Here is a 214609-nt window from a genome sequence, read left to right on the forward strand (position 1 = left end):
ATCTGCTGCTTGTCCCAGGAGGAGGAATAGCCGGGCTTACGGTCGTGGCCGCCATACTGCTGGGCCTGCGCCATCGGCGCGGCGGCGAAGGAAAGGGCGACGGCGGCGAGAAGGGTGCGGGTGAAGATTTTCATCGTTGGGCTCCTTGTTGTCGGTGAGAGGACCCTATGGCCGGAACGATGAACGAAAACTGAATGAAAGATTACAATGCTGTAATGAAAACAGCCCCTTAACGCCTGTGGCAATTTGAAGGCAGGCCCGCCGCCTCACGCGGATGCGCGCGGCAGCGGGGCGGTTTCGATGGGGAAGGCCCGGTCGTAGGCGATGTTGAAGACGAAGGCATAGACCAGGTAGAAGGCGACGACCGATATATCGAGCAGCAGCGCCGTGACGAGGCTGATGCCGAGATACCAGGCGATGAACGGAATGAGGATGACGATCAGCCCCGCTTCGAAGAGCCCCGTGTGAAGCACGCGGATCGCCATCGTCTTCTGCACGCTGCCGCGAAGGCGCAGCATGGTCCGGTCGAATGCCAGGTTGAAGACGAAGTTCCAGATGGTCGCCGCCGTGGCGGAGACGATCCCGATCACGCCCATATGGCCCATCGGCTGGTCGAACAGCAGGGCGGCGCCTGGCGTGAAGATCGCAAGGCCGATGAGTTCGAACAAGACCGCGTGGCGGACCCGGTCGCTGAAGCTGCGCATTTCATGTCCTCGTTCGTTGTTGCGCTCACTTCTATCTGATATTCATGGATGGAAAAGTTAGATACCATCTGGAATACGGATAGATGACCGTCTCACTCGACCAGCTGGACGCCTTCGTTGCCGCCGCCGAACAGGGATCGTTCTCCGCCGCCGCCCGGCATTTGCGCAAGGCGCAGTCGGCGGTGAGCCTGCTGGTTTCCTCGCTGGAGGACGATATCGGCGTAAAACTCTTCAGCCGCGCCACGCGCAATCCGACGCTCACGGAGGCGGGCAGGCGCCTGCTTCCCGAGGCAAGGCTCATCCTCGACCGCCGCGAGCACCTGATCGGCGTGGCGCGCAGCTTCGAGGAGCATGTCGAAACGCGCCTTGCCGTGGCGGTCGACGAATTCTATCCCGAGCCGGCCATCGGCGCGCTTTTCGCGGCCTTCGCCCGGCGCTTTCCCCATGTCGAGCTCGAATTGCTCTTTCCCTCGACCCGCGACGTCGCCGGGCTGGTTCTGGAGGGCAAGGTCGATCTCGGGGTGATGTGGCGGGAGGACGACCTGCCGCCGACGCTCGGCTTCCACACCATCGGCTGGGTGCCGTTGCTTCTGGTCTGCGGCCGCAACCACCCGCTGGCGGATGGCGCCGTGACCTGGGAGGAGCTTCGCCGCCACCGCCAGATCATGGTGGCCAAACGCAGCGACGGCGCGGAGACCCATCGGCTGCGCGTCGCCGCGGAAGTCTGGTGGGTCGAGAGCCATTGGGTGATCCTGCAGATCCTGCACCGGGGGATCGGCTGGGCGCTGATCCCCGCGCATATCCTCGGCAATTCGCCGCTCGCCGCGGAACTCGCGACGCCGCCGCTCCAGTTCGACGAGGGCGCGCACCCCGTCGCGCTCGAACTCATCTGGAACAAGCAGCGCCCGGCGGGACCGGCGGCGAAATGGCTGCGCGAGCAGTTCGCGACGATCGGGATCCGGAACGATGACGGAGAGGAAATCCCGAAAGGCCCCGACATCTTCACCGTCCTGTGACCGACCCGGCGCGGCGGGTCACGATTCGTTAGCCATAAGGTCAGCATTTTAGGAACCGTTGAAATTCTCGCGAATTCCATCCCTGCAAGAGCGGAGGCGTGAGGAAGATGAATCAGCGGTTCGACGAACTCTATATCCGGCGATGCGAGCACCAGCAGATCATCGCCTTCTACAAGAAGCTTGTGGTGCAGATGTACCGCAAGCTGAAGGAGATGCAGGCGGGAAGCGAGGCCGCGAGCGGGGACGACATCCCTGCCGTAGGTTCGCCGCCGCCGAGCCCCTTCGCTGCGGGGCAGGCGCCCAACGTGGTCCGCGTGGATTTCCGCCGGCGCGCAAAGGCGGCTTCGAGCCTGGAGAGCTGAAAGACAGGACATGAAGAGGAGGGCGGGAGTATCCCCGGCAGCCGCAGGAAGCCGGCTTGCGTCCTGCCGGACCGACCGGATACTCTGAAGCTGCGCCGCCGCCCGTCAGCAGGGCAGGGCCGGCCGGGCTTGAATGAACCGTCGAAAGGGCATCGAATATCCATGAATACCAGCGAACCCGACACGTTGAGCGGAACGTATTTCACCGCTGACAATCCGGATGGCAGTTATGGCAGCGGTCAGGTGGTTCGGCTGGCCGCGCCGGGCGTCTATCTCGTCCGCTACGAGGGTACGGAGGTGACGCTGCCCCTCGAACTCGTTTCCCTCGACGAGATGCTGGAAGCCACGAGCGAGGGCTTCAAGGTGTGGCGCTTCTTCGACACGGTCGAGGACCGGGATACATGGATGGAATGGCTCGACGCCCCCTCCAAGCCGCGCGTCATCTCCCTTGTCCGGCCGACGAGCGAGCCGGAGTAGATAGTCTAAGCCGCGCCGACATCCTGCCGGCCTTCCCGGATTGTCTCCCGCGGATGCCAGCCTGCCGAATATGAACGGAAACCGTTCCCCCATCTCCCTTCTCCCCGCTTGCGGGGAGAAGGTGCCGGCAGGCGGATGAGGGGCAGAGGTGGGAAAACTAACGGTTACCCCCCTCGTCAGACCCTTTGGGCCACCTTCTCCCCGAGGAGAGAAGGGAAGGGCGGCAAAGTCGAATTCCGTATTCGAGCCCTGTCGGGACATGAGGCATCCCGAACCTTGATCCCACACATGGTTCGTATATTAGTAATCTATCAAATAATAAGAATCCGGTGTAGTATCCTGCGCACGCCGATGGGGCGCCGTTCGACCCGGGGGATCGCCATGCCGCAGCTTTCTCGCTTGTTCTTCAAGACCGCGATCGTCTTTCTGATAGTGGGCATCGCCATGGGCCTGCAGATGGCGATTTCCGGTAATCACAATGTCATTGCAGCCCATACCCATGCGAACCTTCTCGGCTGGGTGACGATGGCGCTGTTCGGCACCTATTACGCCTTCAACCCGGCCAAGGCCGAGACGCGCTTCGCGCATCTGCAATATCTGATCTACACCGCCGGCATAACCGTGCTCACGCCTTCGCTCTACGTGCTCTATCTCGGCTACGAGGCGGCCGAGCCGCTGGCGGCGGTCAGTTCGCTGGTGGTCTTCGTCGGCGTGCTGATGTTCGCGGCGGTGGTCTATGGCAAGGCGCCGAAATCGACCGCTCTTCCGAAGCGGACGCTCGCCTGATTTTTTGAGGGGCTCGCCGAGCGTGATTTTCCGGTCCCGAAAATCGGAAGCCGATTCAATCGCTTGAGCGTCGATTTGAAGAAAGAGTGGAGGCCTCGCCGAGAACCAATAAAGTAATATTATTCAAAGGAATATGGCCAAAAGAGCCACACTTCGGTTCAATAAATTTCCAAAGCTTTTCAAACTTCGTCGCCACACCCTGCCACACCTTCCGGGCCGTTACCGGCCGACAAAAGCTTCGTACCAATCCCATCCCAGTTGATCTTAGCCACTGTCTGACGGGACAGTCGAGCGCGTTCAGCGTTGCGGGTGTAGATCTTCGAAGTCTTCGCATCACGCCAGCCGAACATCGCCTCCATCATGCTATCCGTTGCCGCGTTGTGAGCGACGTCAGTTGCCAAACCCTTTCTAACCGAGTGGGAGGTGAGGTGCGGCATGCCTGCTTGGCGCCACCAGTCTGAAATCCTATTTCCAAGCCCTTTAATCGAGAACGGTTTGCCGTACTCCGTGACGAGGAAGGTGAGGGCGATGACCTTGTGGCGTTTCAGTACGCCTTCTAGGATCGGGTGGATTGGGATGACAAGGTCAGTTGGAGTTCGGTTGCGGTTCTTGAAAAGGCGCAATCTGAATTCGTCTCCCCGGCGATGCTGGGGGCCAAGCATCGCTAAGTCCGAGACGCGAAGTCCGGTGTACATCCCGATAGACAGGTAGAGGACCGCTTTAGAATCGACGCCGTGATGCGCGATAAAGCGCTCTAACTCCGCCGGAGTTGCGGTTTCATGGCCGTCGGAATGCACGCTGAAGGGATCGACGGCGCGGGCTATGTTGACCGCGATGGGCTTTCCGTCGCGCTTGGTGTCGAACACCTGGCGCAGGACCTTTAGCCTTTCGTCAGCCGCGAAAGGCACCTCCTTTTTGCGGTCTCGCAGCACCTCAACGTGGTTGATCCCCATTTTTGATAGGGGAATGTCGGCGAAAAGCCGGTTGTCGTCGGGGCTCAAAATCTCTGCCCACATCGACTCCATGATACTGCGCCGCCGCGCCTGTGTTGTGACGTCCAGTGCTGTGAAGGCGTTTGAGCGCATGTACTCCATACAAAGCCATCGGAAGGTGTTGGGTTTCACCATAGCCGATATCGTCTTTGGCTGGACATCGCGCTCGAGCAGTGGCTGCGCGGCATTGCGAGCCTTCCAATAGGCGGTGAAGAATTCTTCCGAATTGATGTCGTCTGGAAGCCGGCAAATGCGTTTGCCATCGATTCGAAGATAATACCGCATCGTATTGTGCCGGCTTTTGTTCTTCTCGACATACGGTAAATCTATGTTGGCCACGCCCGTCATGCAGACGCCCGCCAGTCATCCCCGTCGTCAGCGTCTTCCCTCTTCATTGGAAGCCCATCTTCGGGCCAGTTAGCCATTGCCGCCATCAGATCGGCTACAAGCCATACCTTGCGGGTGTGCCATTTCCTCGGACGAGGAAGATAGCCTTCATCCACCATCAGGTCTACCGTGCCGACGCTGACACCGATTGCTACAGCTACTTCGGCTCGATTTAGGCCAAGCCGCGGCACAGGCCGGGAAAGCTCGATTGCCGTCATCCCCGCTCCTTATCCAGTGCGTTGCGGCGGGAAGCCTGCGCTGCGTTAATCACGTTGACCAGTTCATGGACGATGTACGGCGGGAAGCGGAACCCTATTGCGCAGATGCGGTCCAGCACGACCGAAGCCCATCCGCTTTCATCCGTTACGAGCAATTTGGCGGTCTCATCGAGCGACATAGGAAGCCGCTCAAGCCGATCCTCATAGCCCATCTTCGTCTGATACGGACGCCAGATCTGGGTCAGCGCGAATTCCTCCAAGTTGGTGATGCGCTTAGCCATCGCTCTCCCCTCCAGAAAGTGCGTTGCGGGAGGAGGGGGCGGTTCCAGTTGATGCGTTGGAGACACTATATCGATCCAAGGCCTCAATGGCCCCGTCGCAGTAGATGGGAAGCACGATATCGGGAGGGTTGTCCCAATCCGATGGGTCGCCAATCTCGGTCTCTAGGATGCGATAATCCCCACGCCATTTCGCGTAAGAGATGAGATGCCCAACCTGTAAGCCGCCATTACATGTTGCGTCTTCTGCAACAAGTGATTGGCGCTGCGCCCGGTCGGCGACGAGGGCCTTGGCGACAATGTCTGCCAGAAGAAGTCCTTGATGTTCGGTGAGGTCGAGGAAAAGCGCCTTGTTTATCCAGGCGGCGCATTCACGGGCGGGAGTCAGGGCACCGTTCACGGCGATACTTATGTAGGTTTGCAGCACCTCAGTCGCCAAAGCCTTCACCGCCTCATCGTTCGTCATGGTGTTGAGGCGCTTGCTGGCATGGAGCTTCATGCCGGCGGCGACAGCGGCTTCGAAGGCGTGGGAATTCAGTTCAGGCATCTTCGCGCCCTCCGCTCGATACGTTGGGGACTCGTTCCATGACTTGGATGGCGCGTCCGATCGCTTCGGGGATTTGCGGCAGGACAGCGTTGCCGAGCGCTACTCGGGCAGCTTCGTCCACTCCGGTGGGTAGCCCATGAGGAACTCGAATTGCGCGGCGGTAGGCTTCTGCTCCCCAAAGGCCCGCACATAGTTCCGGCAGGCGGGCCACTTCTGCATCGAGGGCGCATTGAAATTCGCCTTCGTCGTAGGAGTGTGCAACAAGCCACCAACGGCCTCGACCATGGGGAGCCCCGCAATCATCCGCTCCAATACGGCGGATTGTGACGGTGTAACCAAGTCTACGTAGATCGGCTGCGGCATTGTCTATCGGTCCCGGCTTCACATTTTCGGCCACGGCGAGCCGCGGCCGGTTGATCTTGATGATGCGGCGCTTCTCTGGCCACATATCCTCTGCGACCTTGCGGCCACGCGAGGCGGTGCTGAATGGCTGACACGGAAAGCCGCCGCAGATCATGTCGCAGTCGAAGCGATCGATCAGGCGAATGTCTTCGATCTGTTGGACTTCGGGCCAATGCTTACGAAGGATGGCGCGCTGGTACGGCCGTATCTCGCAGAAGGCGACTGTTTCAAAGCCACCCGCCCGCTCCAGGCCGAGGCTGAATCCACCGATGCCGCTGAAGACGTCGAGCACACGGATCATTCGGCGCCTCCGGAAGGTTCGTTGGCGTCATCGTCAAAAGCGCCAACAACGGCATAACGATGTGCTATTTCGACCACGCGCGGATCATCCCACGGGACTTCCCCGGCCTGATCGTCTTCCTGTGGGCCAGCGAGGAACCAGTAGTTGATCTGGTCCACGTAGAGGTCGCGTGCGGTGGCTTTCGATGGGCTTTTGAGAAGCTTGGCGAGGTCTTCTTGATCGACGTAGCCGCCGGTCATGTCGTTCGCGGGCGCAATGGACCACAGGTATTCATGGTCCTCGCGGGCTTGCTCGTAGGAAACCTTAGCCATCGTCACGGCCTCCGTTCGGTTTGATGGTGGACGTATCGGGAGTTGCATTCGAAACGGGCGCTGTTAGTCTGTGCCGATGAAGAATTGGCACGCTATTTTGATCGTCGGTTTCGGTGCGGTCGCGCTCGGCGCATGGATGTTCAGATACGACGTCCAGCAAGCCTCCAGCATGGCGGTCCTGAAGCTCGATCGCTGGACTGGCCATGTTGAAAGGTGCAGCTTTGGCGAGTGCCAGCTTATCAATTCGAACGATTGATGCTGCGTTAACCCCGGAGGAAACGTTGGCGGTGTTCATGCTGCACCTCCGAAAAAAAGCGGTGATTGTTCGCGCTCGATGCGGTCGGCGCAGCGGGGATTTATCCAAAGGACTTCGACGCGGGGGCGCGCACCATCGGCCAAGGCTTGGCGCTCGACGCGCATCCAGTCGTGGAGCGCGTCGTCATAGAGGTCGGCGGGATAACCGGAGAGCACCACCATGCCGGCTAGATCGCGCAGCACATCGAGCAGCTCTTCGTGGTCGGCGACCGTTAGTTCGTGCCGGTATTGGTGCTTGGCGTCATAGACGTTCTTGCGACCACGGGTTTCCGGCAGGTAGGGCGGATCGACATAGTGCAGCGTGTCGTCGCCATCATGTGTCCGCATCACCTGGATCGCCGGCCGACGCTCGATCACGACACCGCGCATGCGCTCGACGATGCCAGCAAGACGGAAGGGGTATCTTGCCCAGTCGTGCGCTGGCGTGGATCCGGAGCGATTGGAATTTGCGCGGAAGCCGGTGGTCTTGTGCCCGGCGCCCATGTCGGCGTGAGCGTGGGAGCCGAAGCCCATGAAACTCCTGATGATCAACCGGCGCGCCAGCTCGACCGGCTCGTCAGTCTCTTCCCAGCCGAGTTCGTATTCGGCACGGGCGAACGGCGTGAGCTCAAGCGATGCCACCAGGCGCTCCGCTGCGGCGTCATCCTGGAGCACACGGAAAAGATTCACGGCCTGCTCGTCGAGGTCGTTATAGATCTCGGCATAGGACCTCGACTTGCGTAGCAAGACGCTGGCGCCACCGCCGAAAGGCTCGACATAAACGCGGTGCTGCGGGAAATGGCTGATGATCCACGGCGCGAGCAGCCACTTGCCGCCGTGCCAGCGTAGGGGCGGAAGGACTGGCGTCACTCGGCGAACCCCTTCTGACCAGTGGCGGAACCGCTGCGCGTGGCGGCAAGGGCGGCGCGAATGTCGGCGTAGAGTTGGCGAACTTCGGCAAGGGCCGCGTCGTATCGAGGAGCGCGAGCCGGATAAGGCGCGTTCATCTCAGCTTCGGCCTTGGCCGTTGTCACGCCGTCGATAACGTATTCCTCGGCGCGGGTCAGAATTTCGCGAAGACGGGAGATTTCGTCCTCGCAGTTCGCAAGCTGTTCGACCGTGGACCAATATTGATCGGCCGCCGTGCTGTCCTCTCCTTCTCGGGAGAGGGGTGGGGAGGTGTAGAGGGGCTCGACCTGCCTTCTGCCGTTTTTATAGGAAGGATCGTTTTTCCAGCGAAGAGCCTTCTGCTCATCCACCATCACCCACGGCACCCAATCACCTCGCGCGTTCATTCCGCGTGTGCGCCACGCCACCGGCTCTACCGCCGGCACATCGACAAGGGCGGAACGGGAAGTGCCAAGATAGGACTGCACGATCTCTTGCGTGTTCCGAATCGCATTCATGGCGCCGACCGTGCCGTCTCCGGTCCAGTGGTCGTGCACGCGCGCGGCCGCATTGACGGCCGCATCATTCACCTCTCCCGCCTGCTTATCTGATAGAGAGGCGGTCAGGAACGGCATGAGGGCTTCGGCAAGCGCGCCAGCCCCGAGAGAATGGCTGCCGTCGACGCGGCGGATTTCCTGTGCGAGGCTATCAACGGTGAGTTCACTCTGCATTTTCACCTCCGAGGAGTGCGCGGGCATCGCGACAACGGTCAACGTTGACCGTGATGGGGGTTCCCGGTGCATTGCAGTGCGTCATGTCCGCTATGCGGGCGAAAGGCGTTAGCCCCTTCGTCAGCGCGGCTATCCTGGCGTCCTTCTCCGCATTCTCCCGCTGCAACGCCTCTGCTTGGCGGGCGAGGGCGCTGTGAATGTCGGCGAGCACGTATTCCTGTTCTTCGTGTGCGCCAGCAATGACAGGCTTCATCGGCGTCCAGACGCGCGAACCTCGGGCGTTGGTATATGCCCAGATGCGGTCAGCCGGGTTCGTGGCCTCAATGGCTGATACGGGGGAGGTCATGGGCGGGCCTCCGCTTTGGCTATGAGAGATTCTGCATCAGCGATGTATGGGCCAAAATTTATGCCCTGACGAACAAGCTCCGAATGAATTCCCTTGAGCAAATCCAGCAAATCAGGAGCTGCGGCGATCAGGCGGGCGTTCGCCTCGTCCATCGCGTTGCCGGGCTCGATGTGGACGTTCGCGATAACCCGCATCTTGTTGGCCGTTGTCACGATATGCCAGTTCGGTTCCATGCTCGGCAGGTCGGCGTAGCAAATCCACGGACCCGGTGTATGCTTCACGTTCTCACCCATTGGAGGAGCCTTTCTGCTGAAGAGCGCGGAGGGTGGCGAGGACGAGGGAAATCGCCGTATCTCGGTGCATGGCGGGAATACAAGGCGCATCGTCTTCTTCGGACACCCACGCGAGGCACATTCCGGCCGCGCGTCTTTCGACTGCATATCTCCAGCCGGGGAGGGTCGTGGACACCAAGGCGATCGCCGCGTCTACCGATGTTAAATACGGGCGAGGCTTAAGCCCAGCTTGGACGCGCCCCGGCTCCAAGGCAGATGCAATCCCGCATTCAAGATCGAAAGATGCTTCCGCCTTCTCCAGTCGTGCGATGAGTGAGGACAGGTCGCTCATGCTTCACCGCCTGCTTCGCGGGCGGACGGGCCTTCCTCGCGAACGAGAATGCCATCGGGATCCTCGCAGTTTTCCCATTTGAAGAAGTCTCCGTGCCAGACCATCTTTTGCCAGCGTCCTTTCTTGCCGAGCTGGCGAACGGCCTGCGGCTTGTAAGGTTTCCAGCGGTAGGTGGTGTGGACGACGGTTTTGGTCGTGAACCAAGACCCGTCTTTCGGAAACGCCGGCCCGCCGTCTTCTATCTTCTTGGTCATGCGGGCTTCCTCGCCTTGATAATGATCGCCGTCGCTGCCTCAACGTCTCCGGTGACGGAGTAGAGGTCTATGGCGAGTTGGAATGGATCGATGCCGTGCCGCCGCCAGAAAGCTAATTCCTCGACGGAGTGTTGAGCCGTGTGCTCCTCGCGGGTCATCGGGAGTACCCAGCAATCGGACGGCTTCTGGGCCCCGCCTGTGTGCTTTTTGTTATGCTGCGGGCTTCCTGCGCGGATATGGCAGGCATCGCAGCCGTATGCGCCGGAGACGACGGAAGGGAGCTTGCGGATGAAGGCAAGGTGCGCCTCGTCTCTGAAAGACGATGTGCTCTTGCTGGATTTGTCGAGCGAGAAGGCCTCGGGGTGGCGGTTGACTGCGAAGGCCATCACACCCTCCTCAGATCATCGAGGACGGCCTTGCGCTTCTCCTTGCGGGCGCGGTGAATGTCCTGTGTGCAGCCGCGGCGCGTGGCGATCAGCTCGGCGTCTGCGGCCCGGCGCCAGTTGGGGAGCTTGCGGAGGGTGGGGTGACCCTTTCGCCACCACCAGATGATTTCGGAGATCATGCGGGAGATATTCATGCTGCCTCCCCGAACGCCATTTCCGGCGTTACGTCATAGGTAGCGGCAATCCACTCGATTGCCTTTTCAAGAAAGGCGTTGAATTCTTCCTCGCTCATGCTGGTGAAGCTGATCGACTTCGGTACGGCGACCGGGAAACCCTTCACCATGATAGGCACCACAAAGCCGGTGTGCAGCTTCACGATGTCATGCAGGGTTTCGGTCGACGGCGCGCAGTCCGTCGCCTTCACGACCTTGCCGAGGAAGGACCAATAGAAGCGCAGCTTGGAAGGCGAGCGGCCACCATGCATCAGAACCTTGATGCGCTGGTCGTGGGGCTGCTGCCTGATCCATTCGCGGTCTGCTTCCATTTCGCCGATCAGGCTGTCGCCTCGGCGGAGAACGTAGATGGGAGGATGCTCGTTCTTCGCCATGGTCAGCCACCGTTCAGGGTTTCGAACTTGGCATAGGCGCGATCACGGATCTCATAGGCCGTGTCGATCATGTCTGCGTGGCCGGCACTTTCGAGAACCGCCGGAGCGTCATAGTCGTTCCATATCTCGACAGCCGATGCGGAATCCTTCGCGGTCGCCAGCGAGGTCTCGATCTCCTCAAGGAATTCGCCGAGGTCGAAATCGGATTCGGCCGGCTGCTCTTCCGTAGCCGGTTGCTGTTCGGCCTCGATGACCTTGGAGGTCGGAGGCTCGGGCGGGGCCGGGGGCCGAGGCGGCGCGGGGCGCACGGCCGGCGTGATGTCGCGCATTTCGTCGGCGTCCGCGATTTCGCGGGCTTCGAATTCGTCGCGGATGCCGCCAAGGACATCGCCGAACAGTTCGCGCAGGCAATAGCCGGCGGCACGCCATGCAATCATGCGTTCGCGGAACTTGTACCACGGCGCATCGTTGGGCTGGTCGTTCTTCCAGACCTTCTGGTTGTTCTCCCAAACCTGCCTACGGATAGTTGGCCGATCATCCCAGAGGCCGGCTCGCACAGCCTGTGCTTGGGTGAACTCGACGCGGCTTTCCTCTCCGGTATCGCTGCGCTTGGCATGGCAGTAGCCGACCATCTGGCCGTCGCGCATTTCGTAGCCGGTTTTCAAGAATGCGACCTTGCCCGACTGGCGAACAACGTTAATCAGGCCGTCGCCGTAGAGCGCGGGCTTGCCGTTGATAACGGTAAAGCTGCGGAGGCTTACCATCGGCTTCAGGCCAAGCTCGGCACCAGACATAATGCAGACAGCAACGGCAGCCGCCGCATCGTCGCCGGTCTTCTTCCCGATCAGCGCAGAAGGGGCGAGGCCGGAAGCCACGACGGCGCGCGCAACGCGCATGGTTTCTTCAAAGGTCTGCGGGACAATGGCGATGACTTGGCCGCCGCCAGCGAGTGCGGGAACGTGTGAGTTCATCATGCAGCCCTCTGAGTTTCAACGCGTTCGACACCAGGAAGGGACTGGCCGGCCGTGACGGCGCGCTTCGCAAGCTGGTCGATGACGGCCAGAATGTCGGGATGCTTCATCAGCACGAGAGCGGTTGCTGCGGCCTGATAGTCGTTGACCTTGGCGTCAACGAAGGTGCGAAGAGACACGCGCGCTCCGGTGCGGCCGGCGCTGGCATTCTTTGCTTCGGCTTCCTTGGCCTTGGCGTCGGCTTCCTGCTCAAGCTGGCGGGCACGGTCGATTGCATCCTGACGCTCGGCTTCGGAACGCTGGTCAGCCTCGGCAGCCTTTCGGGCGGCTTCCTCCGCCTCGCGGCGCAAGCGCTCTTCTTCGCGCCGGGCCGCTTCCTGCCGTTCGCGCTCGATGCGCGCCTGCTCCTGGAGATAGGCGTCCATGTGCCGTTTGAGCTTCTTGCTCAGTTCGGCCGGCTCTTCCTTGAGGCCGCGCCACTTGTCGTCCACGCGGCGGCCCTCGTCGAGCGACGGCTGCTTCTCGACCTTGTGTTGATCGGTCGCCTTCTTCGCGATGGTGGCAAGCCGCTTCGACCAGATTGCGGCTTTGTCCGCCTGATCCTGCGTCGTGATTGGCGTCTTCATGAACGCCTCGGCCTGTTCCTTCTCGGACTGGTATTCGAGCTTGAGTGCTTCGAACTGATCGGCCGGCAGATTGTGGCCCATGGCGGGCGCTGGCGGCTCATCGTCCCAGCCGCCGCCGTTGATTGCCTTCTCCCACGCTTCGACCGTCACGGGATGCGTTCGGCAGAAGTTCCAAAGATCACCAGCATCATCGACCATCTTGTCGCCGCGACGGCCCAGCCATTCACCGTCATCGCCGCGCCACAGCGCCACCGGCTCCCACTGGCCGCCTTTGAAGCGCGTGCGGTAATAGCCCTGCTCGGGCTGCCCCTCATGCATCGGGCCGATATTGCCTTCCAGAGCGGCTTGCCACCAAGTCCACGGGTTATCCTGAGACATGTGTTGCTCCTTAGATTGTGACCGGCCCGACCGTGAGGCCAGATCCGAGGACGATTGCGAAAACGATGATGGCGAGGAGGATCAGGCAGGCGTTGCCGTGCTTGGCTGCGCCGGTGTTCGCATCCTCAAGGACTTGGTAGATCGGCGCCTGAACCTTGCAGGTGCCGCCGGAGGCGATGCATGAGCATTCGTGCTGGATTGACAGATCGCAACGCATGATGATGGTTCCAATGTTCGATCATTTTCGATGTCCGGCACACGCGATGCCGGACGCCGAACGCGATCAGTCTTCGTCTTCTGAGTCGCCGTCGCCGTAGCCGTCGCCGTAGCCGTAGCCGTTGCCGTAGCCGTTGCCGTTGCCGTCGCCGTTGCCGTAGCCGTCGCCGTAGCCGTTGCCGTAGCCGTCGCCGTAGCCGTTGCCGTTGCCGTCGCCGTCGCCGTTGCCGTAGCCGTCGCCGTAGCCGTTGCCGTAGCCGTCGCCGTAGCCGTAGCCGTAGCCGTAGCCGTTGCCGTCGCCGTCGCCGTTGCCGTAGCCGTCGCCGTAGCCGTTGCCGTAGCCGTCGCCGTAGCCGTAGCCGTAGCCGTTGCCGTTGCCGTCCAGTTCAGCAGCCTTGAGCACGTAGTGCTCATCACTCTTCGGAACGAGTTTCAGGACTTGGCTGACTGGCATCGCCGCGGCGATCTTGCCGGAGAAGCGAGAAACGACCCGCATCACGCCATCACGGCACGCGCCACCACGGATCAAATCGTCTGCCGTGATGATCGGGTCGCCGCTCATCATGCGGCTTCCCATTTGGCCCAGGCTTCGGGCGTGATATCGAAAATGGCGGATATGCCGTGGAGCATCGGAATGTCGGCCGGCAGGCTGATCTTGCTGTTGCCGTTCGGGCCGTCCTTGCAGAGCTCCATGACGCCGCGCTTGGTGCCCCAGTAGATCGCCATTTTTGCAGCCTTGAGCGACATCGAGCGGGCGGTGAGGTCCTGACCATCTTCGATCAGGCCTGCGAAAACGCCGCGATGTTCCGTGGTTACGAGTACAGGCTTCATGCTCTTCCCTCCTTGGGGTGATGTGCCGCTATGCGGCGGTGAAATTTCTGAGGATCATTCTGCCGCTTCGAGGAAGCGAACCGGCTCGACAGTCGGACGGTCGCGGAGGAAGTCGCTCACGCCGTACCACTCGCGCTCCTTGCGGCGAGCTTCGGAAAGGCCGACAAGTCCGTCGATGTAGGGAATAGGCTCCATCTTCACGAAGGCCGAAACATCAGCACCAGCCAGCTTGGCGGCGGCGATGTTCGCGTTGTTCCGGCGAAGTTGCTCCAGATATTCCCGAGCCAGAACGCTTGCATCACGACCGAGACGGTTCTTGCCGCGGATACCCCGGATCAGCGTGCCGATCCGGTTTGTCGTCATGCGAAGGCCAGTGGCAATGCGGTCTGCTTCGGTCGACATGGTGGGTTTCCTCGTCTTTCCCGGTGGTCGGGAGGTGATGAGGAGGAATGTATGCTAATCGTACATTCTTGTAAATAGAGAATGTATGTAAATCGTACATTTTATTGGGTGCGCAGAATCTTAACGATAGGAAATAGAATCGACTCGACTCAGCTTCTCCGTTCTGGCTTCATAAGAACGAAAGGAGAACAAAATGGGCTTGGCAGTTCCAGAGGCGACAGCGCCGTTCACGCTTCACCTGCGGTGCGACAACTGCATGCGGGAAAGCACGAGAGGCATTCGCTTGCCGGTGGGCGAGGGCATTCCTCGCGATGCCGACGAGCTAGTCGAGAGCGCCTTTCTGGGCGACCTGAAGTTCAACTGCCGGCCGTGCGGAAGCGTCATCGCGCAGCTCGTCGGCATCGAAGGAGGATACAGCTATGGCTATTGAGCAAGACGTTTTGGAATTCATCATCGTGCCGCCGTACGAGCGCCGGGTGGGGATCTTCGCTTCGAAGGAGCGGATGGAGGCGTACCTTGGCAATCGCTTCCCTGGCTACAGCTTCAAAGTCGCTCGCCTCGGTCCTGTGGGCGACGACGAGGACTTCTGCATTCTCCCGGTCATGAACTTCATTGACGGGGAGGGCATGTCGCGGATGTGCAACGAACCGAAGTCCTGGCTGATTGCGGAGATTGGCGCGGCGTGTAGGGAGTTTGATGTCGGCGGAAGGCGATCATTCGCGGCTTAGCGCCTTGCCCGCCGTAGGTTGGTATTCTGAGAGAAAAGACTCGCGTTTTGCGTGAAAACCTCGTTCTATCTTTTTAGAGAATGGGGTGGGGAATGTTGCAAAACAATGGGTCGGCTCCGTCCGCCGGTCTGGCGGCGGTAGAGGTTGTCACGGTGCTGCCAGGTGCGGTGCCGTTTAAAGAAGACGTGGCCGGGAACATTAACGATACGTTCCGAGGCGAAGTGCTAATGGCGGATGGCAGCACGCGTTTTGCCATTATTAAAGATTTGCACTCCAAAGAGCTCGCAAACGAGTTATTGGTTGCGGTGATCGGGAAAGCAATAGGTCTTGCAATGCCGGACAGCTATCTTGGGTTGGCGGAGACAGAGGTGCTGGCTCTCACAAAAGGGCCCGAGGCCGCCGGCGGGAGGCTTGTGTTCGTGAGCTGCAATGTTGGCGCCCCAAACCTGTTTAGCCATTTAAATAACAAGAATTTCGAGAATGCTGCGCTCCGACGGATCGTCAAAATCCTTTGTAAGAGCAATCTGAGTGCTCTCTATGAATTCGACACGTGGAGCGCGAATATCGATCGTCATCCGGGGAATATATTGCTGAGTGGTACGGGGAAAGTATGGCTGATCGATCATGGGTGGTGTTTCACCGGCCCAGATTGGGATTCGTCTAGCCTCACACCGAATGCCTCTTATCAAAACAAATTGGAAAAGTGGGTAACCCCGAACCTTAGCGAAGACGAAAAAGATGAAATTTCGGCTTCGGTGGGTGAGTTGTCTGCCCAACTTAGATCTCTCAATCTCTCACATGCTGCCGAACTTAGCCATGCGCAAAACCTTTTGAGCGCAAGTGACCTCACTGCCTTACTGCAATTCCTTGTAGCGCGACTTGACGACACCCCGCGTCTTGCGGCGTCTTCACTTGGGAGGCTCGTTTGACCAATGTTTGAGCGCAGTATGTTTCCCAGCCGGACAGGGCTAATACCTGCAAAAAGAGCCCCGCTATATTACCGGCCGATTCACGGTTCAAATGAGCAACTTGTGGTGGGTGTGCTTGTCATGGGGCAAAGCGGACTGCATCTTGAGCGGGCCAACAGATTGGAACGCCTAAATTGTTTCTATGGCAATGCCGCTGTCGGTGTGATTGATGCCATTGAAATGAGTCTGGATGATCTGGAAGATAGCTTTGAGAGTATCGCGACTGGCGGATTGCGAGACTTTAGTCCTTTAACAACTGGGCTCTGGATTGGAGAATTGGAGGGAACTGAAGGCGTTAGTCTCAAAGCGATAGGCGAGACTTGGATGAAAACAATGTCATCCCTTTATGCCCCGCACTTCAGTCAGGTCGTTCCGTTTTCATCAAACGAGATAGCGGAGGTCGTTGCTATCAGTGATGAGCCCGCGCAGTCACGACTCGGCAACCTCCTCCTAAATTACATACAGACGAGGAATCCGCTTGTCGCCAAAGCGTTTAGTCCTGAGATCCGCCGGCAACAAAGAGCGAAACGTGCTCATGGCGTCATTATTGATTTCTCCGGCCGGAAGGTGGTCGCGAACTTTGGCGTAGTATCGGTAGCCAATTATACGCGCTCGATAGACTCTATCAAGCGTCGTATGTGGGACCTCAAAGTGTCGGAGCAGCGAGACGAGTCCTCGTTGTTGACCCGTAAACATGAACTACTGGCCCAGCATCCTGCTTTTGATGACCCCCAGCTTACGTCGAAGCAGGCTGATAAGGTTAAAGATGGTCTCAATGAACTTGAAACCGAGGCGGATCAGCTCAAGATACGATTTCGTCCGATGACAACGGTCCAAGCAATCGGGGATCACATTTTGGATCTTGAAGCGGCGTAGAATTAGAACCCCGGCATCTCGTTCATCACCCGTCGAACCAAGGCAATTACCTTCACCGTCACGCCGTCGTCGGCCTCATGGTCCTGCCGGATGACGATCGCCTTGTGTTTCGGGTTCGTGGATCTCGGGTGAAACTCCGCGCGATCGGAGTAGATCTCGAGCTGCTTCACTGACCATTCGCGGAAGTGCCCGCTGTCGCGCGTGCGCTCGACGACTACCACCATCCCTGATTTCAGTTCGACCAAGTGCTCGACGTCGTCGTATGCGAGGCAGACGAGCCGGTCGCCCTGCAGGATGGGCCGCGGCTTCAGATCGTTCATGCTGTCGCCAGAGCAATCGAATAGAAGCTGGCGCGCATTCGGGAAGAGATCGTCGCGGGGGATCGCTACGCGCTGTCGCTCCGACTGATCGAATTCGTCCACTTCGCGGAACGTGCCGGCTTCAACTGTACCGGCGACGAGGCCTTCGGTCAGGCCCCCGGCGTTCGGCACGACATCGCCAGTTGGCAGGTCCGCTTCGAGATATTCGGCGATCCGCGGCAGCTCGTCGACTTTGAGCTTCCGGTTGCCCTTAAGCAGCTGAGTGATCTGGGGATGTGCAATACCGAGGTGCGCGGCTAGCCCGCTCTGCGTCTTGCCGGCCTTTTTTAGGTTTTCCCGGATCCAGTCCAGGTACTGTTTTGTCATCTCGTCGCGCATGTTTGATTTTCGCACAACGAGCAGGCAAAGGCTGTTAGGATTATCGTACAATCACGCTTGCTATTAATGTATGAATATCGTACATTGACAAAATGAGATGCGAACCAGCCAACACGATCATCAATAAGTTCAAGGGCTTGAAGCCCTTGGCAGACGTCACCAATGTCAAGGTCCATACGGTGATGCGCTGGCGCATGCCGAAGGACAAAGGCGGGACCGGTGGCGTGGTTCCTCATTGGCATGTCCCGGCGATCCTTGAGGCCGCGAAGGCTCGTGGGCTCGACATCCGTCCGTCGGACTTCGCGCCGGTCATGGAAGGTGCAGCATGAGCGCCGATATCGTTGCTGCCGATCAGCTCAAGGCCATTGTTCAGAGAGTGGAGCGTCTCGAAGCCGAGATTGCCGACCTGAACGCTGATAAGTCCGAGATCTACAAGGAGGCCCGCGCCAACGGCTTCGACGTGAAGGCCATCAAGAAGGTCGTCTCGAAGCGGAAGATCGACGATCATGAGCGCGTCGAGCAGGATCACGTCTTCGATCTGTATTGGGATGCGGTTCATGGTCTCAACCTCGTGCATGCACACGCACGAGAAAACATTGAACAATTTGACGCTAACCCGCGCCTGATCAAGCAGGTCGTCGACGGCATGCAGACCGAAGCCGGCCGCGCCGCGCTGATCGCTGCTGTTGATATCATGATTGACCGCGAAGAGGCGAAAGAACTTGAAGCTTCGGACGGCTCCCCCTCCGTCTCCTCTTCGCCGACGACGCGCGAGGCCGAAGAATGCGTCGTATCCAATAACAGCCGGCCCGCTGACACGGCGGTTCCCGGTGGCGAACCGAGCATACCAAGCACCGATGCCGGCGGCGTAAAAATGGATGGTTCCAGCCATCCAGGCCGGCCCGACGCAACGTCGTCGGGGACCATAAACGCCAAATCGGAGCGTGCCACCAATTCCCATTCCGACAAAGCCACCGTCGCCACTCAAGTCGAAGCGACGGGACCAACCAGCGACGAGCGCGAGACCGACCTTAATGAGGCGGCACAACGAGATCGCGCCGCCGCCAACGCAGGAGGCGACGATGTAGACCGCAGCGCGGCGCGCGCCACGACCTCGAGCACAGGGGAGGGCGCCGCCAAAACCGCTCTCCCCGCAAAGTCCAGCATTCGCCCACTCTGCCGGAACCCCGGTGAGACATGCGGCGGATACGGCCGGAAGCATTGCCGCGCCTGTGAAATGGCAGCGGCTGAATTGGAGGCAGCAGAATGACCCGAAAAATTTCATGGTGGTCTCGCGCCTCCACTGAACAGAAGCTCGCCCAGATCGACGGCGGCATTGAGCTTGGCATGAGCGGCCGGCACATCGCCCTGAATGTCGGCGCGACCCGTGCGGCGGTTCTGGAATTCGGTCGCCGTCATGGCCGCCGGTTCGTCGCCAAGGCATCGCCGGCGCAAATGCAGCATGCCGGCCGGATCGCCGGTCTCCAGCATGCCCGTCGTCTCGGCAAGGTTGATTTCGAGATTTCGTCGGCATTCGCAATCTTCGGTGAGAAGCCGGCTGAGGACCCGCTCTTCGATGAGGTGCCGGCATGAACTCCCAGGCCCACATCGAGCACCATCATGATCTCCAGGAGAGCAGAGCCGCGGTAGCCGCAACGGACTTCGTGCTCGGCCTTCCCCAGACATCGCGCGAGGTCGACCGGGCTGTTGAGTTTCTGGTTGATCGCGAGCCTGCCCGATATCAGCAACCCCGTCCGAGGAGTGCATCATGACTTGGATCATCTACGGCATCGTCGGCTTCGTCATTCTCTGCGGGCTGGTCGCTCTCACGGTCGCGCTCGGCGGCGAGGATGACGACTTCCTCGAAAACGACTGGTGGCGCGATCAGTGACGCCAAGCGAAATCGGTTAGCGCTGATCCTCCTCCCAAGCAGCTGACCGATCATCGGAGCGCGCGGCGAAGTCCCCCTCAGTCGCGCGCTCCACTCGAATTCTCGGAAAGCCGCCTTGCAGCTTCATTACGACAGCGTGCGCGGCCATCCCGAGCGGAATGAAAAGCGAGGACACCGAGGCCGAGGAAACCCCGGTGTCCTCTCGATCCCGGGCAGTTCGTGCGGCGGACCCCGGGAATGGAATTAGACGGCTCGACCCAGGCGGGCCAGCAGACGGAGAGGGCGAGAGATCGCCGCCAAGCGATTTGCCATCTCCGTCGAATTTTGAAGGTCGCTTCATGTGCAACTCCTTCGGACCTAAGCAATCCGAAGTTCGCACAGGAGACTGCCAAGGTGTTGTCAAAGTCTGACAAGGAAAAGTCGAGCAGAGGCAAGAGAATGGGTGACGTGTATTTCGCGCAAACGATGTTCAGGGAAGCTTTCCCTCAGCGCCGATACGGAAGCGTCAAGGCAGCGCTGTACGAAGCGCACCGCTTTATCTCCCGCCGAGTTCGAAAAGATTTCACCGAGCGTCGTGTGCGCTCGATCTGGGAAGGCACGGCCAAGAGGATCGATGCCGAGGAAATGGAAGCCTTGAAGGCCGCTCTACAGGAGGAAGCCCGCCGTGAGCAAAACGAACTCCGTGCCCGTCTGGCTTCGCTGGATGAAAAGATTGCCGCTTTTGAGGCGTCTGCGCATCGCGAAGCGCTGGCGCGCCCGCTCTCGGAAATGGGCCGATAGGGCCGATTGGATCGTAGGGGGGTGAGCATGAGTATCTACGTGCTGCGATCAGCCGAGTTGGTGAAAATCGGCTACAGCGCCAACCTGCACAAGCGCGTCGGCGCTATCGTCTCAGGTTCTCCAGTTGCTGTCGAATTCGTCGGGCATATGCCAGGCGAACGAGATGTTGAAGCCCACCTTCACCAGCGGTTTGCAGCGCATCGCTTCTCGGGTGAGTGGTTCGTTGAGACGGACGAGATGCGTGCGGCCTTTGCCGCAATACTCACCCCCAAGATGCCGACGCCCGCGCCTGCCAAGGGACCGCTCGGCAGGCGCGGGCGTGACCACTCGGCAGTTCTGATTTTCAAGGAGCGGCTTCGTGAGGCAGGTGCTCGTCTCTTTCCAATGGAGAGCCATGCAGAACGCGTCATCGGACTGGCCACATTGCTCAAGTGGCCAAAGAGCCGCCTCAAGGATGTCTACTACGGCGATACGCGGGTTTCCCTCCGCGCGATCGAGATGGAAGAGTTGAACGCATTCTGGCTCGCTCCGGAACTCCGTGAAGAGATCGGGGAGGGGGAGTGATGCAGCAGCTTGGCCTCTTCGACGCACTTCGCCGCCCGCCAGTTCGCATCGCTGTCGATGCCGATGGACCTGTCGTTCGTGACGATCCGGACTTCACGTTTCGCCTTCCGCACCCGCGCATGGCATGGGACCGTGCCGAGATCGAGATCCATCGCCACACCAATGGACTCTGGATGTGGTCGACCAGCTACAACGGCGACATGGGTGGCGGCGGTTATCGCGTAGGCGCCAAGTGGGGCAAGTTCGCCGAGACCCGCGAGGATGCCCTCTTCTACGCCTGCGAGGAGCTTGAACGCTGCCTCGGCGATAGCGATACCGCGGATGTCGCTCTGATCCGCAAATGGGTTCTCGCTCTCAAGGATGATGCGAGGGCGTTCCAATGACCGACCCCGCCGAAATGATCGCATGGCTTGATCGCCGTATCGCCAGCGCCAACACATGGCTTGATGACCATGGCCGCAGCTCCAAGAAGCCGCGCCCTGAAATGGAAATCGAGACCAAGGAATACGACATCGCCCGGTTCGAAGAGATCCGCGTTGCATACTGCCGCGCCCTTGAGAACAGGAGGGCGAGCGCATGACGTGGCTGGACGAAGCCCGCGCTGTCATCAAGCGCTATGACACCGAAACGCCAGGTACGACCCCGCTGGCCGACCGAAAGCGCCATCTGCGCCAGCTATGCCCTCCGCATTTCCGGTCCACGAGCTGGGGACGCAAGGTCTGGCCGAAGGCGTGCAAGGAATACCTCAAGCGGTTCGAGCCGGTAGCCAAGTCTGACGCCGCGATCCCCGCCAATCACCTTTCGCCGCTTGAGCGAATAATGCGGGGACAAGTTCATGAGCCATAAGACTTGTTTTGATATCCACTGGTCGCTCGGCAATGCCCAACGAAGCGGGGGACGCGTCGTGAGGCGACGGTCTACCTTATTCAACGTTCTCGGAAGAGGCGTCGACCATTGGCTCAATTTTGAGCATATAGCTCTCCCAGTCAAAAGCACGGTGGGCCCTTGGAGGAGTTTCCGCGAAAAAGAAGTTGTTGCCTTCCGAGAGTTTGGAAAACGGGTGGGGCTTGCCCGCGCGCACAAAAGGAAAAGATCCTCCATACTCAAGGCTCGAGAAGTCGCAATCCTTGAAGGTATTCACTGTCATAATGCGTGTATTGGCAAATTCGATCGAGCAGTCCGAAAATATACAATTTCGAAACCTGGTCCACGCCTGCGTAACTTTGAAGTGCTGTATTTCGCAATTGAAGAAGGACGTCTTGGATGGGTCGATAACGCGTTCAAGGTCTCGACCATTAAATGTTCCAGAGATGTAACGCGTAAATCGGACACCGTTCACAATTACGGGATCTTCATTTTCGCTGCCGCTTGTTTCCAGAACAATCGAACGGGAAGAGCTTCGTTCCATTCGAGCGCCTACATCCAATGCCGCGACCGCTGCATCGGTTATCTTTCGCTTTTCCCGCGTCTTGTGGTGTACCTCAATAAGGTCAGCAAGGATGTCCATTGCTTGACTCGAAAATGCACCCGCAGGAGATGTTATCACGGCTTGAAGAGCTGCGATACCAGCGTGCACGTGAGATTCCTTTTCGTCGCCGAGAAGTTTGGTGCCATCCATCAGCAGCTTTGCAAGGTTTTCTTCGTCCTTCGCGTCATTCTGACGCTTCTGCTGCCTCAATTGCTCGGATCCGAGCTTGCCGCGCCAAACCGCTCCGCAAAACGTAACGGTAGCGGCGCACGCGAGAAAGAACGGCGCGAACGCTTGAGACGCTTTCTGCGCCTCCTCTGCGTTGGCTTGATTTATCACGGCTACTCCAGCGCAAACAACAAAGACGAGGCTAAGCGAGGCCGCAACCAAAGTGATCTGAAACCAACATTCTGCAGATTTGTTGAAGTCCTCGCCAGACAGGATCGGCGAAAGTATTTTCTTGAGATTCATAGGTTCGTCGATCTCCACAGCGGGGTTCCAATTCAACCTATGGCTGATCGGAGTGAGTCGTCGAGCCCTATCGAGGTGGCGGCATGATCTTCACCGCAGCCTTTGCCCTTCACGGCCCCGACGTTCCCAAGCTGGCCGAAGTCCTCCGCATCCGGGACCACGACGCCGACCGTCTCAAGAACTATATGATGAACCACAAGCCCCTCACGCCTCGCCAGCACAAGCACATCAATCAAAGGTGCAGGCAGATGGTAGCCCGTCACGCGCTCCGGCTTGTGCGCGAGAAGGCGCAGGTGGCTGCATGACCGGTGCAATCCGAATCCCCATCACAGACATGCCGCCGTCGGCAAACGCCATGCGCTCTCACTTCGTCGAAGACGGGAAGGTTAAGAGCACCAAGAGCAAGTCCTATCTTGCTTGGAAGAAGGCGGCATCATGGGAAATCGCTGGCGCTCGCCCTGGTAGGATCGAAGGCCCGTATCGCCTCTATATTGCTGTCCAGCGCGATTGGCGCACCAAGCGCGCCCGCGACATCGACAACATCATCAAGCCCGTATCTGACGCCCTGGTCGCGGCCGGCGTCGTCGCTGACGATAGTCTTGCCGAAGAGGTGAGGGCCAAGTGGGTCGATGATCTCGGCGGGCCGGCTGTCATCGCCACACTCGAAGCTGCCGAGGTGACGCAATGAGTAGCCGTTGCCTAGTTTGCAGTCCAAAAGTCTGCGGTGAATACTGGCTTTATGTCGTGGCTGAGCGCGATGGACATGGGCCAGTTAAGGTCGGGGTCAGCAAGAGACCAGTTCACCGCCTCGCGCAACATCGCAAGAAGACGAAGCGCGACTTGTCGATCCACTTGAGTATCGCATTCAAATGCGAGTTCAAAGCACTAGAGGCAGAGGAAAGCTGCCTTCATACGCTCAAAGAAAGCCGTCTCTTTGGAGACTGGTTCAATCTCCCGGTCAGCCAGGTAGTTGATACAGTGAAAAGGAGATGTGGCCGTGGCTAGTCTCCCTTGTATGCCGTTCTGGACCGATGCCTATTTGGCCGACACGATTCATTTGACCACGGAGCAGCATGGCGCCTACCTGCTCCTACTGTTCCAGGCATGGCGTTCGCACGATTGCTCGCTTGCCGATGACGACGAGATTTTGGCTCTCCAAGCTAAGGTCACTCCATCGAAGTGGCGGCAGATGAAGCCGGTCATCATGGCTTTCTGGACGCTGGATAAGCGCCGCAAACGTTGGGTGCAGAAGCGCCTCAAAACCGAACGCGACAAAGCGAGCATCAAGAAGGCGAAAGCGCGCGATAGCGCCGTAAGTCGCTGGAAAGAAAAGGGAAAGGGTGATGCGAACGCATTTCGTTCGCAATGCTACCCTGAACCTAAACCTGAACCTATCGTAAAACCTACCGGTTTTTCTTCCAGCGCTGGCGCGCAAAAAAAATCCGACATCATCGAACTGAAGGAGGCTTTCATCGATGGCTGATCTCGTCCCTGCCGATATCTTCGAACGCCTTCCCGAGCGCTACCGCCGCAGGGCGAGGGAGATCAGGGTCCGGGTTTCCGAGATCGACGCTCTCCTGCGCCGTTGCGATACCGGCGCGCTGCGAGATGCCGCAGTTAGGCTTCGCGGCCAGCTGCGCCCGCAGCCCGACGTGGAGATGACCCACTTCGCCAAGGAGTTCCGGACTGCCTGTGCCGACCTGCCGGAATGGGCCGTCTCGGAGGCCACGAACGACTTCCTCGCCGGCCGCGTCGAGAACCACACCGGCCAGTTCATGCCGACGTGCGCCGAATTCGCGCGGCACGCCAGGTCGATCATCGCGCCATTCATCGGCGAGAAGAACGGGCTTCGCAATGAAGCCGAACGCTTGTTTGAGCGGGCAGAGGACGAGGCGCGGCGCGCAGCCATCGCGATGGAGCGGGCTGACCCTGCTGTCAGGCAGCGGGTACGAGCGCTTATCGCCTCGGCGAACGCTGGCGCTCCACTGCCGGTGATCGGGCACACGCATTCGGGAACGATGCCGGATGCCAAGGCGGCGATGGACAAGCTGCGTGTCCGCCGGCCCCACGTCTCAAAGCTTCCCGAAACCCGACTAGTGAAAGGGAAACGCTCATGAACATCCAGCTCTCAGCCAAGACCTTCACCAGCACCGCGGCACTGCTTGCTGATCATGCTGCAGTACGCCGGCGGCTGTTCGCACCGACGAAGGAACGCAAGGCCAACGAGCCGCAAGAGCAGGAGCCAGTGGCAACGGTTCGCCGCCACCACCCGCGCGAAAAGCTTCGCTTCCAGGACGCCCACGTGGCGGCCTACCGCCGGTGGCAGATGATCGCGGCCAACGGACCATGCACCGCGCACATCCTGAAGCGGTGCGAGGAGGAGCGGTACTCTTACGAGGTTGTCACCGGCCCCAACAGAAAGCGCGACGTCACTCATTTCCGCCAGATGCTCATGTGGGAGATCAAGACGACGGTGAAGCCATCGATCTCGCTTCCCGAGCTAGGCCGGCTCTTTGGCGGGCGGGATCACACGACAGCGCTTCATGGCATCCGGGCGCACGCCGAGCGACTGACCACCATCTCTAAATAACGCAGCGGCAGCGCGAGGAACATGACCATGGCAAGCAACTGGTACGCGGTACGCGCAAAGCCCGGCACTCAGCGGATGGCACGGCCGCTCCCGATCCCGGCGAACATCACCGACAAGGAAAGGATCGAGGCCGAGCGACGCAAGGGTGAAAGCATACTTGAGCGCCAGCTTCGGCAGGAGGGCATCGACGTCTACATGCCGTCTTTCTGGATCCGCACCAAGCACCACCGGACGAACAAGCTGATCGAACGCCGGCTTCCGTTCCTTGTGGGCTACGCCTTCGTCCATCTCCCTGACTTTGAGTTTGAGCGGGTGAGGGGCGTTGAGGCGGTCATGTGTATGTTGGCGCCGACGCGATCCGCCGGCCCGGTTCGCTTCCCCGAGAACATGATCGCGCAGTTCATGGTTGACGAGTTCGAGACCGAGCAGGCCCAGCGCCTTCAGGAATGGTCCGACATCGAGCGCAAGCGCTTCAACAAGGCGAACAATCTCCGCGGCCAGTTGAAGAAAGCGCTGCCGAAGGGCAGGCACCCGAAAACCTCTCTGCGGGAGTACGCCGATCAGGCCATCGACAGGCTCAGTGAGGTCATGCGCGTACGCGTTTTGGCAATTACTGCACAACTTGATGCGCTGGAAGCCGCGGAGACTCTTGAAGAGATAGAAAAAGTCGCTTAGAATCACCGAAATCTTTGGTGATTTGTGGCTGTTCTGATCGCGGACCTCGATTAACGAGGGAACACTCGCCGGGCCACGGGGCGGATTTCACCGCGCCCCGGTCGGAAAATATTGCCCAAAATCTGGTCTGTCAGGCAGTTGGGTCGGACGGATCAACGCTTATCCTTTTCACATGCGGCCATTGTGCCTTCGCCTTGGTAAGAGCGTCTTCACGGTTTCCAGCGAGGACACTGCCGATCAAGACATGCATGATGACGTAGCGCTTCTCGAAGACGTCCCAGCGTGTCAAGCCTTCAGGGTCTGGGCCGTGCTTGCTGATCTTGATTTTGAGTTTCAGGCCGGCCGTGTCGTCTTTGTTTCCGAAGGTGGTGTCCATATCAACTCTCTTTCATGAGCCTTGCGTAGATGCCATCTACGAATTCCCGGTTCTGAAGGTGGTGGAAACGATCAGCCTCGCCTTCCGTCGGCAGTTCGCCTTTAGGGTTTGGTCTTGCAAGACGGGCAAGAAACTCTTCGTCGGTCTCACGCGACTTGTGCTCGATAATGGCGAGGAAGTAGCAGGCATACTCGACGGTGCGCGGAATCTCGACAGGCTGGTGATTGCTTTCCCGCCGCCGCCCCGATTCATAGTTGATCACAGTGCCCCTTGAAATATCGAGCGCCTTCGCAGCCTCTTCCTGAGACCAGTTGAACGAGAGCCGCCACTCCTTGAATTCGTTTGGCGTCATGTTAAATTCTCCCTTCAGAAGGAGGTGAGGCCGATCTAGACCCGGTGGAGACCGGCCCGAAGGCCGATCCCCGTTTTACTAGAAGCTGATCGTCAGGGTTAGCCTGTAAGCCTTAAACCTGATTGTCAGCGTCAGCCGGATTTTCAATCGCCTCACCTCCTTTTCGTTTGCCGAAGCCGTCTGCCCCGGTGATTTCGTTATAGCAAATGTGCCCCTTGTGCACAATGGGAAAAGTGTAAAAAGGGCACATTTTCTAGACGTGCGTCGATATCGGGAAGGCTGCCAGCCGGCGACCAAGGTGGCGTTATCGCCATCTCGCAAAGCAGCAGGAAAGGGCGAGTGTCGCACTTTCCCGACCCCATACGGCATAGCCGTAACAGGCGGCATTTTGCCAGTCATTGAAACTTGATTTGTCAATCCCATTTTTTGTGTGTACCCCAAATGCGGGGTAGCGAATCGAAAGGAGGGATTTATGCACGACAGTCGAGTTGTCGCTAATCGTTTCCTTGATTTGGCTCGACCGCATCGTGACGGCATCACGCCGATGCAGTTGCTCAAACTCGTCTACATCGCCCATGGATGGATGTTAGGGCTCTATGGCCGCCCGCTCATTAGGGATGAGGTCCAAGCTTGGCAATACGGCCCGGTTATTCCAAGACTGTACAATGCCGTGCGCTCCTACCGCAGTCAGCCTGTGGACGGCCCCATTAATGTTCGCGACGAAACGCTCGACGCGCAAGAAGAGAGCATCGTCAAGCAGGTTTATGAGATCTATGGCGGGATGAGCGGTCCTGCGCTTTCGAGGCTGACCCATGCCAAGAACACGCCGTGGGATTTGACCTACGTCCCGGATGAGTTCGGTATTCAGATATCGAACGACATTATCGAGGATCACTATCAGCGCCTCGCCGAGAAGACCGGCAGCACACCGGATTTTTGATTTGGGCGATGACCTCAAGAAAATACCGCTAGGTGCAGGCCCCGACGCTAGTAGCGAGCGAGGGCCACATGCGTCCGAAGATAGCGGACTTCTTGAGGCCGTTTTGCTCGGGCAAGGCCTATCATCAGCCGAAATCAAGGCTCGGGCGGAAGCCAACGAAGCAAACCGAAATGAGCAGTTCCGCAATCACTTCGAAAAGATTGCGATCTGCTCCCTCTGGGGCTTCTACATCTTGTTCGCGCTGCTGGTCCTAACCTGGTTTTGGCACATCCTTTCACCAGAATGCGCGCATTGGCTCACGAGTGAGCAGATCACCAAGGTTCAAGCTTTGGCGACTGGCGGTATCCTTGCGACAATTGCGGCAGGGCACTTGAAAAAGCGCCTGAATTGACTTTACCCCCGCCTGCCCGAAACGAGAGCCGGGCTTAGGTCCGGCTTCTCACATTTCATCAGTCGCCACTCTTGCCGAGCCCGGGAGGGCCATCCAGTCGTCCCGTAGTCGCGGCAAGCGCTCGGATTGCCTCCATGGCAGTTGCCAGGCCCTGCATGAGTAAGGCGGTGTCGCTCGCGTCACTGGCCTTATCGATCTCGAGCGCTCGGGTGCGCAGGCTGGCGCTTTCTGACTGCAGGCGGGCTAGAAGGTCATCGTTCATTGCTTGTCTCCATTTTCGGGGAGAACGCTGCCGCGGCTAAGCCAGTTCCGCTGGCGATGGCCCTGGTGTCAGAACCACCGCCATGCCATCCAGAAGCAAGCGTAGGCGAGAATGCCGATAACGATGAGCAAGGCAATCTGCCGAGCCATGACGGAACGCCCCTTCTGGTTGAAGCAAGAGGATGCCGAGTTTATTGGCGCGAGTCGATGGGGTGCTTCTCTCTGTATCCTCGGTGGAGGGTAGAGATATGCAAGGACTCAGCTTTCATTCCTCGATGGGGAAATGTGGTTAGCCCGAGTTTCCTTGAGTAGGTGAATCTGGTGCCGGGGAAGCTTCAATATCGTCCTTAGCCAGTAAGGTTGCCACAAAATCAGGAAATTTGACGACACCTGACCCTTCAAAGATTGATCGACGGCATTCCGCAGCAAATGTAGCATCTCCAGTATCGGAAACGTATTTCGATACCTGAAAGAGGTCTGAGGTGGCTACCAGCCCGGTCCCCGATGCTTTCGCAGAGGTGATGCATTTTTCAGTGAACTGAGGCTCTCTTTCCGAGGGTGCTTTGAGCCTGTATCCGTTTCCGAAAAGTACGGGTTTTGCCGGGATGGACACCTCGTCACGAGCGAGATCCTCGTGAATGTTCATTGCCAATTGGCGCAGCTTCTCAATGTTAATCGGTTTGGTGTCTTTTCCTTCCGCTTCCCCAAGAAGCCGACCGTCTGCACATTGGAAAATCACATCAAATTCAGATTCTGCATCTTTGTAGTTTTCGGCTTGGAAACCGATAATTGTGAGGGCTCGTATTATGGCTTGTTCGAGTGGTACGCCCTTCTCATACAAAAGCGCTCGAAGGCTGCCAACGTCCACCAGTGCATCTGCCGCCTCTTCTTTTCGTCGCTGTGCCTCGGAAAGACGCTCCTCCGCCTCCAAGAGCGTGGCTTTGAGCGCAACCTCCGCCTCTAACAAATACTCGTGGCTTTCTGCCCACGCCGGCGGGGGTGTTAGTTCTGTTTCCACCCTTAGGGATGCATCGATGCCGAGCCACGACTGCAGTAAACGCTCGGCGAATACCCGGGCGGCTTCGTTTAACTCTTTCCCATCAAAAAAGTCGTCAGGATAGAAGTCCAACATCGGAAGCGTGACAAGATTCCCTCCAGCCTTCGTGCGTGAGATACCGCCAACGACCTGTTCACCCGATTTTGTGTGTATCGGAGCAGATGGCTGATTGTCGTGAAGGGTAACTTCAAATTTTGATTCCGCTCCGAATTCTGACCAATACTGAGCCAATGCTGCAGCATGGGGGGATAGCTTCATAGCGGTTCCAGTGGCATTGCGTGGCTTTAAGGAAAGAGGAATACACTCATAGTTTGAATACCCTGAAACCATTCGAGTGGTGTGTCTATTTTTGCCGGTGCCAGAGTAAGTTCGCTGTCCAGTATCTACGAATATTTCCTTAAGTTGCTCAAGGTAGCAGATCACCGTTTTCCCAGCATCGACAGCGAGTTTTATTTCTCGCCGCCAATGCGCACACCGTTCTTTCAACCTAAAACTGGCGTCTTCGTCGAGACTAATTTTCCCTTGGTACATCTCTCGATAGTGCAGCATATCGCTAATATCTGGGAAAAATACGATAAGGTCCCAGTCAAGGAGCGTGTGTGTTGAATCGAATGAAATCTGGTCGATCTTGTCGGTATTTAGCTCGACACCGATCGCGACGACTTTCCTTGGTGCCACTGCAAGAATCCTCTTAAGTTTAGTTTTCGGAAGAAACCAAACTTGATGTTTGGAAGCAAGCCATGATTGAGCGCCCACAACCACCAGAAAGCATGTTCGGGGTTGACGGGTCGCCATTCACGCCGGCGCTCAACATGCCTGAGTGGGTTCAGGTCACGTTCCTCGACGAAGCCTCACCGGTGGCGAACCCGGAGCACGGTCATCTGACCGAGGCCAGCATCGGCTATCTCTGGGCCGCAGTTGAAAACACGCGCAAGGGCAAGCGCGTGATCGGCCAGTGCGAGACCGGAACGCCGCAGGGTGCAATGGGCAAGTGGGCAAAGGCCCGCGCCGAGCAGCAGATTACGGAGTGGTTCGGCTCAGTGCCGGACTTCATCATCACACTCGACGCCAACTACTGCGCCGCCTGTGGCGATGCCGAGTTCATGGCGCTGGTCGAGCATGAGCTTTACCACGCCGCCCAGGACGTCGACAGTTTCGGCGCCCCGAAGTTCAACAGCATGACCGGCCGCCCGGTCTTCACCATCCGTGGGCACGACGTAGAGCAGTTCATCGGAGTGGTTCGTCGCTACGGGGCTGATGCCGCCGGCGTACGCGAGCTGGTGGACGCTGCCAGCCGGCCGCCTGAGGTTGCCCGCGCTCACATCGAGCATGCTTGCGGGACCTGCAATCTGCGCGTCGCCTGACCTTGAAGGCATCTTGATAGACCGATGGTTAAACCGAAACTCACCCGCGAGCAGCAAACCTACGTGGTTCAAGCGCTCGCCTGCTTCGATACGCCGTCTGTCGTCGTCGCCTCGGTCAAGAAGGATTTCGGCGTCGCGCTCAGCCCGCAGCTAGTCGAGACATATGATCCGACGAAGAAGGCGGGCCGCAATGTCGCCGCCCGCTGGAAGGCGCTGTTCGAGGAAACCCGCAAGACCTTCCTTGAGGACACAGCGTCGATCGCTATCAGCCACCGCGCTGTTCGCCTTCGCGCTCTTCAGCGCATGGCCGACAAGGCAGAGACGCAGGGCAACATGGTACTGGCGTCCTCGCTGCTCAAGCAAGCAGCGGAGGAAGTCGGCGGCAGCTACACCAACCGGCGCGAACTGACAGGGAAGGACGGGAAGGATTTGCCAGTGCCAGTATCGCCGGTGACGATCTTCCAGTTGCCCGACAATGGCAGGGGATGAGAAGGGCGCGGCAGCCCAGACGATAATCAGGCCGCAAGCCGGGCCGCAGACGCAATTCCTCGGGTCATCGGCCGATATTGCCATTTATGGCGGCTCGGCGGGCGGCGGCAAGACGTGGGCGCTCCTGATGGAGCCGCTGCGCCATATCGCAAACCCGCAGTTCGGCGCGGTATTCTTCCGCCGCACGCTGGTGCAGGTCCGAAACGAGGGTGGCCTGTGGGATGAGAGCGAAAAGCTCTATCCCAACCTCAATGCCAAGCCGAAGGTGGCGCCCGATCTGTCATGGAAATTCCCGTCCGGCTCGTCGGTGAGCTTCGCCCACCTCGAGCACGACAAGACGGTATCGAACTGGCAGGGCTCCCAAATCCCGCTCATCTGTTTCGATGAGCTGACGCATTTCACGCAAAAGCAGTTCTGGTATCTGCTCTCGCGTAACCGATCCATGTGCGGCGTCCGACCTTATGTCCGCGCCACATGCAACCCGGACGCCGATAGCTGGGTGGCGGAGTTCATCGCTTGGTGGATCAACCAGGAGACCGGCCTACCGATACCGGAGCGGGCCGGAAAGCTCCGCTGGTTCGTCCGCATCGGTGACAAGATCATCTGGGGCGACACCCGCGAAGACCTCGCCGAGTACACCGCACCTGACGAAAACGGCGAGCAAAAGCCGATCGAGCCGAAGTCGGTGACTTTCGTCCCGGCCAAACTAACCGACAACAAGGCGCTGATGGCGGCCGATCCCGGCTACCTCGCGAACCTGATGGCGCTGCCGACGGTCGAGCGCGAACGCCTTCTGGGTGGCAACTGGAAGATCAGGCCCGCGGCTGGGCTCTTGTTCCAGCGAGGGTGGTGTCAGGTCGTTGATGCTGTGCCGGCGAACGTCATTCAATGGTGCCGAGGATGGGACTTGGCATCGACCCCGAAGATTGAGGGGAACGACCCCGACGCCACCGCCGGCACCAAGATCGGTAAGCTGTCGGATGGCCGCTACATCGTCGCGCACCATGTGAGTGATTGGCTCTCGCCGAAAGGCGTCGAAACACTAATCAAGAATACGGCTTCCGCTGACGGCCGTGGCGTCGGGATTTCGCTTCCGCAGGACCCAGGTCAGGCCGGTAAGTCACAGGTGCAAAGCCTCGTTTCCATGTTGGCTGGCTACGATGCCCGCGCCACACCCGAATCCGGTGACAAGGTTACGCGGTTCTCACCATTCTCCGCGCAGGCAGAGGCAGGAAATGTTCTGGTGCTCCGCGGACCGTGGAATGCCGCGTGGTTCTCAGCGCTTGAGGGTTTCCCAGAGGCCACGCATGACGATGACGCGGATAGCACAAGCCGGGCCTTTAATGCGCTCCTGACGCCCGCGCCAAGCACGACAACATCGTCAGTTACGGGGCTTTATTAATGCAAGACGTGAAAACGAAGCACCCGGACCTGACGCCGGAGCGGCTGGCCGATTGGTGCCTGATGCGCCACACGATGCAGGGGCAGCGCGCTGTAAAGCATGAAGGTGTCCGATACCTGCCGATGCCCTCCGGTTTCAAGGGCATGGCTGACGGAGGCAATGAGGCCTACGAGAAGGCGTACAAGCTGCGCGCCATCGTGCCTGAGCTTCTGGCTCCGTCGGTGGCGGCGATGATCGGCATCATCCACGCCAAGGAGACGCAGATCAAAATACCGGATGGCCTTGCCTCCATCTGGGAGAACGCCGACGGCGACGGGATGAGCCTTGAGGCCTTCCACCGTCGCATCACGCGCTATCTGCTCTGGCTCGGTCGATACGGCGTTCTCACCACGGCCCCGGCCGACGGCGGTGAACCCTTCCTCGCCGGTTATGCCGGTGACAGCATCATCAACTGGGATCGTGATTTCTTCGTGCTCGATGAGAGCGGCATGCGGCGCGCCGGTTTCGAGTGGAAAGAGAATCCGAAATTCCGTGTGCTCGAACTGGTCAATGGCCTCTACGTCTCGACAGTCTACGAGGGTGAAGGCCTCAACACGATCACGAAATCCGAACCTGTCGCTCTAGGTGATGGCCGGCTCAATTTCGTCCCGTTCTATGTAGGTAACGCTCGCGATGTGGTTCCTGCGGTAGAGACGCCGCCACTGATCGGCATCGCGAACGCCATCATCAACTCGTATCAGCTTTCGGCCGATTGGCGCTGGCAGCTCTTCATGAGTGGGCAGGAGACCCTTGTGGCGATCAACGGCGATGCCCCGAAGACCGTAGGGGCGGGCGTCGTGCACCAGATGATGGGCAACGACACGATGACCCCGGACCTGAAATACGTCTCGCCGACCTGTTCTGGCATCGAGGCGCATGAGCAGGCCATCGAGAAGCAGAAGGAAGCCGCCGTCATGGCCGGCGCCCGGATGTTCGAGCAGGAGAAGTCCACACAGGAGAGCGGGGAAGCCCGCAAGCTGCGCTTCGCGAGCGAGACCGCCAACCTCATGAGCGTTTCGCAGGTATCGGCCGCTCTTCTTGAGCGAGGCTTGAAGGCCGCAGCCAGGATGAAGGGGCTGGACGAGAAAGACATCGTCGTTACGTCGCCGAAGGATCTGCTCGACGGCACCATGTCGCCGGCCGATTTCGCCCAGTTGTTCAGCGTCTACACCCAGAACGGCATGTCCTGGGAAACCTTCTACGAGCGCGGCCAGGCTGGCGGGATTTTCTCGCCCGAACGGGACGCCGAAGAAGAATATGCCCTCATCAATCCCGAGGATGCAGAGGACGAGGCCGCAGCGGCGATCATCTAAACCCGGCCGGAACCCGGCCACATCAAGCACCAACAGGAGATATGGCCAATGGCCCTGAAACTCGTTGTGGACTCGCTCGACAATGTCGAGGAGGCCCTGAAGCCCCTCTATGTCGAACATTCCGATGGCAAATTCCATCTGGACACCGACGCCGACAGCGTTCGCGGGCACCGCGACGTGCTGCCCCTCGCCAATGCCTATGAGCGGACCAAGACCGACCTCGCAACCGCCAAGAACGATCTGGCCGAGGCGAAGAAGAAGGTCGCCCCCGACGACTTCGATGCGGAGACGTGGAAGAAGCTGAAGGATGGCAAGACCGATGACGCCGCGCACCAGCGCCAGTTGGTGGAGTTGCGCAAGACCCTCGAAGCCGAGCGCGACGACTGGAAAGGCAAGTTCGAAGGCGAGGTCACGAAGGGAAAGAAGGCCGCGGTCAACGCCGCGCTCACGGATGCTCTCTCTGCCTCCGGCATTACCAACGCCGCCTTTGTCAAAGCCGCCCGCGCTCTTCTGGAACCACGTGTCGCGATGGATTCGGACGAAGCCTCCATGGATATCGGTCTCGGTCCCATGGGCATCGCAGAAGCGGTCAAGCGCTGGGCAGCAGGTGATGAAGGAAAGTCCTTCGTCGCGCCAGCCAAGGGCGACAATGCCAAGGGCAATGAGAATGGCCAACAGCAGCAGCAGGTAAAGGGCGATTTCGGCGGCGATGCCAAGGCCCGCGCCGCTGCGATCTCGGCGAAGTTCCCCGAACTCAGCGCCTAACTCCTGACTATCCGCCCTCCGGGGCGCTCTCCCGTGATCTCAACGAGGTGACGGGCATCTGGGCAATGCCCGCAACCACACCCAACCATCACGGAAAACGGAAAGGAATTGACCATGTCTCTTTCGCAGATGCAGGTCTTCAACAAGTACTTCATGCCCGCTACTATCGAGACGCTTGCGCAGATGGTCGACAAGTTCAACGCGGCTTCCGGCGGCGCAATCCGCCTGACCACGGAAGGCTTCGAGGGCGATTTCATGCAGGAATCGTTCTACGCCGCCATCCACTCGGCGCGTCGCCGCGTCGATCGCTATGCCACCAATAACGATGCTTCTCCGACCGATCTGACCCAGCTCAAGCACACTTCGGTCAAGGTGGCCGGCGGCTTCGGCCCGGTGCGCTACGAGCCGTCGCAGATGACCTGGCTGAACAAGCCGACCGCCGAGGGTGTCGAGGTCGCTTCGCGCAACTTCGCCGAGGCCCTGCTTCAGGACCAGCTCAACACGGCTATTGCGGCCCTCGTTGCGGCGATCAGCAACCAGGGCGCGGCAACCACCGTCGACGTATCCACGGGCTCCGGCGCCAAGCGCGTCGACTATATCGCTGTCAATGACAGCCATGCGAAATTCGGTGACCATTCGGCACTGATCGTCGCTCAGGTCATGGACGGCGTCGCCTACCACAACTTCATCGGCCAGAACCTCGCCAATGCGAATACGCTGTTTCAGGCGGGCAACGTCCGTGTCATCGAAATCCTCGGCCGCACGTCGGTCGTGACCGATGCCCCGGCGCTGTACTCCGCGGCTGTAACGTCACCCGCTACGCCGGCCAAGCGTCGTGTCCTGTCTCTCGTTGCCGGCGCTGCAACGGTCACCGATAGCCGCGACATCATCTCGAACATCGAGACGAGCAACGGCAAGGAGCGCATCGAGACCACGCTCCAGATCGACTACACGTTCGGTCTCGGTCTGAAGGGCTACACCTGGGACGAAACGAACGGCAGCAAGTCTCCGAATGACGCGGAACTCGCCACCGGCTCCAACTGGGACAAGGTCGCCACGTCGATCAAGCACACCGCCGGCACCCTCGCCATCGGTCTGGCCTGACAAGGGAAGGGGTGGGGAAGCTCGCCCCTCCTTCTCTCAATGACCATTGCTCTCTGCCTCGGTGGCGCCTTATCGGTTCAGTACGATTGGGCTGCAGCGCTTGCGTTATTCGAGCCGGACTTCGTCGTCGCCTGCAATGACGTGGGCGCGATCTGGCCTGGAAGGCTAGACGTTTGGGTCACGCTCCACCCTGAGAAATTAGGGGTATGGCGGGGCCAACGCCGCGCCAACGGCTATCCGGATGCCGGTCGCTATCTCGTCCATGGCGATCATCCACCGGAGTGGGCCGACCTCGCAGAGTTCAGATTTCCGGGGCAGGGCGACAGTGGTTCGTCCGGCCTCTTCGCTGCCAAGGCGGCATTGCTTGACCTTGGTGCAGACCGCGCGGTGCTCGCCGGCATTCCGCTAGGCACAGAGGCTCATTTCTTCGATGCCCAGCCGTGGGGTGCCGCAAATGAGTTTCGCGCCGTCTGGGACGCTCTTCTCCCGGAATACCGGGACCGTATCCGATCAATGAGCGGATGGACCGCGCAATCCCTCGGTTCTCCTTCAACAGAGTGGCTGCTCGGCATCCATGACGCCGTCGCCCTTACCCCGACAAAGGAACCAGTCATGACCTCCTCGAAGCTGACCAAGATCGCCTACGAGCCGCACCCGGTGCCCTTTGAGCGCAAGCGCAAGCTGAACGCTCAGGGCTTCAAAGTCCTCGACATTCGCTTCAAGCCGACGGACGAGGCTGGCATCCAGTCGGCCGCTTGTGATGGGATCGACACGGACAGCGGCGATCAGTTTTCGGACGAACAGATCCGTGCCGCAATCGAGGCCGCCTCCGGCAAGGCGCCCCATCACAAGCTCGGCCGTGAAAAGCTCATCGAGCAGTTCAATAAGCTGAACGCGGAGCACAACGCCCGACAGGATGAAATGGCGGCCAATGGGCTGACACGTCGCGAGATCGAGGCCGATCTGACCGGCACGAATGTCGAGTTCGATCCTCGCGAACCGCTGGAAGACCTTGCGGCCCTGCGTGACCTTCACCGTGAGCAGCGCCAGTGAGCAACGTCGTCAGCCTCGGAAAGCGTGAGCCTCTTGTGTGGATGTGTGCTTCCTGCGGTTGTACCACCTTCAGGCTCTACGAAGGCGGGACGACGGAATGCGCTTCTTGCGAGATGCAGGGTGCCGACAATGGGGAATGGATCAACGAGTTGCCTGAGCCGACCGGGCCGATCAAAGACGTTCTGCCGGATAGCAAGGTGATTTCGTTCGGGGACGCCTCTCCATCGGTCGCGCTGCGCTCAATGCTCAAAAGGGTGGACGCCGACAATCTCGTCGCCATCATCGCGTTCGAATCGAACGGCCGTGTTCGAACATGGGGCGGCATCGATACTCTGGAGCGTGTCGAGTGGCTGGACCGGCGGCTTTCTGAAGCCCGCGAGTTGCTGACCATGCTGGCACCCAAGGACGGGGTCTAACCGATGGCCGATTATTACGGTTCCCTCGCATCAGCGCTTGCCTACCACGAAGCACGCGGAAACGCAGCGTGGACCGCCGCAGGCGTTGACGATGCCAAGCGTGAGGCGGCGCTGCTCCGGGCGTCGGAATGGTTGGATGGCGTCTATCGTGGTCGTTGGGCTGGCCAGAAGACCGAAGGACGCTCGCAAGTTCGCGACTGGCCGAGGATCCATGCCTTCGACGCCGAGCACAGTGCTATCGCTTCGGACGAGGTGCCAGACGAAGTCGAGCGCGCCACCTATGCCGCTGCACTCCGCGAACTCGTGAAGCCCGGGAGCTTGTCGCCCGATATCGTCCTTGGCCAGTCGAAGGTTCTCACCGCTGTAAAGGGCATCGTCTGGACGCCGTTACGCTCCTTTGCCACAACGGAGGACATGGCGCCGACGCTCACCGAAGTCGAGCGCGCGCTGTCCGGGCTCATCGGTAGCCGCGGCGCTTCACATTTCCTCGCGAGGGCGTGATGGCCGAAGATTGGACCGCCGTTGCCGCCGAGATAGACGAAGCAATCCGCTCTGTTGGCGATGTATCGCAGCCGGACGGCTACCCGGTGACGCTTCGTATTCCTGGCGCGATCACCGGACCGCCTTATGATCCGGTAGAGGAACCGCCGACATACAAGACGCTCCATTGCGTCGAGGGTTATCAGGAAATTCGAGACCAGTCAGGCACGCTGATTGGTCAGACGAAGCATACGCTCACCGTCACGGCGAAGGCCGATGCCGTACCGCTGAAAAGCTACCGCGTGGCGCTTGGTATCACCGCTGAGGAAGCAAGCGAAGCGAGCCAGTGGGGCGAAATCGCCGAAGTACGGCCACTTGCGCCCGCAGGCGTTGCCGTTCTTTACGATATCGATCTGGTTAGCTGAGGTGTGCTTGCATCCGAGTGCTTGCTAGCATGTGCCGTCGGATATCCATCTGCCATTGTAGCAAGTGTATCTCTTACCCCAATCACAAACCGAGGCTCCAGGAGAGTAGGGGCCCATACCGTTCCAGTAACAAACGGCACCTGCTTGTGCCTCTTCATCGCCCCTTGAATCAGCCTTCGGTGAGTTCTCCTTTGCGGGGTCTTGCGGGTCTACTTTGTAGGGTAATTCGTCAGCCATTTTCCCCTCCCACAGGTTGAGTGGCATAATATGGCAAGAATAGGGGTTGTCAATGAACGACAACGTTCCTCCCTCTCTGGCTGCCCGCCTCATGGTCCGCGGCGCGCTGATCGCGTTCGTCGTGGGCGCTTTCGCTCACCTCGGATGGGCGGCGGCCGGCTGGCTGATCGGATAGAGCATGACCTTTGACGAACTGCTTGAGCGCTACGAGGCCCGGCTTGCGGCGGCGAGGAGCACACCATCGTCAACGTCAAGCCGCTATCGCCGGCCGGGCTGGTGGTGTTTTGGGAGATGCAGGTTAGGCGATGAACGACGGAGGGCAAGCACGATTAAGTCGCGCAGAATTGACGATCTGCTCAGCGTGGAAGAGCCGATTGTGTCAATGCTGGCGACTGGTTGGGGTAGGTGACCAATCTGGGCCCGAACGAAAACGCGAGGGAAAGCATTACCGTTACCGCTAAATAGACAGGTTTACCCTGGCCGAGAAATGCGGAACTATGTTTCCGCTCTGGACGTGTCATTCGCACGATGTTTAGCCCTGTGACGTCTCCCTCAAGTGCTTTCATTTGAGCTTTGTCGGCCCAAAAATTCATACGTGCTTTCCACTCGTCGTGCCCTTGATATATCCCATCAAGCCAAAAGACATGAAAGGCGACGATCGGTAATGGCATGGTGACGCTGGCCCATAGAGGCAGTATCGCCTTCTGACTTATAAAAAATGCGCTTGCTGCGAACAGCAACGTCCAAACTGCAAGCGTCAGTTTCCATTCAATGTTTGCTCTCCACTCATGCCGCTTGAGCGTATAGTCAAGAATTCTCATATATATGTCGATATCTTTGCGTTCGTCCTCAGTCATTCGATGTCCCTTCAGATCGACCGACAAAATATCTCCAGCCCACTTTTTAGTTCAAGGTAGCGGATCATTGTCAAGCTCTCTCAATGCGCGAATTTCGCCCTACTGTATGGGCCTAAAAGAAGGATCATGACATGTGCAACGTCCTGCTTTCGAAGAACTACAAGAGCCAGAAGGCCGGGAAAATGCTGACTGGCCTGCCGGTGTCGGAGGCAAAGGCCATCGAACGGCTGGGCCTCGGCTCCATCATCAAGGATGAGGCGCCTGCCAATGAGAAGGCTGTCAAGAAAGCCGAGAAGCCGGCAGACTGATGGCCACTCTCCGCCAGCAGCTTCTTGACCTGATCGACAGGCTGGCCCCGGAGATGGAGCGGGCCTTTCTGGAGGCGGTCGAGGACATCAAGTCCGAGATCGTGCTTCGCGAGATTGTGGAGAGGTTGGAACGGCGAGATGTCGAAGGGGCGATTGAAGCCCTCCACATCGATGAGGCTGCCTTCCGCCCGCTCGCTGAGGCGCTGAGGCAGGCCTACAATGCGGGCGGCATCCTAGTCGTGAAGGATATGCCGCGGCTCTCTGATCCGCTTGGCGGGCGTGTAGTTCTCCGCTGGGACGTCCAGAACCAAGGTGCCGAGGCGAACATCCGCGATCTATCCTCGAAGATGATCACAGGGATCACGCAGCAGACGCGGGAGGCGGCGCGCGAGACCATCGTCTCAGCTTATGCCCAAGGGCAGGGGCCAAGCGCCATTGCTCTCGACTTGGTCGGACGGCAGAGCCGCATCACCGGCAAGCGGGAAGGCGGCGTTATAGGGTTGAATGCCCAGCAGGCGGCGTTGATCGAACGGACGCGCATCAACCTTCTTTCGGGCGATGCCGAGCTGATGCGAAAGTACCTGACGCTCAAGACCCGGGACAAACGGCTGGATGGAGCCGTACGGCGCGCAATCGACACCGGGAAGCCGCTGGACAAGGCCACCCTCGATAGAGTGCTGACGCGCCTTCGAGACCGCAATCTGAAGCTCCGCGGCGAGATGGTTGCTAGAACGGAGACGATGACGTCGGTTATGGCCGCAAAGCACGAGGCATTTCAGCAGGGCCTCGACAAGATGGGCCGCGATGCAAGCCTCGTCACCCGCAAGTGGCGATCGGCTGGAGACAGGCGAGTCCGCCACACCCACATGGTTCTGAACGGCCAAGTCGTGCGGGGCATGGATCTGGCATTCCAATCTCCGTCTGGTGCGATGCTGCGCTATCCAGGCGATACCTCACTTGGGGCTGGCGCAGCTGAAATCATCGCTTGCCGCTGTGACGTCGAATACGACTACGACTTCGCGGAAGCCTACGCCCGCTCACGAGGCCGCTGATGAGCTTTGCGGCCACGATTGGGGAATGGAGCAGGGCGGAGCTGGAGCGTGCCGAAGCGATCTTCCAGACCGCTGCGCAGACGGTCGCCAATGAGGTACGAAAGCCGGTTGCAGAAGGCGGAAGGATGCCGGTCAAATTCGGCCACCTCCGCCGTTCGCTAATGGCATCGACTGTAGAAATGCCGACGATCAAGCCGGAACAGAAGGAGTTTCCGGATAGTGGCGTGGAGATGGTGATCGCCGGGGCAGAACTTGGCTCGACCGTCTATCTCGGGTTTCAAGCTGGATACGCCGCGCGCATGAACTACGGCTTCGTCGGGACCGATAGCTTAGGGCGCGTCTACAATCAGGCAGGCTTTGGCTTTGTCGACGCTACCGCTCAGCGGTGGCCGCAAATCGTGGCTGAGGCGGAGGCTAAGGTTCGTTCCCGTTTTGAGGGCGGTTCTCAGCCAACATAATCAGCATGGCGCGCTGGATGAAGTCGGTGTTCCTGATGAACATCTCGATCACAGCCTCTCCGCCTTCTGTCTCTGCTTTCTGCCCCCGGAAAAGGTCAACGGCCTTGTCAAGCAAGGCAAAGATCTCGCGATCGCTGAGCGGTTGTTCGGCCATGGATTGAGGAAGTAGCACGAATGGCGGCAACGGTTGAAGAGAATATCTTTCGCGGCCTCATGGAGTATTTCGGTACGTGGACCCTTCCCTCGGGATGGACCGCTGCGGGGAACGTCGCCTATCCCGGCATCGACATCGTTCCTCAGGCCGCAAAGCCATTCGTCAGCCTGGAAGTCCATTTCAACCGCTCCATCGAGACTGACCTCTCGCTGGAGATGGACCCGATCCGGCAAGGCTTCATGCGTGCGAACGTGATGTGGCCCAACGGCACCACGCACGCGCGAGGCTTGGATATTGCCGCCCAGATCAGAGCCCACTTCAAGCGGGGCACTCGCTTCGCGAAGGACACCGCCCTTGTCAGGATCGATGAGGACCCGGAGATCAGCGTCTTCGTCGTAGGCGATACCCACGTAACGATCCCAGTCACGATTCGGTGGGTTTGCTACCCACGAGTTCCGGCCTGATTGGCCTGCCGTCCCAGCGCCTTCGGCAAGCGCAATCAGACAGAAAGGAATGAGCCATGGCTCAGCTTTATCCGGTTGCCGGTGCCAAGATCTATATCGGCCCGGCCATCAATGACGTGCCCGATGACGAGGACATGACGGCGGCGCTGTTCGCTTCCACCGTCTGGACCGAAATCAAGGGCTGGCAGACCATGGGCGCAATCGGCGATGCCGCCACGCTCATCACCGAATCGGTCATTTCCTCCGGCCGAGACTTGAAGGCAAAGGGCACGCGCAACGCTGGCTCGATGCAGAACAACTTCATCATCCTGCCCGAGGACGACGGACAGATCGCGCTCATCGCCGCTGAAGCGACGACGCACAACTTCCCGTTCAAGCTCGCCTTTGACGATGCTCCGGCCCCGGCGACGTCGGTGGTGACCATGACGATCGCAGCACCAGGCGTGGTCTCCTGGACCGCGCACGGCCTCGCCGCGGATACGCCGATCAAGTTCAGCACGACCGGCGCGCTTCCGACCGGGCTGACCGCCGGCACCACCTACTATGTCGTTAGCCCCACCACCGATGCGTTCAGCGTAGCGGCTACTCCGGGCGGCTCTGCCATCACAACGACGGGCACCCAGAGCGGCACGCATACCGCCACCACCGTCCCGACCGGCACGACGAAGCTCTTCTACGGCATCGTCATGACCGCACAGGAGAATGGCGGCGGGGCGAACACTGCCCGCCTGATCTCGGGCAACATCGAAATCAACAGCGCTATCGTCACGGTAGCCGCTGGCGGAGGCGCGTAATGGCTGAAATGATCTCTCTCGATCGGTTCGATGCCCTCGTCCAGGCGCAGGAGGCCGGCATCGAGTTCGACCTTCTCGACGAGGTCGGGCAGCCGATCGGCCTCAAGCTTGGCATGGTCGGGCCTGACAGCAAGCGGGCAAGGCAGGCGATGAAATCGGTTGCAGCCGAATTCGCAGCTCGTGCAGAGGAGAGGGGAAGCCTGCAGAGCGCAGAGGACGAGGAAGACGAGCGAATGATCGCCTTCCTTTCCAAGGTCGTGACGCACTGGAGCCCGAACCCGGCAATCGGCGGCAAGGAGGTTCCCTTCTCTGAGGAGAATGCGCGGACCTTCTTCGGCCGGTTCCGCATGTTCATGGAGCAGGCCCAGGCGCGGGCGGTGCGTCGTAGCCCTTTCGCCACAAGCTCATCGAACGCCTCTGCCAGCTCGTCGCAGACCAAGCCGACGGAAAGCCGATCAAGATCCCGTCGGCCGGCGAGCAAGTCTGGTACTGGTTCAGGGAACTAGATTGCCAGCGACAGGGAAACGGGTTGGGTCTAAATGCCCTCGGATTTCGCGAAATCAAGGCTTGGGCCGACCTTCGCGAAATCTCGCTTCTGCCGTGGCAACTCGATGCGATAATCGCCCTCGATATCAAGCGGAGGTCTGTGGACGCTGCGAAGGCGACCGAGGGCAAAGAAGCTCCTAAACCCGGTGTCTCCAAGCGTCCGCTTACCGCTCGCCTGTTCGATGCGCTGTTTCCTCATCGGGGGAAATAGGCTGCACTCTCGCGGGGCTTGCAAAAGGAGAGGGAGGCGCAGCGGGCGGCGAACAAGCGTCCCTGGACATGCAAATCTTTGTGGAACCTCTCGCGGTTCTGCAATTCTAGAATGAAAAGTGACTCGACTCTCTTCTGCTTTTTCGTCTTGATTGACGCGGAGAATTGAAGGGGCGTGTTTTGGCTGACAGATTCCTGCATTTAATGAAGCTCAGTATGGGTAGATACCCGGCCGTTAGCGCGGAAGTGTATCTGCAATCACTTGTAGACGCATGCAGGCATTTCTACGACAAAGGTGAGGCTATCGCCTACATAGTAGGAACGGATGCTAAATCCGACCAAGCGCTTAACGAATCAAACGCGATCTACATCTCGGATCTAGATGATAAGGATGGATATTTATCGATTCTCCTTGTTCGCGGTGACCCGGGCCGCGGTCTTCCAAGCTTTGTAAACCCCAAGAGCCGGCAAGTCACAACGATAACATCAGACGATCCAGGCGCAGTCCCTGGTTCATCCTCGCACTTGGTTATTTCTATGCAGGCGATCGCCGCGGGATCTGACGGGGGGCGGCATAGAATGGCGATGGAGCGGACAAGGGGGATAGGACGCTCGCTGGCAAAGAGCTTCCTCGCGAATTTGCTTGAGAGATATGCGAACGAGCACCCGGAGAAATTTGTCGCGGAAAAGAAGCGTCGAAGCGCAAAAGAGAAGCCTGAGGATATTCAGTACCGCCCCACAGTGAGTTTCAATCCTCAACCAAACGCTAGCTTGAAAAAGGACTTGGAAGAGGGAAAGATCGGCGGGTTTAAGCTAGTACGCGGGAAGAAGGAATTCCAAGGCGAAGCCGACGACGCAAAAATTCAGCGACTTGACGTTCAACTCGCCGCACGGATCGTGCCAACTGACGACTTTGGGCGTGTGAAAAGCCTGATTGATCACCTCAGACAATCCCTAACCGGTATCGACTTCGAGGCGATGAATCTTGAGCTCGTTGATGAGCAGGGGAACGCGGTTGGAAATACTAAGTCGATTGCTATCGATAAGCTGGAGGAGGCGGATATGCGTTACTGCAAAACCGTACCGATAACCGGCCTCACCGGCGCCTTAGATGATTGCTATGGCGAATTCCACGTTCCGATTTTGAAGTCTGCCAAAGAAGCGATACACGCCGAGAAGCACTGGAAGTAGCCATGTGGTGGTTCAGAGAGTTGCTCGCCTCGATGCGCTTTTTGGCCATCAGAGGTGACCAGCCGTTCTATCGGTCGAAGCGAGTATACGAACTGATCCTACCGTCGCTGGTGACGGCGGGGATCGTCGTACTTATTTGGAACTTTCCAAGGGCGTTTACTGACGATATTGTCGCCAAGATTACGTCTAACATCTTCCAGTTTATGGTCTTCGTAGTGCCGTTCCACCTCGCAGCGCTTGGAGCTTTCGCTACATTTGAACGTGCTGGGCTCGACAATAAACTAAAAGGTACGAATGCCCAAATTCGATTCTGGGACAATAAAGATCAGGGTTATTTTTATGAGACCCTGACGCTTCGGCAATATGCAAGCCTTTTGTTCGGTTATCTATGCACTATTGGTGTTGTTTATATCATAATGTACATTGTTTTGATTAATGTGGATTTTGTATATGTGTCAGGTGATAATTTCTCAAAGGTTCAAAACCTTGGCTTAATTGCTGTTCTGTTTTTTGTCGCCCACTATGGCTTTCTTAGTGTCTACGCCATTACCTTCCTGTTCGAAAAGATAAACAGAATTGGTGAGAGGACTGTCTCCCCTGAGAATGGGGCTACTTCCGAAAAGATCTAAGCCAGTTAAGGCTTTAGGTGCCCATGCACTCCGAGCTAATCGCAGAGGGGCAGGCTTGAGCAGAAATTCAACCATGGCCGGAATGCCATATTTGGTTGAGGAAGCCATCGTTGTGTGCTCTACTAGCACCAGCACAGTTGGGGGAAGTAGATGATGAACATCATTGAAAGGGTATGCGGCGAGTAGTTTCTCGGCGCTTTACGTTCTGGCTAGCGATATTCGCTGACGTCGCAACGATCATTGGTCTCGCACTGATGATCTATTCGATGGTCTAACCAGATTGAATAGCCTCTAGGCGCCCTTCGGGGCGCCTTTTCATTACCTATGAGCACTTGACGTAGATGGAATAGACCCTGGAGGGGCGACCAAAGCCGTAGGTACCGGAGTATCGTTCATCGATACCGTACTTCCGTCCCGCAGTCGCAACGCAGAAGGATTTTTCCATCCAAGGCGAACGCCCTCATTGCCAATCCGCAAGATGGGCAGATCGTGCCTCGTTTGGAGTTCGTGGCCCTCTGAGTTGCGCTAGAAACGATTTGGCGTGACGGCTTCTCTGTTCGTTTATTTCTGATGCGAACGCCTACCCATACACCCAAACCAAGGCTCGCTAGGAACTGCAGCAGCGCAGGCGTGCGATTAACTCCGCCGTGATGGGAACATGCTCCCTGTCTGCCAATGGAGGAAGACTGCCAGCCGGAATTACAGGCGACGGGGCCTAGTAGCGAGCCAATGAGGATCATTGAGGCAACGAAAGTGATGGCGCCCCAGCCAAGGGGCGTGTTGATGGTCTTGAGCATTATCTCTCTGAGCTGTTCTAGTTTATCACGGAGGAAGGCTCTCCCCCAACAAGCTGGCGTGGATCAAAGCTGGTCTTTGCGGCCGAATATGAAGCGACGTGTTTCGCCATTGGTCAACTGCATGGTCCCTTCACCAGCGACCATGGATGCGTTCGTCATGGGTCTGGTCATGGTTACTGTCCCTGACTTCCCATCGGTGCATGCCACCGGAATGACCACCGTTGCTTTCCGCCAGTCAGGTGCGGTGCCGCGGCAGGTTACCCGACCATCGCCGATGGAGAACTTCACGTTCTCCTGCATGGCCCCAAAGGTTGTCTGTCCGCTACCGTAACGACCGGTGGCGCTGACATACTGGTTTTCTATGGTGTTGCAGCCTGCCAGCGCGAGAAGTGCGCCCAGAGCAACAAAATTCTTCATCATCCTAGCTGCCTCCGTTTCGGCGAGGACGATACCGCCTTTCACCCAAAGGTAAACCCATGACTGTTGCCTCACTTGGCTTCAAAATCGATTCCACACAGGCGTCGTCGGCTGCTATCGATCTGGAGAGGCTGTATGCCGCAGCCGCCAAGATGGAGACGGCGGCAGAAAGCTTGACGACCTCGGCCGGAGCGCTTGCCGGCGCTTTAAAGCGTGTCGGAGACGAGACGAAGAAGGTGCCGCCGGTCGCCCGCCCGTTCCAGAGCCAGGATGAGCACGTTAGGGCCTTCCGCGCCGAGATCGAGCGCCTGACGGTCAAGTATCAGCCCTTGGCGAATGCGCAGAAGAATTATGCGGCCGCGGTGTCGGAGATCAACAGGGCTCATCAGCTCGGGATCATCAATGCCCAGCAGATGCAAAAGGCGCTTGACGGTGAACGCCTGGCCTTTGAGCGCCTGAAGACTTCAGCAACGATGGCGGGGGCTGCGGTCAAGGCAGCAAACCAGAATGGGGTGAGCGGCGCGCAGCGAGCGGCCGGCATCAATGCTGGCTATCAGTTTCAGGACATCGCGGTAACTGCTGCCATGGGCATGAACCCGCTCATGATCGGGCTTCAACAGGGCACTCAGCTAGCCTCTGTTCTGGCATCGATGGAGCGCCCTGTGGCGGGTCTCGCTGCGGCGTTCGGGTCGATCATCAGCCCCGTGACGCTTGTAACCGTAGGGCTCACGGCTGGGGTTGCCGCTCTTGTCCAATATTTCTCCACCGCGGAAAGCGGGAGTGAAAAAACCTCAAGGCTCTTCGAGGAGCAGAATGAAACGATCCGCCGCGCTGCTGAACTGTGGGGGGACGCGGCGCCTGCGCTGAAAGCCTACGTCGATGAACTTGACCGAGCCGACAAGATTGCTCAGGGCCGTGAAGCCGGCGGCATTCTGGCTGGTCGGGAATTGAAGGGACTTTCCTCCAACCTCGACGATATCAAGGTCAAAGCAATAGAGGCCCTTCGGTCGCTGCGAGGCGATCCGGACAACGCTGTCATCGTTCGCGATCTTGTCTCGGCGTGGGGCGACCTTCGTGAGCGTCTGGACAATGGCACAGCATCCATGGCCGACCTCAATCGGGTCCAGCGTGAGCTTGCCACCGCGGTAACCACTTACGGCACGCCGCAGGTTCTCGAGTTCAGCAAGGCATTCGACGAGGTTACTGCCGCGATTTATCGCGGGGTTGAAGCGGCGCAAAAAGCGCGCACCGAATGGATCGCGGCCCTCGCGGGTGGAACGAGCGTCCAAGACATCGTCGAAGGGGCGACATTCAACGATAACGGCACTATCCGCCGGCCAAGTGACTTCATCCCCCGCGTTCCCGGCATCCCGACGTCGAGACCTTCCGATCTAGCGGCCGATCCTGACGTGGCCGATTCTCGCATTCTTAATTCGGATGGGCGGTTTACTGCAGTTCCGGTGCCAACGGAGAAGCCCAACTTCTTCGAACTGGAGAAGGAAAACGAGAAGGTTGATGAGGTCACCAAGGCCTATCTCCGTGCGCAGGAGGCGAAGGCGAATTTCTGGCTCGATGTCAGCTTCGCCGAGCGCCAGGCTGGCCGTAGCGCGATGGACCGGCAGATTGCCACTACGCTCACGCGCTATGGCCTTGATGAAAATCTGAACTCGCCTGAGGCGAACGCCATCCGCCAGCAGCTTCAATGGCAGCAGGCAAAGGACTTGGCCCGGGGCTTCGGAGATGCGTTCAGCGCCGAATTGCTTTCCGGCAGCCGCGATATCGGGAAGGCTTTCCTCAAGGGTTTTGAGGCCGCTATTTCGGGCGAGGCATCGAAGCTGTGGGAAAAGTTCTTCGACGGGATAGGAAACATCTTTGCCGACTGGCTCACAGGATCGAGGGGCGGCACGGGGGCAGGAGCGACCAACGCAATCGGCTCGGTGGCGGCAAAGGCCATAGGGATCGGTGGAAAGGCAGTCAATGACAACACGGCCGGCGGCTTTGTTGGTCTGGCCAAGGCCTCCTCGATCCCTTCGACCGATATCGCTTCGTACATCGCTCAGGCCGCGACAAAGCGGGGCATCGATCCCGACATCGCTCTTCGAGTAGCGAAATCCGAAGGTGGGCTGAACAGCTGGAATCTTCAGTCGAACTTCGTCAAAAACGGCGTTCGCGAACCGTCGTTCGGTCCCTATCAGCTTTACATGGGCGGCGGCCTCGGCAACGAGTTCCAGCGCCGCACAGGCCTTGATCCTCGTCTCGCAGCCAATGGCCCTGCCGGCGTTGATTTCGCTCTCGACCATGCAGCGAAGAACGGTTGGGGCGCATGGTATGGTGCGAAGAATGCCGGCATCGGCAATTTCGAGGGAATCGGAAAGGCCTCCAAAGCGATAGAAGGGCTTGGGGACGCAGCCACCGCCACCGCGAAAATGACGGAGGGGCTAGGGCAGACCCTGGCCAGCATTCCGCAGGCGCTCATGGCGAACGGCGGCGGAGGTGGCATTCTCTCCGGCCTCACCAAATACGGGATGGGCCTGTTCTCCGGTTCCTCGCAGTTTGCGTCGGCCTGGCTGAAGGGCGGCGTCGGTCTTTACGCCGATGGCACGAACTATGCTCCTGGCGGTCTTGCCATCGTTGGCGAGCGCGGTCCCGAACTCGTCAATCTTCCTCAGGGCTCCAAGGTGTTCAACACCAACAAGAGCCAGGACATGATGGCTGCCAACGGCAACGACGCAAAAGTCCAGCCGCCGAAATACGACATCCACATCTATGGCGGCTCCGGCGACCAGCACATTCGCGAACTTGTTCAGCAGGGCATCGCGGCTGCCCAGGGCGAGCAGAGCTACCAGATGCGGCGTGGCGGCTTCGGCGACATGCAGCGGCGTTATTCGAACCAGAAAGGCTAAGGATGGCTCGATATACCGACAATCCTACCGTTCCGGTCAGATTTCTCCGGCCGAAGCGGGCATCCTTCGACATCATCGGAAACTCGATTGATGGCGGCGTGAACGGGACAGGCGAAGCGATCTCGATAGAGATGAGCGGTGGGGGCCGTGTGAAGGCGCTCTACGAGCAATGCGTCCTTCAGGCAGACGATACCGAGCGTTTCGAGATCATCAATTGGCTGGGGGCTCGCGGCAATGGCGGGTTCCGCTTCTTCAACGTGCCTCTCTTGACCGATGCTTGGGGACCATTCGCGGCACGGCGCCCTGTCATTGACGGCATCCCGCATTCGGACGGTGCTTTGTTCTCCGATACCTCCGGATACTCGCAGGCTTCTGTGTGGGGGCGTTTGACGGCTTCAGCTGCGCTCGGGGCAGGGAAGATCTTCTTGCGCGTCTACGGGGCTTCCCGGCCTCTGCGTTGGTCTGACTGGTTTTCGATCAACCACCCGTCCAAGGGATGGCGCGCATATCGGTATTGGGAAAGCACCAAGACCGAAGAGGGGATTGAAACCGTGGAAGGCATAGAGTTGAGCTATTCCGACTATGCGCTCGGGATCGGGCCGGCGCTTCGCGAGGCATGCAACGAGAACACGCGCGTTGAGTTGGCTCGGCCGCTCTGCGTCATGCGCTTTCCGCAAGGGTTCACGCTGCCGCTCGATGTCGACGGCTGGCTCCAGGCGCGACCGACGCTCCAGTTCACTGAGGCGTTCTGATGGCGTGGATACCTGATGCCGTCATTGAGGAGATGCGCGGGAGCCATCAACTCGGGCTCTTCCTTCGGGTGGGGACCCAGCCTGCTCTCCATGTCTGGTTTGGGGTGCACGACATCCCGGCCAATTTCGACAGCATCGATCCGAACGGAACCGTCTATCTCGGCGGCGGCGTCCTGATCGGGGTGCCGACGCTGGAGGTGCTAATCAATGGGACTGCGGACAGCGTGGATTTCACACTGTCGGGCATCGATCCTGTTACAGGCGCGAAGACGCTGGACGCTCTGCCTCCGGTCAGGGGCGCACAGGTCCAGATCGGGATTACGACGCTCGACCGCTATTACCAGCCGATGAGTGCCATCGTGCCAATTTGGAGCGGGATAGCCTCGCACGTCGGGGAGGCATCCCAGGCACAGCTAAGCGACGGAGAGCCGTCGCTGATGCTCTCCCTGTCGGTGGTCGCAGGGGAAAGCACCAGATCACGTCCTTCGCGCTCTCTTTGGTCCTCTGCCCATCAAAAGGCGATCTCGCCGACCGACAAATTCTGCGACGGCACGGCGCGACTTGCCCGTGGTGTCCAGCCGGTCTGGCCCAACTTCTGAGAAGCCCATGGATATTCACGAGTTCATTCGCCTGCCTCATCGGTTTCGTTGGGGCGGGGTCTCCGGCGACGATTGCGTGATGTTCTGTGCAACATGGGCGCAGCATCTCTGCGGGACCGACCCAGCCGCCCATGTCCGTGGGACCTACAGCGACGAGCGCGGCGCATATGCCGTCATGAGCGCCAAAGGCGGCTTGGTGAAGATGATCGGCGACGGAATAGAGCCGCTTGGCTTTACTCGTGTCGATGCCCTGCAAGACGGCGACATTGGCGTGATCCGCGCGCCATCGGCCGTCGATTGCATGGTCAAGGAAATTTGCGCCATCCGGTTCGGCCCGCTGTGGGTGGCCCTAGGCCCCAATGGTGTGGCTGGAAAGCGTGCTGACCACGTTGCAGCCTGGAGATATCTGCCTTGAGCTTTCACCATCGCATGATGCTCCAGCGCTACGGCTTGGGGCACACGACCTCGCTCTATAGCCAGGTTCTTTTCGACCCGATCTTCACGCCGATATTCACCGCAATTTTCGGGACCGCTGGTTTCACGATCGGCGCCACGACAATTACGTTCGCATCGATAGCCTCCGCCATCGCCACCACGGCTATTGCTATCGGCATACAAATGATGATGGCACCCAAGCCACCGAAGGCGGAAGATGGCAAGGTTCCTCTCGCTCAGGCCATTCCGTATCGGAACTTCGTCGTGGGCCGAACGCGAGTTGCCGGCGCTCGGATGCTCTGGGAGGCCGTGGGCTCGACGCTCTATTGCGTGCAGGCGATTGCCGGCCATCGTATCCAGGCGGTCAATCGGCATTTCCTCCATGATGACCTGGTCACCGTCAATGCGGCCACTGGGATCGTGACGGGCCTGACGGGCGGCCGATATGGTGGAGACCGCGTGCGGATATTCTCTCGCCTCGGCCTCTCGACGGAGACGCCCTATGCGCGCTTCGTGACGGCGCTCTCGTCGCAGAACCTCTGGACGAACGCTCACCGTGGAGACGGGCAGGCTTCCGTGGCCATTGAAGCGAGGAATGCCGCGCAGAGCGCGCAGCAGCGTGCGTTTCCTTACGGTGCCCCGAGCCTTTCCGTCGAGGTGGATGGCGCCCGCTGTTGGGATTATCGGAACCCGGCGCAGGACCCTGAGGACCCTTCTACGTGGACCTTCACCCGCAACGCTGCGCTGATCATGTGCTGGCATCAGTGCTTCAATGAATTCGGCCACCGCCGCGACTATCGGAAGGCCATCCTGCCGGTCCTCAATATGTGGATCGAGGAAGCAAACATCTGCGACGAGGATATTCCACGCGCCTCCGGCGGCACGGAGAAGCGCTACGAGTGCAATGGCTGGGATACAACGGAAAACGGCCCGAAGGCCGCCACGAACGCGATCCTGGCCGCATGCGACGGCTGGATCTGCGAGCGCGGCGATGGCGCGCTTCTTTTCACCGTCGGTAAGTTCCGGGAGGACAGGGTCGCGGTGCTGACGGATGCCGATATTATCGGCCACCAGATCCAATACGACGTCCTGTTCGAAGACGCGATCAACAGGCTTGTGCCGAAGTTCACCTACCCGGCGACCGACTACACCACCAGCGACACGGACTTCTTCGAAGACATAGCCGCCCAGCTCGAAGACGGCCGAATCCTGTCTGAGGACGCAAACTACCAGTGGGTCCATCAGTGGCGGCAGGCCCGGCGCCTTGGCAAGCGCGACTGGCTTCGGCTTTGCCAGAAGGTGAAAGGCACCCTCGATGTGCGTCTTTCCGGGCTGAACGCCATCTATTCGCGATGGGTGCGCCTCGAAACGCCGAACCGTCTGCCGAGGCTTAACGGCAAGCTCATCGAAAACCGCCGATCGATCCTTGCCATCACCAAGGGCGGCTTCTCGATGGAGATCGTGCAGCACCCGGACGACATTGACGCCTGGACGCCGGCCGTGGACGAAGGCCAGCAGCCTCCGGTGCCCCCAGCTCCTAATGCCGCAGGCCTGAACGCGCCCGTCGTCGAGGCTGTGCAGGCAATAGCGACCGGCGGATCGGTCTACCTCAAGGTGATCATCACTGACCCCGCAGACGACAGCTTGACGCCGGTGCTTCATTATCGCGTTCAGAACGGCGGCTCCGGTTCGCCCGGCGCTTGGGTCGAGCAGGCGTTCCCCGATGTCACTCCGGCGAGCGGTATCATAACCCTCAGCACGTCCGCTGTGCCCGCAGACACGGTCCTCGATGTTGAGGTTGCATTCAAGGGCTCCAAGGGAAGCTATTCGGACTGGTCGCCGACGGAGACCGTCACCACGACCTCCGACCCGACGCCGCCCGGTATCGTGACCGGCGTCTCCGTCTCGCCATCTGCGGGAGCGGCCACATTCAACTGGATCGCGCCGAACAGCGAAAACTACGTCGGCGCCAAGATTTACATCGGCACGACCAACAGCTTCGGCTCCGCCACCTACTATCCGCCGCCCGAATATGGTGCTGCCGGTGCGAACGACGCTCGCACGGTTACCGGCCTATCAGCCGGGGTGAAATACGGATGGGTCGTATCCGTCAACGGCTCGGACATTGCCGGCAGCCCGGTCGCGACCGGCGCGTTCACTGTCACCTAAAATCAACGGAGACACCATGGTTGAGACTGCAAACACGATCTGGGCTGATGGCCCGGCAAGTGCCCCTGCGCAGCCGGACAAGGCGAAGATTCGGGCATGGGGAACTTGGCTAGAATCGTTCGTGACCGCGATCGGGGCAAATAGCGGATCCGTCTACGCAACTCGAGCTGCGCTATATTCCGATCTGGCGCATGGCCCGAACAGCATGGCGTGGGTCGTCAACGACCCGACCGCCGCCTATAACGGCATTTATCAGAAGGCTGGGGCCTCTGGCACGGGTTCGTGGAGCAGGGCGGCGGATTTGCCCTATAGCTTCATCACCACCACGGATGTCGGAGCCGGAACGCCAAACGCGATCATTGCGACAAGTTCCCTGCCGATCAGTTCCTCGGCGCTGGTGATGATGGGGGTTTATGAAACCAACACGGCTTCTCCCGTAACCGTTGCGTTCAACGGTGGTCCGACGCTCACGATCAAGACGAATACCGGAAACGATGTTTCCCCCGGAGGTCTCCTGGCTGGAATGCAGCTCATCGGCATCGTCGCGGGGACAACGTTCCGCCTCGTGAGCGATCAGGTTTCAGCGGCTGTTGTAGCTGCTGCCGAAGCCGCGGCGAATGCGGCCGCGGCCAGCGCCTCGAATGCCAGCACTTCCGCAGGGAACGCAGCGAACAGCGCCACCCTCGCGGGAAAGTGGGCTACTGAAGCAGAAGACGTGCCGGTTCTGCCCGGCCTCTACTCGGCCTATCACTGGGCGATGAAGGCGGCGGCGACTGTCACCGGCGGGATTGCCGCAGCCATCCATGCAGCAACGGCCAAGGCTTCGCTCGATGACGCTGACGAGATGGGGCTCGCCGACAGTGCAGCCTCGTGGGGCCTGAAGAAGTTCACGCTCGCGAATCTGATTTCGAGCATCTTCAAGACATCGCGTACGATTGCCAACGGCCAATTCGCCGCCGCCACGTTCAAGCTGTTCAATGCAGCCGGCACGCCTCGGGCGCTTTCCTTCATCACCACGGCGCTGACCGCTGATCGAACCGTGACTGCCGCTGATGCAGATATGGATCTCGGGCTTACAACAACTGCGGGTTTTGACGCGAGGGTGCCGACGGCGATCGCCGCCCGTGCCCGCTATGATATCGGGTCTTACACGCTCGCTTGGCGCAATACGCAAGGCCAAATCGCCGCTGGCGACATTGTGGCTGGGTCTAGCCTGACCGCCATGGCGGTAAGATCGTCTAACAATCTCACGCCATACGGGGTCATCCCCGGGACAGGCTTCGGTGCGGTGACAAGCAATGATCCTATGACCGGATCGTGGATGTTCTGTGGCTCGGCAGCGTCGAACGACAACACCTATCCCGGCGGTCTCTGGAAGAGGATTTCGTGATGAGCACCCAATATCGCAACCCCGCTTTCAACCGCTTCGGGTCCATCGATGTCGAGATTGCCCATGCGGATCATGGGTGGATACCGTTCACGGCATCGCCTGACGATGACCAGGAGTTTGGCCGGGCGCTTCATGCCGAGATCGTCGCTGCCGGCGATATCGCGCCTTACGTTCCTTCCGAACAACCTCAAGTCCCGACCGTCCTTTACCCGGTCGATCTCTGGTCCCGCATGACGGATGCGGAGGCTGATCAGGTTGAGGCGGCAATGGCAACCCAGCCGGTGCGCATCCAGAACATCTTCAAGTACGCCTCGTCCTACCGCAGCGACCATGAGCTTTGGCCGCTGCTCGAAACGATGGCGACCGGTCTTTTCGGCGCCGAGCGTGCCGCCGAAATCCTCGCCGCCTCCTAACCCTTCCATCTCAGGAACATTCCCATGAACCGCTCCGCATTTTATGCGTCGGTGCGCCAGCGCGCGTCCGGCGTCTTTGGCACGTCTTTGTCTCAAGCGCAGGTCAACGGCGTCGAGGCCATCCTCGATGAGGCGGAGAAGCGGGCAACGCCGCTGTTCCACCTCGCGGCCATCCTGTCGGAGGTCTATCACGAGACAGGCGGACAGATGCAGCCGGTGAAGGAAACGGTCTACGCCAACAGCAAGGAACGGAATCCTTCCGACGCGACTGTGATCAAACGTCTCGATGCGGCCTATGCCAAGGGGCAGCTTCCGTGGGTCACGAAACCTTACTGGCGCGAAGGCTGGTTCGGCCGAGGCCTCATCCAGATCACGCACGAGGAGAATTACCGAAAGCTCGGTCTCTCCAAGGCGTCGGCTCTGGATCTTAAGGCTTCAGTCCGCGCGACTTTCGACGGAATGGAGCAGGGGCTTTTCACTGGCAAGAAGCTTTCCGACTACGATTACCTCGTGACCCGAAACCCCGACGTGCCGGGTTTCAAATACTACAATTCCCGGGCCATCGTGAATGGCGACACCGCCAAGAACGGGGCGATGATTGCCGGCTACGCTGCAGCCTTCGAAAAGGCGCTGCGTGATGCCGGTTACAGCTCGAAAAATGCTGATTTGGGCACCACCCCGAAACCCTCAAAACCCAGCACATCCAGCGCGAAAGAGGCCGATTTGGGCACCACCCCCAAGCGCTCCGCTCTGTCTGCGCTGATCACCGTTTTCCTCGCCCTGTTCAAAGGATGGAAGAAATGACCGCTGTCCTCGCGCGCATCGCTCTGCGCTATCTCGCTGCCGCTCTTGTCACCGCCGGCTATCTCGATGCGGATCTCGGCCAGCAGATCGGTGCTGACCCTGATCTGATCATGCTCGCCGGCTTTGGCCTCGGGGCCGGCGTCGAAATGGCCTATGCCGCGGCCAAGCGGCTTGGGTGGGCGACATGATCGACAGGCTCTCCCTCATCGGTGGCGCGCTGATCGGCGGCTTCGTCGTCTTCCTCGGCTTCGGCATCGTCAATGACCTCTGGCTCCTCCCGCGCGCCGAGGAGCAGGGCAGGGCGCTGGAGCGCGCCGACACGCTCAAGAAGGCTATCGAACTCGTGCAGAAAAGGAGCCGCACCAATGCGGATGTTTCGAAGCTTGATGATGCTGGCATTTGCCGGGAGCTTGGCGGCGTGCTCACAGACGGCGTCTGTCAGTGACGGTTCGGGATTCGAAGCCCTGACGCCATCGGCCGGCACCCGCGCCTATATCGTCGCCAATGACCGGCCGTTTGCCGAACAGGTCATTGCCCATAACCGCACATGCCAAACGCAGCAAGGATGTCGGAAATGAGCCCACCCGAAACGGATCACGATCTGCGGAGCCGCATGGTGAGCGCCGAGCATACCATCCAAGGCAACACTCAGCGCATCGCCGCCCTTGAGGCATGGCAGAGGCAGAGCGATCTGGCTGACGCCCGCAAGGAAGGCGAGTGGAAAGCGATGAATGACAAAATCGACTCTGTCGGATCGAAGGTCGACAAGATATCCGATAGCCTTCAGTGGGTGGTGCGGCTACTCATCGGGGGCATCATCATGGCTGCACTCGCCTTTCTCGTGAGAGGTGGCTTTGCGCCGTAAGTGAGATCCTTAGACCCCCTCGTTTCCTTTGGGTATAGCTCGCCAGCGTCACGCCCAAGCCACTTATATTACGGGAAGTGGCTGGTGATCAAGCTCGGGTGGACCGGACAAGCCCTCAAAAATACGCCGTCAGCGTCAGCCAGGCCGCCGTAAGGTTTATCGCTGCCGCCGCGAACATCGACCAGATCGACGGGCGAAGCCACGCGAGGATTGCGGAAACAATGCCGGCGCCGGATATGGCGTAGATCAGCATGGCAACGCCCCACTATTTCGGGTAGAGCCCGGCTCCTTGTAAGGGTAATGCTCCCAGCACCACCAGCGCATCGGCTCGGCCTTGGATCGAGCCAGCCCGAATCCTCCCCATTTGTTGCACTCCGGATGCTCGCAATAATGCTCTTCCGGCACATGGGGACGGGTATCGGTGCGGTCGTCTATAGCCATTCCCAAGATGTAGGCGAGTCGAGACATGGTGTCATCGCCTCCCGCGCCGATGCTTTCGGGTAACCTCCCGCGGCGGCCCTATGAATTCTCCTTTGCCATAAAAGCCGTCAGGAAGATTAGGCGGGGTTCCATAAGGGATCATGTCCCCGCAAGCATTGGGTCGCCATTTTGGCGATACGATGCAAAGACCATATTGGCCGCAAGCTGAACATCGAAAACGCATCCCGAGCGGTCTCTGACCCTCGACTACGTTTGTAGGGTCAAACTCGACCTTTCGGTCACACGGGAAACAGTAGATGGTAAGATTGCTTCCGGCGGCAAGCTCCTCGCCATACGAAAGATCGTCCTTCGTCATGCGGTTTCTCCACCCGAAGGACCGCATTCCTTCGTTCTCTATGTGTTCACGTTCCGCCAGAGCGGTAAATGATCCGGAGAAGGAGAAGAGTCAATATCGATCGAGGGGAGATTTGGGGAACGGCCTGCCACACCTGATTTTGGTGTGGCGGAACGGTTCAAGCCCATACTGCCACACCTGATTTTTTACAGTGTGGTTTCAAGCGATTGCGAGATTGCGGTGAAGGGGTTGGAGGCCTCGCCGAGAATCGAACTCGGGTGCAAGGATTTGCAGTCCTCTGCGTAACCACTCCGCCACGAGGCCGTCCGTTTGCTATAAAGCGAGTGGTGCCGGGCGTTTAGAACGAATTTAGACAGGGTGCAAGGGGCATTCATGCCGAATGCCAAGCTTTTTTTGGAAGCGGCGGAAGGCGCGCGGGAAAGCGCGCCGTTCCGGGTCATTGCGCCGGTGCGCCCTCGAGGCCGACAAGGGCGATCTTGGCATAGCCGGCGCCGCGCAAGAGGTTCATCACGTCCATGACGCTGCCGTAGTCGACGGCCTTGTCGGCGCGCAGCAGGATGCGCGCATCCTTGTTGCCCTCCGTCACGGCGTCGATCTCGGGGCCGAAATTGTCGCGCGCGATCTCGCCGTTGCCGATGGAGACCGTGAGGTCCTTCTTCAGCGTCATGAAGATCGGCTTGTCCTCGCGCGGCGTTGGCTGGGCGACGGAGGAAGGCAGGTCGACATTGATGTCGACGGTGGCGAGCGGGGCGGCCACCATGAAGATGATGAGCAGCACCAGCATGACGTCGATGAACGGCGTCACGTTGATTTCGCTGTTCTCTTCGAGGTCGTCGCCGCCGCCTTCCCTGATCTTGCTGGCCATGGCGTTACCCGACCTTCACGAAGGAAGCGGCGCCGCGCTGTGCGGGCTGGCGCTGGGCGCGGCGCATGTCGAGGTCGCGGCTCGCAAGGCGCTCGATGGCGGCCGAGGCGTCGGCGAGCTGCTGGCGGTAGCCGGTAATGGCGCGGGCGAGGAAGTTGTAGATCACGACGGCCGGGATGGCGGCGACGAGGCCGATGGCGGTCGCCAGCAGAGCCTCGGCGATGCCGGGCGCGACGATGGCGAGGTTCGTGGTCTGCGCCTTCGAGATGCCGATGAACGAGTTCATGATGCCCCAGACCGTGCCGAACAGGCCGACGAAGGGCGCCGTGGAGCCGATGGTGGCGAGAAGGCCGGTGCCCTTGGCGATGCGGCGGCCGGCATGCACTTCCATGCGGGCGAGGCGGGAGGCGATGCGCTCCTTCACGCCGCCATCGGAGACGTGGTCGAGCACGGGCTCGGAAGCGTCCATCTCCTCGCGGGCGGCGCGGGTCATGCGCGCGGCGACGCCGCGGTTGCGGCCGAGCGCCTGCTCGCCGTCCTCCAGCCCGCGCGCGGCAATCAACTGGCGCACGGCGCTGCGGGCCGAGCGCTGGGCGGCGCCGAGCTCGGCGAGCTTGACGAGCAGCACGGTCCAGGTGACGACCGAGGCGAAGGCAAGGCCGGTCATCACGCCCTTGACGACGATATCGGCCGCCATGAACATGCCCCAGGGCGAAAGATCGTGCGGCAGGCCGGCCTGGCGGGCGCCCTCCGCGTCGTCGACGGCGTCGAGCTCGGTCGCGTCCTCGTCGTCCTGCGCGGTGTCGGCCTCGGTTCCGGCCGCCTGGTTCGGCGTGGTGTTCTCCACCGCTGCCGGCCGGGACGTCGTGTCCGTCGTGGTGGTGGTCGTTGTCGTCGCGGCGCCGGTGCCGGTGGATTGTCCGGCATCCGTCTGGGCCGACGGCGTCTCCTGGCTCTGCGCCGAAGCGGCGTGCGGCATGGCGAGGGCCATCAGGATGATCGCGAAGTGCAGTCGAGACCGTTTGAGCACGGCGTATTCCTCTTGCATGTCTCAATTCAAGCGAAGCCCGTTTTGGCAACGGGGTGGGGTGCGGCCGGTGAAGGCCGCCGAAACCTGAGTGCTCAATACGACATTATGCATATGACAGGCAATAATATGTTGAGTAATTTATTCATGATAAGGTGAGGCCGGCGAAGGGCGCTGTTTTTGCGCGGAGCGGCCCGCTGCCTATGGACACCCGCCCCGAAACCGCACTATGAGAATTGCAACGCATCCGGCGCGGGCCGGGCCTTTGCGCCGGTCTTCGCCGTTCATTCTTAAGGGCCAGAGATGATTGACTACAATGCAGCGCGCACGAAGATGGTGGACAACCAGATCCGTACGACGGATGTGACGTCGCACGAGGTGCTCGACGCCTTCCTCACCGTGCCGCGGGAAGAGTTCGTGCCGGCGGCGGCAAGGCCGCTCGCCTATATCGACAACGACATCCAGATCGCGCCCGGCCGTTACCTCATGGAGCCGTCGCCGCTCGCAAAGCTGATCCAGCTTGCCGATATCGCGGCGGCCGACATCGTGCTGGAAGTCGGCTGCGGCACCGGCTACGCCTCGGCCATCCTCTCCAGGCTCGGCAGCTCCGTCGTCGCGCTGGAAAGCGATGCGGACCTTGCCGCGACGGCGACCGAAACGCTCGCCCGCCTCGGCTTCGACAATGTCGCCGTCGTGACCGGCGACCTGGAAGCCGGCTATGCGCCGGAAGCGCCCTATGACGTGATCTTCGTGCACGGCGCCGTCGAATATGTCACCGAGCCGCTTTTCGCGCAGCTGCGCGACGGCGGACGCCTCGTCGTCGTCGAGGGCTACGGCAACGCCTCGCAGGCACGCCTCTATATCAAGGAAGGCGGCCGCGTTTCCGAGCGCAACGTCTTCAACACCGCCGTCAAGCCGCTTCCCGGCTTCCGCAGGGCGAAGGAATTCGTTTTCTGAGCGTCCCGCAAGGGACGGACATCGAAAGGCCCGCCGCTCGCCCGGCGGGCCTTTGTTTTTCCAGCGGGCCGGCCCGGGCCTTGGCAGGCCAAACAAAACTGTGCATCACTTATAACACTTGATTCGCAGCGATTTAGTTCGCCGCCGGACTCGCCTAGGGTCTTCGGCATGTCCGGCACGCCTTCTGCGGCAGGCCGCGGACGCCGCAGAGAACGGGGATAGAAATGGCTCAGCCGAATGTAGCGCGTGAACCGTCCATGGATGAAATCCTGGCGTCCATCCGCAAGATCATCGAGAACAACGAAGCGCAGCCGGAACTGGCCCACGATGCCGGCGAGGACGAGGGCTTCGATATCACCACCGAGAGCCATTCGAGCCTGCTGGACAGTTCCGTCGTGGTCGACCGCTTCCATGCCGAGGAGCAGCGCTCCGCCATCGTCCAGCCGATCCATCGGCCGGAGCAGGGCGTGCAGCCGGCCATGTCGCTGGCCGATGTCGCCGCGCGCGTGCGCGCCGCCTCCGAGCGCCATGTCGCCGCCAACCGCGAGCCGGCCGATACCCTGCCGGCCGAGCCGGCCCCGGCCGCCGCCCGCGAGCAGAATCCCCTGATGACCGCGCGCATGGCCGGGACGGCAGGCCATGGTGCGCCCGCGGCGCAGCCCGCCGAGAAGATCGAGCCGGTCGAGGAACGCATCGAGGCCTTCGCCCCGGCGGTGGAGATCCACACCGAGGAGGCCGCGCCCGGCCGGGATATCGCCGCGCTCGTCTCGCCGGCTGTCGGCGAGCGGGTCGCCCAGTCCTTCGGCGCGCTGGCGGAAGCCCTCGACGCCGGCCCGCGCCGCTCCTTCGACGAGATCGCCGAGGACATGCTGCGCCCGATGCTGCAGGAATGGCTCGACGACAACCTGCCGACCCTCGTCGAGCGGCTGGTGCGCGAGGAGATCGAGCGGGTGGCGCGCGGCCCCCGCCGCTGATCGCCGCCGCTTTCCTTCACCGAAAAGACGATTTGAGCCGCGCCGAACCCCCGGCGCGGCTTTTCTTCTGATATTGTTGACTCCATGCCGGCCATCCGGTTTACAAAACCCACCGACAAACAGCAGGCCACGCACGAAAATGCTTGAAAAGAACTATGATTCCGCAGCGGTCGAGCCGCGAATTGCCAAGATGTGGGAAGATGCGGACGCTTTCCGCGCCGGCGAGGGCGCAAAGCCCGGCGCCGAGACCTTCACCATCGTGATTCCGCCGCCGAACGTGACGGGCTCGCTGCATATGGGCCACGCCCTCAACAACACGCTTCAGGACATCATGGTCCGCTTCGAGCGCATGCGCGGCAAGGACGTGCTGTGGCAGCCGGGCATGGACCATGCCGGCATCGCGACGCAGATGGTCGTCGAGCGCAAGCTCGCCGCCGAGAAGCTTCCGGGCCGCCGCGAGATGGGCCGCGAGGCCTTCGTCGAGAAGGTCTGGGAGTGGAAGGCGGAATCGGGCGGCCTGATCTTCAATCAGCTGAAGCGCCTCGGCGCCTCCTGCGACTGGTCGCGCGAGCGCTTCACCATGGACGAGGGGCTTTCCGCCGCCGTGCTGGAAGTCTTCGTCTCGCTCTACAAGGAAGGCCTGATCTATCGCGGCAAGCGACTGGTCAACTGGGACCCGAAATTCGAGACGGCGATTTCCGACCTTGAGGTCGAGAACCGGGAAGTCGACGGTCATATGTGGCACTTCAAGTATCCGCTGGCGGGCGGTGCCACCTATACCTATGTCGAGAAGGACGCCGACGGCAACGTCGTCTTCGAGGAGGAGCGCGACTACATCTCCATCGCCACCACCCGTCCCGAGACGATGCTGGGCGACGGCGCGGTCGCCGTCCACCCGTCCGACGAGCGCTATGCGCCCATCGTCGGCAAGCTCTGCGAGATCCCGGTCGGCCCCAAGGAGCACCGCCGCCTCATCCCGATCATCACCGACGAATATCCCGAGCCCGATTTCGGCTCCGGCGCGGTGAAGATCACCGGCGCGCACGACTTCAACGACTACCAGGTCGCCCGCCGCAACAATATCCCGCTCTACCGGCTGATGGACACGCAGGCCTCCATGCGCGCCGACGGCGAGCCCTACGCCGTCTATGCGGCGCAGGCTCTGGAGATCGCCAAGTCCGGCGACGTCCCGGGCGAGGCGGAAGTCGACGACATCAATCTCGTGCCCGACGAATATCGCGGCCTCGACCGCTACGAGGCGCGCAAGCGCATCGTCGAGGCGATCAATGCCGAGGGCCTTGCCGTCACCGTCAAGGACGCCGAGGGCAACGACGTCCCCTATGTCGAGAACAAGAAGGTCATGCAGCCCTTCGGCGACCGTTCCGGCGTCGTCATCGAGCCGATGCTAACCGACCAGTGGTTCGCCGACGCCGCGACCTTGGCCAAACCCGCCATCGCCTCCGTCCGCGAGGGCCGCACCAACTTCGTGCCGAAGAACTGGGAAAAGACCTATTTCGAGTGGATGGAGAACATCGAGCCGTGGTGCATCTCCCGCCAGCTCTGGTGGGGCCACCAGATCCCGGCCTGGTACGGCCCGGACGGCCAGGTCTTCGTGGAGAAGACCGAGGAAGAGGCGCTGCACGCTGCCATCCAGCACTACATCGCCCATGAAGGCCCGTGGAAGGCCTGGGTCGAGGAGAAGCTGGAGAACTTCGCGCCGGGCGAGATCCTGACGCGCGACGAGGACGTGCTCGACACCTGGTTCTCCTCCGCCCTCTGGCCGTTCTCGACGCTCGGCTGGCCGGAACAGACGAAGGAACTGGAGAAATATTACCAGACCGACGTCCTCGTTACCGGCTTCGACATCATCTTCTTCTGGGTCGCCCGCATGATGATGATGGGCCTGCACTTCATGAAGGACGAGTTCGGCAACCCGGTCGAGCCGTTCCACACCGTCTATGTCCACGCGCTGGTGCGCGACAAGAACGGGCAGAAGATGTCGAAGTCCAAGGGCAACGTCATCGACCCGCTTGAGCTGATCGACGAATACGGCGCGGACGCGCTGCGCTTCACGCTGGCGATTATGGCCGCACAGGGCCGCGACGTGAAGCTCGACCCAGCCCGCATCGCCGGCTACCGCAACTTCGGCACCAAACTGTGGAACGCCACGCGCTTTGCCGAGATGAACGGCGTGAGGAGCGATCCGAAGTTCGTGCCGGAAACGGCCTCGCTGACGATCAACCGCTGGATCCTGACGGAGCTTGCCCGCACGGCGCGCGACGTTACCGAGGCGATCGAGACCTACCGCTTCAACGACGCGGCCGGCACGCTCTACCGCTTCATCTGGAACCAGTTCTGCGACTGGTATCTTGAGCTCCTCAAGCCGGTCTTCAGCGGCGAGGACGAAGCGGCCAAGGCGGAATCGCAGGCCTGCGCGGCCTATGTGCTGGAGGAAACCTACAAGCTCCTGCATCCCTTCATGCCCTTCATGACGGAAGAGCTGTGGGCACACACGGCGGGCGAGGGCGTAACGCGCGAAAGCATGATCTGCCATGCCGAATGGCCGGCGCCCGCCTATGCGGACGAGGCTGCGGCCGACGAGATCAACTGGCTGGTCGATCTCGTCTCCGGCATCCGCTCGGTCCGCGCCGAGATGAACGTGCCGCCGAGCGCGACGGCGCCGCTGGTCGTCGTCGGCGCTAGCACGCTGACCAGGAAGCGGCTCGCCACGCACGACTCGGCCATCCGCCGTCTCGCCCGCGTGGAGGACATCCGCCTCGAGGACGCGGCACCCAAGGGCGCGGCCCAGATCGTTGTCGGCGAGGCGACCGCCTGCCTGCCGCTCGGCAACCTGATCGACCTCGCCGCTGAAAAGGCCCGCCTCGAAAAGGCGATCGACAAGGCGAAGGCCGAGGCGGCCCGCATCGAGGGCAAGCTCTCGAACGAGAGGTTCGTCGCCAATGCCAAGCCCGAGGTGGTCGAGGCCGAGCGCGAGCGCTTCACGGAATTGGAGCAGCAACTGGCCAGCCTTTCCGTGGCTTTGACGCGCGTCAGCGAAGCAGGCTGATTCTACAGCCCATCGTTGCAAAACCCTGAAAAACCGCGCCGTTCACACGGCGCGGTTTTCTTGTTCAGGGGGCGTATATGCAAAATCCTCGATGTGTCTGAAAAGTGACACGTCGAGTCGGCCTCGAAACGTTTGTCTATATTTTAGCTATTTTTAAATAATTCTTGGAATATTATTTCCAAGCCTCGAATTGCTGAGGGGCTTCAAAAAAATCTTACGTAATTTTGTGAGCGGCATATGGAAATCACGGGCAAAAACTGGGATTTGCCAAGCCCGCACTCCTCTTCGATAGTCAGTCGTGAAATGGCGGTGGAGAGGCCGTCAGGGACATTTGGGGGAGTATGGATGATCGGTAAGATCTTCAAGAATGGAATTCTCGCCGCCGTGGCGCTGGCCGCGCTGGCAAGCACGGCCGAAGCCGGCGGCTACAGCCGCGGCGAGGCCGACACCGATATCCTGTTCGAAAGCGGCGACTTCATCTTCCGCGCCGGTGCGACCTATGTTTCCCCGCGTCGGACGTTCAAGACGACAGACGGAACGACGAACCATGACGGGGTCTATACGAACGACTACTGGATCCCGAGCGTTGCCGCCAAAATCGGGGTATCCGAGAATTTCGCTTGCGCATTGACCTATACGCAGCCGTTTGGTGCCGACGCGACTTACGGTGCCGACGTTCGTGCTGCTCAGATCACCGCGGGCAATAACCCCTACAGCGACAAGGGATTCGAGACGAACGAATATGGTGCCACCTGCGACGTCAAATTTGACGCCGGCGCAGGCAAACTCCATCTTCTCGGCGGCGTATTCGTGCAGGATTTCAGCTATACTGCGATGGTCGAAGCCGGAGGGGCGTTGCCTGCAGGGCGGTTCCATCTCGAAGACGACGCTGCCCTTGGCTATCGTATTGGCGCCGCATACGAAATAACTGAATATGCTTTGCGTGTCTCCTTGATGTACCGCTCAAAGGTTGACCATGAGGCTGATGAAGGTGATTTCAGCTTTGTTCATCCATTGGCAGGCCCTGTAGTTCTACCGGCCACGGGGTACGGTACGCTTCCTCAGTCCTTGAAGCTCTCCGCCCAAACAGGCGTTGCGCCCGGCTGGCTCATTTACGGATCGGTCAAATGGACTGACTGGAGCGTACTTGATGCGCTCAATTATGACATCGGCGGGGCCTCGGACCAGGACGTCTATAACTGGAAGGACGGCTGGACCCTTCAGGCTGGAGTCGCCCACGTCTTCAATGAAAAGCTGACCGGTACGGTCAATCTGACCTGGGATAGCGGTGTAAGCACCGGTGCCGACATCCATGGCGACACGATTACGCTCGGCGCGGGTATCCTGGCAAAGGTAGGCCCCGGTGATCTGCGCTTCGGCGGCGGTATCAGCCATATGGCGTCCGGTAGCCAGTCCACATTGAAAGGGGCCACCTTCGACGCCACGGGCGGCGGCGGCTGGGCCTATGGCGTGACGGGGTCCTACAAGATCTCGTTCTGAACCGGCGGTTTTCGATCCGGAGTCGGGCTCAGCGTCATAGCCGGGCCCTTTTTCTTGGTTAACGTTCCGTTGCTTCCGGTCGCCTGTCATGGGGAAACCGTAGCGACGTCTGAAAATATGTGACGGAATCGCAACACATTTTTTTCCAGAGTTTGCTACACCCATAGGCAAGCGACGAAATGTCCATTTCCCGCCACAAACGGGGCGCAGCGATAGGGACATGTAGACGCGTGGAACCGCGCCAAGGGAAACCATGAGCCAGCCGATGTCATTGTCGCCGGAACTGCCGGAAACCCGCACGAGACCCGTGCATTTCCGGTTCGGCGCGGACAGGAAGGCAAGGCGCGGAATTGTTGAAGTGATGCCCAAGTCCGAGTTGTTGCCGATGAAAGTACTGGTAATGGGCCTTTGCCTCTCGCTGTCCTCCTGGATCGCGCCCCAGGCCCTCGCATTCGATCCCCAGGCTGGCGTCAGCAAGGAAAGCGGTCCCTTCGACCTCTTCAAGTTCGGTTTCTTCTCCTACAAGGAAGGGCGCAAGAGCGACGCCGTCGAGGCCTACCGCTACGCGGCGGAAAAGGGCCATACCGGTTCGCGCTGGGCGCTCGCCAACATGTATGCCGACGGCGACGGCGTGCCGGAGAACGACCTCGAAGCCTTCAAGATCTACAGCGAGATCGCCCAGGCCGGCGTCGAGCCGGGCTCGGAAGACACCGGCTACTTCGCCAATGCGCTGATCGCGCTCGCCAGCTACTACCGCCGCGGCATTCCCGACAGCCCGGTCAAGATCGATCTCGCGCAGGCGCGCCAGCTCTATTTCCAGGCGGCCTCCGCCTTCGGCATTCCGGAAGCGCAGTTCCAGCTCGGCCGCATGATGCTGACGGGCGAGGGCGGTTCCGTCAGCGTCCATCAGGCCAAGAAATGGCTGAACCGCGCCCGCAACAACGGCCATGCCGGCGCCATGGGCCTCTTCGGCAACATCATCTTCCAGGAAGGCGACACCGCCCGCGGCCTTGCCATGATGACCGCGGCCCTCGACCACTGCCTGCCCAAGGACTGTGCCTGGCTGCAGGCCAACCAGGAAGAGGCCTTCTCCGTCGCGAGCGAGGAGGACCGTCGCAAGGGCGTCGCCCTCGCGCAGAGCATCCGCTTCAATCCCAACGAATAACCAAAATCCCGCGATCCGGGCCGCGTGACGTCATCCCGCCGGAATGGCTATGCTGCGAAATCGAGCAGCGCCACGACCGGCACGTGGTCGGACGGCTTTTCCCAGTTGCGCACATGCTTTTCGACGGCCGTCGAGATGAGGCGGTCCGAGGCTTCCGCCGACAGCATGAGATGGTCGATGCGGATGCCGAAATTCTTCGGCCAGCATCCCCCCTGGTAATCCCAGAACGTATAGAGCGGCACGCCGTCGGATGTGGCGCGCACCGCATCGGTGAGGCCGAGATTTTCCAGGCGGCGGAAGGCCTGCCGGGTCGGGGGCAGGTAGAGCGCGTCCCGTTCCCAGACCTTGACGTCCCAGCAATCGTGCGGCTCGGGAATGACATTGTAGTCGCCGGCGAGCACCAGCGGCTCCTCCAGCGCCAGCCGGTTCTCGGCAAAGGCGACGAGCCGGTCCATCCAGGCGAGCTTGTAGGGATATTTCACCGGATCGTCCGCCGGATTGCCGTTCGGCAGGTAGATCGAGCAGACGCGGATCGCGCCGCCTTCGACGGAGAACACGCCTTCGATGAAGCGCGCCTGTTCGTCGCCGTCGCCGCCGGGAAGGCCGCGGTTCACCTCGTCGGGGCGGATCTTCGAGAGGAGGGCGACGCCGTTGAAACCCTTCTGGCCATGCGTCTCGATGTGATAGCCGAGCGCCTCGATCTCGCCGCGGGGAAAGCCCTCGTCGACGGTCTTGATCTCCTGCAACGCGACGATGTCCGGGGCCGATTCCCTGAGCCAGGCGAGGAGGTTGTCGATGCGTGCCCGCACGCCGTTGATGTTCCAGGTGGCAATCTTGATCGGCATGCGGGTTCCTGTCGGGTTTCGGTTTAGATCGAGAAGCTGGTGCCGCAGCCGCAGCTTGCGACGGCATTCGGGTTCTTGATCTGGAAGGACTGGCCGAGCAGGTTGTCGACGAAGTCGATCTCGGATCCGTCCATGTAGACGAGGGAAAGCTGGTCGATCAGCACCTTCGCATCGTCCTTTTCGAGCACCAGGTCGTCGTCCTGCTGGTCCTCGACAAGGTCGAACTTGTAGGAGAAACCGGAACAGCCGCCGCCCTCGACGGAAACGCGCAGCGCCTGCTTTTCCGGCGACGAGCCGAGGATCGAGGCGATGCGCCGTGCCGCGGCGTCGGAGATGGTTACGGACTTGTCGGTCATGTCTGCCTCCTGCCGGGGTCAAGATCCGGAGAGAATCGCTTGTCTCATGCGGCCGGCAAATGGGGTGCCGAACGGTCCTGCTCTTGCACGACGCCTGAAGCAAATCCCTGAAAAGACTTGTCTTTCAAGCGCGGCTTGCAGCCGGACTTGCCGCTATGCACACTATAGGTATGAAGGCATTGAGGCCGCGTCAATGGGCGGCGTGAATGCAGGTGACGAATGACGTTTGACAGATATGCGCTCGGTTTCGGCGCGGGACAGCGCGCCATCTACGCTTCCGACCCCTGGGCGACCCGCGGCCGGCTCTTTCCCGAGCCGGAAAGCCCGACGCGCTCGGATTTCCAGCGCGACCGCGACCGCATCGTCCACACCACCGCCTTCCGCCGCCTCAAGCACAAGACGCAGGTCTTCATCGCCGCCGACGGCGATCACTATCGCACCCGGCTGACCCATACGATCGAGGTGGCGCAGATCGCCCGCGCGCTCGCCCGCGCCCTGAAGCTCGACGAGGACCTCGCCGAAGGCGTCGCGCTGGTGCACGATTTCGGCCACACGCCCTTCGGCCATACCGGCGAGGATGCGCTGCACGAGGTGCTGGAACCCTTCGGCGGCTTCGACCACAATGCCCAGTCGCTGCGCATCGTCACCAAGCTGGAGCGCCGCTATGCCGATTTCGACGGCCTCAACCTCACCTGGGAAAGCCTCGAAGGCCTCGTCAAGCACAACGGTCCGCTGATCGGCCCGACGGGCGAGTGCACCCATGGCGACGACGTGCCGCGCCCGATCCTCGAATATTGCGCCGTGCACGATCTGGAACTGTCCAGCTTTGCGAGCCTGGAGGCGCAGGTGGCGGCGATTGCCGACGACATCGCCTACAACACCCATGACATCGACGACGGCCTGCGCTCCGGCTATCTCGAATTCGAGATGCTGGAGGAGGTGCCGTTCCTCGCACGGCTGATGAAGGAAGTGCACGACCGCTATCCGGGGCTGGAGGAGCCGCGCTTCACCCACGAGATCATGCGCCGCCAGATCACCGCCATGGTGGAGGACGTCATCGGCTACGCCCAGCAGGCGATCCGCGACGAGCGCCCCGAAAGCGCCGACGATGTGCGCAAGGCTCATCGCTGCCTTGCGACCTTCTCCGAGGAGATGGCGGTGACGGACAGGCAGATCAAGAAACTGCTGTTCTCCCGCATCTACCGCCACCCGGAAGTGATGCGCGTGCGCGCCAACGCCGCCTCGATCCTGACGGACCTCTACCACGCCTATATGGACGACCCGCAGCTCATGCAGGGGCATTATTGGGTGGACCGTATCGCGACCATGCCGGAATCGGCCCGTGCCCGTCATGTCGGCGATTATCTCGCCGGAATGACCGACAATTACGCGATAGACACGCATCGGCGGCTGTTTGACCATACCCCGGAATTGCGATAGTCACCCGCCACCTGAACTTCTTCGCAGGCCTGGCTCCCGCAGGGCGCCGCTGCGCGTGGATGGACGAGATGAACCTTTTTACTGATTTCGACAGCAGAATCAAAACCGTGCTCGAAGGTCTCGAGATCGTGCGTGAAAAGCGATCCGAGCTCGATTTCGGCCGAATCAGCGTCGAACCGCCGCGCGACCAGAGCCATGGCGACGTCGCGACCAATGCGGCGATGGTTCTTGCCAAGCCGCTCGGCCTCAATCCGCGGGCGCTTGCCGACCTCATCGTCGCCGAACTGAAGAACGATCCCGAGGTCGCCGATGTCAGCGTGGCGGGCCCCGGCTTCATCAATGTCCGCCTTTCCGTTCCCTACTGGCAGAAGCTGCTTGCCGCCGTGATCGCGGCCGGCACGGATTACGGCCGCGGCTCGCTCGGCGGCGGGCGCAAGGTCAATGTCGAATATGTCTCCGCCAACCCGACGGGGCCGATGCATGTCGGCCATTGCCGTGGCGCGGTGGTGGGCGATGCGCTCGCCAACCTGCTCGGCTTTGCCGGCTACGAGGTGACCAAGGAATATTACATCAACGATGCCGGCTCGCAGATCGACGTGCTGGCCCGCTCGGCCTTCCTGCGCTACCGCGAGGCACTGGGCGAGACCATCGGCGAGATCCCGTCGGGTCTCTATCCCGGCGATTATCTCATCCCGGTCGGCGAGGCGCTGGCCGCCGAGCACGGCACGACGCTGCGCGCCATGCCGGAGCACCAGTGGCTGCCCATCGTCAAGGAAAAGGCGATCGAGATGATGATGGCGATGATCCGCGAGGACCTCGCGGCCCTCAACGTGCATCACGATGTCTTCTTCTCGGAGCGCTCGCTGCATGCCGGAAACGGCGCGCCGATCCGCACCGCCATCAACGACCTGACCTTCAAGGGCCATGTCTACAAGGGCGTGCTGCCGCCGCCGAAGGGCCAGCTTCCGGAGGACTGGGAAGACCGCGAGCAGACGCTCTTCCGCTCGACGGAAGTCGGCGACGACATCGACCGCCCGCTGATCAAGTCGGACGGCTCCTATACCTATTTCGCCGCTGACGTCGCCTACTTCAAGGACAAGTTCGATCGCGGCTTCGACGAGATGATCTATGTGCTCGGCGCCGACCATGGCGGCTACGTCAAGCGCCTGGAGGCCGTCGCGCGTGCCGTCTCCGAGGGCAAGGCCAAGCTGACGGTGCTGCTCTGCCAGCTCGTCAAGCTGTACCGTAACGGCGAGCCGGTGAAGATGTCGAAGCGCTCCGGCGATTTCGTCACGCTGCGCGACGTCGTCGAGGAAGTCGGCCGCGACTCGGTGCGCTTCATGATGCTTTATCGCAAGAACAGCGAGCCGCTCGACTTCGACTTTGCCAAGGTTACTGAGCAGTCCAAGGACAATCCGGTCTTCTATGTGCAGTATGCCCATGCGCGCTGCATGTCGGTGTTCCGGCAGGCCGCCGACGCCTTCCCGGGCCTCGATATCGCCTCGCTCGATCTGGCCGGCGCGATTGCCGGAAACATCTCGGATTCCAGCGAGTTGCAGCTTCTCGCCAAGCTGGCGGAATATCCCCGCGTGGTCGAAGCCGCTGCACTGGCGCAGGAGCCCCATCGCATCGCGTTTTACCTCTATGATCTTGCCAGTGCATTCCACGCGCACTGGAATAAAGGTAAGGAACAACCGGAATTACGGTTTGTTAACGATAAAAATAGAGAATTGAGTATCGCCAGACTTGGGCTGGTGCACGCTGTCGCGTCTGTTCTTAAGTCGGGCCTGTCCATTACAGGCACCGCAGCACCGGACGAAATGCGATAACGTCACCATTTGCCCACAATAAGCTGGCAAACGCGTCTTTGTAGCTTGTGAGTGGGAAGCAGTATGGCAGACAAGAACTTCGCGCGAAGCGGAACCGCTGACACGGATCTCTTGGCAGAAGATGATCCGTTGAGCGAGCTTGCCCGCCTCGTCAACTTCGAGCCGCATCCTGTACAGGGTGTCAGCAAAACCTTCCCCGACGCCGCCCAGGCGGCGCCGCGGCATGAAAACCCAGTCCTCGCCCTCGAGGACGAGCTTCTGCGCGCCTTCGAGCAATACGATGCGCCGACGCCCGTCGTCGATCCGGTCGCCGCCGCCCAGCCGGTGGCGCGCCATGTCGAGCCCGTGTTCGAAGAGCCGGCCCCCGCCATGGAAGACCGCGCCTCGTTCATCGACGAGGTGCCGAGCCGGGGCTTTGCCGCCAGCGAACCGTATCATCGCGAACCGGCCTTCGACGGCTCTGTCGAGCCGTCCTTCGCGGAAGAGCCCCTTGCCGTCGAGCAGTCCGTCGAGCCGGAGCCGCAGTTCGCCGAAGACCCGGCGCTGTCTCTCGCCGATGAGCTGGAGACCTATGTCCACGAGGTTCCGACCGTCGAGGCCGAGGCGACGACCCATGCCGCCCATGCCTTCGCCGACCGCTTCGAGCCGCGCTTCGAAGAGCCGGTCCGCCAGGAACCGGCCTATCATGAACCGGCCTACCACGAGCCGGTCGCCGAACCGCAGTTTTCCGAATTCTCTCCTGTCGAGGATCGCCAGCCGGAATTCCTCGGCCTACAGCCGCTGACAGCGGACGAGGGCTCTGTCGGGCTCGACCTGGAACGTGAGCTGGAACTGTCGATCGGCGACAGCTTTGCCGACGAGCTGCCGAACGAGCCGGAGGCCGCTTTCGTCGAGCCCCTGCCGGTCGCCGCCGAGGCGGTCGCCACCAATATCGAGCCCGGCTTCGACAGCCGGATGCCGGTCGATTCCGTGATCGAGCAGGCCGAGCCGTTCCATGCCGAGCCGGCGGCCTATGCCGGTGAGGAGCCGCAATTCGTCGCCGAAATGCCGTTCGAGACGCGTGAGGATCGTGCCCGTGCGACGGCTGCGGCCGAGGCGCAATGGCAGGCCGATGACGTCGAGCCGGTTTTCCAGGAGCCCGCCTATCAGGTGGAATCCGTGGCGGCGTCCGGCAATTACGATGGCGACGCGCTGCTCGCTGAAATCGAGCGTTTCCCCATGCCGGAAACCCGCTCGCCGCTGTCCGCGGAAACGGCCGCGGCCGGTGCCGCCGTCCTCGCCGCCGCTGCCGCGCGCAGCAACACGCCGGCGAATATTTCGGCCATTTTCGGCCGCGCCACGCCGACCGTCCATCGTGAGCCCGTCGCCGAGACGGTTGCGACGCCCTTCGTCGAACCCGTGAAGGCGCCGGCCCAGGCCGTCGAGACGCCCGTCTTCGAGGCGCGCCGCGAACCGGCCGCCGTCCCGACGCCGGTGGCCTCCGAGCCCGAGCTCGATTTCGAGAACATGGAATTCGACCTCTCGGATATCGATCTCGATATCTCCGATTTCTCGCTGGACGAGGAGCCGGTGAAGCCGGTTGCAAAACCCGTCGAGGTGAAGGCCGAGGTGGCAAGGCCGGCACCGGTCGAGACGCCTGTCCGGCGCGAGCCCGCCGTCGCCGTGCCCGTCTCCACCTTCACCAGGCCGCAGCCGGTGACCGCCGAGCTGAGCGACGGCACGCTGCCCTTCGATCCGTCGATGATCGCCGAGACCGACGAGGGCGTTTCCCCCGTCACCGAGCTCGACGTGCCGCAGCTCCCCGTCGTGGAGAAGGAAAAGCCGCCGGTCTTCCAGCCTGACTACGATTTCGACATCGACGCGGAAATGGCGCAGCTCTTCAACGAGCCGGCCAAGACCCATGCCGAGGAAATCAACATGGGCGCCGTCGCCACTGCCACCGCCCAGCCGGCGACGCAGATCAACGACGTCGACGATTTCGAGCGCGCGCTGGAGGAAGACTTCCGCCGCTCGCTCAACCAGCCGGAGCGCATGGCGATCCCGGTTGATCCCGGCCAGGCGACGGCGCTCTATTCCGGCGACGGCTATGACGACGAGACCGCCCGCCCGCGCCGCGGCATGCTGATCGCCGCCTCCATCGCCGGCCTTCTCCTGGTCGGCGGCGCCGCCGTCTATGCCTGGTCGGCCTTCACGGGCGGTTCGGCCGGCGGCTCGGGCGAGCCGCGCGTCATCCTTGCCGACAAGGACCCGATCAAGGTCGTGCCCGAGGAAAAGGGCGGCAAGACCGTGCCCAACCAGGACAAGGCCGTCTACGACCGCGTTGCCGGCGATACGACGAGCCGGCCGCAGCAGGAACAGCTCGTCACCTCGACGGAAGAGCCGGTCGACGTCGTCCAGCGCACGCTGACGCCGGAAGCCCTGCCGATGGACGGCCCGGAAGACGGTATCGACACGGCGACGGCCGAGGACGATAACCGCCTGCTGCCGGGCGTCGACGAGCCGGAAACGGCGAGCGCCGAGACCGGCAACAAGCCGCTCGTCTCGCCGCGCAAGGTCAAGACCATGATCGTCAAGCCGGACGGCACGCTCGTCGCCCGCGAGGATACGGTCGCCGACACGGAACTCGACGCCAAGGCGACGGCCACCACCGGCGGCGCCTCGGGCGAGGCTTCCGCATCGGCCAACGCGACGCTCGATGGCAACGCCTCGCTGCGCGCCGAGCAGGCCGCAGCGGACGCCAAGCCGCGCTCGGCGCTGGCCGAAGTCGCCAATGCGCAGGTCGACGACACCGCGCCGGTGCGCACGGTCAAGACGACCACGGTCGGCGCGACCGCCACGGGCGGCAACACGCCGCTTCCGGAAACGCGCCCGGTCGACCAGCCGGTCAACGTCGTCGGCACCGTCACCGAGAACGGCAACGTCTCCGGCACGCAGACCGCTTCGGCGACGCAGACCCAGCAGGCCGTCGAACAGACCCAGGTCGCACCCGGCAGCTACGTCATCCAGATCGCTTCGCTTCCCTCCGAGGCCGAGGCGCAGAAGACCTACAAGACACTGTCCTCGAAGTTCGGCAGCGTCATCGGCGGCCGCGGCATGGATATCAAGAAGGCGGAAATCCCCAACAAGGGCACCTTCTATCGCCTGCGCATCCCGGCCGGCTCGCGCGAAGACGCGAACGCCCTGTGCAGCCGCTACAAGAGCGCGGGCGGCACCTGCCTCGTCACTCGCTGAGGCCGCACCGATTTCCTGAAGGGGCGCGGACACTGTCCGCGCCCCTTCGATTCCCGCGGGCGGGCAATGCCCGCCGTCTTTTCCTCGAGAACTCCAAGATTGCGGATATGAGCGAATCGAAATCCTTCATTTCGGGCTGCAAGGGCCTGAGCCTCACCGATGACGAAAAGGCCTTCTTCCGCAACGAGCGCCCCTGGGGCTTCATCCTCTTCGGCCGCAATATCGGCGAGCCGGCGCAGGTGGCGGACCTGACGGCCGAGATGCGCGAAAGCATCGGCGGCGGGGCCGAAATCCCGGTGCTCATCGACCAGGAGGGCGGGCGCGTCCAGCGCATCAAGCCGCCGCATGTCCAGCAATATCCGAATGCCGCCGCGCTCGGCGCCATCTACCGGGCGGACGAGGAGCGGGGCCTGCGTGCCGCCTGGCTGATGTCGCGCCTGCACGCCTTCGATCTCCTTCGCCTCGGCATCAATGTCGATTGCCTGCCGGTGCTCGACGTCGCCGTGCCGGGCGTGCACGACGTCATCGGCAACCGCGCCTACGGGCAGGAGCCGGAGATCGTCTCGGCGATGGGCAAGGCGGCGGCGGAAGGCCTCAAGGCCGGCGGCCTGCTGCCCATCATGAAGCATATGCCGGGCCACGGCCGCACCATGGTCGATTCGCACCACGACCTGCCGGTCGTCCATGCGAGCCGCGAGGCGCTGGAGGCCTGCGACTTCGTGCCCTTCCAGCGCATGAACGACGAGCTGATGGCGATGTCCGCCCATATCGTCTTCACCGCCATCGATGCCGACAATCCGGCGACCACTTCGGCGAAGGTGGTGGAGGAGATCATCCGGAGCCATATCGGCTTCGACGGCCTCCTGATGTCCGACGACGTCTCGATGAACGCCCTTCGCGGCGATATTGCCGAAAGAACCCGGGGAATCATCGCCGCCGGCCTCGACATGGTGTTGCATTGCCATGGCATCATGGACGAAATGGTTGCGGTGACCGAAAACGTTCCCGCCCTTGCCGGTGACAGCCTGCGGCGGGCGAATGCGGTACGCGCAGGCTTCCCGGTGCCCGACGGGGCGGACGAACAGGCGCTGCGCGAGGAATTCAACGCCATGATCGCGGTCGCCTGACGGCCGCGGCAGGCCACGGGAGGCCCACGGGAGGCAGCGTGCAGACAACGGGGTCGAAGCCGCCGAGGAAGGGTCGCGGTGCGGATGCGCCGATGGACGACCTGTGGCAGGACGACGCCGGGGGACGGGGGCTTTCGGAGGAAAGCCTCGTCGTCGATCTCGCCGGCTTCGAAGGCCCGCTCGATCTCCTGCTCCATCTCGCCCGTACGCAGAAGGTGGACCTCACCCGCATCTCCGTGCTGGCCCTTGCCGAGCAATATATCGCCTTCATCGACAAGGCGCGCAGGATCCGCATCGAGCTTGCCGCCGATTACCTCGTCATGGCCGCATGGCTCGCCTATCTGAAGTCCCGCCTGCTCATTCCCAGGCAGGCGAAGGACGAAGGGCCCTCGGGCGAGGAGATGGCGGCGAGCCTTGCCTTCCGCCTCAAGCGCCTCGAAGCCATGCGCGACGCCGCGACCCGGCTCGTCAACCGCAATCGCCTCGGCCGTGACGTCTTTCCCCGCGGCATGCCGGAGCATATCCCGACCGGCCGGCGCTCGGCCTACGAGGCGACGCTCTACGATCTGCTCAACGCCTATGCATCGCTGCGCCAGCGCCACGCGATCACGCAGGTCACCATCGAAAAGCGCGCCGTCTGGTCGCTCTCCGATGCGCGCGAGATCCTGTCTGTGCTGATCGGCGGTTTCGACGACGACTGGACGGTGCTCGACCATTTCATGCTGCGCTACCTGACCGACCCGGCCGAGCGCACCACGGCCATCGCCAGCGCCTTCGCCGCGACGCTGGAGCTGGTGAGGGAAGGGCGCCTGGAGCTTCGCCAGGACGGCGTGTTCCAGCCGATCTATCTTCGCCGTGGCCCGAGGGCCGGCGCAGCCGAGGACGATGAAGGAGGCCCCGAGCGTGAGTGAAGAGGAGAACGGCGCATCGCCGGAGGCCGAGGGCGGCACGATCGTCGATCCGCGCCGGCTGCACGAGGCGGCGAGAATCGCCGAGGCGCTGGTCTTCGCGTCCTCGAGCCCCGTGCCGGAGGCCTATATCGCCGACCGCCTGCCGGGCGGCGTGGACGTGCTGCATGTCATGCGCGAATTGAAGGCGCTCTATGCCGGGCGCGGCGTCAATCTCGTGGCGGTGGACGATGCCTGGGCCTTCCGCACCGCGCCGGATTTGTCTTTCGTCATCCGCACCGACGAGACGGAGGTGCGCAAATTGTCGCGTGCCGCGCTCGAAGTTTTGTCGATTATCGCCTATCATCAGCCGGTGACGCGCGCCGAGATCGAGGATATTCGCGGCGTGCAGACCTCCAAGGGCACGCTCGACGTGCTGATGGAGGCGGGCTGGGTACGCTTTCGCGGCCGCCGCCGCTCGCCGGGCCGCCCGGTGACCTTCGGCACGACACGCGATTTCCTCGATCATTTCGGCCTGGAAGAGCTGCGCGACCTGCCGGGATTGGAGGAATTGAAGGGCGCGGGCCTGCTTTCCGGCCGCATCCCATCGAATTTCCAGGTGCCGCTGCCGCTTGGCGAGGACGAGATGGCGGAGGACGAGGATCCGATCACCCAGCTCGACCTCGAGGAGCTCGGTCTCCTTGCGCCGGGCGGGAAGGAAGAGGAATAGATAGGGTGTGACGGCAAGGACCCGCGCGCAGGAAAGAAATGCCGCCGGATTGCGCCACGTCACGGTTTCGGCTAACCACCGCGACATACTGGTATTTGAAAAAGACGGCTGAACGTCTTAAATCGGGGTTCAGGTTTCTAAGGGAGTTACGGGAATGGGTTCTTTCAGCATCTGGCATTGGCTGATCGTTCTGGTGGTTGTGCTGCTGCTGTTCGGCCGCGGCAAGATTCCGGAACTCATGGGCGACGTCGCCAAGGGTATCAAGAATTTCAAGCAGGGCATGTCCGACGACGAAAAGGACAGCGCCGACCAGTCGAAGACGGTCGAGCACAAGGCTGACGAAGCCAAGTGACCGGCATTCGACTGCGGATGACGGTCTGCGGCTTCTAAGGACAATATCCCATGCTTGATGTCGGCTGGACCGAGATACTCGTCATCGCCATCGTCCTGATCATAGTGGTGGGTCCGAAGGACCTGCCGCAGATGCTCAGGACGTTCGGCCGCATGGTGGGCAAGATGCGCGGCATGGCGAGCGATTTCCGCCAGCAGTTCGATGAGGCCCTGCGCGAGGCCGATCTCGACGACGTCAGGAAGACGATCGGCGAGGCGCAGAAGCTGAACCCGCTGAACTCCATCCGCGACGCGGTCAATCCGCTGCGGCAGATGGGCGACGAGATCAAGGCCGATCTCCAGAAGACGGTGCGCTCCTCCTCGACGTCGACGCCGGCATCCAGCCCGGCCGAAAGCATCTCCGACACGCCGGCCGCCGTGCCGTCCGATGCGGGCAAGCCCGCCTCCGCCGAGCCGGTTGCGGCAGCCCCGCTGAAGACCGGCCCGACCGCCAGGACGGCGAAGAGGAAGCCCGCCGAGGCGGCTGTTAAGACGGCCAGGCCGCGCAAGGCCGCGGCAAAGGCCGAAGGCGAGGCGAAGCCCGCCGCCAAGGCTGCCAGCAAGGCCGCGACCGCCAAGGCTCCGGCCGTAAGGAAAGCTGCCGCCAAGCCGAAGACGACGAAGACCAAGAAGGGCGACGCATGAGCGGCGACATCGACGACAAGCCCCAGCCGCTCATCGAGCATCTGATCGAGCTTCGCCGCCGCCTGCTCTGGGCGGTCGGCGCGTTCTTCATCGCCTTCCTCGTCTGCTTCTATTTCGCCAAGCAGCTCTTCAACCTGCTCGTCCTGCCCTTCAAGTGGGCGGTGGAATGGGCGGGGCTGACCCATCGCAATGTCGAGCTGATCTACACGGCGCCGCAGGAATTCTTCTTCACGCAGATCAAGGTCGCCATGTTCGGCGCGCTGGTCATCGCCTTTCCGGTGATCGCCCAGCAGATCTACAAGTTCGTCGCGCCCGGCCTCTACAAGAACGAGCGGGCGGCCTTCCTGCCGTTCCTGATCGCTTCGCCCATCCTATTCCTCATCGGCGCGGCGCTCGTCTATTTCTTCTTCACGCCCATGGTCATGTGGTTCTTCCTTGCCATGGAACAGGGCGGCGGCGAGGGGCAGGTCTCGATCCAGCTCCTTCCGAAGGTCTCCGAATATCTCGGCCTGATCATGTCGCTGATCTTCGCCTTCGGCCTCGTCTTCCAGTTGCCGGTCATCTCGTCGCTGCTGGTGCGCGCGGGCTTCATCGATACGCAGGCGCTGGTCAGCAAGCGCAAATACGCGATCGTCATCGCCTTCATCGTGGCCGCGGTGCTGACGCCGCCCGATCCGGTTTCCCAGATCGGTCTTGCGCTGCCGGCCATCCTTCTCTACGAGATTTCCATCTACACGGCCCGACTCATCGAACGGCAGCGGGCGCGCGCCTCGGAAGCGCAGAATGCGGAAAACGAGGTCGCGGCAACGCCGGGCGAGGCCGACTGAGGTCTCGCCTGCGGCATTGCCGCAGGGTCGCTGCCGGGCGCCGTCGGGTTTAATCCACGGAAAACGCCTGGAACGACGATGCTTGATATCAAATGGATCCGCGACAATGCCGACGCTCTCGATGCCGCCCTGGCGAAGCGCGGCGCGAGCCCCCTTGCCAGGACGCTGATCGACCTCGACGAGAAGCGCCGCAGCGTCATCCAGACGGCGCAGGACATGCAGTCGCGCCGCAACGCCGCCTCCAAGGAGATCGGCGCGGCGATGGCGAGCAAGAACACCGAGCTTGCCGAAAAGCTGAAGGCGGAAGTCTCGGCCATCAAGGACCAGCTTCCCGCCGCCGAGGAGGAGGAGCGCCAGGTCACCGCCGAGCTCAACGATGCGCTCGCGCGCATTCCCAACATCCCGCTCGACGACGTGCCGGTCGGCAGCGACGAGAAGGACAATGCCGAGACGCGCCGCTGGGGCGACAAGCCCGGCTGGAGCCACAAGCCCCTCGAACATTACGAGATCGGCGAAGCGCTCGGCTGGATGGATTTCGAGGCGGCCGCCCGCATCGCCGGCTCGCGCTTCACCGTGCTCAAGGGCCAGCTCGCGCGCCTCGAGCGGGCGCTCGGCCAGTTCATGATCGACATGCACACGCAGGAGCACGGCTATACGGAAGTCCACGCGCCGCTCCTCGTGCGCGACGACGCCATGTTCGGCACCGGCCAGCTTCCGAAGTTCTCCGAAGACCTCTTCCGCACCACGGATGGCCGCTGGCTGATCCCGACCGCGGAAGTCTCGCTCACCAATCTCGTGCGCGAGGAAATCCTCGACCAGGAGAAGCTGCCGCTGCGCTTCACCGCGCTGACGCCGTGCTTCCGCTCGGAAGCGGGCTCGGCCGGCCGCGACACGCGCGGCATGCTGCGCCAGCACCAGTTCATGAAGTGCGAGATGGTCTCGATCACTGATGCAGACAGCTCGATCGACGAGCTGGAGCGCATGACGGCCTGCGCGGAGGAGGTGTTGAAGCGCCTCGGCCTGCATTACCGCGTCATGACGCTGTGCACCGGCGACATGGGCTTTGGCGCCCGCAAGACCTACGACCTCGAAGTCTGGCTGCCCGGCCAGGACACGTTCCGCGAAATATCGTCCTGCTCGGTCTGCGGCGATTTCCAGGCGCGCCGCATGAATGCGCGCTACCGCGGCAAGGACGAGAAGGCGACGCGCTTCGTCCATACGCTGAACGGCTCGGGCACGGCGGTCGGCCGCGCGCTGATCGCGGTGGTGGAAAATTACCTCAATGCCGACGGCTCGGTGACTGTGCCGGAGGCCCTGCTGCCCTATATGGGCGGTCTCAGGAAGATCGAGAAGGCCGCCTGAGGCGGGAGACGGAATGCGCATCCTTCTGACCAATGACGACGGTATCCATGCCGAGGGCCTTGCGGTCCTCGAGCGCATTGCACGCGAGCTGACGGACGACGTCTGGGTCGTCGCGCCCGAGACCGACCAGAGCGGCCTTGCCCATTCGCTGACGCTCTCCGAGCCGCTGCGCCTGCGCAAGATCGACGACAAGCGCTACGCGCTGCGCGGCACGCCGACCGACTGCGTCATCATGGGCGTGCGCGAAGTGCTCGACGAGAAGCCCGACCTCGTGCTGTCCGGCGTCAATGCCGGCGCCAACATGGCCGACGACGTCACCTATTCCGGCACCATCGCCGGCGCCATCGAGGGCACGTTGCAGGGCATCAAGTCCATGGCGCTCAGCCAGGCCTACAACCATGCCGGCGGCCGCGTCGTGCCGTGGGAAGTGGCGGAAAGCTTCGCGCCCAACCTCATCCGCCAGCTGATGGATGTGGAGCTGCCGGACTGGACCTTCTTCAACCTCAACTTCCCGAACTGCGCCCCCAAGGAGCTGCAGGGTGTCGAGGTGACCAGCCAGGGCAAGCTCGATTTCGGCCTGACGATCGACGAGCGCGCCGACGGCCGGGGCTTTCCCTATTACTGGCTGCGCTTCGGCGAGCGGAAGGGCGATTTCCGCGCCGGAACGGACATTCATGCGGTGAAGAACCACAAGATTTCGGTGACGCCGCTGAAGCTCGACCTCACGGACTATACCGTGCTGGATCGCGTGAAGCGCGTGCTCAACGGAAAGGGCGACGATTGAACACGGGGCGGGTGATCGAGAAGGAGGGTTTTGCCGCGCTGGCCCTGCGTCTGCGCGGTGAGGGCATCAACAATCTCGACCTCCTGACGGCCGTCGAACAGACGCCGCGCACGCTTTTCGTGCCGCCGCAATTCGCGGGCGAGGCCTATTCGAGCCGCCTCCTGCCGCTCGATTGCGGCTCCTTCATCGAAGGCATCGACCTTGCCGTCCGCCTGCTTCATCTCCTGAACCTCAAGGCCGGCCAGCGCGTGCTGGAACTCGGCACCGGCAGCGGCTTCACCGCCGCAGTCATGGGGCGCCTGACGGAACGCGTGCTGACCATCGACCGCTACCGCACGCTCGTCACCAATGCGCAGCAGTCCATCGAAAAGGCCGGCGTGCGCAATGTCATCGTGCGCCAGGCCGACGGCAGCAACGGCATGCCGGGCGAGGGGACCTTCGACCGCATCCTCGTCACCGCCGCCTTTCCCGCCCTGCCGCGCTTCTTCGCCGAACAGCTCGTCTCCGGCGGCATGCTGATCGCGCCCGTCATGGTCAGCGACACCGAGTGCCGCATGCTCAAGCTGGTCAAGACCGGCAGCCGCTTCGACCGCGAGGACCTCTTCGCGGTACCCTATCTGCCCATCGTCCCGCAGATGGCGCAGGCGCTCTAAGCCCCGTTTTCCAGCCCATTATCCGAGCCCGGCAGGCCTTTGCCCGCTGAGTCTTCGCCAAAATTCCGGCGGGAGCGCGCCATGGCGCGTCTGCGCTGCCGGGAATCCCGCCGAAAATTCAGTGCGTTAACCTTTCGTTAATAAGCGCAAGCCTCGCGCAAGCTTCGGGGCGTAGCCCGGAAACGAAGCAGAAGGTTCCACGCAGAACGCCGGTTTCCCAGTTGGTTCGGCCGTTCCAATGGAGAGGGAAATGTACGTCTCGAACAGGATCGCCAGCGGCTCGACCGGCGACAGCCTCGCATATCTTGCGACGAAGGCTGCCGGGAATGCCGTCGAGGAGAATGCCGAGGCCGCCTCCACCGCGCAGCTTGCGGGCGGCAGCTACGACCCGTCCGCCCATGTCGGCCTGTCGGTCGATGCGCTTCTGGTGCTGAGCGTCGCCAAGGAAGAGGCGACTTACAGTCAGCCTGCCCTTACCGAGGCCGAGCGCGACAATCTCGACACGACGGACCTCGAAAAGCGCGAATACGCCGCCTACGGCCATTTCCTCGACGAGGGCGACCGCAAGGCCTATTACCGCGCCTATATCGAATATTTCGACAGCATGCCGCCGCAGGACCAGCGAAGCCCCCGCTATGCCGGCACCCGCGAGCCCGCGGTCTCGGCCCTGCGCGCCATCGCCTATAACGAGAGCGCGCTCGACATGACCGCGCCAGACGCCGCGCTGAAGAATGTCGGGGAGGGCGCGGAGCCCGATATTCGCCGCGCGACGCCCATCGCGTCGATCTTCCATCCGAGCCAGGGCGACTTCGAGAATGCCGCGCGCATCGTCGGCCGCATCTCGCGCGCCGACAGCATGTACGCGACCGGTTTCTGAACGGAACGACCGCGCTTTTGCCATGGTGCGCCGGCACCATGGTTATCAATTCACCAAAAACCCGTTGCGACTGCTCCGGCTTTAACCGGGCAGTAACTCTAACGCGCTTTAATCGGTCTACATCAAAGTAGCGTACCGATTGGGTTAGTCTCATGCGTAAGAGTGTATCGCCGAGTTTTGGTAGGACTGCGACCCGCCTGATGGCGGCGGCCCTGCTGGCAAGCGTCGCGACCGGGTGCAGCTCGGACGCAAGCCGCTTCGGCGGCCTCTTCTCCAGCTCGGGTCAGGATAACATGACCACGAGCTCGGTTCCGCGCCGCACGCTCTTCGGCGGCGGTGGCGGCAATCCCGTTCCGCGCGGCGATATCGGCAACGGCGGCCAGCAATATGCCTCCGGCGGCCAGATGGGCTCACGGGGCGAGGCTCTGAACCAGCCGTTCCCCGACCAGGGCAACATCTCCTACGATCCGATCAATACGGCCACGACCAGCGGCTCCGGCACGCGCTACGCCACGACGCCGATGAGCGTCCAGCGCGGCGAGCTGACCGATCCGACCGCCGGCCGTTCGGCCGAACGTCAGGCCTCGCTCGGCCAGGACCTGCCGCACGGCAAGACAAAGTCCGTCGATACGCTCACCACGGCGACGACCAAGGGCAAGAGCAACTGGTCGACGAACAACGCGCCGGTCGTCATGTTGCGCCAAGGCGAGAGCGTCAAGACGCTCGCCAACCGCTACGGCGTGCCGGAAAAGGAAATCCTCGCCGCCAACGGCCTGAAGCGCGCCTCCGATGCCGAGCCCGGCCAGCGGATCGTCATCCCGACCTTCAGCACGACGGCAAGCGTTGCCAAGGCCTCGACCGACAGCACGCTCAAGGTCGACAACAAGCTGCCGTCGCCCGAGCGCAAGAACGGCGAGAATGTCGCGATCCTGCCGGGCACCACCACCCGCGACAAGGTGAAGTCGGAAAACGGCCAGGCCAACACCAGCCGCGCCGATGCCACTGAGGGCAACGGCAAGGGCGGCTACGAGGTCCAGCCGGGCGATTCGCTCGCCAAGATCGCGCGCAGCAACGGCGTCTCCGTCGAGGCGCTGAAGAAGGCGAACGGCATGCAGACCGCCTCCATCCGCATCGGCCAGAAGCTGGTCATTCCGGCCGGCGGCGCGGCTGTGGAAACCGTGACGGACAAGACCGTGACCGCTTCGGTTCCGGTCGCCAAGAAGATCGAGGCGACCGAGAAGAAGCCGGAAGCCTACAAGGCGCCGGTCAAGACGGTTTCGGTCACCGAGGCGACGGAAAAGTCCGACGTGACGGATGCCGCGCCCGAATCGACCGGCATCGGCAAGTATCGCTGGCCGGTACGCGGCGCGGTCATCGCCGGCTACGGCGCCAATGTCGACGGCAACCGCAATGACGGCATCGACATCTCCGTCCCGGAAGGCACGCCCATCAAGGCCGCCGAGAACGGCGTGGTCATCTATGCCGGCAGCAGCCTGAAGGAACTCGGCAACGCGGTCCTCGTGCGCCACGACGACGGCACGGTCACGGTCTACGGCCATGCCGGCGACCTGAGCGTGCAGCGCGGCCAGAAGATCCAGCGCGGCCAGACGGTCGCCACCTCCGGCATGAGCGGCAACGCCACTCGCCCGAAGGTCCATTTCGAGGTGCGCAAGAACGCCACCCCGGTCAACCCGATGACCTTCCTGGAATAGTCCGCTCCGGATCACAAAAAAGGATGCAAAGGCCCGGCTTGCCGGGCCTTTCCTGTTTCGGCCTACCTGGCGAGCGGCTTGCCGAGGCGGCCGGCGAGGTCCTGCACATATTGCCAGGCGACGCGGCCGGAGCGCGAGCCGCGCGTGGTCGCCCATTCGAGCGCTTCGGCGTGGAGCTGCTCCTTCGGCAGGTCGAGATCGAAATGGCCGGCATAGCCGTCGATCATCTCGATATATTCGGCCTGGCTGCACTTGTAGAAGCCGAGCCAGAGGCCGAATCGGTCGGAGAGCGAGACTTTCTCCTCCACGGCCTCGGAAGGATTGATCGCGGTCGACTGCTCGTTCTCGATCATGTTGCGGGGCAGGAGGTGCCGCCGGTTCGAGGTCGCATAGAGCAGAACATTGTCCGGCCGGCCTTCCACGCCGCCGTCGAGCGCCGCCTTCAGCGACTTGTAGGACGTGTCGTCATGATCGAACGACAGGTCGTCGCAGAAGATGATGACGGGGAAGGGTGTTTCCTTCAGCACGTCGAGCAGCGTCGGCAGCGTGGCGATGTCCTCGCGGTGCACCTCGATCAGCTTCAGGCCGCTGCCCGTTTCCCGCGCGGCGAGCGCATGCACGGATTTCACCAGGGACGACTTGCCCATGCCGCGCGCGCCCCAGAGCAGCACGTTGTTGGCCGGCAGGCCGCGCGCGAAGCGCACGGTATTGTCCACCAGGATGTCGCGCACATGATCGACGCCGCGGATGAGATCGATGTCGATGCGGTTGGGCCGCTTGACCGGCTGCGCGTGAAGGCGCGCGGGCGCCCAGACGAAGACGTCGGCGGCATTCCAGTCGTTGACGACGGGGGCGGGGCCGGCGAGGCGTTCCAGCGCGGCGTTGATGCGGCCCATTTCGGCCAGCAGCAGCTTGACGTGATCTTCCTGCAATGTCTCTCTCCTGATGGTTCATTGCCGGGTAGCATGCGCCGGCGGGGCGCGAAAAGGGGGAAAGTGCTTGAAAACCGAGAGCTTCCCGGTCTCGTGTGTTGCATTCAATGCCCGCTTGCCTATATTCCGGCAACCGAAATGGCCCCTCCGGCCGCGCAAAATCAAGATTTCAAGGAGTAGCTGATGTTCATTACCGAGGCCTTCGCCCAGACGGCGGCACCCGGCGCGGCAGGGGGCGGTGCAGACATCCTCATGTCGATCCTCCCGTTCCTGCTGATCTTCGTGGTGATGTATTTCCTCATTATCCGTCCGCAGCGCGCATCCATGAAGCGTCGCGAAGAGCTTCTGAAGAACATCCGCCGCGGCGATCAGGTCGTCACCGGCGGCGGCATCGTCGGCAAGGTCACCAAGGTCGTCGACGACAGCGAGCTTGAAGTCGAAGTCGCCGAAGGCGTGCGCCTGCGTGTCGTGCGCAGCGGCATCAGCGAAGTTCGCGTCAAGGGCGAACCCGTCAAGGAATGACTTGGCCTGCCGCGCGGCCGGGGATAACCTCGGCCTTGCGGCCCGACTGGTTTTCAGCCGGCATTGCCGCCGGACCTTAGTCGAGATCGCGATGCAGCAATCCGCCCGCTGGAAGACCTTACTGCTCTGGCTCGTCCTCGTGGCGAGCCTTCTTGTCATCCTGCCGAGCGTGTTGCCGGCACGCATGGCGGCCGGGCTTCCCGGCTGGCTCACGGCCCATCGACTGACGCCGGGTCTTGATCTCACCGGCGGCTCCCGCCTCGTGCTCGACGTTTCCCGCGACGACATCGCCGCCGAGCGCCTGCGCAACGCCATCGAGACGGTCGGCAACGCGCTTCGCGCCGCCGGCATCCCCTATGGCGATCTCAACGGCGCGGACGACGCGGTCGACGTGACCGTGACGGCGCCGGACCGCGTGGATGCGGCGCGCCAGACGCTGACGGGCCTCGATCTCGGCACGCTCAGCGAGCCGGAAGCCGGCCAATTCCGCATCACGCAGTCCGCCTCCGTCATCGACGACGCGGTCGCCGCCGCTTCGCTCGGCGCGGTCGATGCGGTGCGCCGGCGGGTCGAGAGCCTTCGCATTCCGTCGCTTCTGGTCACGCGCGGCGAGCGTGGCCGCATCGTCGTCTCGATGCCGGGGCTCACCGATCCGCAGCGCGTGAAGGACATGCTGGCGACGGTCGGCCGGCTTTCCGCCCGCCTCGTCGACGACAGCATGCCGGTCAATACCGCCATCGAGGACGGCCCGCCGGCCGGCTCGGAAGTGCTCTATTCCACCGGCGAGCCGCCGGTCGGCTATCTCCTGAAGCGGGACGACCTCTTCACGGCCGTCGACGTCGCATCCGCGCAGCCTGCCGCCAATGGCGAGCCCTTCGTGGAATTCGTCCTGAAGGCCGATGCGGCGGATCGCCTTGCCGCCTTCACCCGCGACAACAGCGGCCGCACCATCGCCATCCTGCTCGACGGCCAGGTGATCTCCGCCTCGCAGATCCAGAGCGCCATCGACGACGGCGTCGGTCGGCTTTCCGGCGACTTCGACGCCGAGGGCGCGGCCAATATCGCGCGCATCGTCGCCAGCGGCCCGCTGCCCGCCCAGCTGACCATCCTGGAGGAACGCTCGATCGAGCCCGCGCTCGGCACGACGTCCCTTGGCACCGTGGCGCTCGCGCTTGCCGTCGCCGTCGCCGCCGTCGTCGCCTTCATGACGTTCTTCTACGGCGTGCTGGGTGTCATCGCCTCGCTATCGCTGTTTTTCAACGTCCTCGTGACCTTCGCGGTCCTCGCGCTGGTCGGGGCTCCCGTCTCGCTCTCCATGATCGCCGGCATCGTGCTGACCGTCGGCCTTGCGGTCGATGCGAGCGTGCTGATCTTCGAGCGTATCCGCGAGGAAAGCACACGCGGCCGGTCGCTGCGCGATGCGGTCACCGTCGGCTTCGGCCGCGCCCGCACGACGGTCCTCGACGCGTCGGCGACCATGCTGATCGCCGTCGCGGTGCTCTTCTTGCTGTCCGCGGCTCCCGTCCGGGCCTTCGCGCTCGCCGTCGGCGTCGGGCTGCTGGCGACGCTCTTCACGACCTTCACGCTGACCTATGGGCTCGTGCGGGCCTGGCTCGGTCGCAGCCATCCGACGCATCTGCCCAAGGGCGTGCGCACTGGCCTCTTCGACCGGCTCAACCTGCGCTTCATGGCCGTGCGCAACGTGATCTTCCTGGGAACGGGCGCGGTCTCGCTGATCATCGCCGGTCTGCTGATCATGGACGAACTGCGCCTCGGCATCGATTTCACCGGCGGCGCGGCCGTCGAAATCCAGGCCAAGTCCGGTGCGGTCGATACGTTCGACATCTCTGCCCGGCTCACCGATGCCGGCGTTTCGGTGCAGAGCGTCGACACGCCGCGCGATCCCCGCCGCGCGCTGGTGCGCCTGACATCGCAGGGCGAGGGCGAGAATGCCGAGCAGACCTCGGTTCTGGTCGCCCGCGGCGAGCTGGAGGACGACTACGACTTCCGCCGCGTCGAGGTGGTGGGGCCGGCGATTTCCGGCGAGCTGATCGACACCGCGACGCTCGGCTTCGTGGCGGGGCTCGTTGCGCTCGTCGCCTATATCTGGATCCGCTTCGAATGGCATTTTGCTATCGGCGCGGTGATCGCGCTGGCGCATGACGTGTTCTTCACGCTCGGTTTCCTCGCGGTCGCCAATATCGAGTTCAACATCAGCGCCGTCGCCGCGCTCCTGACGGTCGCCGGCTATTCGCTGAACGACACGATGGTCGTCTACGACCGGATCCGCGAGAACCTCCGGCACTTCAAGCGCATGCCGCTGCCGCTCATCATCGACGATGCGATCAACCGCACGCTCTCGCGCACGGTGCTGACCTCCGCGACGACGCTGATCGCGCTTGCCGCGCTCGCCTTCTTCGGCGGCGAGGCGATCCGCACTTTCGCGCTGACGCTGCTCTTCGGGGTGGCAATCGGCACCATTTCCTCTATCTACATTGCCGGACCGATCCTCATTCTGTTCCGCCTCCGGCCGGAGCGCTATCGCCCCGGCAAGGGTGGCGCCGGACCGGTCACGGAAGCGACGGGAGCCAATGGCTAAGGGCATCGAAATCCGGGAGGCGCATTTCCCCGGGCGTGCGCCGATCGACGCATATGGCAATGGCGGCTTCCGCTTTGCCGACATGTCGCATCGCGGCTCCATCCTCTGCCTGCCCTCGGGCATCCACGGCTGGGACAAGACCGAAGAGACGCCGCTGACGCTGGCCGATCTCGAACGCGTGCTGGACGAGGCGGGCGAGATCGAGGTGCTGCTCGTCGGCACCGGCAAGGAAATCCGCCCGCTTTCGCCGGAAATCAAGGCGGCGCTGCGCGAGCGCCGGATCAGCTCCGACCCGATGAGCACCGGCGCGGCCGTGCGCACGTTCAACGTCATGCTGGCCGAGAGCCGGGCGGTCGCCGCCGCGCTCATCGCCGTTTGAACCGAAGGCGGTTTGCGGACGTGACCGACAAGAGACAAGACGACTATGCCCATTGCCTGGCGGCGCTTCGCGACACCGACCGCGACCGCTACCTCGCCTGCCTGCTGGCTCCGCCGGAAAAGCGCGGAAGCCTTGCCGCGCTCTATGCCTTCAATGCGGAGATCGCGCGCGTGCGCGACGTGGTGCGCGAGGCGTTGCCCGGCGAAATCCGCCTGCAATGGTGGCGCGATCTTCTGGAAGGCGGGGCCGATGGCGACGCCATGGCCAATCCGCTCGCCGCGGCGCTGGTGGCCTGCGTCAAGGAACACAGCCTGCCGGTCGCCGTGCTGACGGACATGATCGAGGCGCGCATCTTCGATCTCTACAACGACCCGATGGAAAGCCGCGCCTCGCTGGAAGGCTATGCCGGCGAGACCGCGTCGGCACTGATCCAGCTCGCAAGCCTCATCCTCGATCCGCAGAACGCGCCGAAATCGGCGGAAGCGGCCGGCCATGCCGGCGTGGCGCAGACGATTGCCGGCACCCTGCTCATGCTGCCGATCCATCGCAGGCGCGGGCAGGTCTACCTGCCGGCCGATCTCCTGGCCGCGACCGGCCTGACGCCGGAGGCCCTCCTGGCCGGCAGCGACAAGGCCGCCGCCGGCCGTGCGGTGGAAGCCTTCATCGGCCTTGGCCGCGATCACCTCGCCAAGGCGCGCGCGGCAAACGGCGTGTCGCCCGCCAATCGCCCGGCCTTTTTGCCGGTCGCGCTCGTTTCGCCTATACTGGCGGCGGCGGAAAAGGCAGGCGCCGCGGCGCTCGACCGTTCCCTCCAGCCGCCCCAGTGGCGGCGGCAATGGTGGATGTGGCGGGCCCTGCGCCGCGGGCCGTTCTGAACGGACGCAAAACTGGCGCAAGCCTTGTAGGCTACAGCGGCGAAACGTTTTCCGTGGAGGAGTAGAGTCGATGCTCTGGACCGTCACCATCGCCTGCCTGCTGCTGGCGGGCCTGATCTTCCGTCAGCGTTTCCGCAAGCGCAACGAAGAGCCGGAAATGGCGGGGGAGAATGCCGGCCTCGCGATCCTGGAATTCGGTCGCGCCTTTCCGGGCGAGGCGATCCGCGAGGTGATCACCACCGCCAACGGCCGCACGGTCTTCCTGAGGCTGCATGACGGCAAGGCGGGCTGCATGCACGCGCATGGCCACCACTATTCCTGCCACCTGATCGAGCCGGGCGCCGTGCGCGTTGCCGGCGCCGGGCTGAAGCGCCTGACGATCGAATTCGCCAATGCCTCCTTCGAGGGCGGTCTGTTCGAATTCCGCGACGAGAAGCAGGCCGCCGAGGTGTCGCTCTGGATGCTCGGCAGCTTCATGCCGGGCATCGTCGCGCAGAACAACCGGACGGCCGGACAGCCGACCTAATTCCCGTGCAAAGACCTGTTGATCCGCGGGATCAGGCTCGGGCTGGCCAACTGGTTATCCGTCATTCACGGGGGGGCGGTCCAAAGCCCATGACGTGATCGGAGCCTCCCCGGCTCGGACGTCTTTGTAGGCCGAGCTGATCTTCCTTAGCACCGTCTCGTCGTCCGTATCGATCTCGTAGAACGTGCTGTCGACGGCCCGGATTATGAGCCATGTCTTGTCTAGCTGCGTGGGTGCGGAAGCGACGAACTCTCCCCAGATGACCTGCCGCGTATTATCAGCCAAGGCTGCTAAATCGAAACCTGAAAGCCGGGCGTTGCCCTGCGCCAATTCTTCCAGCTGTTCGCCGCCTTCACCCGTTGCCTCGAAGTGTTCGAGCCCAGCTTTGGAGAACTTGACTGTCGAAACAATCCAATTTGCTTCCAGTGACCGAGGGGCCAAAAGTCGCAACAAGTCTTTGAGATCAAGCGCAAGGACGTGTTCCTTGAGATCATAAATCCTAAGAGTTGCCATGGCGTCCCCCTAAGCCAAAGACCTACCGGTCAGCGCCCGAGCCAGCGGGCGCAGTCTTCGAGGGCGCGGGCTGCCGTCGCCTGCTTCTTGGCGAGCGCCTTGTCCTTGCCGCGGAAACGCTTCATCCCCTCCGGTCTCGTAACCGCCCCCGGCTCCAGCGGCGGAAACAGGCCGAAATTGACGTTCATCGGCTGGAAGGAGCGTTTGCCCAGCTCGTCGTCGGAGACGATGTGGCCGCCGGTGATGTGGTTCAGCAGCGCGCCGAAGGCCGTCGTTTCCGGCGGCAGCGACGGCGTTTCGCCGCGGCGCTCGGCGGAGGCGAAGCGGCCGGCCAGGAGGCCGATGCTCGCGCTTTCCACATAGCCCTCGCAGCCGGTGATCTGGCCGGCAAAGCGCAGGCCCGGCCGGCCCTTCAGCGCCAGCGAAGGATCGAGCAGCGTCGGCGAGTTGATGTAGGTGTTGCGGTGCAGGCCGCCGAGGCGGGCGAATTCCGCATTTTCGAGACCGGGGATGAGGCGGAAGATCTCGGCCTGCGCACCGTATTTCAGCTTCGTCTGGAAGCCGACCATGTTGTAGAGCGTGCCGAGCGCGTTGTCCTGGCGCAACTGCACGACGGCGTAGGGCTTGACGGTCGGATTATGCGCATTGGTGAGGCCCATGGGCTTCATCGGACCGTGGCGCAGCGTCTCGCGGCCGCGTTCGGCCATCACCTCGATCGGCAGGCAGCCGTCGAAATAGGGCGTGCCTTCCCATTCCTTGAAGCCGGTGGTGTCGCCGGCGATCAGCGCGTCGATGAAGGCATTGTACTGCGCCTCGTCCATCGGGCAGTTGATATAGTCCTTGCCCGTGCCGCCGGGACCGACCTTGTCGTAGCGCGACTGGTACCAGCAGATATCCATGTCGATGCTGTGCGTATGGACGATCGGCGCGATGGCGTCGAAGAAAGCCAGCGAATCGGCACCCGTGCGCGCCTGGATGGCCTCGGCGAGCGAGGGCGCGGTGAGGGGGCCTGTGGCGATGATCGCCTGGTCCCAGTCCTCCGGCGGCAGGCCAGTCACTTCCTCGCGCGTGACGGTGATCAGAGGATGGCTTTCTAGCGCGGCCGTCACGGCGACGGAAAAGCCCTCGCGGTCGACGGCGAGCGCCCCGCCGGCCGGCACCTGGTTGGCATCGGCCGAGCGCATGATCAGCGAGCCGGCAAGCCGCATCTCCGCATGCAGTACGCCGACGGCATTGCTGGTCGCATCGTCCGAGCGGAAGGAATTGGAGCAGACGAGCTCGGCAAGGCCGTCCGTCTTGTGGGCATCCGTGCCGCGCACGCCGCGCATTTCGTGCAGGATGACAGGAATGCCGGCTTCGGCGATCTGCCAGGCGGCTTCGGAGCCGGCAAGGCCGCCGCCGATGACATGGATGGGGCTGAAGGAAGAGGTCTTTGTCATGGCGGTTCGTTACCATGGCGGCCGGCGCATTCCAAGGAAAAGCGCCGGCCGCCTTTTCATGAGCCCGGAATCGAAAACGGCACCATGCGGTGCCGTTTGAAGTGTTCCTCGCGCGTCGCCGTTTCCGGCCGCAGCGGCGGAAACCAGCGATGCTTAGCGGAACGAACGCGAAGCGATGTCGCGGATGTCGTAGCGGGTCAGGCCGATGTCCGAGAGCGTGTGGTTCGACAGGTTGCCGAGTTCGTTCAGGGTGCGGCGGTAGGAAATCCAGTTCTTTGCAATGCGGATCGGGTTCATGGTCTCTTCCTCGAAGTGTTTGGCCGGGAGGTCCGTCTCACCGGTTCGTGACGCCTATATAGGCGACATCCGTGTTAATGTGCAGTGCAAAGAAAATGCAGCTGCTATGCATTTGTGCAATAAGACGACCATGGAAGAGGCATTTGCCGGACCTGCATGCGGAAGAGGCGGAAAGTGACGCCATTTCAGACAAATAGCAATTTCCGTGGCTATAAGGCCGGCCTGCTTCATTTGTCGCGGATGGGAAAAAGCGAAATTGTGCGGCGCAAAAAGACGCGCAAAGCAAAACGCCCTCCGGCGGGAGCCGAAGGGCGTTCGAAATGGATCCGGATGGATCGGCCGGCTTACTTGGCGGCCTTGCGGGCGATATACGGGATATCGCTGCGGCCGATGCCGAGGTCGCGGAGTTCACGGTCCGTCATGCGGCCGAGTTCGTTGACGGTCTGACGGTACTTGCGCCAGTTGTTGAAAGAGCGTGCCAGGTTCATGTCTTTACCCCTTTCTGGGCTTCCTGCTGGGCGGCCGCTCGTCCTTGGCGCCGCCCCGATCTGATGATCTGGAATATACGCTGCATTGCCGAAATGAACAGCGCTCGAATAGCACGGCACCTATGCGTTTTACGCATGTCAAGCAGAAATTTCGGCGAAATTCTGGCTAAATTCCGGGCTCGTGCCACAAAGGTAAACGAAGCCATGCGTCGAGCTATGAGTGCAGCGCAAAAAGCAACGCCCGCCGGGGGAGGAGGTCCGGCGGGCGTTGCTGGTCTCGATTGGCGGCTTGGGAGGAGGAGAGACCGCCAATCCTGTCGGGGACGTTGGGAGGAGGAGATCGTCGCCCGACCGATGAGGACTATATAGATCCGGCCATCGCGGCGCGGTAGGGCCCGGTTGGAATGGCACCCATGCGCGCGGCGCATGTATTGCGCAAGGATTGGGCATTTGCCTCGAACGTGCGGGCCGGCCTCATCGATTTTTCAGGAAAACGTTGCGGTTTCGGCCGCCCGCCATGCGCAGGGCGCAAAAATAACGCCCGCTGGGGGAGGAGATCCAGCGGGCGTCATAATGATGACTGGCAACTGGGAGGAGGAGTGTTGCCAATCGTATCGGAGAGACGCTGGGAGGAGGAGTGCGTCGCTCCGAATTCCTGTCGAACTCCGTTTCCGGAGTATCGGGTCCGAGGCATCATGCCGGGCGTTCGACCAGTTCGCCCCCGTCCATCCGTCGCCTCAAGGGCGCCTGATTTCCGGTCTGGATCATCTCTGATCCGATGTCTGAACTATAGCTGCGATTCCCGATTTTGTGCAGTGCAATATGAGCATGGATGATATGCGTGTGCTGCATGTCGTCGGTCGCGAGCCGAAAGGCCTTCTCTTGCTAAATCTGCCAGAGATTTCTTTATGTCCGGTTAACCGTGAAGGCGGGCTCCGCGTCGCGGGTAAAATACATCGGAATTTTGGATTTTCGCGCGGATTGCGAATTTCTGCCGACCCTATATCGTTTCTGAGGGGCAGGAATGGAAATTCGAAGATCGAAGGGAACGGTGAGCGGATGTACAGGGGCAGGCTCGAGCGCGATCTCAAACACTGGACGGCGCAGGGCCTGATCGACGCCGCGACGGCCGGCAGCCTGCTTCGCGAATACGATTCCCGCGAAAGCGCCTTCAGCCTCGGGCGCGTGCTGATGATCATCGCGGCCCTTCTCGTCTCCGCCGCCGTGCTGCTGCTCGTCGCTGCCAACTGGGAGGCGATTCCCCGCCTTGTTCGCCTTATCGGCATCGTGGCGGTGATCTGGGGGGCCTATCTTGCCGGCGGCCTCCTGATCCTTCGCGGGGCGGAGCGGTTCGCCGGCGCCTTCCTGATCCTCGGCACGCTAGCCTTCGGCGGCGCCATTGCGCTGGTCGGGCAGATGTATCACCTGTCCGGCGATGCGTTCCAGGCGGCGCTCGTCTGGTTCGCCGGCGCGGTGGTGGCCGCCGTGCTCTTCCGCTCCGGCGCCGTCGCCGCCGTCGCCGGCTTCCTCGCCTTCGTCGTGGCGAGCGCCGACTGGAGCCAGTCCACCAGCGTCGACAACAACGTGCTGCTCTGGCTGATGCCGCTGATGGCCGTGATCGTCATCCTGCTCGTGCGCTATACGGGTGCCGACCGCGTCCGCCACCTTGCCTATCTGCTGCTCGTCGTCTGGCTCGCCTATCTCTACGGAGAGAACGAGACCCCCGCGACCGCCATCGCGATCGCCGCCTTCGGCGCGGTCGCCTATCTCGCCGCCGCCCTGCCGCAGTCGCCGCTTCACGTGCTTGCCCGCGGCGCCGGGGCCGCGCCCGCCTTCTATGCCTATCTCGTGCTGCTGCTCGGCCTTCTCGTGCTGCATTCCGAATTCGACAGCGTGGAGCAGCGGCTTGTCGTCGGCATCGTCACGCTCGGCGCCGCCATTCTCGGCATCGCGCTCTCCGGCAAGGAGAACGGCGCGGTGCGCTATCTCGGCTATGCCGCCTTCGCCGCCGAGACGCTCTATCTCGCATCCGAGACGATCGGCTCGATCATCGGCACGTCCGGCTTCTTCCTCGTCGCGGGGCTTGTCGTCGCGCTCATCGCCTTCGCGGTGATCACGCTGGAACGGCGCCTTTCCCATGCCGGAACGAAGGCGGAGGCCTGAACATGACCGCATCCCGCTTCTTCCGCCTCCCGCCGCTCGTCGCCGCCATCGTCGTCGCCGCGCTGCAGACGGCCGTCATCGGCTATATGGTCGAGAGCCGCGCCGCCATCCTGCGCAACGGCGCGGATATCCGCCTGAAGACCATGCCGGTCGATCCGCGCGACCTGCTGCGCGGCGACTATGTGACGCTTTCCTATCCCGTCTCGACCATTCCGAAATCGATCGTCACCGGCGCCGTTCCGCAAAGCGGCGCGCGCGTGCGCCTCGACGTCCGCGTCAGGCCCGGCGCCGATGGGCTCTGGACGGCGACGGAGGCGAGTTTCGCCGGCCTCGCTCCGCAGGAAGGCAGCGTCGTGCTGCGCACGCAGCCCTTCGAGATTTACTCCTCCGTTGACGGCGAGCTTCCCGACACGCTCTTCGTCCAGTACGGCATCGAGCGCTATTACGTACCGGAGGGCGAGGGCAGGGCGCTGGAGAACGCCCGCAACGCGGAGGAGCTCGAGGTCGAGGCGCGCGTCGCCAAGGACGGCACGCCGCAGATCGCCCGGTTGATCCTGAAGGGCGAGCCGGTCTACGACGAGCCGCTCTATTGAGGCGAGAAGGGCCGGGACAGCGGCTTTTCGGCCACATTTTTCCTTTGATCCGCGGAAAACGGGTGATATAGAGACGCCGCGCTCGGAAGGCGCCACGGGAGCGGCCTTGCCCCCTGTGGCAAGAGGTTTCTGAGACGCGGGTATGGTGAAATTGGTAGACACGCCAGATTTAGGTTCTGGTGCCGCAAGGCGTGGGAGTTCAAGTCTCTCTACCCGCACCAGAGCCACCAGACGTGGAAATGGAGGTTTCCGCGTCGTGTGGAGCATTGAGAGCGCCATTTTGCTTGCCAAAAGGCCACCGAATTCAGTAAAGCCACTGCCGGCAAATGGACCGGCGGGGTGCTCGCCATAACCGGAAGGCCGGTTTGAGCACCGCCAACTCGAAATGAAGGTTTGAACATGCAGGTTATCGAAACGCTCGCTGAAGGGCTGAAGCGCGAAATCAAGGTCGTCATCCCGGCCAAGGACATGGAAGCTCAGATGAACGAGCGTCTTGAAGACGTGAAGGGCCGTGTCCGCATCAACGGCTTCCGTCCGGGCAAGGTGCCGTTCGCACATCTCAAGAAGATGTACGGCAAGTCCGTCATGGCCGAGCTGGTCAACGAGATCGTCCGCGACCGTCCGTCCGCGATTCTCTCCGAGCGCGGCGAAAAATCCGCCACGCAGCCGGAAGTCGCGATGACCGAGGACCAGGCCGAAGCGGAAAAGATCCTCAACGGCGAAGCCGATTTCGAGTTCACGCTCTCCTACGAAGTCATCCCGGCCATCGAGCTGAAGGACAATTCCGGTATCGCCGTCACGCGCGAAGTCGTCGACGTCGACGCCAAGGAAGTCGACGAGCAAATCCTCAAGATCGCCGAAAGCGCCCGTTCCTACGAGACGAAAAAGGGCAAGGCCGCCGACGGCGACCGCGTCACCATCGACTATCTCGGCAAGGTCGACGGCGTTCCCTTCGACGGCGGCAAGGACGAGGACGCCGAGCTCGTCCTCGGCTCCAACCGCTTCATCCCGGGCTTCGAAGAGCAGCTCGTCGGCCTGAAGGCCGGTGACGAGAAGGTCATCACCGTCACCTTCCCGGCCGACTACCCGGCCGCCAACCTTGCCGGCAAGGAAGCCACCTTCGACATCAACGTCAAGGAAGTCGCCGCAGCCGCCCACATCGAGATCAACGACGAGCTGGCTTCCAAGCTCGGCCTCGAATCGGCCGACAAGCTGCGCGAGATCGTCCGCGGCCAGATCGAAAGCCAGTACGGCTCGGTCACCCGCCAGAAGGTCAAGCGTCAGATCCTCGACCAGCTCGACGAGATGTACAAGTTCGACACGCCGGAACGCCTGGTCGACGCCGAGTTCGAGAACATCTGGCGCCAGATCAACACGGACCTCGCCCAGTCCGGCAAGACCTTCGCCGACGAAGACACGACGGAAGAAGCCGCTCGCGAGGAATATCGCAAGCTCGCCGAACGCCGCGTCCGCCTCGGCCTCGTCCTCTCGGAAATCGGCGAGAAGGCCGGCGTCCAGGTCTCGGACGAAGAGATGCAGCAGTCGCTCTTCCAGCAGCTCCGCCAGTTCCCGGGCCAGGAAAAGCAGATTCTCGAATACTTCCAGAAGACCCCTGGCGCCGCCGCTTCGCTGCGCGCCCCGATCTTCGAAGAGAAGGTCGTCGATCACCTGCTCGGCGAGATCAAGGTAACGGACAAGACCGTTTCCAAGGACGAACTGATGGCTGACGACGAAGAGGGTTCCGAAAAGGAAGCCAAGAAGGCCGCGCCGAAGAAGAAGGCTGCCGCCAAGGCCGAAGCTGCGGAAGGCGAGGAAGCCGCTCCGAAGAAGAAGGCCCCGGCCAAGAAGAAGGCCGCCGAAGGCGACGCCGAGTAATCGGCTCCATCCCATCGCATACGGAAAGGCCGCCCATCGGGCGGCCTTTTTGCTTCAGGTAACAAAAACCCTGGTCAGCCCTTCGCCGCCTGGAGCTGGCGATGCATCTCCTCGTCGTCGAGGGCGGTTGCCTTGATATGGGCGGGGCGGTCCTTCAGGCGGTCCCAATAGGCCCTGAATTCCGGCCGGTCTTCCAGCGAGCCGAATTGCAGGCCCCAGCTGATATGCGAGCCGACATAGACGTCGGCGGCCGTGAATGTGTCGCCGGCAATGTAGGGATGGCGGGTGACGGCGAAGGAGAGGGTATCCAGCGCTGTCCCGTAGCTGCCGCAGCCGAGGGCGCGCTGGCGCTCCTGCGGCACCTCCATGCCGAAGGCTTTGAGCGAGACGGCCGTTTCGAGCGGCCCGGCCGCGAAGAACAGCCAGCGGTAATAATCGCCGCGCCGGTCCGTCGGCGGGGCGAGCCCGGCCTCGGGGAAGGCGTCCGCCATATAGGCGCAGATCGCGGCGGCTTCCGTGACGATCGTCTTGCCATGGCGGATGGCGGGCACCTTGCCCATGGGATTGACCGCAAGATAGTCCGGCGCCTTGATCGAACCCTCGAAGGTCAGCCACTCGACGCTGTAGGGTGCGCCGACCTCCTCCAGCATCCAGCGGGCGATGCGCCCGCGCGACATGGGGTTGCTGTAGAGTACCAGTTCCTCGGCCATGACATCCTCCTCTGCATGCGGTGTGCGGGAGAATAGGGCCGGAGGAGAGGCGTGCAAGTCTGGGCAAAGAAAAAGCCCGGCGCTGGGGCCGGGCTTTTCTCTATCGGTTGGCTCAGGCGGCCATGGCCTTGCGGAGGTTTTCGTCGATCTTGTCGAGGAAGCCGGTGGTGGAGAGCCACGGCTGGTCGGGACCGATGAGGAGCGCGAGGTCCTTGGTCATGAAGCCGGCTTCGACCGTGTCGACGCAGACGCGTTCCAGCGTCTCGGAGAACCTGGCGAGCTCCGCATTGCCGTCGAGCTTGGCGCGGTGGGCAAGGCCACGGGTCCAGGCGAAGATCGAGGCGATGGAGTTGGTCGAGGTTTCCTCGCCCTTCTGGTGCTGGCGGTAGTGGCGCGTCACCGTGCCGTGCGCAGCTTCCGCTTCGACCGTCTTGCCGTCCGGCGTCATCAGGACCGAGGTCATCAGGCCGAGCGAGCCGAAGCCCTGGGCCACGATGTCGGACTGCACGTCGCCGTCGTAGTTCTTGCAGGCCCAGACATAGCCGCCGGACCACTTGAGCGCCGAGGCCACCATGTCGTCGATCAGGCGATGCTCGTACCAGAGCTTGGCTTCCTTGAACTTGTCGGCGAATTCGGCGTCGAAGACCTGCTGGAAGATATCCTTGAAGCGGCCGTCATAGACCTTGAGGATGGTGTTCTTGGTGGAGAGGTACACCGGCACCTTGCGCTGCAGGCCGTAGTTGAACGATGCGCGGGCGAATTCGGTGATCGAATCGTCGAGGTTGTACATGCCCATGGCGACGCCGGCGGACGGCGCGTCATAGACCTCGTATTCGATCTCCTTGCCGTCCTCGCCGATGAACTTCATCATCAGCTTGCCCTTGCCGGGGAACTTGAAGTCGGTGGCGCGGTACTGGTCGCCGAAGGCGTGGCGGCCGACGATGATCGGCTTGGTCCAGCCGGGCACGAGGCGCGGCACGTTCTTGCAGATGATCGGCTCGCGGAAGATGACGCCGCCGAGGATGTTGCGGATCGTGCCGTTCGGCGACTTCCACATCTTCTTCAGCTTGAATTCCTCGACGCGGGCTTCGTCCGGCGTGATGGTGGCGCACTTGACGCCGACGCCGTGCTTCTTGATGGCGTTGGCCGCGTCGATCGTCACCTGGTCGTCGGTGGCGTCGCGGTTTTCCATGCCGAGGTCGTAATATTCGAGGTCGATATCAAGGTAGGGGTGGATCAGCTTGTCCTTGATGAACTGCCAGATGATGCGCGTCATCTCGTCGCCGTCGAGTTCGACGACGGGGTTGGCGACCTTGATCTTTGCCATGGGAACCTCGTGTTTTCTGAGGGGCTGGGCGCCCCGGATCGTGGACTTGAAAGAACCGCTTGGCCCTATAGCACTCGCGGCCGGGAAGGCAAAGCCGACCAATGGATGAGGCGGTTTATTTTCGCGGGCGGGCGGAATAAGTTTTGCCACGATTCCGTCTCAGGAAGGTCTGCCCGCGGTTGGCGCCCGGGCCTTCCGCCACCAATGGAGAATGCGATGTCGCGTTTCGGTCTGGCTGCGCTTGCCCTTCTGCTTCCCCTGTCCGCCGAGGCGGCCGATTTCAAGGCGCCGGTCGCCGAAATCATGTCCGCGGCGACCAGCAACTGGCAAGACATGGGAACGGACAACGACAATCCGCCGCCCTATACGGATTATTTCAGCGAGGATTTCCTGACGCGCCTCTACAGCAAGGATTTCGTCGCGAAATACCGGGAAGCCGCAAAATATCCGGCCTACGAGGACGGCGGCTCGCCCTTCGACTACGATCCGATCATCGGCGGGCAGGATGGCTGCGCTCTCAAGGATGTCGTGACGACCGAAGGCCAGCCGGCGAACGGCGCGGAGGACGTCACCGTCACCTTCGACAACAGCCATTGCTTCGGCGAGCGCGCCTCGGACTGGCAGCCGGAGAAGCTGGTCTTCAAGGTGGTCGAGGAGGATGGCCGGGCCGTCATCGACGATATCGAGCGCACCAGCTTCGAGGAGGGCGCTTCGCTCAAGAAGGAACTTGAGCAGATCGCCGAGGAAGGACCGAACGGCGGAGCCGGCAGCGCTGCCGAAAATCCGGACTGAGTGCCGCGCGCACTTTTCATTTCGGGCCGCTTGTGTCAGTGAGACCCCGAATTTCTAGGGCATTTCCAGAAAAAGTGCGCAGCGGTTTTGCGTTCGGAAATGCGGCAAACAAAAAGGTAGAGCGTTTTCGCGATTCGGAGAAAAGCGAAAATGCTCTGGGGATATTTGGGCATGGCAGGCACGAACAGTGAACGCACGCTGATCGCCGAAGGACCGGCGATCATCCTCGTTCATCCGCAACTGGGCGAAAACATCGGCATGGTGGCGCGCGCCATGGCGAATTTCGGGCTGGCGGAACTGCGCCTCGTCAACCCGCGCGACGGCTGGCCGAGCGAGAAGGCGATCTCCGCCGCCAGCAAGGCAGATCACGTCATCGAGGCCGCCAAGGTCTATCCCTCGCTGGAGGAGGCCGTCTCCGACCTCGAATTCGTCTATGCCACCACGGCGCGCGACCGCTACGGCTACAAGGAGGTGCGCTCCCCGGTCGTCGCCGCTGATGACCTGCGCACGCGCTTCCGGGCCGGGCAGAAGACCGGCATCCTCTTCGGCCGCGAGCGCACGGGCCTCACCAACGAGGAGATCGCGCTCGCCGACGAGCTGGTGACCTTCCCGGTCAATCCCGCTTTCGCCTCGCTCAATCTCGCCCAGGCCGTGCTCCTCATGAGCTACGAGTGGATGAAGAGCGGCCTTGCCTCCGTCGAGGACACGCCCTTCGACGCGCTGCCGCAGCGCCCGGCCAAGAAGGAAGAGTTGCAGGGGCTCTTCGACCATGTGGAGGAGACGCTGGATGCGCGCGGCTACTTCCGCCCTGCCGAAAAAAAGCCCAAACTGGTGGAGAACCTGCGCGCCATCCTGACGCGTCCTTCCTTCACCGGCACGGAGATCCAGGTCTTGCGCGGCATCGTCTCCTGCCTCGATCGCTTCACGCGGGAATCGCCGCGCGGTGCGACCAATCCCAACCGCACCCGCAACCGCCGGCCCAAGGTGCCCCGTGACGTCGAATAGAACATTTCCAGAAAAAGTGGGAACCGGTTTTTCGTCCGGAAATGTGATCGAACAAGGCGCGAAACCCATCCTGATGTTCGACAGCGGCATCGGCGGCCTCACCGTGCTGCGCGAGGCCCGCGTGCTGATGCCGGAGCGGCATTTCACCTATGTCGCCGACGATGCCGGCTTTCCCTATGGCGGCTGGGAAGAGCCGGCGCTGAAGGCGCATATCGTCGAGCTCTTCGGCAAGCTCCTGAACGAGCACGACCCGGAAGTCTGCGTCATCGCCTGCAACACCGCCTTCACGCTGGTCGGCGCGGACCTGCGCGCCGCCTTTCCGCACATGCCCTTCGTCGGCACCGTGCCGGCCATCAAGCCCGCCGCCGAGCGCACGCGCTCCGGTCTCGTCTCGGTGCTCGCGACACCCGGCACGGTCAAGCGCGCCTATACGCGCGACCTCATCCAGTCCTTCGCCAGCCAGTGCGACGTCCGCCTCGTCGGCTCGGAAAGCCTCGCGCGCATGGCCGAGGCCTATATCCGCGGCGAGGGCCTTTCCGACCAGGCGGTGCGCAGCGAGATCATTCCCTGCTTCGTCGACGAGATGGGCCGCAAGACCGATATCGTCGTGCTCGCCTGCACGCATTATCCCTTCATGGCGAACCTCTTCCGCAAGCTCGCCCCCTGGCCGGTCGACTGGCTCGACCCCGCCGAAGCCATCGCCCGCCAGACCCGCCGCCTCGTCCCACCGCTGGAAAGCATCCCGCCCGGCGAGGACATCGCCGTCTTCACCTCCGGCCGGCTGGATTTCGCGACGTGCCGGCTGATGCAGGGTTTCGGGCTGCGCGTCGTCTGACGCGGCATTCCTGTGGGTTTTTCAAAAGCCGGGGGCGACGGGCGCGGTTTTCGTGTTAGGGCTTGCCGGCCCGGCGGCGGCGGCCGGGCGAATCGGATTTTTCAGGAACGAGGAATGGGATGAAGGTCGGCATCGACATGGGAACGGTGCAGGGCGGCGCACCGGCCAGGCTCGATATCGAGGAACTGCTGGCGACGCGCCTGCTCGTGCAGGGGAATTCGGGCTCGGGCAAGTCGCATCTGTTGCGCCGCCTGCTCGAACAGTCCGCGCAATGGGTGCAGCAGGTCATCATCGATCCCGAAGGGGACTTCGTCACGCTCTCCGACCGCTTCGGCCATGTGGTGGTCGATGGCGAGCGCACGGAGGCCGAGCTTGTCGGCATCGCCACCCGTATCCGCCAGCATCGCGTCTCCTGCGTGCTCTCGCTGGAGGGCCTTGAGGCCGACGAGCAGATGCGCGCGGCCGGCATCTTTCTCAATGCGCTGTTCGATGCGGATCGCGACTACTGGTATCCGGTGCTCGTGGTCGTCGACGAGGCGCAGCTTTTCGCCCCCGCCGTCAGCGGCGAGGTCTCGGAAGACGCGCGAAAGCTCTCGCTGGGTGCGATGACGAACCTGATGTGCCGTGGCCGAAAGCGCGGGCTTGCCGGCGTCATTGCCACGCAGCGCCTCGCCAAGCTCGCCAAGAACGTCGCGGCGGAAGCTTCCAACTTCCTGATGGGCCGCACCTTCCTCGACATCGACATGGCGCGCGCCGCCGACCTCCTCGGCCTCGACCGGCGGCAGGCGGAGATGTTCCGTGACCTGCCGCGCGGCTCCTTCGTCGCGCTCGGCCCGGCGCTGTCACGCCGCCCGCTGCCGGTGACGATAGGCGCTGTGGAGACCTCCGCGCGCTCCACCAGCCCCAAGCTGATGCCGCTGCCGGATGCGCCGCAGGATGTCGAAGACCTGATCTTCACGCCCGACCCGGATGAATTCACCCGCCCCGTCGTCCGCCGCGCGCCGCCCGCGCCGCGTCCGACGACGGATATCCTTGCCGAGCTTTCCCGCGCCCGGCCGGATTCGGTGCAGGCGGAGGCGAAAGCCCCAGCGCCGGAGATTTCGGCGGAGGAGCGCGAAAGCCTGCTCGACCAGGCGCTCGCCGAAATCCTCGCCAACCCCGAGGCCGCCTTCCGCGCCGATGCGGAGCTGTTCCAGGATTTCCTCGTGCGCTGCCGCATCCGCCGCGTGCCCGGCGCGCCGCTCTCGTTGCCGGCCTTCCGGCGCAAGATGGCGGTCGCCCGTTCGGGTGTGGATGCCGAGACGGCAGCGACGGAGGTCTGGGCGAGGGCGCTCGATTTGTCCCGCAGCGTCACCGAGGACTTGCAGGGCGTGTTCCTGCTCGTCGCGCAGGCGGCGGTGCGCGGGCTTGCCTGTCCCTCGGATGCGCGGATCGCACGCGCCTACGGCACCCATTCGGCCCGCCGCGCGCGCCGTCTGCTCGGCTATTTCGAGGAGCAGGGGCTGGTGGTCGTGCACAGCGATCTCGCCGGCCACCGCATCGTCGCCTTCCCGGATCTCGGCTGCGAGACGCTGCCGGGCGACGCCAACGGGCCGGACCTTGCGGATTCCCATCAGGACGCCGCGGAATAGACCGATTTTCCGGGCTTTCTGCGTTGACAAAATTGTAAAAGACCCCTAATGACCCCGCCAGCGCCGGGCAGAAATGTCCGGTGTTTCATTTGACATGTCCCGTGGATTCTCCGGTCGCGATCGTGAGAAGCCTGTCGGAACCCGAAAAGGTTCAGAGGAGGGCGTGTTTCCTTCAGCCGGTCCCGCAAGGGAACGGCATAACAAGACCTAGAGGAAATGCGATGAGCAAGCGCGCTGCATCCAAGTACAAAATCGACCGCCGTATGGGCGAGAACATCTGGGGCCGTCCGAAGTCCCCGGTCAACCGCCGCGAATACGGCCCGGGCCAGCACGGCCAGCGCCGCAAGTCCAAGCTTTCGGACTTCGGTGTTCAGCTCCGCGCCAAGCAGAAGCTGAAGGGCTACTATGGCGATATCCGCGAGAAGCAGTTCCGCGCGATCTTCGCCGAAGCCGAACGCCGCAAGGGCGACACCCCGGAGAACCTGATCGGCCTGCTCGAATCGCGCCTCGACGCGATCGTCTACCGCGCCAAGTTCGTTCCGACGGTCTTCGCTGCCCGCCAGTTCGTCAACCACGGCCACGTCAAGGTCAACGGCGTCCGCGTCAACATCGGTTCCTACCGCTGCAAGCCGGGCGACGTCATCGAAGTCAAGGAAAAGTCCAAGCAGCTCGTCACGGTTCTCGAATCCGTCGGCCTGGCTGAACGCGACGTTCCGGACTACATCGAAGCCGACCACAACAAGATGACCGCGACCTTCGTTCGCGTTCCGGTTCTCTCCGACGTTCCCTACGCGGTCGTCATGGAACCGCACCTGGTCGTCGAATTCTACTCGCGTTAATTCGCGAGAGACGCCTTGCGCAATCCGGAAAAGCCGCCAAGAGATTGGCGGCTTTTTCGTTTGGGAAGCAATTCCAGGAAAAGTGTGAAGCGGTTTTCCGTGTGGAATTGCGCAAGAAAGAGACCGCATGACGGACTTGCAGGCCATCGTTGAGGAAATCCATGCGAGCCTCTCGCCGCGCCGCGGCGAGGGCAGGGTGGCCGATTACATTCCGCAGCTTGCCCATGTGGACCCTCAGAAATTCGGCATGGCCGTCGTCACGGTCGATGGCGAAACCTACCTTGCCGGTGATGCGCAAGAGGCCTTCTCCATCCAGAGCATCTCCAAGGTCTTTACCCTGACGCTGGCGCTCGGCAAGCACGGCGAGGGTATCTGGAAGCGTGTCGGGCGCGAGCCTTCCGGCTCGGCCTTCAACTCCATCGTCCAGCTCGAACAGGAAGCCGGCATCCCGCGCAATCCCTTCATCAATGCCGGGGCCATCGCCATCACCGATCTCGTGCTCGCCGGTCACACGCCGAAGGAGGCGATCGGCGAGGTCGTGCGCTTCCTGCGCTATCTGGCGGATGAGGACGATATCATCGTCGACCAGGCCGTGGCGCGCTCGGAGCAGGCGACGGGGTTCCGCAATTTCGCGCTCGCCAATTTCATGCGCTCCTTTGGCAAGCTCGACCATGCGGCCGAACTGGTGCTCGGCGTCTATTTCCATCAATGCGCGCTGGCGATGAGCTGCCGGCAGCTGGCGCGGGCAGGGCTGTTCCTCGCCAACAGCGGCACCAACCCGCTCACCGGCCACCGGGTCGTCTCGCATCTTCGGGCGCGGCGCATCAATGCCCTGATGCTGACCTGCGGCCACTATGACGGCTCGGGCGATTTCGCCTATCGCGTCGGCCTGCCGGGCAAGAGCGGCGTCGGCGGCGGCATCCTCGCCGTCGCGCCCGGAAAGGCCTCCGTCGCTGTCTGGTCGCCGGGCCTCAACGAGAATGGCAATTCGCTGCTCGGCTCGCTGGCGCTGGAAATGCTGGCGGCACGCACCGGCTGGTCGGTCTTCGGGGCTTGATTGTGCCGGCCGTTCGGGGCATTGCAGGCGCATGACCCTTGCCCTTGCCGAAATCGAAGACGATGCACCGGAGGATGGCCGCCATCCGCTCTTTGCCGATGCGCCGTCGAGCGTCTCCTTCAACAAGCTGCGCAAGCGCCTGCTCCGCCAGGTGCGGCAGGCGATGGACGACTTCGCCATGCTCAAGGGCCAGAAGCGCTGGCTCGTCGGCGTTTCCGGCGGCAAGGACAGCTACGGCCTGCTCGCGCTCCTCATGGACCTCCAATGGCGCGGCCTTCTGCCCGTCGAACTGATCGCCTGCAATCTCGACCAGGGCCAGCCGAACTTTCCCAAGCACATCCTGCCGGACTACCTGAAATCCATCGGCGTGAAACACCGTATCGAATATCGCGACACCTATTCCATCGTGAAGGAGAAGGTGCCGACGGGATCGACCTATTGCTCGCTCTGCTCGCGCCTCCGGCGCGGCAACCTCTATCGCATCGCCCGGGAGGAGGGCTGCGACGCGCTGGTGCTCGGCCACCATCGCGAGGATATCCTCGAAACCTTCTTCATGAACTTCTTCCATGGCGGGCGGCTCGCCGCCATGCCGCCGAAGCTTTTGAACGACGAGGGCGACCTGATGGTGCTGCGCCCGCTCGCCTATGCGGCGGAGGACGACCTTGCCAAATTCGCCGCCGCCATGCGGTTCCCCATCATTCCCTGCGACCTCTGCGGCTCGCAGGACGGCCTCCAGCGCAATGCGATGAAGGCGATGCTGGCGGATATCGAGACGCGCATGCCGGGCCGCAAGGACGCCATGCTGCGGGCCCTCGGCCACACCAACCCGTCCCATCTCCTCGATCCGAAGCTTTTCGATTTCTCCTCCCTGGAAACGGTAAGACAAAATGACGATTGACATCAATGCCCTGGCGCTCGTGCTCGCACAGGCGGCCGAGGCCGAAATCCGCCCGCGCTTCCGCGCCCTCGGCAAGGGCGACATCCGCACCAAGGCGGATGCCAACGACCTCGTGACGGAAGCCGACGAGGCGGCCGAGCGCTTCATCAAGCGCGAGGTGACGGCGCAGTTTCCGGGCGTGCTGTTCGTCGGCGAGGAATCGGTCGCGGCCGATCCGGCGCTGCTGGGCAAGCTTGTGGATGCAGAGCTCGCCATCGTCGTCGATCCGATCGACGGCACCTTCAATTTCGCGGCCGGCGTGCCGCTCTTCGGCGTCATGGCGGCGATCGTCTCCGGCGGCGAGACGGTCGGCGGCATCATCTACGATCCGATGGGCGACGATTTCGTGATGGCGGAAAAGGGCGGCGGCGCCTGGCAGACGGGCGATCACCGCCCGGCAGTCCGGCTGAAGACGCGGGGCGCCGCGCCGCTCGAGGCGATGACCGGCATGGCCTCCACCAGCTTCCTCGACCGCGGGCGCCGGGCGCGCATCCTGTCGAACCTCGCCAAAGTCGCCTTCGTCTCCAACTATCGCTGCGCCGCGCACGAATACCGCACCTTCGCGGGCGGCAACCTGCATTACCTCATGTACAACAAGCTGATGCCCTGGGATCACCTCGCCGGCACGCTGATCGCCGAGGAGGCCGGCGCCTATGCCGCCCGCTTCGACGGCTCGGCCTACAGGCCGCATCACGTCGAGGGTGGCCTGCTGCTGGCGCCGGACAGGGAAAGCTGGGAGATGCTTCGCCGCGAGGTCTTCGTCGACTGAGCGGAGCGCATTGAATGAAAAAGCCCGGCTGCATCCGCATCCGGGCCTTTTGTTTGCCTTCAAATCTCGCCTCCCGTCACCCTCAGGCCCGACCATGACGGCGGAGAGGAGGGCGGGCTTGGAGAGCGAAACGGGGCTGGATGCCGCCCCGCCGCCCCGTCTCTCAAACCGGCTTGTTATGCGGCTGGAACAGCTTCCCGTGCTCGGCGATCAGCACGAAGATGAGGCCGATGACCGAGAGGGTGAAGAAGCCGATGACCAGCGGCAGCGAGGTGCCGTTGAAGGACTGGCCGATGATCGCGCCGATCACCGTGCCGCCGGCCGTGCCCATGAAGCCGAGCACGGAGGAGGCCGTGCCGGCGACGTGGCCGAGCGGCTCCATGGCGAGCGAGTTGAAGTTCGAGCCGATCCAGCCGAACTGGAACATCGTCAGCGCGAAGATCACGATGAAGATCGCGAACGGCAGGTGCGTCGGCCAGAGCAGCGTCAGGACGAGCCAGATCGTGTTCACGGTCAGGAAGCCGAGCAGGGCGCCATGCGACAGGCGCCGCATGCCGAAGCGCCCGACGAGCCGCGAATTGACGAAGGACGACAGCGCCATGAAGGCGGCGACGCCGGCGAAGGCGAGCGGGAACCACACGCCGAGCCCGTAGATGCCGACATAGATCTGCTGCGCCGAGTTGATGAAGCCGAAGAGCCCGCCGAAGATGAAGGTGCTCGCCAGCGTGTAGCAGAGCGCCACGCGGTCGGTGAGAACGATGCGGAAGCCGCCGAGTATCGAGCGCGCCGTGAAGGGGCGCACGTCCTCGGGATGCAGCGTCTCCGGCAGGCGGATATACATCCACGTGCCGACGACCACGGTCATGACTGCCATGAAGATGAAGATCAAGTGCCATTCGCCGAACAGCATGACGACCTGGCCCGTGCCCGGCGCCATGACCGGAACGACCATGAAGACCATCATGATGAGCGACATGACCTCCGCCATCGCGCGCCCGCCGAAGACGTCGCGGACGATGGAGACGGTGATGACGCGCGTGGCGGCCGAGCCGATGCCCTGGATGAAGCGTAGCGCCAGCAGCGCGGCGAAGCTCGGCACGAGGATCGCGAAGAGCGACGACACGGCATAGATGGCAAGGCCGAAGAGCATCGGCTTGCGCCGGCCGAAACGGTCGGAGATCGGGCCGTAGAAGAGCTGCGCGCAGGCAAATCCGATCAGGTAGGCCGAGATGACATATTGGCGGTGGTTCTCGTTCTCGACGCCGAGGCTGGCGCCGATCTCCTGGAGACCGGGCAGCATGATGTCGATGGCGAGCGCGTTGAGCGCCATCAGGAGAGCCATCAGCGCGATGAATTCTACCTTGCCCATGCCTTTCAGGCGCTGGGCCGATTCAGGGGAAAGTCCAGACATATCAATTTATTCCATGAAAGAGATAAGGCGCCGCTGGGTGCGGCGCCTTTTGAAAAGCTTGCCGGCGAAAGATCGGAAAAGCGTCAGGCGGCGCCCTTGACGGCGATGCCCTGGCCCTGAAGGTGGGACTGCAACTCGCCCGACTGGAACATCTCGCGCACGATGTCGCAACCGCCGACGAACTCACCCTTCACGTAAAGCTGCGGGATGGTCGGCCAGTTGGAATAGTCCTTGATGCCCTGGCGGATGTCGGCGTCGGCGAGCACGTTGATGCCCTTGTAGTCGACACCCACATAGTCGAGGATCTGCACGACCTGGCCGGAGAACCCACACTGGGGGAATTCCGGCGTGCCCTTCATGAACAGGACGACGTCGTTGGTCTTCACTTCATTGTCGATGAAATCGTGGATGCCGCTCATTTCAATATTCCCTGGCAAATCGGCTTCAAGGGCCGATGCGATGAACCGTTCGCCCTAGATAACAATCTCGTGTGACAATTGCCAGAAGCGCCCCGGAAAAAACGCCGGGGGCTGCCTTACGATTTGCGGGGTGTTGCGCGTTGGCCGCGCCTTCAACCGGCCGGGCGGGGCAGGCTCCGGGCTACCGGTCGCGCTGGGGGCTGCGGCTTGCCGCCGTCCTGCGTCGGCTCACCTGCTTGCGGGCGCGCCGCGCCGGCTTCTTCTCCGGCTTCAGCACGGCTTCGATCACGTCGGCGAGGAGGCCGCCCGAGGCCTTCCTGCGGCGCGTGCGGCGGGTCGAAGCCGACCGCACGCCGGTCTTCTTCAGCACCTCCTTGAGGGCTGCGTCCACCACGCCGCTGACGAGATCCTTGATGAGGTCGGCCACGGCCGGATCAGTCGGGAACGGAGGTCTGGAGGGCGAGGGCGTGCAGGACGCCGCCCATATTGCCCTTCAGGGCGTCGTAGACCATCTGGTGCTGCTGCACGCGGGTCTTGCCGCGGAAGGCTTCCGCGACGACCTCGGCCGCATAGTGGTCGCCGTCGCCGGCAAGATCGCGGATGACAACCTTCGCGCCGGGAATGCCCGTCTTGATCATGTCTTCGATATCGCCGGGTGACATAGCCATGTGTACTGCTCCCTTGTCTTATTCTGCGGCGGCAGCGGCGTTGCCGTTGCCATCCATGAAGTCAGGGAACCACGATTCATGGGTGCTGCGCAATTGTTCAATCGGCAGAGACAGATAGCCATCCACGGCCAAGGCATCGCCGCTTACCGTGCCGAGGCGGCGGAACGGCACGCCCGCGCCTTCCGCATTGGCGCAGATGAACCCCGCGAGATCGGCCGGCACGGCGATGACGTAGCGGGCCTGGTCTTCGCCGAAGAGCAGCGCATGGGCCGGGCCGTTCGCCTCGGAAAGGTCGATCCTGGCGCCCTTGCCGGAGGACATCGCCATTTCCGCGAGCGCGACGGCAAGGCCGCCCGAGGAGATGTCGTGGCAGGCCGTGACCTGGCCGTTGCGGATGGCCGAGCGCACGAAGTCGCCGTTGCGGCGTTCCGCGTAGAGGTCGACTTCCGGAGCCGGGCCGTCGACGATGCCGAGCACGTCGCGGAGATAGACGGACTGGCCGAGATGGCTGCCGTCGACGCCGATGAGGAGGAGGTGGTCGCCGTCCTTCGCGCCGCCGATTCTGGCCATGACGGACCAGTCGGGCAGCAGGCCGACGCCGGCGATGGTCGGGGTCGGCAAGATCGCGATGCCGTTCGTCTCGTTGTAGAGCGACACGTTGCCGGAGACGATCGGGAAGTCGAGAGCGCGGCAGGCTTCGCCGATGCCTTCGATGGCCTTGACGAACTGGCCCATGATCTCGGGCTTTTCCGGGTTGCCGAAGTTCAGATTGTCGGTGGAGGCCAGCGGCTCGGCGCCGGTCGCGGTGATGTTGCGCCAGCATTCGGCGACGGCCTGCTTGCCGCCTTCGAACGGATCGGCCTCGACATAGCGCGGGGTCACGTCGGAGGAGAAGGCGAGCGCCTTGGTGGCATGGCCCTCGACGCGCACGACGCCGGCGTCGCCGCCGGGGATCTGCAGCGAATTGCCCTGGATCAGCGTGTCATACTGCTCATAGACCCAGCGGCGGCTCGACTGGTTCGGCGAGCCGACGAGCTTGAGGAGGGCCTGTCCGTAATCGTTCGGCTCGGCGACGAGATTGGCCGGCAGCGGGGCAGGCTTGCCCGGCTCGCGCCAGGGGCGGTCGTATTCCGGCGCTTCGTCGCCGAGCTGCTTGATCGGCAGGTTCGCGACTTCCTCGCCCTGGTGCAGGATGCGGAAGCGCAGGTCGTCGGTGGTCTTGCCGACGATGGCGAAGTCGAGGCCCCACTTGACGAAGATCGCCTTGGCGACCTCTTCCTTGGCGGGTTCGAGCACCATGAGCATGCGCTCCTGGCTTTCCGACAGCATCATCTCATAGGCGGTCATGCGCTCTTCGCGCACCGGCACGAGATCGAGGTTGAGCTCGATGCCGAGGTCGCCCTTGGCGCCCATCTCGACCGCCGAACAGGTGAGGCCCGCCGCGCCCATGTCCTGGATGGCGATGACGGCACCGGTCTGCATGAGTTCCAGGCAGGCTTCCAGCAGGCACTTTTCGGTGAAGGGGTCGCCGACCTGGACGGTGGGGCGCTTCTCCTCGATGGATTCGTCGAACTCGGCCGAGGCCATGGTCGCGCCGCCGACGCCGTCGCGGCCGGTCTTGGCGCCGAGATAGACGACCGGCAGGCCGACGCCCTTGGCTTCGGACAGGAAGATCGCGTTGGACTTGGCAAGGCCGGCGGCAAAGGCGTTGACGAGGATGTTGCCGTTATAGCGTGCGTCGAATTCCACTTCGCCACCGACGGTCGGCACGCCGAAGGAGTTGCCGTAGCCGCCGACGCCGGCGACGACGCCCGAGACGAGGTGGCGGGTCTTCGGATGGTCCGGTTCGCCGAAGCGCAGCGCGTTCATCGCCGCGACGGGGCGCGCGCCCATGGTGAAGACGTCGCGCAGGATGCCGCCGACGCCCGTCGCCGCACCCTGGTAGGGCTCGATATAGGACGGGTGGTTGTGGCTCTCCATCTTGAAGACCACGCAGTCGCCGTCGTCGATGTCGACCACGCCGGCATTCTCGCCCGGGCCCTGGATGACGCGCGGACCCTTGGTCGGCAGCGTGCGCAGCCAGCGCTTGGAGGACTTGTACGAGCAGTGCTCGTTCCACATGGCCGAGAAGATGCCGAGTTCGGTGAAGGTCGGCTCGCGGCCGATCAGCGAGAGGATGCGGTCGTATTCATCCGGCTTCAGCCCGTGGGCGGCAATCAACTCCGGGGTGATCGGGCGGGTGTTCGAAATGGTCATCGTCGCTCGTCTTGTCGGTGGAGGGCAGGATTGCGGTCTCTTTACCCCATGCTGCTTTGCGGCGCGACAGGAAAATGACCGCCAACCACATGAGAAAGCGGCTTTCAGGCCGGGCTGTCGTAGCCTGTCGGACCATGGGCGAGCAGGCGGCGCAGCCGCGTTAGGCCGGTGACGACGTCCTCGCGGTTCTCCGGCGAGGAAAGGCCGATGCGCACCCGGTAGAAGGTCTTTTCCGTGCGGCCGGCCTTGAACTCGTCCTCGTCGTCGATGAGGATATCCTCATCGAAAGCCGCCTGCCGGAAGGTGCCGGCGAGCCAGGGATCGGGCAGCTTCAGCCAGAGGAACGGCACGCGCGGGTGCGAGTTGAAATCGAGCCCGGCGAAGATGTCCCGCGCATGGGCCTCGCGGGCGCCGACCTCCTCGGCCACCCTGCCGCGGATCGTCTCCGCCATGCCGCTCAGCACCAGCCGCGCGCCGAGCTCGGCAAGGAGATAGGGCAGGCCGCCGCTCACCATCTTGTGGGCGATGCGCACGCGCTGGGCAAGATGCGGCGGGCAGGCGATCCAGCCGCCGCGCACCCCGGCCGCGACGCTCTTCGACAGGCCGCCGACGAGGAAAGTGCGGTCCGGTGCGATTTCCGCCAGCAGCGGAATGCCGGTGTCCGCCGTCGCGCCGTAGAGATTGTCCTCCACGAGGAAGACATTGTGCCGCCTGGCAATGGCGGCAATGGCGCGGCGGCGCTCCTCCGGCATGGTGGCGAGGGTCGGGTTCTGTGCCGAAGACATCAGGAAGGCGAGCTTGGGATGCTGCTGCAGGCAGACACGCTCGAAATCCTCGGGAATGACACCCTCGGTATCCGACTCGACGAGCGCGGTCTGACGACCGAGGAGGGCGGTGCCGCGGCTGATCTGCGAATAGGTGACATGCTCGAAGGCGATGCGGTCGCCGGGCGCGGTGATGACCGAAACCGCCGCGATGACCGCCGCATGCGCGCCCAGCGTCGGCACGATGCTGTCGAGGCTCGGCTGCCAGTCGCCCTGTCTCAGCCAGCGCCGGCCGGCTTCCAGCCAGTGCTGCGGGAAGTTGCGGGTGTAGCTGGCGATCTCGTTCGGCTGCTCGCGGCAGATGGCGGAAAGGATATCGGTGATGACGGCAGATTGGCCGACATCCGTCGCAGCCGTCGTGTCGAAGCGCAGCTTGCCCGGCGGGGCATTGGCGGCGCGCGTGCCGGAAAGCCGTGCGCTGACCGTATCGACCGTCGCCGGTTCGTCCTCCGCGCCCGTGCCGAGCACATAGGTTCCCCGCCCGACCTCGCCGCTGACGAGGCCGCGCTCGCGCACCATGCTGTAGGCGCGGCTGACCGTGCCGATCGTCACGCCGATGTCATAGGCAAGGTTCCGTTGCGGCGGCAGCTTGCTGCCGGAAGCAAGCGCCCCGGTGTTGATCGCCTGCTCGATCTGGTCGGCGATGCGGACATAGAGCGGCCCGTCGGAGGCCTGGAGATCGGGTAGCCAATTTGTCATGGTGGCAATTCTTATATTGCACCGTTTTATGAGTCAATTCATCTCTGTCTTTGCCGATTGTCACTATTTCCGGTGACGTTTCAGGAGATTCGGTGATGGCAATTGAGACATTTTACGCCGGCACGGAGGCGAGGTCGCGCGGCTCGTTCCACCCAATCCTTCGCCGCGCATGGCGGCGCTATCGGGCATGGCGCATCAAGCGGCACACGCGTTATGCACTGCTGGAGCTGACGGACGAGCAACTGCGCGATGTCGGACTCACCCGCAGCGAGGCCCGGCGCGAGGCCGGAAAGTCTTATTTCTGGGATTGATCGCGTCAGCAGCCCTTGCCGCCGCCGGCCCAGCGCCTGACGTCGGTCGCGATGCGCGGACCGACGGCCTCGCCCATCAGCGGGCCGAATGCGTCGAGCTTGGCGGGGCTGCCTTCCGCCTGCACGACGAGCAGCGGACGGGATTCCGGCGAATTGCGGTGGACGACGAGGATGCGCGGGCGCCCGGAGAAGGAATTCAGCTCCGGCGCGAGGCGATAGGCCTTGAAGGCCGGATCGCCCGACTTGAACCAGCAGCCGTTCGCGCCGAGCGCGACCCGCTCCATCATCGGAAGGGCGCGATTGTCGGCCTTCGGCGCCGGGGGCTTCGCCTGGCAGCCGACCAGGGCCGCAGCGGCGACGAGCGGCAGGAGGAGCTTGGCGGAGAGGAGAGGGCGCATGGAAGACCTTTCGGGAGCGAACATGCGCCCTTGATAGCAAGGGCCGGTTAAGAGAGGCTGACGAAACCGTGCGGAGCCGACGGATCGGTGCTTTCGGCGCCCTCGTCCGGCAGGCTTCGTCCGGTTGCCTCAGGCAGCGATGACGTCGAGGACCGATGCGAAGAGACCGCGGCCGTCGGAACCGCCATGGGCGGCTTCGATGAGGTTTTCCGGATGCGGCATCAGGCCGAGGACGTTGCCCTTTTCGTTCATCACGCCGGCAATGTCGTTGATCGAGCCGTTCGGGTTGGTGCCTTCGGCATAGCGGAAGACGACCTGGCCATTGCCTTCGATGGCCGCCAGCGTCCCGGCGTCGGCGAAATAGTTGCCGTCGTGGTGGGCGACCGGGCAGCGGATGATCTGGCCCTTGTCATAGGCGCGGGTGAAGTCGGTCTCGGCATTCGCCACTTCCAGCTTCACTTCGCGGCAGACGAATTTCAGCGAGGCGTTGCGCATCAGCGCGCCCGGCAGGAGGCCCGCTTCGAGCAGGATCTGGAAGCCGTTGCACACGCCCAGCACCTTCACGCCGGCCTCGGCCTTCGCCTTGATCGCCTGCATGACGGGCATGCGGGCGGCAATCGCGCCGCAGCGAAGATAGTCGCCGTAGGAGAAGCCGCCTGGAATGACGATCAGGTCGACATCCGGCAGGTCCGTTTCGGTCTGCCAGACGGTCACCGGCGCCTTGCCGGAAATCTTGGTCAGCGCCGCGATCATGTCGCGGTCGCGGTTGAGGCCGGGAAGTTGGACGACGGCGGACTTCATGGGTGTGGTTCAAACCTTGCCTGGGCCTCGGCGAGTTCACGCAGTTCGAGGCGGTTTTCGATACGGTCGAGGCGTGTCAATACTTGGGCCATGCTGCCATGCAGGTTATTGATGTCGCCTTGCATGACATGCATGTGATTTCGCAGGCTCACGATGTCCTGCCGCATATCCCGCTGCCCGTCCTTGATCGTGGCGAGATCGGACTGGATACGCTTCATGAGTTCGAACATCAGTTCCTGCGAAATGTCCGTCATTACCGTCTCCCTTCAACCGTCAGGCGAGGGCGATAGTATAGTTCTCGATTACCGTGTTGGCCAGCAGCTTGTCGCACATGGCCTTGAGGTCGGCTTCGGCCTTGGCGCGGTCGGCGGTCTGGAGCTCCAGGTCGAAGACCTTGCCCTGGCGGACCTGGCCGACGCCGTCGAAGCCGAGGCTGCCGAGGGCGCCTTCGATGGCCTTGCCCTGCGGGTCGAGAACACCGTTCTTGAGCGTAACCGTTACGCGTGCCTTGATCATGTCTTTCGTTCCATCCTTGGGAGACGTGTTACTTCACCAGAACCGGTCCGGTACCGCGCACGGGCTCGTTCTCGTTGATGATGCCGAGGCGGCGGGCCACTTCCTGGTAGGCTTCCACGAGGCCGCCCATGTCGCGGCGGAAGCGGTCCTTGTCCATCTTCTCCTGGGTGGCGATGTCCCAGAGGCGGCAGCTGTCGGGCGAAATCTCGTCGGCGATGATGATGCGCATCATGTCGCCCTCGTAGAGGCGGCCGCACTCGATCTTGAAGTCGACGAGCTGGATGCCGACGCCGAGGAAGAGGCCGGAGAGGAAGTCGTTGACGCGGATGGCGAGCGCCATGATGTCGTCGAGTTCCTGGGGGCTCGCCCAGCCGAAGGCGGTGATGTGCTCCTCGGAGACCATCGGGTCTTCGAGCGCATCGGCCTTGAAATAGAATTCGATGATCGAGCGCGGCAGGACGGTGCCTTCCTCGATGCCGAGGCGCTTGGAGAGCGAGCCGGCGGCGACGTTGCGCACGACCACCTCGAGCGGAATGATCTCGACTTCCTTGATCAGCTGCTCGCGCATGTTGAGGCGGCGAATGAAATGGGTGGGAATGCCCATCTTGTTCAGCTGCGTGAAGATGTACTCGGAGATCCGATTGTTGAGCACACCCTTCCCGTCGATGACATCGTGTTTCTTCTTGTTGAAGGCGGTCGCATCGTCCTTGAAGAACTGGATCAGCGTGCCCGGCTCGGGACCCTCATAGAGAATCTTGGCCTTGCCCTCGTAGATACGGCGGCGACGGTTCATGGATTTTTCTCTTTGTTGGCGCGATTGGGCCGCGCAGGTGTCTTTCTTTCGGGCTCCCATAAACGAAATGCCCGGGTTTCACAATCGCCGAGACGCCCGATCCCCCGTTTTCCGGCCTTTGCCGGGGGATGCGGACGCTCCCCTTGTATATCGGCCGGGGTTTTGATTTATGGTCGTTGAGCCTCACGGGTCAGAAAATCTACGGGAGACACATATGAGCAGCATGCAGGATCGGGAAAAGGCCTTCGAGGCCAAGTTTGCACTGGACGAGGAACTACGCTTCAAGGCCGAGGCCCGCCGCAACAAGCTGGTCGGCCTGTGGGCCGCCGGCCTGCTCGGCAAGACCGGCGAAGCGGCGGAAGCCTATGCGAAGGAAGTCGTGGCCGCGGACTTCGAGGAAGTCGGCCACGAGGATGTCGTGCGCAAGGTCAAGGCCGATTTCGATGCGGCCGGCGTTGCCCGCACCGAAGATGAAATCCGCGTGCAGATGATCGAGCTTCTGGCGGTCGCCATTTCGCAGCTCGAAGCGAACTGACCGGCGCTCGCGCGTTTTCGAAAGCCGCCCGGCATGCCGGGCGGCTTTTGTCGTTTCTAGGAGCATTGCCAGCAAAAGTGCGAAGCGGTTTCGCGATTCGGGGAAAAGCGGAAATGCCCTAGCAGGTGACGGCGCGGCGGACTTCGTTCTGCAGGTCGCGTGCGGAGCCGGCATTCGCGCGCCATTCCTGCCGTTCCACGAAGGCGGGGATCGCCGATGCCGGCATCGGGCGGGCAAGCGCGTAGCCCTGCAGGATATCGCAGCCGAGGTCGCGCATGACGGCGACATGGGCGGGCGTCTCGACGCCTTCGGCGACCACCTCGATATTCAGCGAGCGGCCGATCTCGACGATGGTGCCGACGAGCTTGCGCTGGCCGGGCGAGCGCGCGACCGGCTTGACGAGCTGCCGGTCGATCTTCAGCCGCCGCGGGCTCAGCTTCATCAGGCTGATGATGGAGGCATGGCCCGTGCCGAAGTCGTCGATCTCGATATCGATGCCGAGCCTGCGCATCTCGGCGAGGTTTTCCAGCACCGTGCGGTCGCAGTCGTCGAGGAAGATCGATTCCAGAAGCTCGAAGGACAGCGATTTCGGCAGGATGTCCAGCGTCTGCAGCGAGCGGGCGAGCTCCGGGTCGTGCAGGCGCTTCGAGGAAACGTTCGCCGAGATCTTGCCGATGCCGAGCCCCATGGACTGCCATCCGGCGAAATCGGCGAGCGACCGTTCCAGCACGATGCGGTCGATCATCGCCACGCAGTCGAGGTCCTCGGCGATCTTCAGGAAGGTGTCCGGCGTGAGGATGCCGCGTGTCGGATGATCCCAGCGGGCCAGCGTCTCGACGCCGATCATGTCCAGCGTACGGGCCGAGAATTGCGGCTGGTACCAGGGCAGGAAGCGGCGCTGCTCGATGCCGGAGAGGATATCGTCCGCCGTCTGCTTGTTGACGATGATCTGCGCCTGGAAATCGCTGGTGAAGAATTCGTGCCGGCTGCGGCCGCGGTTCTTGGCGCGATAGAGCGCAAGGTCGGCATTGACGAGGAGCTGCTTGGCGTCGATGGCCGCGCCCGACTGGCTGGCGATGCCGACGCTGGCGCCGAAGCGACAGATATGGCCGTTGAAGGTGACGGGCTTGCGCATCGCCTCCACGATCGCCTCGGCAAGCGTCGCGAGGTTCCGCCCGGACGAGGCGCTGGAAAGGAAGACGAATTCGTCGCCACCGATCCGCGCGACGAAATCGCCGTCTCCCTTCAGCTCGCCCAGCACCTTCGCGGCGTGTATGAGCATCTCGTCGCCGGCAAGGTGGCCGAGCGTGTCGTTGATTTCCTTGAAGCGGTCGAGGTCGATATGCAGCACGGCAAGCCGGCTGCCGGATCCACGCGCGGCCTCCGCCGCCTCCTCGATGGCCGCATCCAGGTAGCGCCGGTTCGGAAGCCCGGTCAGGTGGTCGTGCAGGGCGGTGTATTCGATGCGCGCCCGGGCCGCTTCCAGCTCGTCGTTGCGGGCTTCGGCAAGCTCCTTGGCGTGCTTCAGTTCCTCCTGCAGCAGCACGTCGTCGGTCACATCCCAGTTCGCGCCGATGAGGCGCGGGACGCCGGTGCCGTCGAGATAGGGCGCGGCCCGCCCGCGCAGGTGCCGGATCTCGCCGTCGCCGCGGATGATGCGGAATTCGTTGGAGAAATCCCGGCTGTTGAAGATGCCGTCGCGCACCTTGGCGGAGGCCTTGCGCTTGTCCTCGGGATGCACCGCGCGTTCCCAGGTGGTGCCGTCCGCCGCCTCGGTGAGGCCGTACATCTCGATCATCCGGTCGTCCCAGCGCACCTCGCCCGTGCGCAGGTTGACCTCGAACACGCCGATGCGCGAGACGTCGAGCGCCAGTTCCAGCCGGCGGGACATCTGGGCGAGGCGCTCCTCCGCCTCCTTGCGCTCGGTGATGTCCGTGTCGGTGCCGGCAATGCGGCTCGGCTTGCCGTCGCCATCGTATTCGACGACCGCGCCGCGGCTTTCGATCCAGACCCAGCGTCCGTCCTTGTGCCTCTCGCGATAGCTGAAGACGTTGAACGGTGCTTCGCCGCTCTCCTGCCTCGCGATCTGCGCGAGCACATGGGCCCGGTCGTCGGGATGGACGGACTCGATCCACGAATCGAGGCTCGCCTCGACCGGATCGTCCGGCTGAAGGCCGCGGATCGCGCGCCACTGGCGGGAATAGAAGAGGTCGCCGCGGGCGAAATCATGGTCCCAGACGCCTTGGCCGGCGGATTCGAGGGCATGGTTCCAGCGGCTTTCCCGCTCGGCCAGTTCCAGCGCGTTGCGCTTGCGCTCGTCGATATCGACGATCTGGACGATCAGGGCCGGCGGAACGTCCTCACCCGGAACGGCGGGCGGCGCGATGAAGGAGACCAGAACCCAGAATTCCGAGCCGTCCGCGCGCTGGAGGCGGATTTCCCACGGCGACTGCTCGGCCACCGGCGCCCGCATGGCGAGCGGCAGGATGGCACGGTCCTTGGGCGAGACGACGGCCTCGAAGGACGTGGGCATGGCGGAAGAGGCAATGCCGAGGGCTTCGAGCAGCACGGCATTGGCATCGACGATGCGGCCTTCATTATCGAGCGCGGCGAAGCCGAAACCGGAACGGGAGAATAGGCGGCGATAGAACGATTCGTGCTCCGCTTCTCGCACGGCAATGGAGGTCGAACCGGAAGGGTTGGCCATGAAACGCGGCGCCTGCAATGAACTCAACAGCCGCAGCGTGCAGGATTTCTATGAAATTCCTCTTAATGACGAAACGACGGCCCGGCCGGTCAGGCCGGCGCCTTGAGGCGGCTGAGGAACTGGGCGAAGACCATCGTTCCCTCCGGCCAGGGGCCGTGGCCGGACTCCGTGTTGATATGGCCGGATTCGCCGGCGTCGAGCAGCAGCGAGCCCCAGGCGGCGGCAATGTCGTCGGCATGCTCGTAGGTGCCGAACGGATCGTTGCGGCTGGCGACGACGAGCGAGGGGAAGGGCAGCGGATCGCGCGGATAGGGCCCGAAGCTCATGAAGTGCTTCGGCCGGATATCGGGATTGGCGACATCGGGCGGCGCAACGAGGAAGGCGCCGGCGACCTTGTCGCCGAGATGCGGCACGGCATGGATGGCGCTGGCGACACCGAGCGAATGGGCGACGATGACGACGGGCTTCGTGGCCGCCGCGACGTCCTCGACCACGCGCTGCACCCAATCCTCGCGCACGGGCTTTGCCCATTCGGCCTGTTCCACGCGGCGCGCCGTCGAGAGCTTCGACTGCCAGCGGCTCTGCCAGTGGTCGGGGCCGGAATTGCTGTATCCGGGGATGATGAGGATATCTGCTTCCGAGACTTTCATGCGCCCGGATGTGCGTTCACGAAGTGCTGAAGTCAAGGGGGCGGGACAAAACGGCCCTCCGGGTGTATGATTCGCGGTCTTCAATGCCAGTCACGGCCTGCCGTGGTGGCGGACGATTGCCCTCCACTTGGTGCGCCATTGACGGTTTCCAACCGGCAAGGAGGAGTATCATGGCGAGCTTTCATGTCATGGCCGGCCCAGGCGAGATGGTCGCCCGTCCGGCAATCCGGCGGATCGGCTTCAACGACATAAGGGACGCGCTCATGCGCGGCTTCGACGATTTTCGCGCCAAGCCGTCGCATTACGTCTTCCTCAGCCTCATCTATCCGATCTGCGGCGTGGTGCTCGTCACCTGGAGTTCCGGGGCCAACATGCTGCCGCTGATCTTTCCGCTGGTGGCGGGCTTCGCGCTGCTCGGGCCGTTCTTCGCCATCGGCCTCTACGAGATCAGCCGCCGGCGCGAGCGGGGCATGGATGCGTCGTGGCTGCATGCGCTGGAGGTTCGCCATTCGCCGGCCCTGCCGTCGATCCTCGCCCTGGGCGCGATGCTGATGGTGCTCTTCGTGGCCTGGCTCGTCTTCGCGCAGATGCTCTATACCAGCCTCTACGGGGCGGAGCCGCCGCAATCGCTGGCGCTGTTCCTCGCCTCAGTCTTCGATTCCGAGAACGGGCTGCTCCTGATGCTGGCCGGCAATGCCATCGGTTTCTGCTTCGCACTGGTCGTGCTGGCGACCACCGTCATCGCCTTCCCGATGCTGCTCGACCGGGACGTCGGGGCCGTCGCCGCCGTCGAGACGTCGCTGCGCGCGACGCTGGTCAATCCCGTGCCGATCGCCTGCTGGGGCCTGATCGTCGCGGCGCTGCTGATCGTCGGCACGATCCCGCTCTTCGTCGGGCTTGCCGTGATCATGCCGATCCTCGGCCATGCCACATGGCATCTCTACAGGAAGATCGTCGTCGACGAGAGGTCGTGAAACGGTTCGCGGGCGGAAGCGCCAGGAGGAGAGTGCAAGACCGCCCGTCAGAGGGGAGCGATGGCGCCATTGGCGCCATCGCCTTTTCAGGCCTCAGACCGTGCCGAAGACACGGCGGAAGATCGTGTCGACATGCTTGGTGTGGTAGCCGAGGTCGAATTTCTCGCGGATCGCCTCTTCGGAAAGGGCGGCGCGCACCTCCGCGTCGGCCAGCAGTTCCTCCAGGAAGTCCTTGCCCTGTTCCCAGACCTTCATGGCGTTGCGCTGCACGAGGCGGTAGGCGTCCTCGCGGGAGACGCCGGCTTGCGTAAGGGCAAGCAGAACGCGCTGCGAGTGAACGAGTCCCCGGAACTTGTTGAGATTCTTCAGCATGTTCTCCGGGTAGATCACCAGATTCTCGATGACGCCGGCAAGGCGGTTCAGCGCGAAGTCGAGGGTGATCGTCGTGTCGGGGCCGATGCCGCGCTCGACGCTGGAATGCGAGATGTCGCGCTCGTGCCAGAGCGCCACGTTCTCCATGGCGGGCGTGACGGCCATGCGCACGAGGCGGGCGAGACCCGTCAGGTTCTCGGTCAGCACCGGATTGCGCTTGTGCGGCATGGCGGAGGAGCCCTTCTGGCCCGGCGAGAAGAACTCTTCGGCTTCCAGCACTTCCGTGCGCTGCATGTGGCGGAACTCGACGGCGACGTTCTCGATGGACGAGGCGATGACGCCGAGCGTGGCGAAGAACATGGCGTGGCGGTCGCGCGGGATGACCTGCGTGGAGACCGGCTCCGGCACGAGGCCGAGCTTGGCGCAGACATGCTCTTCCACGCGCGGATCGATATTGGCGAAGGTGCCGACGGCGCCGGAGATCGCGCCGGTGGCGATTTCCGCGCGGGCGGCGACGAGGCGGGCGCGATTGCGATCCATCTCGGCATAGAAGCGGGCGAGCGTCAGGCCCATCGTCGTCGGCTCGGCATGGATGCCGTGGCTGCGGCCGATGCGGATCGTGTCCTTGTGCTCGAAGGCGCGGGCCTTCAGGGCCGCGAGCACGCGGTCCATGTCGGCAAGGAGGATATCGGCGGCGCGCACGAGCTGGATGTTGAAGGTCGTGTCGAGCACGTCGGAAGAGGTCATGCCCTGGTGCACGAAGCGGCTGTCCGGGCCGACGAATTCGGCAAGATGCGTCAGGAAGGCGATGACGTCATGCTTGGTGACGGCCTCGATCTCGTCGATGCGGGCGACGTCGAACTCTGCCTTGCCGCCCTTTTCCCAGATGGTCTCGGCGGCCGATTTCGGGATGACGCCGAGCTCGGCCAGCGCGTCGCAGGCATAGGCCTCGATCTCGAACCAGATGCGGAACTTCGTTTCGGGCGACCAGATGGCGACCATGTCCGGTCGGGAATAGCGAGGGATCATCGGCTCTAGACTTTCCTTGGGAGGGTGGGAATTGCCGCCGCTTTAGCAAAGATGGCCGGCAAGCTCAACGCATGGCGGCCCTACGGGCGGAAGGGCACCGCGATCCAGCGGCCGTCCGCGCCCTCGAAGCCGAAGCTGCGCACGAGGACGAGCGCGACATGGACCGGTTTCACATCGAACGCATTGAAGGTGACCGCGCCGGATATCTGGTAGGAGAAGGCGCAGTTTCGGCTCTCGGGCACGCGCTTGTCCTCGTGCACCAGCGTATCGGCGACGGTCCCGTCGTTCTTGACGAGCTTGAGGCGGAAGCCCTTGATGCCGTCCGGCGCGATGTCGCGGCACCGGTCCGTCATGTCGAGGGCGATGTCCTCGATGGCGAGGGCAAAGGCGCCGCCGACCGTCGGTTCGACGGCGTGCTGGAGATATTCGATGCGCTTCATATCGACATTGCCTTCGCCCATCGGGTTGAAGGCGGCGAGCACGCCGGGATTGGCCAGCACGTCGTACCGGTCGGCGAGCGCCTTCGCCTTGTCGCGGCTTTCCGCGCGCGCCTTGGCGATGCCGGCCGCTTCGTCGTCGATGCGCACGCGGATCGGCGTGCCGGGAAGGTAGGCGTCCTTTTCCGTGTCGATGAAATAGACATTGGAATAGGGAAAGCCCGAGCCGTCCTGGATACCGAATTCCTCGAAGGCGTAGACCTTGCCGTCCGGCGAGAAGCCGAGGGACTGGAAGGTGGAAAAATCGCCCGCCTGCGCGCCCGCCGCCGAAAGGCAGGCCGCAAGGACGATGGCCGCTCTTCCCGAGATCGTCACGCCCGCGCACCCTCCGCATTGCCGCGCAGGGCCTCGACGGTCTTGCGGTAGGCCTCGACATGGCCGCCGCCGAAGATGGCGGAGCCCGCGACGAAGACATTGGCGCCGGCCGAGGCGGGAAGGGCGATCGTATCGACGGTGATGCCGCCGTCGACCTGCAGCTCGATCGGCCGCTCGCCGATCATGGCACGCACGCGGCGGATCTTCTCTTCCATCGCCGGGATGAATTTCTGGCCGCCGAAGCCGGGATTGACGGTCATCACGAGGACGAGGTCGATCTTGTCGAGGAGATAGTCGAGCACGCTTTCGGGCGTCGCCGGGTTGATCGCCACGCCCGCGCGCTTGCCGAGCGCCCGGATCGCCTGAAGCGAACGGTCGAGATGCGGGCCGGCCTCGGCGTGGACCGTGATGCCGTCGCAGCCCGCCTTGGCGAAGGCTTCGAGATAGGGATCGGCGGGGGCGATCATCAGGTGGCAGTCGAAGAAGGCGTCGGTATGCGGGCGCAGCGCCTTGATGACATCCGGGCCGAAGGAGATGTTCGGCACGAAATGGCCGTCCATGATGTCGAGATGGATCCAGTCCGCCCCGGCCGCGACGACGTCGCGCACTTCCTGGCCCAGGTTGGCGTAGTCGGCGGCGAGGATGGAGGGCGCGATCCGGATGGGAAGGGTCATGTCAGGCTCCTGGGCGAGAAATCTGGCGTCGCCATACCATTCCCGGCAGGGCCGAACAACGGGCGAATTACCGCGCGGTCCACGTCGCCATCACGTCGCCCGGCATCGCCGCCGCGTCGTGCACGCCGCGCGCGATGGCGCGGGCCATGGTGGAGGCGGCCGCGGCGCAGAGGTCGATGAAGTCGGCCGCCGCCGGCGCGCGGCCGCTCCTGCCGGTCGCGAGCGCGAAGACGAGGTCGCCGTCGAGCGGCGTATGCGCCGGCCATAGCGCGCGGGCAAAGCCGTCATGGGCGGCGATGGCGAGGCGCTTGGCCTCCGCCTTCGTCAGCACCGCATCCGTGGCGATGACGGCGATGGTGGTGTTCTCCACGCCGGCCGGCCGTGGCGACAGTTTCGTGCGCGGGATGCGCGCATCGGCGGGGAACGGGGCGGGGAGGCCGAGCCCGCCGAACTCGCCGTCCTCCTCGAAGGGCGCCGCCCAGAAATGCCGCGTGTTCCCGACGGTGGCCGAGCCGAGCGCGTTGACCGCAACCAGCGCGCCGACCGTGACGCCGTTTTCCAGCACGCTGGAAGCCGAGCCGAGGCCGCCCTTGAAGGTCGCCGTCAGGGCGCCGGTGCCGGCCCCGGCGCTGCCGGTCTCGAAGGTCTCGCCCGCATTGGCAAGCGCCTGGTAGCCGAGTTCGCGATAGGGCGGGTAGCGGCCCCAGTCCTTGTCGCCGCCGTTCATGAGGTCGAAGAGGATGGCGGCGGGGACGATGGGCACGCGATGGGGACCGACGGCAAAGCCGCGCCCCGCCTCGCGCAGGCCCGCCTGCACGCCCGAGGCGGCATCGAGGCCGAAGGCCGAGCCGCCGGACAGCACCAGCGCATCGACCGTCTGGACCGTGTTGTGCGGCTCCAGAAGGTCCGTCTCGCGCGTGCCCGGCGCGCCGCCGAGCACCTGCACGGCCGCCGTCGCGGGCTCCTCGCAGAGCACGACCGTGACGCCGGAGCGCAGGACGTGGTCGGTAGCGTTGCCGACCGTGAGGCCCGCAACGTCGGTGATGAGGTTTCGCGGGCCGGGCGTCATCACTCGCTCTCCGCCGCCTTGTCCACTGGCACGAAGGCGCCGGCGCGCCAGACGAGCAGGCGGTAGGGATTTTCCTTCAATTCGTGATCGGCTCCGAAGGCAATCGTGCCGATGGCCGTCGCGAAGCTGTCGGCGGCAAGCTTCTGCGTGAGATCGCCGCCCCCGGCGGCAGCCGTCGCCAGTACCGTGACGGCGGCATGGGCGGGCAGCACATAGCCTTCCGCGACGATATCCTTTTCCGCCATCGCCGCGGCGACCGGCGCGCCCTCCGGCAGGGACCCGTAGTCGGGCAGGGCGATGGCCTCCACGCCGTCCGTCATCGGTACGACGGGATCGGCGCCGACCAGCGCCTCGCCGCCGAGAAGGGCGAGCGGCTTCTTCTCGGCTTTCGCATCGCGCGCGATGACGGCGACGTCCGTTCGGTCGCCGCCGACGAAGACATGGGTGGCGCCGGTCTTGGCGAGGCGGCGGACGAGCGCGAGCTGCTGCTCCTGTGCCGGGCGGTAGGTATCGACGAACGTCGCCTTCATGCCGACCTCCTCCAGCCGCAGCCGCACGGCCTCGACCAGCTCGCGGGCGTGGATCGTGCCGTCGTCGATGAGGGCGAAGGATTCGGCTTTCCAGTCGCGGGTGATGACCTCCACCGCCTTGTCCGCTTCCGCCTTCGGGCCGGGGGCGAGGCGGAAGAGCGGCCATTTCTTCTTCAGCGCATCCTCCATGAGGATGCCGGAGCGGACGGAAAGCGTGACGGCCGGTACATTCGCCTCGGCGAGCGCGGGCAGCGAGGCGGCAAGCCCCTCCGAGCAGAGGAAGCCGACGGCGGCCGTCGCGTCGGCCGCTAGGATTGCCTTGGCGATGCCGGCTCCATCCGTCTCGTCACAGGCCTCCGCGATCTCGACGACCGTGTCGCCGTTCGCCTCGGCGGCAAAGCGCGCGCCGTCGCGGACCTGCTGGCCGAGAATGGCGAGCGGCCCATCCTTCGGCGCGACGACGGCGAAGGTGAGGCCGGCGGCGGCTGCCGGCGCGCCGGCAAGCACGGACGCTGCGAAGAGGCTGGCAAGGGCGGCGGTCTTCATTCTCAATCCATGGATCGCGATCCCGCCCTTTGTAAGGATCGGGCCCCGGGCGTCAAAGGGAATTATCGTTCCGGGATCCGCTTTGTCTCTGGCGGGACAGGAATTTTCGGCGCCGGGGGTTACATTTTTCTTCACTTTCGCCATGTATCTCATGTGTCAAAGGAGAATGCTGTGTTGGACAGGTTGGTGGTGGATTCGTCACTCTACAGGGATGCCATGAGCCGCTATGCCGGCCATGTGCAGATCGTGACGACCGCGCACGAGGGCGAGAAGCGCGGCGTGACCATCACCGCCGCCTGCTCGGTATCGGACAATCCGCCCATGCTGCTCGCCTGCGTCAACGCTTCCAACCCCAAGAACGCGATCTTCGAGAAGAGCGGCCGCTTCGCGCTGAACACGCTCTCCGCCGACCAGATCGAGCTTGCCAATGCCTTTTCCGGCCGCGACCCCGCGATGACGTCCGAACAGCGTTTTGCCATGGGCAACTGGCAGGAGCTGGTGACGGGTGCACCGGTGCTGAAGGATGCGCTCGCCGCCTTCGATTGCCGGGTCGTCGAATTCAAGGTGATGGCCACCCATATGGTGCTCATCGGCGAGGTGATGGGCATCTCCTTCGGCGAGCACAAACCGGCGCTTCTCTATATGGACCGGGGCTACCGCGCGCTATAAGTTCATCCTCCGGAATGGAGGAACGGCGTGCCTTATCGACGCGGACAGATCCCGCAATCCATCGACGAAACCGTGGAGATGCTGGCGGCGGGGGACTACCTTGCCGGCCGTTCGCTGGCGACCGTGCTGTTCCTCTCGCTGCGCATGAAGCGGCCGCTCTTCCTCGAAGGCGAGGCCGGTGTCGGCAAGACGGAGATCGCCAAGGTTCTGGCTTCCGCGCTCGACCGGCCGCTGATCCGCCTGCAATGCTACGAAGGGCTCGACATCTCCTCGGCGGTCTATGAGTGGAACTATCCGGCGCAGATGCTGGAGATCCGCCTTGCCGAAGCCTCCGGCACCACGGACCGTGGCCGCATCGAGGCCGATATCTTCTCCGAGCGCTACCTGATCCGCCGCCCGGTGCTCCAGGCGCTGTCCTCGCCGGACGGCCGCGCGCCCGTTTTCCTCATCGACGAGCTCGACCGCACCGACGAGGCCTTCGAGGCCTTCCTGCTGGAAGTGCTGTCGGATTTCCAGGTGACGGTGCCGGAGCTCGGCACGATCCGCGCCGCCGAACCGCCCATCGTCATCATCACGACGAACCGCACGCGCGAGGTGCACGACGCGCTGAAGCGGCGCTGTCTCTATCACTGGGTCGATTATCCAGACGCCGCACAGGAGCTGGAGATCATCCGTCGCAAGGTACCGGGCTGCAACGCAGCGCTCTCGCAGCAGGTCGTCGCCTATGTCCAGAAGCTGCGCGGACTCGATCTCTTCAAGAATCCCGGCGTCGCCGAGACCATCGACTGGGCGACGGCCCTCACCGAGCTCGACCGGGTGGCGCTCGACCCGAAAACGGTTTCCGACACGCTGGGTACGCTGCTCAAATACCAGGACGACATCGCCCGCATCGAGGGCGCGGAGGGCCGCAAGCTGCTCGACGACGTGAAAGCCGATCTGGCGGCGGTGGGTTAGCGATGGCGATCGCGACGGGCAGCGAAATGGACGGGCGGCTCGCCGACAATATCGTGCATTTCGCCCGCGTGCTGCGCAAGGCCGGTCTTCGCATCGGCCCGGCGGCGGTGACGGACGCCATCGAGGCGGTGGAGGCCATCGGCATCGGCGAGCGTGAGGAATTCTACACCGCGCTCCATGCCACGCTCGTCAAGCGCCACGAGGACGACGCGGTCTTCGACGAGGCGTTCCGCCTGTTCTGGCGCTCGCGCGATCTCGTCGGCAAGATGATCGCGCTGATGTCGCCCGTCGTGACCCGGCACGAGAAGCGGGAAAAGCGCAAGGCGGGAGAAACCCGCGTCTCAAACGCCTTGTTCGGCGAGCAGGAGGACCGGCGCAGGGAGCACGACGAGCCGGATATCGAGATCGACGCCCGCTTCACCGCCTCTGGCAGCGAGCGCCTGCGCAGGACGGATTTCGCGCAGATGACATCCGCCGAGCTTGCCGCGGCGAAACGGGCGATTTCCGATCTTGTCCTGCCGATGGACGAGGTGCGCACGCGCCGCTTCCGCCGCAGCAACCGTCCCGTCGCCATCGATGCCCGCGCCACCATGCGCCACGCCATGCGCACCGGCGGCGCGCTGATCCTGCCCCGCCACCGCGAACCGAAGACGGTGCATCCGCCGCTCGTCGTGCTGGCCGACATTTCCGGCTCGATGAGCCAGTACACGCGCATCTTCCTGCATTTCCTGCATGCGCTCGGCGAGAACCGCCGCCGTGTCCACGCCTTCCTGTTCGGCACGCGGCTCAGCAATGTCACGCGCCAGATGCGCCACCGCGATCCCGACCTTGCCGTGGAGGCCTGCAGCCAGTCGGTGAACGACTGGTCCGGCGGCACGCGCATCGGCGAGACGCTGAAGGAGTTCAACCGGCTCTGGTCGCGCCGCGTGCTGGGGCAGGGCGCCGTCGTGCTGCTCATCACCGACGGGCTGGAGCGCGAGGGCATCGAACTGCTGGAAAAGGAGATGGACCGGCTGCACCGCTCCTGCCGGCGGCTCGTCTGGCTCAATCCGCTCCTGCGCTTCGAAGGATTCGAGGCGCGGGCGCGCGGGGTGCGGGCGATGCTGCCGCATGTGGACGAATTGCGCCCGGTGCACAATCTGGAGGCCATGGCGGACCTGGTGGCGGCGCTTTCGTGCGAGGTGCGGGACCGCTCCGGCGATCCGCGCCGCTTCCTGCCGGCGGCGTGAGGCAATGAGGAGGAGAAAATGGATGCGAAGGATGTGCTCGATTCGCTGACGATCGCCGAGCGCTGGATGGACGACGGACGCATGGTGGCGCTCGCGACCGTGGTCGAGACCTGGGGCTCGGCCCCGCGCCCCGCCGGCAGCCATCTCGTCATCGACGGCGAGGGCAATTTTCATGGCTCCGTCTCCGGCGGCTGCGTGGAGGGCGCGGTCATCGGCGAGGCGATGGAAGTGATAGGCGACGGCGAGCCGCGCATGCTGGAATTCGGCGTTGCCGACGAGACCGCATGGCGCGTCGGCCTTTCCTGCGGCGGGCGCATCCGCGTCTATGTGGAACGGGTGGGCTGATGGACCCCTATCTCCTGCGCAAGCTGAACAAAGAACGCGCCGCGCGCCGCGCTGTCATCCACCTGACGGATCTCGGCGACGGGCGCGACCGGGTGATCCGCGAGGGCGATCCCGTCGCCGGGCCGCTCGGCGAGGCCGTCGCCGCCGCCTTCCGCTCCGGCCGGTCCGGCGTGGTGGAGGCGGAGGACCGGAAATTCTTCCTCAACGTCCACCTGCCGCCCGCCCGCATCGTCGTCATCGGCGCGGTCCATATCAGCCAGGCGCTGGCGCAGATGGCGAAGATCACGGGCTTCGACGTCCTGATCATCGATCCGCGCACGGCCTTCGCCACGGAGGAGCGCTTTGCCGGCATCGATCTCGTCGCGGACTGGCCGGAGGATGTGCTGAAGACCCGCCCGCTCGATGCCTATACGGCGCTCGCCGCCGTCACGCACGATCCGAAGATCGACGATTTTCCGCTGTCGCAGGCGCTTTCCATCGGCTGCTTCTATGTCGGCGCGCTCGGCAGCCGGAAGACCCACGCCAGGCGCGTCGAGCGACTGAAAGCGCTGGGGCATGGCGAGGCGGAGATCGCGACGATCTCGGCGCCCATCGGCCTCGACATCGGCGCGGCTAGCCCGGCGGAGATCGCCGTCGCGATCCTCGCCGACATCGTCGCACATCTGCGCCGCCGCCCGTTGCGCGAGGCCATGCCATGATCTTCGGGGAGGTGCCGGTCGGGGAAGCGGTCGGCGCGCGGCTGGCGCATGGCGTGCGCGTGGAGGGCCTGTCGCTGCACAAGGGCCGCATCCTGACGGAGGAGGACCGCGCGGCGCTGGCCGGAGCGGGGATTTCGACCGTCATCGCCGTTCGGCTCGAACCGGGCGATATCGGCGAGGACGAGGCGGCGGCGCTGATCGCCGCAGCCATCCCGCCGGACCATCTCGCCTTCACGCCGCCGGCGACCGGCCGGATCAATCTCCATGCGCAGGCCAACGGTCTTTTCGTTGCCGACCGTGCGGCGGTCGACCGCTTCAACCGCATCGATCCGGCGATCACGCTGGCAACCCTGCCGGATCACGCCAGCATCGCGGCCGGCGACATGGTGGCGACGATCAAGATCATTCCACTCGCCGTGCCCGGCGCACTCGCCCGCGCGGCCGCGGCGGTCCTTGCATCGAGCCGGGCGCTGGAGGTGAAGCCCTTCGCGGTTCATCGGGTGGGCGTCGTCGCGACGGAGCTGCCGTCCCTCAAGCCCTCGGTAATGGACAAGACGCGGCGGCTCTTCGAGCAACGCCTTTCTCCCTCCGGTAGCCGGCTGACCGACGAGATACGCGTGCCGCACCGGGCCGATGCGGTAGCCGAGGCCATTCGCCGCGCGGTGCCGGAAAACGACCTCGTCGTCGTCTTCGGCGCCTCGGCGGTGACCGATGCCAATGACGTGATTCCCGCCGCGATCCTCGCGGCCGGCGGCGTGGTCGAGCATGTCGGCATGCCCGTCGATCCGGGCAATCTCCTCGTTCTCGGGCGCATCGGGGCGGTGCCGGTACTCGGCGCGCCGGGCTGCGCGCGCAGTCCCAGGGAGAACGGCTTCGACTGGGTGCTCGCTCGCATCTTCGCCGGCGAGAAGCCCGGCCCGTGGGAGATCACCGGCATGGGCGTCGGCGGGCTTCTGGCCGAAATCCCGAGCCGGCCCCAGCCGCGCGATATCCGCATGTCAGAGCGCCCGCTCTCCGTCGCCGCGCTCGTGCTGGCGGCGGGCCGCGCCAGCCGCATGCAGGGCAGCCACAAGCTGCTCGCCGCCTTCGAGGGCAAGGCGCTCGTCCGCCGCTCGGTGGAGGCGGCGCTCGCGGCAAGGCCGTCGCGCGTGCTCGTGGTGACGGGGCACCGGGCGGAGGAGATCGAGGCGGAGCTCGCCGGCCTCGAGGTCGATATCGTCCGCAATCCCGACCATGCTCAGGGCATGTCGACCTCGCTGCGCGCCGGCATCTCTTCGGTCGGCCCCGGCTGCGACGGCGTCGTGGTGATGCTGGCCGACATGCCGCATGTCACCGGCGCGGATGTGCGCCGCCTGCTCGACGCCTTCGCGGCGGCCGGCGGCCATGCCATCGTGCGGGCGGTGTCGGGTGGCAAGCGCGGCAATCCCGTCGTGCTGCCGCGTTCCACCTTCGCCGCCATCCTGCAGCTCGAAGGCGATGTCGGTGCCCGCCATATCGTCGAGAGCGCCGGGCTCGATGTGGTGGACGTGGAGATCGGCGAGGCGGCGCATATCGACGTCGACACGCCGGAGGCGGTGGTCGCGGCGGGCGGCGTTCTGAGGGATTAGCGATGGACCGGGACGAGATCGAGGAAATGTTCGAGGCGCTCGGGCCGGTGACGATCCGGCGCATGTTCGGCGGCAAGGGCATCTATCATGCGGGCCGCATCCTCGCGCTGGAGGTGGATGGCGAGATCCTCCTGAAGGCGGATGCAGAAAGCGGGCCGGATTTCGAAGCCGCCGGCAGCCGGCAATGGTCCTACGAGGGCAGGAGCGGCAAGCCGGTGAAGATGCCCTACTGGTCGATCCCGGACGAGGCCTTCGACGATCCGGACGAGATGGCCGTCTGGGTGCGCCGGGCCTACGAGGCGGCGCTGCGGGCGAAGTGACGCGCGCCGAGCGCCTTGACGGCATCGGCGGCGAAGCGCGAGAGCGGCGCGGGCAGGGCGTCGATCGGGAACCAGCCGAATTCGGGCAGCTTCTCCGGCTCCATGACGCGCGCCTCGCCCGCGAAATCCTCCGTTACGTAGATGAGCGAAACCCAGTGCTGGCGCTCATCCGCGATGATCTGCTCGGAAAGGCACAAGAACTCGACGGCGCCGATGGAAAGGCCCGATTCCTCCTCGGCCTCGCGGCGGGCGCTGTCGACGGCGTGCTCCATGTGGTCGACCTTGCCGCCGACGATGTTCCACGCGCCGGCTTCGGGCGCGCGAAGGCGCCGGTAGAGCAACAGCTTGCCCTCACGCAAAACAGCCAGGCCACAACCGAGGCCCGGCATGTCGATGCCTGGAATGGACATGGATCGGATCAGGCCTTGCCGGCGATCAGCATGAAGGCCGGGACCTCGTCGCCGAAGCCGAGCGGCGTCGGGCCGTCATCCTCGTCGCGGCGATAACGGTTGCGGCGATCGCGGCTGTCGTCGTTGGCCGGGCGGGGCGCGGCGTGGTTTACGGCCCGCGAATTGCGAGCGGAATTCTGCGGCCGCCCTTCCGCCTTGCGTTCAGCTTTCACGGCTTCCACCTTCTCTTCGGTCTCGCTGGTCTCGATGCGGGTTTCCGCCGCACGGCTTTCGCCCTTGCGGCCGCGGGAACGATCGCGGTCGCGGTCACGACCGCCGCGATCGCGGCCGCCGCGGGGGCGTTCGCGCTCTTCGCTCTCGGCCTGCTGCGGCAGGTCCTCGATGCCGCCGTTCAGCCATTCGATCTTCTGATCGATCAGCTTCTCGATGGCGTCGACGAATTTGCCGTCGCGCTTGGATACCAGGGTGAAGGCGGCGCCCGAGCGGCCGGCACGGCCGGTGCGGCCGATGCGGTGGACATAGTCCTCGGCATGGATCGGGACGTCGAAGTTGAAGACGTGGCTCACGTCCGGAATGTCGAGGCCGCGGGCGGCGACGTCGGAGGCCACGAGGAGCGTGAGCTTGTTTTCCTTGAAGTTGGCGAGCATCGTCGTGCGGGCCCGCTGGTCCATGTCGCCATGCAGCGCGCCGACGGAGAAGCCGTGGCGGTCGAGCGAGCGGAAGAGATCGGCGACGTCGACCTTGCGGTTGCAGAAGATGATGGCGTTCTTCAGGTCGTCCTGCGCGCGGATGAGGTCGCGCAGCGTCGCGCGCTTCTCGTAGTCCTTGCCGTGCGTGGCGACGAGGCGCTGCGTCACGGTCTTGGCGGTGGAGGAGGGCGGCGCCACCTCGATCCGCTCCGGGTTCTGCAGGAAGCGGTCGGCCAGCTTCTGGATCTCCGGCGGCATCGTGGCCGAGAAGAACAGCGTCTGGCGCGTGAAGGGGATGAGCTTGGCGATGCGCTCGATATCCGGGATGAAACCCATGTCGAGCATGCGGTCGGCCTCGTCGATGACGAGGATTTCCACGCCGGTCATCAGCAGCTTGCCGCGCTCGGTATGGTCGAGCAGGCGGCCGGGGGTGCAGATCAGGACGTCCGCGCCGCGCTCCAGCTTGCGGTCCTGCTCGTCGAAGGAGACGCCGCCGATGAGCAGCGCCACGTTGAGCTTGTGATTCTTGCCGTACTTCTCGAAGTTTTCCGCGACCTGCGCGGCGAGTTCGCGCGTCGGTTCGAGGATGAGCGTGCGCGGCATGCGGGCACGGGCACGGCCCTTTTCGAGCAGCGTCAGCATCGGAAGGACGAAGGAGGCGGTCTTGCCGGTGCCCGTCTGGGCAATGCCGAGGATGTCGCGCCGCGCGAGCGCCGGCGGGATGGCGCCAGCCTGGATGGGAGTCGGGATCGTATATCCCGCATCCGTGACGGCGGACAGGACTTTCGGGCTCAGGCCAAGATCAGCAAAAGTGGTCAAAGGGAAAACAGTTTCCGTTCCGGTTCTTGCGAACGCTATGGGTTTCAGCGGCGCAATAGCCGCAAGGATGCAGCGCACATATGCCGAAAGTGCCGGAAAGTCAAGGAAATCAGCGAACTTGGTAAATCCGCGAGTGATTTGAAGCCGATGGCAGACAATTTTGTCATACCGGAGCGCCCGGGCTTGCGCTACGTCAATCCATATAGGTCGTCAGCTTCATGCCTGCGGTGAGGAAGCGCATCGGGTCGACGGCCTTGCCGTTACGGCGCACTTCGTAGTGCACATGCGGGCCGGTGGAGCGGCCCGTCGTGCCGGAAAGACCGACCGGATCGGAGGCTTCCACATGGTCGCCGATCTTGACGAGCACACGGGAAAGGTGCGCGTAGCGGGTCGTCAGGCCATTGCCGTGGTCGATCTCCACCATGTTGCCGTAGCCGCCCGTGCGCCCGGCCACCGTGACCGTGCCGGCGCCGGTGCAATGGACCTCGGTGCCCGTGGCGGCGCGGAAATCTATCCCGGCATGGAGGGCGAGACGGCCGAGGAACGGGTCGGTGCGGTTGCCGAAGCGGCTGGTGATGCTGCTGCCGGGCGCGGGATTGCCGAAGGGCAGCTTGCGCGCGGTGCGGCGGGCCGCATCGAGCCGGTCCAGCGCGGTGTCGAGGTCGCTGATCGATTCCTCGAAGGCATCGCCCGGGCTCATCGGCTCGACGAAGGGGCCGCCGATGGCCGTATCGGCGGATGTATCCGTCGGGATGCCTTCGGCGATGTCGAAGCCGGTGCGGCGCAGGATCTTCTGGATGGCGTTTGCCGTTTCCGAGGCGCCGGCCGTGAGCGACTGGATGCGGTCGAGCTGCTCATGCTCGAGATCCTTCAGCGACAGCGTGACCTTGGAGAACATGCGGTCGGCGTGATCGGCGACCGATTCGCCCGTCGAGGCATAGGCGAGCTGCGTCGTCTTCCGGGGCGCGATGCCCATGATGGCCTCGATCGCACCGGTGGCATCGGCGCGGCGGCCGTCCGTCACCGGCTTCTCGCCGGGAAGGGGCACCGTTTCGCCGCCATCGACGCCGCTGCTTTCGGCGCGGCTCAACAGGGCGTCGAGCTTGCCGTGGCGCTCGGACAGCGCAAGCTGCTGCTGCATCAGCTTCTCGACCTTCTCCTCCACGACCTGCTGGTCGAGGAGCTGGCGGCTGGTGACGCGGTCGACCTGGGCGCGAAGGGCGGAGATGCGGTCCTCGTAGTCGTGCTGCATGCGGGCCTGCCGCGCCATGGTGGCGCCGATCAGGTCGTCGCGCAGGACGAGATAGGAGGTCGCGGCGAGATAGCCGACGGTGAACATGCCGGCAAAGCAGAACGTCACGGCGGCCATCCAGGGACGGATCGTCATGTGGCGGATCTTGTCGCCGCTCGCCAGGATCACGACATGCTGCCGCGCGCGTTTTCCGAAGACGCGGTTTTCAGGACGCTCCGCCACCTAAAACTCCCCGGCCGATTCTCATGGTTCTCGTGCGGGGAATTACACATTGTTAGGGTTAACAAAGCCTTTCCAGGCGGTCTTTCCGCCGCAATATCAACTCTGGCTGACGGAAACGAGCGCCCGGTAGAAGGACGGCGTCAATCCCGCCTCGGCGCGGGCGACATCGTTGAAGGGCGGTTTCAAGGGGCTCCGGAAATTCAGGCGGACAAGCTCCTTGAAGGCGACGGACGGGTCCTTCTTCTCCCGGGCGCAGAGGAAGCGGAACCATTTGGCCCCGACGGCCACATGGCCTTTCTCGTCGTTGTAGATGACGTCGAGGATGTCGGCGCTGGCATGGTCGCCGGTCTCGCGCATCTTCGCCTGCAGGGGCGGCGTCACGTCGAGGCCGCGCGCCTCCAGGATGAGCGGCACCACGGCAAGGCGCGCCGTCAGGTCGTTGCGCGTGTCGTGCGCGGCCTGCCAGAGCCCGTCATGGGCGGGGAGATCGCCATAGTCCGCGCCGAGCTCGCGCAGGCGATCGCGCACGAGCCGGAAATGCTTGGCCTCCTCGAATGCCACCTGCATCCAGCCGTCGAAGAAGGAATGTGGCACCCGCTCCGACGTGAAGCGGGCGACGATGTCGAGCGCGAGGTCCACGGCGTTGAGCTCGATATGGGCGAGGGCATGGAGAAGGGCGATGCGGCCTTTCAACGTGTGCAGCGAGCGCTTCTCCATATGCCTGGGCGGAATGAGCTCCGGCTTTTCCGGGCGGCCCGGCCGGAGCGGCAGTGCGGGATCGCGCGGCGAGCGCATCGAAAGCGTGCGGGCGAACCAGCGCCGGGCGGTCTCCTGCGCCAGCGCCGTCTTCAGGTCGAGGTCGGCCGCAAGGATTGCCGCCCTCGCCCCGCCGCGCAGGCTATCGATATGCGGAAGGTCTGTCATTCCAGTGCCCTGTCTCCGGTTCCTAAAGTTTCCTGGCAGCGTCGAGCACCGCCTCGACATGGCCCTTGACCTTCACCTTCGGCCAGATCTCCGCGATCTTGCCCTCGGCATCGACGAGCACCGTCGTGCGCTCGACGCCCATATAGGTGCGGCCATACATGCTCTTTTCCTTCCACACGCCATAGGCCTCCAGCGTCTCATGGCTCTCGTCGGAAGCGAGCGGGACGGCTAGGTCGTGCTTCTGGACGAACCGGTCGTGCTTCTTCACCGGATCGGGCGAAAGGCCGATGAGCACGACGCCCGCCGCATCGAAATCGGCTTTTGCGGCGGTGAAGTCCTTGGCTTCCATCGTGCAGCCTTCGGTGTTGTCCTTCGGATAGAAGAACAGCACGACCGGGCGGCCGCGGAATTCGGAAAGCGAGATTGTACCGCCACCGTCGCGCGGAAGCGTGAAATCCGGCGCTTCGGCGCCTCGGACGAGTTCTGCCATGGGATTTCCTTTCTTTGGCCGGCTTTTTGAGTCAGGGACACGGCTTCCCGCATATATAGTGACAGGCAGAATCGTCCAGCGGCGAGCAGGCGATGCGCGGCAATTCCATGGGATAACGCGGCGCAGAGGGGCAGAGGAAACAGACGCGAGATGGGAGAAATCCGCGGCGAGAAAGTCGTGTTCCGAAAGCAGGACATCGTTCCGCTGCATGAATTGCCGTCCGCGCAGGCGCATGAGCCCATCGTCCTGCATGCCGTCGAGACGAGCCGCACGGGCATTTTCTGCCGCATCGCCGCGGCGGCCGTCGCGCTCGTGCTGTTCCTCGGCGCGGTCGTCATCGGCCTCGTCGAAATGGGGATTTTCGACAGCACGTTGAATGCCCGCGCCGTCACCGCGCTCAACCAGGCGCTCGGGCCGCGCTACCGGGCCTCGGTCGACCACACGGTCGTGCGGCTTGCCGGCCTCAATGGCTTTGCCCTGAAGGCGGAAGACGCACGCATCATCGAGGTCGAATCGGGCAAGGAGCTGGCGACCACCGATGCCGTCGGCATCGTGCTCGATCCCTGGGCGCTCGCGACGGGCCATGTGGCCGTCTCGCGCCTCGATGTGGACGGCGTGATGTTCAATGCGGCGCTCTTGCCGAAGAGCAAGCCGCTCGACCTTGCCGCGCTGCGTATTTCCGACGTGCCCGATTACCTCGGGACCACCTTCGAGCGGCTGGACGGCATCAATCGCCTCATCGACGTCAACGCCATGCAGGCCGTCAGCATTTCCGAGCTCGGCGCGACCTTCGAGGGACCGGACGGCAAGCCTGTGGTGCTTTCCGTCGCCAACCTGCGGTTCTCCCGCGACGATGCCGGCGTGATGTCCATCGAGGGAACCTTCGAGCTCCAGGGCAAGGAGGGCGAGATCGACCTGAAGGCGGCGACCGGCAACGGGTCCGTGCATGGGCTCGACGGGGCGATCCGCAATATCGCGCTCGGCGACTTCTTCCTCAGCCACAGCCCGGACGGCGAGGTTCATGCCGGCCTCGATACGACGGTGGACCTTGCCGTTCATGCGCGCCGCGAGAGCGAGGGAACGAAGCCGCAGCTGACGATGGACGTGAAGCTCGCCGCCGGCGCGATCTACGGCGACGGCGTCGCCGCCGAGCTGCGGCCCTCCACCGTGCAGGCGATCTACAATTTCGACAAGGGCTCCATCGAGCTCGCCTCGTCGGATGCCGGCGTCGCGCTCTCGCATTTCCCCTTCACGGGTGGCCTGATCGATCTCGACCGCGTGTCCGACACGGCGGACAAGGGCTTCGCCATCGACCTCGTTTTCAGCAATGCGATCAGCCGCCCGGTCGATTCCACCGAGGCGCCGATCCGATTCGACGCCAAGGTGAGCGGCGCCTACCTGCCGGCGGCGAAGAAGCTGCTGTTCAACGAGATGGCCGTTTCGAGCGACAAGGGCAATGTCGCCGGCTCGCTCGCCATGCGCTTTTCCGACCGCGAGCCGGAGGTGAGCTTCGTCATGATCGCCAGCGAGCTTCAATCCGCGGCGGTCAAGCAGTTCTGGCCCTTCTGGATGGGCAAGATGGCGCGCAGCTGGGTGCTGAAGAACATCTACGGCGGCACCATCACCAATGGCCGCATCGAGTTCTATCTCGCCGAGGGCCGCCCGCGCGAGCCGGGCGTGCCGATGCATCTCGACGCGGACGAGTTGAAGATCGATTTCGACATCGAGGGGGCCCGCATGAACATCGCGGGCGATATCCCGCCGCTGCGCGATACGTCCGGCAAGTTCCGCCTGCGCGGCCCGCGCACGGAAATCTCCATCAACGGCGGCACGGCCTATTTCCCCTCGGGCCGTACGGTGGCGCTGACGGGCGGTACCTTCGTGCTGCCGGACAACTATACCAAGCCGCTGATGGCGGACATGGATATCGACGTTTCCGGCGACGCCGACGCCATCGCCGAGCTCGTGACCTACAAGCCGATCCGCGCGCTGCCGGCCACCGGCTTCGTGCCGGAGGATTTCGCCGGTCATGTGAATGCCAAGGTGAAGGCGCATTTCGGCGTCGTCTCCGCGCATAATCCGCCGCCGCCGCAATGGACCGCGGCCCTGACCCTCGACGGCGTGGACGTTCGCAAGCCGATCGCCGGACGCAACGTGACGGGGCTGCGTGGCCTTCTCGGCATCGATCCCAAGGTGGCCAGCCTCGATGCGAAAGCCGATATCGACGGCGTTCCGCTCAATCTCGAACTGGTCGAGCCGGTCGACAAGAAGGCCGGCATCGCGCGCAGGACGGTGCTGACCGGGACGCTCGGCAACAAGGATCGGCGCAAGCTGCTGCCCGGGCTCGACGACGTGATCGAGGGCAATATCGCGGTCCGGCTCGAACAGGAGGGCGACGGTCCGCGCCGGGTCGAGGCCGATGTCGGCGGCGCGGCGGTCTCCATTCCCTGGCTCGGCTGGACGAAGGGCGCGGGCATAGGCGGCAAGGTGACGCTGACGGCCGATACCAGCGACGGGATGACACGGGTTTCCGGCTTCCGCTTTGCCGGCGACGGCTTCAGTGTCTCGGGCGACCTTGCCTTTCGCGGCACGTCGCTGGATTCGGCGAATTTCTCCACCGTCCGCCTTTCCGCCGACGACCGTTTCAGCCTGAAAGTCGACCGCGGCAAGTCCGGCTACCGCGTGCGCGCCGATGGCGAGGCGGCGGACCTGCGCCAGGTGCTGGCGCGGCTGAAGAACCCGGGCGGTGGCAGCGGCGGCGGCGACAAGCAGAATATCAGCGTGGAGGCCAATCTCTCGCGGGTGGTGGGCTTCAACGGCGAAACCCTTTCCGGCGTCAATTTCCGCTATGCGACGGCGGACGACCGCATTTCCGCGGTCGACCTTTCCGCCGTGACGGAGAGCGGCGCGCCGGTGGTGGTGAAGCTCGCCAATAACGGCGCCATCGACATCATCCAGCTGACGAGCGGCGATGCCGGCGCGGTCGCGCGCTTCGCCGATGTCTACGGCCACTTGCGCGACGGGCTTTTGAACGTGCGGCTGAGCCAGCGGACCAACGGCGGCTGGGCGGGCTCGGTCGACATCCGCAATTTCGCCCTTGTCGGCGAGGAGCGGCTGCGCTCGCTCGTCTCCACCCCGGCGGGCGAGAACGGCCGCAGCCTGAACGATGCCGTGCGCCGCGAGATCGACGTCAGCGCGGTGAAATTCTCGCGCGGCTTCGCGCAGGTGCGCGTCGGCGGTGGTACGCTCGCCCTCGACAACGGCGTGGTGCGCGGCGAGACGGTGGGCGCGACCTTCCAGGGGACCGTGCGCGACGCCAACGGCCGGATCGACATGACCGGCACCTTCATGCCGGCCTATGGCCTCAACCGGCTGTTCGCCGAACTGCCGCTGATCGGCATCATTCTCGGCAACGGCAATGACCGCGGCCTGATCGGCATCACCTTCAAGCTCTCCGGCGCCTTCGACAAGCCGAACCTCATCATCAACCCGCTCTCGATCATCGCGCCGGGCGTCTTCCGCAACATCTTCGAGTTCCAATGAAAAAGGCCGCCCGGAGGCGGCCTTGATCGTGGAGCGCGTCCGGCCGCTCAGGCCGGGCGGACGAGAATGTGCTTCTTCTTGCCAAGCGAGAGCTTGATCACGCCGTTGGCGGAAACGTCCGCCGTGCCGATGACGCGGCGCTCGTCGGAAACGGCCGTGTCGTTGATGCGCACGGCGCCGCCCTGGACATGGCGGCGCGCCTCGCCGTTGGAGGCGGCAAGGCCGGCCTTGACGATGAGCGTCAGCAGGCCGATGCCGGCTTCCAGCTCACCGGCCGCGACGTCGATTGACGGCAGGTTTTCGGCGATCGCGCCTTCCTCGAAGGTCTTGCGCGCGGTCTCGGCGGCCTGTTCGGCGGCTTGCCGGCCATGCAGCATCGCCGTCACTTCCGTCGCGAGGATCTTCTTCACCTCGTTGATCTCGGCGCCGCCGAGCGCGGAAAGGCGGGTGATCTCGTCCATCGGCAGCGTGGTGTAGAGCTTCAGGAAGCGCGGAACGTCCGCATCTTCCGTGTTGCGCCAGTACTGCCAGAAATCATAGGCCGAGAGCATTTCCGGGTTCAGCCACACGGCGCCGGAGAGCGACTTGCCCATCTTGGCGCCGGACGCGGTGGTCAGCAGAGGCGAGGTGAGGGCGTAGAGCTGCGGCGTGCCCATGCGGTGGCCGAGGTCGATGCCGTTGACGATGTTGCCCCACTGGTCGGAGCCGCCCATCTGCAGGCGCACGCCGTAGCGCTTGTTCAGCTCCACGAAGTCGTAGGCCTGCAGGATCATGTAGTTGAATTCGAGGAAGGACAGCGACTGCTCGCGCTCGAGGCGCATCTTTACGCTGTCGAAGGAGAGCATGCGGTTGACCGAGAAATGCCGGCCGACGTCGCGCAGGAATTCGAGATAGTTGATGCCGAGCAGCCAGTCGGCATTGTTGATCATCAACGCGTCCTTCGGGCCGTCGCCGTAGGTCAGGTAGTTGGAGAAGACCTTCTTGATGCCGGCGATGTTGGTGCTCAGCGTTTCCGGCGTCAGGAGCTGGCGCGCCTCGTCCTTGAAGGACGGGTCGCCCACCATGCCGGTGCCGCCGCCCATCAGCGAGACCGGGCGGTGGCCGGTCTTCTGGAACCAGTGCAGCATCATGATCTGGATGAGCCCGCCGGCATGGAGACTCGGCGCCGTCGGGTCGAAGCCGATATAGGCCGTCACGGTTTCCTTGGCGAGAAGATCGTCGAGGCCGGTTTCATCGGAAATCTGGTGGATGAAGCCGCGCTCTTTTAGCGTGCGAAGGAAATCGGATTTGAATTCGGACATGGCCTGTCTCTCTGGTGGGATTGTTTCGGCGGGGCGTTTATCACACCTTTAGTGGATTTATCATCTAATAATTGAATTTGGAGGCGATTGGATGAAGGGCATGCGCACAGCGATCGGTTTGATGAGCGGCACGAGCCTCGACGGCATCGACGTGGCGCTGTTGCGCACGGATGGCGAGGCCGTGGTCGAGCGCGGGCCGTCGATGGGACGTTCTTACGACGCCGCCTTCCGCCGCCGGCTGCAAGGCGCGCTGGAAACGGCCAAGGCCATCGGTGAGCGCGGCGAGCGGCCGGGCGATCTGGCCGAGATCGAGCGCGAACTGACCCTTCGTCACGCCGAGGCGGTGCGCGCCTTCCTTGCTGAGAATAATCTGAAGTCCGCCGATATCGACATTGTCGGCTTCCACGGCCAGACGGTGTTGCACCGGCCGAATCTCGGCCTCACCGTGCAACTCGGCGACGGCGATCTGCTGGCCCGCGAGACCGGCATCGACGTGGTCTGCGACATGCGGGCGAACGACATGGCGCATGGCGGGCAGGGCGCACCGCTGATCCCGGCCTATCATGCCGCGCTTGCCACTGGTCTTTCCCGCGCCAGCGGCAAGGCCGTGGTCTTCGTCAATATCGGCGGCATTTCCAACATCACCTTTGTCGGCAGCGGCAGCGAGATCGTCGCCTATGACAGCGGACCGGGCAATACGCTGATCGACCAGTGGGTGGAGGCCCATGCCGGCATTCCCTACGACCAGGGCGGCATGATCGCCTCGGAGGGCCAGGTGGACGCCGGTCTTGCCGAGCGCTACCTCAGCCACGCCTTCTTCACCGACACGGTGCGCCGCTCGCTCGACCGCAACGATTTCCGCCCGCCGGAAGGCGCGGAGGCGAGCCTGGAGGACGGCGCGCGCACGCTGGCGCATGTCACGGCAGCCGCCATCCTGCGCTCCGCCCGCCATCTGCCGGAGCGGCCGAAGCTCTATGTCGTCTGCGGTGGCGGGCGGCTCAATCCGGTCATCATGGACGATCTCGCGGCGCTCGCCGGACCGGAGGGCGCCGAGGTCGTGGCCGCGGAGGCGGTCGATCTCGATGGCGACAGCATGGAGGCGGAAGCCTGGGCCTATCTCGCCGTGCGCTCGCTGCGCGGGCTGCCGCTCACCTTCCCGGGAACCACGGGCGTGACGGCGCCGGTGACGGGCGGCCTTTTGCGGAAAGCAGCCCCTTCCGATTAACGCTTTCTTCGTCGCCGCTCTCTAGCATCCGTCCGATCGTACCGGGGCGTCTCCGCACGATACGGCATCGGTTCTTGCATAAGGTGGCCAATGAACGGCGCGGGCTTCCTGCTGACGGTGAACTTCCTCATCGCGCAGTGTTTCTGCATGTTTTTCCTGGCGGTCTCCGCCAGAAGCCGCAACCGCGTCGCCGCCCGCTGGTTTGCCGGCTGCTTCGCCGTCGCATCCCTGTCGGCCGTCTTCGAATTGCTCGTCGCCTATGTTCCCCCGCTGAAACCCTGGGCGATCCTCGCCTTCGCCTCGATGCTGGGCGGCATGTTCATGCTGCGCGTCGGCATCGGCCATCTTTATGGCCTGAAGACCAATCGGTTTGGCCTTGCCGCCCTGTTCGCCGCCTTCGTGGTGTTCGATTATTTCATCTACGATTTGCCGCGCGGCACCTTGCAGCACGCGCTGCCCTACCAGGCGCCCTTTGCGGTGGCGCTCGGCCTCAGCGCCTTCGCCGCCTGGCGAGCACGAATGAAGTCCTTCGTCGACCGGGCGCTCGTCGTGTTGCTGGCCGCCACCAGCGCGCATTTTCTCCTCAAGGCTTTTGCGGCTGTCTTCGCGGGGGCGGGCAACACGGCGAAGGATTACCTCGCCAGCCAGTTCGCCCTCTGGTCACAGAGCATGGGCGCCGTGCTCATCGTCGCCGTCGGCCTCATGTTGCTCTGCGTGCTCGTGCTGGAGATCGTCGCGGACGAGAAGGTCAATGCCGAGATCGATCCGCTCTCCGGCCTGCTCAACCGCCGCGGCTTCGACAACCGCGTCGATGCGCTTCTGGCGGGGCAGGGACCGCACAGCATCGTGCTCTGCGACCTCGATCGCTTCAAAGCGGTGAACGACACCTACGGCCACCAGGGCGGCGACGCGGCCATCCGCGCCTTCGGCGACATGCTCAGCGCGGCAGCGCCCAAGGGGGCGCTTGCCGCGCGCATCGGCGGCGAGGAGTTCCTCCTGTTCCTGCCGCATACCGGCAAGGAGGCCGCCTTGCTCTTTGCCCATGCGCTGCGCGCGACGCGGGCCGTCTCGCCCGTTCCGGGCCTTCCGGCCGGCATGCGCGTGACGTCCAGCTTCGGTGTCGCCGAGATCGGCGACCGGGAGCCCTTCCGTTTCGCCATGCGCCGGGCCGACGATGCGCTCTATGCCGCCAAGAATGCCGGCCGCGACTGCGTGCGCGAGGCCGAGCCGCCGGCCGTCGTGCTGGAAGTCGTCAAGCGGGCGAACTGACGGCAAGGAAAAAGCCCGGCGGCGGGGCCACCGGGCTCGATATTTTCAGGCTTTCGGCCGTTCAGCGGATGCGCTTGGCGGCCGGTTCCGGCGTCAGTTCGCCGGCAAGGCGGCGGTCGAGGTAATCCTCGCATTCGGCCATCAGCGTTTCGGTCTGGCCGTTGAAGAAGTGGTTGGCGCCCGGTACGGTCTTGTGCGTGATCAGGATGCCCTTCTGCGTCTTCAGCTTCTCGACGAGCCCGTTGACATCCTTCTCCGGCGCGACCTTGTCGGCATCGCCGTTGATGATGAGACCCGAGGACGGGCAGGGCGCAAGGAACGAGAAGTCGTAGATGTTCGGCTGCGGGGCAATCGACATGAAGCCTTCGATCTCCGGGCGGCGCATCAGGAGCTGCATGCCGATCCAGGCGCCGAAGGAATAGCCGGCGACCCAGCAGCTCTTGGAATCGGGATGCAGGCTCTGCACCCAGTCGAGCGCCGAGGCGGCGTCTGACAGCTCGCCCGCGCCGTGGTCGAATTCGCCCTGGCTGCGGCCGATGCCGCGGAAGTTGAAGCGCAGCGTCGTGAAACCGCGCTTCTGGAACATGTAGAAGAGCTGGTAGACGATCTGGTTGTTCATGGTGCCGCCGAACTGCGGATGCGGATGCAGCACGATGGCGATGGGGGCGTTCTTCTGCTTGGACGGCTGGTAACGGCCCTCAAGGCGACCGGCGGGTCCGTTGAAGATGATTTCGGGCATTCTTACTCCGGCACGTTCGCGTTCTGGAACGGATTCCTGTCAATTCAAGTCTTGACGAAAGCACTCAGCTTTTCTAGAACCTAGTTTAGAACTATTCGAAACTGTTGGGCGCATCGGGCGCCATGAAGCTGGTGTCATAAGGCAAGCCCGGCGGACATTTCAAGAAAAATGCACGCCATCCGAAACTTGGGCTCCAGCGCACGGATAACGAATGACGAAGTCTGAGCGCACATATCTGGACTGGAATGCCACGGCGCCGCTTCTGCCGGCGGCGCGCGAGGCCGTGATCGCCGCGCTCGACATGGTCGGCAACCCGTCTTCCGTCCATGGCGAGGGCCGGGCGCTGCGCATGCTGGTGGAAGCCGCGCGCCGCGACGTCGCCGCGCTCGTCAACACAGCGCCGGCGCATGTCATTTTCACCAGCGGCGCGACCGAGGCCGCGAACCTCGTCCTGACGCCCGATTACCGCATGGGCCGCACGCCGCTTGCCATCGGCCATCTCTATGTGTCCGAGATCGAGCATCCGGCCATCCGTGAGGGCGGGCGCTTTGCCCGGGAGAACGTCACGACCGTCCCGGTCACGCGCGCCGGCGTTGTGGACCTCGATGCGCTTGAAACTTTGCTCCAGAACCATGACAAGGCCACGGGCCTGCCGATGGTCGCCGTCATGCTCGCCAACAACGAGACGGGCATCGTGCAACCGGTGAAGGCCGCCGCCGGGATCGTGCGCCGCCATGGCGGGCTCCTCGTCGTCGACGCGGTGCAGGCCGTCGGCCGCATGCCGGTCGATATCGAGTCGCTGGACGCCGATTTCCTCATCATCTCCTCGCACAAGCTCGGCGGTCCCAAGGGCGCGGGCGCGCTCATCTCGCGCGGCGAGGTGCTGATGCCGGCGCCGCTGATCCGCGGCGGCGGGCAGGAGAAGGGGCATCGCTCCGGCACGGAAAACCCGGCCGCACTCGCCGGCTTTGCCGCCGCCGTGCGGGCTGCAATCGCCGACATCGACGAGCGCAATGCCCGGATTGCCGGCCTGCGCGACGCGCTGGAGGCGGGCATGCGGCTTGCGGCCAACGACGTCATCATCCACGGCGCGGAAGGCGAGCGCGTCGCCAATACCTCCTTCTTCAGCCTGCCGGGCCTCAAGTCCGAAACGGGGCAGATCGCCTTCGACCTCGAAGGCATCGCGCTTTCGGCGGGCTCGGCCTGCTCGTCCGGCAAGGTCGGCCAGAGCCATGTGCTGACGGCCATGGGCTTCGATGCCGCCCTTGGCGGGCTCCGTGTCTCGCTCGGGCAGGGCTCGGCGCAGGCGGATGTGGACCGATTCCTGGCCGCTTTCTCACGCGTCGTCTCACGGCGGCGCATGACCGGGAACGCGGCCTGAAGGAATCTTGCGGAAACGCGAGTTTTCGCTTGCCAAAGGGTGGGAAAAGCCGCCTTTGGCGCTTACATAACCGGCGGCTCACCGCCACCCGTTAACAAGCTGCCGGACCTTGTCTCCGGCGAGATTGGAGAACGATATGCCTGCGGTGCAGGAAACGATCGATCAGGTCCGTCAGATTGACGTCGACCAGTACAAATACGGCTTCGAGACGAAGATCGAGATGGACAAGGCCCCGAAGGGTCTTTCCGAGGACATCATCCGCTTCATCTCGGCCAAGAAGAGCGAGCCCGACTGGATGCTCGAATGGCGCCTCGAGGCCTATCGCCGCTGGCTGACCATGGAAGAGCCCACCTGGGCGCGCGTCGACTATCCCAAGATCGACTTCAACGACCTTTATTACTATGCCGCTCCGAAGAACCAGAGCGGCCCGAAGTCGCTCGACGAGGTCGACCCGGAACTGCTGCGGACCTATGAGAAGCTCGGCATTCCGCTGCGCGAGCAGGAAATCCTTGCCGGCGTCGAAAAGTCCAAGATCGCCGTCGACGCCGTCTTCGACTCGGTCTCGGTCGTCACGACCTTCAAGGAAGAGCTGAAGAAGGCCGGCGTGATCTTCATGTCGATCTCCGAGGCCATCCGCGAGCATCCCGAGCTGGTGAAGAAGTATCTCGGCACCGTGGTGCCGGCGACCGACAATTTCTATGCGACGCTCAATACCGCGGTCTTCACCGACGGCTCCTTCGTCTTCGTGCCGAAGGGCGTTCGTTGCCCGATGGAACTGTCGACCTACTTCCGCATCAACGAGAAGAACACCGGCCAGTTCGAGCGCACGCTGATCATCGCGGAAGAGGGGGCCTATGTCTCCTATCTCGAAGGCTGCACCGCGCCGCAGCGTGACGAGAACCAGCTTCACGCCGCCGTGGTCGAGCTCGTCGCGCTCGACGATGCCGAGATCAAGTATTCCACCGTCCAGAACTGGTATCCGGGCGACAAGGAAGGCAAGGGCGGCATCTACAACTTCGTCACGAAGCGCGGCGATTGCCGCGGCAAGAACTCGAAGATCTCCTGGACGCAGGTCGAGACCGGCTCCGCCATCACCTGGAAGTATCCGTCCTGCATCCTGCGCGGCGACGGTTCGCGCGGCGAGTTCTACTCGATCGCCGTTTCCAACGGCCACCAGCAGATCGATAGCGGCACGAAGATGATCCATCTCGGCAAGAACACGTCGAGCCGCATCGTCTCCAAGGGCATTTCCGCGGGCTTCTCCAACAACACCTATCGCGGTCAGGTCTCGGCCCACCGCAGGGCGGAGAACGCGCGCAACTTCACCCAGTGCGACTCGCTTCTGATCGGCGACAAGTGCGGTGCGCATACCGTGCCCTATATCGAGGCGAAGAACGCCACCGCCCAGTTCGAGCACGAGGCGACCACCTCGAAGATCTCCGAAGACCAGCTGTTCTACTGCCTGCAGCGCGGCATCCCGACCGAAGCGGCGATCGCGCTGATCGTCAACGGCTTCGTCAAGGAAGTCATCCAGGAACTGCCGATGGAATTCGCCGTCGAGGCGCAGAAGCTGATCGGCATCTCGCTCGAAGGCTCGGTCGGCTGACCTTCGCCCGTTGATCATCCGGGCGCGCGAAAACCCGCGCGCCGCCAAACGAATTCGTCCGAAAAGGATATGTCCATGCTTGAAATCAAGAACCTGCACGCCCGCATCGCCGAAGACGGCACCGAGATCATCCGCGGCCTGAACCTCACCGTGAAGGCCGGCGAAGTCGCCGCCATCATGGGCCCGAACGGCTCCGGCAAGTCGACGCTCTCCTACATTCTCTCCGGCCGCGAGGACTACGAGGTCACCGAGGGCGACATCCTCTACAACGGCGAGAGCATCCTGGAGCTCGACCCGGCAGAGCGCGCCGCCAAGGGCATTTTCCTCGCCTTCCAGTACCCGGTCGAGATTCCGGGCGTCGCCACCATGCAGTTCCTCAAGGTCGCGATGAACGAGCAGCGCAAGGCGCGCGGCGAGGCCGAGCTGACGACGCCGGACTTCATGCGCCGCGTCAAGGAAGCTTCCGCCGAACTCAAGATCGCGCCGGAAATGCTGCGTCGTCCGCTGAACGTCGGCTTCTCCGGTGGCGAGAAGAAGCGTGCCGAGATCCTGCAGATGTCGCTGCTGGAGCCGAAGCTGTGCATCCTCGACGAGACCGATTCCGGCCTCGACATCGACGCGCTGAAGATCGTCGCGGACGGCGTCAACGCGCTGCGCTCGCCGGACCGCGCCGTCGTCGTCATCACGCACTACCAGCGCCTGCTCGACTATATCGTGCCGGATACGGTCCACGTCCTCTACAAGGGCCAGGTCATCAAGTCCGGCGACAAGACGCTGGCGCACGAGCTGGAAGCCAACGGCTATGCCGACATCATCGGTGCTGCCGCCTGACGGCACGGTGAAGGAGTAATCCCATGAACATGCAGACAGGCAAGACGCTTTCGGTCGCCGAGACCGCGCTTTGCGAAGCCTATGACCACGCCATCGGCGAGCTGCCGGGCGACGGCGCGGTGCTGGCCGCCCGCGACACGCTGATCAGCGACTTCAAGGACGCGGGCCTTCCGACGCGCCGCGTGGAAGCCTGGCACTATACGGACCTCAAGGCGCTGCTGCGCGCCGTGCCGGCATTCGACGCGGCGGCCTCGGTCGCCAAGATCGGCCCGCTGGTCGAGGGCTCCACCGTGCTTTCGGTCGCCAACGGCATAGCCGACGCCCGCGCTGCGGCTGACGGCGTCATCGTTCGCACCTTCGCCGAGGCGCTGTCCGATGGCACCGCAGCGGCCGGCCTTGCCGCCCGTGACGGCGACGATGCCATCGGCCGCATCAACGGCGCTTTCGTGCGCGACGGTTTCGTGCTCGACGTGCCGGCCGGTACGGAGCTCGAAGCTCCGCTCGAAATCCAGACCGTCCAGAATGCCGGCCAGACGCATACGCGCTTCCCGGCGACCTTCGGCGCCAACACCAAGGCGACGGTCATCGAGCGCCAAGTCGCCGGCGGCGAGAATGCCGCCTTCGTGACCACGGTCAGCGACATCGCGCTTGCCGACGGGGCCGAAATCACCTGGATCATCCTCCAGGCACAGGGCGTGGCGGATACCCATCTCGGCCAGATCCGCATCACGCTCGGCACCGATGCGAAGCTCCGCCTCTACATCGTCAATGCCGGCGGCAAGCTCGTCCGGCAGGAAATCCATGTGGTGGTCGCGGGCGAGGGCTCGGACCTGACGCTGCGCGGCATCAACCTTCTCGGCGGCGAGACGCATACCGACGTGACCTTTACGGTCGGCCACAACGTGCCGAACACGACGTCGAGCGAAGTCATCCGCAACGTGATCTTCGATCGAGCCCGCGGCGTCTTCCAGGGCCAGATCCGCGTTGCGCCGGATGCCCAGAAGACTGATGCCAAGATGTCGTGCAACACGCTGCTGCTCTCCGACGAGGCCGATTTCTTCGCCAAGCCGGAGCTGGAGATCTTCGCCGACGACGTGCAGTGCGGCCACGGCGCGACCGTGATCGACATCGACCATGTGCAGCTCTTCTACCTGATGGCGCGCGGTATCCCGGAAAACAAGGCGCGCGCCATGCTGGTCAACGCCTTCGTCGCCGAGATCGTCGAGGAGCTGGAAGACGAGCCGCTGGTCGAGGCGCTGGAAGGCGTCGTCGCCGCCTGGCTGGAAAAGCACGCCTGACAGGGCGCGCGGGATAGGAAACCGAGATGGAACACGCACCCGCACTGACCTACGACGTCGAGGCGATCCGCAAGGATTTCCCCATCCTGTCGAAAACGGTCTATGGCAAGCCGCTGGTCTATCTCGACAACGGCGCCTCGGCGCAGAAGCCGCAGGTGGTGATCGACGCGGTCTCGCATGCCTATTCCAACGAATATGCAAACGTGCACCGCGGCCTTCATTTCCTGTCGAATGCCGCAACGGACGCCTATGAGGCGGCGCGCGAGAAGGTGCGCCGCTTCCTGAACGCCTCGTCGGTCGACGAGATCGTCTTCACGAAGTCCTCGACCGAGGCGATCAACACGGTCGCCTACGGATACGGCATGCCGAAGATCGGCGAGGGCGACGAGATCGTCCTTTCGATCATGGAGCACCATTCCAACATCGTGCCGTGGCATTTCATCCGCGAGCGGCAGGGCGCCAAGCTTGTCTGGGCGCCCGTCGACGAGACCGGCGCGTTCCATATCGAAGACTTCGAGAAGTGCCTGACCGAGCGCACCAGGCTCATCGCCATCACGCATATGTCGAATGCGCTCGGCACCATCGTGCCGGTCAAGGAGATATGCCGCATCGCCCGCGCGCGCGGCATTCCGGTGCTGGTGGACGGGTCGCAGGGCGCGGTGCACATGCCGGTTGACGTGCGCGACATCGATTGCGACTGGTACGTGATGACCGGCCACAAGCTCTACGGCCCCTCCGGCATCGGCGTGCTCTACGGCAAGATGGATCGCCTCCGCGAGATGCGCCCCTTCCAGGGCGGCGGAGAGATGATCGTCGACGTCACCGAGGACATCGTCACCTACAACGACCCGCCGCACCGCTTCGAGGCCGGCACGCCGCCCATCGTGCAGGCGATCGGCCTCGGCTATGCGCTGGACTACATGGAAAAGATCGGCCGCGCGGCGATCTCCGCCCATGAGGCGGACCTGCGCGACTATGCCCATGAACGGCTTTCGTCGATCAATTCTCTGCGCATCTTCGGCACGGCGCCCGGCAAGGGCTCGATCTTCTCCTTCGAGCTGGAAGGCATCCATGCCCATGACGTGTCGATGGTCATCGACCGGGCAGGGGTGGCGGTGCGCGCCGGCACCCATTGCGCCCAGCCGCTCTTGAAACGCTTCGGCGTCACCTCCACATGCCGGGCATCGTTCGGCCTCTACAACACGCGCGCGGAGGTCGATGCCCTGGCCGACGCGCTCGACCACGCCCGCAAGTTCTTTGCCTGAGGAGTAGGCTCATGTCCCTCGATGCAACGGAAGACAAGATCGACGTCCGCGACGGCATCGTTCATTCGGCGATCCCGGAAGACGAGCTGGCGCGCCTCAGCGACGACATCATCTCGGCGCTGAAGACGGTCTACGACCCGGAAATCCCCGCAGACATCTTCGAACTCGGCCTGATCTACAAGATCGACATCGAGGACGACCGCATGGTCAAGATCGACATGACGCTGACCGCGCCCGGTTGCCCGGTGGCCGGCGAGATGCCGGGCTGGGTGGAGAATGCCGTCGGCGCTGTCGAAGGCGTGTCCGGCGTCGAGGTCAGGATGACCTTCGATCCGCCGTGGACGCCGGACCGCATGTCGGAAGAGGCGCAGGTCGCCGTCGGCTGGTATTGAGTTTCAAGGGGCTGCCCCTCAGCCTAACCCTTTCCCCGCAAGCGGGGAGAGGGCATGCCCTACAAACGGTTATTGTTTGGGGAAACGAGGGCGGCATACCTCCTTCTCCCCGTTTACGGGGAGAAGGTGCCGGCAGGCGGATGAGGGGCTTCCGACATGCGACGACTTGATCCGCTAACCCGCCCTCACTAGATTCGGATTCGAAACCGTCGGGCCTTGAACCCGTCAGGCCGAAGGAGACAATGCCCATGGCCTTTGCAATCATGACCCTCACCGAAGCGGCTGCCAACCGCGTCAAGGCGATCGTCGACAATGCCGGCGGCGATGCCAGGGGCATCCGCGTCGGCATCAGGAAGGGCGGTTGCGCCGGAATGGAATATTCCATCGACCTCGTGACCGAGCCCAATGCCAAGGACGACCTGATCGAGCTGAACGGCGCCCGCGTCTGGGTCGCGCCGGAAGCCGTGCTCTATCTTCTCGGCACGCAGATGGATTTCGAGGTGACGACCCTGCGCTCGGGCTTCACCTTCCACAACCCGAACCAGACATCCGCCTGCGGCTGCGGCGAATCGGTCGAGCTGAAGCCCGCCGACCTCGCGGCGCTTGCCGCCGCCGGCCAGCCGACCGTCCGCGCCTGAGCGGCTGGCGGAGGACTACGAATCCTTGCAGCTTCCCTTCGCGGGCGGTTTTGCCTAGTCTCCGATGCGCGGCATGAGGGGCTCGTGCCGGCGTGATCGCCAGGAGGGGCGCGAGCGATGACCGGCTTTGCCGCGGCACTTTACGAGAACCTGCCGTTTCCCGTCCTGATCGTCGATGCCGGGGCCTGCGTCGTTTCGCATAACGAGGCCGCGGCCCGGGCCTTCGGCTGGAATCGCGACGGCCGCAGGCCCGATGCCGGCGCCGTCATCGAGGGGGCGAACCCCGCCGCGCTGCTGGCCCGCCACGCCGCGGAAGGGCGCGAGAACGCCCATGCCTTCGCCTTCCGCCATGAGAACGGCTCGCTGTTCGAGGCGACGGCCCATGTCATTCCCCTCCCGGACGATGCAGGCGATGCGGCGCGCTACGCGCTCCTCCTGCGCAGCCTCCTGAGCGGCGGCAGCCATGGCGAGCAGGTCCTGCTCGGCCAGCGCATCGCCGCCGCGCTCGATACCATGACGGAGGGCTTTGCGATCTTCGATCCGGCGGAACGGCTGGTGATGTTCAACCGCTCCTACAAGGAGCGCTGCGAGGGCGCGCGGGATGCCGTGCGCGTGGGCGCGACGCTGGAAAGCATCGTGCGCGCCAATATCCGCGCCGGCATGTTTCCCGGCGTCGCGGAGGGCTCGGCGGAAGCCGAGGCCATGGTGCGCGAGCGCCTTGAAAGCCACCGGGATGCCGGGGGCGGGGGTGCCGTCTTCGAATTCGGCAGGGACCGCTGGATCCGCGGCGAAAGCCATGTCGCCGAGACCGGCGATATCGTCGCCATGCGCATCGACATATCGGAGCTGAAGCGCACCGAGGCGGCGCTGGAGGAGAAGCGGCGCGAGTATCTCTCCCTGCTGCAGATCCTGCCCGACATGATCCTGCGCTTCGACAGGAACCTGACCGTCCGCTTCGCCAACGACAAATATGCCGCCCATATGGGCTCGACCACCGACGCGCTGATCGGCCGGTATCTTCCCGAGGTCGCCTGCGCGCCGGAGCAGACGGCCGTGCTGATGGATATCGCCGCCTATACGCGGGACGCGCCCGTGAAGACGCTGGAAATCTGCATCGATCATGAAGGCCAGCCGATGTGGATGCTGTGGACGGCCGTCGCGATCTTCGACGAGGACGGCGTCAGCGAGGTGGTGACCGTCGGGCGCGACATCACCGAGGCCAAGCGCCAGCAGCAGCGGGTGGAGGCGCAGACGAACGAGCTGCGCCGCAAGAACGAGGCGCTCGACCAGTTCACCGCCACCGTCTCGCACGACCTGAAGGCGCCATTGCGCCATCTCTCGATGTTCGCCGAGATGATCTCGGAGGACGTGCAGCGCGGCGAATTCGCCGAACTGCCGAACTATGCGGACCATGTGCGCAAGAGCACCGCGCGCATGCGGCGCATCATCGACAGCCTGCTGGAATTCTCGCAGATCGCCTACCGCATCGCCACGCCCAAACCGGTCTCGCTTTCCGGCGTGGTGGGCGATGCGCTGGCGCTGCTGGAGGGGCATGTGGAGGAGACCGGCGGGCGCGTGGAGGTCGAGCCGCTGCCGGAGATCATGGGCGATCCCGAGCTCCTGAAGCGCCTTGCGCAGAATCTCATCAGCAACGCGCTGAAATACCGCCGCCCCGACAGGGCGCCGTCCGTCCGCATCTATGCAAGGCAGCGGCCCGATGGCATCGACCTTGTCGTGGAGGATGACGGGATCGGCATCGACCCGCAGCATGTCGGGCGCATTTTCGAGGTTTTCCAAAGACTTCACCGCGACGAGACGGTTTATCAGGGCACCGGCGTCGGGCTTGCGCTGGCGCGGCGGATCGTCGAGAGCCACAACGGCGTCATAGCGCTTGACACGAGCTATGCTCCGGGCGCACGCTTCATCGTGACGTTTCCGCAACCCGTGAAATCGAAGGGGAGCGATGGTGGGAGGTTCGGCTAGGAAGCTGATCGTCGTCGACGACGATCCGGTGGACGTGCGCTTCGTCATGCGCGCCTTCAGCGATGCCGGAAGCCCGATCGAGATCACCCACGCCGCCGATGCCGAGGCCGCCAGCGACCGGCTCGATGCGGAAGCCTTCGACTATATCCTGCTCGACATCAACATGCCCGGCGTCAGCGGCATGGAGCTTCTCAAGCGCCTGCGCGGCCGGCCGCGCACGGCGGTGACGCCCGTCATCATGCTTTCCTCGTCGTCGAACACCGCGGATGTGAACCGCGCCTACGAGAACGGCGCGAACGCCTATGCCGTCAAACCCTCGACGCTGAGCGGCTATCGCGCGTTCGCCGAGGGCTTCACCCGCTTCTGGGTCGACGTCGCCGTCGCGCCCTGATCCAATCCCTGCCCGCAATGGAAAACCCCGGCCGATGCCATCGGCCGGGGTTCGTTCGACGTCGAGCCTGCTTCTTGTCTGTGGTCATGACCAGGGCAAGCCCGATCATGACGAAGGAGAGGCGAGTGGGCCTGAGGCAGGCCCGGATTTACTCGGCCGCTTCCGCGTAATCCTCCAGCGGCGGGCAGGAGCAGACGAGGTTGCGGTCGCCGTAGACATTGTCCACGCGGTTGACCGGCGACCAGTACTTGTCGACCCGGAAGGCGCCCGGCGGGTAGCAGGCCTCTTCGCGCGAATAGGGACGATCCCATTCGCCGACGAGGTCTTCCACCGTATGCGGCGCATTCTTCAGCGGGTTGTTGACCGGGTCCATCCGGCCTTCCTCGATGGCGCGCGCTTCCTCGCGGATCGCCAGCATCGCCTCGCAGAAGCGGTCGATCTCGGCCTTGGTCTCCGATTCCGTCGGCTCGATCATCAGCGTGCCGGCGACCGGCCAGCTCATGGTCGGGGCATGGAAGCCGCTGTCGATGAGGCGCTTGGCGACGTCGTCGACGGTCACGCCGGCGCTTTCCGCCAGCGGACGCGTGTCGATGATGCATTCATGCGCCACGCGACCCCTGGCGGACTTGTAGAGCACGTCATAGGCGCCCTTCAGCCGGGCGGCGATGTAGTTGGCGTTGAGGATCGCCACCTTCGTCGCCTGCGTTAGCCCTTCGCCGCCCATCATCAGGCAGTAGCTCCAGGAGATCGGCAGGATGGAGGCCGAGCCGAAGGGCGCTGCCGAGACGGCGCCGGCCTCGCCGGTTGTCGGGTTTGCCGGCAGGAAGGGCGCAAGATGCGCCTTGACGCCGATCGGTCCCATGCCGGGACCGCCGCCGCCATGCGGGATGCAGAACGTCTTGTGCAGGTTGAGGTGCGAAACGTCACCGCCGATGTCGCCGGGGCGGGCAAGGCCCACCATGGCGTTCATGTTGGCGCCGTCGATATAGACTTGGCCACCATGCCTGTGCACGATCTCGCAGACCTCGCGCACATTCTCCTCGAAGACACCGTGCGTGGAGGGATAGGTGATCATGCAGCACGAGAGGTTTTCCGCATACTGCTCTGCTTTCGCGCGGAAATCCTCCATGTCGATATCGCCGTTGTCCGACACTTTCACGACGACGACCCGCATGCCGGCCATCTGGGCGGAGGCCGGGTTGGTGCCGTGCGCGGAGGTCGGGATCAGGCAGACGTCGCGGTGCGTATCGCCGTTGGCGAGGTGATACGCGCGGATCGTCAGCAGGCCGGCATATTCGCCCTGCGCGCCGGAATTCGGCTGCATGGAGACGGAGTCATAGCCGGTGATGTCGCAGAGCTTTTGCGACAGGTCCTCGATCAGGTGCCGGTAGCCCAGCGCCTGGTCGGCGGGAACGAAGGGATGGATCTCCGAGAATTCCGGCCAGGTGATCGGCAGCATCTCCGCCGTGGCGTTGAGCTTCATCGTGCAGGAGCCGAGCGGGATCATGGCGCGGTCGAGCGCGAGGTCCCGGTCGGAGAGCCGGCGGATGTAGCGCACCATCTCGCTTTCGGCGCGGTTCATGTGGAAGATCGGATGAGTCAGGTATTCGCTGGTGCGCAGCAGGTCGCTCGGCAGGCGGTAGTCCGGCTCGAACGCCGACACCTCGAAATCGCCGCCGAAGGCGCGCCAGACGGATTCCAGCGTGATCGGCCGCGAGCGTTCGTCGAGGCTGATGCCGATGCGGTCGTCGCCGATCTTGCGCAGGTTCACCCCTTCCGCGACGGCCGTCTTCAGGATGATGCCCTGAAGCTTGCCGACATGGACGGTGATCGTGTCGAAGAACACCTCCGGCTCGACGGTATAGCCGAGCTTTTCGAGGCCCTTGGCAAGAAGCACGGTCTTCTGGTGCACGCTCTGGGCAATCGCCTTCAGGCCCTGCGGACCGTGGAAGACGGCATACATCGAGGCCATGACGGCGAGCAGCACCTGCGCGGTGCAGATGTTCGACGTCGCCTTCTCGCGGCGGATGTGCTGCTCGCGCGTCTGGAGCGACAGGCGATAGGCGCGATTGCCGCGCGCGTCGATGGAGACGCCGACGAGCCGGCCGGGCATGGAGCGCTTGTAGGCGTCCTTGACGGCCATATAGGCCGCATGCGGGCCGCCATAGCCGACCGGCACGCCGAAGCGCTGGGTGCAGCCGATGGCGATATCCGCATCCATGTCGCCGGGCGACTTGAGGAGCGCGAGCGCCAGGGGATCGGCGGCGATGACGGCGATGGCGCCGGTCTGGTGCAGGCGGGCGATGAGGCCGGTGAAGTCGCGGACATGGCCGTAGGTGCCGGGATACTGGAAGATCGCGCCGAAGACGTCGACCGGATCGAGATCGGTGAAGGGATCGCCGACGACGATGCTCCAGCCGAGCGGCTCGGAGCGGGTCTTGAGCAGCGCGATGGTCTGCGGGTGGCAGTTCTCGTCGACGAAGAAGGCGGTCGCCTTGGATTTCGCCACGCGCTGCGCCATGGCCATCGCCTCGGCGGCGGCGGTCGCCTCGTCGAGCAGCGAGGCATTGGCGACATCGAGGCCCGTCAGGTCGCAGACCATGGTCTGGTAGTTGATGAGCGCTTCGAGGCGCCCCTGGCTGATTTCCGGCTGGTAGGGTGTATAGGCCGTGTACCAGGCCGGGTTCTCCAGGATATTGCGCTGGATGACCGGCGGCGTGATCGTGCCGTAATAGCCCTGGCCGATCAGCGAGACGAGCTTCCTGTTGCGGTTGGCGGTCTCGCGCAGCTTGTCGAGCGCCTCGCGCTCGGTCATCGGCGCGCCCCATTCGAGCGCCTTGGTCTGGCGGATCGATTTCGGCACGGTGTCGTCGATCAGCGCGTCGAGGCTGTCATAGCCGATCACCTTCAGCATCGCCTCCATCTCCTTCGGCGAGGGACCGATATGGCGACGGTTGGCGAAGTCGTAGGGCTGGTAATCGGTAAAGGCGAAATCCTTGGGCAGGTTCATCAGCCGACAAGCTCCTTGTAGGCGGCTTCATCCATCAGCGCATCCGCCTCGGCGGGGTTGGCGAGCTTCAGCTTGAAGAACCAGCCGGCGCCCTGCGGGTCGCTGTTGACGAGGGAGGGATCGGCCGTGATGGCCTCGTTGATCTCGACGATCTCGCCGTCGAGCGGACAATAGACGTCGGAGGCCGCCTTGACGCTCTCGACGGTCGCCGCATCGCCGCCCTTGTCGAAGGTCGCGCCGACTTCCGGCAGTTCGACGAAGACGAGGTCGCCGAGCTGTTCGGCCGCATGCGTCGTGATGCCGACGGTCGCAACGCCGCCTTCGATCTTCAGCCACTCGTGTTCTTCGGTGAATTTCAGCATGTTGGTTCCTCTCTGGAAAAGTGATCGGTGTTGGAGCCGCCCCTCATCCGCCTGCCGGCACCTTCTCCCCGCAGGCGGGGCGAAGGAGGCTTGCCGCGCTGTCTCCTTTCCCTCGCCCCGCTTGCGGGGAGAGGGCCGGGGTGAGGGGCGATGGCTCGGCAGGCGTCATCATGGGATCAGCGCTTGAAGGTGTTCTTGACGAAGGGCATGGCCGCTACGGTGACGGCCAGGAATTTTCCGCGCACGCCCGCATAAAGTTGCGTGCCGACGGCGGCGGCGGACTTGGTGACGTAGCCCATGGCGACCGGGCCATCGACATTCGGGCCGAAGCCGCCCGAGGTGACCGTGCCGACGACGTCCGCGCCCTCGGGATCGGTCGCCAGCACCGCGCCGGCGCGCACGGGCGCCCGGCCTTCAGGCTTCAGGCCGACACGGCGGCGGTCGGCGCCGTTTTCGAGCTGGTCGAGGATGACGGAAGCGCCGGGGAAGCCGCCTTCGCGCTCGCCGCCCTTGCGCCGCACCTTCTGCATGGCCCATTCGAGCCCGGCTTCCACCGGCGTCGTGCCGGTGTCGATGTCGTTGCCGTAGAGGCAGAGCCCGGCCTCGAGGCGCAGCGAATCGCGGGCGCCGAGGCCGATCGGCAGCACGTCCGGATGGTCGAGCAGGCGGCGACAGACGGCTTCCGCAAGCTCGGCCGGGATGGAAATCTCGAAACCGTCCTCGCCGGTATAGCCCGAGCGTGAGACGATGCAGTCGGCATCGTGCAGGTCGCAGGCGCGCACGTCCATGAAGCGCATCGAGGAAACATCGGCCCACAGTTCTGCGAGCACGGCTTCCGCATGCGGGCCCTGCAGGGCGATGAGGGCGCGGTCGTCATGCAGCGTCAGCTCGCAAGCCTCGCCGATCTTCGCCTGCATATGCGCGAAATCCGCATCCTTGCAGGCCGCATTGACGACGACATAGAAGTGGTCGCCGCGATTGGCGATCATCAGGTCGTCGAGGATGCCGCCTTCGTCATTGGTGAAGAGCGCATAGCGCTGGCGGCCTTCGCCGAGGCCGACGATATCGACCGGCACCAGCGTTTCGAGCGCCCGGGCGGCATCGGCATTGTCGCCGGAGCGGGCGCGCACCGTGACCTGGCCCATGTGGGACACGTCGAAAAGGCCGGCGGCGGCGCGGGTGTGCAGGTGTTCCTTCATCACGCCGGCCGCATATTGCACCGGCATCTCGTAGCCGGCGAATGGCACCATGCGGGCGCCGAGCGAAAGGTTCAGCGCGTGAAGCGGGGTTTTCTTGAGTTCAGACATTCCGTCCAAAAGGCGCCCTCCAGTCCTTAGGCGCCCCTGTTGCCTCGGGCGCCGGCTCATAAATCCAGGCGCATCTGCGCCGTTCTCCTGAGCCCCCTCTGTCCCTTCGCCTGAGATTGTTATCCCTTCGGCGAGCGCTCTCGCGCTTCTCTCCAGAGTTCCGACGGCACCTTGCTGGTCCTTTTGCCTGAGAGTTTCCGGGGCGGTTGCTCCTTCGGCACCTGCCAGCCTTTTTAGGGGCGGCCGGTTTCTCCCAGCGAGGTCGGCTCCAGATAACGACCTTGCCCGCGCTTTGGCAAGAGGCGGCGTCGCTGCCGAGCAAATTTTTGTCGTAGGCCGCGGCGGGCAAGAAAAAGGCCCCGGGGCGGGGCCTGAGAGGATGGAGGATATGTTCTCCGGAGAGATCAGACCGCTTCGGCTGGCAGCGGCTCGCCGTTCTCGTCGTAGCGGCGCTGCGCCTCGGCGACCGTGAGCTGCGGCGTGCTGAGCGGGGCGGTGAGGAGGGCAAGCGCAAGCGCCGGCGGATGGATGACGTTGAGCACCGCGAGCGTGCGCGCATCGCCCCGGACCTTGGCATCCTCGCTCCAGTGATGGATGCGCTGCTCGAAGAGCGTGCCCGTGCGGGTCTGCATCTTCATGCCCTGCGAGGCATAAGCGGCGGTGGTGGGCGAGACTGTCACGATCTGGGTCATGGCGTTTCAATGGGGTTGGTCGATTGAACGAATTTAACAGTTGCGCCTTTCCGGCAAGTAAAACGTCACGGTTGCATTTTCATCGAGTTTTAACGATCTGTGCGAAATTCGGGCGGCCTTGCCTTTGCCGTGAAAATTCCGTCATAAGGGACGCAAGGATGCCGCCGGAATCGGGCGGCTCGCGTGGTCCGGGCGCAGGCGCGCCCGTCACGGTACAAGACGACAAGGATGCCGCCGATGGCGCGGGAGGACCGATGAAGCCGATTTTCGTGCAATTGCAATGCGCTCCGGGCAAGACTTACGAGGTTGCGGACGCGCTTTACGCTACGGAACTCATCTCGGAGCTCTATTCCACTAGCGGCGACTATGACCTCCTCCTGAAGATCTATGTCGACAGCGAGGAGGACATCGGCAAGTTCATCAACGACCACGTCGCCTCCATTCCCGGCATCGTGCGCTCGCTGACGACGCTGACCTTCCGCGCTTTCTAGGCTGTTTCCCTCCGGGCCTTCTTGCGCTAAGAGCGGCGCAACGAAAGAAGGCGAAGATGGCAGGCATCGAACACAAGCAGGTGGACAACGACGAGGCGGGCATGCGCCTCGACCGGTGGTTCAAGGTCCACTATCCGGGCCTCGGCTTCGGCCCGCTCCAGAAGTTGCTGCGCTCCGGCCAGGTGCGCGTCGATGGCGGCCGCGCCAAGAGCGATACGCGCCTGCAGCCGGGCCAGACCGTGCGCATCCCGCCGATGGATATCGACGCCAAGGGCGTCAAGGCCGGCCCCATCGCCGGCCGCGACCTGAAACATTCCCCCGATGGCGAACTGCTCGCCCGCATGCTGCTGCATGAGGACGACAAGGTCTTCGTGCTCAACAAGCCGGCCGGCATCGCCGTGCAGGGCGGCTCGGGCGTCACGCGGCATATCGACAAGATGCTGGAGGCCTGGACGAGCCAGAAGGGCGAGAAGCCGCGCCTCGTGCACCGCCTCGACCGCGACACGTCCGGCGTCCTCGTCATCGCCCGCACGCGCGGCGCGGCGCAGAAGCTCACCGCCGCCTTCCGCGAGCGCGACACCAAGAAGACCTACTGGTCCGTGGTCAAGGGCGTGCCGAAGAAGCGGGAGGACAAGATCTCCACCTGGCTCGTCAAGGAGCAGACGCCGGACGGCGACCGCATGCGGATCGCCAGGCACGGCGAGGACGGCGCGGACCACGCCGTCTCCTTCTACCGTGTCGTCGAGCAGGCCGGGCAGAATTTCGCCTGGCTGGAGATGGAGCCCTATACCGGCCGCACCCACCAGCTTCGCGTCCATGCCGCCCATATCGGCCACCCGATCCTCGGCGACCCCAAATATTTCGACGCGGACGTCAACTGGAACTTCCCGGGTGGCGTGCAGAACCGCCTGCACCTTCATGCCCGCCACATCGACATTCCGCACCCCTCCGGCGGGCGCCTGCGCGTCACCGCGCCGCTGCCGCCGCACATGGTGCAGACCTGGAACCTCTTCGGCTTCGACCAGAGCGCGGCGGACGGGGAAGACGACTGATGCGGCTCGTTCTTTTCGATTGCGACGGCACGCTGGTCGACAGCGTGAAGCTGATCCATGAGGTGATGGCGCGCACCTTCGTCGATTTCGGCCATGCCCGGCCAGACGTCGCCGAGACCAAGGCGATCATCGGCCTGACGCTCGACATCGCGATCGCCCGCATGCAGGGCAAGCCGCATGTCGATGACGAGGCGCTGGCGATGACCGCGCATTACAAGGCGATCTTTACCGGCGTGCGCGCCGAGGCGGGTTTCCAGGAACCGCTCTTTCCCGGCATCGCCGAGATGATGGCGCGGCTGGAGCGGGAGGACGCGCTTCTCCTCGGCGCCGTCACCGGCAAGTCGCGCCGCGGCCTCGACCTCATTCGCGCCACGCACGGCTTCGACAGGACCTTCTTCGTCTCGCGCACGGCGGACGACTGCCCCTCCAAGCCGCACCCCGCCATGGTGACGGAATGCTGCGGCGAGGCGGGCGTCGATGCGGCCCGGACGGTTGTCATCGGCGATGCGATCTACGATATGCAGATGGCGAAGGCGGCTGGCGCCAGGGCGATCGGCGTTTCCTGGGGCTATGCCTCCGTGCCCGAACTGGTCGAGGCCGGCGCCGATCACATCCTGCGCACGCCCACCGACCTTCTCGAATGGCTGGAGATTTCCGATGCGTGACATCCTGAGCGACCTTTCCGAGGCGATGAGCGATCCCGATCCGGTGCGCCGCGCGCAGATCCAGATGAAGCGGCCGCTGCCGAAGCGGTTCTACAAGGCGGTCTCGACCGACAGGACGGACGAGGGCCACCGCATCCTCCTCGACGGCCGCCCCGTGCGCACGCCCGGCAAGAAGCTGCTCGCCGTGCCGGCCCCCGCCATCGCCGAGCGCCTGCGCGCCGAATGGGACGGGCAGGGCGAGGAGATCGATCCCGCGAAGATGCCGGTGACGCGCCTCGTCAACACGGCCGTCGACGGCGTCGCGGACAATCTCGATGCCGTCTTCGAGGAGATCGTGCGCTTCGCCGGCACGGACATGCTCTGCTACCGCGCGGATTCGCCGGCCGGCCTCGTCGAACGCCAGCGCGAGGGCTGGGACCCGATCCTCCGCTGGGCGGCGGACGCCAGGGGTGCGCGCTTCATCCTCGTCGAGGGCGTCATGCACCAGGAGCAGCCGGCCCCGGCCATCGCCGCCTTTTCCGATGCGCTTGCCGCCTGGCGCGACCCGCTGGCGCTCGCCTGCCTGCACACGGTGACGACGCTGACGGGCTCGGCGCTGCTGGCGCTGGCGCTGGCCGAAGGCGTGATCGATGCCGACCAGGTATGGTCGCTCGCCCATGTCGACGAGGACTGGCAGATCGAGCAATGGGGCACCGACGAGGAGGCCTTCCGCCGCCGCGAATTGCGGCGCGGGGAGATGGACGTCGCCGCCGCCGTGCTTGCCGATATCCCGCGCTGATCCTTCCCTAAGACCATCTATGTAGGGCGATCCCCTTCAAGCCCCCGGTTCCGCATGCTAATCCGTTGTCACAAACGGGAGGAACCGAGGGATCATGAAGGAAATTCTCCACGAACTCGAAGTCCGGCGCGAGCGCGCCCGCATGGGCGGCGGCAAGGTGCGCATCGATGCGCAGCACAAGCGTGGCAAGCTGACGGCCCGCGAGCGCATCGAGGTCTTTCTCGACGAGGGCTCGTTCGAGGAGTTCGACATGTTCGTCGAGCATCGCTCGACGGATTTCGGCATGGAGAAGAGCAAGATCGCCGGCGACGGCGTCGTCACCGGCTGGGGCACGGTCAACGGCCGCACCGTCTTCGTCTTCGCCAAGGATTTCACCGTCTTCGGCGGCTCGCTTTCCGAGACCCATGCCCAGAAGATCATGAAGGTCCAGGACATGGCGCTCAAGAACCGCGCGCCTATCGTCGGCCTCTACGATGCGGGCGGCGCGCGCATCCAGGAGGGGGTCGCCGCGCTCGGCGGCTATGCCGAGGTGTTCCAGCGCAACGTGCTCGCCTCCGGCGTCATCCCGCAGATCTCGGTGATCATGGGGCCGTGCGCCGGCGGCGATGTCTATTCGCCAGCCATGACCGACTTCATCTTCATGGTGCGCGACACGTCATACATGTTCGTGACCGGTCCCGACGTCGTGAAGACCGTGACGAACGAGACGGTGACGGCCGAAGAGCTCGGCGGCGCCTCCGTCCACACGACGAAATCCTCGATTGCCGACGGCGCCTACGACAACGACGTCGATGCGCTGCTTCAGGTGCGCCGGCTCATCGATTTCCTGCCGCAGTCCAATACCTCGCCCGTGCCGGAGATCGATTGCTTCCAGTCGGTCGAGGCGGTGGACGATTCGCTCGACACGCTCGTGCCGGCCAATGCCAACAAGCCCTACGACATCAAGGAACTGATCGCCAAGACCGCCGACGAGGGCGATTTCTTCGAGATCCAGGAGAGCTTCGCCAGGAACATCGTCTGCGGCTTCGGCCGCATCGAGGGCGCGACGGTCGGCTTCATCGCCAACCAGCCGATGGTGCTGGCGGGCGTCCTCGATTCGGATGCCAGCCGCAAGGCGGCGCGCTTCGTGCGCTTCTGCGACTGCTTCAACATCCCGGTCGTCACCTTCGTCGACGTGCCGGGCTTCCTGCCGGGAACGGCGCAGGAATATGGCGGCCTCATCAAGCACGGTGCCAAGCTGCTCTTCGCCTTCGCCGAGGCGACCGTGCCGAAGGTGACGCTCATCACGCGCAAGGCCTATGGCGGCGCCTATGACGTGATGGCGTCGAAGCACCTGCGCGGCGACATCAACTATGCCTGGCCGACGGCGCAGATCGCCGTGATGGGCGCGAAAGGGGCGGTCGAGATCATCTTCCGCAAGGACATCGACGACCCGGACAAGATCGCCGCGCATACGAAGATGTACGAGGATCGCTTCCTCTCGCCCTTCGTGGCGGCCGAGCGCGGCTATATCGACGAGGTGATCATGCCGCATTCGACGCGCAAGCGTATCGCCAGGGCGCTGCGGCTGCTGCGGAACAAAGATCTGGAAAATCCGTGGAAGAAGCACGATAACATTCCTCTATAGAAACGGAAGGGAGTGCATCGCATGTTCGACCGTTTGTCCGCCTGGCGGCCGCAGGCGCTGGCCGCGCTTCGCATCATGACCGCTCTGCTCCTCATCGAGCACGGCACGCAGAAGTTCTTCAATTTTCCGCCCGCCGAACAGCCGTTCGGCGATCTCATGAACCTGATCGGCCTTGCCGGTGTTCTCGAGGTGGTCGGCGGCCTGCTGATCCTGGTGGGGCTCTTTACCCGGCCGGTGGCCTTCGTGCTCTGCGGCTTCACGGCAGTCGCCTATTTCATGGCCCATGCGCCGCAGAGCTTCTTCCCGGTGAACAATCGCGGCGATGCCGCGATCCTCTTCTGCTTCGTCTTCCTCTACCTGACGGTGGCGGGGCCGGGCGCCTTGGCGCTCGACAATCGCCGGGGTTAGGCGACGAACTTCAGGCCGAGGATGCCGGTGATGATGAGGGCGATGCAGCCGAGGCGCATGGCCGTTGCCGGTTCGGCAAAAAGGACGATGCCGAGGATGACCGTACCCACCGTGCCGATGCCGGTCCAGATGGCATAGGCCGTCCCCATGGGCAGCGTCTTCACGGCAAGGCCGAGCAGCACGATGCTGACGAGCATGGAAGCGGCGGTCAAAGCGGTGGGAACGAACCGCGTGAAGCCGTCGGTATATTTGAGACCGATGGCCCAGCCGATTTCGAAGAGACCTGCGAGGGTAAGAAGGATCCAGGGCATTGTGCCTACTCCGTTTCAAGGGAGCGAGGCCGTCCCCGCGTTCGTGACCGGATGCTTTCCGGCGGTAGCCGTCTACCGGCACGGACTATTGTCCATCGGCGCGGGAAGGGCAAGGGCAGGGGCGGCATGTCAGCCATGCGCCCCCGCCATATCCGGTCTCAGCCGAGCCGCTCGGCGTGCCACTTCAGGTGATCGTCCATGAAGGTCGAGATGAAGTAGTAGGAATGGTCGTAGCGCTCGTGCATGCGCAGCGTCAGCTTGATATCCGTATCCTTGACCGCCTCCTCGAAGAGCCAGGGCCGCAGGCCGTTTTCGAGAAAGCCATCCGCCTTGCCCTGGTCGATCAGGAATTCCGGGAAGCGGGCGCCGTCGGCGACGAGCGCGCAGGCGTCGTATTCCCGCCACGTCGCCTTGTCGGCGCCGAGATACTTCTCGAAGGCCGGGGCCGACCAGTCGGCGGTGGATGGCTCGACGATGGGCGCGAAGGCCGAGCAGCTCCTGAAGCGGTCGGGGTGCTTGAGCGCGATCGTCATGGCGCCGTGCCCGCCCATCGAATGGCCGAAGATACCCTGGCGGCTCATGTCCATGCGGAAATGCTGGCTAAGGAAATTTGGCAGCTCCTCCGTGACGTAGCTGTACATCCGGAAGTTCTCGGCCCAGGGCTCCTCGGTGGCGTCGAGATAGAAGCCGGCGCCCTTGCCCATCTGCCAGTTGGTCATCTCGTCCGGCACGTCGTTGCCGCGTGGGCTGGTGTCCGGGCAGACGATAATGAGGCCGAGCTCGGCGGCCATGCGGCGGTACTCGCCCTTTTCCATCACATTGGCATGGGTGCAGGTGAGGCCGGAGAGATACCAGAGCACCGGGCGCGGCTCCTGGATCGCCTGTGGTGGCACGAAGACGGCGAAGGTCATCTCGCATTTGCAGGCTTCCGAATCGTGGGCGAAGACACCCTGCATCCCGCCGAAGGCGGTGTTCTGGGAAAGCACTTTCATGGAAAACTCCGATCGGTTCAGGAAGCGAGTGCCACTGCCGCATTGACGGCGGCGGCGACCAGCACCGTGTTGAAGAAGAAGGAGACGATGGCATGCAGCAGGTTGACCTTGCGCATCGCCGTCGAGGTGATCGCGGTGTCCGAGGTCTGCGCCGTCATGCCGATGACGAAGGCGAAATAGAGGAAATCATAGGCGCCGGGCTCGCTGTCGCCGGGAAAGTCGAGGCCGCGCCCGGTCTCCCCGCCTGTCCTGGCGCTGCCCGGCCGCCAGTAGATATGGGCATAGTGGAGGGCCGCCATCGTGTGGATAGTGAGCCAGCCGAGCGCGACCGAAGCGAAGGCGAGCACCAGTTCGGTGCCGGTGGCCGGCGCGCGGTTGAGGACGACGAACAGTGAGCCGATGGATACGGCGACCGTGGCGAAGGTCACGGCGAAGATGATGGCGATCGGCTCGTCGGTATCCGTCGCATAGTGCTTGAGATAGCTTGCCGTCAGGCGCGGCAGGCGCCAGGCCGTGAGCAGGAGATAGCAGAGGAAGAAAGCGGTCGCCGCGGCGGCGATGGCGAAATCCGGCTTCAGCCAGAGGGCCGCCGCAAGGACGAGCGCCGCAGCGCCGATGCCGACATAGAAGGGCACGTGCCGGCCATAGACCTCGGGTCCGGGTTTTGCCGTCATGACGGCGATCCCGTGCGCGCATTCTTCGCCCGGCGGCAAAGGCGGTCGAGCGTTTCGAGGAAGGCGGAGCGGTCGCGCGGCGAGAAGGCGGCGTTGTAGCCCTTGCTCTCGCCGGTCTCGCGCAGATGCGCGCCGAGGTCGCGCATCGCACTCGCCATGCCAATGTTCGACTTGTCGAAGAGCCGGCCGGTCGGGCCGGTGACATGCGCGCCCTTGGCGACGGTGCGCCCCGCCAGCGGCACGTCGGCCGTGATGACGATGTCGCCTTCCTGCACATTCTCCGCGATCCAGTCGTCCGCCGCGTCGAAGGCGCCGGAAACGATGACGTTGCGCACCATCGGATCGCGCGACGGCCGCAGGCCCGAATTGGCGACGAAGGTCACCGGCAGCCCATGCCGCTCCGCCACCTTGAGGATCTCCGGCTTCACCGGGCAGGCATCCGCGTCGACATAGATGGTGGGCAGATCCTCGCTCATGCGGTCGTTCTTTCCTTGGACACGGCGCTCCGCTGCCGGTCAGGCGCGTTGCGCATCGCTTGCGCCGGGTCGGCGCATGTCGATATGCGGGATGCCGTCCTCGACATATTCCTCCGATGTCGGGGAAAAGCCGAGGGAGCGGTAGAACTGCTGCAGATAGCTCTGCGCGGAAAGCTCGATCGGCATGCCGGGAAAATGGGCCTCGCAGGCGCGGATCGCTTCCTGCATGAGGGCCTCGCCGAGCCGTTTGCCGCGATGGTCCGGCGAAACGAGGACGCGGCCGATGCGCGGGGCGCCGTTCTCGGGGCGCCAGAGCCGGGCATAGGCGGCGGTCTCGCCGTCGACCAGCAGGCGAAGATGGAGCGCATCCGCGTCCTTGCCGTCCAGCTCCGGATAGGGGCAGGCCTGCTCGACGACGAAGACGTCGACGCGCAGTTTCAGCAGGGCATAAAGCTCGACGGCGGAGAAGGATTCCATCCTCCGCACGTCGACGCTATAGGCGGTTGCCGGCATCAATAGACCACGACGCCGCGGATGGACTTGCCGGAATGCATCAGCTCGAAGCCCTCGTTGATGTCTTCCAGCGGCATGGTGTGGGTGATCATCGGGTCGATCTGGATCTTGCCGTCCATGTACCAGTCGACGATCTTCGGCACGTCCGTGCGCCCGCGCGCGCCGCCGAAGGCCGTGCCCATCCACTGGCGGCCGGTGACGAGCTGGAACGGACGCGTCGAGATTTCCTGCCCCGCGCCGGCAACGCCGATGATGACCGACTTGCCCCAGCCGCGATGCGCCGATTCCAGCGCCTGGCGCATCACCTTGGTGTTGCCCGTGCAGTCGAACGTGTAGTCCGCACCGCCGATCAGGTCGCCGTTCCGCTTCGTCAGGTTGACGAGGTAGGGAACGATGTCGCCCTCGACCTCCTTCGGGTTGACGAAATGCGTCATGCCGAACTTCTCGCCCCATTCCTTGCGGTCCGGATTGATGTCGACGCCGATGATCATGTCCGCGCCGGCAAGGCGCAGGCCCTGCAGCACATTGAGGCCGATGCCGCCGAGGCCGAAGACCACGGCCGTCGAGCCGATCTCGACCTTGGCCGTGTTGATGACCGCGCCGATGCCGGTGGTGACGCCGCAGCCGATGTAGCAGATCTTGTCGAAGGGCGCGTCCGGGTTGACCTTGGCGACGGCGATCTCGGGCAGGACCGTGTAGTTCGAGAAGGTCGAGCAGCCCATGTAATGGTGGATCTTGTCCTTGCCGATGGAGAAGCGGGACGTGCCGTCCGGCATCAGGCCCTGGCCCTGCGTGGCGCGGATGGCGGTGCACAGGTTCGTCTTGCGGGAGAGACAGGAATAGCACTCGCGGCATTCCGGCGTGTAGAGCGGGATGACATGGTCGCCCTTCTTGACGGAGGTGACGCCAGGGCCGACATCGACGACGATACCCGCGCCCTCATGGCCGAGGATCGCGGGGAAGAGGCCCTCCGGATCGGCGCCCGACAACGTGAAGTCGTCGGTGTGGCAGATGCCCGTCGCCTTCACCTCGATCAGCACCTCGCCGGCACGCGGGCCTTCGAGCTGCACGGTCATGATTTCAAGCGGTTTTCCGGCCTGAACGGCAACGGCGGCGCGTACGTCCATGTTCGTCTCCCTTACGCGGATTCTGTGTCGGGCCGACCATTGCAGAGCCGGTCCGGCGTCTCAAGTGCGGTGAATGTAAAAAAGTCAGCCTTGATCTTTTTTGATCAATCTGGCGACCTCGGTTTCGAGCGCGGCGAGGGCCTTGCCCGTCCTGTCGAAAAGCTGGCGCACCTCGCTGAGCTGGTGCATGAGCTGCTCGACCGGGCTGTCGTCCGTGGGGACGGCCGGCGCCGTGCCGATTCCGGCGACGAGCCAGGCGGGGGAAACGGCAAGCAGGCCGGCCAGCATGGGAAGCGCCCGGCTGTCCGGCTCCGACCGGTCGCGCTCCCAGCCGGTGACCGTCTCTTCCGGCAGGCCGAGCCGCGCCGCGATGATCTCGATGGAGAGGCCGAGCGCATCGCGCGCCCGCCAGAGGCGCCCGCCGAGCGTATCGCTGTCATTGCGGACGAGGGGGAAGGGAATCGTATTGTTCTCGCCGGGAAAGGTCATCACGGCCTCCATTGTCTCGCCCTTGAGCTTACAGGCAAGAGGGGATGGCCCTCTACCTCAATTGCGCCGCTTTGCGCCGCCCGCGCGAAGAGAGATTTCCGGCATTGCCAGCCGGCCGAAAAGCGCTATGCAGGGGCGAGCAAGGGAGATGCGCATGAACGCCACAGCCGGCAGCACCACCGATCGAGAGGGCGGCGGCACCATGCAGGGCGTCGTGCTGATGGCCGTCGCCATGCTGATGCTGCCGTGCATGGACGCCATCGCCAAATACATGGCGACCTTTGCCGGCATGTCGCCGGGGCAGGTGACGTTCTACCGGTTCTTCTTCCAGGTCGTCTGCACGATCCCGCTGATCTTCACCGCACAGGGCAGCGCCATGCTGCGGCCGAAACGCCCGTGGCTGAACCTCCTGCGCGGCGCGATCCACGGCGCGGCGAGCCTGTTCTTCTTCGCGGCGGTCAAATACATGCCGCTGGCCGACGTCTTCGCGATCTATTTCGTCGAGCCTTTCATCCTGACGGCGATGTCGGCCGTCTTCCTCGGCGAGCGGGTGGGCTGGCGGCGGTGGCTTGCCATCATGGTCGGCTTCGGCGGCGCGCTCATCGTCATCCAGCCGAGCTTCATCCTCTTCGGCTGGACGGCGCTGCTGCCGGTCGCCTGCGCCTTCTTCTATTCCGTCTACCTTTTCATGAACCGTGCCATCGGCAATGCCGATTCGCCCGTCACCATGCAGACGGTCGCCGGCTTCGGCGGCATGCTGTTCATGGGGGCGGCGATGTTCGCCGGCGACATGGCCGGCATTGCCGATTTCGAGCCCTCGCTGCCGCCGTCGCTCTTCACGCTCGTGCTGCTGCTCATCCTGGGCGCGCTGTCCGGCTATGCGCATATGCTGGTGGTGCGCGCCTTCCGCATGGCGCCGCTCTCGCTGCTGGCGCCGTTCCAGTATTTCGAGATCATTTCGGCGACCATTCTCGGCTATGCGATCTTCGGCGATTTCCCGACGCCTTCCAAATGGCTCGGCATCGGCATCATCGTCACCTCGGGCCTTTTCATCATCTGGCGCGAGCACAAGAACCGCAAGGCGAACGCCGACATCGCCTTCGACTAAAGTGCGCTCCATCCTGCCGTTGTACGGGCGTGCCGTTTATGGCTAAAACTCCGATGCAGACTGCCGGGAGGAAAGCATGTTCAAGAAGATCCTGATTGCCAATCGCGGCGAGATCGCCTGCCGCGTGATCAAGACGGCACGCAGGATGGGCATCGCCACCGTCGCCGTCTATTCCGATGCGGACCGGGATGCGCTGCATGTCGAGATGGCCGACGAGGCCGTACATATCGGCCCGGCGCCCGCCGCCGAAAGCTACCTCGTCGCCGGGAAGATCATCGCCGCCTGCAAGGAGACGGGCGCCGAGGCGGTACATCCGGGCTACGGGTTCCTGTCCGAGCGGGCGAGCTTCTGCGAGGCGCTGGAGGCGGAGGGCATCGTCTTCATCGGCCCCAAGCCGAAGGCGATCCGCGCCATGGGCGACAAGATCGAATCGAAGAAATTCGCCAATGCGGCGAAGGTCTCGACCGTTCCGGGATTCCTCGGCGTCATCGAGGATGCCGGCCATGCCGAGCGCATCGCCGGCGAGATCGGCTATCCGGTGATGATCAAGGCCTCGGCCGGCGGCGGCGGCAAGGGCATGCGCATCGCCTGGAACGAGGCCGAGGTGCGCGACGGTTTCGAGCGGGCCCGCTCGGAGGCGAAGAGCTCCTTCGGCGACGAGCGCGTCTTCATCGAGAAATACATCGTCGATCCGCGTCATATCGAGATCCAGGTTCTCGCCGACGCCCATGGCAACGCGCTCTATCTCGGCGAGCGCGAATGCTCGATCCAGCGGCGGAACCAGAAGGTCGTGGAAGAGGCGCCGTCGCCCTTCCTCGACGAGGCGACGCGGCGCGCCATGGGCGAGCAGTCGGTGGCGCTCGCAAAGGCGGTGGATTACCAGAGCGCCGGCACGGTGGAATTCATCGTCGACCGCGAGCGCAATTTCTACTTCCTGGAGATGAACACCCGCCTGCAGGTCGAGCATCCCGTGACGGAGCTGGTGACCGGCATCGACCTCGTCGAGCAGATGATCCGCGTTGCGGCCGGCGAGAAACTGGCGCTGACGCAGGCCGATATCCGGCTGAACGGCTGGGCCGTCGAAAGCCGTCTTTACGCTGAAGATCCCTATCGCAATTTCCTGCCGTCCATCGGCCGGCTGACGCGCTACCGCCCGCCGGCCGAGGGCCGGAGCGGCGATACGGTCGTGCGCAACGATACCGGCGTCTACGAGGGCGCCGAGATTTCCATGTATTACGACCCCATGGTCGCCAAGCTCTGCACCTTCGCGCCGACGCGCCTTCAGGCCATCGATGCGATGAGCGATGCGCTGGACGGTTTCGTGGTCGACGGCATCGAACACAATGTCCCGTTCCTCGCGGCGCTGATGCGTCATCCGCGCTGGCGGGAAGGGCGGCTGTCCACCGGCTTCATCGCCGAGGAATATCCCGAAGGCTTCGCCCCGATGGAGCCGACGGCCGAGGAGGCCGGCATTCTGGCGCGGATCGCGCTTTCCGCCCATCTCGTCGATGCCGAGCGGCGGTCGCACCATCTCGACCGGCTGCGTCCGGCCACCGTGCAGAACAAGGACTGGGCGGTGAAGATCGGCGATGCCTATCATGCACTGACGGCGGAGGACGCCGTGCGGAGCGACTGGCTGCCGGGCGAGGCGGTCTGGCGCGGCACGGTCGGCGGGCGCGGCGTGACCGCGCAGCTTCGCCCGTTCCTCAATGGCATGCGCATCGACTGGCAGGGGCTTTCCGTGCGCACGCGCGTCTTCACGCCGCGGCTGGCCGAACTCGACGCGCTGATGCCGGTCAAGCTGCCGCCGGACACGTCGAAGATGCTGCTCTGCCCGATGCCGGGCCTCGTCGTCTCGATCGCCGTCAGCGAGGGGCAGGAGGTGAAGGCCGGCGAGACGCTGGCCGTGGTCGAGGCCATGAAGATGGAAAACGTGCTGCGTGCCGAGCGCGACCTGACGGTCGGTGCGATCAAGGCAAAGCCCGGCGAGAGCCTCGCCGTCGACGCCGTGATCATGGAATTCGCCTGAGGCCGGGACCGGTCAGGCCTGCGGAAGGCTTTCGGACGGACAGTCCGCCTCGTTGGCGGTGGGGCCGAAGACGCGCTCGAAGGAATCGCGGATGCGGACATCCACATCGCTCATCATCACGGGAAGGCCGAGATCCACGAGGCTCGTGACCCCGTAGCCGCGGATGCCGCAGGGCACGATGCCGGAAAAATGCTCGAGGTCCGGATCGACGTTGAGCGAGAAGCCGTGGAAGCTCACCCAGCGGCGCAGGCGGATGCCGATGGCGGCGATCTTGTCCTCGGCGGGCGAGCCGTCCGGCATCGGCGGACGCTCCGGCCGGCTCACCCAGACGCCGACGCGGTCCTCGCGCCGCTCGCCGCGGATGTTCATGGAATCGAGGGCATCGATCACCACCGCCTCCAGCGCCGCCACGAAGGCGCGCACATCCTGCCGGCGGCGCTTCAGGTCGAGCATCACATAGACGACCCGCTGGCCGGGGCCATGATAGGTATATTCGCCGCCGCGGCCCGTGGAAAACACCGGGAACCGGTCCGGCGCCACGAGATCGTCCGCAACGGCGCTGGTGCCGGCCGTGTAGAGCGGCGGGTGCTCGACCAGCCAGACGAGTTCGTCCGCCTCGCCGCGGGCGATGGCCGCGGCCTCGTTTTCCATGGTCTCGACGGCGACGTCATAGGGAACGAGATCCCGCGCGATGCGCCAGCGCACCGGCGGCGAGCCGGGGAGCGCGAGAAGGGAGATGGAAATGTCCTGACGCTGCATGATGGCCGTCCTTTTGCTTTCCGTTGTGCCAGATATAGGGGCGATCATGCAAGGATTTCAGGGGTTTCCGGGCTTTCCCACAGGTCGTGTTGAAATTGTTTCGCTTTCCGTCATTTTTCTTGTCGCGCGGCCTTGTGCACCCCAAATCCTTTTGCTACATGCACCCCCGTCGCCGCAAGACGACACCTACCACGATGCGGTCGTGGCGGAATTGGTAGACGCGCAGCGTTGAGGTCGCTGTGGGGCAACCCGTGGAAGTTCGAGTCTTCTCGACCGCACCAAAAGAACCCGGCCTAGTGCCGGGTTTTTTGTTTTTGCGGTGCCTTGTGTACGGCCGGGAGGTTTCAGGGAATGCGTTTCATCGTCCTTTGCCCGCTGCTTCTGCTGGCCTCCTGCATGCCGCACATTCCCGAGCATGTTCTCGATGCCGAATGGTGCCGGAACATGGAGGCGGCGAAGGCCGATGCCGACGAGCGGGGACGGCGGAACCTCTCAATAGCCATGAAGAAGCATCGTTGCGAGGCGAAGCTCGCGGTCGACGCACGCGGCGACTGAGCGGACGTCGCCTTTCCAAAAAGAAACCCGCCTTTCGGCGGGCCCCTTGTTCAAGCCGCTTGCGGTCAGTTCATCGACGACCACTGCTGGCGGACTTCATCGGCATCCTTGTTCAGGTGAACATGGGCGTCGACATGATCCACCCAGTCGAGCGGAATGAGGTGATGCTGGCCGTCGTCGGAATCGTTCCTGGTGAGCTTGATGCGGCTGTCGCCTTCCATGTGGTCGACCGTGCCGACATGGCGGCCGTCGGCTGCCTTGACTTCCATATGTTCGCGAATCTGGGTTGCTGCGACCATCGGGTTTCTCCTTTCGGGTTGGGGTGCTTCCTCAACGCCGAAGGCCGCGGCTGGTTCCCTATTCGCCTGCCTTGCGGAATTTCTTGACGATCCGCTCCCGCTTGAGGCGCGACAGGCGGTCGATCCAGAAAATGCCGTCGAGCTGGTCGATCTCATGCTGGAGGCAGACGGCGAGAAGGCCGTCGGCTTCCTCCGAATGCGTCTTTCCCGCGAGGTCCTGATAGGTGAGGCGGATGCGGGCAGGGCGCTCCACCTCGTCCGTGACGCCCGGCATCGAGACGCTGCCTTCCGTATGGCGCTGAAGTTCGGGCGAGAACCATGTCACGGCGGGGTTCACATAAACGCGCTGCGAGGCGGGGCCGTGGAGCTCGATGACCGTCAGCCGCTCGAGGATGCCGACATGCGCGGCGGTGATGCCGATACCGGGCGCCGCGCGCATCGTCGCCGCCAGATCGGCCGCGCATTCGGCAAGGCGCGCGTCGAAGGCTTCGACCGGCTTGCAGGGAAGGCGCAGCCGCGGATCGGGAAAGCGCAGGATGGAAAGGATCGCCATGGATGGCCCCGGCTGGTGGATCGGACAGGCTTTCCTAGCGCGTTTGCGGCGGGGGGAAAACGCCGCCGGGCCAAATCGTTCGATTTGCGTGAACTTGCAACAGGTTGCGAATTTTTCGCATCGACCCCGCTTTTGCCGCCCGTCGGCGATGGACCGGCCGCGCGCTTTGGGTTAGCAGAAAACAGGCAAGGCCCTGAAAGACGGCGCCTTGCGAGGAACCCTGCAAGCAATCCCTGTCGTTTCCGCCCGCGCCGCGTGCCGGGCCTGACGAGCCCGATACAAGGAGCGGCCCGATGGAAGACACCGGCGACGACGACCGTATCCATGAGGGCCAGGCAGAGCACAGTACCTTCGACGGCGAGGACATCTATGCCGAGGACGGCTCCGTCCGCTCGGATTTCCTCATGCATGTCGGCGCGGCCATCGCCGACCGTGACCTGCTGTTCCTGCGCCGGCATGTCGCGCGACTGCACGAATCGGAAATGGGCGACCTTCTGGAGGCGATCCAGCCGGAGCAGCGCCGCCAGCTCGTCTCGCTGCTCGGCGCCGACTTCGACCTTGCCGCGCTGACGGAAGTCGACGAGGCGATCCGCCTCGACATCGTCGAGCATCTGCCGAACGAGCAGATCGCCGCCGCTCTCGGCGAGATGGATTCGGACGACGCCGTCTACATCCTGGAAGACCTCGACCAGGAGGACCAGGACGAGATCCTCGCCAAGCTGCCGTTCACCGAACGGATTCGCCTGCGCCGCTCTCTCGACTATCCGGAAAGCACGGCCGGCCGGCGCATGCAGACCGAATTCGTCGCCGTGCCGCCGTTCTGGACGGTCGGGCAGACGATCGACTACCTGCGCGAGGATGCCGACCTGCCGGAAAGCTTCTCGCAGATCTTCGTCATCGACCCGACCTTCCGCCTGCTCGGCGCCATCGATCTCGACCGCATCCTGCGCATGCCGCGCGGCACGAAGATCGAGGCCATCATGCGAGAGACGAACCATCCGATCCCGGCGGAGATGGACCAGGAAGAGGCTGCCCAGCTCTTCGAGCAGTACGACCTTCTCTCCGCCGCCGTCGTCGACGAGAACGGCCGGCTCGTCGGCGTGCTCACCATCGACGACGTGGTCGACGTCATCCAGGAAGAAGCGGAGGAGGACTTGATGCGCCTCGGCGGCGTCGGCGACGAAGAGCTCTCCGACACCACCATCGAGACGGTCCGTTCGCGCGCGCCGTGGCTGCTCGTCAACCTCCTGACCGCCTTCCTTGCCGCTTCCGTCATCTCGGTGTTCGAGGCGACGATCGAGGAGATCGTGGCGCTCGCCGTGCTGATGCCGATCGTCGCCGGCATGGGCGGCAACGCCGGCTCGCAGACCATGACCGTGACGGTGCGGGCGCTCGCCACCCGCAATCTCGACATCCACAATGCCTGGCGCGTCGTGCGCCGCGAGGCCGGCGTCGGCCTGCTGCACGGCATCGCCTTCGGCCTGATGATCGGCCTCGTCGCCGGTGTCTGGTTCCACGACGCCAATATCGGCGGCGTGATCGCGGCGGCCATGCTGATCAACATGACGGCGGCGGCGCTCGCCGGCATCGCCATTCCGCTCTTCCTCGACCGGGCAGGGGCCGACCCGGCGGTGTCGTCGGCCGTCTTCGTCACGGCCGTCACCGACATCGTCGGCTTCCTCGCATTTCTCGGCCTTGCGACCTGGTGGTTCGCCATCCGCTAGGGAAAAATTGACTTATACGTAAAAGTCAATAGAATGCGCCGGTAGAAGAGATCGGAGCAGGCGTGGACAAGTTTTATAGCATAACCGAGCTGACGCGCGAATTCGGGGTTTCCACCCGCACCCTGCGCTTCTACGAGGACGAGGGGCTGATCAACCCCGAGCGCCGGGGCCGCACGCGTCTTTTCCGCCCCGCGGACCGCCGCCTCATCCAGGAAATCCTGCGCGGGCGCCGCATCGGCTTCACCATCGCGGAAATCCGCGACATCATCCGCGTCTACAAGGACCCGCCGGGCGAAGTCGGCCAGCTCGAGATGCTGATGAACAAGGTCAACGAGAAGCGCGACGAGTTGCGCCAGAAGCGCCGCGACATCGAGGAGACGCTGGCCGAGCTCGACAATGTCGAGGAAGCCTGTCTCACGCGCCTTGCCGAGATCGGCGTCGGCACCTGAAGGGCCGGCCGCTCAGATCCAGCGCGCCGTGCCGTTGCAATAGCGTTCGAAATCGATGCCGAAGCGCGAGAGGAGATGCAGCTCCTCTCGGTGGATCGCGACGAGGCTCGTCACGGCCGCGGCGACGATGGCCGTGACGATGCACCACGGATTGAGCAGGGCAAGGCCGATGCCGGCGGTCGTCAGCGTATAGCCGAGATAAATGGGATTGCGCGTGAAGCGATAGGGCCCGGACGTGACCAGATAGGTCGAGCAGCGGTTCGGCAGGATGGTCGTATGGCAGTCGAGCAGCGTGCGCATCGCCCAGACGTCCAGAGCGACGGCCGCGACCACGAACAGGCCGCCGCCTACCCACGCATACCACATGTTCGTCTCCGCGACCTCCAGCGGAAAATACGCCTGGAGCAGGAAGGCCGCCGCTATGGCCGCGCCGTAGATCAGCGGCGGCCAGGGAAAGGCGAGTGGCTTCATGCGATAGGCGTTCATGATCCTACTCCTGGGGCTCGCTCCTCGCGTCGGCATCCGCCGTGCATTGCGAGGAGATCGTTGCAATGCGTTGGTCCGTAATATCGATTGCGCCGCGGTTCAGGTCGGCGAAGAGGTTCTCGCCCATCAGCCTGTCCAGCGTGCAGCCGCAGAAGCTCTGGCAGAAGCCGGCGTCGCGCTCGTTGATGCAGGCGCGCATGCAGCTCTTCGTGTAGCTGACGGTTGGGTCGGCCGCGGGAGCGGGCATGACCAGCGAGAAGCCGTAGACCAGCGCGATCAGCACCGGCTGATGGATAAGGTAGATGGCGAGACTGTGGCGGCCGGCCTGCTCCAGCAGGGTTTTCCACCGGCTTCTGGATGCATTGCCGAAACCGGCCAGCCGCTCGGGCAGCGCGCTTGCGACGAAGAGCCGGGCGGCCGCGATGCCGAGCAGCACGGGGGCGAGCCAGGGCAGCAGCGGCACATAGTCGTTGGAGCGCGGCGGCGTGACGGAAAGGCCGACCCACCAGAGCGCCGGATGATCGAAGATCGGCGCACGAAGATAAAGCGGCGCGGCTGCGACGGCCGCGGCGGCCAGCAGGGTCACGGCGACGGGCAGGCGCAGGAAGAGAAGCCCTATCAGGCTCGCCGCCGCGATGGCGTGCAGGATGCCGAAGAAGATGAAGGTCTCGGGGAAGGCGAACCATGTGGCGACCGTGATCGTCGCCGCCGCCAGCACGATCCTGCCGAGCCGCATGAAGTATGGCCGTGGCCGGAAGCCGCGCTGGTGGCCGAGCACGAGGCTGAAGCCGACGAGGAAGAGGAAGCTGCCGGCGATCAGCCGCGCATAGAGGCGCCATCCGCCGGTCGTAGCCGTTTCCGGTTCGATGTAGCCGAAATAGCCGAGATCCCAGGTGAAATGGTAGCTCGCCATGGCGATCAGCGCGACGCCGCGGGCCTGGTCGATCAAAGGAATGCGCGGCAGGCGGCGCGTGGCGCCGCCGTCTCCTTCCACATTGCCGTCAATCACCGTCGTCGTCATGGTTCGGGGTCGCTGCATTGCTTTGGTCCATGGGAATATGCCACGCCAAGCTTGCGCCGGGCGGATGGCCGAAAGGAGGCCGGGGAAGGGATCAGTCGAGGCGTTCGAGCACGCCGAGGCGCGCCTCGGAGTAGAACTGCCGGCGGACGAGGACGACGATGATGCCCATCGTCGTCAGGATGAAGAGATAGGGGCTGACGAACCAGCCGAGATAGCCGATCGACAGGAAGATCGCGCGCAGCCCCTTGTTGAAGTGCTTGGCGGCCAGGATGTTCATGCGGATGACCTTGTCGGCGGCAAGGTCGGCGGCGGCCGGGTCCTTGTGGATGTCGCCGCTCATCGGCATCGCGCCGAGCAGGATGGTGCAGTAGTTGAAGAGGCGGTAGGACCAGCCGAACTTGAAGAAGGCATAGCCGAAGATGATGGCAAGCCCGCCGACCTTCATCTCGAAGCCGGAGCGGCTGCCGCGGAACACCTCCGGCAGGTCGTTGAAGAGGCTGAACACCTTGTCCGTCGCCCCGAGCAGTGCGAAGCAGCTGCCGAGCGCCAGAAGCGAGGTGGAGGCGAAGAAGGCCGTGCCGTTCTGCAGGCCGGCCATGATCTGCGTGTCGATCATCCGCAGGTCGCGATGCATGGCATTGCGGATCCAGATCGCGCGCTGCGAGCTCATCGCCCGCGTCAGGCTCACGCGGTCGAACAGCTTCGCCCGGTCCGTGAGCCAGGAATACCCGATCCACAGGATGATGAAGATGGCGAGGGCGGCGATATCCGGACTGGTCATGCGTGGTTTTGTGCCATGGATTCGGCATTTTGCAAGGGGCTGGGGCCGCTGTCCGAAGCCCGTTCAGACTTGCGGCGGAAAGGCGGCGGCGGGCCTGCCGGGCTTGCTGCCCGCAACTGTCTGATTTTGCGACATGTCATGCGCGCCATGCAGATCACCCATGAGGCATTCGCCTTGCTTTCGCCATTTTTCGCGATTGCGGTTTCATGAATTCTTCATTAAACAGGGCCCAAGCAGCGCCGATCACGGCTGCTGCGCCGGCATGTTCCATCGGGGAAATCATGGAAAGCACAGTTCAGAAATCCTGCTGGGGCGTTACCGCCCGGGCAGTTCTCGGTTTTGGCGCGGTTCTGGTCATCGCCTATCTTTTCGGCGGCATCTGAAAACACTCGGCCACAGTTCTTACATTGACAGCGCGCTCCCTCGGGACGCGCTGTTTTTGTTTTCCGGCATGTCGCGTTGGTAAAACCTGATGTCGGGAGATCGCCATGCGCGCGGTCCGTGATAACGTAGCTTTGCGGATCAAAGCGCGCAGGCTGTCGCGGCAAGGAGAAGTCCGGGAATGTTTCTTTCGGTTTTTGATGTCTTCAAGATCGGTATCGGTCCGTCGAGCTCGCACACGATGGGGCCGATGTCGGCGGCGAACCGTTTTCTCGACCTGATCCTGTCGAACGACTGGCCGCGCCCCGCCGGCGCGCATGTCGCCGCCATCCGCATGAGCCTGCACGGTTCGCTCGCCTATACCGGCGTCGGCCACGGCTCGGACCGCGCGGTGATCCTCGGCCTGATGGGCGAGCGGCCCGATTCGGTCGATCCCGACCGGATGGAGGCGATCGTTGGCGAGGTCGAGCGCACCGGGCGCATCACGCCGCCCGGCCATCCCGGCTATGCCTTCCAGCCGAAGAACGATCTGATCTTCGACAAGAAGAACCCGCTGCCCGGCCATGCCAACGGCATGACCTTCTCCGCTTATGACCGAGACGACCGGTTGCTCCTGAAGCGCATCTACTATTCCGTCGGCGGCGGCTTCGTCGTTACCGATACCGAACTCGAGCAGATGCGCGCCACCAAGGCGCGCTCCAGCGATAGGAAGGTGCCGTTCCCCTTCGCCTCGGCGAAGCAGATGCTGGAAATGGCCGAGCGCGCGAACATGACGATCGCGCAGATGAAGCGCGCGAACGAGGAAGCCACCATGTCGCGCGAGGAGCTGAATGCCGGCCTCGACCGCATCTGGGAGGCGATGAAGAGCTGCATCGACCGCGGCCTCAAGAACGAGGGGATCATGCCAGGCGGACTGAAGGTCCGCCGCCGCGCCCGCTCGATCCATGACAAGCTGCAGGAGGAGTGGCGCTCGAACAAGGCCAACCCGCTGCTCGCCAATGACTGGCTCTCCGTCTACGCCATGGCCGTCAACGAGGAGAATGCCGCGGGCGGGCGCGTCGTCACCTCACCGACCAACGGCGCTGCCGGCGTCGTGCCCGCCACGATCCGCTACTACCTGCATTTCCATGAGGATGCCGACCAGGACGGCATCCGCGACTACCTGCTGACGGCCGCCGCCGTGGGCGGCATCATCAAGCACAATGCCTCGATCTCCGGCGCCGAAGTCGGCTGTCAGGGGGAGGTGGGCTCTGCTTCCGCCATGGCCGCCGCCGGTCTTGCCGCCGTGATGGGCGGCACGCCCGAACAGGTGGAGAATGCCGCCGAAATCGCGCTGGAGCACCATCTCGGCATGACCTGCGATCCCATCGCCGGCCTCGTCCAGGTGCCCTGCATCGAGCGCAATGCGCTCGGCGCGGTCAAGGCGGTGACGGCGGCCTCGCTCGCCATCAAGGGCGACGGCAAGCATTTCGTGCCGCTCGACGCCTGTATCGAGACGATGCGCCAGACCGGCGTCGACATGAACGAGAAGTACAAGGAAACCTCCACCGGCGGCCTTGCCGTCAATGTGGTGGAGTGCTGAGCGAAGGCCCTTGCCTGTGGAGTGCGACACGGCGGCCCCTTGACCGGGCCGCCGCAAGGGCGTTCAAAGGGGCATGGCCCTTCATCTCATCAAACTCTGTGTCGGCGCGGACTCGATCGAGGACCTGCGCGAATGGGTGTCCGAACGCTCGCTGATCGCGATGGCGGCGGGCATGGAGCCCCATTCCAGCCACATCACCCGCATGATCCCCAAGCGTGACCGGGAACTGCTCGACGGCGGCTCGCTCTACTGGGTGATCAAGGGGCAGGTGCAGGCGCGCCAGCAATTGCTGGACATCAAGACCTTCACGGATAGCAATGGCATTTCGCGCTGCGAGCTCGTGCTCGGGCCGGAGGTCATCGAAACCGCGCTCCAGCCGCGCCGCGCCTTTCAGGGATGGCGCTACCTGACCGAAGAGGATGCCCCGCGCGACCTGACGAACATGGGCGAGGGCACTGCCGACCTGCCGATGGAACTTCGCCGGGAGCTTGCCGAACTCGGCCTTCTCTGACGATCCTCAGCGAAGGCGCAGGCGAACCGGGTGGCGGTGCTCGCTGACGCCGACATGGAGATGAATCCCGGCAACCGGCTGGCCCGAGCGCCAGGCGCGGGCGCCGTGGGCGAGCAGCATGCCGACGAGATCCTTCGTCCTGTTGCGTGAACGGCCGAGCCCGATATCCGCGATCCGCATCGCCGCCTCGTGCAGCGGATGAAGCGTTCCCTTCAGCGAGCGGCGCTTTTCGTCGCGCGCCGCGAGTGGGACATCGAAGAGGTTCTCGTTCATCGCCATGATCTGCCTCGTACGCATTACCTTATCGAGGATGGCACAGCCGTCGTGACGGCCTGCCTGCCTTCCCCCGCAGCCTCCGGTACGCAATACCTTTCCGGCTGCCGTGCGGGTGCAAGGCGGTATTCCAGGGACCGCGCCGCGACGGGCGCAGTCCGATCGCGTTACTGCTGGCTTGCCCAGCAGGCGAAGCCCTTGCGCTTCAGGATCTTGCAGGCGGCCGTCGCGCGGTCCTGGTTGTCGAAGCCGCCGAAGCGGGCACGGTAGAGCTGCGCGCTGCCGCTGTTGACGGCGACCGTGAAGGGCTTTGCGCTGGAGAGCGCCTTGCCGCCCTGGTCCTGGGCCTTGGACAGAAGCTTCTGCGCCTGGCCGCGGTCCGGCGTCGCGCCGATCTGGATCACCCAGCCCGAAGGCGTGGTCTCGGATACGGCGGAGGTGGTCAACTTGTCGACTTCGCCGCCGGTATCGCCCTGTTCCGTCAGGTCTTCCTGCGGGACGGCGGCTTCGCGCTGCAGCTTCAGGGTTGCGGCAAGCGCACGCTTGCCGACGACTTCCGAGCTGCTGGCCGGCGTGGCATAGGCCGTTTCGAGATGGCTTTCGCTGTAGCGGTAGGACGGGACTGGGCCGTTTTCCGGCAGGTCGAGGCTGGCGGTGGAGACCGATGCGGTCGCCGCGCTGCTTGCGACTTCGGCGCTGAGCGTCGGGGCATCCTTGGTCTGGGCGATCAACTCGCCACCGCCGCGGCGTGAGGCCTTCGGCATGTAGGTGGCGATCAGCTTGCGCATCTGCTGGTCGCGGGCGCCGCCCGAGCGGCCACCCATGACGACGCCAACGACGCTGCGGCCATCGGCGACGGCCGAGGTCACGAGGTTGTAGCCGGAAGCGCGGGTATAGCCGGTCTTGATGCCGTCGACGCCGCGAACGGTGCCCAGCAGGCGGTTATGGCCGTTGATGACCTGCTTGCCGAGGCGGAAGCTGCGGACGGAGAAATAGGAATAATACTGCGGGAAGTGCTGGCGCAGCGCGATGCCGAGACGGGCCTGGTCACGCGCGGTGGTGACCTGCGCGGTGTTCGGAAGGCCGTTGGCATTGCGGTAGACGGTGCGCGTCATGCCGAGCGCGCGGGCCTTCTGCGTCATGATGCGGGTGAAGCGCTCTTCCGAGCCGCCGAGGAATTCGGCCAGCGCCGTCGAGGCGTCGTTCGCCGAGCGCGTGATGAGGCCGAGGATAGCCTGCTCGACGGTGATGGACTTGCCGGTCCCTACACCGAGCTTGGTCGGCGGCTCGCTGGCGGCGTTCTTCGAGAAGGGCACGCGCGAATCGAGACGGATCTTGCCGGCTTCCAGCGCTTCGAAAGTGAGGTAGAGCGTCATCATCTTGGTGAGCGAGGCGGGATAGCGCAGCTCGTCCGCGTTCTCGCTGTAGAGCACCTTGCCCGTCTTCGCATCGATGACGATGCCCGAATATTGTGGATTTGCGGCCGCCGGGGTTGCGAGGACGACGGTGGCGACCGTGCCGATCATCACCAGACCTTTCGCCGCATTGGCAATTGCCTGGAAAGAGCGGGGGAGAAAATCGAGGAATACGGAACGGGACACTACGTTACTCTTCATTCTCGGATTGCATATGCCGTCCGCTTGCGAGCTGCCGCGACGACCGTTTGAGGCACAATAGCCACACAGCGTTACCAATCGGTTTATGATGAATTATTGGTTTCACAGGTTGGCCGTGTTTTATCGGGTGCGGGTGGTCGAGGCAGGGCGGCCGTTTTCGACGAGGGATGCGGCGAGATAATCGCGTACGCGCGCCTCCATCGCCTGCCACTGCGGCAAAAGTCTGCTCGAAAAACGGTAAAGCACAGAAAGATCGCGGCCGATGTGGATATCGCGCTGGCAATCCGCGCTGGTCGATTGCGATTCGTCCGCCGGCATCATGCAGCGCACCGCATAGTCGGAGCCGTCGGGCAGCGTCCCGGTGAAGAACACCTCGCCGCCATAGCCGGAATTCTCCCGCAGCGGCTGCATCGTCAGGCCGGCCGGGCCGGGTTCCGTCCGGTCGTCGAACAAGTGGCTATAGATCGGCGCCAGCCGGCCGGACATGTCGCGCGACATGGTGCTTTGCGAAAGATTGAGGAAAATCAGGCTCTCGGGCCGCGTCGCATCGTTGAAGCGGATGCGCTCGGCGTTGGAATAGCCGTTCATCTCCGGCCAGGTGAGGTAGAGATCGACGCGCTCCGTGCGGCCCGGCCGGCGCTGCTCGTCGAAGCGGATCGTATTGGCGGGAAGGCGGATCTGGTCCTGGCCGATCACGACGTCCACGGCCTCGGTGCTTTCGGTATGGCCGGCAAGCGCGATGCGTTCGCCCAATGCGCGGCCGGCGACGCTGATGGCGACTGTCAGCCCGGCGAGAACCGCGACGCCGACGGTCAGGCGCGTCAGCAGGCGATTGGAGATGAGCGGGGCATGGTCCTCGTTGCCGGTTGCCGTCGCAGCCATGTCGCCTCGCGCTCCTTCGACCCGTCCATTCCGGGACACTTGGGCGGAGGGTCTGCCAACATGGTTAATTTTCGGTTGAGGATTCGGGCGGCATGCCCTCGAAAAGGGAGCGGCCGGTTCCGGGACAGGAGAACCGGCCGCAGGGCCAAGGTCGGGGACGGGGATTGGGGGACTGACCGGGCCCTTTCTGTTGCCCGGCGAAGCCTCCGGGCAGTCTCTTCGCGCGCCTTGGGGCGCTGGTTCTTACCTGACGCTACCGACAGCCTCGGCGCGGCCATCCTGCAGCTTGACCCACTTGCCGGCATTGGCCGACGACTGGCGCTTGAGGAAGCGGTATTCGGTCTCCGACCAGAGCAGGACCTTGTTGCGCATGTTGTCGAGCACGAAGTCGCCGCGGTCGGTGCGCACGGTCAGGACCGCATGGCCTTCGCCGTTCGGCTGGAGGACGACGGTGATCAGGAGGTTCGCGGGCGAGATGCCGGCTTCCATCAGGCGCTTGCGCTTGATGAGGACATAGTCCTCGCAGTCGGCGGCATATTCCGGATAGGCCCACTTCTCCTCGACGCCGTAGATTTCCATGTCGGTCATCGGCATAAATTCGGTGTTGGCGGCATAGTTGACGTTGAGGATCGTCTTCCAGTTTTCCTGCGTCAGCCTGAGCGGGCCGTCGTCACGGCCGTTCGGGCCGCATTCGCTGGCATTGAGCTTGCAGAATTCGTAGTGGCCGATCGGCTGGTTGGTCGCGCCTGCGAGCGGCGTATTGGCCGGCAGCGCCATGGCAGCCTGCGCCGAAACCAGAGAAAGGAGGAATGCAAACGTCCCTGTCTTGATGATTTTTGTCATTGCTATGTCCCCGTTCGATGAGGCGACAATGACAGGTATGTTTTGAGCTTGCGCGAAAAGACGAAGTAGAACTTAGTTCAAATCAAGATCGTATAAGCATAAAACAAGAATAGAATTTGAGATTGATTTGAACTGTATTTGAAGCGAATTTGATTAAAATTGTAGCGAATACGCTCGCGGCTGCGGGCTTTCATCTTCCAGTCATGCTGCTGATTCATAATCGTTTTTCGATTTAAGCAGGTGATATTGGGCTGGGCTTGGCTTATTGGAAGCCGGAATTTCCACGCGAATGAGCGCTGGCACAACATAGTCGTCGGGCATAATGCGTACTTGCATCGCTGCGTTTTTCCCGATGATGGACTCGCGCGGCAGAATTTTTTTGATTTTCTTTTTCGAGAATGTGTTCCGAACCGGGCTGAAACAGCAAAGGGCCCGCAGGGCCCTTTTTGAAGCAATATCGGCTTTCGGCTGTGCCGGAATGCTACAGGAATGCCGTAAGGGCTTCCCGCGACTGGACGGACGAGAACTCGATGGCGACGCCTTCCTGGAAGTGGCGCACGACTCGCCCCTTCATGTTGCCGAGCTGGACGGGCGTGCCGAGGGCAGGGCGGACGTCGATGTCGACGGCGGCGCCCGAAAGCGAAAGGTCGATGATGCGGCAGGGATAGCGCCGGCCGTCGTCGAGCGTCAGGTCGGTGCGCGTATTGCGCGGCGTGAGGCGGTCGTGGCGGCGGTCTTCCGGCAGGCCGAGCTCGTGCCGGTTGGCGATCCAGGTGAGCTGGGCCGCGAGCTTTTCCCGCTTGCGATCCGTCGCGTTCAGCTGGATGACGAAGCCGTCTTCGCGCAGGATCGCGACGGAACCCTCGATGCGGCCGACATGGTCGATATAGGCGATGATGCGCTCGCCCATCCGGGGACGTGCGCTGCAGACGAAGCTGGCGTCGCCCGGCGACATGTCGAGGGCGGTGCAGTCGAATTCGTCATGGCTGGCGAGCATCAGGCGGCCGGGCAGGTTCACCGAGACGCGCTGGAAGTTGCGCTGGTCGGGTTGCGCTGCTCTGGGTGCCGGCGATGCTTGCTGGAAAGAGTACATGAGCGCGCGTGCCTGATCGTCCTATCTCTTTCCAAGACTTAACCTTTCGGGGTTAACAGAAGGTTTTCCGGAACGGGAAAATGTCGCCTCGGGTTGTGGTTTCAGCAACCTTTGGGCGATGTGGGTTGCGTTTCCGCCGATCCGCCGTCCTTCCGCCCGCCCTCGAAAATGCGCAGGTGCATCACCCGGCTGATCTTCTGGCCGAGGCCGGCCGGGCGCATGGCCATGACGGAGGTGGGCATGGGGATCGGCGGGCGGTTGCCGGCCAGATCGTCCTTGCGCGCCGGGTCGATGACCGAAAGCGCATCGAGCGTCGCATAGCGGAAGGCCGAGAGCGGCTGGCGCTGGCCGGGCAGGGGGGCGAAGGTGCCGATGATGCGGTCGGCCGTCCGGCCGGCGGTCGCAAGCGGCAGCAGCACGATTTCCGCCTCGGTATTTTCCAGCGCGCCGTCGACGAGCCGGATCCGCATGATCGCGGGCACGGCCTCGGCCATGACGTTTTCCGCCATGCGGGCCACGCGGCTGCGCTGGTCCGGGGCAAACAGCGCGTCGAAATCCATGCCCTTCAGCTCGCGGGCGAACTGGGCGCACAGGCGCGTGCCGGCGAGGCGAAAGCGCGGCGCATGCAGCCGGCCATACTCCAGCATGAAGACATCCGGCAGGATCGCCGCGATGTCGGCGGGTTCGATGGTGCTCCGCAATGGCACGGCGCGCTCGCCGCGCTGGCGCGTCCAGTAATCGTAAAGCGTGGTTGCGGCCCTGGTATGCATGCTCGTCTTTCCGTCTGCTCTGTCCCGCTACGGCACGCCGGAGGCGGTGCAGGGGGCATTTGTGAGAGGCCGTGCGAGTTTCGTGCCAGCCGGATATTAAGGTTAACCATTGGTTTCCATTGCGCGACCGGCCGGCTTGAGGGAACATCCGACATCCCTTCACGAGGGAATGGTTTACTGCACATCTGTTTCGCCCCGGGGATTGGGGGCACCGGCCGTCGGCGAAAGCTGCACGGCCTTTCTTTTCTCGATATAAGCACGAATCGATTTTTGAGTTGGGTGGTTCGGTCATGAGTAACGACGGCGTGGAAGTACAGGGTGACGGGTTCGAGACCCGCAAGCGGGAGCCGGCGTTCAACCTGCCCGGAAGTCTCGTCTTCGTTCTCGGGCTGCTGACGCTCGTCCATCTGGTGCGCACCTATGTCCTGTCGCCGTCGGCCGACGAATACGCGCTGCTGGAATTCGCCTTCATCCCGGGGCGCTATGCCGTTCCGTTCTCCGAGTGGGACCTGAGCTGGCTGTGGAGCCCGGTCACCTATTCACTGCTGCATGGCGGCTGGGAGCATCTGATCTTCAATGCGTTCTGGATGGTCGCCTTCGGGGCGCCCGTCGTGCGGCGCATCGGCACCGTGCGGTTCTTCCTCTTCTGGTGCCTTTCGGCCATCGCGGCCGTCGCCTTCCACACGGCCCTGCACTGGGGCGCGATGATCCTCGTCGTCGGCGCCTCGGGCGTCGTTTCCGGCCTGATGGGCGCGGCGGCACGCTTCGTCTTTTCGCCGAGCGGGCGCGTCAGCCGGCAGTTTGCCCATCTCAACCGCCGGCTCACCATCCCCGAGGCGCTCTCCAACCGCTCCGTGCTGGTCTTTTCCGGCATCTGGTTCCTGACGAACTTCCTGATCGGCTTCGGCCAGATCTTCGGTTCGGTGGCGGCCGGCGGGGCGGTAGCATGGGAAGCGCATATCGGCGGCTTCCTGTTCGGCTTCCTGTTTTTCCCGATCTTCGACGTCGACGCGGCCGAGAGCCGGCGGGATTAACGATAGTCTATTAGCCGTCTTGCAATCGCCTCTTTCGTGGCGCACCATGACATCGTTCCGGTTCGCACATGCACACCGGAACAGGGTTGCATCCGCAAGGAGGAAGGGATGCCGCCCCGTACTTGGCAGGGCATCCCTGCGCGGATGTCCCGCCTCTCAGCGTCATGATGCACACGGGAGGTACGCATGTATGTAAAGACGATACTGGACGAAAAAGGCCGCAACGTCGTAACCGGCGGCCCGCAGCTCACCGTAAGGCAGGCTGCCGTCTATCTGCATGAAAATCATATCGGCGCCATCGTCATCGTGGATCGCAATGACCGCATCGCGGGCATTTTGACCGAGCGCGATATCGTGGCCGCCATCGCCCGCAGCGGCGGCGAATGCCTGGACAAGCCCATTTCCTCCATCATGTGGGGCAATGTCCATCGCTGCGGCGAAAGCCAGACGGTCGAGGAGCTCATGGAAATGATGAGCACGCTGCGCGCCCGCCACATCCCCGTGGAAAAGGACGGACGCCTCGTCGGCATCATCTCGATCGGCGACGTGGTGAAATCCCACATCCGCGCGATCCAGCACGAAGCCGAAGCCATCAAGGCCTATATCGCAAGCTGATACGGCACCGAACGGGTTCGGGCGGAACGATCCTTGTCGCTCCGCCCGCCGCCCGTTTCCTGTTTTTGTGCAAGTCCCGGTCGCGTGTCCCGGAAAAGCCCGCATTCAGCGGGCCGTCACCATTTCCAGCATCCGCTTGATCTCGAAAATCCGCGCCTTGCCTTCAAGGTAGCCGCGCTCGATGGATTCGCCGGCGCGGTGGAATTCCGAAAGGCCAATATCGGCCAGTTTCGGATGCAGCGCGAGGTCCGGTGGATCGCCGGCAAGGCGTGCGCGGGAAATGCGGTCCTGGATGATGTTGAAGGACTGCACCATGACGCTCGTCAGTCCCAGCCGGGCGGCGCTGTCCTCCTGCTTCTGCTCCTCGATCTTCTGCGGGCCCGCGCTATGCTTGATCACGGCCGAGCGACCGTAGAGGTCGTAGTTGAGGTTGACGGCGACGACCAGAAGCTCCTCATGCGCCCGGCAGACGGAAACGGGCACCGGGTTCACCAGGGCGCCATCCACCAGCGTGCGGTTGTTGCACTTGATCGGCTCGAAGATGCCGGGCAGGGCATAGGACGCGCGCAGCGCGGTGATCAGCGAGCCGCTGTTGATCCAGACCTCGTGGCCGCTGTTGACCTCCGTTGCCACCGCGACGAAGGGCCGGTCGAGATCCTCGATCGAAAGGTTTTCGAGATGCTCCTGCATGCGCTTGGTCAGCCGCATGCCGCCGAAGAGGCCGGAGCCGCGAATGGTGAAATCGAGGAGGCTTGCGATGCGCCGCATGGTGAGCGAGCGGGCGAAGGTCTCCAGCTCGTCGAGCTTGCCGGCAAGATAACAGCCGCCGACAAGGGCGCCGATGGAGGTGCCGGCGATCATGCCCACCTCGATGCCTTCTTCCTCCAGCGCCCGGAGAACGCCGATATGGGCCCAGCCGCGGGCGGCGCCGCCGCCGAGGGCAAGGGCGATCTTCGGCTTGCGCGGCGGGGCCGGCGCGGGAATGTGGGAAACGTCGTTCATGGAAGGTCCGCCGGGATCCGAGGCATCCGCCGTTACGAGGCTACGATTGAAACTCCAGTTCAACATTCCGGACCTCCGTTCCCTAAAGGAATTCGCGGTAAGGCAAACGGTTCCGCCACTTGGCTGCCCTCGGGAGCACAATAAATGGCAGAATAGTTGCAATCTGTGACGCGGGGAACTTTCGGGACAGAAAATCCCGGAAAGAGCACTTTTATCGAAGCGAAAGATGGGGTCCTGCCCCGGATATCGCTACCCCTTCTGGAGGTGGCGTCGGAAACCTTGCAAAACGCATGCGAGCGATGGGGTTCCATATCCTGATCCGCATGGCGGGGATAAGGTCCGCCATGCTTGGATTAGGCGACCCGACAGGTTGCCAAATGGTAAACCCGTGCCGGAACGGGACGCTATTCTTCGAGATGCTTAATTTTTGTTGTAGACGGCCGCCGGGTCGAATTGCGGCTCGCCGCCGGTGATCGTCAGCACCGCGCCGTCCGGGCCGTTGGAGACCGTGCGGTAGAAGCAGGAGCGGCGGCCGGTGTGGCAGGTGGCGTCGTGGCCGGCGACGGAGACCTTCAGCCAGACGGCGTCCTGATCACAATCCGTCCTGAGTTCCACGACGGTCTGCAGGTTGCCGGAGGTCTCGCCCTTCTTCCAGAGCGAATTGCGCGAGCGGCTCCAGTAATGGGCGATACCGGTCTCGATGGTCAGCGCCAGCGATTCGGCATTCATGTGGGCGACCATCAGCAGTTCGCCGTCCTTCGCATCCGTCACGACGGCGGTCACGAGGCCGTTGTCGTCGAAACGGGGGGTGAAGGCCGGGCCTGTCTCCAGCTCGGCCTTGTCCGTGGAGGGGGCTTGGAAGGTGATCGGCATGGCGGTCGGCTCCGTCGGGTGGAGCCGGCTTTCGGCCTAGCTCCGGATCATCGTCATGAACCGGACCTGTTCGGTCGGCTCGGTCTTGAAGGCACCGGTAAAGGTGGTGGTGAGCGTTGTCGAGCCCTGTTTCTGGATGCCGCGCATGGCCATGCACATATGCTCGGCCTCGATCATCACGGCGACGCCCCGCGGGTTCAGCGTTTCGTCGATGGATTTCGCGATCTGCGCCGTCATCGTCTCCTGCGTCTGAAGGCGGCGGCCGAAGATCTCCACCACGCGGGCGATCTTGGAAAGGCCCAGCACCCGGCCGTTCGGAAGGTAGGCGACATGCGCCTTGCCGATGATCGGCACCATATGGTGCTCGCAATGCGAGAAGAACGGAATATCCTTCACCAGCACCATGTCGTCATAGCCGGCGACTTCCTCGAAGGTGCGGCCGAGCACGTCCTCGGCGGCAAGGTCATAGCCGGAAAAGAGCTCGCGATAGGCCTTGGCGACGCGCTTGGGCGTATCGATGAGGCCCTCGCGCTGCGGATCGTCGCCGGCCCAGCGGAGCAGCACGCGAACGGCGTCTTCCGCCTCCTTCTGCGTGGGGCGGCCGGCATCATCCTCGACGCGGGGAAAATTGGTGACTATGGCGTCCATGGACCCATTGACCTTTCTGCAGGTTACCTGACGTGTTTATCGGACTCGCCACTGGCCATTCGCCTAACCCTGCAGGCTTGGGTTCCGTTGGCGGGCTCCGGGGCTTTCGGGTCGTCGCTCATCAGTGCGACCGACCGTCCGGCACGGTTTCCCAAACAACAGGTGATGGTTCGGCACTTGCAAAACCCTCACCCCAATACGAGTTATCATATAGTATCGAACAACCACTGCGAAAGAGGCCCGAGGCGACACGCCGTGCTTTTTTCCCGACGAGGCCGGAATAATCTCCTCGGATCATTGAAGATTCCGCAAAAAGCGCGGAAGACAGGGCCATGATGGACGATATCTATAACAGCCGTATTCTCGAATTCGCCGGCAACATCCCGCGCATCGGCACCCTGCCGGATGCGGACGGCGAGGCCTGCGCCCATTCCAGGCTCTGCGGCTCGCGGGTGAAGGTCTATCTCAAGCTCGACGGCGATACCATCAGCGATTTCGCCCATGAGGTGAAGGCCTGCGCGCTCGGCCAGGCGTCCTCCTCGGTGATGGCGCGCCATGTGGTCGGCGCGACGGTGGCGGAAATCCGCAAGGCGCGCGAGGACATGCTCGCCATGCTGAAGGCCGACGGCGAGGGGCCGACCGGCCGCTTCGAGGAGATGCGCTTCCTCAAGCCCGTCAAGGACTACAAGGCCCGCCACGCCTCCACCATGCTGACCTTCGACGCCGTGGTCGACGCCATCGGCCAGATCGAGGCCAAGCGGCTGGAAACGGCCGGGTGAGGGCGGTGTTTGCGGTGGTCTCCGCGTCCACCCCCCTCTGCCCTGCCGGGCATCTCCCCCACAAGGGGGGAGATCGGAAAGACGTCAGGTTGTCGTCCAGTTCGCAGCATCAGTGTTGGATCGAGACAAAGCTCCATCCAATCTCCCCCCTTGTGGGGGAGATGCCCGGCAGGGCAGAGGGGGGTATGCCGCCGCACGCGTCTCCATTAACGGAGAAGCACACCGATGTGTAACGCCCCGGACTGCGACCACCCGTCCGACCGCCTGCGCCACAAGGGCCGCAACTGGAACGGCCCGTTCCGCAAGACGCCGGGGCGGCTCTTCGGCATGGGCCTCATCCGCCTCTACCAGCTCACGCTCTCCGGCTTCATCGGCAATTCCTGCCGCCACCTGCCGACCTGCTCGGAATACGGCTACGAGGCAGTCGCCCGCCATGGCCTGTGGCGCGGCGGGTTCATGACGCTCTTTCGCGTCGCCCGCTGCGGACCGGGCGGCACGCATGGCTTCGATCCCGTGCCGGAGGCGCTGGAAGCGCGCCTTGCCTGGTGGGCGCCGTGGCGGCTGTGGCGCGTCTCGAAGGCGGAGCGCGGCTGAGCGGTGGAAACCTATGTCGCCCTCCTGCACTCCATCGTGCTTTCGCCCGGAAAGCGGGTGGTGATGGCGGACCTGAAGGCGATGGCCGAAGGCCTCGGCTTCCGCAACGCCCGCACGCTGGCCGCCACCGGAAACCTCGTCTTCGAGGGCGAGGCCGCACCGCTCGGCGAAATCGAGGCACGGCTGGAAGCAGGCTTCCGCGCAAGCTTCGGCAAGCATGTCGACATCATCGCCCGCACCGCCGAAGCCTGGAAGCGCCTTGCCGCCGGCAATCCCTTCCCGCAAGGCAACGGCGCCGACGTCGTTGTGCGCGCCATGCGCGCGCCGCTCGACGAAAAAGCGCTGGCAAGGCTCGAAAGCCACGCGACACCCGGCATCCGCCTTGCCCTTTCACACGGCGACCTCTGGATCGATTTTGCCGCAAAGCCGAGCGAGACGAAGCTGCTCGCGCACCTGACGACGAAGAAGCTCGGCATCGGCACGCTGCGCAACGCCAATACGGTCAACGGCCTTGCGAAAATGCTTCTTGGATAGCCGCCCGGCGGTGTCCCCTCATCGGAGAATGGCAGCGATCATGATTGCGGCGAAGGCGATGAACATGACGCTTCCGACGACGATCGTCGCCACCGCCTGGGCGGAGATATAGGTGCCGGCCACCCCGCCGATCACATGGGGCCATGCGCTGCGGCCCTTCTGTTGCGAGATGGGATATCCGCAGGCGGGGCAGGCGAGAGCCTTTTCCGAGACCTTGCCGTCGCATTCCGGGCATATGATCAGGGCCATGTCAGTCTCTCGCGATGATGAATTCGACACGACGGTTCTTCTGGCGTCCTTCCGGATTGTCCGAGCCGTCGCTGTTCTCGTTTGCCGCCACGGGCGTGCTTTCACCCTTGCCCTCCGTCGCCATGGACGACATCACGCCGCTATCGGACAGCCAGCTTTTCACCGAGGCCGCCCGGCGTTCGGACAGGCGCTGGTTATAGTCGTCGCTGCCTTTCGCGTCCGTGTGCCCGATGATGGTCACCGACGTCTGCGCCATGGCCTTGAGGGCGTCGGAGAGCCTTCCAAGAACCGGGCGCGCGTCGGCGCGGATGTCGGATTTGTCGAAATCGAAGAGGACGTCGCTCGGCAGGTTCAGGATGATGCGCTCCCCCTCTCGCCTCGCTCCAAGCTCGGTGAGGGTGTTCTCCGTCTTGACGCGGACTTCGGCGTCCATGTCCTTCAGCCCGAAGGACGAGGCCTGCGAGGAAAAGGACCCGGTGCTTTCCGCCGGCTTCTCGCCGAACTTCGACGCGGGCATTTTAAATTCCCGGAACAGAGACGGCTGGTCACCGACCGGTCCGGCATCGAGCGTGAGCGTATAGGCGGCGGCTGTCGTGGGGATCGCGAGGAGGAACCCCAGGACCGCGCTCCCCTTCATTGCTTCAGCTCCAGGGGAACCGTCACGCCCGGCGCCGAGGTGTCGTCGCCGGTATTGCCGGGATTGAAGACGAGCGAGACCTTCGTCACCTCGGCGGGTAGTACCCCGGGAAACACGAGATCGCCTTCCATCGTCTGGCCATTGCCGATCCGCATCCATTTGTTGTCGGCGATCTGGCGCAGGTGGAGACGGTCCTGCTCGCCTTCGCCCCAGGCGATATAGGCGTTCTCGTTGTCGTTCATGTTGACGCTGTTCGTCTGGTGGCTGTCGAAGCTCGCCAGCAGGCGGACCTTGGTGGCATCGTCGCCGACCGTGACCGATTTCACCTGAACCGTCAGGCCGACCGGAACGCTCACCTGGCCGCCTGAAATCGTAAAGCTGCGTTCTTCCGCGAAAGCTGCGCCCGGCAGAAGCAGTGCGAGAGCGAGAAGTGATTTCCTGAGCAAAAGAATGCCTCCCCTATGCCGATAATATCGATTCCAATACCTATGGTCCTTATCGGATAAAAGAAGTGGGCGCATTTTAGGCAAAGTGCGAATTTCCACGGCGGTTCGCGGCCGCTCTCAAAGAATATCCCCTTCCAATCACCCCGTTTTCTTCGTATATCGCAGGCGCTACGTGCCGGCGCATCCGGCCTTTTCACTCGCATACCACCCGCATTCGTTGGCGGGACTGGATAGGAGATTTTTGAATGTCTGCACCTGTTTCCCTGACTTTTCCCGATGGTTCCGTCCGCGATTATCCCGCGGGCTCGACCGGGCGTGACGTGGCCGAGGCGATTTCCAAGTCGCTGGCCAAGAAGGCGGTCGCGATTGCGCTCGACGGCGAGCTGCGCGATCTCTCCGATCCGGTTTCCAACGGGCGGGTCGAGATCATCACCCGCGAGGACGACCGCGCGCTGGAACTCATCCGCCACGACGCCGCCCATGTGATGGCCGAGGCCGTGCAGGAGCTGTGGCCCGGCACGCAGGTGACGATCGGCCCGGTCATCGACAACGGCTTCTACTACGACTTCGCCAAGGACGAACCCTTCACGCCCGACGATCTGCCGAAGATCGAAAAGCGCATGAAGGAGATCATCCAGCGCAACAAGCCCTTCACCAAGGAAGTCTGGTCGCGCGACAAGGCCAAGGAGGTCTTCTCCGCCAAGGGCGAGAAGTACAAGGTCGAGCTGGTCGATGCGATCCCCGAGGGGCAGGACCTCAAGATCTACTACCAGGGCGACTGGTTCGACCTGTGTCGCGGCCCGCACATGGCCGCGACCGGCCAGATCGGCACGGCCTTCAAGCTGATGAAGGTCGCGGGCGCCTATTGGCGCGGCGATAGTAACAATCCGATGCTGACGCGCATCTACGGCACCGCCTGGCGCACGCAGGAGGAGCTCGACACCTATCTCAACATCCTCGCCGAGGCCGAGAAGCGCGACCACCGCCGCCTCGGGCGCGAAATGGACCTGTTCCATTTCCAGGAGGAAGGGCCGGGCGTCGTCTTCTGGCACGGCAAGGGCTGGCGCATGTTCCAGACGCTCGTCGCCTATATGCGCCGTCGTCTCGCCGGCACCTACGAGGAGGTGAACGCGCCGCAGGTGCTCGACAAGTCGCTGTGGGAAACCTCCGGCCACTGGGGCTGGTACCGCGACAACATGTTCAAGGTGACCGTCGCCGGCGACGAGACCGACGACGAGCGCGTCTTCGCGCTGAAGCCGATGAACTGCCCGGGACATGTGCAGATCTTCAAGCATGGCTTGAAGTCCTACCGTGAACTGCCTGTCCGCCTTGCGGAATTCGGCAACGTGCATCGCTATGAGCCGTCCGGCGCGCTGCATGGGCTGATGCGCGTTCGCGGTTTCACGCAGGACGACGCGCATGTCTTCTGCACCGACGAGCAGATGGCGGCCGAATGCCTGCGCATCAACGATCTCATCCTGTCGGTCTACAAGGACTTCGGCTTCGACGAGGTCGTGGTGAAGCTCTCCACCCGCCCGGAAAAGCGCGTCGGCTCCGATGCGCTTTGGGATCGCGCGGAAAGCGTCATGATGGACGTGCTGAAGCAGATCGAGGCGCAGTCCGGCGGGCGCATCAAGACCGGCATCCTGCCGGGCGAGGGCGCGTTCTACGGGCCGAAGTTCGAATATACGCTGAAGGACGCCATCGGCCGCGAATGGCAGTGCGGCACCACGCAGGTCGACTTCAACCTGCCGGAACGCTTCGGCGCCTTCTACATCGACCAGGCCTCGGAAAAGCGCCAGCCGGTGATGATCCACCGCGCCATCTGCGGCTCGATGGAGCGCTTCCTCGGCATTCTCATCGAGAACTTCGCCGGGCACATGCCGCTGTGGATCGCGCCGATGCAGGTGGTCGTGGCGACGATCACCTCCGAAGCGGACGACTATGCCCGCGAGGTGGCCGACAAGCTGCGCGAGGCGGGCCTGACCGTCGAGACCGATCTTCGCAACGAGAAGATCAACTACAAGGTCCGCGAGCATTCGGTGACCAAGGTCCCGGTCATCATCGTCTGCGGCAAGCGCGAGGCGGAGGAACGCTCCGTCAACATCCGCCGCCTCGGTTCGCAGAACCAGACGGCGATGTCGCTGGACGAGGCGATCGAGGCGCTGTCGCTGGAGGCGATGCCGCCGGATTTGAAGCGCAAGCTCGGCAAGGTTTGAGGCGAGGGGCGCTTGCCCCTCATCCGCTTGCCGGCACCTTCTCCCCGCAAGCGGGAGAAGGGACTTGTGGCAAGGCGGTGCGACATCTTCCTTCTCCCTGCTTGCGGGGAGAAGGTCGCGGCAGCGGGATGAGGAGCTTTTCCGCCTAGTCTACCACGTCCTCGGCAGCGGCCTTCTGGTCGTTCGCCTTCTCGTCGAGCAGCACCTCGACATCGGTGTTCACGCCGGCCTTCACCTGGAAATCGCGCTGATAGATCCTGTTCTTGTTGCGGGCGACGGCAATGTAGCTGCCTTCCGCCAGGACGAGCGTCGGGAACGCGCCGACGCTTTCGGAGACCGTGTCGCCGGACGAGGTGAGGATCGACCAGGCGGTGTCGGCGATGGCCTCGCCGCCGGGCTCGGAGACGAGCTTCAGCGTCAGCTTGGCGGCGCGGTGCTGGATGGTGGCGCGCGTCAGTTTGCCGGCTTCCACCTGGATATCCGCACGGATCACGGCATTGACGTCGCCATAGTCGGAAACGACGTGATAGGTGCCGGCATTGAGCCGCACGACGGAATTCGGCTTCACGTCGTCCATCACGAGGTTGCGCTCGCCATCCTCGCGCACTTCGGCGGAATAGATCGCAAAGCTCAGCTCCTTCGGCGGAATGCGCACATCCGCGCCGGAAACGGCATTCAGCATGATGCCGCCGGCATCGAGCACCATGACCTGCTTGTCGACGGAGCCTTGTTCGGGGACGACGAGCTTCTTCGTCGCGCCGGCCCGGCCGAAGGCGACATTGACGAAATATTCCCCGGGAACGAGGTGGAAGGCGGCCGTGCCACCCTCGGAGGTGGCCAGCAGCGGCAGCTTGCCGTCGGCGGCGGGAATGGGCGAGAAGACGCGCCAGGTCAGGCCATGCTGCATCGGCTGGCCGTCCTTGGTCAGCAGCGCCTCGCAGGTGACGTCGCGCAGGTTCGCCGGCGTCGCCTCGCCGGTGACGACGGGGTTGAAGGACATCACCTTGCTGCCCTTCAGCGGCGTCGTGATCTGCGAAAAGCTCTCGAGCGAATCCTGCGCGCGCGCCGGCACGAAAGAGGTGGCAAGGCTCGCGACGGCGAGGCCTGCGGCGGCGACGGGATGGATACGCATGCGCATGGGAACGGTTGACTTCCTGACTGTAAGGCTCCACTTGAAGGCCCGGCTAATGGCATTTTCAAGGCCGCGCCGGCGGCACGATATTGGAACTCCCTCGCGATGAAAACCGAAATAAAGCTGATCGATTATCTTTCGACCCGCCGGTCGATCCCCGCCTTCCAGATGAGCGCGCCCGGCCCCTCGAAAAGCGAGGTGGAGGAGATGCTGAAGCTCGCCTCGCGCGTGCCGGACCACGGCAAGCTCGCGCCCTGGCGCTTCATTGTCTATCGCGGCGAGGAACGCCAGCGGATCAGCGAGGCGCTGGCCAGGATCGCGCTCGCCGACAAGCCGGACCTTTCGGAAGAAATGGTGAAGGTGGAGAACACGCGGCTCACCCGCGCGCCGGTGGTGATCGCCGTCGTCAGCCGCGCGGCGCCGCATTTCAAGATCCCGGAATGGGAGCAGGTCATGTCGGCCGGCGCCGTCTGCCTCAACCTGGTGATGGCGGCGAACGCCCATGGCTTCGCCTCGAACTGGCTGACGGAATGGTATGCCTTCGACGAGCGCGCTTATCCGATCCTCGGCGTCGAGCCGGGCGAGAAGGTCGCCGGCTTCATCCATGTCGGCACGCCCACCGTTCCGCCGACCGAGCGGCCGCGGCCGGAGCTTGCCGAAATCGTCACATGGGTCGGCGATGACGCCTGACGCGCTGTTCTACGAGACGGCGGAAAACGCCCACGGCCTGAAGCATGATCCCTTCAAGGCGATCGTCGCGCCGCGCCCGATCGGCTGGATCGGCACGAAGGCGGCGGACGGGCGGCGCAACCTGTCGCCCTATTCGTTCTTCAACGCGGTGAGCGACAGGCCGAAGCTCGTCATGTTCTCCTCCAGCGGCCACAAGGACAGCGTGACGAATATCGAGGCGACCGGCGTCTTCACCTGCTCGCTGGCCAGCCGGCATCTCGCCGAGGAGATGAATGCGAGCTCGGTCGCCGTGCCCTACGGCGTCGATGAGTTCGATATCGCGAAACTGACGCCGGTGGCCGGCCGGCTCGTCGATGCGCCCTATGTCGGCGAGGCCCATGCGGCGCTCGAATGCCGGGCGACGCAGATCCTGCGGCCGCTCGGCCTCGACGGGTGCGAATCGGACAACTGGGTGGTGTTCGGTGAGGTCGTCGGCATCCATATAAGCCGGGAAATCCTGAAAGACGGCATGATCGACATGGCCGTCGCCCGGCCGCTCGGGCGGATGGGCTACATGGACTATTGCGACGGCGGGGCGGAAGTCTTCGCCATGACGCGGCCGAAGGCCGGGTGAGGGTGGATCCTCGGGCTCGACCCGAGTATCCACTCGCTGGGCAACATTCATCGCCTCACCGTCCGGTTAATGGATATGGTGAACCAATCTTAAACACTTTGGCGATAACGTGGTCCCCGTAGCGTTTACAGGCGTTTGGGGCGTCCATTGATCGTTCATGCATTTCTCCGTTGGGTCGAGACAGCGCGGGCCGCCGACAGGGCGAAGGCCGCCAGCGTGCTGGCGCGGGCCTATAGCCGCTCGCGCATTGCGCCGGACGACCGGCACGCGGCGGAGATGGCGATGATCTTCCTGCTCGACGATCCCGCGCCGAAGGTACGGCTCGCGCTGGCGGAAGCCCTTGCCGAGAGCGAGGACGCGCCACGCGCCGTCGTGCTGCCGCTGGCGGAAGACCAGCCGGAAATCGCCGCACATGTCATCCTTTGTTCGCCTGTGCTGACGGATGCCGATCTGGTCGATCTGGCCGCCAAGGGCGGCGACATGACACGCACGCTGATCGCGCATCGCGCCTCCGTTTCGCGGCCCGTCTCGGCGGCGCTTGCGGAAGTCGGCGAGACGCCGGAAATACTGGCGCTTCTCGAAAACGAAGGCGCGGCGATCTCCCGCCGCAGTTTGACGCGAATCGCCGACCGGCTCGGGCATGACGCGGAAATCCGCGCGCTCCTGCTCGACCGGGCGGACCTGCCGAGCGATGCCCGCCATGCGCTGGTCGAGAAGATCGGCTCGGCGCTTGCCGGCTTCGGGCTGATCCAGGCTGCCGTCGGCACGAGCCGGGTGGAGCGCATCACGCGCGAGGCCTGCGACGTCGCGACGATCGGCATGGCCGCCGAAGTGGGAGCGGCCGAAATGCCGGCGCTCGTCGAGCATCTGCGCATCGCCGGCCGCCTGACGCCGGTCTTCCTCATGCATGCGCTGTGCACCGGCCGCGTCGAGTTCTTCGCGGCAGCCATCACCAATCTCTCGGGACAGGCGGAACGGCGCGTCCGCTCGATCCTTTCCGACGGCCGCGAGGCGGCGGTGCGCGCGCTCTACGAGACGGCCGGCCTCGGCCGCGATATCAGCGCGCTCTTCGCCGAGGCGACGATGCTCTGGCGGAGCGAGGCCAAGGGCGGCGACGGCCTGCTCTCGGTCTGCGAGCGGTTGCTCGCCCGCGCCCGCGCCACGGGCAACGCCTCCTGCCAGTCCATGCTCGAACTGGTCGAGCGGCTTGCCATTGCCGAACAGCGCCAGACGGCGCGAAGCTACGCGCTCATCGCGACGCGGGAAGCGGCGTAAGTAGCGCGCTTCCGATCAATCGGCGAAGCGCTTCACGACCCAGGAATAGCCGCCTTCCGCATAGCGGACCGGCGTGGTGACGGCGGCCTTCAGGGAGGCGGCGTCGGGGATGGCCTTTTTCACGAAGGCGAGCGTGCGGGCGGCAAGGCCCTGCCGCGCCTGTTCGGTTTCCACGGGGACGGGGGCTTCGTTGCTGGTCGCCGTTTCGGCCGGCTTCGGATCGGGCGCGGGTTCGGTCACCTCGGCCGTCATGCGGTCGCCCGAGGTCTCGCAGACAGCGACGATGACCGGGTAGTTCGCGTTCTGGTGCCGGTTGATATAGGTCTCGGCCTGTGCGTCGCAAAGCGCCACGGTCTGCCAGCTCCGGTCGACCGTATCGATATAGTGGCACTGGGTCGCGCTGTCGTCGCAGCCCATGATCGTCATGACGATGAGCGCAGCTTTCATGGCCGTCCTTTCCGCGTTGGATGGTCCAGGTTAGAGGCCGGCATTGCCGCGAAAATATGGCGGCAAGGCCTCAGATATCGAGGTTGTCGGCGAAGACGGCGCGCTCCTGGATGAAGCGGAAGCGGGCCTCCGGCTTGGTGCCCATCAGGTCGTCCACCGCCGTGCGCGTGCCCTCGAAATCGACGTCGTCGATCGCCACCTTCAGGAGCGTGCGCTTGGAGGGGTCCATCGTCGTTTCCTTGAGCTGCGCCGGCAGCATCTCGCCGAGGCCCTTGAAGCGGCCGATCTCCACCTTGCCGCGCCCGTTGAATTCCGTACGCATCAGTTCCTCGCGGTGCGCGTCGTCCCGCGCATAGAGCGTCTTGCCGCCCTGGCTGATGCGGTAGAGCGGCGGCACGGCGAGGTAGAGGTGCCCGCCGCGGATGAGGTCCGGCATCTCCTGGTAGAAGAAGGTGATGAGCAGCGAGGCGATATGCGCGCCGTCGACGTCGGCGTCGGTCATGACGATGACGCGCTCGTAGCGCAGGTCCTCGTCGCGGTATTTCGAGCGCGTGCCGCAGCCGAGCGCCTGCACCAGATCGGAAATCTGCTGGTTGGCGCCGAGCTTTTCCCGCCCGGCGCTGGCGACGTTGAGAATCTTGCCGCGGAGCGGAAGGATGGCCTGGTTGGCGCGGTTGCGCGCCTGCTTGGCCGAGCCGCCGGCCGAATCGCCCTCGACTATGAAGAGTTCGGCACCGTCGGCCGAGCTCTGCGAGCAGTCGGCGAGCTTGCCGGGAAGGCGCAGCTTGCGCACGGCCGTCTTGCGGCTCACTTCCTTTTCCTTGCGGCGGCGCATGCGCTCTTCCGCGCGCTCGATCACCCATTCGAGCAGCTTGGCGGCTTCGGCGGGATTGTCGGCAAGGTAATGGTCGAAGGGGTCGCGCAGCGCGTTCTCGACGATGCGCTGGGCCTCGACGGTGGCGAGCTTGTCCTTGGTCTGGCCGACGAACTCCGGCTCGCGGATGAAGACCGAGAGCATGCCGACCGCCGAGATCATCACGTCGTCGGTGGTGATGGCGGCCGCGCGCTTGTTCTGCGTCAGCTCGGCATAGTTCTTCAGGCCCTTGGTGAGCGCAATGCGCAGGCCCGCCTCGTGCGTGCCGCCGTCGGCCGTCGGGATGGTGTTGCAATAGGAATGGATCAGCGAATCGCCGCCGTACCAGGTGACGGCCCATTCCAGCGAGCCGTGGCCGCCCGACTTCTCGCTCTTGCCGGCGAAGATCTCGCGGGTGACGGTGTAATCCTTGCCGAGCGTCGCCTGCAGGTAGTCCTTCAGGCCGCCGGGGAAGTGGAAGACGGCCTTTTCCGGCGTCTCGGAGCCTTCCGGCAGCAGCGAGGGATCGCAGCTCCAGCGGATTTCCACGCCGCCGAAGAGATAGGCCTTGGAACGGGCCATGCGGAAGACGCGGCCGGGATCGAAACGGGCATGCGCGCCGAAGATCTCCGGGTCGGGATGGAAGCGCACCCGCGTGCCACGACGGTTGTGCACGTCGCCGAGATCCTCCAGCGGCCCGAGCGGCTTGCCGCGCGAAAAGCGCTGGCGGTAGAGCTTGCGGTTGCGCGCGACCTCGACTTCGAGGAGGTCGGACAGCGCATTGACCACCGAGACGCCGACGCCATGCAGGCCGCCCGAGGTCTCGTAGGCCTTGCCGTCGAACTTGCCGCCGGCATGGAGCACGGTGAGGATGACCTCCAGCGTCGACTTGCCGGGCATCTGCGGATGGTTCTCGACCGGGATGCCGCGGCCGTTGTCGGTGACGGTCAGGCAGCCGTCCGCATCGAGATTGACCTCGATGAAATTGGCATGGCCCGCGACGGCCTCGTCCATCGAGTTGTCGATGACTTCCGCGAAGAGATGATGCAGCGCCTTCTCGTCCGTGCCGCCGATATACATGCCGGGGCGCATGCGCACGGGCTCGAGGCCCTCCAGCACGCGGATGGCCGAGGCGTCGTAGCCGCCGGAGCCATCGGCCGGGGCGGCGGGCGCCGGCACGCTTTCGCGGGCAGGGACCGGAGCGGGCGTGGGCACGGGCTTGTCCTCCGCCGCGGCGGGCTGCCGGGCAGGCTCGGAAGGCATGGTGGCGAAAAGGTCGTTATTGTCGTCTTGCATGGGCCGTTCAGAGTTTGTTCCGTTTGCCGGTTCTTCCCGCCGATCCATGGGGATCGGGGCCGGCAAGGATGAGGTCGTCAGCGAATCACTGGCGACTCTGCCAGATTCCGTGGGTTTTCGCGATGTCCGGACGCGCCAACCGCCGGGCGAGGATTGCTTTGCGCGCGGACGGATGGCAAGTATCGCCAGCCTAGGGGAGCCTCACTTCATGCGTCAGTCCACAGTTCATTCTCTCCGCCGGCTGATTCTGGCCGCGCTCTTCGCCGGTTTTACGGCCGACAGTGCCGCCGCGCTGACGCTCAAGCCCTGGAAGGACGAGCTCTTCGGCTATCCCGCTGTGGTCGAGACGACGGACAATGGTGCGCTCCGCGTCGTCGATTACCAGGAGATGCGCGACATCAACGGCCGCGACCAGGTGCCCGAACGGCGCGTCAGATCGGCTTATGTCTCGACGGCGGTGAAAAAGGCGCAGCAGAACCTGACGGTGGATACGCCCGCCGGGCCGATCGACGTGGCGATGACCGGCAAGGGCGAGGGGGCGTCCTTCACCGTCATCTTCATCCACGGCCGGGGCGGCGACCGGCGGCTCGGCAACAACGACTGGAATTTCGGCGGCAATTTCAACCGCATCAAGAACCTCGCCGTGCAGAACGGCGGCGTCTACTACGCGCCGAGCGTGTCCTCCTTCGACGATGCGGGCGCGGCGCGCATCTCCGGCCTGATCCTGCGCGCCAAGGCGCTTTCGCCGGACAGGCCCGTCATCCTCGCCTGCGCCTCGATGGGCAGCTTCATCTGCGCCCGCGTCGTGCGCGATGCGACGGCGGTCAGGAGCCTTTCCGGCATGGTGCTGATGGGCGGGGCGGCGGATGGCGATTATGCGAAGACCCCGGCCTTCAAGGCGAAGCTGCCGGTCTTCTTCACCCATGGCGACAGCGACAGCGTCTATGCGGCCAACGACCAGATCGCCGTCTTCCGCAAATTGCTGAAGGCTGGCATTCCGACGCGCTTCGTGCTGTTCCAGACCGGAGGCCACGGCACGCCGGTGCGCATGACCGACTGGCGCGAGACGCTGAACTGGATCTTCGCGCAGTAAACGTTCCCGCTCAGATCGAGCGCAGCAGGACCTTGGTCGAGCCGACGGCGGCGGCGATGTCGCGGTAGTGGCTGGCGCGCTTCTCCGAATTTTCCGAGGCGCGCAGGAGCTGCGTCTGCGCCTCCTCGATGACCTGCCGGGCCTCTTCCATCGCCTTTTCGAGATTGCGCTTGCGGACGGCCGTATAGGTCTTGGTCTCCTTCATGCGCGCATTGCCGCGCGAGCGCATGCGCGGGGCCTTTGCGTCGAGATTGGCGGCCTGGATGCGCCCGAGCCGGCCGGCGGCGCGCTGGACGATCTGCCGGGCCTCGTCATAGGCTTTGCCCTTCGGGATGCGCTGGGCGATGTCGAGAAGGCGCTGGCGCAGGCAATCGATGCGGTAGACCGGGTCATAGGCCGCGCATTCGGCGCTGGCGGCGTTGATGTTCTTGACGATGGAATGGGTGAGGTAGTCGGTCGGCGTCGGCGTATCCATGAGGCCGCGGCTCGATCCGGTGGCGATTCCCGTTGTCGCACCGCCGCCCGGCGCGGGGGCCACCTGACCGTAGGCCTCCGGCATGGTGCCGAGGGCAAGCGCCGTGGCAAGGAAGGCGGCTCCGAACGCACGCACCGTTTCAGGCTTTCCCATCGTCCTTCCGCCTCCCGCTACTGTGTCTGCCCGAAGGCCATGCGCATGCTGCGCTGGGTGCCCGCGCCGAGATCGCCGTCTATCGCGCCGGTATAGAACCTGTTGCGCCGGAGTTCGGCCTGTAGGGCGCGCCGGGTTTCCGGCTTGAACATGGTCGGGCGGTTGGTGAGCTGCGCCAGCACGTCGTCGACGCCGGCGCGCAGCGCCTGGTAGAGATAGGCGGCGGCATCCTCGGGCGTCTTGCCGGGAATGATGCCGTCGTCGATGAGGGCGGCGACGTTGAACATGGCCTGCGGATGGCGCAGGTCCGCCGCCCTGATGAAGAGCTCGACCGCCTTCTTCGGATCGCGCGGCAGGCCCTCCGTTCCCTGGTAATAGAGGAAGCCGAGATCGTTGATGGCATCGGCAAAGCCGAGATCGGCGGACCTGCGGTAGAGCTTCAATGCCTCGGGCACGTTCTGCGGCGTGCCGATGCCCTTTTCATGGAGCTTGCCGAGCTCGAACATGGCCTCCGCATCGCCGGCCTCCGCCGCCTTGCCGAAGAGCCTGAAGGCCTCGGACGGCTGGAACTTCGCCGAATCCGGCGAGAGCGCCATGTAGCCGAGGCCGATCATCGCGCGGGTGTTGCCTTCCTCGGCAAGGCTTGCGAGCTGCGCCGCCTGGTCGGGCTTCAGCGCCTGCCACTGGCCGGCCTTGTCGGCGATATCCGCGACCTTCGCGTCCTCGCCGGCAAGGAAGAAGGGCGCGCCCGAGAGCGAGCCGTAGAAATGCGGCTGCTGGCGATTGGCCGTCAGGCTCATCACCCGGTCGCGGACCTGTCGGAAGACGAGGCCGATCTCGACATCGGGACGCGGCAGGCTTTCGAGGATGGCGCTGGTGAAGGGGCTGTGCTCGCCTTCGCCGTCGAGCGCCACCTTGCCGCCCTCCGCGGCATAGACGACGAGCATGCCCTGCGCGGGATCGGGTGCGGCGAGCCCGTCGCCCGTCGCCGACGCGCCGGCCATGCCGGCCGTCGCGGCAAGGTCGTAGGAGGCGGGGAAGGGATTGTTGCGGCAGGAATCGAGAATGACGATGCGCAGCTTGCGTGCCCTGGCGACGCTGCCGAGCACCGAGCGCAGGCTGACCGCCTGCTCGGGGATCTTTCCTGGATCGTCGACATGTATGTCGACGGGAATGAGATAGTTCTCGCCCGCCGCCTCGACGCCATGGCCGGCATAGTAGACCATGGCGATATCCGCCGTTTCCGACTTGCGCGAGAAGGCGGATATCGCGTCCTTCATCTGCGCGAGCGGCACGTCGATCGCAAGATCGACCGTGAAGCCGAGCCTTTCGAGCATGGCGCCGACCGCGCGGGCATCGGCCTCGGTGTTGCGCAGCGGCGAGATGGAGCTATAGGCGGACATGCCGACGACGAGCGCGACGCGCCGTGCGCTGACTTCGAGTGAAGCCAGCGTCTCCTCGGCCGTCACGCGGCCGACGGGGGATTTTATCGGCATCAGGCCGCGCGTCTGCGCCTGGCCGTCCTGTGCCGCCGCGCCGCCGGCAAGCAGGAGCACGGCCATGGCGGCGGCTATGCGGCGTCGTGAGGGAAGCATGCGCCCCGTCCATCCTGCATCGATCGATCTCGGCCTTGCTCCATTACGTTTCACGAACGCGGAATATTCAAGCCCGCGCGCGGCAGAACGCACCTTTTCTTGACGGCCCCGATTTGCTACGCCCCATGCCAACGACTTTATGGAGGGGATGCTCATGACACCGGACGTTACACCGCTCGTCGCCGGAAACTGGAAGATGAACGGCACGCGCGCATCGCTCGACCAGATCAAGGCGATGGCCGAAGGCGTGAAGGGGCCGCTCTCGCAGAAAGTGGAAACGCTGATCTGCCCGCCGGCGACCCTGCTCTATGTCGCGACCGCGCTCTGCGACGACAGCCCGCTCCAGATCGGCGCGCAGGATTGCCATGAGAAGGCCTCCGGCGCGCATACCGGCGACATCTCGGCGGAGATGATCGCCGACTGCTTCGGCACCCATGTCATCGTCGGCCATTCCGAGCGCCGCACGGACCACAGGGAAAGCGACGCGCTGGTGCGCGCCAAGGCCGGGATCGCCCACCAGAACGAGCTCGTCGCCATCGTCTGCATCGGCGAGACCGGCGACGAGCGCAAGGCGGGCAAGACGCTGGACGTGCTCAAGACCCAGCTTGCCGCCTCCGTGCCGGATGGCGCGACGGCGGCAAACACCGTCATCGCCTATGAGCCGGTCTGGGCCATCGGCACGGGCCTGACGCCGACGGCGGCGGACGTGGAGGAGGCCCATGCCTTCATGCGCGCCGAGCTGACGGCACGCTTTGCCGGCGAGGGCGCGAAGATGCGCATTCTCTATGGCGGCTCGGTCAAGCCCGGCAATGCGAAGGAACTGATGGGCGTCGCCAATGTCGACGGCGCGCTGATCGGCGGGGCGAGCTTGAAATCGGACGACTTCCTTGCCATCTACCGCGCATATGAAGCGCTGACGGCCTGAAGGCTTTGCGCGCCCGCCCGCAAAAGGGCGGGCGGATTGGCCGGTAAGGGCTTGGAATGCCGCGCGGCTTGGTATATTGAGCCGCAAACCTGAAATTTGGCCGTCTGGCCGGGATCTTGGAAAACATGCAGACCATCTTGCTCGTCATCTATCTCATGGTCGTCGTCGCGCTGATCGGCGTCGTGCTGATCCAGCGGTCTGAAGGCGGCGGCCTCGGCATCGGCGGCGGCTCCGGTTTCATGTCCGCCCGCGGCACGGCCAATGCGCTGACGCGCACGACCGCGATCCTCGCGACGCTGTTCTTCGTTCTGGCGATCGGCATGGGCATCCTCGCCCGCTACGAGACGCAGCCGACCGACATTCTCGACCGCATTCCGGGCACGACCGGCACGGGCGGCGTTCTCGACGCGCTCGGCGGCGCCGAGCAGAACCAGGGCACGCAGAACAACACGAACCAGACCCCCGCGACGACCGGCACGCAAACCGTTCCGAGCGAAGGCGGCGCGGCCACCGGCACGGGCAACTCGTCGACAACGACGACGGGCACCGGTACGGGTGCCGCCACGGGCGAGGGCGGCAACGCCGGCGTCCCGAGCGGCCAGTAAGCCGCAAAAGCGAAAACAAACCGGCCGGTTGGCGCAAACCAACCGGCCTTCTTCTGTGTAAAACGACGATTGCGACTTCCGAAATCACGCCCAAGGTGATTTTTCGGTAGCGGAATCGATTTTGAAAAGGTATCCGGTGACTCCCATGGCGCGATATGTATTCATCACTGGCGGCGTGGTTTCTTCCCTCGGAAAAGGCATCGCGGCCGCTGCACTCGGAGCTCTCCTTCAGGCCCGCGGTTACCGCGTGCGTCTCCGGAAGCTGGACCCCTATCTCAATGTCGACCCGGGCACCATGAGCCCGACGCAGCACGGCGAGGTGTTCGTCACCGACGACGGCGCGGAGACTGACCTCGACCTCGGCCACTACGAGCGCTTCACCGGCCGCTCGGCCACCAAGACCGACAACATCACCACCGGCCGCATCTACAAGAACATCATCGACAAGGAACGCCGCGGCGACTATCTCGGCGCGACCGTGCAGGTCATCCCGCACGTCACCAACGAGATCAAGAACTTCGTCACCGAAGGCAACGACGACTACGACTTCGTGCTCTGCGAGATCGGCGGCACGGTGGGCGACATCGAGGCCATGCCCTTCATGGAGGCGATCCGCCAGCTCGGCAACGACCTGCCGCGCGGCACGGCCGTCTATGTCCACCTGACGCTGATGCCCTATATCCCGGCCGCCGGCGAATTGAAGACCAAGCCGACGCAGCATTCCGTGAAGGAGCTGCAGGCCATGGGCATCCATCCGGACATCCTGCTGGTGCGCGCCGACCGAGAAATCCCGGAAGCCGAGCGCAAGAAGCTCTCGCTGTTCTGCAACGTGCGCCCGACCGCCGTGATCCAGGCGCTCGACGTCGCGTCGATCTACGACGTGCCGCTCGCCTATCACAAGGAAGGCCTCGACGACGAGGTGCTGGCCGCCTTCGGCATCGAGCCGGCGCCCAAGCCCCGCCTGGAGGCCTGGCAGAACGTTTCCGACCGCATCAAGACGCCGGAAGGCGAGGTGACCATCGCCATCGTCGGCAAGTACACCGGCCTCAAGGATGCCTACAAGTCGCTGATCGAGGCGCTGTACCACGGCGGCATCGCCAACCACGTCAAGGTCAAGCTCGAATGGATCGAGTCGGAGGTCTTCGAGAAGGAGGATCCGGCGCCGTATCTGGAAAAGGTGCACGGCATCCTCGTTCCCGGCGGTTTCGGCGAGCGCGGTTCGGAAGGCAAGATCAATGCGGCGCGTTTTGCCCGCGAGCGCAAGGTGCCCTATTTCGGTATCTGCTTCGGCATGCAGATGGCCGTGGTCGAGGCTGCGCGTAACCTTGCCGGCATCGAGAGGGCATCCTCCACCGAGTTCGGCAAGACGGCCGAGCCGGTCGTCGGCCTGATGACGGAATGGGTGAAGGGCAACGATCTCGAAAAGCGCTCGGCCTCCGGCGACCTCGGCGGCACGATGCGCCTCGGCGCCTATCGCGCTTCGCTGAAGGGCGGCACGAAGATCGCCGACATCTACGGCTCGACGGACATTTCCGAGCGCCACCGCCACCGCTACGAGGTCAATGTCGACTACAAGGACAGGCTGGAAGGCTGCGGCCTCGTCTTCTCCGGCATGTCGCCGGACGGCCTCCTGCCGGAAACGGTCGAATATGCCGACCATCCGTGGTTCATCGGCGTGCAGTACCACCCGGAACTGAAGAGCCGGCCGCTCGATCCGCACCCGCTCTTCGCAAGCTTCGTCGAAGCGGCGCTGGAACAGAGCCGCCTCGTCTGAGAAAAGTGTTCAAACGAAAAGCCCGGCATTTCCGCCGGGCTTTTTGCGTTTCAGGGCATTCAGCGCGAATAGGGCGAGATGCACTGCTTGCGCGGGCCGTTGTTCGGCTGGAACGTATTGTCGTAGGCCCGGTACGTGCGATAGCGATTGGCGCACCAGTTCACATGGGAGCCGCCGCTGGCGCGCGGCTGGTTGGCGATCGCGCCGCCGATGGCAGCACCGAGGCCGAAGGCGGCAAGCGGATACCACCAGCCGTCCGAATGGCGGCGGTAGCCCGGGCGATAGTAGCGATAGCCGCGATGGCCATGCCAGCGGCGCTCGGCGCGGCGGTCATAGCGGTACTGGACCTTTTCCACGGAGGAAGCCGACGGAACGGGGACCTGGGCAAAGGTGACCGCTTCGGCAGGCACGATGGAGGTGAGGGCGAGGGCGACCGAAAGGGCGCCTGCGGCAAGGCCGGACTTCAGCTTCAGCATGGGATAACCTTTCCTGATTGTTTGGCGCCAGAACGCCCGCAGGCCGGATTCGGTTCCATTTCCGCCGCACGCGCAGGTGGTTTTCTGCGCGGAATGTCAAAAAAAACGGGCTGGTCCGCCTTTCGGCTCGCCAACCCGTTCCGGTAAGTTTGCGGATCAGGGTGTTCGGGGTACAGGGGCTTTCGCCGCAATCCGGCTGCATCTCCAGATCTCCTGTAAGGCCGATCATGCCCGAACGCCTTTTTCCCGATTGACATAAAGCGCAGCTTTTTTAACAATTTCCACATGGTCAGGCAAGCGCCGCGGCAGGGGCCGCTCGACGTCACCATCCTTCTTTTGCCGGAGTCGTCGATCATGTCGCTCGCCTCCGTGCTCGATCCCATGCGCGCGGCCAACCGCGTGATGCCGGAACCGGTGTTCCGCTGGACGATCCTGTCGCCCGGCGGCAAGCCGGTGGTGCTGACCTGCGGCGTGGAAATCCGCGTCGACGGCAGCTTCGACGACGCCATGAGCGGCGACGCGCTGCTCGTCATCGCCGGCTTCAACCAGGACCGCCATGCGAACCGCAGTTTCATTAGCCGGCTCAAGAAAGTGACGCGCCGGTTCGGCATCGTCGCAGGTATCGAATCGGGCTGCTGGCTGCTGGCGAGGTCGGGCCTCCTGGACGGGCGCGATGCGACGGCGCACTGGGAGGAGCTGGAGGATTTCGCCGCCGCCTTTCCGGCCCTCAACGTGCGAGCGGACCGCTTCGTCACCGACGGGCCGCTCTGGACGTCCGGCGGGGCCTCGCCGACCTTCGACATGATGCTGCATCTGGTGCGCGAGCGCTTCGGCTCGGCCGTGGCGCTCGATGTGGCGAGCGTCTTCGTCTATGACGAGACCCATGCGGCGACGGATGCGCAGCCGCTCGTCTCGCTCGGCCGGCTCGCCGAACACCAGCCGGACCTCGCCGCCGCCATCCGCCTGATGGAGCGCACCATCGACCGGCCGCTGACCATCGCGGCGCTGGCGCGCCGGCTCGGCTTCTCGACGCGCAAGCTGGAGACGCTGTTCGCGGGCGGGCTCGGCATCGGGCCGGGGAAATATTACCTGCGCCTGCGGCTGACGGCCGCGCAGCGACTGGTGCGCGACACGCCGCTGTCGATGCAGGAGGTGGCGCTGCGCAGCGGCTTCGACAGCCTCTCCGCCTTTTCCCGCGCCTTCCGCAATCATTTCGGCGCGAGCCCGCTGAAGCTGCGGGCGGAGATGCGGGTGAAGGGATGAGTGGACGCCGTGGCGGCGCGTGTATCCTCGGATCGATGCCACACGGCACGCCATTCACTCCAAACAAAAAGGCGGGCCCGAGGCCCGCCTTTTCCGTCTCTCTGCCGATCCGCTCAGTGCAGGATCTGGCTGAGGAAGAGCTTGGTGCGCTCGTGCTGCGGATTGTCGAAGAACTCGTGCGGCGAGTTCTGCTCAACGATCTGGCCCTGGTCCATGAAGATCACCCGGTTGGCGACCTGGCGGGCAAAGCCCATTTCGTGCGTCACGCACAGCATGGTCATGCCTTCCTCGGCCAGCGACACCATCGTGTCGAGCACTTCCTTCACCATTTCCGGGTCGAGCGCCGAGGTCGGCTCGTCGAACAGCATGATCTTCGGCTTCATGCACAGCGAGCGGGCGATCGCCACGCGCTGCTGCTGGCCGCCGGAGAGCTGGCCGGGATATTTGTGGGCCTGTTCCGGGATCTTGACGCGCTTCAGATAGTGCATCGCCACTTCCTCGGCGTCCTTCTTCGGCATCTTGCGCACCCAGATGGGAGCGAGCGTGCAGTTTTCGAGGATCGTCAGGTGCGGGAAGAGGTTGAAGTGCTGGAATACCATGCCGACCTCGCGGCGCACCTCGTCGATCTTCTTCAGGTCGTTGGTCAGCTCGATGCCGTCGACGAGGATCTGGCCCTTCTGGTGCTCCTCCAGCCTGTTGATGCAGCGGATCATCGTGGACTTGCCGGAGCCCGACGGGCCGGCGATGACGATGCGCTCGCCCTTCATGACCTTGAGGTTGATGTCGCGCAGCACGTGGAAGTCGCCGTACCACTTGTTCATGTTGATGATCTCGACGGCGACGTCCGTTGCGGACACTTCCATCTTTTGCGCCTGGGCCTGGTTAGCCATTGTTGTTTCCTCTCAGTTATCTCTTGTGGCTCGTGTCGAGCCGGCGTTCCACGAAGGCCGAGTAGCGCGACATGCCGAAGCAGAAAATCCAAAACACGAAGCCGGCGAAGATCAGGCCCGTCAACGGCGTGACGGGGGTGATCCAGCCCGAATCCCCAAAACTTGCCTTCACGATGCCCAGCAGGTCGTACATCGAGATGATCGTGACGAGGGACGTATCCTTGAACATGCCGATGAAGGTATTCACGATGCCCGGTATCACGAGTTTGATGGCCTGCGGTAGCACGACGAAGGTCATTTTGTGGAAGTAGTTTAGACCAAGAGCGTCGGCCGCTTCATATTGTCCTTTCGGAATGGCTTGAAGACCACCGCGAATAACCTCCGCCATATAGGCGGACGCGAAGATCGACACGCCGACGAGGGCACGCAGGAACTTGTCGATATTGTTGCCCGGCGTCAGGAAGAGCGGCAGCAGCACGCTCGCCATGAAGAGGACGGTGATCAGCGGCACGCCGCGGATCAATTCGATGAAGACGACGCTGACCGTCTTCATCACCGGCATGCGCGAGCGCCGCCCGAGCGCCAGCAGGATACCCGCCGGCAGCGAGACGACGATGCCGACGAAGGAGAGGATGAGCGTCACCATCAGCCCGCCCCACAGCGACGTCTCCACATGCCGGAGGCCGAACCACCCGCCGAGCAGGAGGATGAAGGAGACGATGGGGAAGGCGATGAGGAGCAGGATGGCATTCAGCCCCTTGCGCGGCACCCTCGGCATCAGGAAGGGCACGAGCAGCGCTACGAACAGCGCGACGACCAGGAGCGGCCGCCACAGCTCGTCCCGCGGATAGGAGCCGAACATGAACTGCACGAAGCGGTCGTTCACATAGGCCCAGCAGGCGCCGCTCCAGCCGGTGGGCAGCTGGCCGCCCTGGTCGGTGGTGAGGCAGACCGTGCGGTCCGCCCCGGTCCAGACGGCGGAGACGAACAGCCAGTTGAGCGCCTTCGGCACGTAGTAGAGGATCGCCGTGATGGCGAGGATGGATAGGATGCTGTCCTTCCACGAGGCGAACAGGTTGTTGCGGATCCAGGCGAGGGCCGACGCCTCGGAGGCCGGCGGCTTTTCCGCCTCGAGGAACCGCTCGCGGACATAGGTCGTGGTCTCGGTCATCTCAGCGCTCCACCAGGGCCATCTTGGCGTTGAACCAGTTCATGAACAGCGAGGTGATGAGGCTGATCGAGACATAGATCAGCATCCAGATCGAGATGATCTCGATCGACTTGCCGGACTGGTTGAGGATGGTGCCGCCGACCGCGACGAGGTCGGCATAGCCGACGGCCACCGCGAGCGAGGAGTTCTTGATGAGGTTGAGATATTGCGAGGTGA

At 63.7% G+C, this 214609-nt stretch carries 248 protein-coding genes, 3 tRNA genes, 1 pseudogene and 1 riboswitch (2 of these 253 running past the window's edge); of the genes and pseudogenes, 144 read left to right on the forward strand and 108 right to left on the reverse strand.

Features of this window, described 5'->3' with window-relative positions; translation table 11 throughout:
• Together ACZ1A1_RS04750 and ACZ1A1_RS04755 are read right to left on the reverse strand one after the other, a co-directional pair.
• Window positions 1–128, reverse strand: the beginning of a protein-coding gene (locus tag ACZ1A1_RS04750; RefSeq protein ID WP_313195139.1) for an RcnB family protein. It extends 190 nt beyond the left edge of the window; the window shows 128 of its 318 coding nt (coding positions 1–128); the start codon lies at window positions 126–128; the stop codon falls past the left edge of the window.
• Window positions 129–266: 138 nt separating this feature from the next.
• Window positions 267–704, reverse strand: coding sequence for a PACE efflux transporter (locus ACZ1A1_RS04755; protein WP_463618987.1), 438 nt, complete (start codon window positions 702–704; stop codon window positions 267–269).
• 83 nt (window positions 705–787) lie between these two features.
• On the opposite strand from ACZ1A1_RS04755, the gene ACZ1A1_RS04760 reads away from it, so the two are divergent.
• The 4 genes from ACZ1A1_RS04760 to ACZ1A1_RS04775 all read left to right on the forward strand — a co-directional run bounded on the left by ACZ1A1_RS04760 (window position 788) and on the right by ACZ1A1_RS04775 (window position 3345).
• Window positions 788–1720: a LysR family transcriptional regulator gene (locus tag ACZ1A1_RS04760; RefSeq protein WP_463618989.1), complete on the forward strand. Its 933-nt coding sequence runs from the start codon at window positions 788–790 to the stop codon at window positions 1718–1720.
• A 98-nt stretch (window positions 1721–1818) separates the two neighbouring features.
• A complete protein-coding gene (locus ACZ1A1_RS04765; protein ID WP_463618990.1) occupies window positions 1819–2082 on the forward strand; it encodes a hypothetical protein in 264 nt (87 codons plus the stop codon).
• Window positions 2083–2244: 162 nt separating this feature from the next.
• Window positions 2245–2559 carry a hypothetical protein gene (locus ACZ1A1_RS04770; protein ID WP_313195125.1) on the forward strand — a complete coding sequence of 105 codons (315 nt, stop codon included), beginning with the start codon at window positions 2245–2247 and terminating at the stop codon, window positions 2557–2559.
• Between the two features lie 381 nt (window positions 2560–2940).
• Entirely contained in the window at window positions 2941–3345 is a 405-nt protein-coding gene (locus tag ACZ1A1_RS04775; protein WP_463618991.1) for a hypothetical protein, read from the forward strand.
• Window positions 3346–3524: 179 nt separating this feature from the next.
• Here ACZ1A1_RS04775 and ACZ1A1_RS04780 read toward each other — a convergent pair whose 3' ends face one another.
• From ACZ1A1_RS04780 to ACZ1A1_RS04880, 21 genes are all read right to left on the reverse strand, one after another.
• Entirely contained in the window at window positions 3525–4685 is a 1161-nt protein-coding gene (locus ACZ1A1_RS04780; RefSeq protein ID WP_463618992.1) for a tyrosine-type recombinase/integrase, read from the reverse strand.
• Window positions 4682–4942 (reverse strand): helix-turn-helix transcriptional regulator, encoded by a 261-nt coding sequence (locus tag ACZ1A1_RS04785; protein ID WP_463618993.1) that lies wholly within the window; start codon window positions 4940–4942, stop codon window positions 4682–4684. The genes ACZ1A1_RS04780 and ACZ1A1_RS04785 overlap by 4 nt, the downstream gene beginning before the upstream one ends.
• On the reverse strand, window positions 4939–5223 hold the full coding sequence (locus ACZ1A1_RS04790; protein WP_463618994.1) for a hypothetical protein: 285 nt from the start codon (window positions 5221–5223) through the stop codon (window positions 4939–4941). Before ACZ1A1_RS04790 ends, ACZ1A1_RS04785 begins: the two co-directional genes overlap by 4 nt.
• Entirely contained in the window at window positions 5216–5767 is a 552-nt protein-coding gene (locus ACZ1A1_RS04795; RefSeq protein ID WP_463618995.1) for a hypothetical protein, read from the reverse strand. Before ACZ1A1_RS04795 ends, ACZ1A1_RS04790 begins: the two co-directional genes overlap by 8 nt.
• Entirely contained in the window at window positions 5760–6470 is a 711-nt protein-coding gene (locus ACZ1A1_RS04800; RefSeq protein WP_463618996.1) for a DNA cytosine methyltransferase, read from the reverse strand. Before ACZ1A1_RS04800 ends, ACZ1A1_RS04795 begins: the two co-directional genes overlap by 8 nt.
• Complete coding sequence (locus ACZ1A1_RS04805) at window positions 6467–6781, reverse strand: hypothetical protein (RefSeq protein ID WP_463618997.1); 315 nt, start codon at window positions 6779–6781, stop codon at window positions 6467–6469. The genes ACZ1A1_RS04800 and ACZ1A1_RS04805 overlap by 4 nt, the downstream gene beginning before the upstream one ends.
• Window positions 6774–7076 (reverse strand): hypothetical protein, encoded by a 303-nt coding sequence (locus ACZ1A1_RS04810; RefSeq protein ID WP_463618998.1) that lies wholly within the window; start codon window positions 7074–7076, stop codon window positions 6774–6776. The genes ACZ1A1_RS04805 and ACZ1A1_RS04810 overlap by 8 nt, the downstream gene beginning before the upstream one ends.
• Window positions 7073–7945 carry a DNA adenine methylase gene (locus ACZ1A1_RS04815; protein WP_463618999.1) on the reverse strand — a complete coding sequence of 291 codons (873 nt, stop codon included), beginning with the start codon at window positions 7943–7945 and terminating at the stop codon, window positions 7073–7075. Before ACZ1A1_RS04815 ends, ACZ1A1_RS04810 begins: the two co-directional genes overlap by 4 nt.
• The gene (locus ACZ1A1_RS04820) at window positions 7942–8694 is read right to left on the reverse strand and encodes a hypothetical protein (protein WP_463619000.1); all 753 of its coding nucleotides are present in this window, start codon (window positions 8692–8694) and stop codon (window positions 7942–7944) included. The genes ACZ1A1_RS04815 and ACZ1A1_RS04820 overlap by 4 nt, the downstream gene beginning before the upstream one ends.
• The gene (locus ACZ1A1_RS04825) at window positions 8684–9040 is read right to left on the reverse strand and encodes a hypothetical protein (RefSeq protein WP_463619001.1); all 357 of its coding nucleotides are present in this window, start codon (window positions 9038–9040) and stop codon (window positions 8684–8686) included. The genes ACZ1A1_RS04820 and ACZ1A1_RS04825 overlap by 11 nt, the downstream gene beginning before the upstream one ends.
• Window positions 9037–9333, reverse strand: coding sequence for a hypothetical protein (locus ACZ1A1_RS04830; RefSeq protein WP_463619002.1), 297 nt, complete (start codon window positions 9331–9333; stop codon window positions 9037–9039). Before ACZ1A1_RS04830 ends, ACZ1A1_RS04825 begins: the two co-directional genes overlap by 4 nt.
• 327 nt (window positions 9334–9660) lie before the next feature.
• Entirely contained in the window at window positions 9661–9918 is a 258-nt protein-coding gene (locus ACZ1A1_RS04835) for a hypothetical protein (protein WP_463619003.1), read from the reverse strand.
• A complete protein-coding gene (locus ACZ1A1_RS04840) occupies window positions 9915–10304 on the reverse strand; it encodes a hypothetical protein (RefSeq protein ID WP_463619004.1) in 390 nt (129 codons plus the stop codon). The genes ACZ1A1_RS04835 and ACZ1A1_RS04840 overlap by 4 nt, the downstream gene beginning before the upstream one ends.
• On the reverse strand, window positions 10304–10498 hold the full coding sequence (locus tag ACZ1A1_RS04845) for a hypothetical protein (protein WP_463619005.1): 195 nt from the start codon (window positions 10496–10498) through the stop codon (window positions 10304–10306). The genes ACZ1A1_RS04840 and ACZ1A1_RS04845 overlap by 1 nt, the downstream gene beginning before the upstream one ends.
• On the reverse strand, window positions 10495–10911 hold the full coding sequence (locus ACZ1A1_RS04850; protein WP_133036706.1) for a hypothetical protein: 417 nt from the start codon (window positions 10909–10911) through the stop codon (window positions 10495–10497). Before ACZ1A1_RS04850 ends, ACZ1A1_RS04845 begins: the two co-directional genes overlap by 4 nt.
• A 2-nt stretch (window positions 10912–10913) precedes the next feature.
• The gene (locus ACZ1A1_RS04855) at window positions 10914–11885 is read right to left on the reverse strand and encodes a recombinase family protein (protein WP_463619006.1); all 972 of its coding nucleotides are present in this window, start codon (window positions 11883–11885) and stop codon (window positions 10914–10916) included.
• Window positions 11882–12886, reverse strand: coding sequence for a hypothetical protein (locus tag ACZ1A1_RS04860; RefSeq protein ID WP_463619007.1), 1005 nt, complete (start codon window positions 12884–12886; stop codon window positions 11882–11884). Before ACZ1A1_RS04860 ends, ACZ1A1_RS04855 begins: the two co-directional genes overlap by 4 nt.
• 10 nt (window positions 12887–12896) lie before the next feature.
• Entirely contained in the window at window positions 12897–13103 is a 207-nt protein-coding gene (locus ACZ1A1_RS04865; RefSeq protein ID WP_463619008.1) for a hypothetical protein, read from the reverse strand.
• 66 nt (window positions 13104–13169) lie between these two features.
• Window positions 13170–13598, reverse strand: coding sequence for a hypothetical protein (locus tag ACZ1A1_RS04870; protein WP_463619009.1), 429 nt, complete (start codon window positions 13596–13598; stop codon window positions 13170–13172).
• A 65-nt stretch (window positions 13599–13663) separates the two neighbouring features.
• Entirely contained in the window at window positions 13664–13933 is a 270-nt protein-coding gene (locus tag ACZ1A1_RS04875) for a DUF6948 domain-containing protein (protein ID WP_463619010.1), read from the reverse strand.
• A 54-nt stretch (window positions 13934–13987) separates the two neighbouring features.
• Complete coding sequence (locus ACZ1A1_RS04880) at window positions 13988–14335, reverse strand: hypothetical protein (RefSeq protein WP_463619011.1); 348 nt, start codon at window positions 14333–14335, stop codon at window positions 13988–13990.
• Window positions 14336–14528: 193 nt separating this feature from the next.
• Between ACZ1A1_RS04880 and ACZ1A1_RS04885 the strand changes: the two genes are divergently transcribed.
• The 4 genes from ACZ1A1_RS04885 to ACZ1A1_RS04900 all read left to right on the forward strand — a co-directional run bounded on the left by ACZ1A1_RS04885 (window position 14529) and on the right by ACZ1A1_RS04900 (window position 16907).
• Window positions 14529–14765, forward strand: coding sequence for a hypothetical protein (locus ACZ1A1_RS04885; protein WP_463619012.1), 237 nt, complete (start codon window positions 14529–14531; stop codon window positions 14763–14765).
• Window positions 14755–15063 (forward strand): hypothetical protein, encoded by a 309-nt coding sequence (locus ACZ1A1_RS04890; protein ID WP_463619013.1) that lies wholly within the window; start codon window positions 14755–14757, stop codon window positions 15061–15063. The genes ACZ1A1_RS04885 and ACZ1A1_RS04890 overlap by 11 nt, the downstream gene beginning before the upstream one ends.
• A gap of 92 nt (window positions 15064–15155) precedes the next feature.
• Window positions 15156–15992, forward strand: a complete 837-nt coding sequence (locus ACZ1A1_RS04895) for a hypothetical protein (protein ID WP_463619014.1) — start codon at window positions 15156–15158, stop codon at window positions 15990–15992.
• A 3-nt stretch (window positions 15993–15995) separates the two neighbouring features.
• A complete protein-coding gene (locus ACZ1A1_RS04900; protein WP_463619015.1) occupies window positions 15996–16907 on the forward strand; it encodes a hypothetical protein in 912 nt (303 codons plus the stop codon).
• 2 nt (window positions 16908–16909) lie between these two features.
• Here the strand turns inward: ACZ1A1_RS04900 and ACZ1A1_RS04905 are convergent, their stop codons facing one another.
• Window positions 16910–17605 (reverse strand): helix-turn-helix domain-containing protein, encoded by a 696-nt coding sequence (locus ACZ1A1_RS04905; protein ID WP_463619016.1) that lies wholly within the window; start codon window positions 17603–17605, stop codon window positions 16910–16912.
• Window positions 17606–17751: 146 nt separating this feature from the next.
• Here ACZ1A1_RS04905 and ACZ1A1_RS04910 point away from each other — a divergent pair, with 146 nt between their 5' ends.
• The 9 genes and pseudogenes from ACZ1A1_RS04910 to ACZ1A1_RS04950 all read left to right on the forward strand — a co-directional run bounded on the left by ACZ1A1_RS04910 (window position 17752) and on the right by ACZ1A1_RS04950 (window position 21686).
• Window positions 17752–17934, forward strand: coding sequence for a hypothetical protein (locus ACZ1A1_RS04910; protein ID WP_306156790.1), 183 nt, complete (start codon window positions 17752–17754; stop codon window positions 17932–17934).
• Window positions 17931–18161 (forward strand): annotated as a pseudogene (locus ACZ1A1_RS04915) (DUF2312 domain-containing protein); the annotation flags it as partial. The gene ACZ1A1_RS04910 and the pseudogene ACZ1A1_RS04915, both read left to right, overlap by 4 nt.
• 710 nt (window positions 18162–18871) lie before the next feature.
• Complete coding sequence (locus ACZ1A1_RS04920) at window positions 18872–19198, forward strand: hypothetical protein (protein ID WP_463619017.1); 327 nt, start codon at window positions 18872–18874, stop codon at window positions 19196–19198.
• A 175-nt stretch (window positions 19199–19373) separates the two neighbouring features.
• Entirely contained in the window at window positions 19374–19496 is a 123-nt protein-coding gene (locus ACZ1A1_RS04925) for a hypothetical protein (RefSeq protein WP_463619018.1), read from the forward strand.
• 438 nt (window positions 19497–19934) lie between these two features.
• On the forward strand, window positions 19935–20276 hold the full coding sequence (locus ACZ1A1_RS04930) for a hypothetical protein (RefSeq protein WP_463619019.1): 342 nt from the start codon (window positions 19935–19937) through the stop codon (window positions 20274–20276).
• 27 nt (window positions 20277–20303) lie between these two features.
• Window positions 20304–20840, forward strand: coding sequence for a GIY-YIG nuclease family protein (locus tag ACZ1A1_RS04935; RefSeq protein ID WP_463619020.1), 537 nt, complete (start codon window positions 20304–20306; stop codon window positions 20838–20840).
• Window positions 20840–21223: a hypothetical protein gene (locus ACZ1A1_RS04940; protein ID WP_463619021.1), complete on the forward strand. Its 384-nt coding sequence runs from the start codon at window positions 20840–20842 to the stop codon at window positions 21221–21223. The genes ACZ1A1_RS04935 and ACZ1A1_RS04940 overlap by 1 nt, the downstream gene beginning before the upstream one ends.
• Window positions 21220–21420 (forward strand): hypothetical protein, encoded by a 201-nt coding sequence (locus ACZ1A1_RS04945; protein WP_463619022.1) that lies wholly within the window; start codon window positions 21220–21222, stop codon window positions 21418–21420. The genes ACZ1A1_RS04940 and ACZ1A1_RS04945 overlap by 4 nt, the downstream gene beginning before the upstream one ends.
• Window positions 21417–21686: a hypothetical protein gene (locus ACZ1A1_RS04950; protein WP_463619023.1), complete on the forward strand. Its 270-nt coding sequence runs from the start codon at window positions 21417–21419 to the stop codon at window positions 21684–21686. The genes ACZ1A1_RS04945 and ACZ1A1_RS04950 overlap by 4 nt, the downstream gene beginning before the upstream one ends.
• 76 nt (window positions 21687–21762) lie before the next feature.
• Here the strand turns inward: ACZ1A1_RS04950 and ACZ1A1_RS04955 are convergent, their stop codons facing one another.
• Entirely contained in the window at window positions 21763–22797 is a 1035-nt protein-coding gene (locus ACZ1A1_RS04955) for a hypothetical protein (protein WP_463619024.1), read from the reverse strand.
• 65 nt (window positions 22798–22862) lie between these two features.
• On the opposite strand from ACZ1A1_RS04955, the gene ACZ1A1_RS04960 reads away from it, so the two are divergent.
• The 7 genes from ACZ1A1_RS04960 to ACZ1A1_RS04990 are packed head-to-tail and all read left to right on the forward strand — an operon-like array spanning window position 22863 to window position 26044.
• Window positions 22863–23084, forward strand: coding sequence for a hypothetical protein (locus ACZ1A1_RS04960; protein WP_463619025.1), 222 nt, complete (start codon window positions 22863–22865; stop codon window positions 23082–23084).
• Window positions 23081–23467, forward strand: a complete 387-nt coding sequence (locus ACZ1A1_RS04965) for a RusA family crossover junction endodeoxyribonuclease (protein WP_463619026.1) — start codon at window positions 23081–23083, stop codon at window positions 23465–23467. The genes ACZ1A1_RS04960 and ACZ1A1_RS04965 overlap by 4 nt, the downstream gene beginning before the upstream one ends.
• Window positions 23464–23784, forward strand: coding sequence for a GIY-YIG nuclease family protein (locus ACZ1A1_RS04970; protein WP_463619027.1), 321 nt, complete (start codon window positions 23464–23466; stop codon window positions 23782–23784). Before ACZ1A1_RS04965 ends, ACZ1A1_RS04970 begins: the two co-directional genes overlap by 4 nt.
• Window positions 23777–24262, forward strand: a complete 486-nt coding sequence (locus tag ACZ1A1_RS04975) for a DUF1376 domain-containing protein (RefSeq protein WP_463619028.1) — start codon at window positions 23777–23779, stop codon at window positions 24260–24262. The genes ACZ1A1_RS04970 and ACZ1A1_RS04975 overlap by 8 nt, the downstream gene beginning before the upstream one ends.
• Entirely contained in the window at window positions 24255–24896 is a 642-nt protein-coding gene (locus ACZ1A1_RS04980) for a hypothetical protein (RefSeq protein WP_463619029.1), read from the forward strand. The genes ACZ1A1_RS04975 and ACZ1A1_RS04980 overlap by 8 nt, the downstream gene beginning before the upstream one ends.
• Window positions 24893–25369, forward strand: a complete 477-nt coding sequence (locus ACZ1A1_RS04985) for a helix-turn-helix domain-containing protein (RefSeq protein ID WP_463619030.1) — start codon at window positions 24893–24895, stop codon at window positions 25367–25369. The genes ACZ1A1_RS04980 and ACZ1A1_RS04985 overlap by 4 nt, the downstream gene beginning before the upstream one ends.
• A 27-nt stretch (window positions 25370–25396) precedes the next feature.
• Entirely contained in the window at window positions 25397–26044 is a 648-nt protein-coding gene (locus tag ACZ1A1_RS04990) for a hypothetical protein (RefSeq protein ID WP_463619031.1), read from the forward strand.
• Between the two features lie 130 nt (window positions 26045–26174).
• Here ACZ1A1_RS04990 and ACZ1A1_RS04995 read toward each other — a convergent pair whose 3' ends face one another.
• Window positions 26175–26420 carry a hypothetical protein gene (locus ACZ1A1_RS04995; protein ID WP_463619032.1) on the reverse strand — a complete coding sequence of 82 codons (246 nt, stop codon included), beginning with the start codon at window positions 26418–26420 and terminating at the stop codon, window positions 26175–26177.
• A 1-nt stretch (window position 26421) separates the two neighbouring features.
• Entirely contained in the window at window positions 26422–26772 is a 351-nt protein-coding gene (locus ACZ1A1_RS05000) for a helix-turn-helix domain-containing protein (protein WP_463619033.1), read from the reverse strand.
• 472 nt (window positions 26773–27244) lie between these two features.
• Here ACZ1A1_RS05000 and ACZ1A1_RS05005 point away from each other — a divergent pair, with 472 nt between their 5' ends.
• Together ACZ1A1_RS05005 and ACZ1A1_RS05010 are read left to right on the forward strand one after the other, a co-directional pair.
• Window positions 27245–27712 (forward strand): Panacea domain-containing protein, encoded by a 468-nt coding sequence (locus tag ACZ1A1_RS05005; RefSeq protein WP_463619034.1) that lies wholly within the window; start codon window positions 27245–27247, stop codon window positions 27710–27712.
• Between the two features lies 1 nt (window position 27713).
• Entirely contained in the window at window positions 27714–28103 is a 390-nt protein-coding gene (locus tag ACZ1A1_RS05010; protein WP_463619035.1) for a hypothetical protein, read from the forward strand.
• Between the two features lie 58 nt (window positions 28104–28161).
• Here the strand turns inward: ACZ1A1_RS05010 and ACZ1A1_RS05015 are convergent, their stop codons facing one another.
• Window positions 28162–28365 (reverse strand): hypothetical protein, encoded by a 204-nt coding sequence (locus ACZ1A1_RS05015; RefSeq protein WP_463619036.1) that lies wholly within the window; start codon window positions 28363–28365, stop codon window positions 28162–28164.
• 288 nt (window positions 28366–28653) lie between these two features.
• Window positions 28654–30099, reverse strand: a complete 1446-nt coding sequence (locus tag ACZ1A1_RS05020; RefSeq protein ID WP_463619037.1) for a hypothetical protein — start codon at window positions 30097–30099, stop codon at window positions 28654–28656.
• A gap of 62 nt (window positions 30100–30161) precedes the next feature.
• On the opposite strand from ACZ1A1_RS05020, the gene ACZ1A1_RS05025 reads away from it, so the two are divergent.
• The 11 genes from ACZ1A1_RS05025 (at window position 30162) to ACZ1A1_RS05075 (ending at window position 38683) form a co-directional block, all read left to right on the forward strand.
• Window positions 30162–30785: a putative metallopeptidase gene (locus tag ACZ1A1_RS05025; RefSeq protein WP_463619038.1), complete on the forward strand. Its 624-nt coding sequence runs from the start codon at window positions 30162–30164 to the stop codon at window positions 30783–30785.
• 24 nt (window positions 30786–30809) lie between these two features.
• Window positions 30810–31274 (forward strand): DUF2280 domain-containing protein, encoded by a 465-nt coding sequence (locus ACZ1A1_RS05030; RefSeq protein WP_463619039.1) that lies wholly within the window; start codon window positions 30810–30812, stop codon window positions 31272–31274.
• The gene (gene terL, locus ACZ1A1_RS05035) at window positions 31261–32676 is read left to right on the forward strand and encodes a phage terminase large subunit (RefSeq protein WP_463619040.1); all 1416 of its coding nucleotides are present in this window, start codon (window positions 31261–31263) and stop codon (window positions 32674–32676) included. The genes ACZ1A1_RS05030 and terL overlap by 14 nt, the downstream gene beginning before the upstream one ends.
• Window positions 32676–34028 (forward strand): DUF4055 domain-containing protein, encoded by a 1353-nt coding sequence (locus ACZ1A1_RS05040; RefSeq protein WP_463619041.1) that lies wholly within the window; start codon window positions 32676–32678, stop codon window positions 34026–34028. The genes terL and ACZ1A1_RS05040 overlap by 1 nt, the downstream gene beginning before the upstream one ends.
• Before the next feature lie 48 nt (window positions 34029–34076).
• Window positions 34077–34793: a hypothetical protein gene (locus tag ACZ1A1_RS05045; protein ID WP_463619042.1), complete on the forward strand. Its 717-nt coding sequence runs from the start codon at window positions 34077–34079 to the stop codon at window positions 34791–34793.
• A 114-nt stretch (window positions 34794–34907) separates the two neighbouring features.
• The gene (locus ACZ1A1_RS05050; protein ID WP_463619043.1) at window positions 34908–35897 is read left to right on the forward strand and encodes a major capsid protein; all 990 of its coding nucleotides are present in this window, start codon (window positions 34908–34910) and stop codon (window positions 35895–35897) included.
• A gap of 39 nt (window positions 35898–35936) precedes the next feature.
• Window positions 35937–36950: a hypothetical protein gene (locus ACZ1A1_RS05055; RefSeq protein ID WP_463619045.1), complete on the forward strand. Its 1014-nt coding sequence runs from the start codon at window positions 35937–35939 to the stop codon at window positions 36948–36950.
• Complete coding sequence (locus ACZ1A1_RS05060; protein ID WP_463619046.1) at window positions 36947–37366, forward strand: hypothetical protein; 420 nt, start codon at window positions 36947–36949, stop codon at window positions 37364–37366. The genes ACZ1A1_RS05055 and ACZ1A1_RS05060 overlap by 4 nt, the downstream gene beginning before the upstream one ends.
• 3 nt (window positions 37367–37369) lie before the next feature.
• On the forward strand, window positions 37370–37867 hold the full coding sequence (locus ACZ1A1_RS05065) for a DnaT-like ssDNA-binding protein (protein ID WP_463619047.1): 498 nt from the start codon (window positions 37370–37372) through the stop codon (window positions 37865–37867).
• Window positions 37867–38271: a hypothetical protein gene (locus tag ACZ1A1_RS05070; protein ID WP_463619048.1), complete on the forward strand. Its 405-nt coding sequence runs from the start codon at window positions 37867–37869 to the stop codon at window positions 38269–38271. The genes ACZ1A1_RS05065 and ACZ1A1_RS05070 overlap by 1 nt, the downstream gene beginning before the upstream one ends.
• A 289-nt stretch (window positions 38272–38560) precedes the next feature.
• On the forward strand, window positions 38561–38683 hold the full coding sequence (locus tag ACZ1A1_RS05075; protein WP_463619049.1) for a hypothetical protein: 123 nt from the start codon (window positions 38561–38563) through the stop codon (window positions 38681–38683).
• 181 nt (window positions 38684–38864) lie between these two features.
• Here the strand turns inward: ACZ1A1_RS05075 and ACZ1A1_RS05080 are convergent, their stop codons facing one another.
• A complete protein-coding gene (locus ACZ1A1_RS05080) occupies window positions 38865–39365 on the reverse strand; it encodes a hypothetical protein (RefSeq protein WP_463619050.1) in 501 nt (166 codons plus the stop codon).
• A 131-nt stretch (window positions 39366–39496) separates the two neighbouring features.
• Between ACZ1A1_RS05080 and ACZ1A1_RS05085 the strand changes: the two genes are divergently transcribed.
• The 9 genes from ACZ1A1_RS05085 (at window position 39497) to ACZ1A1_RS05125 (ending at window position 45171) form a co-directional block, all read left to right on the forward strand.
• Entirely contained in the window at window positions 39497–39673 is a 177-nt protein-coding gene (locus tag ACZ1A1_RS05085; RefSeq protein ID WP_463619051.1) for a hypothetical protein, read from the forward strand.
• Window positions 39673–40725, forward strand: coding sequence for a phage minor head protein (locus ACZ1A1_RS05090; RefSeq protein ID WP_463619052.1), 1053 nt, complete (start codon window positions 39673–39675; stop codon window positions 40723–40725). The genes ACZ1A1_RS05085 and ACZ1A1_RS05090 overlap by 1 nt, the downstream gene beginning before the upstream one ends.
• The gene (locus ACZ1A1_RS05095; RefSeq protein ID WP_463619053.1) at window positions 40725–41183 is read left to right on the forward strand and encodes a hypothetical protein; all 459 of its coding nucleotides are present in this window, start codon (window positions 40725–40727) and stop codon (window positions 41181–41183) included. Before ACZ1A1_RS05090 ends, ACZ1A1_RS05095 begins: the two co-directional genes overlap by 1 nt.
• Before the next feature lie 174 nt (window positions 41184–41357).
• Complete coding sequence (locus ACZ1A1_RS05100; protein ID WP_463619054.1) at window positions 41358–41801, forward strand: phage tail terminator-like protein; 444 nt, start codon at window positions 41358–41360, stop codon at window positions 41799–41801.
• Between the two features lie 56 nt (window positions 41802–41857).
• The gene (locus ACZ1A1_RS05105; protein ID WP_463619055.1) at window positions 41858–42595 is read left to right on the forward strand and encodes a hypothetical protein; all 738 of its coding nucleotides are present in this window, start codon (window positions 41858–41860) and stop codon (window positions 42593–42595) included.
• Entirely contained in the window at window positions 42595–43101 is a 507-nt protein-coding gene (locus tag ACZ1A1_RS05110; protein WP_463619056.1) for a hypothetical protein, read from the forward strand. The genes ACZ1A1_RS05105 and ACZ1A1_RS05110 overlap by 1 nt, the downstream gene beginning before the upstream one ends.
• The gene (locus tag ACZ1A1_RS05115; protein ID WP_463619521.1) at window positions 43056–43352 is read left to right on the forward strand and encodes a phage tail assembly chaperone; all 297 of its coding nucleotides are present in this window, start codon (window positions 43056–43058) and stop codon (window positions 43350–43352) included. The genes ACZ1A1_RS05110 and ACZ1A1_RS05115 overlap by 46 nt, the downstream gene beginning before the upstream one ends.
• Before the next feature lie 179 nt (window positions 43353–43531).
• A complete protein-coding gene (locus tag ACZ1A1_RS05120; RefSeq protein ID WP_463619057.1) occupies window positions 43532–44542 on the forward strand; it encodes a hypothetical protein in 1011 nt (336 codons plus the stop codon).
• Between the two features lie 2 nt (window positions 44543–44544).
• Window positions 44545–45171 (forward strand): hypothetical protein, encoded by a 627-nt coding sequence (locus tag ACZ1A1_RS05125; RefSeq protein ID WP_463619058.1) that lies wholly within the window; start codon window positions 44545–44547, stop codon window positions 45169–45171.
• 860 nt (window positions 45172–46031) lie between these two features.
• Here the strand turns inward: ACZ1A1_RS05125 and ACZ1A1_RS05130 are convergent.
• The gene (locus ACZ1A1_RS05130; protein WP_463619059.1) at window positions 46032–46388 is read right to left on the reverse strand and encodes a hypothetical protein; all 357 of its coding nucleotides are present in this window, start codon (window positions 46386–46388) and stop codon (window positions 46032–46034) included.
• Window positions 46389–46444: 56 nt separating this feature from the next.
• Between ACZ1A1_RS05130 and ACZ1A1_RS05135 the strand changes: the two genes are divergently transcribed.
• The 11 genes from ACZ1A1_RS05135 (at window position 46445) to ACZ1A1_RS05185 (ending at window position 56715) form a co-directional block, all read left to right on the forward strand.
• The gene (locus ACZ1A1_RS05135) at window positions 46445–49288 is read left to right on the forward strand and encodes a phage tail length tape measure family protein (protein WP_463619060.1); all 2844 of its coding nucleotides are present in this window, start codon (window positions 46445–46447) and stop codon (window positions 49286–49288) included.
• A 2-nt stretch (window positions 49289–49290) separates the two neighbouring features.
• Complete coding sequence (locus ACZ1A1_RS05140) at window positions 49291–50040, forward strand: hypothetical protein (protein ID WP_463619061.1); 750 nt, start codon at window positions 49291–49293, stop codon at window positions 50038–50040.
• The gene (locus tag ACZ1A1_RS05145; protein ID WP_463619062.1) at window positions 50040–50639 is read left to right on the forward strand and encodes a hypothetical protein; all 600 of its coding nucleotides are present in this window, start codon (window positions 50040–50042) and stop codon (window positions 50637–50639) included. The genes ACZ1A1_RS05140 and ACZ1A1_RS05145 overlap by 1 nt, the downstream gene beginning before the upstream one ends.
• 7 nt (window positions 50640–50646) lie before the next feature.
• On the forward strand, window positions 50647–51054 hold the full coding sequence (locus ACZ1A1_RS05150; protein ID WP_463619064.1) for a DUF6950 family protein: 408 nt from the start codon (window positions 50647–50649) through the stop codon (window positions 51052–51054).
• Window positions 51051–53243: a phage tail protein gene (locus ACZ1A1_RS05155; RefSeq protein WP_463619065.1), complete on the forward strand. Its 2193-nt coding sequence runs from the start codon at window positions 51051–51053 to the stop codon at window positions 53241–53243. The genes ACZ1A1_RS05150 and ACZ1A1_RS05155 overlap by 4 nt, the downstream gene beginning before the upstream one ends.
• 16 nt (window positions 53244–53259) lie before the next feature.
• Window positions 53260–54633, forward strand: a complete 1374-nt coding sequence (locus ACZ1A1_RS05160; protein ID WP_463619066.1) for a hypothetical protein — start codon at window positions 53260–53262, stop codon at window positions 54631–54633.
• On the forward strand, window positions 54633–55046 hold the full coding sequence (locus ACZ1A1_RS05165; protein WP_463619067.1) for a hypothetical protein: 414 nt from the start codon (window positions 54633–54635) through the stop codon (window positions 55044–55046). Before ACZ1A1_RS05160 ends, ACZ1A1_RS05165 begins: the two co-directional genes overlap by 1 nt.
• Before the next feature lie 24 nt (window positions 55047–55070).
• Window positions 55071–55850 (forward strand): hypothetical protein, encoded by a 780-nt coding sequence (locus tag ACZ1A1_RS05170; protein ID WP_463619068.1) that lies wholly within the window; start codon window positions 55071–55073, stop codon window positions 55848–55850.
• Window positions 55847–56038 (forward strand): hypothetical protein, encoded by a 192-nt coding sequence (locus tag ACZ1A1_RS05175; RefSeq protein ID WP_463619069.1) that lies wholly within the window; start codon window positions 55847–55849, stop codon window positions 56036–56038. Before ACZ1A1_RS05170 ends, ACZ1A1_RS05175 begins: the two co-directional genes overlap by 4 nt.
• Complete coding sequence (locus ACZ1A1_RS05180; RefSeq protein WP_463619070.1) at window positions 56035–56295, forward strand: hypothetical protein; 261 nt, start codon at window positions 56035–56037, stop codon at window positions 56293–56295. Before ACZ1A1_RS05175 ends, ACZ1A1_RS05180 begins: the two co-directional genes overlap by 4 nt.
• 129 nt (window positions 56296–56424) lie before the next feature.
• Window positions 56425–56715: a hypothetical protein gene (locus ACZ1A1_RS05185; RefSeq protein ID WP_463619071.1), complete on the forward strand. Its 291-nt coding sequence runs from the start codon at window positions 56425–56427 to the stop codon at window positions 56713–56715.
• A gap of 115 nt (window positions 56716–56830) precedes the next feature.
• Here ACZ1A1_RS05185 and ACZ1A1_RS05190 read toward each other — a convergent pair whose 3' ends face one another.
• From ACZ1A1_RS05190 to exbB, 4 genes are all read right to left on the reverse strand, one after another.
• Window positions 56831–56968 (reverse strand): hypothetical protein, encoded by a 138-nt coding sequence (locus ACZ1A1_RS05190; protein ID WP_463619073.1) that lies wholly within the window; start codon window positions 56966–56968, stop codon window positions 56831–56833.
• 772 nt (window positions 56969–57740) lie between these two features.
• Window positions 57741–57814 (reverse strand) — tRNA-Cys (locus ACZ1A1_RS05195).
• A 133-nt stretch (window positions 57815–57947) separates the two neighbouring features.
• Window positions 57948–58376 (reverse strand): TonB system transport protein ExbD, encoded by a 429-nt coding sequence (gene exbD, locus ACZ1A1_RS05200; RefSeq protein WP_415215638.1) that lies wholly within the window; start codon window positions 58374–58376, stop codon window positions 57948–57950.
• Between the two features lie 4 nt (window positions 58377–58380).
• Window positions 58381–59406 carry a tonB-system energizer ExbB gene (gene exbB, locus ACZ1A1_RS05205; RefSeq protein ID WP_463619074.1) on the reverse strand — a complete coding sequence of 342 codons (1026 nt, stop codon included), beginning with the start codon at window positions 59404–59406 and terminating at the stop codon, window positions 58381–58383.
• A gap of 303 nt (window positions 59407–59709) precedes the next feature.
• Here exbB and ACZ1A1_RS05210 point away from each other — a divergent pair, with 303 nt between their 5' ends.
• The 5 genes from ACZ1A1_RS05210 (at window position 59710) to exoR (ending at window position 67066) form a co-directional block, all read left to right on the forward strand.
• Window positions 59710–60360 (forward strand): protein-L-isoaspartate O-methyltransferase family protein, encoded by a 651-nt coding sequence (locus tag ACZ1A1_RS05210; RefSeq protein ID WP_313195138.1) that lies wholly within the window; start codon window positions 59710–59712, stop codon window positions 60358–60360.
• Window positions 60361–60584: 224 nt separating this feature from the next.
• Window positions 60585–61334, forward strand: a complete 750-nt coding sequence (locus ACZ1A1_RS05215) for a PopZ family protein (protein ID WP_463619075.1) — start codon at window positions 60585–60587, stop codon at window positions 61332–61334.
• Window positions 61335–61473: 139 nt separating this feature from the next.
• Window positions 61474–64401 carry a valine--tRNA ligase gene (locus ACZ1A1_RS05220; protein WP_463619076.1) on the forward strand — a complete coding sequence of 976 codons (2928 nt, stop codon included), beginning with the start codon at window positions 61474–61476 and terminating at the stop codon, window positions 64399–64401.
• Window positions 64402–64746: 345 nt separating this feature from the next.
• Entirely contained in the window at window positions 64747–65901 is a 1155-nt protein-coding gene (locus ACZ1A1_RS05225) for an OmpP1/FadL family transporter (RefSeq protein ID WP_463619077.1), read from the forward strand.
• Between the two features lie 361 nt (window positions 65902–66262).
• The gene (gene exoR / locus ACZ1A1_RS05230; RefSeq protein WP_463619078.1) at window positions 66263–67066 is read left to right on the forward strand and encodes an exopolysaccharide production regulator ExoR; all 804 of its coding nucleotides are present in this window, start codon (window positions 66263–66265) and stop codon (window positions 67064–67066) included.
• A 47-nt stretch (window positions 67067–67113) separates the two neighbouring features.
• On the opposite strand, the gene xth is transcribed toward exoR, so the two are convergent.
• Window positions 67114–67905 (reverse strand): exodeoxyribonuclease III, encoded by a 792-nt coding sequence (xth, locus tag ACZ1A1_RS05235; RefSeq protein WP_463619522.1) that lies wholly within the window; start codon window positions 67903–67905, stop codon window positions 67114–67116.
• A 29-nt stretch (window positions 67906–67934) separates the two neighbouring features.
• The gene (erpA, locus tag ACZ1A1_RS05240; protein WP_313195118.1) at window positions 67935–68267 is read right to left on the reverse strand and encodes an iron-sulfur cluster insertion protein ErpA; all 333 of its coding nucleotides are present in this window, start codon (window positions 68265–68267) and stop codon (window positions 67935–67937) included.
• A gap of 219 nt (window positions 68268–68486) precedes the next feature.
• On the opposite strand from erpA, the gene ACZ1A1_RS05245 reads away from it, so the two are divergent.
• The 14 genes from ACZ1A1_RS05245 to ACZ1A1_RS05310 all read left to right on the forward strand — a co-directional run bounded on the left by ACZ1A1_RS05245 (window position 68487) and on the right by ACZ1A1_RS05310 (window position 84761).
• The gene (locus ACZ1A1_RS05245) at window positions 68487–69707 is read left to right on the forward strand and encodes a deoxyguanosinetriphosphate triphosphohydrolase (protein ID WP_463619079.1); all 1221 of its coding nucleotides are present in this window, start codon (window positions 68487–68489) and stop codon (window positions 69705–69707) included.
• Between the two features lie 68 nt (window positions 69708–69775).
• Window positions 69776–71536: an arginine--tRNA ligase gene (gene argS / locus ACZ1A1_RS05250; RefSeq protein ID WP_463619080.1), complete on the forward strand. Its 1761-nt coding sequence runs from the start codon at window positions 69776–69778 to the stop codon at window positions 71534–71536.
• Between the two features lie 129 nt (window positions 71537–71665).
• Window positions 71666–74767, forward strand: coding sequence for an SPOR domain-containing protein (locus ACZ1A1_RS05255; RefSeq protein WP_463619081.1), 3102 nt, complete (start codon window positions 71666–71668; stop codon window positions 74765–74767).
• Window positions 74768–74874: 107 nt separating this feature from the next.
• The gene (gene nagZ, locus ACZ1A1_RS05260; RefSeq protein WP_463619082.1) at window positions 74875–75894 is read left to right on the forward strand and encodes a beta-N-acetylhexosaminidase; all 1020 of its coding nucleotides are present in this window, start codon (window positions 74875–74877) and stop codon (window positions 75892–75894) included.
• A 92-nt stretch (window positions 75895–75986) separates the two neighbouring features.
• Entirely contained in the window at window positions 75987–76805 is an 819-nt protein-coding gene (locus ACZ1A1_RS05265) for a segregation and condensation protein A (protein WP_463619083.1), read from the forward strand.
• The gene (scpB, locus tag ACZ1A1_RS05270; RefSeq protein WP_313195113.1) at window positions 76780–77511 is read left to right on the forward strand and encodes an SMC-Scp complex subunit ScpB; all 732 of its coding nucleotides are present in this window, start codon (window positions 76780–76782) and stop codon (window positions 77509–77511) included. The genes ACZ1A1_RS05265 and scpB overlap by 26 nt, the downstream gene beginning before the upstream one ends.
• Before the next feature lie 154 nt (window positions 77512–77665).
• Window positions 77666–77863, forward strand: coding sequence for a twin-arginine translocase TatA/TatE family subunit (locus tag ACZ1A1_RS05275; RefSeq protein ID WP_119258366.1), 198 nt, complete (start codon window positions 77666–77668; stop codon window positions 77861–77863).
• Window positions 77864–77913: 50 nt separating this feature from the next.
• Window positions 77914–78546: a Sec-independent protein translocase protein TatB gene (gene tatB, locus ACZ1A1_RS05280; protein ID WP_415214600.1), complete on the forward strand. Its 633-nt coding sequence runs from the start codon at window positions 77914–77916 to the stop codon at window positions 78544–78546.
• Window positions 78543–79373 carry a twin-arginine translocase subunit TatC gene (gene tatC, locus ACZ1A1_RS05285; protein ID WP_119258364.1) on the forward strand — a complete coding sequence of 277 codons (831 nt, stop codon included), beginning with the start codon at window positions 78543–78545 and terminating at the stop codon, window positions 79371–79373. The genes tatB and tatC overlap by 4 nt, the downstream gene beginning before the upstream one ends.
• 78 nt (window positions 79374–79451) lie before the next feature.
• Window positions 79452–80735: a serine--tRNA ligase gene (gene serS, locus ACZ1A1_RS05290; protein WP_313195110.1), complete on the forward strand. Its 1284-nt coding sequence runs from the start codon at window positions 79452–79454 to the stop codon at window positions 80733–80735.
• Window positions 80736–80748: 13 nt separating this feature from the next.
• Window positions 80749–81519, forward strand: coding sequence for a 5'/3'-nucleotidase SurE (surE, locus tag ACZ1A1_RS05295; RefSeq protein WP_313195109.1), 771 nt, complete (start codon window positions 80749–80751; stop codon window positions 81517–81519).
• Complete coding sequence (locus ACZ1A1_RS05300; protein WP_119258361.1) at window positions 81516–82172, forward strand: protein-L-isoaspartate(D-aspartate) O-methyltransferase; 657 nt, start codon at window positions 81516–81518, stop codon at window positions 82170–82172. The genes surE and ACZ1A1_RS05300 overlap by 4 nt, the downstream gene beginning before the upstream one ends.
• 250 nt (window positions 82173–82422) lie before the next feature.
• Entirely contained in the window at window positions 82423–83049 is a 627-nt protein-coding gene (locus tag ACZ1A1_RS05305; RefSeq protein ID WP_313195108.1) for a biotin biosynthesis protein BioC, read from the forward strand.
• 152 nt (window positions 83050–83201) lie between these two features.
• Complete coding sequence (locus ACZ1A1_RS05310) at window positions 83202–84761, forward strand: peptidoglycan DD-metalloendopeptidase family protein (protein ID WP_463619084.1); 1560 nt, start codon at window positions 83202–83204, stop codon at window positions 84759–84761.
• A 62-nt stretch (window positions 84762–84823) separates the two neighbouring features.
• Here ACZ1A1_RS05310 and ACZ1A1_RS05315 read toward each other — a convergent pair whose 3' ends face one another.
• Window positions 84824–85657: an ATP-binding protein gene (locus tag ACZ1A1_RS05315; protein ID WP_463619523.1), complete on the reverse strand. Its 834-nt coding sequence runs from the start codon at window positions 85655–85657 to the stop codon at window positions 84824–84826.
• Between the two features lie 219 nt (window positions 85658–85876).
• On the opposite strand from ACZ1A1_RS05315, the gene yajC reads away from it, so the two are divergent.
• The 5 genes from yajC (at window position 85877) to ACZ1A1_RS05340 (ending at window position 90594) form a co-directional block, all read left to right on the forward strand.
• On the forward strand, window positions 85877–86215 hold the full coding sequence (gene yajC / locus ACZ1A1_RS05320) for a preprotein translocase subunit YajC (protein ID WP_119258357.1): 339 nt from the start codon (window positions 85877–85879) through the stop codon (window positions 86213–86215).
• Window positions 86216–86306: 91 nt separating this feature from the next.
• Complete coding sequence (gene secD, locus ACZ1A1_RS05325; RefSeq protein ID WP_463619085.1) at window positions 86307–88814, forward strand: protein translocase subunit SecD; 2508 nt, start codon at window positions 86307–86309, stop codon at window positions 88812–88814.
• Window positions 88807–89193: an Mth938-like domain-containing protein gene (locus tag ACZ1A1_RS05330; protein WP_119258355.1), complete on the forward strand. Its 387-nt coding sequence runs from the start codon at window positions 88807–88809 to the stop codon at window positions 89191–89193. The genes secD and ACZ1A1_RS05330 overlap by 8 nt, the downstream gene beginning before the upstream one ends.
• Before the next feature lie 20 nt (window positions 89194–89213).
• Complete coding sequence (locus ACZ1A1_RS05335) at window positions 89214–90068, forward strand: phytoene/squalene synthase family protein (protein ID WP_463619086.1); 855 nt, start codon at window positions 89214–89216, stop codon at window positions 90066–90068.
• Between the two features lie 70 nt (window positions 90069–90138).
• The gene (locus tag ACZ1A1_RS05340) at window positions 90139–90594 is read left to right on the forward strand and encodes a hypothetical protein (protein WP_463619087.1); all 456 of its coding nucleotides are present in this window, start codon (window positions 90139–90141) and stop codon (window positions 90592–90594) included.
• Between the two features lie 54 nt (window positions 90595–90648).
• On the opposite strand, the gene ACZ1A1_RS05345 is transcribed toward ACZ1A1_RS05340, so the two are convergent.
• The 4 genes from ACZ1A1_RS05345 to ACZ1A1_RS05360 form a co-directional block, all read right to left on the reverse strand.
• Window positions 90649–91107 (reverse strand): hypothetical protein, encoded by a 459-nt coding sequence (locus ACZ1A1_RS05345; protein ID WP_463619088.1) that lies wholly within the window; start codon window positions 91105–91107, stop codon window positions 90649–90651.
• 29 nt (window positions 91108–91136) lie between these two features.
• Window positions 91137–92546 carry a methylenetetrahydrofolate--tRNA-(uracil(54)-C(5))-methyltransferase (FADH(2)-oxidizing) TrmFO gene (gene trmFO, locus ACZ1A1_RS05350; protein WP_463619089.1) on the reverse strand — a complete coding sequence of 470 codons (1410 nt, stop codon included), beginning with the start codon at window positions 92544–92546 and terminating at the stop codon, window positions 91137–91139.
• A 153-nt stretch (window positions 92547–92699) separates the two neighbouring features.
• Entirely contained in the window at window positions 92700–92843 is a 144-nt protein-coding gene (locus ACZ1A1_RS05355) for a DUF1127 domain-containing protein (protein ID WP_119258352.1), read from the reverse strand.
• 344 nt (window positions 92844–93187) lie between these two features.
• Complete coding sequence (locus ACZ1A1_RS05360) at window positions 93188–93331, reverse strand: DUF1127 domain-containing protein (protein ID WP_313195100.1); 144 nt, start codon at window positions 93329–93331, stop codon at window positions 93188–93190.
• 1059 nt (window positions 93332–94390) lie between these two features.
• Here ACZ1A1_RS05360 and ACZ1A1_RS05365 point away from each other — a divergent pair.
• The 4 genes from ACZ1A1_RS05365 to tig all read left to right on the forward strand — a co-directional run bounded on the left by ACZ1A1_RS05365 (window position 94391) and on the right by tig (window position 97962).
• Window positions 94391–95494 (forward strand): DUF2157 domain-containing protein, encoded by a 1104-nt coding sequence (locus ACZ1A1_RS05365; protein ID WP_463619090.1) that lies wholly within the window; start codon window positions 94391–94393, stop codon window positions 95492–95494.
• A gap of 2 nt (window positions 95495–95496) precedes the next feature.
• Window positions 95497–96087, forward strand: coding sequence for a GDYXXLXY domain-containing protein (locus tag ACZ1A1_RS05370; protein WP_463619091.1), 591 nt, complete (start codon window positions 95497–95499; stop codon window positions 96085–96087).
• Window positions 96088–96223: 136 nt separating this feature from the next.
• Window positions 96224–96308, forward strand: a tRNA-Leu gene (locus ACZ1A1_RS05375).
• Window positions 96309–96486: 178 nt separating this feature from the next.
• Window positions 96487–97962 (forward strand): trigger factor, encoded by a 1476-nt coding sequence (gene tig, locus ACZ1A1_RS05380; RefSeq protein WP_463619092.1) that lies wholly within the window; start codon window positions 96487–96489, stop codon window positions 97960–97962.
• Between the two features lie 74 nt (window positions 97963–98036).
• Here the strand turns inward: tig and ACZ1A1_RS05385 are convergent, their stop codons facing one another.
• Window positions 98037–98672: a glutathione S-transferase family protein gene (locus ACZ1A1_RS05385; RefSeq protein WP_463619093.1), complete on the reverse strand. Its 636-nt coding sequence runs from the start codon at window positions 98670–98672 to the stop codon at window positions 98037–98039.
• Window positions 98673–98784: 112 nt separating this feature from the next.
• Complete coding sequence (locus ACZ1A1_RS05390) at window positions 98785–99999, reverse strand: NADP-dependent isocitrate dehydrogenase (protein WP_119258346.1); 1215 nt, start codon at window positions 99997–99999, stop codon at window positions 98785–98787.
• A gap of 216 nt (window positions 100000–100215) precedes the next feature.
• On the opposite strand from ACZ1A1_RS05390, the gene ACZ1A1_RS05395 reads away from it, so the two are divergent.
• The 8 genes from ACZ1A1_RS05395 to ACZ1A1_RS05430 all read left to right on the forward strand — a co-directional run bounded on the left by ACZ1A1_RS05395 (window position 100216) and on the right by ACZ1A1_RS05430 (window position 107864).
• Window positions 100216–100791: a hypothetical protein gene (locus ACZ1A1_RS05395; protein ID WP_463619094.1), complete on the forward strand. Its 576-nt coding sequence runs from the start codon at window positions 100216–100218 to the stop codon at window positions 100789–100791.
• Window positions 100792–100962: 171 nt separating this feature from the next.
• Window positions 100963–101796: an RNA methyltransferase gene (locus ACZ1A1_RS05400; protein ID WP_318911732.1), complete on the forward strand. Its 834-nt coding sequence runs from the start codon at window positions 100963–100965 to the stop codon at window positions 101794–101796.
• A 73-nt stretch (window positions 101797–101869) separates the two neighbouring features.
• Window positions 101870–102631 carry a glutamate racemase gene (murI, locus tag ACZ1A1_RS05405; RefSeq protein ID WP_463619095.1) on the forward strand — a complete coding sequence of 254 codons (762 nt, stop codon included), beginning with the start codon at window positions 101870–101872 and terminating at the stop codon, window positions 102629–102631.
• A gap of 119 nt (window positions 102632–102750) precedes the next feature.
• Window positions 102751–104262: a helicase HerA domain-containing protein gene (locus ACZ1A1_RS05410; protein WP_463619096.1), complete on the forward strand. Its 1512-nt coding sequence runs from the start codon at window positions 102751–102753 to the stop codon at window positions 104260–104262.
• Between the two features lie 221 nt (window positions 104263–104483).
• Window positions 104484–105101, forward strand: coding sequence for a 30S ribosomal protein S4 (gene rpsD / locus ACZ1A1_RS05415; protein ID WP_119258341.1), 618 nt, complete (start codon window positions 104484–104486; stop codon window positions 105099–105101).
• A gap of 127 nt (window positions 105102–105228) precedes the next feature.
• Window positions 105229–106158: a glutaminase gene (locus tag ACZ1A1_RS05420; RefSeq protein WP_337183060.1), complete on the forward strand. Its 930-nt coding sequence runs from the start codon at window positions 105229–105231 to the stop codon at window positions 106156–106158.
• Window positions 106159–106189: 31 nt separating this feature from the next.
• Window positions 106190–107056: a tRNA 2-thiocytidine(32) synthetase TtcA gene (gene ttcA, locus ACZ1A1_RS05425; protein WP_463619097.1), complete on the forward strand. Its 867-nt coding sequence runs from the start codon at window positions 106190–106192 to the stop codon at window positions 107054–107056.
• Window positions 107046–107864, forward strand: a complete 819-nt coding sequence (locus ACZ1A1_RS05430; protein WP_463619098.1) for an inositol monophosphatase family protein — start codon at window positions 107046–107048, stop codon at window positions 107862–107864. Before ttcA ends, ACZ1A1_RS05430 begins: the two co-directional genes overlap by 11 nt.
• A gap of 163 nt (window positions 107865–108027) precedes the next feature.
• Here ACZ1A1_RS05430 and ACZ1A1_RS05435 read toward each other — a convergent pair whose 3' ends face one another.
• The 6 genes from ACZ1A1_RS05435 to ACZ1A1_RS05460 form a co-directional block, all read right to left on the reverse strand.
• Window positions 108028–109233 (reverse strand): multidrug effflux MFS transporter, encoded by a 1206-nt coding sequence (locus ACZ1A1_RS05435; RefSeq protein WP_119258337.1) that lies wholly within the window; start codon window positions 109231–109233, stop codon window positions 108028–108030.
• A 125-nt stretch (window positions 109234–109358) separates the two neighbouring features.
• Window positions 109359–109694, reverse strand: a complete 336-nt coding sequence (gene grxD, locus ACZ1A1_RS05440) for a Grx4 family monothiol glutaredoxin (RefSeq protein WP_313195087.1) — start codon at window positions 109692–109694, stop codon at window positions 109359–109361.
• 181 nt (window positions 109695–109875) lie between these two features.
• Entirely contained in the window at window positions 109876–110121 is a 246-nt protein-coding gene (locus ACZ1A1_RS05445; RefSeq protein WP_415212669.1) for a hypothetical protein, read from the reverse strand.
• 7 nt (window positions 110122–110128) lie between these two features.
• Entirely contained in the window at window positions 110129–110362 is a 234-nt protein-coding gene (locus tag ACZ1A1_RS05450; RefSeq protein ID WP_313195085.1) for a BolA family transcriptional regulator, read from the reverse strand.
• An 18-nt stretch (window positions 110363–110380) separates the two neighbouring features.
• Window positions 110381–112618: a phosphoribosylformylglycinamidine synthase subunit PurL gene (purL, locus tag ACZ1A1_RS05455; RefSeq protein WP_463619100.1), complete on the reverse strand. Its 2238-nt coding sequence runs from the start codon at window positions 112616–112618 to the stop codon at window positions 110381–110383.
• Window positions 112619–112722: 104 nt separating this feature from the next.
• The gene (locus tag ACZ1A1_RS05460) at window positions 112723–114141 is read right to left on the reverse strand and encodes an aminotransferase-like domain-containing protein (protein WP_463619101.1); all 1419 of its coding nucleotides are present in this window, start codon (window positions 114139–114141) and stop codon (window positions 112723–112725) included.
• Between the two features lie 95 nt (window positions 114142–114236).
• Between ACZ1A1_RS05460 and ACZ1A1_RS05465 the strand changes: the two genes are divergently transcribed.
• Window positions 114237–114452: a DUF1127 domain-containing protein gene (locus ACZ1A1_RS05465; protein WP_463619102.1), complete on the forward strand. Its 216-nt coding sequence runs from the start codon at window positions 114237–114239 to the stop codon at window positions 114450–114452.
• A gap of 5 nt (window positions 114453–114457) precedes the next feature.
• Here ACZ1A1_RS05465 and ACZ1A1_RS05470 read toward each other — a convergent pair whose 3' ends face one another.
• From ACZ1A1_RS05470 to purC, 5 genes are all read right to left on the reverse strand, one after another.
• Entirely contained in the window at window positions 114458–114850 is a 393-nt protein-coding gene (locus ACZ1A1_RS05470) for a hypothetical protein (protein WP_234185634.1), read from the reverse strand.
• A 129-nt stretch (window positions 114851–114979) separates the two neighbouring features.
• Window positions 114980–115651: a phosphoribosylformylglycinamidine synthase subunit PurQ gene (gene purQ, locus ACZ1A1_RS05475; protein ID WP_234185633.1), complete on the reverse strand. Its 672-nt coding sequence runs from the start codon at window positions 115649–115651 to the stop codon at window positions 114980–114982.
• Window positions 115648–115905, reverse strand: coding sequence for a hypothetical protein (locus ACZ1A1_RS05480; protein WP_463619103.1), 258 nt, complete (start codon window positions 115903–115905; stop codon window positions 115648–115650). Before ACZ1A1_RS05480 ends, purQ begins: the two co-directional genes overlap by 4 nt.
• A 19-nt stretch (window positions 115906–115924) precedes the next feature.
• Complete coding sequence (gene purS, locus ACZ1A1_RS05485) at window positions 115925–116167, reverse strand: phosphoribosylformylglycinamidine synthase subunit PurS (RefSeq protein ID WP_318911751.1); 243 nt, start codon at window positions 116165–116167, stop codon at window positions 115925–115927.
• Between the two features lie 28 nt (window positions 116168–116195).
• The gene (gene purC, locus ACZ1A1_RS05490; RefSeq protein ID WP_064330132.1) at window positions 116196–116960 is read right to left on the reverse strand and encodes a phosphoribosylaminoimidazolesuccinocarboxamide synthase; all 765 of its coding nucleotides are present in this window, start codon (window positions 116958–116960) and stop codon (window positions 116196–116198) included.
• A gap of 214 nt (window positions 116961–117174) precedes the next feature.
• Between purC and ACZ1A1_RS05495 the strand changes: the two genes are divergently transcribed.
• Entirely contained in the window at window positions 117175–117495 is a 321-nt protein-coding gene (locus tag ACZ1A1_RS05495; RefSeq protein WP_313195076.1) for a DUF1476 domain-containing protein, read from the forward strand.
• A gap of 118 nt (window positions 117496–117613) precedes the next feature.
• Here the strand turns inward: ACZ1A1_RS05495 and ACZ1A1_RS05500 are convergent, their stop codons facing one another.
• Both ACZ1A1_RS05500 and ACZ1A1_RS05505 read right to left on the reverse strand, forming a co-directional pair.
• Window positions 117614–120202 carry a sensor domain-containing protein gene (locus ACZ1A1_RS05500; RefSeq protein ID WP_463619104.1) on the reverse strand — a complete coding sequence of 863 codons (2589 nt, stop codon included), beginning with the start codon at window positions 120200–120202 and terminating at the stop codon, window positions 117614–117616.
• An 89-nt stretch (window positions 120203–120291) separates the two neighbouring features.
• Window positions 120292–120852, reverse strand: coding sequence for an RBBP9/YdeN family alpha/beta hydrolase (locus tag ACZ1A1_RS05505; protein WP_313195074.1), 561 nt, complete (start codon window positions 120850–120852; stop codon window positions 120292–120294).
• A gap of 170 nt (window positions 120853–121022) precedes the next feature.
• Between ACZ1A1_RS05505 and ACZ1A1_RS05510 the strand changes: the two genes are divergently transcribed.
• Window positions 121023–121826 carry a DUF2189 domain-containing protein gene (locus ACZ1A1_RS05510; RefSeq protein WP_313195073.1) on the forward strand — a complete coding sequence of 268 codons (804 nt, stop codon included), beginning with the start codon at window positions 121023–121025 and terminating at the stop codon, window positions 121824–121826.
• A gap of 93 nt (window positions 121827–121919) precedes the next feature.
• On the opposite strand, the gene purB is transcribed toward ACZ1A1_RS05510, so the two are convergent.
• From purB to ACZ1A1_RS05535, 5 genes are all read right to left on the reverse strand, one after another.
• Window positions 121920–123227 (reverse strand): adenylosuccinate lyase, encoded by a 1308-nt coding sequence (gene purB / locus ACZ1A1_RS05515; RefSeq protein ID WP_463619106.1) that lies wholly within the window; start codon window positions 123225–123227, stop codon window positions 121920–121922.
• An 80-nt stretch (window positions 123228–123307) separates the two neighbouring features.
• Window positions 123308–124039, reverse strand: coding sequence for a DUF2259 domain-containing protein (locus tag ACZ1A1_RS05520; RefSeq protein WP_463619107.1), 732 nt, complete (start codon window positions 124037–124039; stop codon window positions 123308–123310).
• The gene (rpe, locus tag ACZ1A1_RS05525) at window positions 124036–124713 is read right to left on the reverse strand and encodes a ribulose-phosphate 3-epimerase (RefSeq protein ID WP_463619108.1); all 678 of its coding nucleotides are present in this window, start codon (window positions 124711–124713) and stop codon (window positions 124036–124038) included. Before rpe ends, ACZ1A1_RS05520 begins: the two co-directional genes overlap by 4 nt.
• A gap of 67 nt (window positions 124714–124780) precedes the next feature.
• The gene (locus ACZ1A1_RS05530) at window positions 124781–125785 is read right to left on the reverse strand and encodes a P1 family peptidase (protein ID WP_463619109.1); all 1005 of its coding nucleotides are present in this window, start codon (window positions 125783–125785) and stop codon (window positions 124781–124783) included.
• The gene (locus ACZ1A1_RS05535) at window positions 125782–126858 is read right to left on the reverse strand and encodes an ABC transporter substrate-binding protein (RefSeq protein ID WP_463619110.1); all 1077 of its coding nucleotides are present in this window, start codon (window positions 126856–126858) and stop codon (window positions 125782–125784) included. Before ACZ1A1_RS05535 ends, ACZ1A1_RS05530 begins: the two co-directional genes overlap by 4 nt.
• Before the next feature lie 174 nt (window positions 126859–127032).
• On the opposite strand from ACZ1A1_RS05535, the gene ACZ1A1_RS05540 reads away from it, so the two are divergent.
• From ACZ1A1_RS05540 to ACZ1A1_RS05570, 7 genes are all read left to right on the forward strand, one after another.
• Window positions 127033–127527: a flavin reductase family protein gene (locus tag ACZ1A1_RS05540; protein ID WP_409530042.1), complete on the forward strand. Its 495-nt coding sequence runs from the start codon at window positions 127033–127035 to the stop codon at window positions 127525–127527.
• 78 nt (window positions 127528–127605) lie between these two features.
• Window positions 127606–128481 carry an AAA family ATPase gene (locus ACZ1A1_RS05545; RefSeq protein WP_463619524.1) on the forward strand — a complete coding sequence of 292 codons (876 nt, stop codon included), beginning with the start codon at window positions 127606–127608 and terminating at the stop codon, window positions 128479–128481.
• Window positions 128482–128483: 2 nt separating this feature from the next.
• Window positions 128484–129710 carry a vWA domain-containing protein gene (locus ACZ1A1_RS05550; RefSeq protein ID WP_463619111.1) on the forward strand — a complete coding sequence of 409 codons (1227 nt, stop codon included), beginning with the start codon at window positions 128484–128486 and terminating at the stop codon, window positions 129708–129710.
• Window positions 129711–129728: 18 nt separating this feature from the next.
• Window positions 129729–130055, forward strand: a complete 327-nt coding sequence (locus ACZ1A1_RS05555; protein WP_463619112.1) for an XdhC family protein — start codon at window positions 129729–129731, stop codon at window positions 130053–130055.
• Window positions 130055–130753, forward strand: a complete 699-nt coding sequence (locus tag ACZ1A1_RS05560) for an XdhC family protein (protein WP_463619114.1) — start codon at window positions 130055–130057, stop codon at window positions 130751–130753. The genes ACZ1A1_RS05555 and ACZ1A1_RS05560 overlap by 1 nt, the downstream gene beginning before the upstream one ends.
• Window positions 130750–132360 (forward strand): NTP transferase domain-containing protein, encoded by a 1611-nt coding sequence (locus ACZ1A1_RS05565; RefSeq protein WP_463619115.1) that lies wholly within the window; start codon window positions 130750–130752, stop codon window positions 132358–132360. Before ACZ1A1_RS05560 ends, ACZ1A1_RS05565 begins: the two co-directional genes overlap by 4 nt.
• A gap of 2 nt (window positions 132361–132362) precedes the next feature.
• Window positions 132363–132680 carry a TfoX/Sxy family protein gene (locus tag ACZ1A1_RS05570; protein ID WP_463619116.1) on the forward strand — a complete coding sequence of 106 codons (318 nt, stop codon included), beginning with the start codon at window positions 132363–132365 and terminating at the stop codon, window positions 132678–132680.
• Here ACZ1A1_RS05570 and ACZ1A1_RS05575 read toward each other — a convergent pair.
• From ACZ1A1_RS05575 to bcp, 5 genes are all read right to left on the reverse strand, one after another.
• The gene (locus tag ACZ1A1_RS05575; RefSeq protein ID WP_463619117.1) at window positions 132653–133090 is read right to left on the reverse strand and encodes an NUDIX domain-containing protein; all 438 of its coding nucleotides are present in this window, start codon (window positions 133088–133090) and stop codon (window positions 132653–132655) included. The two genes, ACZ1A1_RS05570 and ACZ1A1_RS05575, sit on opposite strands and share 28 nt — an antisense overlap.
• An 8-nt stretch (window positions 133091–133098) precedes the next feature.
• Window positions 133099–134598, reverse strand: coding sequence for a DEAD/DEAH box helicase (locus tag ACZ1A1_RS05580; RefSeq protein WP_463619118.1), 1500 nt, complete (start codon window positions 134596–134598; stop codon window positions 133099–133101).
• A gap of 193 nt (window positions 134599–134791) precedes the next feature.
• Window positions 134792–136072 carry a peptidoglycan DD-metalloendopeptidase family protein gene (locus tag ACZ1A1_RS05585; RefSeq protein WP_463619119.1) on the reverse strand — a complete coding sequence of 427 codons (1281 nt, stop codon included), beginning with the start codon at window positions 136070–136072 and terminating at the stop codon, window positions 134792–134794.
• Between the two features lie 96 nt (window positions 136073–136168).
• Entirely contained in the window at window positions 136169–136996 is an 828-nt protein-coding gene (locus ACZ1A1_RS05590) for a ferritin-like domain-containing protein (RefSeq protein ID WP_463619120.1), read from the reverse strand.
• 22 nt (window positions 136997–137018) lie between these two features.
• Window positions 137019–137486 carry a thioredoxin-dependent thiol peroxidase gene (bcp, locus tag ACZ1A1_RS05595; RefSeq protein WP_463619121.1) on the reverse strand — a complete coding sequence of 156 codons (468 nt, stop codon included), beginning with the start codon at window positions 137484–137486 and terminating at the stop codon, window positions 137019–137021.
• Window positions 137487–137636: 150 nt separating this feature from the next.
• Between bcp and ACZ1A1_RS05600 the strand changes: the two genes are divergently transcribed.
• Complete coding sequence (locus ACZ1A1_RS05600) at window positions 137637–141029, forward strand: YhdP family protein (RefSeq protein ID WP_463619122.1); 3393 nt, start codon at window positions 137637–137639, stop codon at window positions 141027–141029.
• 47 nt (window positions 141030–141076) lie between these two features.
• Here ACZ1A1_RS05600 and tyrS read toward each other — a convergent pair whose 3' ends face one another.
• On the reverse strand, window positions 141077–142330 hold the full coding sequence (tyrS, locus tag ACZ1A1_RS05605; protein ID WP_463619123.1) for a tyrosine--tRNA ligase: 1254 nt from the start codon (window positions 142328–142330) through the stop codon (window positions 141077–141079).
• 91 nt (window positions 142331–142421) lie between these two features.
• On the opposite strand from tyrS, the gene ACZ1A1_RS05610 reads away from it, so the two are divergent.
• Together ACZ1A1_RS05610 and ACZ1A1_RS05615 are read left to right on the forward strand one after the other, a co-directional pair.
• Complete coding sequence (locus ACZ1A1_RS05610; RefSeq protein ID WP_463619124.1) at window positions 142422–143555, forward strand: anhydro-N-acetylmuramic acid kinase; 1134 nt, start codon at window positions 142422–142424, stop codon at window positions 143553–143555.
• 90 nt (window positions 143556–143645) lie between these two features.
• Window positions 143646–144824 (forward strand): GGDEF domain-containing protein, encoded by a 1179-nt coding sequence (locus ACZ1A1_RS05615; protein WP_463619125.1) that lies wholly within the window; start codon window positions 143646–143648, stop codon window positions 144822–144824.
• A gap of 61 nt (window positions 144825–144885) precedes the next feature.
• Here ACZ1A1_RS05615 and ACZ1A1_RS05620 read toward each other — a convergent pair whose 3' ends face one another.
• Window positions 144886–145563, reverse strand: coding sequence for an alpha/beta hydrolase (locus tag ACZ1A1_RS05620; RefSeq protein WP_160784353.1), 678 nt, complete (start codon window positions 145561–145563; stop codon window positions 144886–144888).
• A gap of 211 nt (window positions 145564–145774) precedes the next feature.
• Here ACZ1A1_RS05620 and ACZ1A1_RS05625 point away from each other — a divergent pair, with 211 nt between their 5' ends.
• The 9 genes from ACZ1A1_RS05625 (at window position 145775) to ACZ1A1_RS05665 (ending at window position 155348) form a co-directional block, all read left to right on the forward strand.
• Window positions 145775–146944, forward strand: a complete 1170-nt coding sequence (locus ACZ1A1_RS05625; RefSeq protein WP_463619126.1) for a cysteine desulfurase family protein — start codon at window positions 145775–145777, stop codon at window positions 146942–146944.
• Between the two features lie 136 nt (window positions 146945–147080).
• Complete coding sequence (gene sufB, locus ACZ1A1_RS05630) at window positions 147081–148550, forward strand: Fe-S cluster assembly protein SufB (protein WP_463619127.1); 1470 nt, start codon at window positions 147081–147083, stop codon at window positions 148548–148550.
• A gap of 75 nt (window positions 148551–148625) precedes the next feature.
• Complete coding sequence (sufC, locus tag ACZ1A1_RS05635; protein WP_203319008.1) at window positions 148626–149381, forward strand: Fe-S cluster assembly ATPase SufC; 756 nt, start codon at window positions 148626–148628, stop codon at window positions 149379–149381.
• A 23-nt stretch (window positions 149382–149404) separates the two neighbouring features.
• On the forward strand, window positions 149405–150679 hold the full coding sequence (gene sufD / locus ACZ1A1_RS05640) for a Fe-S cluster assembly protein SufD (RefSeq protein WP_463619128.1): 1275 nt from the start codon (window positions 149405–149407) through the stop codon (window positions 150677–150679).
• A gap of 26 nt (window positions 150680–150705) precedes the next feature.
• Window positions 150706–151944 (forward strand): cysteine desulfurase, encoded by a 1239-nt coding sequence (locus ACZ1A1_RS05645; RefSeq protein WP_463619129.1) that lies wholly within the window; start codon window positions 150706–150708, stop codon window positions 151942–151944.
• Window positions 151945–151955: 11 nt separating this feature from the next.
• Window positions 151956–152336, forward strand: coding sequence for an SUF system Fe-S cluster assembly protein (locus ACZ1A1_RS05650; protein ID WP_313195050.1), 381 nt, complete (start codon window positions 151956–151958; stop codon window positions 152334–152336).
• A 248-nt stretch (window positions 152337–152584) separates the two neighbouring features.
• Window positions 152585–152974: a Fe-S cluster assembly scaffold SufA gene (sufA, locus tag ACZ1A1_RS05655; protein ID WP_463619130.1), complete on the forward strand. Its 390-nt coding sequence runs from the start codon at window positions 152585–152587 to the stop codon at window positions 152972–152974.
• A gap of 117 nt (window positions 152975–153091) precedes the next feature.
• On the forward strand, window positions 153092–154957 hold the full coding sequence (locus ACZ1A1_RS05660; RefSeq protein ID WP_463619131.1) for a sensor histidine kinase: 1866 nt from the start codon (window positions 153092–153094) through the stop codon (window positions 154955–154957).
• Complete coding sequence (locus ACZ1A1_RS05665) at window positions 154938–155348, forward strand: response regulator (protein WP_463619132.1); 411 nt, start codon at window positions 154938–154940, stop codon at window positions 155346–155348. The genes ACZ1A1_RS05660 and ACZ1A1_RS05665 overlap by 20 nt, the downstream gene beginning before the upstream one ends.
• A 148-nt stretch (window positions 155349–155496) precedes the next feature.
• On the opposite strand, the gene gcvP is transcribed toward ACZ1A1_RS05665, so the two are convergent.
• The 4 genes from gcvP to ACZ1A1_RS05685 all read right to left on the reverse strand — a co-directional run bounded on the left by gcvP (window position 155497) and on the right by ACZ1A1_RS05685 (window position 160719).
• Window positions 155497–158358, reverse strand: a complete 2862-nt coding sequence (gene gcvP / locus ACZ1A1_RS05670; protein WP_463619133.1) for an aminomethyl-transferring glycine dehydrogenase — start codon at window positions 158356–158358, stop codon at window positions 155497–155499.
• Entirely contained in the window at window positions 158358–158720 is a 363-nt protein-coding gene (gene gcvH, locus ACZ1A1_RS05675; protein ID WP_463619134.1) for a glycine cleavage system protein GcvH, read from the reverse strand. The genes gcvP and gcvH overlap by 1 nt, the downstream gene beginning before the upstream one ends.
• Before the next feature lie 176 nt (window positions 158721–158896).
• Window positions 158897–160027: a glycine cleavage system aminomethyltransferase GcvT gene (gcvT, locus tag ACZ1A1_RS05680; protein WP_463619135.1), complete on the reverse strand. Its 1131-nt coding sequence runs from the start codon at window positions 160025–160027 to the stop codon at window positions 158897–158899.
• Between the two features lie 165 nt (window positions 160028–160192).
• Window positions 160193–160293: riboswitch (glycine riboswitch) on the reverse strand.
• 138 nt (window positions 160294–160431) lie between these two features.
• Window positions 160432–160719, reverse strand: coding sequence for a hypothetical protein (locus ACZ1A1_RS05685; protein ID WP_415215066.1), 288 nt, complete (start codon window positions 160717–160719; stop codon window positions 160432–160434).
• A gap of 254 nt (window positions 160720–160973) precedes the next feature.
• Here ACZ1A1_RS05685 and ACZ1A1_RS05690 point away from each other — a divergent pair, with 254 nt between their 5' ends.
• From ACZ1A1_RS05690 to ACZ1A1_RS05715, 6 genes are all read left to right on the forward strand, one after another.
• Window positions 160974–161210: an Lrp/AsnC ligand binding domain-containing protein gene (locus tag ACZ1A1_RS05690; RefSeq protein WP_024271053.1), complete on the forward strand. Its 237-nt coding sequence runs from the start codon at window positions 160974–160976 to the stop codon at window positions 161208–161210.
• A 56-nt stretch (window positions 161211–161266) separates the two neighbouring features.
• Window positions 161267–162262, forward strand: coding sequence for an RluA family pseudouridine synthase (locus ACZ1A1_RS05695; protein ID WP_463619136.1), 996 nt, complete (start codon window positions 161267–161269; stop codon window positions 162260–162262).
• Window positions 162262–162927 carry an HAD-IA family hydrolase gene (locus ACZ1A1_RS05700; RefSeq protein ID WP_463619138.1) on the forward strand — a complete coding sequence of 222 codons (666 nt, stop codon included), beginning with the start codon at window positions 162262–162264 and terminating at the stop codon, window positions 162925–162927. Before ACZ1A1_RS05695 ends, ACZ1A1_RS05700 begins: the two co-directional genes overlap by 1 nt.
• Window positions 162920–163705 carry an ATP12 family chaperone protein gene (locus tag ACZ1A1_RS05705; RefSeq protein ID WP_463619139.1) on the forward strand — a complete coding sequence of 262 codons (786 nt, stop codon included), beginning with the start codon at window positions 162920–162922 and terminating at the stop codon, window positions 163703–163705. The genes ACZ1A1_RS05700 and ACZ1A1_RS05705 overlap by 8 nt, the downstream gene beginning before the upstream one ends.
• A gap of 94 nt (window positions 163706–163799) precedes the next feature.
• The gene (locus ACZ1A1_RS05710) at window positions 163800–165332 is read left to right on the forward strand and encodes an acyl-CoA carboxylase subunit beta (RefSeq protein ID WP_463619140.1); all 1533 of its coding nucleotides are present in this window, start codon (window positions 163800–163802) and stop codon (window positions 165330–165332) included.
• A 21-nt stretch (window positions 165333–165353) separates the two neighbouring features.
• Entirely contained in the window at window positions 165354–165740 is a 387-nt protein-coding gene (locus tag ACZ1A1_RS05715) for a DoxX family protein (RefSeq protein ID WP_313195039.1), read from the forward strand.
• Here the strand turns inward: ACZ1A1_RS05715 and sugE are convergent.
• From sugE to ACZ1A1_RS05750, 7 genes are all read right to left on the reverse strand, one after another.
• Window positions 165737–166051, reverse strand: coding sequence for a quaternary ammonium compound efflux SMR transporter SugE (gene sugE, locus ACZ1A1_RS05720; protein WP_463619141.1), 315 nt, complete (start codon window positions 166049–166051; stop codon window positions 165737–165739). The genes ACZ1A1_RS05715 and sugE overlap by 4 nt on opposite strands.
• A gap of 158 nt (window positions 166052–166209) precedes the next feature.
• Entirely contained in the window at window positions 166210–167043 is an 834-nt protein-coding gene (gene fghA / locus ACZ1A1_RS05725) for an S-formylglutathione hydrolase (RefSeq protein WP_313195038.1), read from the reverse strand.
• A 17-nt stretch (window positions 167044–167060) separates the two neighbouring features.
• The gene (locus ACZ1A1_RS05730) at window positions 167061–167717 is read right to left on the reverse strand and encodes a DUF1345 domain-containing protein (RefSeq protein ID WP_463619142.1); all 657 of its coding nucleotides are present in this window, start codon (window positions 167715–167717) and stop codon (window positions 167061–167063) included.
• Complete coding sequence (locus tag ACZ1A1_RS05735; protein WP_119258280.1) at window positions 167714–168193, reverse strand: YaiI/YqxD family protein; 480 nt, start codon at window positions 168191–168193, stop codon at window positions 167714–167716. The genes ACZ1A1_RS05730 and ACZ1A1_RS05735 overlap by 4 nt, the downstream gene beginning before the upstream one ends.
• A gap of 39 nt (window positions 168194–168232) precedes the next feature.
• Window positions 168233–168706 carry a GNAT family N-acetyltransferase gene (locus tag ACZ1A1_RS05740; RefSeq protein ID WP_463619143.1) on the reverse strand — a complete coding sequence of 158 codons (474 nt, stop codon included), beginning with the start codon at window positions 168704–168706 and terminating at the stop codon, window positions 168233–168235.
• A complete protein-coding gene (locus ACZ1A1_RS05745) occupies window positions 168706–169833 on the reverse strand; it encodes an S-(hydroxymethyl)glutathione dehydrogenase/class III alcohol dehydrogenase (RefSeq protein ID WP_463619144.1) in 1128 nt (375 codons plus the stop codon). Before ACZ1A1_RS05745 ends, ACZ1A1_RS05740 begins: the two co-directional genes overlap by 1 nt.
• An 84-nt stretch (window positions 169834–169917) precedes the next feature.
• The gene (locus tag ACZ1A1_RS05750) at window positions 169918–170322 is read right to left on the reverse strand and encodes a helix-turn-helix domain-containing protein (RefSeq protein ID WP_463619145.1); all 405 of its coding nucleotides are present in this window, start codon (window positions 170320–170322) and stop codon (window positions 169918–169920) included.
• 202 nt (window positions 170323–170524) lie between these two features.
• Between ACZ1A1_RS05750 and ACZ1A1_RS05755 the strand changes: the two genes are divergently transcribed.
• Complete coding sequence (locus ACZ1A1_RS05755) at window positions 170525–171430, forward strand: DMT family transporter (RefSeq protein WP_463619525.1); 906 nt, start codon at window positions 170525–170527, stop codon at window positions 171428–171430.
• A 76-nt stretch (window positions 171431–171506) separates the two neighbouring features.
• A complete protein-coding gene (locus tag ACZ1A1_RS05760; RefSeq protein ID WP_463619146.1) occupies window positions 171507–173459 on the forward strand; it encodes an acetyl-CoA carboxylase biotin carboxylase subunit in 1953 nt (650 codons plus the stop codon).
• 12 nt (window positions 173460–173471) lie between these two features.
• On the opposite strand, the gene lipB is transcribed toward ACZ1A1_RS05760, so the two are convergent.
• Window positions 173472–174218: a lipoyl(octanoyl) transferase LipB gene (gene lipB, locus ACZ1A1_RS05765; RefSeq protein ID WP_463619147.1), complete on the reverse strand. Its 747-nt coding sequence runs from the start codon at window positions 174216–174218 to the stop codon at window positions 173472–173474.
• 196 nt (window positions 174219–174414) lie between these two features.
• On the opposite strand from lipB, the gene ACZ1A1_RS05770 reads away from it, so the two are divergent.
• Window positions 174415–174499: transfer RNA gene (locus ACZ1A1_RS05770), tRNA-Leu, on the forward strand.
• Window positions 174500–174569: 70 nt separating this feature from the next.
• Entirely contained in the window at window positions 174570–174773 is a 204-nt protein-coding gene (locus ACZ1A1_RS05775; protein ID WP_463619148.1) for a hypothetical protein, read from the forward strand.
• Window positions 174774–174838: 65 nt separating this feature from the next.
• On the opposite strand, the gene ACZ1A1_RS05780 is transcribed toward ACZ1A1_RS05775, so the two are convergent.
• Window positions 174839–175072, reverse strand: a complete 234-nt coding sequence (locus tag ACZ1A1_RS05780; protein WP_463619149.1) for a DUF2171 domain-containing protein — start codon at window positions 175070–175072, stop codon at window positions 174839–174841.
• Between the two features lie 58 nt (window positions 175073–175130).
• Window positions 175131–175625 (reverse strand): peptide deformylase, encoded by a 495-nt coding sequence (locus ACZ1A1_RS05785; RefSeq protein ID WP_463619150.1) that lies wholly within the window; start codon window positions 175623–175625, stop codon window positions 175131–175133.
• A 293-nt stretch (window positions 175626–175918) separates the two neighbouring features.
• Here ACZ1A1_RS05785 and mgtE point away from each other — a divergent pair, with 293 nt between their 5' ends.
• Complete coding sequence (gene mgtE, locus ACZ1A1_RS05790) at window positions 175919–177349, forward strand: magnesium transporter (protein WP_313195024.1); 1431 nt, start codon at window positions 175919–175921, stop codon at window positions 177347–177349.
• Between the two features lie 62 nt (window positions 177350–177411).
• Entirely contained in the window at window positions 177412–177798 is a 387-nt protein-coding gene (locus ACZ1A1_RS05795) for a MerR family transcriptional regulator (protein ID WP_119258271.1), read from the forward strand.
• A gap of 12 nt (window positions 177799–177810) precedes the next feature.
• On the opposite strand, the gene ACZ1A1_RS05800 is transcribed toward ACZ1A1_RS05795, so the two are convergent.
• The 3 genes from ACZ1A1_RS05800 to ACZ1A1_RS05810 all read right to left on the reverse strand — a co-directional run bounded on the left by ACZ1A1_RS05800 (window position 177811) and on the right by ACZ1A1_RS05810 (window position 180086).
• Entirely contained in the window at window positions 177811–178284 is a 474-nt protein-coding gene (locus tag ACZ1A1_RS05800) for a methyltransferase family protein (protein ID WP_463619151.1), read from the reverse strand.
• Window positions 178285–178288: 4 nt separating this feature from the next.
• On the reverse strand, window positions 178289–179323 hold the full coding sequence (locus ACZ1A1_RS05805) for an acetyltransferase domain-containing protein (protein ID WP_463619152.1): 1035 nt from the start codon (window positions 179321–179323) through the stop codon (window positions 178289–178291).
• A gap of 73 nt (window positions 179324–179396) precedes the next feature.
• Entirely contained in the window at window positions 179397–180086 is a 690-nt protein-coding gene (locus ACZ1A1_RS05810; RefSeq protein WP_463619153.1) for a DUF599 domain-containing protein, read from the reverse strand.
• Window positions 180087–180101: 15 nt separating this feature from the next.
• Here ACZ1A1_RS05810 and ACZ1A1_RS05815 point away from each other — a divergent pair, with 15 nt between their 5' ends.
• From ACZ1A1_RS05815 to ACZ1A1_RS05825, 3 genes are all read left to right on the forward strand, one after another.
• Window positions 180102–180296 (forward strand): hypothetical protein, encoded by a 195-nt coding sequence (locus tag ACZ1A1_RS05815; RefSeq protein ID WP_463619155.1) that lies wholly within the window; start codon window positions 180102–180104, stop codon window positions 180294–180296.
• Window positions 180297–180648: 352 nt separating this feature from the next.
• A complete protein-coding gene (locus tag ACZ1A1_RS05820; RefSeq protein WP_463619157.1) occupies window positions 180649–182049 on the forward strand; it encodes an L-serine ammonia-lyase in 1401 nt (466 codons plus the stop codon).
• Between the two features lie 73 nt (window positions 182050–182122).
• The gene (locus ACZ1A1_RS05825) at window positions 182123–182560 is read left to right on the forward strand and encodes a DUF1489 family protein (RefSeq protein WP_313195020.1); all 438 of its coding nucleotides are present in this window, start codon (window positions 182123–182125) and stop codon (window positions 182558–182560) included.
• 6 nt (window positions 182561–182566) lie between these two features.
• Here the strand turns inward: ACZ1A1_RS05825 and ACZ1A1_RS05830 are convergent, their stop codons facing one another.
• The 6 genes from ACZ1A1_RS05830 to ACZ1A1_RS05855 all read right to left on the reverse strand — a co-directional run bounded on the left by ACZ1A1_RS05830 (window position 182567) and on the right by ACZ1A1_RS05855 (window position 188037).
• A complete protein-coding gene (locus ACZ1A1_RS05830; protein ID WP_119258435.1) occupies window positions 182567–182839 on the reverse strand; it encodes a hypothetical protein in 273 nt (90 codons plus the stop codon).
• 161 nt (window positions 182840–183000) lie between these two features.
• The gene (locus tag ACZ1A1_RS05835) at window positions 183001–184449 is read right to left on the reverse strand and encodes a D-alanyl-D-alanine carboxypeptidase (RefSeq protein ID WP_463619158.1); all 1449 of its coding nucleotides are present in this window, start codon (window positions 184447–184449) and stop codon (window positions 183001–183003) included.
• 120 nt (window positions 184450–184569) lie between these two features.
• Window positions 184570–185331 carry a hypothetical protein gene (locus tag ACZ1A1_RS05840; RefSeq protein ID WP_415215041.1) on the reverse strand — a complete coding sequence of 254 codons (762 nt, stop codon included), beginning with the start codon at window positions 185329–185331 and terminating at the stop codon, window positions 184570–184572.
• Between the two features lie 243 nt (window positions 185332–185574).
• Window positions 185575–186174 (reverse strand): transglutaminase-like cysteine peptidase, encoded by a 600-nt coding sequence (locus tag ACZ1A1_RS05845; protein ID WP_463619159.1) that lies wholly within the window; start codon window positions 186172–186174, stop codon window positions 185575–185577.
• A 481-nt stretch (window positions 186175–186655) separates the two neighbouring features.
• Complete coding sequence (locus ACZ1A1_RS05850; RefSeq protein WP_313195015.1) at window positions 186656–187267, reverse strand: PilZ domain-containing protein; 612 nt, start codon at window positions 187265–187267, stop codon at window positions 186656–186658.
• A gap of 101 nt (window positions 187268–187368) precedes the next feature.
• Entirely contained in the window at window positions 187369–188037 is a 669-nt protein-coding gene (locus ACZ1A1_RS05855) for a PAS domain-containing protein (protein ID WP_463619160.1), read from the reverse strand.
• A 290-nt stretch (window positions 188038–188327) separates the two neighbouring features.
• Between ACZ1A1_RS05855 and ACZ1A1_RS05860 the strand changes: the two genes are divergently transcribed.
• A complete protein-coding gene (locus ACZ1A1_RS05860) occupies window positions 188328–189071 on the forward strand; it encodes a rhomboid family intramembrane serine protease (RefSeq protein WP_463619161.1) in 744 nt (247 codons plus the stop codon).
• A 186-nt stretch (window positions 189072–189257) separates the two neighbouring features.
• The gene (locus ACZ1A1_RS05865) at window positions 189258–189686 is read left to right on the forward strand and encodes a CBS domain-containing protein (RefSeq protein WP_313195012.1); all 429 of its coding nucleotides are present in this window, start codon (window positions 189258–189260) and stop codon (window positions 189684–189686) included.
• Window positions 189687–189791: 105 nt separating this feature from the next.
• On the opposite strand, the gene ACZ1A1_RS05870 is transcribed toward ACZ1A1_RS05865, so the two are convergent.
• The 3 genes from ACZ1A1_RS05870 to folE all read right to left on the reverse strand — a co-directional run bounded on the left by ACZ1A1_RS05870 (window position 189792) and on the right by folE (window position 192209).
• Window positions 189792–190754 (reverse strand): patatin-like phospholipase family protein, encoded by a 963-nt coding sequence (locus ACZ1A1_RS05870; RefSeq protein ID WP_313195011.1) that lies wholly within the window; start codon window positions 190752–190754, stop codon window positions 189792–189794.
• Window positions 190755–191108: 354 nt separating this feature from the next.
• Window positions 191109–191561 (reverse strand): phosphoribosyl-AMP cyclohydrolase, encoded by a 453-nt coding sequence (hisI, locus tag ACZ1A1_RS05875; protein ID WP_463619162.1) that lies wholly within the window; start codon window positions 191559–191561, stop codon window positions 191109–191111.
• Between the two features lie 36 nt (window positions 191562–191597).
• Window positions 191598–192209, reverse strand: a complete 612-nt coding sequence (gene folE, locus ACZ1A1_RS05880) for a GTP cyclohydrolase I FolE (RefSeq protein WP_463619163.1) — start codon at window positions 192207–192209, stop codon at window positions 191598–191600.
• 332 nt (window positions 192210–192541) lie between these two features.
• Here folE and ACZ1A1_RS05885 point away from each other — a divergent pair, with 332 nt between their 5' ends.
• From ACZ1A1_RS05885 to ACZ1A1_RS05895, 3 genes are all read left to right on the forward strand, one after another.
• Window positions 192542–192988: an iron-sulfur cluster assembly scaffold protein gene (locus ACZ1A1_RS05885; protein WP_463619164.1), complete on the forward strand. Its 447-nt coding sequence runs from the start codon at window positions 192542–192544 to the stop codon at window positions 192986–192988.
• A gap of 225 nt (window positions 192989–193213) precedes the next feature.
• Window positions 193214–193582 carry a membrane protein insertion efficiency factor YidD gene (gene yidD / locus ACZ1A1_RS05890; protein ID WP_463619165.1) on the forward strand — a complete coding sequence of 123 codons (369 nt, stop codon included), beginning with the start codon at window positions 193214–193216 and terminating at the stop codon, window positions 193580–193582.
• A 3-nt stretch (window positions 193583–193585) separates the two neighbouring features.
• A complete protein-coding gene (locus tag ACZ1A1_RS05895; protein ID WP_463619166.1) occupies window positions 193586–194116 on the forward strand; it encodes a DUF1697 domain-containing protein in 531 nt (176 codons plus the stop codon).
• An 18-nt stretch (window positions 194117–194134) separates the two neighbouring features.
• Here the strand turns inward: ACZ1A1_RS05895 and ACZ1A1_RS05900 are convergent, their stop codons facing one another.
• The 3 genes from ACZ1A1_RS05900 to ACZ1A1_RS05910 form a co-directional block, all read right to left on the reverse strand.
• Entirely contained in the window at window positions 194135–194365 is a 231-nt protein-coding gene (locus ACZ1A1_RS05900; protein ID WP_463619167.1) for a hypothetical protein, read from the reverse strand.
• A gap of 1 nt (window position 194366) precedes the next feature.
• Complete coding sequence (locus ACZ1A1_RS05905) at window positions 194367–194882, reverse strand: OmpA family protein (RefSeq protein ID WP_463619168.1); 516 nt, start codon at window positions 194880–194882, stop codon at window positions 194367–194369.
• Window positions 194883–194998: 116 nt separating this feature from the next.
• A complete protein-coding gene (locus ACZ1A1_RS05910; RefSeq protein WP_463619169.1) occupies window positions 194999–195358 on the reverse strand; it encodes a hypothetical protein in 360 nt (119 codons plus the stop codon).
• A 335-nt stretch (window positions 195359–195693) separates the two neighbouring features.
• Between ACZ1A1_RS05910 and thrS the strand changes: the two genes are divergently transcribed.
• A complete protein-coding gene (gene thrS, locus ACZ1A1_RS05915; protein WP_463619170.1) occupies window positions 195694–197667 on the forward strand; it encodes a threonine--tRNA ligase in 1974 nt (657 codons plus the stop codon).
• A gap of 145 nt (window positions 197668–197812) precedes the next feature.
• On the opposite strand, the gene ACZ1A1_RS05920 is transcribed toward thrS, so the two are convergent.
• Window positions 197813–198799 carry a hypothetical protein gene (locus ACZ1A1_RS05920; RefSeq protein ID WP_463619526.1) on the reverse strand — a complete coding sequence of 329 codons (987 nt, stop codon included), beginning with the start codon at window positions 198797–198799 and terminating at the stop codon, window positions 197813–197815.
• A gap of 105 nt (window positions 198800–198904) precedes the next feature.
• Here ACZ1A1_RS05920 and ACZ1A1_RS05925 point away from each other — a divergent pair, with 105 nt between their 5' ends.
• From ACZ1A1_RS05925 to ACZ1A1_RS05935, 3 genes are all read left to right on the forward strand, one after another.
• On the forward strand, window positions 198905–199489 hold the full coding sequence (locus ACZ1A1_RS05925) for a nitroreductase family protein (RefSeq protein ID WP_119258250.1): 585 nt from the start codon (window positions 198905–198907) through the stop codon (window positions 199487–199489).
• Window positions 199490–199493: 4 nt separating this feature from the next.
• Window positions 199494–200102 (forward strand): flavin reductase family protein, encoded by a 609-nt coding sequence (locus ACZ1A1_RS05930; protein WP_463619527.1) that lies wholly within the window; start codon window positions 199494–199496, stop codon window positions 200100–200102.
• A gap of 147 nt (window positions 200103–200249) precedes the next feature.
• A complete protein-coding gene (locus ACZ1A1_RS05935; protein WP_415215026.1) occupies window positions 200250–201377 on the forward strand; it encodes a DUF2336 domain-containing protein in 1128 nt (375 codons plus the stop codon).
• A gap of 15 nt (window positions 201378–201392) precedes the next feature.
• On the opposite strand, the gene ACZ1A1_RS05940 is transcribed toward ACZ1A1_RS05935, so the two are convergent.
• Together ACZ1A1_RS05940 and parE are read right to left on the reverse strand one after the other, a co-directional pair.
• Entirely contained in the window at window positions 201393–201824 is a 432-nt protein-coding gene (locus tag ACZ1A1_RS05940) for a hypothetical protein (protein ID WP_463619171.1), read from the reverse strand.
• Between the two features lie 70 nt (window positions 201825–201894).
• On the reverse strand, window positions 201895–203973 hold the full coding sequence (gene parE / locus ACZ1A1_RS05945; RefSeq protein ID WP_463619172.1) for a DNA topoisomerase IV subunit B: 2079 nt from the start codon (window positions 203971–203973) through the stop codon (window positions 201895–201897).
• A gap of 208 nt (window positions 203974–204181) precedes the next feature.
• On the opposite strand from parE, the gene ACZ1A1_RS05950 reads away from it, so the two are divergent.
• Window positions 204182–205066, forward strand: a complete 885-nt coding sequence (locus tag ACZ1A1_RS05950; RefSeq protein WP_463619173.1) for an alpha/beta hydrolase — start codon at window positions 204182–204184, stop codon at window positions 205064–205066.
• A 10-nt stretch (window positions 205067–205076) separates the two neighbouring features.
• Here the strand turns inward: ACZ1A1_RS05950 and ACZ1A1_RS05955 are convergent, their stop codons facing one another.
• On the reverse strand, window positions 205077–205694 hold the full coding sequence (locus tag ACZ1A1_RS05955; protein ID WP_463619174.1) for a hypothetical protein: 618 nt from the start codon (window positions 205692–205694) through the stop codon (window positions 205077–205079).
• A 17-nt stretch (window positions 205695–205711) separates the two neighbouring features.
• Window positions 205712–207289 carry a caspase family protein gene (locus tag ACZ1A1_RS05960; protein ID WP_463619175.1) on the reverse strand — a complete coding sequence of 526 codons (1578 nt, stop codon included), beginning with the start codon at window positions 207287–207289 and terminating at the stop codon, window positions 205712–205714.
• A 154-nt stretch (window positions 207290–207443) separates the two neighbouring features.
• On the opposite strand from ACZ1A1_RS05960, the gene tpiA reads away from it, so the two are divergent.
• The 3 genes from tpiA (at window position 207444) to ACZ1A1_RS05975 (ending at window position 210593) form a co-directional block, all read left to right on the forward strand.
• Window positions 207444–208214: a triose-phosphate isomerase gene (tpiA, locus tag ACZ1A1_RS05965; protein WP_463619176.1), complete on the forward strand. Its 771-nt coding sequence runs from the start codon at window positions 207444–207446 to the stop codon at window positions 208212–208214.
• A 125-nt stretch (window positions 208215–208339) separates the two neighbouring features.
• Entirely contained in the window at window positions 208340–208819 is a 480-nt protein-coding gene (gene secG / locus ACZ1A1_RS05970; protein ID WP_463619177.1) for a preprotein translocase subunit SecG, read from the forward strand.
• A 145-nt stretch (window positions 208820–208964) separates the two neighbouring features.
• Window positions 208965–210593 carry a CTP synthase gene (locus ACZ1A1_RS05975; protein WP_463619178.1) on the forward strand — a complete coding sequence of 543 codons (1629 nt, stop codon included), beginning with the start codon at window positions 208965–208967 and terminating at the stop codon, window positions 210591–210593.
• Window positions 210594–210652: 59 nt separating this feature from the next.
• On the opposite strand, the gene ACZ1A1_RS05980 is transcribed toward ACZ1A1_RS05975, so the two are convergent.
• Complete coding sequence (locus ACZ1A1_RS05980; RefSeq protein WP_313194985.1) at window positions 210653–211069, reverse strand: BA14K family protein; 417 nt, start codon at window positions 211067–211069, stop codon at window positions 210653–210655.
• On the reverse strand, window positions 211063–211425 hold the full coding sequence (locus ACZ1A1_RS05985) for a hypothetical protein (RefSeq protein WP_463619546.1): 363 nt from the start codon (window positions 211423–211425) through the stop codon (window positions 211063–211065). The genes ACZ1A1_RS05980 and ACZ1A1_RS05985 overlap by 7 nt, the downstream gene beginning before the upstream one ends.
• Between ACZ1A1_RS05985 and ACZ1A1_RS05990 the strand changes: the two genes are divergently transcribed.
• Window positions 211355–212332, forward strand: coding sequence for a GlxA family transcriptional regulator (locus ACZ1A1_RS05990; RefSeq protein WP_463619179.1), 978 nt, complete (start codon window positions 211355–211357; stop codon window positions 212330–212332). The genes ACZ1A1_RS05985 and ACZ1A1_RS05990 overlap by 71 nt on opposite strands.
• Before the next feature lie 113 nt (window positions 212333–212445).
• Here the strand turns inward: ACZ1A1_RS05990 and ACZ1A1_RS05995 are convergent, their stop codons facing one another.
• The 3 genes in view from ACZ1A1_RS05995 to ACZ1A1_RS06005 are tightly spaced (at most 16 nt apart) and all read right to left on the reverse strand, a layout consistent with a single transcriptional unit that may run on beyond the window.
• A complete protein-coding gene (locus tag ACZ1A1_RS05995) occupies window positions 212446–213222 on the reverse strand; it encodes an amino acid ABC transporter ATP-binding protein (protein WP_313194983.1) in 777 nt (258 codons plus the stop codon).
• A gap of 16 nt (window positions 213223–213238) precedes the next feature.
• Window positions 213239–214393 carry an amino acid ABC transporter permease gene (locus ACZ1A1_RS06000; protein WP_463619180.1) on the reverse strand — a complete coding sequence of 385 codons (1155 nt, stop codon included), beginning with the start codon at window positions 214391–214393 and terminating at the stop codon, window positions 213239–213241.
• 1 nt (window position 214394) lies between these two features.
• A protein-coding gene (locus tag ACZ1A1_RS06005) for an amino acid ABC transporter permease (RefSeq protein WP_463619181.1) crosses the window boundary here: on the reverse strand, window positions 214395–214609 show its 3' portion. 994 nt of this gene lie beyond the right edge of the window; the window shows 215 of its 1209 coding nt (coding positions 995–1209); the start codon falls outside the window, past its right edge; the stop codon is at window positions 214395–214397.

The organism is Shinella sp. R2-11 (assembly GCF_055330205.1).

Excerpts from the sequence above, each read along its gene's own strand:
- ACZ1A1_RS04970 (WP_463619027.1), top strand. The coding sequence starts at position 23,464 with ATGAGTAGCCGTTGCCTAGTTTGCAGTCCAAAAGTCTGCGGTGAATAC.
- ACZ1A1_RS05900 (WP_463619167.1), bottom strand. The coding sequence starts at position 194,365 with ATGGCCCTGATCATATGCCCGGAATGCGACGGCAAGGTCTCGGAAAAG.
- ACZ1A1_RS05215 (WP_463619075.1), top strand. The coding sequence starts at position 60,585 with ATGGCTCAGCCGAATGTAGCGCGTGAACCGTCCATGGATGAAATCCTG.
- ACZ1A1_RS05395 (WP_463619094.1), top strand. The coding sequence starts at position 100,216 with ATGTCGCGTTTCGGTCTGGCTGCGCTTGCCCTTCTGCTTCCCCTGTCC.
- ACZ1A1_RS05505 (WP_313195074.1), bottom strand. The coding sequence starts at position 120,852 with ATGAAAGTCTCGGAAGCAGATATCCTCATCATCCCCGGATACAGCAAT.
- ACZ1A1_RS04825 (WP_463619001.1), bottom strand. The coding sequence starts at position 9,040 with ATGACCTCCCCCGTATCAGCCATTGAGGCCACGAACCCGGCTGACCGC.
- ACZ1A1_RS05645 (WP_463619129.1), top strand. The coding sequence starts at position 150,706 with ATGGAACACGCACCCGCACTGACCTACGACGTCGAGGCGATCCGCAAG.
- ACZ1A1_RS04945 (WP_463619022.1), top strand. The coding sequence starts at position 21,220 with ATGACCGACCCCGCCGAAATGATCGCATGGCTTGATCGCCGTATCGCC.
- ACZ1A1_RS05710 (WP_463619140.1), top strand. The coding sequence starts at position 163,800 with ATGAAGGAAATTCTCCACGAACTCGAAGTCCGGCGCGAGCGCGCCCGC.
- ACZ1A1_RS04770 (WP_313195125.1), top strand. The coding sequence starts at position 2,245 with ATGAATACCAGCGAACCCGACACGTTGAGCGGAACGTATTTCACCGCT.
- bcp (WP_463619121.1), bottom strand. The coding sequence starts at position 137,486 with ATGGCAGAACTCGTCCGAGGCGCCGAAGCGCCGGATTTCACGCTTCCG.
- fghA (WP_313195038.1), bottom strand. The coding sequence starts at position 167,043 with ATGAAAGTGCTTTCCCAGAACACCGCCTTCGGCGGGATGCAGGGTGTC.
- sufB (WP_463619127.1), top strand. The coding sequence starts at position 147,081 with ATGCCTGCGGTGCAGGAAACGATCGATCAGGTCCGTCAGATTGACGTC.
- ACZ1A1_RS05620 (WP_160784353.1), bottom strand. The coding sequence starts at position 145,563 with ATGCCCGAAATCATCTTCAACGGACCCGCCGGTCGCCTTGAGGGCCGT.
- ACZ1A1_RS05410 (WP_463619096.1), top strand. The coding sequence starts at position 102,751 with ATGAAGGTCGGCATCGACATGGGAACGGTGCAGGGCGGCGCACCGGCC.
- ACZ1A1_RS04800 (WP_463618996.1), bottom strand. The coding sequence starts at position 6,470 with ATGATCCGTGTGCTCGACGTCTTCAGCGGCATCGGTGGATTCAGCCTC.
- ACZ1A1_RS05390 (WP_119258346.1), bottom strand. The coding sequence starts at position 99,999 with ATGGCAAAGATCAAGGTCGCCAACCCCGTCGTCGAACTCGACGGCGAC.
- ACZ1A1_RS05785 (WP_463619150.1), bottom strand. The coding sequence starts at position 175,625 with ATGGCGATCCTTTCCATCCTGCGCTTTCCCGATCCGCGGCTGCGCCTT.
- ACZ1A1_RS04870 (WP_463619009.1), bottom strand. The coding sequence starts at position 13,598 with ATGCGGGTCGTTTCTCGCTTCTCCGGCAAGATCGCCGCGGCGATGCCA.
- ACZ1A1_RS05460 (WP_463619101.1), bottom strand. The coding sequence starts at position 114,141 with ATGACAAATTGGCTACCCGATCTCCAGGCCTCCGACGGGCCGCTCTAT.
- sufA (WP_463619130.1), top strand. The coding sequence starts at position 152,585 with ATGGCCTTTGCAATCATGACCCTCACCGAAGCGGCTGCCAACCGCGTC.
- erpA (WP_313195118.1), bottom strand. The coding sequence starts at position 68,267 with ATGACCGACAAGTCCGTAACCATCTCCGACGCCGCGGCACGGCGCATC.
- sugE (WP_463619141.1), bottom strand. The coding sequence starts at position 166,051 with ATGCCCTGGATCCTTCTTACCCTCGCAGGTCTCTTCGAAATCGGCTGG.
- purQ (WP_234185633.1), bottom strand. The coding sequence starts at position 115,651 with ATGAAGTCCGCCGTCGTCCAACTTCCCGGCCTCAACCGCGACCGCGAC.
- ACZ1A1_RS05685 (WP_415215066.1), bottom strand. The coding sequence starts at position 160,719 with ATGACCCAGATCGTGACAGTCTCGCCCACCACCGCCGCTTATGCCTCG.
- ACZ1A1_RS05955 (WP_463619174.1), bottom strand. The coding sequence starts at position 205,694 with ATGGGAAAGCCTGAAACGGTGCGTGCGTTCGGAGCCGCCTTCCTTGCC.
- ACZ1A1_RS05495 (WP_313195076.1), top strand. The coding sequence starts at position 117,175 with ATGAGCAGCATGCAGGATCGGGAAAAGGCCTTCGAGGCCAAGTTTGCA.
- ACZ1A1_RS05820 (WP_463619157.1), top strand. The coding sequence starts at position 180,649 with ATGTTTCTTTCGGTTTTTGATGTCTTCAAGATCGGTATCGGTCCGTCG.
- ACZ1A1_RS05045 (WP_463619042.1), top strand. The coding sequence starts at position 34,077 with ATGGCCCTGAAACTCGTTGTGGACTCGCTCGACAATGTCGAGGAGGCC.
- ACZ1A1_RS05870 (WP_313195011.1), bottom strand. The coding sequence starts at position 190,754 with ATGTTGAACTGGAGTTTCAATCGTAGCCTCGTAACGGCGGATGCCTCG.
- ACZ1A1_RS05030 (WP_463619039.1), top strand. The coding sequence starts at position 30,810 with ATGGTTAAACCGAAACTCACCCGCGAGCAGCAAACCTACGTGGTTCAA.
- ACZ1A1_RS04820 (WP_463619000.1), bottom strand. The coding sequence starts at position 8,694 with ATGCAGAGTGAACTCACCGTTGATAGCCTCGCACAGGAAATCCGCCGC.
- exoR (WP_463619078.1), top strand. The coding sequence starts at position 66,263 with ATGCCCAAGTCCGAGTTGTTGCCGATGAAAGTACTGGTAATGGGCCTT.
- ACZ1A1_RS05740 (WP_463619143.1), bottom strand. The coding sequence starts at position 168,706 with ATGCCGGCAACCGCCTATAGCGTCGACGTGCGGAGGATGGAATCCTTC.
- ACZ1A1_RS05340 (WP_463619087.1), top strand. The coding sequence starts at position 90,139 with ATGCTCTGGACCGTCACCATCGCCTGCCTGCTGCTGGCGGGCCTGATC.
- ACZ1A1_RS04830 (WP_463619002.1), bottom strand. The coding sequence starts at position 9,333 with ATGGGTGAGAACGTGAAGCATACACCGGGTCCGTGGATTTGCTACGCC.
- ACZ1A1_RS04775 (WP_463618991.1), top strand. The coding sequence starts at position 2,941 with ATGCCGCAGCTTTCTCGCTTGTTCTTCAAGACCGCGATCGTCTTTCTG.
- parE (WP_463619172.1), bottom strand. The coding sequence starts at position 203,973 with ATGCAAGACGACAATAACGACCTTTTCGCCACCATGCCTTCCGAGCCT.
- ACZ1A1_RS05370 (WP_463619091.1), top strand. The coding sequence starts at position 95,497 with ATGACCGCATCCCGCTTCTTCCGCCTCCCGCCGCTCGTCGCCGCCATC.
- ACZ1A1_RS05570 (WP_463619116.1), top strand. The coding sequence starts at position 132,363 with ATGGACCGGGACGAGATCGAGGAAATGTTCGAGGCGCTCGGGCCGGTG.
- ACZ1A1_RS05160 (WP_463619066.1), top strand. The coding sequence starts at position 53,260 with ATGGTTGAGACTGCAAACACGATCTGGGCTGATGGCCCGGCAAGTGCC.
- surE (WP_313195109.1), top strand. The coding sequence starts at position 80,749 with ATGCGCATCCTTCTGACCAATGACGACGGTATCCATGCCGAGGGCCTT.
- ACZ1A1_RS05220 (WP_463619076.1), top strand. The coding sequence starts at position 61,474 with ATGCTTGAAAAGAACTATGATTCCGCAGCGGTCGAGCCGCGAATTGCC.
- ACZ1A1_RS05365 (WP_463619090.1), top strand. The coding sequence starts at position 94,391 with ATGTACAGGGGCAGGCTCGAGCGCGATCTCAAACACTGGACGGCGCAG.
- ACZ1A1_RS05905 (WP_463619168.1), bottom strand. The coding sequence starts at position 194,882 with ATGCCCGCGTCGAAGTTCGGCGAGAAGCCGGCGGAAAGCACCGGGTCC.
- tyrS (WP_463619123.1), bottom strand. The coding sequence starts at position 142,330 with ATGTCCGAATTCAAATCCGATTTCCTTCGCACGCTAAAAGAGCGCGGC.
- ACZ1A1_RS05850 (WP_313195015.1), bottom strand. The coding sequence starts at position 187,267 with ATGTACTCTTTCCAGCAAGCATCGCCGGCACCCAGAGCAGCGCAACCC.
- ACZ1A1_RS04785 (WP_463618993.1), bottom strand. The coding sequence starts at position 4,942 with ATGACGGCAATCGAGCTTTCCCGGCCTGTGCCGCGGCTTGGCCTAAAT.
- tatC (WP_119258364.1), top strand. The coding sequence starts at position 78,543 with ATGAGCGGCGACATCGACGACAAGCCCCAGCCGCTCATCGAGCATCTG.
- ACZ1A1_RS04990 (WP_463619031.1), top strand. The coding sequence starts at position 25,397 with ATGGCAAGCAACTGGTACGCGGTACGCGCAAAGCCCGGCACTCAGCGG.
- gcvP (WP_463619133.1), bottom strand. The coding sequence starts at position 158,358 with ATGAACCTGCCCAAGGATTTCGCCTTTACCGATTACCAGCCCTACGAC.
- ACZ1A1_RS05265 (WP_463619083.1), top strand. The coding sequence starts at position 75,987 with ATGGACGACCTGTGGCAGGACGACGCCGGGGGACGGGGGCTTTCGGAG.
- ACZ1A1_RS05730 (WP_463619142.1), bottom strand. The coding sequence starts at position 167,717 with ATGACGGCAAAACCCGGACCCGAGGTCTATGGCCGGCACGTGCCCTTC.
- ACZ1A1_RS05110 (WP_463619056.1), top strand. The coding sequence starts at position 42,595 with ATGGCTGAAATGATCTCTCTCGATCGGTTCGATGCCCTCGTCCAGGCG.
- ACZ1A1_RS05550 (WP_463619111.1), top strand. The coding sequence starts at position 128,484 with ATGGCGATCGCGACGGGCAGCGAAATGGACGGGCGGCTCGCCGACAAT.
- ACZ1A1_RS05760 (WP_463619146.1), top strand. The coding sequence starts at position 171,507 with ATGTTCAAGAAGATCCTGATTGCCAATCGCGGCGAGATCGCCTGCCGC.
- ACZ1A1_RS05555 (WP_463619112.1), top strand. The coding sequence starts at position 129,729 with ATGGATGCGAAGGATGTGCTCGATTCGCTGACGATCGCCGAGCGCTGG.
- ACZ1A1_RS05845 (WP_463619159.1), bottom strand. The coding sequence starts at position 186,174 with ATGACAAAAATCATCAAGACAGGGACGTTTGCATTCCTCCTTTCTCTG.
- ACZ1A1_RS05590 (WP_463619120.1), bottom strand. The coding sequence starts at position 136,996 with ATGACAGACCTTCCGCATATCGATAGCCTGCGCGGCGGGGCGAGGGCG.
- secG (WP_463619177.1), top strand. The coding sequence starts at position 208,340 with ATGCAGACCATCTTGCTCGTCATCTATCTCATGGTCGTCGTCGCGCTG.
- ACZ1A1_RS05800 (WP_463619151.1), bottom strand. The coding sequence starts at position 178,284 with ATGAACGCCTATCGCATGAAGCCACTCGCCTTTCCCTGGCCGCCGCTG.
- ACZ1A1_RS05990 (WP_463619179.1), top strand. The coding sequence starts at position 211,355 with ATGGTCAGGCAAGCGCCGCGGCAGGGGCCGCTCGACGTCACCATCCTT.
- ACZ1A1_RS04880 (WP_463619011.1), bottom strand. The coding sequence starts at position 14,335 with ATGTCGACCGAAGCAGACCGCATTGCCACTGGCCTTCGCATGACGACA.
- ACZ1A1_RS05545 (WP_463619524.1), top strand. The coding sequence starts at position 127,606 with ATGCTGGCGGCGGGGGACTACCTTGCCGGCCGTTCGCTGGCGACCGTG.
- argS (WP_463619080.1), top strand. The coding sequence starts at position 69,776 with ATGAACCTTTTTACTGATTTCGACAGCAGAATCAAAACCGTGCTCGAA.
- ACZ1A1_RS04885 (WP_463619012.1), top strand. The coding sequence starts at position 14,529 with ATGGGCTTGGCAGTTCCAGAGGCGACAGCGCCGTTCACGCTTCACCTG.
- purC (WP_064330132.1), bottom strand. The coding sequence starts at position 116,960 with ATGAACCGTCGCCGCCGTATCTACGAGGGCAAGGCCAAGATTCTCTAT.
- ACZ1A1_RS04935 (WP_463619020.1), top strand. The coding sequence starts at position 20,304 with ATGAGTATCTACGTGCTGCGATCAGCCGAGTTGGTGAAAATCGGCTAC.
- ACZ1A1_RS05715 (WP_313195039.1), top strand. The coding sequence starts at position 165,354 with ATGTTCGACCGTTTGTCCGCCTGGCGGCCGCAGGCGCTGGCCGCGCTT.
- ACZ1A1_RS05315 (WP_463619523.1), bottom strand. The coding sequence starts at position 85,657 with ATGGGCCGCATCAACGCCGCGCTGGAACGCCTCGCCGGCCCCGCCCCC.
- ACZ1A1_RS04850 (WP_133036706.1), bottom strand. The coding sequence starts at position 10,911 with ATGGCGAAGAACGAGCATCCTCCCATCTACGTTCTCCGCCGAGGCGAC.
- ACZ1A1_RS05840 (WP_415215041.1), bottom strand. The coding sequence starts at position 185,331 with ATGGCTGCGACGGCAACCGGCAACGAGGACCATGCCCCGCTCATCTCC.
- ACZ1A1_RS05695 (WP_463619136.1), top strand. The coding sequence starts at position 161,267 with ATGGCAGGCATCGAACACAAGCAGGTGGACAACGACGAGGCGGGCATG.
- trmFO (WP_463619089.1), bottom strand. The coding sequence starts at position 92,546 with ATGACAAAGACCTCTTCCTTCAGCCCCATCCATGTCATCGGCGGCGGC.
- ACZ1A1_RS05665 (WP_463619132.1), top strand. The coding sequence starts at position 154,938 with ATGGTGGGAGGTTCGGCTAGGAAGCTGATCGTCGTCGACGACGATCCG.
- ACZ1A1_RS05105 (WP_463619055.1), top strand. The coding sequence starts at position 41,858 with ATGGCTCAGCTTTATCCGGTTGCCGGTGCCAAGATCTATATCGGCCCG.
- ACZ1A1_RS04895 (WP_463619014.1), top strand. The coding sequence starts at position 15,156 with ATGTTGCAAAACAATGGGTCGGCTCCGTCCGCCGGTCTGGCGGCGGTA.
- ACZ1A1_RS05940 (WP_463619171.1), bottom strand. The coding sequence starts at position 201,824 with ATGAAAGCTGCGCTCATCGTCATGACGATCATGGGCTGCGACGACAGC.
- tatB (WP_415214600.1), top strand. The coding sequence starts at position 77,914 with ATGCTTGATGTCGGCTGGACCGAGATACTCGTCATCGCCATCGTCCTG.
- ACZ1A1_RS05705 (WP_463619139.1), top strand. The coding sequence starts at position 162,920 with ATGCGTGACATCCTGAGCGACCTTTCCGAGGCGATGAGCGATCCCGAT.
- murI (WP_463619095.1), top strand. The coding sequence starts at position 101,870 with ATGTTCGACAGCGGCATCGGCGGCCTCACCGTGCTGCGCGAGGCCCGC.
- ACZ1A1_RS05855 (WP_463619160.1), bottom strand. The coding sequence starts at position 188,037 with ATGCATACCAGGGCCGCAACCACGCTTTACGATTACTGGACGCGCCAG.
- ACZ1A1_RS05500 (WP_463619104.1), bottom strand. The coding sequence starts at position 120,202 with ATGGCCAACCCTTCCGGTTCGACCTCCATTGCCGTGCGAGAAGCGGAG.
- ACZ1A1_RS05950 (WP_463619173.1), top strand. The coding sequence starts at position 204,182 with ATGCGTCAGTCCACAGTTCATTCTCTCCGCCGGCTGATTCTGGCCGCG.
- ACZ1A1_RS05005 (WP_463619034.1), top strand. The coding sequence starts at position 27,245 with ATGCACGACAGTCGAGTTGTCGCTAATCGTTTCCTTGATTTGGCTCGA.
- ACZ1A1_RS04985 (WP_463619030.1), top strand. The coding sequence starts at position 24,893 with ATGAACATCCAGCTCTCAGCCAAGACCTTCACCAGCACCGCGGCACTG.
- exbD (WP_415215638.1), bottom strand. The coding sequence starts at position 58,376 with ATGGCCAGCAAGATCAGGGAAGGCGGCGGCGACGACCTCGAAGAGAAC.
- ACZ1A1_RS05225 (WP_463619077.1), top strand. The coding sequence starts at position 64,747 with ATGATCGGTAAGATCTTCAAGAATGGAATTCTCGCCGCCGTGGCGCTG.
- ACZ1A1_RS05040 (WP_463619041.1), top strand. The coding sequence starts at position 32,676 with ATGCAAGACGTGAAAACGAAGCACCCGGACCTGACGCCGGAGCGGCTG.
- lipB (WP_463619147.1), bottom strand. The coding sequence starts at position 174,218 with ATGCAGCGTCAGGACATTTCCATCTCCCTTCTCGCGCTCCCCGGCTCG.
- ACZ1A1_RS05650 (WP_313195050.1), top strand. The coding sequence starts at position 151,956 with ATGTCCCTCGATGCAACGGAAGACAAGATCGACGTCCGCGACGGCATC.
- ACZ1A1_RS05465 (WP_463619102.1), top strand. The coding sequence starts at position 114,237 with ATGGCAATTGAGACATTTTACGCCGGCACGGAGGCGAGGTCGCGCGGC.
- ACZ1A1_RS05810 (WP_463619153.1), bottom strand. The coding sequence starts at position 180,086 with ATGACCAGTCCGGATATCGCCGCCCTCGCCATCTTCATCATCCTGTGG.
- scpB (WP_313195113.1), top strand. The coding sequence starts at position 76,780 with ATGAAGGAGGCCCCGAGCGTGAGTGAAGAGGAGAACGGCGCATCGCCG.
- ACZ1A1_RS05245 (WP_463619079.1), top strand. The coding sequence starts at position 68,487 with ATGACGTTTGACAGATATGCGCTCGGTTTCGGCGCGGGACAGCGCGCC.
- ACZ1A1_RS05815 (WP_463619155.1), top strand. The coding sequence starts at position 180,102 with ATGGATTCGGCATTTTGCAAGGGGCTGGGGCCGCTGTCCGAAGCCCGT.
- yidD (WP_463619165.1), top strand. The coding sequence starts at position 193,214 with ATGTGTAACGCCCCGGACTGCGACCACCCGTCCGACCGCCTGCGCCAC.
- ACZ1A1_RS04995 (WP_463619032.1), bottom strand. The coding sequence starts at position 26,420 with ATGGACACCACCTTCGGAAACAAAGACGACACGGCCGGCCTGAAACTC.
- ACZ1A1_RS05625 (WP_463619126.1), top strand. The coding sequence starts at position 145,775 with ATGACGAAGTCTGAGCGCACATATCTGGACTGGAATGCCACGGCGCCG.
- ACZ1A1_RS05345 (WP_463619088.1), bottom strand. The coding sequence starts at position 91,107 with ATGGCAACTCTTAGGATTTATGATCTCAAGGAACACGTCCTTGCGCTT.
- ACZ1A1_RS04755 (WP_463618987.1), bottom strand. The coding sequence starts at position 704 with ATGCGCAGCTTCAGCGACCGGGTCCGCCACGCGGTCTTGTTCGAACTC.
- ACZ1A1_RS04795 (WP_463618995.1), bottom strand. The coding sequence starts at position 5,767 with ATGCCTGAACTGAATTCCCACGCCTTCGAAGCCGCTGTCGCCGCCGGC.
- ACZ1A1_RS05065 (WP_463619047.1), top strand. The coding sequence starts at position 37,370 with ATGGCCGATTATTACGGTTCCCTCGCATCAGCGCTTGCCTACCACGAA.
- ACZ1A1_RS05535 (WP_463619110.1), bottom strand. The coding sequence starts at position 126,858 with ATGAAGACCGCCGCCCTTGCCAGCCTCTTCGCAGCGTCCGTGCTTGCC.
- ACZ1A1_RS05600 (WP_463619122.1), top strand. The coding sequence starts at position 137,637 with ATGGGAGAAATCCGCGGCGAGAAAGTCGTGTTCCGAAAGCAGGACATC.
- ACZ1A1_RS04930 (WP_463619019.1), top strand. The coding sequence starts at position 19,935 with ATGGGTGACGTGTATTTCGCGCAAACGATGTTCAGGGAAGCTTTCCCT.
- ACZ1A1_RS05690 (WP_024271053.1), top strand. The coding sequence starts at position 160,974 with ATGAAGCCGATTTTCGTGCAATTGCAATGCGCTCCGGGCAAGACTTAC.
- rpe (WP_463619108.1), bottom strand. The coding sequence starts at position 124,713 with ATGACCCTTCCCATCCGGATCGCGCCCTCCATCCTCGCCGCCGACTAC.
- ttcA (WP_463619097.1), top strand. The coding sequence starts at position 106,190 with ATGACCCTTGCCCTTGCCGAAATCGAAGACGATGCACCGGAGGATGGC.
- ACZ1A1_RS05355 (WP_119258352.1), bottom strand. The coding sequence starts at position 92,843 with ATGAACCCGATCCGCATTGCAAAGAACTGGATTTCCTACCGCCGCACC.
- ACZ1A1_RS05450 (WP_313195085.1), bottom strand. The coding sequence starts at position 110,362 with ATGGCTATGTCACCCGGCGATATCGAAGACATGATCAAGACGGGCATT.
- ACZ1A1_RS05430 (WP_463619098.1), top strand. The coding sequence starts at position 107,046 with ATGACGATTGACATCAATGCCCTGGCGCTCGTGCTCGCACAGGCGGCC.
- ACZ1A1_RS05330 (WP_119258355.1), top strand. The coding sequence starts at position 88,807 with ATGGCTAAGGGCATCGAAATCCGGGAGGCGCATTTCCCCGGGCGTGCG.
- ACZ1A1_RS05180 (WP_463619070.1), top strand. The coding sequence starts at position 56,035 with ATGATCGACAGGCTCTCCCTCATCGGTGGCGCGCTGATCGGCGGCTTC.
- serS (WP_313195110.1), top strand. The coding sequence starts at position 79,452 with ATGCTTGATATCAAATGGATCCGCGACAATGCCGACGCTCTCGATGCC.
- purB (WP_463619106.1), bottom strand. The coding sequence starts at position 123,227 with ATGATCCCTCGCTATTCCCGACCGGACATGGTCGCCATCTGGTCGCCC.
- ACZ1A1_RS04980 (WP_463619029.1), top strand. The coding sequence starts at position 24,255 with ATGGCTGATCTCGTCCCTGCCGATATCTTCGAACGCCTTCCCGAGCGC.
- tpiA (WP_463619176.1), top strand. The coding sequence starts at position 207,444 with ATGACACCGGACGTTACACCGCTCGTCGCCGGAAACTGGAAGATGAAC.
- ACZ1A1_RS05185 (WP_463619071.1), top strand. The coding sequence starts at position 56,425 with ATGAGCCCACCCGAAACGGATCACGATCTGCGGAGCCGCATGGTGAGC.
- ACZ1A1_RS05700 (WP_463619138.1), top strand. The coding sequence starts at position 162,262 with ATGCGGCTCGTTCTTTTCGATTGCGACGGCACGCTGGTCGACAGCGTG.
- ACZ1A1_RS05575 (WP_463619117.1), bottom strand. The coding sequence starts at position 133,090 with ATGTCCATTCCAGGCATCGACATGCCGGGCCTCGGTTGTGGCCTGGCT.
- ACZ1A1_RS05780 (WP_463619149.1), bottom strand. The coding sequence starts at position 175,072 with ATGGTCGCAGCAACCCAGATTCGCGAACATATGGAAGTCAAGGCAGCC.
- ACZ1A1_RS05470 (WP_234185634.1), bottom strand. The coding sequence starts at position 114,850 with ATGCGCCCTCTCCTCTCCGCCAAGCTCCTCCTGCCGCTCGTCGCCGCT.
- ACZ1A1_RS05150 (WP_463619064.1), top strand. The coding sequence starts at position 50,647 with ATGGATATTCACGAGTTCATTCGCCTGCCTCATCGGTTTCGTTGGGGC.
- yajC (WP_119258357.1), top strand. The coding sequence starts at position 85,877 with ATGTTCATTACCGAGGCCTTCGCCCAGACGGCGGCACCCGGCGCGGCA.
- ACZ1A1_RS04965 (WP_463619026.1), top strand. The coding sequence starts at position 23,081 with ATGACCGGTGCAATCCGAATCCCCATCACAGACATGCCGCCGTCGGCA.
- ACZ1A1_RS05865 (WP_313195012.1), top strand. The coding sequence starts at position 189,258 with ATGTATGTAAAGACGATACTGGACGAAAAAGGCCGCAACGTCGTAACC.
- ACZ1A1_RS04875 (WP_463619010.1), bottom strand. The coding sequence starts at position 13,933 with ATGAAGCCTGTACTCGTAACCACGGAACATCGCGGCGTTTTCGCAGGC.
- ACZ1A1_RS04905 (WP_463619016.1), bottom strand. The coding sequence starts at position 17,605 with ATGCGCGACGAGATGACAAAACAGTACCTGGACTGGATCCGGGAAAAC.
- ACZ1A1_RS04780 (WP_463618992.1), bottom strand. The coding sequence starts at position 4,685 with ATGACGGGCGTGGCCAACATAGATTTACCGTATGTCGAGAAGAACAAA.
- ACZ1A1_RS05660 (WP_463619131.1), top strand. The coding sequence starts at position 153,092 with ATGACCGGCTTTGCCGCGGCACTTTACGAGAACCTGCCGTTTCCCGTC.
- gcvH (WP_463619134.1), bottom strand. The coding sequence starts at position 158,720 with ATGCTGAAATTCACCGAAGAACACGAGTGGCTGAAGATCGAAGGCGGC.
- ACZ1A1_RS05130 (WP_463619059.1), bottom strand. The coding sequence starts at position 46,388 with ATGATGAAGAATTTTGTTGCTCTGGGCGCACTTCTCGCGCTGGCAGGC.
- ACZ1A1_RS04925 (WP_463619018.1), top strand. The coding sequence starts at position 19,374 with ATGACTTGGATCATCTACGGCATCGTCGGCTTCGTCATTCTCTGCGGG.
- sufD (WP_463619128.1), top strand. The coding sequence starts at position 149,405 with ATGAACATGCAGACAGGCAAGACGCTTTCGGTCGCCGAGACCGCGCTT.
- ACZ1A1_RS05055 (WP_463619045.1), top strand. The coding sequence starts at position 35,937 with ATGACCATTGCTCTCTGCCTCGGTGGCGCCTTATCGGTTCAGTACGAT.
- ACZ1A1_RS05025 (WP_463619038.1), top strand. The coding sequence starts at position 30,162 with ATGATTGAGCGCCCACAACCACCAGAAAGCATGTTCGGGGTTGACGGG.
- ACZ1A1_RS05985 (WP_463619546.1), bottom strand. The coding sequence starts at position 211,425 with ATGATCGACGACTCCGGCAAAAGAAGGATGGTGACGTCGAGCGGCCCC.
- ACZ1A1_RS05305 (WP_313195108.1), top strand. The coding sequence starts at position 82,423 with ATGTACGTCTCGAACAGGATCGCCAGCGGCTCGACCGGCGACAGCCTC.
- rpsD (WP_119258341.1), top strand. The coding sequence starts at position 104,484 with ATGAGCAAGCGCGCTGCATCCAAGTACAAAATCGACCGCCGTATGGGC.
- ACZ1A1_RS05050 (WP_463619043.1), top strand. The coding sequence starts at position 34,908 with ATGTCTCTTTCGCAGATGCAGGTCTTCAACAAGTACTTCATGCCCGCT.
- secD (WP_463619085.1), top strand. The coding sequence starts at position 86,307 with ATGCAGCAATCCGCCCGCTGGAAGACCTTACTGCTCTGGCTCGTCCTC.
- ACZ1A1_RS04890 (WP_463619013.1), top strand. The coding sequence starts at position 14,755 with ATGGCTATTGAGCAAGACGTTTTGGAATTCATCATCGTGCCGCCGTAC.
- ACZ1A1_RS05435 (WP_119258337.1), bottom strand. The coding sequence starts at position 109,233 with ATGGGCAAGGTAGAATTCATCGCGCTGATGGCTCTCCTGATGGCGCTC.
- ACZ1A1_RS05825 (WP_313195020.1), top strand. The coding sequence starts at position 182,123 with ATGGCCCTTCATCTCATCAAACTCTGTGTCGGCGCGGACTCGATCGAG.
- nagZ (WP_463619082.1), top strand. The coding sequence starts at position 74,875 with ATGAGCGAATCGAAATCCTTCATTTCGGGCTGCAAGGGCCTGAGCCTC.
- ACZ1A1_RS05735 (WP_119258280.1), bottom strand. The coding sequence starts at position 168,193 with ATGAGCGAGGATCTGCCCACCATCTATGTCGACGCGGATGCCTGCCCG.
- ACZ1A1_RS04900 (WP_463619015.1), top strand. The coding sequence starts at position 15,996 with ATGTTTGAGCGCAGTATGTTTCCCAGCCGGACAGGGCTAATACCTGCA.
- ACZ1A1_RS06000 (WP_463619180.1), bottom strand. The coding sequence starts at position 214,393 with ATGACCGAGACCACGACCTATGTCCGCGAGCGGTTCCTCGAGGCGGAA.
- ACZ1A1_RS05385 (WP_463619093.1), bottom strand. The coding sequence starts at position 98,672 with ATGGCCGAGGAACTGGTACTCTACAGCAACCCCATGTCGCGCGGGCGC.
- ACZ1A1_RS05560 (WP_463619114.1), top strand. The coding sequence starts at position 130,055 with ATGGACCCCTATCTCCTGCGCAAGCTGAACAAAGAACGCGCCGCGCGC.
- thrS (WP_463619170.1), top strand. The coding sequence starts at position 195,694 with ATGTCTGCACCTGTTTCCCTGACTTTTCCCGATGGTTCCGTCCGCGAT.
- ACZ1A1_RS05995 (WP_313194983.1), bottom strand. The coding sequence starts at position 213,222 with ATGGCTAACCAGGCCCAGGCGCAAAAGATGGAAGTGTCCGCAACGGAC.
- tig (WP_463619092.1), top strand. The coding sequence starts at position 96,487 with ATGCAGGTTATCGAAACGCTCGCTGAAGGGCTGAAGCGCGAAATCAAG.
- ACZ1A1_RS04855 (WP_463619006.1), bottom strand. The coding sequence starts at position 11,885 with ATGATGAACTCACACGTTCCCGCACTCGCTGGCGGCGGCCAAGTCATC.
- ACZ1A1_RS04950 (WP_463619023.1), top strand. The coding sequence starts at position 21,417 with ATGACGTGGCTGGACGAAGCCCGCGCTGTCATCAAGCGCTATGACACC.
- ACZ1A1_RS04790 (WP_463618994.1), bottom strand. The coding sequence starts at position 5,223 with ATGGCTAAGCGCATCACCAACTTGGAGGAATTCGCGCTGACCCAGATC.
- ACZ1A1_RS05745 (WP_463619144.1), bottom strand. The coding sequence starts at position 169,833 with ATGGACGTACGCGCCGCCGTTGCCGTTCAGGCCGGAAAACCGCTTGAA.
- ACZ1A1_RS05190 (WP_463619073.1), bottom strand. The coding sequence starts at position 56,968 with ATGCTGATCTACGCCATATCCGGCGCCGGCATTGTTTCCGCAATCCTC.
- purS (WP_318911751.1), bottom strand. The coding sequence starts at position 116,167 with ATGATCAAGGCACGCGTAACGGTTACGCTCAAGAACGGTGTTCTCGAC.
- ACZ1A1_RS04845 (WP_463619005.1), bottom strand. The coding sequence starts at position 10,498 with ATGAATATCTCCCGCATGATCTCCGAAATCATCTGGTGGTGGCGAAAG.
- ACZ1A1_RS05170 (WP_463619068.1), top strand. The coding sequence starts at position 55,071 with ATGAACCGCTCCGCATTTTATGCGTCGGTGCGCCAGCGCGCGTCCGGC.
- ACZ1A1_RS04940 (WP_463619021.1), top strand. The coding sequence starts at position 20,840 with ATGCAGCAGCTTGGCCTCTTCGACGCACTTCGCCGCCCGCCAGTTCGC.
- ACZ1A1_RS05925 (WP_119258250.1), top strand. The coding sequence starts at position 198,905 with ATGAAAACCGAAATAAAGCTGATCGATTATCTTTCGACCCGCCGGTCG.
- ACZ1A1_RS05830 (WP_119258435.1), bottom strand. The coding sequence starts at position 182,839 with ATGGCGATGAACGAGAACCTCTTCGATGTCCCACTCGCGGCGCGCGAC.
- ACZ1A1_RS04840 (WP_463619004.1), bottom strand. The coding sequence starts at position 10,304 with ATGGCCTTCGCAGTCAACCGCCACCCCGAGGCCTTCTCGCTCGACAAA.
- ACZ1A1_RS05095 (WP_463619053.1), top strand. The coding sequence starts at position 40,725 with ATGAGCTTTGCGGCCACGATTGGGGAATGGAGCAGGGCGGAGCTGGAG.
- ACZ1A1_RS05420 (WP_337183060.1), top strand. The coding sequence starts at position 105,229 with ATGACGGACTTGCAGGCCATCGTTGAGGAAATCCATGCGAGCCTCTCG.
- ACZ1A1_RS05275 (WP_119258366.1), top strand. The coding sequence starts at position 77,666 with ATGGGTTCTTTCAGCATCTGGCATTGGCTGATCGTTCTGGTGGTTGTG.
- ACZ1A1_RS05100 (WP_463619054.1), top strand. The coding sequence starts at position 41,358 with ATGGCGGCAACGGTTGAAGAGAATATCTTTCGCGGCCTCATGGAGTAT.
- ACZ1A1_RS05835 (WP_463619158.1), bottom strand. The coding sequence starts at position 184,449 with ATGAAGAGTAACGTAGTGTCCCGTTCCGTATTCCTCGATTTTCTCCCC.
- ACZ1A1_RS04860 (WP_463619007.1), bottom strand. The coding sequence starts at position 12,886 with ATGTCTCAGGATAACCCGTGGACTTGGTGGCAAGCCGCTCTGGAAGGC.
- ACZ1A1_RS04805 (WP_463618997.1), bottom strand. The coding sequence starts at position 6,781 with ATGGCTAAGGTTTCCTACGAGCAAGCCCGCGAGGACCATGAATACCTG.
- ACZ1A1_RS04920 (WP_463619017.1), top strand. The coding sequence starts at position 18,872 with ATGACCCGAAAAATTTCATGGTGGTCTCGCGCCTCCACTGAACAGAAG.
- ACZ1A1_RS05360 (WP_313195100.1), bottom strand. The coding sequence starts at position 93,331 with ATGAACCTGGCACGCTCTTTCAACAACTGGCGCAAGTACCGTCAGACC.
- ACZ1A1_RS05960 (WP_463619175.1), bottom strand. The coding sequence starts at position 207,289 with ATGCTTCCCTCACGACGCCGCATAGCCGCCGCCATGGCCGTGCTCCTG.
- ACZ1A1_RS05805 (WP_463619152.1), bottom strand. The coding sequence starts at position 179,323 with ATGCAGCGACCCCGAACCATGACGACGACGGTGATTGACGGCAATGTG.
- ACZ1A1_RS05140 (WP_463619061.1), top strand. The coding sequence starts at position 49,291 with ATGGCTCGATATACCGACAATCCTACCGTTCCGGTCAGATTTCTCCGG.
- sufC (WP_203319008.1), top strand. The coding sequence starts at position 148,626 with ATGCTTGAAATCAAGAACCTGCACGCCCGCATCGCCGAAGACGGCACC.
- ACZ1A1_RS05145 (WP_463619062.1), top strand. The coding sequence starts at position 50,040 with ATGGCGTGGATACCTGATGCCGTCATTGAGGAGATGCGCGGGAGCCAT.
- ACZ1A1_RS05755 (WP_463619525.1), top strand. The coding sequence starts at position 170,525 with ATGCAGGGCGTCGTGCTGATGGCCGTCGCCATGCTGATGCTGCCGTGC.
- ACZ1A1_RS05090 (WP_463619052.1), top strand. The coding sequence starts at position 39,673 with ATGGCCACTCTCCGCCAGCAGCTTCTTGACCTGATCGACAGGCTGGCC.
- ACZ1A1_RS04760 (WP_463618989.1), top strand. The coding sequence starts at position 788 with ATGACCGTCTCACTCGACCAGCTGGACGCCTTCGTTGCCGCCGCCGAA.
- ACZ1A1_RS04960 (WP_463619025.1), top strand. The coding sequence starts at position 22,863 with ATGATCTTCACCGCAGCCTTTGCCCTTCACGGCCCCGACGTTCCCAAG.
- ACZ1A1_RS04810 (WP_463618998.1), bottom strand. The coding sequence starts at position 7,076 with ATGAACACCGCCAACGTTTCCTCCGGGGTTAACGCAGCATCAATCGTT.
- ACZ1A1_RS05175 (WP_463619069.1), top strand. The coding sequence starts at position 55,847 with ATGACCGCTGTCCTCGCGCGCATCGCTCTGCGCTATCTCGCTGCCGCT.
- ACZ1A1_RS04835 (WP_463619003.1), bottom strand. The coding sequence starts at position 9,918 with ATGACCAAGAAGATAGAAGACGGCGGGCCGGCGTTTCCGAAAGACGGG.
- ACZ1A1_RS05000 (WP_463619033.1), bottom strand. The coding sequence starts at position 26,772 with ATGACGCCAAACGAATTCAAGGAGTGGCGGCTCTCGTTCAACTGGTCT.
- purL (WP_463619100.1), bottom strand. The coding sequence starts at position 112,618 with ATGACCATTTCGAACACCCGCCCGATCACCCCGGAGTTGATTGCCGCC.
- ACZ1A1_RS05165 (WP_463619067.1), top strand. The coding sequence starts at position 54,633 with ATGAGCACCCAATATCGCAACCCCGCTTTCAACCGCTTCGGGTCCATC.
- gcvT (WP_463619135.1), bottom strand. The coding sequence starts at position 160,027 with ATGTCTGAACTCAAGAAAACCCCGCTTCACGCGCTGAACCTTTCGCTC.
- ACZ1A1_RS05510 (WP_313195073.1), top strand. The coding sequence starts at position 121,023 with ATGGCGAGCTTTCATGTCATGGCCGGCCCAGGCGAGATGGTCGCCCGT.
- grxD (WP_313195087.1), bottom strand. The coding sequence starts at position 109,694 with ATGAGCGGCATCCACGATTTCATCGACAATGAAGTGAAGACCAACGAC.
- ACZ1A1_RS05015 (WP_463619036.1), bottom strand. The coding sequence starts at position 28,365 with ATGAACGATGACCTTCTAGCCCGCCTGCAGTCAGAAAGCGCCAGCCTG.
- ACZ1A1_RS05920 (WP_463619526.1), bottom strand. The coding sequence starts at position 198,799 with ATGCGTATCCATCCCGTCGCCGCCGCAGGCCTCGCCGTCGCGAGCCTT.
- ACZ1A1_RS05135 (WP_463619060.1), top strand. The coding sequence starts at position 46,445 with ATGACTGTTGCCTCACTTGGCTTCAAAATCGATTCCACACAGGCGTCG.
- ACZ1A1_RS05885 (WP_463619164.1), top strand. The coding sequence starts at position 192,542 with ATGATGGACGATATCTATAACAGCCGTATTCTCGAATTCGCCGGCAAC.
- ACZ1A1_RS05615 (WP_463619125.1), top strand. The coding sequence starts at position 143,646 with ATGAACGGCGCGGGCTTCCTGCTGACGGTGAACTTCCTCATCGCGCAG.
- ACZ1A1_RS05775 (WP_463619148.1), top strand. The coding sequence starts at position 174,570 with ATGCGTTTCATCGTCCTTTGCCCGCTGCTTCTGCTGGCCTCCTGCATG.
- ACZ1A1_RS05565 (WP_463619115.1), top strand. The coding sequence starts at position 130,750 with ATGATCTTCGGGGAGGTGCCGGTCGGGGAAGCGGTCGGCGCGCGGCTG.
- ACZ1A1_RS05070 (WP_463619048.1), top strand. The coding sequence starts at position 37,867 with ATGGCCGAAGATTGGACCGCCGTTGCCGCCGAGATAGACGAAGCAATC.
- ACZ1A1_RS04865 (WP_463619008.1), bottom strand. The coding sequence starts at position 13,103 with ATGCGTTGCGATCTGTCAATCCAGCACGAATGCTCATGCATCGCCTCC.
- mgtE (WP_313195024.1), top strand. The coding sequence starts at position 175,919 with ATGGAAGACACCGGCGACGACGACCGTATCCATGAGGGCCAGGCAGAG.
- ACZ1A1_RS05975 (WP_463619178.1), top strand. The coding sequence starts at position 208,965 with ATGGCGCGATATGTATTCATCACTGGCGGCGTGGTTTCTTCCCTCGGA.
- ACZ1A1_RS05750 (WP_463619145.1), bottom strand. The coding sequence starts at position 170,322 with ATGACCTTTCCCGGCGAGAACAATACGATTCCCTTCCCCCTCGTCCGC.
- hisI (WP_463619162.1), bottom strand. The coding sequence starts at position 191,561 with ATGCCGATCACCTTCCAAGCCCCCTCCACGGACAAGGCCGAGCTGGAG.
- ACZ1A1_RS05400 (WP_318911732.1), top strand. The coding sequence starts at position 100,963 with ATGGCAGGCACGAACAGTGAACGCACGCTGATCGCCGAAGGACCGGCG.
- ACZ1A1_RS05080 (WP_463619050.1), bottom strand. The coding sequence starts at position 39,365 with ATGACTGAGGACGAACGCAAAGATATCGACATATATATGAGAATTCTT.
- ACZ1A1_RS05075 (WP_463619049.1), top strand. The coding sequence starts at position 38,561 with ATGAACGACAACGTTCCTCCCTCTCTGGCTGCCCGCCTCATGGTCCGC.
- terL (WP_463619040.1), top strand. The coding sequence starts at position 31,261 with ATGGCAGGGGATGAGAAGGGCGCGGCAGCCCAGACGATAATCAGGCCG.
- ACZ1A1_RS05980 (WP_313194985.1), bottom strand. The coding sequence starts at position 211,069 with ATGCTGAAGCTGAAGTCCGGCCTTGCCGCAGGCGCCCTTTCGGTCGCC.
- ACZ1A1_RS05310 (WP_463619084.1), top strand. The coding sequence starts at position 83,202 with ATGCGTAAGAGTGTATCGCCGAGTTTTGGTAGGACTGCGACCCGCCTG.
- ACZ1A1_RS05860 (WP_463619161.1), top strand. The coding sequence starts at position 188,328 with ATGAGTAACGACGGCGTGGAAGTACAGGGTGACGGGTTCGAGACCCGC.
- ACZ1A1_RS05085 (WP_463619051.1), top strand. The coding sequence starts at position 39,497 with ATGTGCAACGTCCTGCTTTCGAAGAACTACAAGAGCCAGAAGGCCGGG.
- folE (WP_463619163.1), bottom strand. The coding sequence starts at position 192,209 with ATGGACGCCATAGTCACCAATTTTCCCCGCGTCGAGGATGATGCCGGC.
- ACZ1A1_RS05125 (WP_463619058.1), top strand. The coding sequence starts at position 44,545 with ATGTGGTGGTTCAGAGAGTTGCTCGCCTCGATGCGCTTTTTGGCCATC.
- ACZ1A1_RS05610 (WP_463619124.1), top strand. The coding sequence starts at position 142,422 with ATGAAGGGCATGCGCACAGCGATCGGTTTGATGAGCGGCACGAGCCTC.
- ACZ1A1_RS05480 (WP_463619103.1), bottom strand. The coding sequence starts at position 115,905 with ATGACGGACATTTCGCAGGAACTGATGTTCGAACTCATGAAGCGTATC.